General features: G+C 68.2%; 215 protein-coding genes, 2 tRNA genes and 7 pseudogenes (1 of these 224 cut by a window edge). 88 read left to right on the forward strand and 136 right to left on the reverse strand.

Annotated features, from left to right (window positions below; translation table 11 throughout):
- Both KUG38_RS04290 and mgtE read right to left on the reverse strand, forming a co-directional pair.
- Positions 1-372 (reverse strand): sigma-70 factor domain-containing protein (locus tag KUG38_RS04290; protein ID WP_286195672.1); only part of this gene is annotated, 372 nt, incomplete at its 3' end.
- A gap of 260 nt (positions 373-632) precedes the next feature.
- Positions 633-2009 carry a magnesium transporter gene (gene mgtE, locus KUG38_RS04295; protein ID WP_216919328.1) on the reverse strand — a complete coding sequence of 459 codons (1377 nt, stop codon included), beginning with the start codon at positions 2007-2009 and terminating at the stop codon, positions 633-635.
- 80 nt (positions 2010-2089) lie between these two features.
- Between mgtE and KUG38_RS04300 the strand changes: the two genes are divergently transcribed.
- On the forward strand, positions 2090-2569 hold the full coding sequence (locus KUG38_RS04300; RefSeq protein WP_094584275.1) for a glutathione peroxidase: 480 nt from the start codon (positions 2090-2092) through the stop codon (positions 2567-2569).
- A gap of 1 nt (position 2570) precedes the next feature.
- Here KUG38_RS04300 and KUG38_RS04305 read toward each other — a convergent pair whose 3' ends face one another.
- Both KUG38_RS04305 and gyrB read right to left on the reverse strand, forming a co-directional pair.
- Positions 2571-2888, reverse strand: a complete 318-nt coding sequence (locus KUG38_RS04305) for an SH3 domain-containing protein (protein WP_216919330.1) — start codon at positions 2886-2888, stop codon at positions 2571-2573.
- A 17-nt stretch (positions 2889-2905) separates the two neighbouring features.
- Positions 2906-4864, reverse strand: a complete 1959-nt coding sequence (gyrB, locus tag KUG38_RS04310) for a DNA topoisomerase (ATP-hydrolyzing) subunit B (protein WP_216919332.1) — start codon at positions 4862-4864, stop codon at positions 2906-2908.
- A gap of 238 nt (positions 4865-5102) precedes the next feature.
- On the opposite strand from gyrB, the gene miaA reads away from it, so the two are divergent.
- Together miaA and infC are read left to right on the forward strand one after the other, a co-directional pair.
- Positions 5103-6038 (forward strand): tRNA (adenosine(37)-N6)-dimethylallyltransferase MiaA, encoded by a 936-nt coding sequence (gene miaA, locus KUG38_RS04315; protein WP_216919334.1) that lies wholly within the window; start codon positions 5103-5105, stop codon positions 6036-6038.
- A 20-nt stretch (positions 6039-6058) separates the two neighbouring features.
- Complete coding sequence (gene infC / locus KUG38_RS04320; RefSeq protein WP_094584272.1) at positions 6059-6640, forward strand: translation initiation factor IF-3; 582 nt, start codon at positions 6059-6061, stop codon at positions 6638-6640.
- 45 nt (positions 6641-6685) lie between these two features.
- On the opposite strand, the gene KUG38_RS04325 is transcribed toward infC, so the two are convergent.
- Positions 6686-7495, reverse strand: a complete 810-nt coding sequence (locus tag KUG38_RS04325; protein ID WP_286195624.1) for a dienelactone hydrolase family protein — start codon at positions 7493-7495, stop codon at positions 6686-6688.
- A 102-nt stretch (positions 7496-7597) separates the two neighbouring features.
- Here KUG38_RS04325 and KUG38_RS04330 point away from each other — a divergent pair, with 102 nt between their 5' ends.
- Both KUG38_RS04330 and cysE read left to right on the forward strand, forming a co-directional pair.
- Positions 7598-8587 (forward strand): GntR family transcriptional regulator, encoded by a 990-nt coding sequence (locus tag KUG38_RS04330; protein WP_015109798.1) that lies wholly within the window; start codon positions 7598-7600, stop codon positions 8585-8587.
- 12 nt (positions 8588-8599) lie between these two features.
- Complete coding sequence (gene cysE / locus KUG38_RS04335; RefSeq protein ID WP_216919338.1) at positions 8600-9364, forward strand: serine O-acetyltransferase; 765 nt, start codon at positions 8600-8602, stop codon at positions 9362-9364.
- Here the strand turns inward: cysE and secA are convergent.
- Positions 9354-12188, reverse strand: coding sequence for a preprotein translocase subunit SecA (secA, locus tag KUG38_RS04340; RefSeq protein WP_216919340.1), 2835 nt, complete (start codon positions 12186-12188; stop codon positions 9354-9356). The genes cysE and secA overlap by 11 nt on opposite strands.
- Positions 12189-12351: 163 nt before the next feature.
- Between secA and KUG38_RS04345 the strand changes: the two genes are divergently transcribed.
- Complete coding sequence (locus KUG38_RS04345) at positions 12352-12816, forward strand: GNAT family N-acetyltransferase (protein WP_216919342.1); 465 nt, start codon at positions 12352-12354, stop codon at positions 12814-12816.
- Here KUG38_RS04345 and KUG38_RS04350 read toward each other — a convergent pair.
- Positions 12808-12879: transfer RNA gene (locus KUG38_RS04350), tRNA-Gly, on the reverse strand. The two genes, KUG38_RS04345 and KUG38_RS04350, sit on opposite strands and share 9 nt — an antisense overlap.
- A 138-nt stretch (positions 12880-13017) precedes the next feature.
- Here KUG38_RS04350 and KUG38_RS04355 point away from each other — a divergent pair.
- The gene (locus KUG38_RS04355) at positions 13018-14406 is read left to right on the forward strand and encodes an exopolysaccharide biosynthesis polyprenyl glycosylphosphotransferase (protein WP_286195626.1); all 1389 of its coding nucleotides are present in this window, start codon (positions 13018-13020) and stop codon (positions 14404-14406) included.
- Positions 14407-14464: 58 nt separating this feature from the next.
- Positions 14465-15568 carry a UDP-glucose 4-epimerase GalE gene (galE, locus tag KUG38_RS04360; RefSeq protein WP_216919346.1) on the forward strand — a complete coding sequence of 368 codons (1104 nt, stop codon included), beginning with the start codon at positions 14465-14467 and terminating at the stop codon, positions 15566-15568.
- On the opposite strand, the gene KUG38_RS04365 is transcribed toward galE, so the two are convergent.
- From KUG38_RS04365 to ribH, 23 genes are all read right to left on the reverse strand, one after another.
- Positions 15550-16368: a glycosyltransferase gene (locus tag KUG38_RS04365; RefSeq protein WP_216919348.1), complete on the reverse strand. Its 819-nt coding sequence runs from the start codon at positions 16366-16368 to the stop codon at positions 15550-15552. The two genes, galE and KUG38_RS04365, sit on opposite strands and share 19 nt — an antisense overlap.
- Positions 16365-17267: a hypothetical protein gene (locus tag KUG38_RS04370; protein ID WP_216919350.1), complete on the reverse strand. Its 903-nt coding sequence runs from the start codon at positions 17265-17267 to the stop codon at positions 16365-16367. The genes KUG38_RS04365 and KUG38_RS04370 overlap by 4 nt, the downstream gene beginning before the upstream one ends.
- Positions 17267-18562, reverse strand: a complete 1296-nt coding sequence (locus tag KUG38_RS04375) for a glycosyltransferase family 4 protein (protein WP_216919352.1) — start codon at positions 18560-18562, stop codon at positions 17267-17269. The genes KUG38_RS04370 and KUG38_RS04375 overlap by 1 nt, the downstream gene beginning before the upstream one ends.
- A gap of 23 nt (positions 18563-18585) precedes the next feature.
- Positions 18586-19332 carry a CmcI family methyltransferase gene (locus tag KUG38_RS04380; protein ID WP_216919353.1) on the reverse strand — a complete coding sequence of 249 codons (747 nt, stop codon included), beginning with the start codon at positions 19330-19332 and terminating at the stop codon, positions 18586-18588.
- 30 nt (positions 19333-19362) lie between these two features.
- A complete protein-coding gene (locus tag KUG38_RS04385; RefSeq protein ID WP_216919354.1) occupies positions 19363-20298 on the reverse strand; it encodes an NAD-dependent epimerase/dehydratase family protein in 936 nt (311 codons plus the stop codon).
- Positions 20295-21305, reverse strand: coding sequence for a glycosyltransferase family 2 protein (locus tag KUG38_RS04390; RefSeq protein ID WP_216919355.1), 1011 nt, complete (start codon positions 21303-21305; stop codon positions 20295-20297). The genes KUG38_RS04385 and KUG38_RS04390 overlap by 4 nt, the downstream gene beginning before the upstream one ends.
- Before the next feature lie 9 nt (positions 21306-21314).
- Positions 21315-22856 carry a class I SAM-dependent methyltransferase gene (locus KUG38_RS04395; RefSeq protein WP_216919356.1) on the reverse strand — a complete coding sequence of 514 codons (1542 nt, stop codon included), beginning with the start codon at positions 22854-22856 and terminating at the stop codon, positions 21315-21317.
- Between the two features lie 151 nt (positions 22857-23007).
- Positions 23008-23871: a glycosyltransferase family 2 protein gene (locus KUG38_RS04400; protein ID WP_216919357.1), complete on the reverse strand. Its 864-nt coding sequence runs from the start codon at positions 23869-23871 to the stop codon at positions 23008-23010.
- A 111-nt stretch (positions 23872-23982) separates the two neighbouring features.
- The gene (locus KUG38_RS04405; protein ID WP_216919358.1) at positions 23983-25194 is read right to left on the reverse strand and encodes a class I SAM-dependent methyltransferase; all 1212 of its coding nucleotides are present in this window, start codon (positions 25192-25194) and stop codon (positions 23983-23985) included.
- Positions 25145-25978: a phytanoyl-CoA dioxygenase family protein gene (locus KUG38_RS04410; protein ID WP_216919360.1), complete on the reverse strand. Its 834-nt coding sequence runs from the start codon at positions 25976-25978 to the stop codon at positions 25145-25147. The genes KUG38_RS04405 and KUG38_RS04410 overlap by 50 nt, the downstream gene beginning before the upstream one ends.
- A complete protein-coding gene (locus tag KUG38_RS04415) occupies positions 25969-26691 on the reverse strand; it encodes a WbqC family protein (RefSeq protein WP_216919362.1) in 723 nt (240 codons plus the stop codon). Before KUG38_RS04415 ends, KUG38_RS04410 begins: the two co-directional genes overlap by 10 nt.
- Entirely contained in the window at positions 26688-27188 is a 501-nt protein-coding gene (locus KUG38_RS04420; protein WP_216919364.1) for a GNAT family N-acetyltransferase, read from the reverse strand. Before KUG38_RS04420 ends, KUG38_RS04415 begins: the two co-directional genes overlap by 4 nt.
- Positions 27185-27931 carry a cephalosporin hydroxylase family protein gene (locus tag KUG38_RS04425; RefSeq protein WP_106222057.1) on the reverse strand — a complete coding sequence of 249 codons (747 nt, stop codon included), beginning with the start codon at positions 27929-27931 and terminating at the stop codon, positions 27185-27187. The genes KUG38_RS04420 and KUG38_RS04425 overlap by 4 nt, the downstream gene beginning before the upstream one ends.
- A 59-nt stretch (positions 27932-27990) precedes the next feature.
- Positions 27991-29115, reverse strand: a complete 1125-nt coding sequence (locus KUG38_RS04430; protein ID WP_216919366.1) for a DegT/DnrJ/EryC1/StrS family aminotransferase — start codon at positions 29113-29115, stop codon at positions 27991-27993.
- A gap of 3 nt (positions 29116-29118) precedes the next feature.
- Positions 29119-30360, reverse strand: a complete 1242-nt coding sequence (locus KUG38_RS04435) for a methyltransferase domain-containing protein (protein WP_216919368.1) — start codon at positions 30358-30360, stop codon at positions 29119-29121.
- Positions 30357-30905 carry a dTDP-4-dehydrorhamnose 3,5-epimerase family protein gene (locus tag KUG38_RS04440; RefSeq protein WP_094584248.1) on the reverse strand — a complete coding sequence of 183 codons (549 nt, stop codon included), beginning with the start codon at positions 30903-30905 and terminating at the stop codon, positions 30357-30359. Before KUG38_RS04440 ends, KUG38_RS04435 begins: the two co-directional genes overlap by 4 nt.
- Before the next feature lies 1 nt (position 30906).
- A complete protein-coding gene (locus tag KUG38_RS04445) occupies positions 30907-31770 on the reverse strand; it encodes a class I SAM-dependent methyltransferase (protein WP_216919370.1) in 864 nt (287 codons plus the stop codon).
- Positions 31771-31959: 189 nt separating this feature from the next.
- Positions 31960-33066 (reverse strand): ABC transporter ATP-binding protein, encoded by a 1107-nt coding sequence (locus tag KUG38_RS04450; RefSeq protein ID WP_286195627.1) that lies wholly within the window; start codon positions 33064-33066, stop codon positions 31960-31962.
- Between the two features lie 149 nt (positions 33067-33215).
- The gene (locus KUG38_RS04455; protein WP_216919374.1) at positions 33216-34034 is read right to left on the reverse strand and encodes an ABC transporter permease; all 819 of its coding nucleotides are present in this window, start codon (positions 34032-34034) and stop codon (positions 33216-33218) included.
- A gap of 52 nt (positions 34035-34086) precedes the next feature.
- The gene (gene psbZ, locus KUG38_RS04460; RefSeq protein ID WP_094584244.1) at positions 34087-34275 is read right to left on the reverse strand and encodes a photosystem II reaction center protein PsbZ; all 189 of its coding nucleotides are present in this window, start codon (positions 34273-34275) and stop codon (positions 34087-34089) included.
- A gap of 86 nt (positions 34276-34361) precedes the next feature.
- Complete coding sequence (gene rfbC / locus KUG38_RS04465; RefSeq protein ID WP_216919376.1) at positions 34362-34961, reverse strand: dTDP-4-dehydrorhamnose 3,5-epimerase; 600 nt, start codon at positions 34959-34961, stop codon at positions 34362-34364.
- Positions 34958-35866 (reverse strand): glucose-1-phosphate thymidylyltransferase RfbA, encoded by a 909-nt coding sequence (gene rfbA / locus KUG38_RS04470; protein WP_094584242.1) that lies wholly within the window; start codon positions 35864-35866, stop codon positions 34958-34960. Before rfbA ends, rfbC begins: the two co-directional genes overlap by 4 nt.
- Positions 35863-36348 (reverse strand): 6,7-dimethyl-8-ribityllumazine synthase, encoded by a 486-nt coding sequence (gene ribH, locus KUG38_RS04475; protein ID WP_216919378.1) that lies wholly within the window; start codon positions 36346-36348, stop codon positions 35863-35865. The genes rfbA and ribH overlap by 4 nt, the downstream gene beginning before the upstream one ends.
- Positions 36349-36458: 110 nt before the next feature.
- Here ribH and mutS point away from each other — a divergent pair, with 110 nt between their 5' ends.
- Positions 36459-39323 (forward strand): DNA mismatch repair protein MutS, encoded by a 2865-nt coding sequence (mutS, locus tag KUG38_RS04480; protein WP_216919380.1) that lies wholly within the window; start codon positions 36459-36461, stop codon positions 39321-39323.
- Here mutS and KUG38_RS04485 read toward each other — a convergent pair.
- Complete coding sequence (locus KUG38_RS04485) at positions 39299-39991, reverse strand: precorrin-8X methylmutase (protein WP_216919381.1); 693 nt, start codon at positions 39989-39991, stop codon at positions 39299-39301. The two genes, mutS and KUG38_RS04485, sit on opposite strands and share 25 nt — an antisense overlap.
- Positions 39992-40163: 172 nt before the next feature.
- Here KUG38_RS04485 and KUG38_RS04490 point away from each other — a divergent pair, with 172 nt between their 5' ends.
- The 7 genes from KUG38_RS04490 to mscL all read left to right on the forward strand — a co-directional run bounded on the left by KUG38_RS04490 (position 40164) and on the right by mscL (position 47968).
- Positions 40164-40856, forward strand: a complete 693-nt coding sequence (locus tag KUG38_RS04490; RefSeq protein WP_216919383.1) for a type II toxin-antitoxin system prevent-host-death family antitoxin — start codon at positions 40164-40166, stop codon at positions 40854-40856.
- Entirely contained in the window at positions 40856-41863 is a 1008-nt protein-coding gene (holA, locus tag KUG38_RS04495; protein ID WP_216919385.1) for a DNA polymerase III subunit delta, read from the forward strand. Before KUG38_RS04490 ends, holA begins: the two co-directional genes overlap by 1 nt.
- 28 nt (positions 41864-41891) lie before the next feature.
- Positions 41892-43703 carry an aspartate kinase gene (locus KUG38_RS04500; protein ID WP_216919386.1) on the forward strand — a complete coding sequence of 604 codons (1812 nt, stop codon included), beginning with the start codon at positions 41892-41894 and terminating at the stop codon, positions 43701-43703.
- Positions 43704-43729: 26 nt separating this feature from the next.
- The gene (locus tag KUG38_RS04505) at positions 43730-45565 is read left to right on the forward strand and encodes an MBL fold metallo-hydrolase (RefSeq protein WP_216919389.1); all 1836 of its coding nucleotides are present in this window, start codon (positions 43730-43732) and stop codon (positions 45563-45565) included.
- On the forward strand, positions 45538-46695 hold the full coding sequence (locus KUG38_RS04510) for a PQQ-dependent sugar dehydrogenase (RefSeq protein ID WP_216919391.1): 1158 nt from the start codon (positions 45538-45540) through the stop codon (positions 46693-46695). Before KUG38_RS04505 ends, KUG38_RS04510 begins: the two co-directional genes overlap by 28 nt.
- A 61-nt stretch (positions 46696-46756) precedes the next feature.
- Entirely contained in the window at positions 46757-47542 is a 786-nt protein-coding gene (locus KUG38_RS04515) for an EAL domain-containing protein (RefSeq protein ID WP_216919393.1), read from the forward strand.
- A 33-nt stretch (positions 47543-47575) separates the two neighbouring features.
- Positions 47576-47968, forward strand: a complete 393-nt coding sequence (gene mscL / locus KUG38_RS04520) for a large conductance mechanosensitive channel protein MscL (protein WP_216919395.1) — start codon at positions 47576-47578, stop codon at positions 47966-47968.
- 23 nt (positions 47969-47991) lie between these two features.
- Here mscL and uvrB read toward each other — a convergent pair whose 3' ends face one another.
- The 3 genes from uvrB to KUG38_RS04535 are packed head-to-tail and all read right to left on the reverse strand — an operon-like array spanning position 47992 to position 51273.
- On the reverse strand, positions 47992-50001 hold the full coding sequence (uvrB, locus tag KUG38_RS04525; RefSeq protein ID WP_216919397.1) for an excinuclease ABC subunit UvrB: 2010 nt from the start codon (positions 49999-50001) through the stop codon (positions 47992-47994).
- A gap of 51 nt (positions 50002-50052) precedes the next feature.
- Positions 50053-50475 (reverse strand): phage holin family protein, encoded by a 423-nt coding sequence (locus tag KUG38_RS04530; protein ID WP_216919399.1) that lies wholly within the window; start codon positions 50473-50475, stop codon positions 50053-50055.
- 27 nt (positions 50476-50502) lie between these two features.
- Positions 50503-51273, reverse strand: a complete 771-nt coding sequence (locus tag KUG38_RS04535) for a DUF561 domain-containing protein (RefSeq protein WP_216919400.1) — start codon at positions 51271-51273, stop codon at positions 50503-50505.
- 23 nt (positions 51274-51296) lie between these two features.
- On the opposite strand from KUG38_RS04535, the gene tilS reads away from it, so the two are divergent.
- Both tilS and KUG38_RS04545 read left to right on the forward strand, forming a co-directional pair.
- Complete coding sequence (tilS, locus tag KUG38_RS04540; protein WP_353617713.1) at positions 51297-52328, forward strand: tRNA lysidine(34) synthetase TilS; 1032 nt, start codon at positions 51297-51299, stop codon at positions 52326-52328.
- Positions 52321-53070, forward strand: a complete 750-nt coding sequence (locus tag KUG38_RS04545; protein ID WP_216919402.1) for a hypothetical protein — start codon at positions 52321-52323, stop codon at positions 53068-53070. Before tilS ends, KUG38_RS04545 begins: the two co-directional genes overlap by 8 nt.
- Before the next feature lie 16 nt (positions 53071-53086).
- Here the strand turns inward: KUG38_RS04545 and KUG38_RS04550 are convergent, their stop codons facing one another.
- The 3 genes from KUG38_RS04550 to KUG38_RS04560 form a co-directional block, all read right to left on the reverse strand.
- Complete coding sequence (locus tag KUG38_RS04550) at positions 53087-55096, reverse strand: ribonuclease J (protein WP_286195629.1); 2010 nt, start codon at positions 55094-55096, stop codon at positions 53087-53089.
- Positions 55097-55174: 78 nt separating this feature from the next.
- Complete coding sequence (gene dapA / locus KUG38_RS04555) at positions 55175-56029, reverse strand: 4-hydroxy-tetrahydrodipicolinate synthase (protein WP_502988685.1); 855 nt, start codon at positions 56027-56029, stop codon at positions 55175-55177.
- Between the two features lie 71 nt (positions 56030-56100).
- Positions 56101-57183, reverse strand: a complete 1083-nt coding sequence (locus KUG38_RS04560) for an aspartate-semialdehyde dehydrogenase (protein WP_216919406.1) — start codon at positions 57181-57183, stop codon at positions 56101-56103.
- A 270-nt stretch (positions 57184-57453) separates the two neighbouring features.
- Between KUG38_RS04560 and tig the strand changes: the two genes are divergently transcribed.
- The 6 genes from tig (at position 57454) to KUG38_RS04590 (ending at position 64900) form a co-directional block, all read left to right on the forward strand.
- Entirely contained in the window at positions 57454-58917 is a 1464-nt protein-coding gene (gene tig, locus KUG38_RS04565; RefSeq protein ID WP_216919408.1) for a trigger factor, read from the forward strand.
- Positions 58918-59073: 156 nt separating this feature from the next.
- Positions 59074-59700: an ATP-dependent Clp endopeptidase proteolytic subunit ClpP gene (gene clpP / locus KUG38_RS04570; protein WP_216920161.1), complete on the forward strand. Its 627-nt coding sequence runs from the start codon at positions 59074-59076 to the stop codon at positions 59698-59700.
- Positions 59701-59843: 143 nt separating this feature from the next.
- Positions 59844-61217, forward strand: coding sequence for an ATP-dependent protease ATP-binding subunit ClpX (clpX, locus tag KUG38_RS04575; protein ID WP_216919410.1), 1374 nt, complete (start codon positions 59844-59846; stop codon positions 61215-61217).
- 3 nt (positions 61218-61220) lie between these two features.
- A complete protein-coding gene (locus KUG38_RS04580) occupies positions 61221-62204 on the forward strand; it encodes a glycosyltransferase family protein (protein ID WP_216919412.1) in 984 nt (327 codons plus the stop codon).
- 83 nt (positions 62205-62287) lie between these two features.
- On the forward strand, positions 62288-63022 hold the full coding sequence (locus KUG38_RS04585; RefSeq protein WP_216919414.1) for a lecithin retinol acyltransferase family protein: 735 nt from the start codon (positions 62288-62290) through the stop codon (positions 63020-63022).
- Positions 63023-63049: 27 nt separating this feature from the next.
- The gene (locus KUG38_RS04590) at positions 63050-64900 is read left to right on the forward strand and encodes a DNA polymerase III subunit gamma/tau (RefSeq protein ID WP_216919416.1); all 1851 of its coding nucleotides are present in this window, start codon (positions 63050-63052) and stop codon (positions 64898-64900) included.
- 140 nt (positions 64901-65040) lie between these two features.
- Here the strand turns inward: KUG38_RS04590 and KUG38_RS04595 are convergent, their stop codons facing one another.
- From KUG38_RS04595 to KUG38_RS04605, 3 genes are all read right to left on the reverse strand, one after another.
- Complete coding sequence (locus tag KUG38_RS04595; protein ID WP_216919418.1) at positions 65041-65862, reverse strand: glycosyltransferase family 2 protein; 822 nt, start codon at positions 65860-65862, stop codon at positions 65041-65043.
- A gap of 78 nt (positions 65863-65940) precedes the next feature.
- Positions 65941-67386: a glycosyltransferase family 2 protein gene (locus KUG38_RS04600; RefSeq protein WP_286195630.1), complete on the reverse strand. Its 1446-nt coding sequence runs from the start codon at positions 67384-67386 to the stop codon at positions 65941-65943.
- A gap of 25 nt (positions 67387-67411) precedes the next feature.
- Positions 67412-69001, reverse strand: a complete 1590-nt coding sequence (locus KUG38_RS04605; protein ID WP_216919419.1) for a SpoIID/LytB domain-containing protein — start codon at positions 68999-69001, stop codon at positions 67412-67414.
- A 71-nt stretch (positions 69002-69072) separates the two neighbouring features.
- Between KUG38_RS04605 and rpmI the strand changes: the two genes are divergently transcribed.
- The 3 genes from rpmI (at position 69073) to KUG38_RS04620 (ending at position 70290) form a co-directional block, all read left to right on the forward strand.
- Complete coding sequence (gene rpmI, locus KUG38_RS04610) at positions 69073-69273, forward strand: 50S ribosomal protein L35 (RefSeq protein ID WP_015109851.1); 201 nt, start codon at positions 69073-69075, stop codon at positions 69271-69273.
- Positions 69274-69341: 68 nt separating this feature from the next.
- Positions 69342-69689 carry a 50S ribosomal protein L20 gene (gene rplT / locus KUG38_RS04615; protein ID WP_015109852.1) on the forward strand — a complete coding sequence of 116 codons (348 nt, stop codon included), beginning with the start codon at positions 69342-69344 and terminating at the stop codon, positions 69687-69689.
- A 37-nt stretch (positions 69690-69726) separates the two neighbouring features.
- A complete protein-coding gene (locus KUG38_RS04620) occupies positions 69727-70290 on the forward strand; it encodes a tetratricopeptide repeat protein (RefSeq protein WP_216919421.1) in 564 nt (187 codons plus the stop codon).
- An 18-nt stretch (positions 70291-70308) separates the two neighbouring features.
- On the opposite strand, the gene KUG38_RS04625 is transcribed toward KUG38_RS04620, so the two are convergent.
- Positions 70309-70878, reverse strand: coding sequence for a hypothetical protein (locus KUG38_RS04625; protein ID WP_216919423.1), 570 nt, complete (start codon positions 70876-70878; stop codon positions 70309-70311).
- Between the two features lie 45 nt (positions 70879-70923).
- Here KUG38_RS04625 and KUG38_RS04630 point away from each other — a divergent pair, with 45 nt between their 5' ends.
- The 4 genes from KUG38_RS04630 to KUG38_RS04645 all read left to right on the forward strand — a co-directional run bounded on the left by KUG38_RS04630 (position 70924) and on the right by KUG38_RS04645 (position 74401).
- The gene (locus KUG38_RS04630) at positions 70924-71766 is read left to right on the forward strand and encodes a thiazole synthase (RefSeq protein WP_502707688.1); all 843 of its coding nucleotides are present in this window, start codon (positions 70924-70926) and stop codon (positions 71764-71766) included.
- A gap of 57 nt (positions 71767-71823) precedes the next feature.
- Positions 71824-71988 (forward strand): photosystem II assembly protein Psb34, encoded by a 165-nt coding sequence (psb34, locus tag KUG38_RS04635; RefSeq protein WP_216919425.1) that lies wholly within the window; start codon positions 71824-71826, stop codon positions 71986-71988.
- A 69-nt stretch (positions 71989-72057) separates the two neighbouring features.
- Complete coding sequence (locus KUG38_RS04640) at positions 72058-73254, forward strand: NAD-dependent epimerase/dehydratase family protein (RefSeq protein ID WP_094587004.1); 1197 nt, start codon at positions 72058-72060, stop codon at positions 73252-73254.
- 10 nt (positions 73255-73264) lie between these two features.
- Positions 73265-74401 (forward strand): glycosyltransferase family 4 protein, encoded by a 1137-nt coding sequence (locus KUG38_RS04645; protein WP_216919427.1) that lies wholly within the window; start codon positions 73265-73267, stop codon positions 74399-74401.
- A 6-nt stretch (positions 74402-74407) separates the two neighbouring features.
- Here the strand turns inward: KUG38_RS04645 and mrdA are convergent, their stop codons facing one another.
- From mrdA to cbiD, 6 genes are all read right to left on the reverse strand, one after another.
- Positions 74408-76189 carry a penicillin-binding protein 2 gene (gene mrdA, locus KUG38_RS04650; RefSeq protein ID WP_216919429.1) on the reverse strand — a complete coding sequence of 594 codons (1782 nt, stop codon included), beginning with the start codon at positions 76187-76189 and terminating at the stop codon, positions 74408-74410.
- Positions 76189-76599, reverse strand: a complete 411-nt coding sequence (locus tag KUG38_RS04655; protein WP_216919431.1) for a hypothetical protein — start codon at positions 76597-76599, stop codon at positions 76189-76191. The genes mrdA and KUG38_RS04655 overlap by 1 nt, the downstream gene beginning before the upstream one ends.
- A 52-nt stretch (positions 76600-76651) precedes the next feature.
- Positions 76652-77293, reverse strand: coding sequence for a DUF8672 family protein (locus KUG38_RS04660; protein WP_233134039.1), 642 nt, complete (start codon positions 77291-77293; stop codon positions 76652-76654).
- 243 nt (positions 77294-77536) lie between these two features.
- Positions 77537-78250 carry a sulfotransferase family 2 domain-containing protein gene (locus KUG38_RS04665; protein ID WP_216919433.1) on the reverse strand — a complete coding sequence of 238 codons (714 nt, stop codon included), beginning with the start codon at positions 78248-78250 and terminating at the stop codon, positions 77537-77539.
- A gap of 57 nt (positions 78251-78307) precedes the next feature.
- A complete protein-coding gene (guaA, locus tag KUG38_RS04670) occupies positions 78308-79927 on the reverse strand; it encodes a glutamine-hydrolyzing GMP synthase (RefSeq protein WP_216919435.1) in 1620 nt (539 codons plus the stop codon).
- A 47-nt stretch (positions 79928-79974) separates the two neighbouring features.
- Entirely contained in the window at positions 79975-81099 is a 1125-nt protein-coding gene (cbiD, locus tag KUG38_RS04675) for a cobalt-precorrin-5B (C(1))-methyltransferase CbiD (protein ID WP_216920163.1), read from the reverse strand.
- Positions 81100-81188: 89 nt separating this feature from the next.
- Here cbiD and KUG38_RS04680 point away from each other — a divergent pair, with 89 nt between their 5' ends.
- The 3 genes from KUG38_RS04680 (at position 81189) to KUG38_RS04690 (ending at position 83016) form a co-directional block, all read left to right on the forward strand.
- The gene (locus KUG38_RS04680) at positions 81189-82340 is read left to right on the forward strand and encodes a pyridoxal-phosphate-dependent aminotransferase family protein (RefSeq protein WP_216919437.1); all 1152 of its coding nucleotides are present in this window, start codon (positions 81189-81191) and stop codon (positions 82338-82340) included.
- 76 nt (positions 82341-82416) lie between these two features.
- Positions 82417-82869, forward strand: a complete 453-nt coding sequence (locus KUG38_RS04685) for a hypothetical protein (RefSeq protein ID WP_216919439.1) — start codon at positions 82417-82419, stop codon at positions 82867-82869.
- Positions 82870-82944: 75 nt separating this feature from the next.
- Positions 82945-83016: transfer RNA gene (locus KUG38_RS04690), tRNA-Gly, on the forward strand.
- A gap of 167 nt (positions 83017-83183) precedes the next feature.
- On the opposite strand, the gene KUG38_RS04695 is transcribed toward KUG38_RS04690, so the two are convergent.
- The 3 genes from KUG38_RS04695 to KUG38_RS04705 form a co-directional block, all read right to left on the reverse strand.
- Entirely contained in the window at positions 83184-83381 is a 198-nt protein-coding gene (locus KUG38_RS04695) for a hypothetical protein (protein ID WP_254947081.1), read from the reverse strand.
- Between the two features lie 241 nt (positions 83382-83622).
- Complete coding sequence (locus tag KUG38_RS04700) at positions 83623-83874, reverse strand: DUF8683 family protein (protein WP_216919441.1); 252 nt, start codon at positions 83872-83874, stop codon at positions 83623-83625.
- A gap of 48 nt (positions 83875-83922) precedes the next feature.
- Positions 83923-84225, reverse strand: coding sequence for a hypothetical protein (locus tag KUG38_RS04705; protein ID WP_216919443.1), 303 nt, complete (start codon positions 84223-84225; stop codon positions 83923-83925).
- A 111-nt stretch (positions 84226-84336) separates the two neighbouring features.
- Here KUG38_RS04705 and KUG38_RS04710 point away from each other — a divergent pair, with 111 nt between their 5' ends.
- From KUG38_RS04710 to KUG38_RS04720, 3 genes are all read left to right on the forward strand, one after another.
- Positions 84337-84858, forward strand: a complete 522-nt coding sequence (locus KUG38_RS04710) for an AbrB family transcriptional regulator (RefSeq protein ID WP_094587024.1) — start codon at positions 84337-84339, stop codon at positions 84856-84858.
- A 63-nt stretch (positions 84859-84921) separates the two neighbouring features.
- Positions 84922-85374: a DUF6554 family protein gene (locus KUG38_RS04715; RefSeq protein ID WP_216919444.1), complete on the forward strand. Its 453-nt coding sequence runs from the start codon at positions 84922-84924 to the stop codon at positions 85372-85374.
- Positions 85358-85759 (forward strand): hypothetical protein, encoded by a 402-nt coding sequence (locus KUG38_RS04720; RefSeq protein WP_216919446.1) that lies wholly within the window; start codon positions 85358-85360, stop codon positions 85757-85759. The genes KUG38_RS04715 and KUG38_RS04720 overlap by 17 nt, the downstream gene beginning before the upstream one ends.
- Positions 85760-85774: 15 nt before the next feature.
- Here KUG38_RS04720 and KUG38_RS04725 read toward each other — a convergent pair whose 3' ends face one another.
- A complete protein-coding gene (locus KUG38_RS04725; RefSeq protein ID WP_216920165.1) occupies positions 85775-87361 on the reverse strand; it encodes a DEAD/DEAH box helicase in 1587 nt (528 codons plus the stop codon).
- A 96-nt stretch (positions 87362-87457) separates the two neighbouring features.
- On the opposite strand from KUG38_RS04725, the gene KUG38_RS04730 reads away from it, so the two are divergent.
- Positions 87458-87895, forward strand: coding sequence for an HNH endonuclease (locus KUG38_RS04730; protein ID WP_094587030.1), 438 nt, complete (start codon positions 87458-87460; stop codon positions 87893-87895).
- Here the strand turns inward: KUG38_RS04730 and KUG38_RS04735 are convergent.
- Positions 87841-88104 carry a hypothetical protein gene (locus tag KUG38_RS04735; protein ID WP_216919448.1) on the reverse strand — a complete coding sequence of 88 codons (264 nt, stop codon included), beginning with the start codon at positions 88102-88104 and terminating at the stop codon, positions 87841-87843. The genes KUG38_RS04730 and KUG38_RS04735 overlap by 55 nt on opposite strands.
- Positions 88105-88139: 35 nt before the next feature.
- Here KUG38_RS04735 and KUG38_RS04740 point away from each other — a divergent pair, with 35 nt between their 5' ends.
- Complete coding sequence (locus KUG38_RS04740) at positions 88140-89078, forward strand: SDR family oxidoreductase (protein WP_216919450.1); 939 nt, start codon at positions 88140-88142, stop codon at positions 89076-89078.
- Here KUG38_RS04740 and KUG38_RS04745 read toward each other — a convergent pair.
- Positions 89036-89218 carry a hypothetical protein gene (locus KUG38_RS04745; protein ID WP_216919452.1) on the reverse strand — a complete coding sequence of 61 codons (183 nt, stop codon included), beginning with the start codon at positions 89216-89218 and terminating at the stop codon, positions 89036-89038. The genes KUG38_RS04740 and KUG38_RS04745 overlap by 43 nt on opposite strands.
- Before the next feature lie 27 nt (positions 89219-89245).
- Between KUG38_RS04745 and pdxA the strand changes: the two genes are divergently transcribed.
- The gene (gene pdxA, locus KUG38_RS04750; protein ID WP_216919454.1) at positions 89246-90274 is read left to right on the forward strand and encodes a 4-hydroxythreonine-4-phosphate dehydrogenase PdxA; all 1029 of its coding nucleotides are present in this window, start codon (positions 89246-89248) and stop codon (positions 90272-90274) included.
- Here the strand turns inward: pdxA and accB are convergent.
- Both accB and efp read right to left on the reverse strand, forming a co-directional pair.
- Positions 90261-90755, reverse strand: coding sequence for an acetyl-CoA carboxylase biotin carboxyl carrier protein (gene accB / locus KUG38_RS04755; protein ID WP_216919456.1), 495 nt, complete (start codon positions 90753-90755; stop codon positions 90261-90263). The two genes, pdxA and accB, sit on opposite strands and share 14 nt — an antisense overlap.
- A 5-nt stretch (positions 90756-90760) precedes the next feature.
- Positions 90761-91321 (reverse strand): elongation factor P, encoded by a 561-nt coding sequence (efp, locus tag KUG38_RS04760; protein WP_094587042.1) that lies wholly within the window; start codon positions 91319-91321, stop codon positions 90761-90763.
- A gap of 111 nt (positions 91322-91432) precedes the next feature.
- Here efp and KUG38_RS04765 point away from each other — a divergent pair, with 111 nt between their 5' ends.
- Together KUG38_RS04765 and thiL are read left to right on the forward strand one after the other, a co-directional pair.
- Positions 91433-92536 carry a peptidylprolyl isomerase gene (locus tag KUG38_RS04765; RefSeq protein WP_216919458.1) on the forward strand — a complete coding sequence of 368 codons (1104 nt, stop codon included), beginning with the start codon at positions 91433-91435 and terminating at the stop codon, positions 92534-92536.
- Positions 92529-93548, forward strand: a complete 1020-nt coding sequence (thiL, locus tag KUG38_RS04770; RefSeq protein WP_216919459.1) for a thiamine-phosphate kinase — start codon at positions 92529-92531, stop codon at positions 93546-93548. The genes KUG38_RS04765 and thiL overlap by 8 nt, the downstream gene beginning before the upstream one ends.
- A gap of 41 nt (positions 93549-93589) precedes the next feature.
- Here thiL and KUG38_RS04775 read toward each other — a convergent pair whose 3' ends face one another.
- Positions 93590-94612 (reverse strand): type I glyceraldehyde-3-phosphate dehydrogenase, encoded by a 1023-nt coding sequence (locus KUG38_RS04775; RefSeq protein WP_094587046.1) that lies wholly within the window; start codon positions 94610-94612, stop codon positions 93590-93592.
- Between the two features lie 181 nt (positions 94613-94793).
- Here KUG38_RS04775 and murC point away from each other — a divergent pair, with 181 nt between their 5' ends.
- Genes murC through KUG38_RS04790 form a run of 3 tightly spaced genes read left to right on the forward strand, consistent with a single transcriptional unit; the run spans position 94794 to position 97524 of the window.
- Positions 94794-96257: a UDP-N-acetylmuramate--L-alanine ligase gene (gene murC / locus KUG38_RS04780; protein ID WP_216920167.1), complete on the forward strand. Its 1464-nt coding sequence runs from the start codon at positions 94794-94796 to the stop codon at positions 96255-96257.
- Between the two features lie 4 nt (positions 96258-96261).
- Positions 96262-97155 (forward strand): UDP-N-acetylmuramate dehydrogenase, encoded by an 894-nt coding sequence (gene murB, locus KUG38_RS04785; RefSeq protein WP_216919461.1) that lies wholly within the window; start codon positions 96262-96264, stop codon positions 97153-97155.
- 27 nt (positions 97156-97182) lie between these two features.
- Positions 97183-97524: a YbaB/EbfC family nucleoid-associated protein gene (locus KUG38_RS04790; RefSeq protein ID WP_094587050.1), complete on the forward strand. Its 342-nt coding sequence runs from the start codon at positions 97183-97185 to the stop codon at positions 97522-97524.
- Here KUG38_RS04790 and rsgA read toward each other — a convergent pair.
- From rsgA to grpE, 4 genes are read right to left on the reverse strand one after another with little or no spacing between them, the layout of a single operon-like run.
- Positions 97481-98593 carry a ribosome small subunit-dependent GTPase A gene (gene rsgA / locus KUG38_RS04795; RefSeq protein WP_216919463.1) on the reverse strand — a complete coding sequence of 371 codons (1113 nt, stop codon included), beginning with the start codon at positions 98591-98593 and terminating at the stop codon, positions 97481-97483. The genes KUG38_RS04790 and rsgA overlap by 44 nt on opposite strands.
- Positions 98583-98831, reverse strand: a complete 249-nt coding sequence (locus KUG38_RS04800; protein ID WP_216919465.1) for a sulfurtransferase TusA family protein — start codon at positions 98829-98831, stop codon at positions 98583-98585. The genes rsgA and KUG38_RS04800 overlap by 11 nt, the downstream gene beginning before the upstream one ends.
- Positions 98832-98836: 5 nt before the next feature.
- Positions 98837-99961 (reverse strand): molecular chaperone DnaJ, encoded by a 1125-nt coding sequence (dnaJ, locus tag KUG38_RS04805; RefSeq protein WP_216919467.1) that lies wholly within the window; start codon positions 99959-99961, stop codon positions 98837-98839.
- Positions 99961-100689: a nucleotide exchange factor GrpE gene (gene grpE / locus KUG38_RS04810; protein ID WP_216919469.1), complete on the reverse strand. Its 729-nt coding sequence runs from the start codon at positions 100687-100689 to the stop codon at positions 99961-99963. Before grpE ends, dnaJ begins: the two co-directional genes overlap by 1 nt.
- A 137-nt stretch (positions 100690-100826) precedes the next feature.
- Between grpE and KUG38_RS04815 the strand changes: the two genes are divergently transcribed.
- The 3 genes and pseudogenes from KUG38_RS04815 to KUG38_RS04825 all read left to right on the forward strand — a co-directional run bounded on the left by KUG38_RS04815 (position 100827) and on the right by KUG38_RS04825 (position 104632).
- Entirely contained in the window at positions 100827-102284 is a 1458-nt protein-coding gene (locus KUG38_RS04815; protein WP_216919471.1) for a GspE/PulE family protein, read from the forward strand.
- A 5-nt stretch (positions 102285-102289) separates the two neighbouring features.
- Positions 102290-103370: pseudogene (locus KUG38_RS04820) on the forward strand (type IV pilus twitching motility protein PilT).
- Between the two features lie 8 nt (positions 103371-103378).
- On the forward strand, positions 103379-104632 hold the full coding sequence (locus KUG38_RS04825; RefSeq protein ID WP_216919475.1) for a type II secretion system F family protein: 1254 nt from the start codon (positions 103379-103381) through the stop codon (positions 104630-104632).
- Here the strand turns inward: KUG38_RS04825 and KUG38_RS04830 are convergent.
- Positions 104614-105918: a BaiN/RdsA family NAD(P)/FAD-dependent oxidoreductase gene (locus tag KUG38_RS04830; RefSeq protein WP_216919477.1), complete on the reverse strand. Its 1305-nt coding sequence runs from the start codon at positions 105916-105918 to the stop codon at positions 104614-104616. The two genes, KUG38_RS04825 and KUG38_RS04830, sit on opposite strands and share 19 nt — an antisense overlap.
- A gap of 6 nt (positions 105919-105924) precedes the next feature.
- On the opposite strand from KUG38_RS04830, the gene dusA reads away from it, so the two are divergent.
- Positions 105925-106947 carry a tRNA dihydrouridine(20/20a) synthase DusA gene (gene dusA, locus KUG38_RS04835; RefSeq protein WP_216919479.1) on the forward strand — a complete coding sequence of 341 codons (1023 nt, stop codon included), beginning with the start codon at positions 105925-105927 and terminating at the stop codon, positions 106945-106947.
- A gap of 6 nt (positions 106948-106953) precedes the next feature.
- Here dusA and KUG38_RS04840 read toward each other — a convergent pair whose 3' ends face one another.
- From KUG38_RS04840 to KUG38_RS04870, 7 genes are all read right to left on the reverse strand, one after another.
- Positions 106954-107481 (reverse strand): RNA recognition motif domain-containing protein, encoded by a 528-nt coding sequence (locus KUG38_RS04840; RefSeq protein WP_216919481.1) that lies wholly within the window; start codon positions 107479-107481, stop codon positions 106954-106956.
- Between the two features lie 93 nt (positions 107482-107574).
- On the reverse strand, positions 107575-108975 hold the full coding sequence (gene argH / locus KUG38_RS04845; RefSeq protein WP_216919482.1) for an argininosuccinate lyase: 1401 nt from the start codon (positions 108973-108975) through the stop codon (positions 107575-107577).
- 38 nt (positions 108976-109013) lie between these two features.
- Positions 109014-110423 carry a PP2C family protein-serine/threonine phosphatase gene (locus KUG38_RS04850; protein ID WP_502988680.1) on the reverse strand — a complete coding sequence of 470 codons (1410 nt, stop codon included), beginning with the start codon at positions 110421-110423 and terminating at the stop codon, positions 109014-109016.
- Positions 110424-110486: 63 nt separating this feature from the next.
- A complete protein-coding gene (ftsY, locus tag KUG38_RS04855) occupies positions 110487-112109 on the reverse strand; it encodes a signal recognition particle-docking protein FtsY (RefSeq protein WP_216919484.1) in 1623 nt (540 codons plus the stop codon).
- A gap of 11 nt (positions 112110-112120) precedes the next feature.
- Positions 112121-112747, reverse strand: coding sequence for a transcription antitermination factor NusB (nusB, locus tag KUG38_RS04860; RefSeq protein ID WP_094586340.1), 627 nt, complete (start codon positions 112745-112747; stop codon positions 112121-112123).
- Positions 112747-113478 (reverse strand): DUF502 domain-containing protein, encoded by a 732-nt coding sequence (locus tag KUG38_RS04865; protein ID WP_015109897.1) that lies wholly within the window; start codon positions 113476-113478, stop codon positions 112747-112749. Before KUG38_RS04865 ends, nusB begins: the two co-directional genes overlap by 1 nt.
- 51 nt (positions 113479-113529) lie before the next feature.
- The gene (locus KUG38_RS04870; RefSeq protein ID WP_216919486.1) at positions 113530-114180 is read right to left on the reverse strand and encodes an HpsJ family protein; all 651 of its coding nucleotides are present in this window, start codon (positions 114178-114180) and stop codon (positions 113530-113532) included.
- Positions 114181-114219: 39 nt separating this feature from the next.
- Between KUG38_RS04870 and queG the strand changes: the two genes are divergently transcribed.
- From queG to KUG38_RS04885, 3 genes are all read left to right on the forward strand, one after another.
- Positions 114220-115191: a tRNA epoxyqueuosine(34) reductase QueG gene (queG, locus tag KUG38_RS04875; RefSeq protein ID WP_216919488.1), complete on the forward strand. Its 972-nt coding sequence runs from the start codon at positions 114220-114222 to the stop codon at positions 115189-115191.
- Positions 115192-115215: 24 nt separating this feature from the next.
- A complete protein-coding gene (locus tag KUG38_RS04880; RefSeq protein WP_216919490.1) occupies positions 115216-116130 on the forward strand; it encodes a tetratricopeptide repeat protein in 915 nt (304 codons plus the stop codon).
- 64 nt (positions 116131-116194) lie between these two features.
- A complete protein-coding gene (locus KUG38_RS04885; protein ID WP_216919492.1) occupies positions 116195-118663 on the forward strand; it encodes a DNA gyrase/topoisomerase IV subunit A in 2469 nt (822 codons plus the stop codon).
- Between the two features lie 54 nt (positions 118664-118717).
- Here the strand turns inward: KUG38_RS04885 and KUG38_RS04890 are convergent, their stop codons facing one another.
- From KUG38_RS04890 to KUG38_RS04935, 10 genes are all read right to left on the reverse strand, one after another.
- Positions 118718-119206: a GNAT family N-acetyltransferase gene (locus tag KUG38_RS04890; protein WP_216919494.1), complete on the reverse strand. Its 489-nt coding sequence runs from the start codon at positions 119204-119206 to the stop codon at positions 118718-118720.
- An 82-nt stretch (positions 119207-119288) separates the two neighbouring features.
- Positions 119289-119681, reverse strand: coding sequence for a VOC family protein (locus tag KUG38_RS04895; RefSeq protein WP_216919496.1), 393 nt, complete (start codon positions 119679-119681; stop codon positions 119289-119291).
- 15 nt (positions 119682-119696) lie between these two features.
- Positions 119697-119870 carry a hypothetical protein gene (locus tag KUG38_RS04900; protein WP_216919498.1) on the reverse strand — a complete coding sequence of 58 codons (174 nt, stop codon included), beginning with the start codon at positions 119868-119870 and terminating at the stop codon, positions 119697-119699.
- An 80-nt stretch (positions 119871-119950) separates the two neighbouring features.
- Positions 119951-120886, reverse strand: a complete 936-nt coding sequence (locus tag KUG38_RS04905) for a ketopantoate reductase family protein (RefSeq protein ID WP_216919500.1) — start codon at positions 120884-120886, stop codon at positions 119951-119953.
- Between the two features lie 86 nt (positions 120887-120972).
- Entirely contained in the window at positions 120973-121587 is a 615-nt protein-coding gene (locus tag KUG38_RS04910; RefSeq protein ID WP_216919503.1) for a hypothetical protein, read from the reverse strand.
- 39 nt (positions 121588-121626) lie between these two features.
- Complete coding sequence (locus tag KUG38_RS04915; RefSeq protein ID WP_353617715.1) at positions 121627-122511, reverse strand: class I SAM-dependent methyltransferase; 885 nt, start codon at positions 122509-122511, stop codon at positions 121627-121629.
- Positions 122512-122647: 136 nt separating this feature from the next.
- Positions 122648-123829 carry a dihydrofolate reductase family protein gene (locus KUG38_RS16880; protein ID WP_286195635.1) on the reverse strand — a complete coding sequence of 394 codons (1182 nt, stop codon included), beginning with the start codon at positions 123827-123829 and terminating at the stop codon, positions 122648-122650.
- Between the two features lie 140 nt (positions 123830-123969).
- Positions 123970-125235 (reverse strand): glycosyltransferase, encoded by a 1266-nt coding sequence (locus KUG38_RS04925; RefSeq protein WP_216919505.1) that lies wholly within the window; start codon positions 125233-125235, stop codon positions 123970-123972.
- A 6-nt stretch (positions 125236-125241) separates the two neighbouring features.
- Complete coding sequence (locus tag KUG38_RS04930) at positions 125242-125772, reverse strand: nuclear transport factor 2 family protein (protein WP_216919506.1); 531 nt, start codon at positions 125770-125772, stop codon at positions 125242-125244.
- 135 nt (positions 125773-125907) lie between these two features.
- Positions 125908-126648, reverse strand: coding sequence for a GAP family protein (locus KUG38_RS04935; RefSeq protein WP_216919508.1), 741 nt, complete (start codon positions 126646-126648; stop codon positions 125908-125910).
- Positions 126649-126714: 66 nt separating this feature from the next.
- On the opposite strand from KUG38_RS04935, the gene KUG38_RS04940 reads away from it, so the two are divergent.
- The 3 genes and pseudogenes from KUG38_RS04940 to KUG38_RS04950 all read left to right on the forward strand — a co-directional run bounded on the left by KUG38_RS04940 (position 126715) and on the right by KUG38_RS04950 (position 127416).
- Positions 126715-127041: a hypothetical protein gene (locus KUG38_RS04940; RefSeq protein ID WP_216919510.1), complete on the forward strand. Its 327-nt coding sequence runs from the start codon at positions 126715-126717 to the stop codon at positions 127039-127041.
- 54 nt (positions 127042-127095) lie between these two features.
- A pseudogene (locus KUG38_RS17110) lies at positions 127096-127194 on the forward strand (hypothetical protein); the annotation flags it as partial.
- 6 nt (positions 127195-127200) lie between these two features.
- A complete protein-coding gene (locus KUG38_RS04950) occupies positions 127201-127416 on the forward strand; it encodes a hypothetical protein (RefSeq protein WP_216919512.1) in 216 nt (71 codons plus the stop codon).
- Between the two features lie 14 nt (positions 127417-127430).
- On the opposite strand, the gene KUG38_RS04955 is transcribed toward KUG38_RS04950, so the two are convergent.
- Positions 127431-127928 (reverse strand): gamma-glutamylcyclotransferase family protein, encoded by a 498-nt coding sequence (locus tag KUG38_RS04955; protein ID WP_216919514.1) that lies wholly within the window; start codon positions 127926-127928, stop codon positions 127431-127433.
- A gap of 296 nt (positions 127929-128224) precedes the next feature.
- On the opposite strand from KUG38_RS04955, the gene KUG38_RS04960 reads away from it, so the two are divergent.
- On the forward strand, positions 128225-129085 hold the full coding sequence (locus KUG38_RS04960; RefSeq protein ID WP_216919516.1) for a GNAT family N-acetyltransferase: 861 nt from the start codon (positions 128225-128227) through the stop codon (positions 129083-129085).
- Positions 129086-129437: 352 nt separating this feature from the next.
- Here the strand turns inward: KUG38_RS04960 and KUG38_RS04965 are convergent, their stop codons facing one another.
- The 9 genes and pseudogenes from KUG38_RS04965 to KUG38_RS05005 all read right to left on the reverse strand — a co-directional run.
- On the reverse strand, positions 129438-130847 hold the full coding sequence (locus KUG38_RS04965) for a DUF1254 domain-containing protein (protein WP_216919518.1): 1410 nt from the start codon (positions 130845-130847) through the stop codon (positions 129438-129440).
- A gap of 89 nt (positions 130848-130936) precedes the next feature.
- Complete coding sequence (locus KUG38_RS04970) at positions 130937-132415, reverse strand: DUF1254 domain-containing protein (RefSeq protein ID WP_216919520.1); 1479 nt, start codon at positions 132413-132415, stop codon at positions 130937-130939.
- Positions 132416-132549: 134 nt separating this feature from the next.
- Positions 132550-133308: a class I SAM-dependent methyltransferase gene (locus KUG38_RS04975; protein ID WP_216919522.1), complete on the reverse strand. Its 759-nt coding sequence runs from the start codon at positions 133306-133308 to the stop codon at positions 132550-132552.
- A gap of 100 nt (positions 133309-133408) precedes the next feature.
- Positions 133409-134203, reverse strand: a complete 795-nt coding sequence (locus KUG38_RS04980; protein ID WP_216919524.1) for a hypothetical protein — start codon at positions 134201-134203, stop codon at positions 133409-133411.
- A gap of 282 nt (positions 134204-134485) precedes the next feature.
- A complete protein-coding gene (locus KUG38_RS04985; protein ID WP_216919525.1) occupies positions 134486-135883 on the reverse strand; it encodes a nucleotidyltransferase domain-containing protein in 1398 nt (465 codons plus the stop codon).
- Positions 135884-135922: 39 nt separating this feature from the next.
- Complete coding sequence (locus tag KUG38_RS04990; protein WP_216919527.1) at positions 135923-136363, reverse strand: hypothetical protein; 441 nt, start codon at positions 136361-136363, stop codon at positions 135923-135925.
- Positions 136364-136461: 98 nt separating this feature from the next.
- Entirely contained in the window at positions 136462-136815 is a 354-nt protein-coding gene (locus tag KUG38_RS04995) for a type II toxin-antitoxin system PemK/MazF family toxin (protein WP_216919530.1), read from the reverse strand.
- Positions 136797-137006 (reverse strand): hypothetical protein, encoded by a 210-nt coding sequence (locus KUG38_RS05000; protein WP_216919531.1) that lies wholly within the window; start codon positions 137004-137006, stop codon positions 136797-136799. Before KUG38_RS05000 ends, KUG38_RS04995 begins: the two co-directional genes overlap by 19 nt.
- A 158-nt stretch (positions 137007-137164) precedes the next feature.
- Positions 137165-137275: pseudogene (locus KUG38_RS05005) on the reverse strand (transposase); the annotation flags it as partial.
- Between the two features lie 79 nt (positions 137276-137354).
- Between KUG38_RS05005 and KUG38_RS16885 the strand changes: the two are divergent.
- A pseudogene (locus tag KUG38_RS16885) lies at positions 137355-137786 on the forward strand (transposase); the annotation flags it as partial.
- On the opposite strand, the gene KUG38_RS16890 reads toward KUG38_RS16885, so the two are convergent.
- Positions 137751-137939, reverse strand: coding sequence for a hypothetical protein (locus KUG38_RS16890; RefSeq protein ID WP_286195758.1), 189 nt, complete (start codon positions 137937-137939; stop codon positions 137751-137753). The pseudogene KUG38_RS16885 and the gene KUG38_RS16890 overlap by 36 nt on opposite strands.
- A 105-nt stretch (positions 137940-138044) precedes the next feature.
- Here KUG38_RS16890 and KUG38_RS17115 point away from each other — a divergent pair, with 105 nt between their 5' ends.
- Positions 138045-138176: an integrase core domain-containing protein gene (locus tag KUG38_RS17115; protein WP_216920174.1), complete on the forward strand. Its 132-nt coding sequence runs from the start codon at positions 138045-138047 to the stop codon at positions 138174-138176.
- Between the two features lie 138 nt (positions 138177-138314).
- On the opposite strand, the gene KUG38_RS05020 is transcribed toward KUG38_RS17115, so the two are convergent.
- The 4 genes from KUG38_RS05020 to KUG38_RS05035 all read right to left on the reverse strand — a co-directional run bounded on the left by KUG38_RS05020 (position 138315) and on the right by KUG38_RS05035 (position 142961).
- A complete protein-coding gene (locus tag KUG38_RS05020; protein WP_216919536.1) occupies positions 138315-138830 on the reverse strand; it encodes a hypothetical protein in 516 nt (171 codons plus the stop codon).
- Between the two features lie 428 nt (positions 138831-139258).
- Positions 139259-140353 carry an HNH endonuclease gene (locus KUG38_RS05025; protein WP_216919538.1) on the reverse strand — a complete coding sequence of 365 codons (1095 nt, stop codon included), beginning with the start codon at positions 140351-140353 and terminating at the stop codon, positions 139259-139261.
- Between the two features lie 168 nt (positions 140354-140521).
- Positions 140522-141700: a PIN domain-containing protein gene (locus tag KUG38_RS05030; RefSeq protein ID WP_216919540.1), complete on the reverse strand. Its 1179-nt coding sequence runs from the start codon at positions 141698-141700 to the stop codon at positions 140522-140524.
- Between the two features lie 289 nt (positions 141701-141989).
- Positions 141990-142961 (reverse strand): integron integrase, encoded by a 972-nt coding sequence (locus KUG38_RS05035; RefSeq protein WP_216919542.1) that lies wholly within the window; start codon positions 142959-142961, stop codon positions 141990-141992.
- Positions 142962-143062: 101 nt separating this feature from the next.
- Between KUG38_RS05035 and KUG38_RS05040 the strand changes: the two genes are divergently transcribed.
- The 6 genes from KUG38_RS05040 to KUG38_RS05065 all read left to right on the forward strand — a co-directional run bounded on the left by KUG38_RS05040 (position 143063) and on the right by KUG38_RS05065 (position 146089).
- Entirely contained in the window at positions 143063-143317 is a 255-nt protein-coding gene (locus KUG38_RS05040; RefSeq protein ID WP_216919544.1) for a type II toxin-antitoxin system Phd/YefM family antitoxin, read from the forward strand.
- Complete coding sequence (locus tag KUG38_RS05045) at positions 143271-143702, forward strand: type II toxin-antitoxin system VapC family toxin (protein WP_286195640.1); 432 nt, start codon at positions 143271-143273, stop codon at positions 143700-143702. Before KUG38_RS05040 ends, KUG38_RS05045 begins: the two co-directional genes overlap by 47 nt.
- Positions 143699-144604, forward strand: coding sequence for a GNAT family N-acetyltransferase (locus tag KUG38_RS05050; protein WP_216919546.1), 906 nt, complete (start codon positions 143699-143701; stop codon positions 144602-144604). The genes KUG38_RS05045 and KUG38_RS05050 overlap by 4 nt, the downstream gene beginning before the upstream one ends.
- Positions 144605-144646: 42 nt before the next feature.
- Complete coding sequence (locus KUG38_RS05055; RefSeq protein WP_094586285.1) at positions 144647-144901, forward strand: type II toxin-antitoxin system HicA family toxin; 255 nt, start codon at positions 144647-144649, stop codon at positions 144899-144901.
- Complete coding sequence (locus KUG38_RS05060; RefSeq protein WP_094586283.1) at positions 144898-145230, forward strand: type II toxin-antitoxin system HicB family antitoxin; 333 nt, start codon at positions 144898-144900, stop codon at positions 145228-145230. Before KUG38_RS05055 ends, KUG38_RS05060 begins: the two co-directional genes overlap by 4 nt.
- A 103-nt stretch (positions 145231-145333) precedes the next feature.
- On the forward strand, positions 145334-146089 hold the full coding sequence (locus KUG38_RS05065) for a phytochelatin synthase family protein (protein WP_286195641.1): 756 nt from the start codon (positions 145334-145336) through the stop codon (positions 146087-146089).
- On the opposite strand, the gene KUG38_RS05070 is transcribed toward KUG38_RS05065, so the two are convergent.
- The 8 genes from KUG38_RS05070 to KUG38_RS05105 form a co-directional block, all read right to left on the reverse strand.
- Positions 146022-147128, reverse strand: coding sequence for a glycosyltransferase family 4 protein (locus tag KUG38_RS05070; protein ID WP_216919548.1), 1107 nt, complete (start codon positions 147126-147128; stop codon positions 146022-146024). The two genes, KUG38_RS05065 and KUG38_RS05070, sit on opposite strands and share 68 nt — an antisense overlap.
- 20 nt (positions 147129-147148) lie before the next feature.
- Positions 147149-148681: an amidophosphoribosyltransferase gene (gene purF / locus KUG38_RS05075; protein ID WP_286195642.1), complete on the reverse strand. Its 1533-nt coding sequence runs from the start codon at positions 148679-148681 to the stop codon at positions 147149-147151.
- Positions 148681-151050 (reverse strand): phosphoribosylformylglycinamidine synthase subunit PurL, encoded by a 2370-nt coding sequence (gene purL, locus KUG38_RS05080; protein ID WP_353617716.1) that lies wholly within the window; start codon positions 151048-151050, stop codon positions 148681-148683. The genes purF and purL overlap by 1 nt, the downstream gene beginning before the upstream one ends.
- A gap of 28 nt (positions 151051-151078) precedes the next feature.
- On the reverse strand, positions 151079-151984 hold the full coding sequence (locus tag KUG38_RS05085) for an RNA methyltransferase (RefSeq protein WP_216919550.1): 906 nt from the start codon (positions 151982-151984) through the stop codon (positions 151079-151081).
- Positions 151985-151988: 4 nt separating this feature from the next.
- A complete protein-coding gene (gene dnaN, locus KUG38_RS05090; RefSeq protein ID WP_216920179.1) occupies positions 151989-153152 on the reverse strand; it encodes a DNA polymerase III subunit beta in 1164 nt (387 codons plus the stop codon).
- A gap of 397 nt (positions 153153-153549) precedes the next feature.
- Positions 153550-154608: a threonine synthase gene (gene thrC, locus KUG38_RS05095; RefSeq protein WP_216920180.1), complete on the reverse strand. Its 1059-nt coding sequence runs from the start codon at positions 154606-154608 to the stop codon at positions 153550-153552.
- 94 nt (positions 154609-154702) lie between these two features.
- Positions 154703-155311, reverse strand: coding sequence for an alpha/beta hydrolase (locus tag KUG38_RS05100; RefSeq protein ID WP_216919552.1), 609 nt, complete (start codon positions 155309-155311; stop codon positions 154703-154705).
- Between the two features lie 37 nt (positions 155312-155348).
- Entirely contained in the window at positions 155349-157241 is a 1893-nt protein-coding gene (locus tag KUG38_RS05105) for an ABC1 kinase family protein (protein ID WP_216920182.1), read from the reverse strand.
- Between the two features lie 218 nt (positions 157242-157459).
- Between KUG38_RS05105 and KUG38_RS05110 the strand changes: the two are divergent.
- Positions 157460-159016: pseudogene (locus KUG38_RS05110) on the forward strand (DNA repair protein RecN); the annotation flags it as partial.
- A gap of 63 nt (positions 159017-159079) precedes the next feature.
- Here the strand turns inward: KUG38_RS05110 and KUG38_RS16895 are convergent.
- From KUG38_RS16895 to KUG38_RS05120, 3 genes are all read right to left on the reverse strand, one after another.
- On the reverse strand, positions 159080-161440 hold the full coding sequence (locus KUG38_RS16895) for a cation-translocating P-type ATPase (RefSeq protein ID WP_286195644.1): 2361 nt from the start codon (positions 161438-161440) through the stop codon (positions 159080-159082).
- 115 nt (positions 161441-161555) lie between these two features.
- A complete protein-coding gene (gad, locus tag KUG38_RS05115; RefSeq protein ID WP_216919556.1) occupies positions 161556-162953 on the reverse strand; it encodes a glutamate decarboxylase in 1398 nt (465 codons plus the stop codon).
- Between the two features lie 71 nt (positions 162954-163024).
- Entirely contained in the window at positions 163025-164773 is a 1749-nt protein-coding gene (locus KUG38_RS05120; RefSeq protein ID WP_216919558.1) for an autotransporter outer membrane beta-barrel domain-containing protein, read from the reverse strand.
- Between the two features lie 224 nt (positions 164774-164997).
- Between KUG38_RS05120 and KUG38_RS05125 the strand changes: the two genes are divergently transcribed.
- The 5 genes from KUG38_RS05125 to KUG38_RS05145 are packed head-to-tail and all read left to right on the forward strand — an operon-like array spanning position 164998 to position 171099.
- Complete coding sequence (locus tag KUG38_RS05125; protein WP_216919560.1) at positions 164998-165942, forward strand: helix-turn-helix domain-containing protein; 945 nt, start codon at positions 164998-165000, stop codon at positions 165940-165942.
- A gap of 14 nt (positions 165943-165956) precedes the next feature.
- Complete coding sequence (locus KUG38_RS05130; protein ID WP_216919562.1) at positions 165957-166550, forward strand: DUF4334 domain-containing protein; 594 nt, start codon at positions 165957-165959, stop codon at positions 166548-166550.
- Positions 166551-166587: 37 nt separating this feature from the next.
- On the forward strand, positions 166588-167523 hold the full coding sequence (locus KUG38_RS05135) for an oxidoreductase (protein ID WP_216919563.1): 936 nt from the start codon (positions 166588-166590) through the stop codon (positions 167521-167523).
- 51 nt (positions 167524-167574) lie between these two features.
- Entirely contained in the window at positions 167575-170601 is a 3027-nt protein-coding gene (gene uvrA / locus KUG38_RS05140; RefSeq protein ID WP_233134002.1) for an excinuclease ABC subunit UvrA, read from the forward strand.
- 3 nt (positions 170602-170604) lie between these two features.
- The gene (locus tag KUG38_RS05145) at positions 170605-171099 is read left to right on the forward strand and encodes a TerB family tellurite resistance protein (RefSeq protein ID WP_216919565.1); all 495 of its coding nucleotides are present in this window, start codon (positions 170605-170607) and stop codon (positions 171097-171099) included.
- A 4-nt stretch (positions 171100-171103) separates the two neighbouring features.
- On the opposite strand, the gene KUG38_RS05150 is transcribed toward KUG38_RS05145, so the two are convergent.
- Together KUG38_RS05150 and purT are read right to left on the reverse strand one after the other, a co-directional pair.
- The gene (locus KUG38_RS05150) at positions 171104-172033 is read right to left on the reverse strand and encodes an LCP family protein (RefSeq protein ID WP_353617717.1); all 930 of its coding nucleotides are present in this window, start codon (positions 172031-172033) and stop codon (positions 171104-171106) included.
- 135 nt (positions 172034-172168) lie between these two features.
- Positions 172169-173374, reverse strand: coding sequence for a formate-dependent phosphoribosylglycinamide formyltransferase (gene purT, locus KUG38_RS05155; RefSeq protein WP_216919568.1), 1206 nt, complete (start codon positions 173372-173374; stop codon positions 172169-172171).
- Positions 173375-173439: 65 nt separating this feature from the next.
- Here purT and KUG38_RS05160 point away from each other — a divergent pair, with 65 nt between their 5' ends.
- Entirely contained in the window at positions 173440-173646 is a 207-nt protein-coding gene (locus KUG38_RS05160) for a 5'-phosphoribosylglycinamide transformylase (RefSeq protein WP_094586251.1), read from the forward strand.
- Positions 173647-173677: 31 nt separating this feature from the next.
- Here the strand turns inward: KUG38_RS05160 and KUG38_RS05165 are convergent, their stop codons facing one another.
- The 3 genes from KUG38_RS05165 to KUG38_RS05175 form a co-directional block, all read right to left on the reverse strand.
- Positions 173678-173926, reverse strand: a complete 249-nt coding sequence (locus KUG38_RS05165; RefSeq protein ID WP_216919570.1) for a hypothetical protein — start codon at positions 173924-173926, stop codon at positions 173678-173680.
- Positions 173927-174017: 91 nt separating this feature from the next.
- Positions 174018-175094, reverse strand: coding sequence for a phospho-N-acetylmuramoyl-pentapeptide-transferase (gene mraY, locus KUG38_RS05170; protein ID WP_216919572.1), 1077 nt, complete (start codon positions 175092-175094; stop codon positions 174018-174020).
- 34 nt (positions 175095-175128) lie between these two features.
- Positions 175129-175380 (reverse strand): DUF3134 family protein, encoded by a 252-nt coding sequence (locus KUG38_RS05175; RefSeq protein WP_015109952.1) that lies wholly within the window; start codon positions 175378-175380, stop codon positions 175129-175131.
- Positions 175381-175433: 53 nt separating this feature from the next.
- Here KUG38_RS05175 and KUG38_RS05180 point away from each other — a divergent pair, with 53 nt between their 5' ends.
- Together KUG38_RS05180 and KUG38_RS05185 are read left to right on the forward strand one after the other, a co-directional pair.
- The gene (locus KUG38_RS05180) at positions 175434-175646 is read left to right on the forward strand and encodes a hypothetical protein (RefSeq protein ID WP_216919574.1); all 213 of its coding nucleotides are present in this window, start codon (positions 175434-175436) and stop codon (positions 175644-175646) included.
- Between the two features lie 87 nt (positions 175647-175733).
- On the forward strand, positions 175734-176948 hold the full coding sequence (locus KUG38_RS05185; RefSeq protein ID WP_094586247.1) for an argininosuccinate synthase: 1215 nt from the start codon (positions 175734-175736) through the stop codon (positions 176946-176948).
- On the opposite strand, the gene KUG38_RS05190 is transcribed toward KUG38_RS05185, so the two are convergent.
- From KUG38_RS05190 to KUG38_RS05205, 4 genes are all read right to left on the reverse strand, one after another.
- On the reverse strand, positions 176911-177654 hold the full coding sequence (locus KUG38_RS05190; RefSeq protein ID WP_216919576.1) for a hypothetical protein: 744 nt from the start codon (positions 177652-177654) through the stop codon (positions 176911-176913). The genes KUG38_RS05185 and KUG38_RS05190 overlap by 38 nt on opposite strands.
- Before the next feature lie 57 nt (positions 177655-177711).
- Positions 177712-178074, reverse strand: coding sequence for a 30S ribosomal protein S6 (rpsF, locus tag KUG38_RS05195; RefSeq protein ID WP_094586245.1), 363 nt, complete (start codon positions 178072-178074; stop codon positions 177712-177714).
- Positions 178075-178154: 80 nt separating this feature from the next.
- Positions 178155-178622, reverse strand: coding sequence for a Tic20 family protein (locus KUG38_RS05200; protein WP_216919578.1), 468 nt, complete (start codon positions 178620-178622; stop codon positions 178155-178157).
- A 36-nt stretch (positions 178623-178658) separates the two neighbouring features.
- A complete protein-coding gene (locus KUG38_RS05205; RefSeq protein WP_216919580.1) occupies positions 178659-179573 on the reverse strand; it encodes a shikimate dehydrogenase in 915 nt (304 codons plus the stop codon).
- Positions 179574-179749: 176 nt separating this feature from the next.
- On the opposite strand from KUG38_RS05205, the gene dnaK reads away from it, so the two are divergent.
- Positions 179750-181654, forward strand: coding sequence for a molecular chaperone DnaK (gene dnaK / locus KUG38_RS05210; protein WP_216919582.1), 1905 nt, complete (start codon positions 179750-179752; stop codon positions 181652-181654).
- 76 nt (positions 181655-181730) lie between these two features.
- On the opposite strand, the gene KUG38_RS05215 is transcribed toward dnaK, so the two are convergent.
- Both KUG38_RS05215 and psbQ read right to left on the reverse strand, forming a co-directional pair.
- Positions 181731-182849, reverse strand: a complete 1119-nt coding sequence (locus tag KUG38_RS05215; RefSeq protein ID WP_216919584.1) for an NAD(P)/FAD-dependent oxidoreductase — start codon at positions 182847-182849, stop codon at positions 181731-181733.
- A 139-nt stretch (positions 182850-182988) separates the two neighbouring features.
- Positions 182989-183444: pseudogene (gene psbQ / locus KUG38_RS05220) on the reverse strand (photosystem II protein PsbQ); the annotation flags it as partial.
- 124 nt (positions 183445-183568) lie between these two features.
- Between psbQ and purU the strand changes: the two are divergent.
- Positions 183569-184423 (forward strand): formyltetrahydrofolate deformylase, encoded by an 855-nt coding sequence (gene purU, locus KUG38_RS05225; RefSeq protein ID WP_094586443.1) that lies wholly within the window; start codon positions 183569-183571, stop codon positions 184421-184423.
- Positions 184424-184472: 49 nt separating this feature from the next.
- Positions 184473-185753, forward strand: a complete 1281-nt coding sequence (locus KUG38_RS05230) for an O-antigen ligase family protein (RefSeq protein ID WP_353617718.1) — start codon at positions 184473-184475, stop codon at positions 185751-185753.
- On the opposite strand, the gene KUG38_RS05235 is transcribed toward KUG38_RS05230, so the two are convergent.
- Positions 185680-187293 (reverse strand): B12-binding domain-containing radical SAM protein, encoded by a 1614-nt coding sequence (locus KUG38_RS05235; RefSeq protein ID WP_216919588.1) that lies wholly within the window; start codon positions 187291-187293, stop codon positions 185680-185682. The genes KUG38_RS05230 and KUG38_RS05235 overlap by 74 nt on opposite strands.
- Before the next feature lie 148 nt (positions 187294-187441).
- On the opposite strand from KUG38_RS05235, the gene KUG38_RS05240 reads away from it, so the two are divergent.
- The 5 genes from KUG38_RS05240 to KUG38_RS05260 all read left to right on the forward strand — a co-directional run bounded on the left by KUG38_RS05240 (position 187442) and on the right by KUG38_RS05260 (position 191103).
- Positions 187442-188533, forward strand: coding sequence for a calcium/sodium antiporter (locus KUG38_RS05240; protein WP_216919590.1), 1092 nt, complete (start codon positions 187442-187444; stop codon positions 188531-188533).
- A gap of 72 nt (positions 188534-188605) precedes the next feature.
- Positions 188606-189022, forward strand: coding sequence for a nucleotidyltransferase family protein (locus KUG38_RS05245; RefSeq protein ID WP_216919591.1), 417 nt, complete (start codon positions 188606-188608; stop codon positions 189020-189022).
- Positions 189009-189380 carry a HEPN domain-containing protein gene (locus KUG38_RS05250; RefSeq protein ID WP_216919592.1) on the forward strand — a complete coding sequence of 124 codons (372 nt, stop codon included), beginning with the start codon at positions 189009-189011 and terminating at the stop codon, positions 189378-189380. The genes KUG38_RS05245 and KUG38_RS05250 overlap by 14 nt, the downstream gene beginning before the upstream one ends.
- 338 nt (positions 189381-189718) lie before the next feature.
- Positions 189719-190153 (forward strand): HNH endonuclease, encoded by a 435-nt coding sequence (locus tag KUG38_RS05255; RefSeq protein WP_286195700.1) that lies wholly within the window; start codon positions 189719-189721, stop codon positions 190151-190153.
- A 242-nt stretch (positions 190154-190395) separates the two neighbouring features.
- Complete coding sequence (locus KUG38_RS05260) at positions 190396-191103, forward strand: hypothetical protein (protein WP_216919594.1); 708 nt, start codon at positions 190396-190398, stop codon at positions 191101-191103.
- Between the two features lie 64 nt (positions 191104-191167).
- On the opposite strand, the pseudogene KUG38_RS05265 reads toward KUG38_RS05260, so the two are convergent.
- Positions 191168-191344: pseudogene (locus tag KUG38_RS05265) on the reverse strand (hypothetical protein); the annotation flags it as partial.
- A gap of 370 nt (positions 191345-191714) precedes the next feature.
- Positions 191715-192656 carry a LysR family transcriptional regulator gene (locus KUG38_RS05270; RefSeq protein ID WP_219903829.1) on the reverse strand — a complete coding sequence of 314 codons (942 nt, stop codon included), beginning with the start codon at positions 192654-192656 and terminating at the stop codon, positions 191715-191717.
- Positions 192657-192763: 107 nt separating this feature from the next.
- Here KUG38_RS05270 and KUG38_RS05275 point away from each other — a divergent pair, with 107 nt between their 5' ends.
- A complete protein-coding gene (locus KUG38_RS05275) occupies positions 192764-193507 on the forward strand; it encodes an SDR family oxidoreductase (RefSeq protein WP_216919595.1) in 744 nt (247 codons plus the stop codon).
- Positions 193508-193629: 122 nt separating this feature from the next.
- On the opposite strand, the gene acnB is transcribed toward KUG38_RS05275, so the two are convergent.
- A complete protein-coding gene (gene acnB / locus KUG38_RS05280; protein WP_502988686.1) occupies positions 193630-196230 on the reverse strand; it encodes a bifunctional aconitate hydratase 2/2-methylisocitrate dehydratase in 2601 nt (866 codons plus the stop codon).
- 208 nt (positions 196231-196438) lie between these two features.
- On the opposite strand from acnB, the gene KUG38_RS05285 reads away from it, so the two are divergent.
- Both KUG38_RS05285 and KUG38_RS05290 read left to right on the forward strand, forming a co-directional pair.
- Positions 196439-197512, forward strand: coding sequence for a 3-deoxy-7-phosphoheptulonate synthase (locus KUG38_RS05285; protein WP_216919597.1), 1074 nt, complete (start codon positions 196439-196441; stop codon positions 197510-197512).
- Positions 197513-197658: 146 nt separating this feature from the next.
- Positions 197659-198015, forward strand: coding sequence for a hypothetical protein (locus KUG38_RS05290; protein WP_216919598.1), 357 nt, complete (start codon positions 197659-197661; stop codon positions 198013-198015).
- Between the two features lie 11 nt (positions 198016-198026).
- On the opposite strand, the gene KUG38_RS05295 is transcribed toward KUG38_RS05290, so the two are convergent.
- From KUG38_RS05295 to KUG38_RS05325, 7 genes are all read right to left on the reverse strand, one after another.
- Positions 198027-199490: a mechanosensitive ion channel family protein gene (locus KUG38_RS05295; RefSeq protein ID WP_216919599.1), complete on the reverse strand. Its 1464-nt coding sequence runs from the start codon at positions 199488-199490 to the stop codon at positions 198027-198029.
- On the reverse strand, positions 199490-200161 hold the full coding sequence (locus KUG38_RS05300; protein WP_216919600.1) for a diacylglycerol/polyprenol kinase family protein: 672 nt from the start codon (positions 200159-200161) through the stop codon (positions 199490-199492). The genes KUG38_RS05295 and KUG38_RS05300 overlap by 1 nt, the downstream gene beginning before the upstream one ends.
- Before the next feature lie 20 nt (positions 200162-200181).
- Complete coding sequence (locus KUG38_RS05305; protein ID WP_216919601.1) at positions 200182-201207, reverse strand: sigma-70 family RNA polymerase sigma factor; 1026 nt, start codon at positions 201205-201207, stop codon at positions 200182-200184.
- 117 nt (positions 201208-201324) lie between these two features.
- Positions 201325-203466, reverse strand: a complete 2142-nt coding sequence (ppk1, locus tag KUG38_RS05310) for a polyphosphate kinase 1 (protein WP_286195647.1) — start codon at positions 203464-203466, stop codon at positions 201325-201327.
- A 55-nt stretch (positions 203467-203521) separates the two neighbouring features.
- A complete protein-coding gene (locus KUG38_RS05315) occupies positions 203522-204802 on the reverse strand; it encodes an MFS transporter (RefSeq protein ID WP_216919603.1) in 1281 nt (426 codons plus the stop codon).
- A 7-nt stretch (positions 204803-204809) separates the two neighbouring features.
- Positions 204810-206114, reverse strand: coding sequence for a glycosyltransferase family 4 protein (locus KUG38_RS05320; protein ID WP_216919604.1), 1305 nt, complete (start codon positions 206112-206114; stop codon positions 204810-204812).
- A 66-nt stretch (positions 206115-206180) separates the two neighbouring features.
- Positions 206181-207173 carry a glycosyltransferase family 2 protein gene (locus KUG38_RS05325; RefSeq protein WP_216919605.1) on the reverse strand — a complete coding sequence of 331 codons (993 nt, stop codon included), beginning with the start codon at positions 207171-207173 and terminating at the stop codon, positions 206181-206183.
- Between the two features lie 162 nt (positions 207174-207335).
- Here KUG38_RS05325 and KUG38_RS05330 point away from each other — a divergent pair, with 162 nt between their 5' ends.
- Both KUG38_RS05330 and KUG38_RS05335 read left to right on the forward strand, forming a co-directional pair.
- A complete protein-coding gene (locus tag KUG38_RS05330; RefSeq protein ID WP_216919607.1) occupies positions 207336-207983 on the forward strand; it encodes a succinate dehydrogenase/fumarate reductase transmembrane subunit in 648 nt (215 codons plus the stop codon).
- An 8-nt stretch (positions 207984-207991) separates the two neighbouring features.
- On the forward strand, positions 207992-209902 hold the full coding sequence (locus KUG38_RS05335; RefSeq protein ID WP_502988681.1) for a fumarate reductase/succinate dehydrogenase flavoprotein subunit: 1911 nt from the start codon (positions 207992-207994) through the stop codon (positions 209900-209902).
- Here the strand turns inward: KUG38_RS05335 and KUG38_RS05340 are convergent.
- Entirely contained in the window at positions 209859-211592 is a 1734-nt protein-coding gene (locus KUG38_RS05340; protein WP_216919612.1) for a putative bifunctional diguanylate cyclase/phosphodiesterase, read from the reverse strand. The genes KUG38_RS05335 and KUG38_RS05340 overlap by 44 nt on opposite strands.
- A 235-nt stretch (positions 211593-211827) precedes the next feature.
- On the opposite strand from KUG38_RS05340, the gene KUG38_RS05345 reads away from it, so the two are divergent.
- Positions 211828-212571, forward strand: a complete 744-nt coding sequence (locus tag KUG38_RS05345; protein WP_216919614.1) for a succinate dehydrogenase/fumarate reductase iron-sulfur subunit — start codon at positions 211828-211830, stop codon at positions 212569-212571.
- 4 nt (positions 212572-212575) lie between these two features.
- Here KUG38_RS05345 and KUG38_RS05350 read toward each other — a convergent pair whose 3' ends face one another.
- The 3 genes from KUG38_RS05350 to KUG38_RS05360 form a co-directional block, all read right to left on the reverse strand.
- A complete protein-coding gene (locus KUG38_RS05350) occupies positions 212576-213655 on the reverse strand; it encodes an acetate/propionate family kinase (protein ID WP_216919617.1) in 1080 nt (359 codons plus the stop codon).
- A complete protein-coding gene (locus tag KUG38_RS05355; protein WP_216919618.1) occupies positions 213652-216084 on the reverse strand; it encodes a phosphoketolase family protein in 2433 nt (810 codons plus the stop codon). Before KUG38_RS05355 ends, KUG38_RS05350 begins: the two co-directional genes overlap by 4 nt.
- A gap of 112 nt (positions 216085-216196) precedes the next feature.
- Entirely contained in the window at positions 216197-216817 is a 621-nt protein-coding gene (locus KUG38_RS05360) for a histidine phosphatase family protein (protein ID WP_216919620.1), read from the reverse strand.
- A 223-nt stretch (positions 216818-217040) separates the two neighbouring features.
- On the opposite strand from KUG38_RS05360, the gene KUG38_RS05365 reads away from it, so the two are divergent.
- Complete coding sequence (locus KUG38_RS05365) at positions 217041-219167, forward strand: molybdopterin oxidoreductase family protein (RefSeq protein ID WP_502988687.1); 2127 nt, start codon at positions 217041-217043, stop codon at positions 219165-219167.
- On the opposite strand, the gene KUG38_RS05370 is transcribed toward KUG38_RS05365, so the two are convergent.
- The 6 genes from KUG38_RS05370 to KUG38_RS05395 all read right to left on the reverse strand — a co-directional run.
- Positions 219138-219719, reverse strand: coding sequence for a Crp/Fnr family transcriptional regulator (locus tag KUG38_RS05370; protein WP_216919624.1), 582 nt, complete (start codon positions 219717-219719; stop codon positions 219138-219140). The genes KUG38_RS05365 and KUG38_RS05370 overlap by 30 nt on opposite strands.
- Before the next feature lie 20 nt (positions 219720-219739).
- Complete coding sequence (locus KUG38_RS05375; protein WP_216919626.1) at positions 219740-220573, reverse strand: nitrate ABC transporter ATP-binding protein; 834 nt, start codon at positions 220571-220573, stop codon at positions 219740-219742.
- A gap of 38 nt (positions 220574-220611) precedes the next feature.
- Positions 220612-222648, reverse strand: a complete 2037-nt coding sequence (locus KUG38_RS05380) for an ABC transporter ATP-binding/substrate-binding protein (protein ID WP_216919628.1) — start codon at positions 222646-222648, stop codon at positions 220612-220614.
- Positions 222649-222650: 2 nt separating this feature from the next.
- Positions 222651-223484 (reverse strand): nitrate ABC transporter permease, encoded by an 834-nt coding sequence (gene ntrB / locus KUG38_RS05385; protein ID WP_216919630.1) that lies wholly within the window; start codon positions 223482-223484, stop codon positions 222651-222653.
- Positions 223485-223541: 57 nt separating this feature from the next.
- Positions 223542-224855: a CmpA/NrtA family ABC transporter substrate-binding protein gene (locus KUG38_RS05390; RefSeq protein ID WP_216919632.1), complete on the reverse strand. Its 1314-nt coding sequence runs from the start codon at positions 224853-224855 to the stop codon at positions 223542-223544.
- 208 nt (positions 224856-225063) lie between these two features.
- Positions 225064-225433: the 3' portion of an anthranilate phosphoribosyltransferase gene (locus KUG38_RS05395; RefSeq protein WP_216919634.1), read on the reverse strand. The gene runs 785 nt beyond the window's last position; the window shows 370 of its 1155 coding nt (coding positions 786-1155); its start codon lies beyond the right edge, outside the window; the stop codon is at positions 225064-225066.

The following is a 225433-nucleotide window of genomic DNA, read 5'->3' on the forward strand; positions in this document are numbered from 1 at the left end:
CTCGACACCCCGCACCAGGCCGATGGTGCCCTCCTGGATCAGGTCCAGGAGTTCCATGTTCCGCTTGGTGTACTTCTTGGCGACGCTGACCACCAGACGCAGGTTGGCGGCCACCATCCGCTCCTTGGCGCGGCGCCCGGCGTGCAGGCGCTTGCGCAGCACCTCCGGCCGCAGGCCCGCCGCCGCCGCCAGCTCCTGCTGGCTGGGCTCGCTGCCGCCGGAGCGCATCTTCAGCTCCTCGCGCATCTCCTCGAGGGCCATCAGCTCCTGCACCTGGCGGCCCAGGGTGATCTCCTGCTCATGGCTGAGCAACGGCACCCGGCCGATGTCCCGCAGGTAGGAACGGACCAGGTCGCCGTCCACCGGCGGCATGGAGCGGCCGGAGGAGGCGCGGACCACGGCCTGAACCGTGTCAGAGACCTGGATCGTCTCGGCGATCTGGACCGTGTCGGAGGTCGAGGGCTGGGCGAAGGCGAGGGCGACGACCATGGATCCGATCCATAACTGTCTGTAAAGCGTAACATCACGAAGTGTGAACTCCTCTCACAAACGGGAGTGCCGCAAAAGCCCGTTCCGAAGGGGATCCAGGGCCGTCGCAGGCCCCAGCGCCGGCGCTGAACCGCCGGTGCCGATCAGCCAGTGCCGAGCCGAGGCAGCAGCAGCTGGGCGGTCCTGAGGTAGATGAAAACGCCGGCCACGTCCGTGGCCGTGGTGATGAACGGGGCCGACATCAGGGCCGGATCCAGCCCCAGGCGGTCGAACAGCAGGGGCAGGGCCGCTCCGGCGGTGGCGGCCAGGGTGGTGATCGCCACCAGGCTGATGCCGGCCGAGGCGGCCACCAGTGGGCTGCCACCCATGGTCCAGGCCCAGGGCACCACCACCACCGCCAGCAGCCCGCCCAGCAGGGCCCCGGCCACCAGCTCCCGGCCGATGGTGCGCCAGGGGCCCAGGGACTGCAGTCGCTGGGTGCTGAGACCCCGGATGACCACGGTGGAGCTCTGGGCGCCCACGTTGCCGCCGGTGCCGATCAGCAGCGGGATGAAGGCCGCCAGGAGCACCACCTCCTTCAGCACGTGCTGCTCGGAGGCGATCACGGCCGAGGTGCCGGTGTTCGCCACCAGCAGTACCAGCAGCCACACCACCCGGCGCCGGGCCACGGTGAACAGGTTGCTGCGGAAGTAGTCGTCCTCGTCGCCGGCCTGCACGGCGCCGGCCGCATAGAGGTCGCGGGTGGCCTCCTGCTGGATGACGTCGATGACGTCGTCAACGGTGACGATGCCCACCAGCCGCTGCTCCCGGTCCACCACCGGCACGGCCAGGAAGTCGTAGCGCTGGATCACCCGGGCCACCTCCTCCTGGTCGGTGTCGGTGCTGACGCTCATCACCTCCCGGGTCATCACGTCCCCGAGCCGGTCCTCCGGATCCGCCGTCACCAGATCCCGCAGGGACAGCATGCCGCTGAGGTGCCGGGAGGCATCGGTCACGTAGAGGCTGTAGATCGTCTCCGTGTCCCGGGCCCGGCGACGCACGATGTCGAGGGCCTGCTGGGCGCTGTGGAATTCCTTGAGGTCGATGAACTCGGTCGTCATCAGGCGACCGGCGGTCTCGGCCTCGTAGCCGAGCATCTGGGCGGTGACCCGCCGCTCCGCCGGGCTCAGCTCCGCCAGCAGCCGCCGGACCACCTTGGCCGGCAGTTCATCGAAGAGCCGCACCCGGTCGTCCGGGGACATCTCCTCCACCAGCTCCAGCACCTCGCCGGAGCGCAACCGCTCCAGCAGGCTCTGCTGCACCGATCCGTCGAGGTACTCGTAGACCTCGATGGCCTCGTTCTTGGGCAGCAACCGGAAGGCGAGGGCCTGCAGCGTGCGCGGCAGGGTGCCGATCGCCTCGGCGGAATCCACCGGCTGCACGGGTTGCAGCAGCAGCTTGGCGCCGTCGTAGTTGCCCGCCTGCAGCAGACCCTCCAGCTGGCGGGCCACCACCTCGGCGACGGCGGAGGCCTCAGCCATCGCTCCTCGGATGCCGGTGGGTACGAGTGTATGGGCTGAGCCGCTAGGGTCCGCGGCGTTCTCCCCCTCCCCAGGAACCCATGGCCGTCAACGTGAGCGACGTGGTGGTGCGCACCGCCGCCGGCCAGGAGCGCCGGCTCGGCGAGTGGGCCGGCCAGGTGCTGCTGATCGTCAACGTGGCCAGCCGCTGCGGCTTCACCCGCCAGTACGCCGGCCTGCAGGCCATCCAGGACCGCTTCGGCCCCCAGGGCTTAGCCGTGCTCGGCTTCCCCTGCAACGACTTCGGCGCCCAGGAGCCTGGGACCCTCGACGAGATCCAGCAGTTCTGCTCCACCACCTACGGCGTCGGCTTCGAGCTGTTCGACAAGGTGCACGCCACCGGCTCGAAGACCGCCCCCTACGACACCCTCACCCAGGCCGAACCCGCCGGCGACGTGGCCTGGAACTTCGAGAAGTTCCTGATCGGCAAGGACGGCACCGTGGTGGCCCGCTTCAAGAGCGCCGTGGAACCGGACGGGGCCGAACTGACCGCCGCGATCGAGAAGGCACTGGCGGCCTGAATCAGCCGGGCAGCCAGCCCCGGCTGGCCCGGCCGTCGGCGGTGGAGGTCTCCACCCGCAGCCAGCGGCGGCCGCCGGGCTCCAGCCATTCGCGCAGCACCCGCAGCGGAGCGCCGGTTTCAAGGCGCACCAGCACCGGTGCCTGGCAGCGGGGGGCGCAGTGGAGGCCGAGGCTGCCGCTGCTGATCAGGGGCTCGGCCTGGCGCTCCCGACGCCGCACCTCCGGCAGGCGCCGCTCGCCGCCGCCGGCGGGCAGGGCGGCGGGAGCCATCAGGGCGAAACCCAGAAGGGCGGCCCAGCGCCAGGCCGGCACTGGCATCACAGGGCGCGACCGCATCAGATGTCGAGCTGGGCAAAATCCAGCTCGGCGCTGTGGGTCTCGATGAACTCCCGTCTCGGAGCGACCTTGTCGCCCATCAGGATCGTGAAGATGCGGTCGGCCTCGAGGGCATCCTCGATCTCGACGCGCTTCATCATGCGGGTCTCCGGGTCCATGGTGGTTTCCCAGAGCTGCTTGGGCATCATTTCGCCGAGGCCCTTGAAGCGCTGGATGTTGTAGTTGGCCTTCTCGCCGAAGCCTTCGAGCACCTTCTTGAGCTCGTTTTCGTTGTAGCAGTAGTTGTGATTCTTGCCGCGCTCCACCTTGTAGAGGGGCGGGCAGGCGATGTAGATGTAGCCGCCTTCCACCAGTGCCTTCTGGTAGCGGTAGAAGAAGGTGAGCAGCAGGGTGCGGATGTGGGCGCCGTCCACGTCCGCGTCCGTCATGATGACGATGCGGTGATAGCGGAGATTCTTCTCCTCGAAGTCCTCGCCCTTGATGCCCAGGCCAAGGGCCGTGATCAGGGCCTGGATCTCGGTGTTCTTGTAGATCTTGGCGTCGTCAGTCTTCTCGATGTTGAGGATCTTGCCGCGCAGCGGCAGGATCGCCTGGAAGCGGCGGTCGCGGCCCTGCTTGGCGGAGCCACCGGCCGAGTCCCCCTCAACGATGTAGATCTCCGATTCGCTGGGATCGCGGGAGCTGCAGTCGGCCAGCTTGCCGGGCAGGGTGGAGCTCTCCAGCACCGACTTGCGCCTGACCAGCTCCCGGGCCCGGCGGGCGGCCTCGGCGGCATTGAAAGCCTGGATCGCCTTCTCGAGAATCAGATCGATCACCTGGGGGTTGAATTCCAGGTATTCGCCGAGCGCCTCACCCACCGTGGTGTCGACGATGCCGCGCACCTCGGTGTTGCCCAGCTTGGTCTTGGTCTGGCCCTCGAACTCCGGATCCGGCACCTTGACCGACAACACGGCCGTGAGACCTTCACGGATGTTCTCCCCGGCCAGGTTGGTGTCGGCGTCCTTGCGCTTGCCCCGCTTCTTGGCGAACGTGTTCAGGGTGCGGGTGAGCACCGTCTTGAGGCCCTCGATGTGGGTGCCGCCGTCGACGGTGCGGATGTTGTTGGCGAAGCCCAGGATGCTGTCGGAGTAGGCATCGACGCACCACTGCAGAGCCGCCTCCACCTGGACGCCGTCCTTGGTGGCGTTGACGTAGATGATCTCGGGATGCAGCGGATCCTTCTCCGCATTCATGTAGGCGACGTACTCCCTGATGCCGCCTTCGTAGTGGTAGATCTCCTCGTGGGCCGCACCATCGGCGCCGGCGGCGGCGCTGCGCTCGTCGCGGAAGACGATGCGGACACCGCCATTGAGATAGGCGAGCTCCCGCAGCCGGGCCGAGAGGGTGTGGTAGTCGAACTCGATCCCGCCGCTGAAGATCTCGATGTCGGGCCGGAAGCGCACCGACGTGCCGGTGTGGGCGTCGGGGGCGTCCTCGGAGGCGAGGGTGCCGATCGGCAGGCCCCGCTCGAAGCGCTGGCGGTGGACCTGGCCCTGGCGGTGGACGGTCACCTCCACCCACTCGCTGAGGGCGTTGACCACCGAGATGCCGACGCCGTGCAGGCCGCCGGAGACCTTGTAACCGCCGCTGCCGAACTTGCCGCCGGCGTGGAGCACGGTCAGCACCGTCTCGAGGGCGCTGCGGCCGGTGCGGGGATGGATGTCGGTGGGGATGCCGCGGCCGTTGTCGGTGACGCTGGCGGAGCCATCCCCGTGCAGGGTGACCAGGATCTCGTCGCAGTGGCCCGCCAGGGCTTCGTCGACCGAGTTGTCGACGACCTCATAGACGAGATGGTGGAGACCCCGGGGCCCGGTGGTGCCGATGTACATGCCGGGCCGTTTGCGCACCGGCTCCAGGCCTTCCAGCACCTGAATCTGTTCGGCGCCGTAGGCCGCTTCGACTTTGATGGCGTCGCTCATTCAGAAAAGGTCTCCCCAGGGGGCTGACAAGGGCGGCGAATCCCAGGGGCAGTGGGGCGAAGCGGCTCCCAAAGGACGCTTCGCAAAGGTCAATCTACCACCGCCGTCCCGTAGAGCCCCAGAGGCGCCTCTGAGAACCGATTTGGATCGGGGGTGCAATCACCGCCTGCGTCCCCCTCCGGCAGGATGGCCCGATTCCCCTGTCGCGTCCGGCCTGCGGCCGCCGCTCCCGACCCCCGTGGTGTCCCTCCCCGGCGCCGATCTCCCCCTGGTGATCGCCCTGCTGGGCCCGACGGCCAGCGGCAAGACCGCCCTGGCGATCGAGCTGGCCGAAGCCCTCGACCTGGCCGTGCTGTCGGTGGATTCGCGCCAGATGTACCGCCACATGGACGTGGGCACGGCCAAGCCCAGCGCTGAGCAGCGGGCCCGGGTGCGGCACGAGCTGCTGGATCTGAGCGACCCCGACCGGCCCCTCACCCTGCAGGAGTTCACGGCCCTGGCCACCGCCGCCATCGAAGCGGAGCATCGCCGCCGCGGCGTGGCCCTGCTGGTGGGGGGCAGCGGGCTGTACCTGAAGGCCCTGCTGGCCGGCCTGCGGCCGCCGGCGGTGCCACCCCAGCCGGCCCTGAGGGCCCAGTTCAGCGCCCTGGGCCAGCCGTTCTGCCACCAGGTGCTGCGCCAGGCGGATCCGGTGGCGGCCGGTCGCATCGCCGCGGCGGATGCGTTCCGCACCAGCCGGGCCCTGGAGGTGCTCTACGCCACCGGCAGGCCCCTGTCGGCCCAGCAGGGCCTCTCCCCTCCCCCCTGGCGGGTGCTGGAGCTGGGCCTGGATCCGGCCGACCTGCCCCAGCGCATCCAGCGCCGCACCGCCGCCCTGTTCGCCGGCGGCCTGGTGGAGGAGACGGCGCAGCTGATCGAGCGCTTCGGGGCCGACTGCCCCCTGCTGGAAACGATCGGCTACGGCGAGGCCGCCCGGCTGCTGCGGGGTGAACTGGAGCCCGACGCCGCCGTCGCCCTGACGGAGCGGCGCACCCGGCAGTACGCCAAGCGCCAGCGCACCTGGTTCCGGCGCCAGCACCGTGCGCTCTGGCTGACGGACGCCGCCGCGGCCCCGGCTTCGGAGGCGGATGTGCTTCAGCGTGCCCTGGGGGCGGCCACGGGCGGTTTATGGTGAAGGCCTAACCGCCCCTGTGAATGCCTCCCCGTCCCCGTTTTGATCGCCGTGCTCCCGTGCGGGAGCTGCCCAACATCAACGACCGCATCAGCTACCCCAACCTTCGTGTGGTGGATGCGGACGGCAGTCAACTGGGAGTCATCACCCGAGAGGCGGCCCTCGATGTCGCCCGCGACCGGGAGCTGGATCTGGTCCTGGTGAGCGAGAAGGCCGATCCCCCGGTCTGCCGGATCATGGATTACGGCAAATACAAGTTCGAGCAGGAGAAAAAGGCCAAGGAGGCCAAGAAGAAATCGCACCAGACCGAAGTCAAGGAGGTGAAGATGCGCTACAAGATCGATTCGCACGACTATCAGGTGCGCATCGGTCAGGCGGTGCGCTTCCTCAAGTCCGGCGACAAGGTGAAGTGCACGGTGATCTTCCGGGGCCGGGAGATCCAGCACACGGCCCTGGCCGAGCAGCTGCTTTACCGCATGGCCAAGGACCTTGAGGAGAACGCCGAGATCCAGCAGCCCCCCAAGCGCGAGGGCCGCAACATGATCATGTTCCTGAGCCCGCGCAAGCAGGCGGCCGGCAAGACGCCAGCCACTGCGGCCAGCTGAGGCGCTCGGGCTGAGCCCCCGTCGGTCTCCTGGCGGAGCACGTTTTCAGCCTCCCGCCCGTTGCCTGTCGGGCCCCAGCTGCCCCTCGAACGTCTCCAGCAGCAGCGACCAGCCAGCCGCCGCCGCAGCGGGGTGGTGGTCGGCTCGGGCCGCGCACATGAAGCCGTGGCCCCCCTCCAGCAGCACCAGCCGGTGGGGCCGACCGGCCGGCGTCGCCGCGCAGCGGGCGGCATTGGCCGCGCCCAGGGCCGTTTCGATCGCCGCCACGTCGGCGGCCGGGATCAGGGGATCCTCCCGGCCGCAGATGCACAGCAGGGTGCCGCCGATCGTCGGCACCAGCTCGAGGCTGGGCGGGCCACCCCCGGGGCGGCCCGCAGCCACGCCGGCCCCGTAGAAATCCACCGTGGCGACCACCGCCGGGAGGCTGGCCGCGAGCAGGGCGACGTGGCCGCCGAAGCAGAAGCCCACGCACCCCAGGCCTCCGGCAGCGGCCGCGGGGGGCAGCTGCTGCTGCAGCCACGCGGCCGCCAGGCCCACATCGGCGAGCAGCTGGTCGGTGCGGGTGCGCTCCTTGTGGCTGCGCCCGAGGGCCAGCGCATCGGGGCCGTAGTCCAGCTCCAGATCGGGGGCGGTGCGGGCGAACAGGGGCACCGCCAGCGCCGCGTAGCCCGCCGCCGCCAGTCGCTCCGTCACGCCCCGGATCCAGCCGTTGAGGCCGAACACCTCCGGCAGCACCAGCACACCGGCACGGGGCGGCCCGTCGGCGGGCCGGGCCCACCAGCAGCGCAGCGGCACCTGGTCCGGGCGGCGGGGGTCGATCGACTGCCAGGAGGCGACGCAATCGGAGGGGGACAAACCGGCACAGGGCAACCGGCACATGGTCGTATGCCAACGAGGGAATTGTCACGGGCCCCAAAGCTCCGTAGGGTGGCGGCCAGACCCCCCGGCCACACTGGCGTGCGATTCCATATTCAGCAGGAGAGCGACATCCCGGCGTCGACCCAGCTGTACAACCAGATCTGCTTCGCCATCGCCGCCCGGCACTACCCACCGGGGCACCGGCTGCCGAGTACGCGCCAGCTGGCCATGCAGACCGGCCTGCACCGCAACACGATCAGCAAGGTCTACCGCCAGCTCGAGACCGACGGCGTGGTGGAGGCCATGGCCGGCTCCGGGATCTATGTGCGCGACCAGCAGAACCCGCGTGAGATCAAGCCGCCGCCGGGCCTGCGCAGCAAGGCCCTGCCGGACATCGACCGGGAGGTGCGCCAGAGCGTCGACGGCCTGCTCAACGCCGGCTGCACCCTGCAGCAGGCCCGGGAGCTGCTCACCCGCGAGATCGACTGGCGGCTGCGCTGCGGCGCCCGGGTGCTGGTGAGCACCTCCCGCGAAGACATCGGTGCCTCGATCCTGATCGCCGAAGAACTCAAGCCCAGCCTGGAGGTGCCCGTCGAGGTGGTGCCGATCGAGGAGCTGGAGTCGGTGCTGGAGACCTCCAGCAAGGGCACGGTGGTCACCAGCCGCTACTTCCTGCAGGAGGTGGAGCAGATCGCCAAGGTGCACGGGGTGCGGGCCGTGCCGGTCGACCTCAACGACTTCGGCCACGAGCTGGGCATGCTCAAGGAGCTGCGCCCCGGCAGCTGCGTGGGCCTGGTGAGCATCAGCCCCGGAATCCTGCGGGCCGCCGAGGTGATCCTGCACAGCATGCGGGGCAACGAACTTCTGGTGATGACGGCCAATCCCGACACCAGCAGCCGCCTGCTGGCCCTGCTGCGGGCCTCCAGCCACGTGATCTGCGACAAGCCCAGCCTGCCCCTGGTGGAGCAGACCCTGCGCCAGAACCGGGCCCAGCTGATGCGCCTGCCCATGGTGCACTGCGCGCAGAGCTACCTCGGCAGCGCCACCATTGACCAACTGCGCAAGGAGATCGGCCTCCTGGCGGCCTGACGGCTGGAATCCATGCTCGAAGCACTCCGGGCCGACCTGGCCATCATCCGGCAGAGGGATCCGGCCGCCCGGGGCACCCTGGAGATCCTCCTTTGCTACCCGGGCTTCCACGCCCTGGAGCTGCACCGCGTCAGCCACCGCCTCTGGCGGATGGGGCTGCCCCTGATCCCCCGGCTGCTGAGCCAGCTGGGCCGGCTGTTCACCGGCGTGGAGATCCACCCGGGGGCCCGGATCGGCCGGGGTGTGTTCATCGACCACGGCATGGGCGTGGTCATCGGCGAGACCAGCGTCATCGGCGACAACTGCCTCCTGTACCAGGGCGTGACCCTCGGGGGCACGGGCAAGGAGCACGGCAAGCGCCACCCCACCCTGATGGACAACGTGGTGGTGGGGGCGGGCGCCAAGGTGCTGGGGGCGATCACCGTGGGCACCAACACCCGCATCGGCGCCGGCTCGGTGCTGCTGCGCAACGTGGGGGCCGACAGCACCGTGGTGGGCATCCCCGGCCGGGTGATCCACCAGGCCGGGGCCCGCATCGATCCCCTGGCCCACTCAGCCCTACCGGATGCGGAGGCCTCCGTGATCCGCAACCTGATGGAGCGAATCGACAGCCTGGAGAACGACGTCAACCGGCTGCAGGCCTGCCTGCAGGAGGTGGCCGCCGGCCGGCCCCTGAACGAGCCCTGCGGCGGCACGGCCCAGAACCTGCGCGACCGGGAGATCCTGGAGTTCCTCGGGGAAACCGCGAACGGCGAGGAATCGTCCCTCAGGCCGTGACGGCCTGGGGCACCTGGGGCTGGAACATGAACATCGAATAGATCACGTTGCGCCGCATCTGGGTCATCATCTCCAGGAACATGTCGTAGCCCTCGTTCTTGTATTCGATCAGGGGATCCTTCTGGCCGTAGCCCCGCAGGCCCACCGATTCCCGCAGGGCCTCCATGGCCTGCAGGTGCTCGCGCCAGAGGGTGTCGATCTGCTGCAGGATGAAGAAGCGCTCCGCCTCCCGCATCAGGCCCGGCCGCATCTGCTCGATCTGACCCTCCTTGATGTCGTAGGCATTGCGCATCTGCTCCTGCAGGAAGGCCTTGAGCTCCTCCATCGACAGGCCGCTGACCTGGTCGGGGGACAGATCCGCCAGCAGGTAGATGAACTCCTTGACCTTCTCCACCAGGCGGGTGAGATCCCACTCCTCGGGCGGCAGATCCGGGTTCACGTAGGCCTCGACGATGTCGTCGATGGTGCGCTCGCCGTAGCCGATCACCTGCTGCTTGAGCTCCCTTCCCTCCAGCACCCGGCGCCGCTCGGTGTACACCGCCTTGCGCTGGTTGTTCATCACCTCGTCGTACTCGAACACCTGCTTGCGCATGTCGTAGTAGTACGTCTCCACCTTCTTCTGGGCCCCCTCCAGGGAGCGGGTCAGCATGCCCGATTCGATCGGCATGTCCTCCTCCACCCGGAAGGCGTTCATCAGGCCCGCCACCCGGTCGCCGCCGAAGATGCGCAGCAGGTTGTCCTCCAGGGACAGGAAGAAGCGGGTGCTGCCGGGGTCGCCCTGGCGACCGGCCCGGCCGCGCAGCTGGTTGTCGACCCGGCGCGACTCGTGGCGCTCGGTGCCGATCACGTGCAGGCCTCCGGCGCTGCGGACCTGGGCCTCCTCCTGCTTGACCACCACGTCGTACTCGGCCCGCACCTGGGCGATCAGTTCCCGCAGCCGCTGGATCTGGGGATCGTCCGTGGGGGCCTTCTCGGCCGCCTGGGCGATGCGATCCTCAAGCTCGAGCACGGTCAGGGCGCGGTCGCCCCAGGCCGCCACCAGCTCGCGGGAGAAACCGGAGAGGGCCTTCTCCGTGTCTTCGGAGAGGCTGCAGGGATAGAGGTTACCGATGGCCCGGGCCTCACTGGCCGGCCTGGAGCTGGGGGCCACGGCGCCGCCGAAACCGGCCGGCGCCTCGGTGGAGCGCTGCAGGGGCACCGGGGGACGGTGGCCCTCCTCGGGGCGCACCAGCCGGGGCAGCAGCACCTCCCTCAGCTTGAGGCGGGCCATGTAGTCGCTGTTGCCCCCCAGGATGATGTCGGTGCCCCGGCCGGCCATGTTGGTGGCGATGGTGACGGCGCCGGCCCGGCCCGCCTGGGCCACGATCTCGGCCTCCCGCTCCACGTTTTCCGGCTTGGCATTGAGCAGGTTGTGGGGGATCGCCTGCTCCTGCAGCAGCGTGGAAAGCAGCTCCGACTTCTCGACGCTGGTGGTGCCCACCAGCACCGGACGGCCGCTCTTGTGCACCTGGGCGGTCTCGGCGGCCACGGCCTGCCATTTGGCCGTTTCGGTCTTGTAGACCTGATCGGGCCAGTCGGAACGGGAGCGGACCCGGTTGGTGGGCACCACGGCCACTTCCAGCTTGTAGGTCTTCTCGAACTCCACTTCCTCGGTCTTGGCGGTGCCGGTCATGCCGGCGAGACGGGGGTAGAGGAGGAAGAAGTTCTGGTAGGTGATGCTGGCGAGGGTCTGGGTCTCGGGCTGGATCGGCAGGGACTCCTTCGCCTCGATCGCCTGGTGCAGGCCGTCGCTCCAGCGGCGCCCGGGCATCACCCGGCCGGTGAACTCGTCGACGATCACCGCGTCGGAGTCGCGCACGATGTAGTTGACGTCCTTGACGAACAGCTCCTTGGCCTTGAGGGCGTTGTTGATGAAGTGGGCCCAGGGGTCCTGGGGGTTGAAGAGGTCCTGGACGCCGAGCAGCTGTTCGGCCTTCTGGTAGCCCTCGTCGGTGAGGGTGACGTTGCGCTGCTTCTCATCGACCTCGTAGTCGCCCTCGGGATCGATGCCGTCCTTGCCCATCTCGGCGGCGCGCTCCAGCTCCGCGGCGATCCGGGCCGCCTGCATGTACTTCTCCTGGGGCCGCTCGATCTGGCCGGAGATGATCAGGGGGGTGCGGGCCTCATCGACGAGGATCGAATCCACCTCGTCGATGATGCAGTACTGAAACTCGCGCTGCACGACCTCGGCGATGTCGCTCGCCATGTTGTCGCGCAGGTAGTCGAAGCCCAGCTCGGAGTTGGTGGCGTAGGTGATGTCGCAGGCGTAGTTGCGGCGCCGCTCCGGCGGGCTCATGTCCTGCTGGATCAGGCCGACACTGAGCCCCAGGAAGCGGTGGATCTGGCCCATCCACTCGGCGTCGCGGCGCGCCAGGTAGTCGTTCACCGTGACCACGTGCACCCCGCGGCCGGTGAGGGCGTTGAGGTAAGCCGGCAGGGTGGCCACCAGGGTCTTGCCCTCGCCGGTCTTCATCTCGGCGATCTGGGCGTTGTGGAGCACCATGCCGCCGATCAGCTGCACATCGAAGTGGCGCATGCCCAGCACCCGCTTGCCGGCCTCCCGCACCACCGCGAAGGCCTGGGGCAGCAGCTCATCGAGCAGGGCCTTGCGGCGGGCCGCCGTCTCGGGCTTCTCCAGCTTCTGGCGGAACTCGGCCGTCAGGCCCCTCAGCTCCTCGTCGCTGAGGGGCTCGATCTCCTCCTCCAGCAGATTGATGTCGGACACCAACGGCTGGTAACGCTTCAGCTTGCGGGCATTGGGATCACCCAGCAGCAGCTTGAGCATGGAGTTGGCCTGTCCGTATTTTCTTACCCTACCATCGCAAAACCGTGGCCGAGAGCGAAGAATCGTGCTGCTGCAAGGGTTCTCGGCGTCTCCTTCGCCGGGGATCCGCACCTGGGGAGCCCACCGAGCAGGATTCGCAGCTGATGCGCCCCACCCCGGTCCGTTGAGCAGCGCCCCCCCCAGGCCCGAGGCCCCCTCCCTCGCCCCGATCCGGCTGGTCCGTCACGGCCGGCTGCGGCTGCGCCTGCGCTGGCGACTGGCGGCCCTCGGCGCCCTGCTCGATGGCCACAGCTTCTGGGCCACCGGCCGCCGGCCCGCCCAGCTGGGGCGGATGCTCAGCGGCAGCCAGGTGGTGGTGAGCGCCTGGCAGGCGGGCACCCTGGTGGGCTTCGGCCGTGCCACCAGTGACGGGGTGTTCCGCGCCGTGCTCTGGGACGTGGTGGTGGCCGAGGACCAGCAGGGCCGGGGGGTCGGCCGGCGGATCGTCGAGACGCTGCTGTCCAGCCCGGAGGTGGCGGCGGTCGAGCGGGTCTACCTGATGACCACCACAGGGGAAGGCTTCTACGAGAAGCTGGGCTTCAGCCGGGTAGACAGCCAGCGGCTGATGCTGAGACAGACAAGCGGATGAAGAGATTCGAACTCTCGACCCTCTCCTTGGCAAGGAGATGCTCTACCACTGAGCTACATCCGCAGTTCGGCCCTTGGCCGGCTCGAAGCATGCCCCATGGGGGGCCCCTCGGTCAAATGGGGACGCCGGGACCGGAGCCGGCGGTCGGGGGAGAACGGCGGCAGCGCCCATAAAGTCGGGCGGTGGCGGTGGCGGCAAGGCATGTGGTGGCGGACTCCCTGGCTGAGACAGCGACGGCTGCTGCTGGGGCTGGCCCTGTTCGACACCCTGCTGCTGCTGGGGACCTACAACAGCCTTTTTCTGCAGCGGTTCGACCGCTGGGCCGGCATCACGGGCTCGATCGTGGGCCTGACCCTGCTCTGGGTGGGAACCTCCTACCTGCTGGGGCGCTACTCCAAGCCTGACCAGGGCCAGCGGGATTCCCAGCGGCGACGGCTGGGCGCGACCGCCGTGGTCGCCCTGCTCGTGCTCGCCGTCGTCGTCGTGGGTCTCAACTGGGGCCTGAAGGTGGATGATCCGCGGACGTTCCGGAACTTCATCCTCCCCCTGCTGGCGGCGGTGACGCTGGCCTCAGGAACGGCGCAGCTGGTCGTCACCCGGCTGCTGAGCCGCCGCCAGGCCTGGCTGCTGGTGGGGGAGACGGAGGAACTGACGGTGGTGCGGCGCGAGCTCGAACGGGACGGCGGCCACACCCAGCTGGATCTCCACTACTACGACTGCCGTGCCCTCGAGCCGGCGTTCGAGACCATCCTGCTGACGGTCGACGGCATCGCCGTGAGCGAGGCGGCCGAGCTGAGTGACGTCCTGCTGCAGAAACTGCTGGCGCGGCGCGAACGGGGCGCCAGTGTCTGCAGCCTCGTCATCTGGGCCGAACACCACCTCCAGCGGGTCCCGCCGGAGCTGTTCTCGAGCCGCTGGCTGCTGCAGGCCGACGGCTTTGAACTGCAGCCCAACCGCTGGGGATGGCGGCTCAAACGCATGGGGGACCTGATCGTCGCCAGCCTGCTGCTGATCATCACGGCGCCGGTGCTGCTGGTCTCCGCCCTGGCGATCCGTCTCGAGGGTGGCGGAGGGATCCTCTACCGCCAGGTCAGGACAGGTCTCTACGGGGAGGCCATCGAAGTCTGGAAGCTGAGGACCATGTGCGAGGAAGCGGAGGCACGGGGTGCCCGCTGGGCCTGCCGCGACGACCCCCGCGTCACGCGGGTGGGAAAGCTGCTGAGACGGCTGCGCATCGATGAACTTCCCCAGCTGATTGCCGTGCTGAAGGGTGAAATGAGCCTGATCGGCCCGAGGCCGGAGCGGCCCGAGATCGAAGACACGCTGGAGCAACAGATCCAGCACTATCGCGTGCGCCACTGGGTGCGTCCCGGTCTCAGCGGATGGGCGCAGGTTTGCTATCCCTATGGCGCCAGCATCGAGGACAGCCGGATGAAACTCAGCTACGACCTCTATTACCTGCGCAATGCCAGTCTGATGCTCGACACACTGATCCTGATCAAGACGATTCGCCTGCTCGCCAGAGCCAGGGGCGCCCAGCCGGATGTGCACTCCCGGGCCTCCATGGCCCGGTTCAAGGCCCTTCCTTGAGTCTCAGGGGATCGGCGGCCCGTAACCGCGTAAGATCTCTAATCCCTGGTCATGGTCTTTGGCGGCTGTACTGATCACTGGAGGGGCTGGCTTTATTGGCAGTCACACCTGTCTGGTGATGATCGGTGCCGGTCATGATGTGGTTGTCATCGACAACCTGCACAACAGCAGCGTCGAAGCACTCCACCGGGTGGCCGAACTCTGCCAGCTGAGCCCCTGCCGGCAGGCTGTTGATCAGGACGGCGTGCATCAGGCCTGGGAGACCGCCACGGGTGATCGCCGGCTGCGCTTCATCAACGGTGACATCCGAAGCCCGGAGGCCCTCGATGGGGCGTTTCGCGCCAGCGGCGGCGGGGACGTGGCGGCCGTCCTGCATTTCGCCGGCCTCAAGGCCGTGGGTGACTCGATCCAGGAGCCGCTGAGCTACTGGCACGTGAACGTCGAAGGCACCCGTTGCCTGCTCGAGGCGATGCGGCGCCATGGCTGCCGGACGATTGTCTTCAGCAGCACCGCCGCGCTCTACGGCTGCCCGCAGGAGCTGCCGATTCCTGAGAGCGCCTGCGTCCAGCCGGCGAATCCCTACGGACAGACCAAGGCGGCGGTGGAGCGGATGCTGGCCGACACGGCCGCCAGCGAACCGGGGTGGCGGATGGCCAGGTTGCGCTACTTCAACCCCGTGGGAGCGCACCCCAGCGGACGCATCGGCGAAGACCCCAACGGGGTGCCCTCCAACCTGTTCCCCCTGATCACCCAGGTGGCCATGGGACTCCGCTCCCACGTGCAGATCTTCGGCTCCGACTGGCCCACACCCGATGGCACCGGCATCCGTGACTTCATCCATGTGATGGATCTGGCCGAGGGCCACAGGCAGGCCCTGGATCTGCTCCTGACGACCGACGAACAGATCCTCACCCTGAATCTCGGCAGCGGCCAGGGACACTCCGTGCTCGAAATGATCGAGGCCTTCGAGCGGATCAACGGCGCTCCGGTGGCCTACGAATTCGCGCCCCGCAGGCCAGGCGATGTGGCGGAGAGTGTGGCCGATTCAACCGCGGCGCAGCAGCTGCTCGGCTGGTCCACCACCCGCAATCTGGAAGACATCTGCCGGGATGGCTGGGCCTGGCGACAGCAGAACCGGCACGGTTACCGCAGCCGGAGGTAGAGCCATGTCTGCAGGGCCGCCGGGAGGAGGCGCAGCCCGAAGGCCGCCACGGCCCACAGCAGGTTGGCCGCTGAAAACAACCGCAGCTCCCGCATCGCCCGGATCCGCACATGCAGGTCGGCCCAGGCCTGCCGCCAGCCACCACGGCGCCCGAAGAATCCGGAATCCCGCTGGAAGTTCAGCAGCGGTTCCGCCAGGTTGGCGAACACGAAACCCGCTCCCGCCGCCGAGATCCAGAGGTGATAGTCCTCGGTGCGTTTCACATCCTCCCGGTACCGGAGGCCGGATTCAAAGACTCGGCGCCGCAGCATCACCGTGGGGTGGTTGAGGGGATTGCTGCGGGGCAGGGTGGCCACAATCGCCCGATGGCTGAGGGGCATGCGCTTGAGCTGCAGATAGGCGCCGTGCTCATCGACCTCATGGCAGGCGGTGCCAAGGATGTCGACCTCCCGATGTTCCGCCAGGAACCGGCGCTGGCGCTCCATCCTTCCGGGCAGGGATTCGTCGTCGGCATCCATCCGGGCGATCAGAGCAATGCCGGGATCGCGCAGCACCTCCTCCACCAGCTGGTTGAGGCCGTGGGCCAGCCCCCGTCCCTCGGCCACTTCCCGGAGCACCAGCCGGGCCGGGGCGGCGGCGGCACGGAACAGCGCAGGATCGCTGAGGGTCCCCCCATCCACCCGCAGGTAGAGGAGATCGCCGGGGGCCAGGCTGGCGGCCGTGCTGCGGATGGCCCGCAGGGCCAGGGCCGCCGGGGTGTCCCCCTTCATGCAGAGCAGGGTCGCGATGGGCGCGGTCACAGCGCCGAAGCGGACTGCAGGGGAAGCTCGATCTCCTCGTGGGCGGCCCGGGGAACGAAATCCCGCAGGGCCGCCACATCCACCCGCTGCCCCGCGAGGAAGCGTTCGAGCAGGGCCTCGCTGGAGTAGTCATCGGAGGCGCCGGCCCGGTTGTCGAGGATCGTCTGCACCTTGTTGATGGGTGCGCAGAAGGCCACCGACTGCTCGAAGCAGAGCAGGTCAGGCTTGCCCAGGGCGAAGAGGGAACTGGAGGAGGAGAGCACCTGCTCCAGGCGGTTGGGGTTGGTGTAGGGGAGCGTCCGCAGCAGGCCGATCAGATCGGCGAGGCGGTAGACGGAACTGGACACCTCGACCGGGTAGCCGAAGTCGCCGGTCTGGCCCACCCAGCGAAAGCGCAGACCCGAAGCCACCGGCTGGAAATCCGGCAGCGGCTGGGCGCAGTTCATCGAATAGCAGCGCGTGGTGTTGCGGCCGACGCGCAGGGAGAAGCCGATGACGGAGGGCTGCTGCTCCAGGGCCTCCACGATCGATCGCAGCGAAAAGGGCCGCACGAAGATGTTGTCATCGACGAGAAACAGCAGCTGCTCACAGCGCGGACGCCAGGAGCGCAGCCGCAGCCGATCCAGGATCCGGCGCCAGCGGGACGCGGCCGGTGGTTGCCGCAGGCAGGCCAGCAGATCGTGGCGAAAGGAGCGCTCCTCCACCCAGTCGATCAGGAGCCGGCCCTGGAACTCCTCCCGCAGCTGGGCGTACCCCCGGGAGAACGCCTCGGAGCTGGCCCGGTAGAGCACCGTGATCGGCGTCTGCGCCGCCTCCCGGCAATGCAGGGCGAAGGAGGCCAGGGTCGCCTGCAGCTGCAGCGGCCGATCCTTGGAGAAGATCAGGGTGAGGACGCGCATCAGAGCTGGGGGGGAGCCGGGAACTGGTCGTGGATCGCCTCGCCATCCAGAAGCGAGCGGTACAGCCGTTCGTACTGGTCGGCGATCCGCTCCCAGGTGAAGTGGGCCTGCCAGGCCCGGTGGGCGGAGTCGGCCATCCGGCGGCGGCCGGGAGCATCGGCCACCAGGGCCTCCAGCCGCTGGGTTCCGGCGGCCACATCGGCCCGCACGCTGCCTTCCCGGTCGTCACTGCGCTCGCCGGGCAGCAGCTCGCCTCCCCCTGTCCAGGCGATGATCTCGGCCGCATTGCCCACCGGCGTGACCAGGAACGGCGTGTGGGAAGCGGCGGCTTCGAACAGCACCAGGGGGGAGCACTCGATCCAGGAGGGGAACAGCAGCAGGTCGGCCTCAAGGAAGGCGCTCACCGTGTCCTCGCGGGAGAGGGCATGGCCGAGGACCTGGCGGCCGGCCGCCGCGTTGCGACGCCGGTTGAGGCGCTTCATCACCTGCAACTGGGTGGGGAAGGCGAGGGCCCGGAGCCCCTTGCCCCGCAGCAGGTGGTAGAGGCCACGGGCCAGCTGGCGCGGCGTCAGGGAGCGGGCCAGGGACTGGGAGAAATCCGGGCTGACCAGCAGCAGGGTGGCCTGCCGCAGCTGGGAGCGGGAGAAGATCTCGAGGGCCTCGGCCTGCCCCTTGGCCACCGACAGGTAGCCGGAGACATGCAGGATCAGGAGATCGTCTTCGGGGATGCCGAGCCGGGCCCGCAGGCCGGGATCCCGGGGACGGACGAACTCCTCGGCCGCCGCTCCGTTGGGAATGATGGCGATCCGATCGACACCCTCACGGCGGGCGAAATCGATGTCGCGGTAGGAGTCCGAAAGAAAGACGCAGGTGTCATAGCTGCGCATCCATTCGCCCATGGCCGCGAAGTAGGCGGCGAAGGTGGGGTCACCCAGGGCGGAGAAGCCCGTGGGAACGAACACCTTGCGGGCCTTCAGCTGGGGCAGCAGCGGCAGCATCAGATCGGTGGCCCACTGCTGCGCCGCGAAATTGACGATCACATCGGCATCGGAGCCGAGCAGATAGCGCTGGTAGCCGGAGACATCCCCCCAGACCCCCACCGCACTCTTCCCCTGGACATCGAAGCCCCTGACCTTCACCCCCTCGATGCTGTCGCCGGTGCGGGCCGGGTCCGAGCGGGTGGCAACGGTGACGTCGTGGCCCCGGGCCACCAGCCGCTCGGAGATCTGCCGCACCACCTCCGACATGCCATGGCGGGCCGGCAGATAGGACTCGACCGTATGGAGGATCTTCATGGGCCGGCGGGGCTGGGGCGAACCTACGCCGCAGCCGGGGCGGTGGAATAGAGCAGGGTCATGCCCGGCAGGCTGAGCCCGGAGTGCACTGCCTGGAAGCGGCCGGGATGGGCGGCCAGGGACTCCTCGACGGCTTGGCGGGGCCCGACGTTGTAACCGGATTCGGGAGACTGGAGGAAGGTGTCGTGGAGCAGCAGGACCGGATCGGGGACGGCCGCCAGGATCCCGTCGATCTCCCGCCTGACGCTGGCGTGGCTGTGGTCCCCATCGAGGAAGAAGAGGGGAGAAGGGGGACGCCCCGCCCGCTCCCACAGCCCGAGGGAGGTGGTCAGGCCGTCGCCCTGGTGCAGTTCCACCCCCGCCAGGCCCCGCACCATGGCGCCCCGCTGGGAGTGGGGGTGTTCCACGTGGTCGACGTCGTCGGGGAGGTCGCAGGAATGGATGGTGGTGGGGATATGGAAATACTGGGCGATTTCATGGAAGATTCGCGCCGACTTGCCGATGTTGGTACCCCATTCGAAGATCAGGGAAGGCTGAAAACGGCAGACCGTGGCCGTCATCAGCATCAGTTCCTGGAGCGGAAAGGGATGAACCCCGACCACGGGAACCAGGGTGCGGGCCACGAACGCGGAGGTGACCCAACCGTCCACCTCGAACTCCCCGCAGGCGGGATTGCGGGAGGGGTTGGCCGTGCTGAGGAAGGGATCCAGGGAGGTCGAACGTTCGGCGGAGGACCCACGCAGATCCAGCAGCCGAGTAAGAATTCCCATGGTTGTGAATCGGGCGGGCAGGGGGAGTCCTCAGGTGGAGGAGGACGTCATCAGAGCATGATCCCACATCTCTGCGAGACCGCACTGGAGAGATACATCCGGACGCCATCCGCAGGCGAAGCAAAGCTTCCGGGCATCCAGCACATTGGCCTCCACGTCGAATCGCCGTGAGGGCAGATGGCGCACCTGGATGGCGTGGCCGGCCGCCTCTGCCAACGGGCGCAGCAGGGCGATCACATCAAGATTGCTGGCGCCGATCCCGGTGCCGAGGTTATAGGTTTCACCATCATCACCGAAGTCCAGGGCTGCAAGAATGCCGCTGGCCACATCACTGACGTGGATGTAATCGCGGATGGTTCCCGCATCTCCATAGATCTCAATCTCGCGTCGCGTAAGGATGGCGTCGATGGCGGCGGCGAGGAAGCCCTGGCCGGTCCGGGAACGCTGCTGGACGCCGTAGGCATTGGCCGGCCGCACCACCACCACCGGCAGGTCGCGGGTGTGATGGAACATCAGGGCGTAGTGATCGATGGTCAGCTTGGTGATGCCGTAGGGGCTGATGGGGGCCGTCGGGTGGGATTCCGGAATCGGCAGGGTGGCAGGGGGGCCGTAGACCGTGCCCCCGGAGGAAACGAGCAGCAGGCGGCGGACCCCCACCGCCATCGCCTCCTCCAGCAATCCGACGCTGCCGGGCAGATTGGCGAGCAGATCGAAGACGGGGTCGCCGTAACTGGTTTTGGGGACGGTGGCATAGGCCAGGTCGATCACTTCGCAGCCCGGCTCGAGGATCTCCCGCATCTGGGCCCGGTTGCCGAGATCAGCGCAGCGATAGGCACACGGCAGCGCGGCCGTGTGGGCGCCGGGGGGACGCCGCCCCACGACGGTCACCTCACGGCCGGAGGCGATCAGGGCCTGGCTGACCAGGGAACCGATGAACCCGGCACCGCCGATGACGATCGTCTTCATTTGGGCCCCCTGAGCCGTTGCACCAGGCGCCAGAGGCGCTTGGCCAGAGTCCGGAAGGGTCCCGACCGGTGCAGGAGGTCATAGGCCGGTGACTCCCGCACCATCCAGCCGGCCTGCATCGCCTGGACGCGGGCCAGCGCGTCCTGGCGCAGGGACGCAGCGAGAGACTCGGCCGCCGAGGCCTGAATGGCGCCCAGGAGGATGGACTGCATCCGGGAGAAATCGGGACGGGCGGACACCTCCTCCACCCCCCCGTGGGTGAGGGCCGCGATGGCCCGGATATCGGGATCGTCAGCGGAAAGGCCTGAGGCGGCCGCAAGGTTTTCTGAACAGATCGTGATCAGGCGACGGCGGAATGGGGCCGGACCGACGCGCGACATGCTGCCGGGGATCTCCCTGTAGGCGAGCAGAACCTCGCCGAGGTTGGCGATCCCTCCGGCACGGGCAAGGCGTGACCAGAGCTCGAAGTCTTCAGGAGGCTGCCGCTCCGGGTCCGTCGTGTAACCACCGACCTGGGCTAGGGCGGTCCGGCGCAGCATGACGGAGCTATGGACGAACGGGTTGTTGAACAACATCAGATACCGAAGCTCCGCTTCATCGACCGGATGGCGGTGGAAGCGATTGACGACACGATCAATCTCCATGATCTGCGCCCAGGTACCGAGCAACACACAATCGGGATGGGCCTCCATGAAGTCGACCTGCTGACCCAGACGCTCTGGATAGGAGAGGTCGTCCTGGTCCTGGCGAGCGATGTACTTGCCGGTAGCAAGACCAATGCCTCGATTGAGTGTGGCGGCCAGCCCGCGATTCTCTTGCTGGATGATCCTGATCCGCTGATCACTGAAGCCAGCCATCACCTCAGAAGATCGGTCCGTGGACCCATCGTCAATGATGATGAATTCGAAGTCAGAAAAGGTCTGGGAAAGGATGCTATCGATAGCGTCAGCGAGATAGCGCTCGCAGTTATAGACAGGAAGCAGGACAGAAACGAGGGGATCAGCCAATGTCCTGCCTCAGAGCACGATGCGGATGACGTCGTCCTTTACGGAGAAATCAGCCTTAGGATAGGCCCCGTGGACATAATCCCTGAGCGAAGCGAGCGTTGGGTAATCGTGGGTGCCATCAAAGTTGCGGGCATCATCGATCAACACGACATGGCCGGGAACGGAATGGTTGAGGATGGCTTCCATCTCTGCAGACACGGGTGTTTCACGCTCGCCAAGTGCCGTATTGCCAGCCGAGTAATGGCCGTCAAGCCAGAAGAGCGTAGGAACCTTCAAGCCATCAAGAATGTCGGGAAGTACCTCGGAGCTGTCTCCCTCGATGATGGAGACATGGGGGAACTCACGGAGGCGCTGCTGGGCCCGCATACAGAGCTCAGAGCTGAGCTCGATGGAAATGATGGTCTTGAAGCGCTTGCGCAGAGAAAAGACCATGTCACCAAGATAGGTTCCTGTTTCCACCAGCGTTGACAGTCGATAGCGGGAGGCATAGCTGGTCAACAGCTTCTGCTTGTAGAGATGGGGTGGCGGTACCGGACTGCCCGAGTGCCGCCAGGCCCTGATCAGTTCGCGCTCCTTCGCACGCCGCTGCAGGGCCTGAACGAGGCGTTCAACCAGCCGATACGGGGGCAGGGCCGTCACAAGAGACACGACGTGGTCCCAGGACAGGGTGATCGTCCGGGACAAAGTGGCCATCACACGGTCCTTAAGGCTGCGGCGCCGCAGGGTCGACTCCAGCACCAGGCTGACGGGCTGCAAATCCTCAACCGGAAGGATCGTCCCACCGCCCGCAGCGAGGAGATTCTGCCTCAACCTCTCCCACCAATAGGCAAAGGAGGCCAGCGGTAAAGGCCGCGAGTAGACAGGCTTGGTGGCCAGAAACGTTCGTCCGTCATAGGCGTTGATGACATAACACAACTGGCTCCTGTCGAAACAAGTGCTTAGCTCGAGCTCAGGGATGCCGAGGGCGGCAAAGTCATCTAGATGCACATAAATACAATTGGTGGCCGTGCAGGCGGCGAGTCCATAGCCCTTCTCTCTGGCTAGGCGCGTCAATGCGGCTGCGGAGGCCCCGAAATATTCCCCCTGTCGCTGCACAAGATCAAGCTCAGGCGGGATCGTTGGATTGTATTCAACGACGACGACCCTGGGTCTATACGTGGTCAGGGATGACCAGACATGATAATCGTCACCATCAATATCAATCGACAGAAGATCCACACCATCAGGGGACACCCCCTCCCTGCTCAGCAGGCTGTCCAAGGTGTTGGGACCAGTGGCCGCGACGAACGCATGGACAGCTGTCACCGAGGGAAAGCTGATGATTGACTGCTCAAGTTGCAGGAAACGCTCATGGTCACCTTCGATGAGCACGGCAGACCAGCCCGACTCGTGCCAAAGCGCCCACGTGTTGCTCAGATGCTTGCCGTCCCAGGCACCAAATTCCACACACCGCCTTGATCGAGGCTCGATACGCCGAAAGATCTCTGCGAGAATGCCATCCTCGCCATTCTGGGAAACGATATTGCTCGCGTGCTGATCCAGTAGCGCCATGTATTCCGCTGGGGGCTTCCTATAGCTGATGTTACTACCTCCGCTGCCAGCCTCCGTCTGGTGGAATTCCTCAGGGATGACGGACACCATGTGAATCCTGTAGCGCGTTGAGACGGCAGGAGGCAGGAAACAGAAGGGACTGGTCCGCTGTTCAACGAACCGTGAGATCCTGCTTCAGCCAGCGCAGAGCCAGCGGCAAGAGGCGGTAGAGAAACTTCACGATCAACAACGGACTGGAACCGGGCGTCCGTACCATAATTCTCAAATAGGTTGCGTAGTATTGCAGGTGGCTAATCGCCAATCCCCACTGGCGCCGATGGTGATGCGTTAAGGGAACTACTTGGTCGGCAACGGGAGGCACGGGAGCTGGAAATGGAATGCCTACCGAATAGAGCTTGTCAGGAACAAGGCTGAAAGACCATCGCGATAGTACGTCACAAACGAAAAGCATGTCAGCCCCCCATGCATTCGAATGAAAGTAACTCTCGACGGAATCGTCTATCAAGGCCTCACGTCGGAAAAGTCCGTAAATCAGGTTAGCCTTGCCTCGTTCAGGAGCCTGAAGGGCATAAGTGGAAACACGGCCAGGACTGGTATCGCGAAGAAAGCCCTCATAGGCCTGATAAAATGAACCGTAGGAGAGACATGCTGTTCCATCAGGGTAGCGAACATCGAAGTCGCAGAACGCCAAGCCGCTTGAAGAATTCCTCAGCAAGGCTTGCAACAGCTTTTCGATAAATGATGGATGCCATTCATCATCATCTGCTGCCCACATAAAAAAAGAACCCTTGGCCCTACGCAGAACAAAGATGAAGTTCGCACTTGGGCCGATATTAGACTCTTGACGGAAATACCTGATGCGCGGGTCCTGCTCCGATTCTGCCAACACAAGCCGTGAAACACGAGGATCGGGAGAGGCGTTATCTGAGATAACAATATCAAGGTTTTGATAAGACTGGGCGCGGATCATGGCAAGAGATCGCTCAAGCTCTTGAGGTCTGTTGTACGTCGGCATCCCAACAGTCACCAAAGGAGTCTGGTTCATTAAGGCGGCTACGATTGAGTCAGTGCAGCTGTCACAGAAAGACCTCAGGAATGGCGTTCCAGACGCGAGCTCTACCCACGGTCATCGATCGGCGAGATAGTGGATCTTTGCGGCTTGCGGCATCCAGGTATCGGCATCCGCGAGGATGGCTCTGGCATGGAGTGGATTCAAGCCAGGATAGATCCTACGAATCGAGTCAGGGCAATCCTCAGGCGCAAGGACAGCAACACCTAGGTAGTCCTGGCCTTGGAGATACTTGTTTCGATCCAGAAAGCAGAGCGGTTTCTGATGAAGCCGAGAGGTGATCAATGCACCGTAAAAGCCAGCACCATAAATCGCTGTCGGTACATGTGCCTCAACGTGCTGATCAGCGTCAAGGAAACCCAGAGCCTTGGACCAGAAAGCCAGAGCATCAATGGCTTGAGTGATGTCTGAACCAATATCAGTCTGTGGACCACCACTGGACGAGGCAGAAACCACCGCCCGCTCCGCAATGACAACGTAGGCACCACGGAACAGCTCACGGGAGAGCGTATGCACGACAAGACCAGCAAGCTCACATGTCCTCTTCAGGCTCGAGGCCGTGAAATGGTTGACATGATCCACCACCAGAAAGTCACCCGTGTTGCTCAGAGGATCGGGAACCGTGAAAAACACCTTGCCACCAGGAGTCAACAATTCAGCAAGACACTTCAGTGTTCCGATGGGATCGACAACATGCTCAAGCACAAAATGGGCCGTGACGAGGTCGAAGCAACCTTGCCAGTCTGCAGGAAGACGATGGGTTACCTGTTCGGAAGCGGGGACCCAGCCCTGCCAGAAGCCAACGTAATCATCACTGACATCAAAGATGGAGGGACGCAGATCAGGCCTTGACTCCAGGAAGGTCCGCAGCGTTGTTCCCTTTGCGGCACCAAAATCGAGTACCCGTGCGTTCAGGGGCAGACCAATGGCCGCCAGCATCTCGGCTTGCCGCTGTGTACGAAAGACAGGCTGGCCGTCACGGACCTCATAGAGTTGGTCGTGTTGATCCGATTGCAGCGAGATACGATACTGCGTATCATAGAATTCTTGGATCTTTGGCAAGTCTGGAGATTGCCCATGCCCACAGTTTCGACAGATATAGGTCTGGGTGGGAATCGCAAGATGTGTGGAGATAGAAGTAATCGCTGGCGCAGCAGCAGAGTAGCCAGAGGACGAGAGAGTTGCGCCACAAATACGACACTGGGTCATCATATTGCTTTCAGATCGCGACTTCTGCTTGATCAAGAATAGCACGGAAGTCTTGACCACCTGCAAAGGAGCCCTTCCAGCTGATCTTCACACCCAACGGATTCACAAAGTTGAAGTAACGGAATTGGATCGACCAGCGAGGATAGGCGTCGACATTCTCTCCAGACTGATGCAGTGTGAGAAAGTCCATCAGCAGCAGGTCTCCGGGCTCTGTAAGTGGAGATTGATGCTGGTACTTTGCCAGCCGCTCCGCCTCCCCGACAAGGCGAAGGGCATAGGCCCCCTGCTGAGCAGAATCCAATGCTGTTTGGACGGGAACGATGCCTTCACGATGGGATCCGACACAGACCTCTACGGGGCCCAGCGATGGTCGGATCGAGACAAGGGGTGTCCAATAGACAATGCCATCAAGGCTGCGCAACTGGGCAGGAAACTCCTGATGCCATGGAGCACGGAAGGTGGCCTCACCTGGGCAATCGATACGAATGCCGTAGCCGCCAGCAGCCAGTCCGGGTATGGATCCTGAGCGAAGCTCACGAAACAAGCATGAATTCCGCATATCACTGACAAGCTGCATGAACTCCGGGATCTGCTTTACCGCGTCATACACTTCTCCCCCGTAGGCACGATCACGCCGGATCAGGGCCATGAACCCCTCAGTCATGGCGAGATCAGCAGTCTGCGTGGGGGCTTCAACCTGGTACTTGATACACAAGAGTTCAATAATGGCTCTGATTCCTTCAAGAATCGGGGCGACTTGAGTTGATTGATCGTAGAAGCCCTTGAGGAGCAGAATTCCGCTATCCCGAAAAGCGTCTCTCTCCAGTTCCGTGACTAACGACATTCCAATCTCCTTAGATGCTCTCTCCAACCGACAGTGGCTGGGCGTAGATGCTGCAAGGCAATCGAGGGATCAACGGAGGAATAGAGGTCGAGATTGGCAACGTAAGGTGTAAAGAAGGCATCACCTTGATCCCACGGAACTGGATCATAAACCATATACTCCACCCCAATGGACGCAGCCTCAAAAGCCTCATGGCAAAGGTAAGCAGCGGCTCCATGAGCCGTAACGTAACGGGTTCCTCCAACCGCCTGCACCAAACTGAGCACACGGTTCCAGGAGGTACCTTCCACACCCATGGCTGAGGACCTCATCCTCCTGGCTGGCAAAACTCCCCAACGCTCGGCGGGCATCTCAGCGCTGGCAATCAGCCGACCAACCATGGAACTGGAGACCATCGCCTCATCGAACAACTTGAGGGCCTGCTGCCGATAGGGTCGGGCCCTCAAGCTGTGTGACAACAGGGCGCGATGGGCCAGAAACAACTCCTCCCCCGGCAGCCCCAGATCCATGATCTGTGGAAACGATGCGCCACGCACCAAAGGGATTGTCATCCACTTGGTCGTCTGACCATATCTGACCTGCACTCGATTCGTAAATGAGCCCTTGGAGAACTGAGCATCATCCAGCCAGATCAGAACATCCGCCAAAGCCATTTGGGCCATGAAGCCGACCCAGGGGTAGTACATGGGCTGACTGATGACAACCGTAGTCATACGGTCTCCAGAAGCATCTCCATCATCGTGACATCATGGTAGTGGTTCCCATCAAAATAATGCTGCTTGAGATGGCCAACCATCCGATACCCAATCGAGGCGTAAAGGTGTAAGGCGATCTGATTATCCGACCTCACCTGCAGCATCAGCTTGCGAAGGCCCAAATGGACTCTCGCCTCTTCCGCCAAGGCCACCATGGCGCGGCGGCCCCAGCCAGATCCTTGCCAACGGGGATGCAGGGCAATGCCCACCCAGGCGTACCGATCCAGACCATGGAGGTCAGTCAATTGCACAAAGCCCGCGGTACTACGGCCATCCAGCTCGATCACCCGAAACCAGCCCATGGTTTCTCTTCGGCTGACCCAGGCCTGGACATCGACCGTCGCCTCAGGGTCAGGATGGGCCAGAAGTCGATGCTGCAAGGGGATGTCCGTGCGCAGCTCCCTGAGGACCTCTTCATCGGCGTGGGGGATATACCGACGAAATTGAAGGGTCATGATCGGCAGCGCAGGTAGCCACCGGGGGATGAGGAAAGGACGAGCTTTCCATTCAGGACCGGATCCGGCTCGAAGCGATCCTGTTCCTGCAGGTAGTCCCGTAAGGCCGACAGAGGTTCGTCTCCCTTGTACCAGATCTTGGAGCGCTTCTTCGGCGCCTGGTCCTCCTCCACATGGCCCACCAAGGTGTCGGCAACCACCAGATAGCATCCCTTGGTCACCAACGGTCCATAGGCGCGGCACTCCTCAAGAACATGCTGGCGGCTGTGATCGCTGTCAAGCACCACCATCACTCGTGCCCCTTCAGGGATCAGACGACGCACCTGCTCAAGGGTTGGGATGTCAACCGAGCCACCCTCAATCAGATCCACCCTGTGGGCCAATGGATGGCTCTGAATCGCCTCGCGATTGTGCGGTCGAATGTCGATATCCACTCCGATGACCCTGCCATTGCCAAGAATCTCCAGGATCGAGGCCATGAACAGGACCGATCCACCCCTGGCGACTCCGGTCTCGATAATGATGTCGGGCTTGCTGTTCCAGATCACTTCCTGTGTGGCGAGGACATCGGCTGGCATCTGGATGATCGGGACACCCATCCACGTCCAGAGATAGGAGTAGTCGTAACGATCAAGTTCGGTGATCAGCGCAAGCGAATGGGAGAACGCCTCATGATCCTGTCCTAAAGCCAGGCAGTTTTGCTCTCTGGACTGCTCAAACTGCTGTCGGTCATCAGTCGTCATGGGGTCAGGATCGGTGATAAGGAGAACAAAGATGCAGAACAGGCGATTGGCGGATACCCCTATCCCGTCAGGTGCTGTTGCACGAGTTGATGAATACGCTCTGCGTCCTGCTGGGAAAAACCAGAGAAACTGGGCAGATTGATACTTCTCATATGAATTGTCTCGGAAAGAAAAGGCTGGGAAGAGGCCTTTCGCCCAGGAACAGACGTGGAACTTAGTGGCCAGAAAAAGACACGACCATCAATTCCATGCTCCTGAAACTGCTTCAGCAGTTGATCCCGGTCGAAGGCCACCGAATGGTCAACCACCATGGTCGGCATCCAATAACCATTGACCACGTGGGGCGGCTCCGGGTTCATCTTGACAGGGAGAGATGAAAAGAGCTTGTGGTAGCGGGAGAAAGTCTGACGCTTCTCATTGATGAGTTCATCAATTCGCTCCAGTTGCGCGCAACCTATGGCAGCCTGGATGTTGCTCATCTTGTACTTGAATCCCACCCGCTCAGGCCAGAACTGCCTGGGTTCACCTTTGGCACGGCCATGGTTGGACAAGGTGAGCACCTGTTCGTAGAGGTGACTGTCGTTGGTGACGAACATGCCACCTTCCCCGGTGGTCAGCGTCTTGGTGCCATGAAAGGAAAAAACACCGAAACGGCCCAGGCTTCCTGCCCTCCTGCCATGCCACTGGGAGCCAATCGCTTCAGCGGCATCTTCGATCACAGGGATGCCATAGCGCTCACCGATCTCCAGAAGACGATCCATGGCGCAGAGGTTGCCGTACAGGTGAACCGCCACAATCGCCTTGGTTCTTGCCGTAATCCCCGCTTCCACCTGATCTGGGTCAAGGCACCAGGTATCGGGAAGAATGTCGACGAAGACCGGCTGGGCCCCCAGATGGACGATGGGCGCGGCCGTGGCCACCCAGTTGGTGTCCGCCATGATGACTTCGTCTCCAGGGCCGATCCCAAGGGCGTGCAAGCCCATGTGCAGCGCCCCCGTACAGCTGCTCGTAGCAAGGGCATGGCCGACGCCGAGGTGCTGACGAAAAGCCTCTTCAAAACGGACGATGTAGTCGTAGCAATGCTCACCCCAACCATTGCGGGCCGCATCCGTGGCGTAGGCCACCTCCAACTCCGTGATCGACGGCCTTGTGTAGGGAATTCTGGGTGGGGAGAAGTCGTCCATGACTCAGATGGCCGAGAGGATGGGAATCGCCACCTTCACGGGTACGTCGATCCTGCCTCTGAGCTGGGCCTTCACTTCGCCCGCCAGGTTCCATGGAAGCACAAGGAGCTCATCAGGCTGCCGCTCCAGAAGATCATCAACATTAATGATGGGAATGTGGCTTCCTGGCAGCCATTTTCCAATCTTGCTGGGGGCTAGATCGGCCACCGCTTCCAGCAGGTCGCTGCGGATCCCGGCGAAATTCAGCAGGGTATTTCCCTTGGCCGCGGCACCATAGGCAAGCACCCGCTTCCCGGACCGGCGGGCAGCCAGCAGATACTCCATCAGCGCAAACTTGGCTTCCAAGGCGCGCTTCTGGCAGCGGTCGTAAGCGTCCAAGGACGTGAGCCCGGCTGTGGACTCCTCCGCAAGGACCCCCTCCACAGCCTGCCGTTCCTGCGGGGTCTGGGCAGCAGCCGCAGGATCTCCGCTACGGGCAAGCCATACCCTCAGGCTGCCGCCGTGGGTGGTGATCTGCTCGGCGTCGAGCACCATCAGCCCAGCATCCTCCGCCATTCGCTGCAGAGTCGTAAGGCTCAGGTAACTGTAATGCTCGTGATAAATCGTGTCGAACTGGTTGCCGTCAAGCAATCGCAACAAGTGGGGAAACTCCACAGAGGCCACACCAGATGGCTTGAGAACACGGGAGATTGCCGCCAGGAAGTCATTGATATCTGGGACATGAGCCAGCACGTTATTTGCCACTAACAGATCGGCCCTGTAACCCTGGGACACCAGCTCGGCCGCAAAATCTCCGCCGAAGAATCTCTCGAGTGTGTCGATCCCTTTGCTTCTCGCAGCCTCTGCCGTAGCGCGGGTTGGCTCGATGCCGAGGCACGGAATCCCTTGCGCCTTCACGTACTGGAGCAGATAGCCATCGTTACTGGCCACCTCAACAACCAGACTACCTGGACCGAGCGAAAGTCGATCGACGGCCGCCTTGACGAACCGCTCCGCATGCTGACACCAGGTGATCGATGTGCTTGAGAAGTAGGCATAATCTGCAGTGAACAACTCATCCGCTGGTGCATGCATGGGCAGCTGCACGAGCCAGCAGTTTGAGCACACATACACGCGCAGGGGAAAGGTGACTTCCGGCAGACTCAGCTTCGCCTCGCTCAGGTAGGCATTGCTGGGCGGCTGATGGCCGAGGTCAATGACTTCATGCTCCAGTGGAGTCCCGCAATGTCGGCAGTGGTGGGTCACGGCAGGCTCTCCAGCAGGGGCAGCGACCGGTCACGCTCACTCAAGTCCCTGGGCTGCATCGGCCAGTCGATGCCGAGCTGGGGATCGTCCCATCGCACACCGGTCTCCTCCGAAGGGCGATAGGGAGCCCCGTGAAGGTAAAGCAAGGTGCTGTCAGGCTCCAGCACCTGAAACCCATGGGCACAGCCCGTAGGGATCAGCAGGGAGTTCCCGGCTTCGGCGCTGAGGTCCACCGCCACCCAGTGGCCACGCGTCGCGGAGCCCGGCCGCAGGTCAACGGCCACGTCCCAGACACGCCCTACCACGCAGGTGACCAATCGGACCTCCGGAGGCGCCCCCCGTTGGAGATGCAGGCCTCGAAGTGTTCCGGGGCTTGGGTTGTGGCTGAGATTGACCTGCTCGATCGGCCGATCCCCTCCCCAGAGCTGGCTCCAGTCCTCTCGCCGGAAGACATTCAGGAAGCGGCCACGGTGATCGCCATGCGGCCGGCGGCTGATCTCCACCACACCCTCGAGGGCCGTGGCGCGGTGGCTGGTCTCAGCCATCTCAGGCGAGAGCAGGCCGACGCAGCACGGTGAAGGCGTCGAGATCCTCCAGACCCCAGCCATCGGCAATGCCACTGAGGCGCTGAAACGCCACGTCCAGACCGGCCTCCTCTGCAAACCCTCGCATCCGCTCGGCGGTCATGTCGCTGCGGTTGCCGGGATTGTGGGCCCAGTCGCTGTTAGGAGCCACCGTCCCGTAGTTGGAGTGGTGCAGGAACGCACTGCCACCGGGCCGCAGGACGCGCGCAATCTCATGGACATAGGCCCGCACCACGGACGAATCGAAATGAACCATGGAATCAAAGGTATAGACAAGCGACTGGGAACTCGAATCGACCATTGAGAGGGAATCACCATCGGTAACGAAGTAGCGGAATTTGCAGCCGTCACGCTGCTCACCGAACCGCTCCCTGCAGGCCTCGATGCAATTGGGATTCACATCAATGAGCGTGATCGATCCAGCCAGCCTACGTAAATGCTCTGTATTGCGGCCATGGCCCGGAGCAAGCTCAAGAACGTCAGTGAAGTCAAGATCCTTGATGATGGGCCAGATCACCCCCTCCCACTGCTTCTGGATGTAAGGCTCAGCGTCCCGGTAATAGTTGCCTTCTGCATGGGCGTCACGACACTGGGCAATGGTTTTGAGACGAATCATCTCCAGTGCCACATCGCCGCAGACGGCAGCCGGATCCTCCTGCTTCAGCCGCCCGGAAGCCTGCAGAAGATCAGCAGCCATTCGATTCTGAAGCTCCTCCTGGAAGCAGAGAATCACACCACTACGTGTCAGATCATGGGAAAGAACCTGTTCGCGGAGGCTGTCGGGAAAGTCAGCCTTGACGATCCCGATGAGATCAAGCCAGGGCACCAAGCGGCCTGGACTTTTCTGGACCCGCTCGATGGCCTGTCTTCTGGAGGACGGAGGACGACTGGCCGACGCTGCGGCGATACGACCCAACTTCCTCCGGATCCTGGCAGCCAGCGAACGCATCGAAATCCGATCCACGTCAGAACTCTATTCTCCCATGACATCTGCCCGAGTGCCAGACAGGAGCCATCAACTCATGCTCCAGTTCAGCTGCGGCCTGACAGCCCCAGGGACTTTATGCACGGCCCCATGGCGGGCTTCATCATGCAGATCCTCTATCACCTCAAAGCAGAACTGATCCTGAACATGGAAATGACAACATTGGGGTATCGGTGTGGTGGCAGCAAAATTGACAGAATAGGTTCCTTCATTGAGAAATCTTGCCGGCAACCAGACCGTCGCTTGGTGGCGTCCCGATGAGGCGGGAGGCTGGGGAAGAGGACTGGTGATGAAGGCACACTGACCCGCCGTGAAGAAATGGAAGTTCGGGATCACCGGTCCCGTGGAAGGCTCCATGAGCTCGTAGGTCATCTCGATGCCGACCTCCCTGTCGATATGGGCGTAGCTGACACTTTCACCGGACCGGTCCACCATCCGTGCTCCGACCATGCGGCAGAACCTGTCGCCGGGAGGATCCCCCGTCAGATCGAGAAGCGAGCCTGCCGTTTCCTCGCTGCTGGCGAAATAGGAGGCCGTCACGGACTCCGTGGGGCCGATCTGGGTGACCCTGCCATTCTCCAGCAACATGCACGTATCGCAGAGGCTGTTGACCGTGCTGAGGCTGTGGCTGACAAAGAGAACCGTTCGCCCCTGGCCGGTGACATCCTTCATCTTGCCGAGGCACTTCTTCTGAAACTGAAGATCACCCACGGCCAACACTTCATCGATGATCAGGATGTCCGGCTCCAGGTGGGCGGCGACAGCAAAGGCCAGACGCACATACATGCCACTGGAATAGCGCTTCACCGGGGTGTCGATGAAGCGGTGCACCTCGGCGAAATCAACGATCGCATCGAAAACCTGGTCGATCTGCCGGCGTCGCATGCCCAGCAGCGTGCCATTGAGATAGATGTTCTCGCGGCCGCTGAGCTCGGGGTGGAAACCGGTACCCACCTCCAGCAGGGAGCCCACCCGGCCGCGGATCTCGGCCATGCCGGTGGTGGGCTCCGTGATCCGGGACAGGATCTTCAGCAGGGTGCTCTTGCCCGCCCCGTTCCTGCCGATCACACCAAAGACCTTGCCCCGGGGAACCTCGAAATCCACATCCCGCAAGGCCCAGAAGATCTCGCTGCTCATCCGCTGCCGAGGCCCCTTGCCCTGCCAGGGCCAACGACGGCAGGAGCCACCCTCACCAGCCTCGACTGGGGGCTCCGCCACGCCCAGATGATCAATCCTGTAGGACTTGCCCAGGGAGCGAACGGTGACGGCAATATCTGAAGTCGAAGTCATACGATATCGGCGAAGCCCCTTTCAATCTTCTGGAACACGGCCATACCGATCGCCAGAGAAGCGACCAGCCCCGACAGCATGCTCGCCATCATGGTAAAAGTGATCGGGACACCGCCCAGCACCGACCAGCGAAATCCCTCAATCAGCCCCACCGTTGGATTGAGCGAGTACAGAAACTGCCAGCGTTCAGGAATCAACGAAGAGGAATAGACGATCGGCGTCAGATAATTCCAGGCCTGCAGCGCGAACGGCACCGCATAACCGAAGTCGCGATGATAGACATTCAGCGAGGCCACGATCAGCGTCAGCCCCAGGCCCATCAGGAACGCCGCCAGCAGGAAGAAGGGGGCGGCCAGCAGATGCCAGCCCAGTCCGATGCCGAAAAGCGCCAGCAGCACCACCAGGACCCCAAGGCTGACCAGGCCATCCACAACCACCGACCCCATCGAGGCCAGAGGAATGATCAGACGGGGGAAATAGATCTTGGACAGCAAACCGGAATTGGCCACCAAGCTGGTGCCGGCCCTGCCGATCGAGTTACTGAACAGCCCCCAGGGAATCAGGCCCGTGAACACCATCAGCAGATAGGGCTGACCATTGCTGGGCAATCGGGCGAAGTTACCGAACAGCACGGCAAAAATAATCGCCGGCACTAGCGGCTGCAGAATCACCCAGACCGCTCCGAGGCTCGTCTGCTTGTAGCGCAGCTTGATATCGCGAAGAGCCAGGAAATACAGGAGATCGCGATACTCGACGATCTCCTTCCACTCAAAGAATGAAAAGCGGCGCCTGGGCTGAATGCGAGTGACGCTCATATGGCGGGACTGGGTGGTCAGGGGAGGCTGTCACGCCGTCACCCTGTCGACCTCAGACCACCAGCAGGCTCATGCCCCAGTTGACCAGCACCAGGGCCACCCAGGCGGCGCCGCCGATCAGGATCAGGCGGTTGGAGCGGCCGCTGTCCTCGGTGCTCGCGTAGAGCACCGGCACCGCCACGATCAGGGCGAAGGACATCACCACCAGGGCCAGAACGGTGAGGGTGTTGAGGATCTGCATGGGGCAGGAAGGCTCGGGGCCGGATCAGGCAGCGTGGGCGATCCTGCCATGCAGCGCGGGGGCCTGCCCGCCGCCGGAGCCATCCTTCACACGTTGTCGGGCGCGAACAGATCCCCGGCGGCCGCCAGGGCCCCCAGACCAGGGGCGGCGGCGTCCTTGGGGGCCAGCAGGGGCTCGTGGGGCGCCGGCAGCTCCCCCAGGGGCCAGTCGATGCCGATGGCCGGGTCGTTCCAGGCCAAGGAGCGCTCGCACTCCCGGCTCCAGTAGCCGGCGGTCTTGTACTGCACCTCGGCCACCGGGCTCAGGGTCAGGAACCCATGGGCGAAGCCCACCGGCACCCAGAGCTGGTGCTGGTTCTCGGCGCTGAGCCGCTCGCCCACCCACTGGCCCAGGGTCGGGGAGTCCCGGCGCAGGTCGACGGCCACATCGAAGACCTCCCCGACGGTGCAGCGCACGAGCTTGCCCTGGGGGTGCGGCGCCCGCTGGAAATGCAGACCCCGCAGCACCCCCTGCACGGAACGGGAGTGGTTGTCCTGCACAAACTCGGGGGCATCGGCGTCCTCCCGTCCGAGGGCCTCGGCGAAGCGGCGCCGGTTCCAGCTCTCGCTGAACCAGCCCCGCTCATCGGCGTAGACCGCCGGGGTGAGCAGCAGGGGGCCGTCGATGGCCAGGAACTGAACGTTCATCGTTGGGGCTCCAGGGCCTGGTGGTCGCTGGCGGCCTCCTGCAGCAGGCGCAGCAGGTAGTCGCCGTAGCCGGATTTCTTCAGGGGCAGGGCCAGCCGCTCCAGCTGGCCGTGGTCGATCCAGCCCAGGCGCCAGGCCACCTCCTCCGGGCAGCCCACCTTGAGGCCCTGGCGCTTTTCAAGGGTGCGGATGTAGCTGGCGGCCTCGTGCAGGGAATCGGGGGTGCCTGTGTCCAGCCAGGCCATGCCGCGGCCCATCAGCTCCACCCGCAGCAGGCCCTCATCGAGGTAGAGCTGGTTGAGGTCGGTGATCTCCAGCTCGCCCCGCGGCGAGGGACGCACCTGGCGGGCCCGCTCCACCACGGTGTGGTCGTAGAAGTACAGGCCCGTGACCGCATAGCGGCTGCGCGGCTGGGGCGGCTTCTCCTCGATGCTCAGCACCCGGCCATCGCCGCTGAACTCCACCACCCCGTAGCGCTCCGGATCGCTCACCGGGTAGGCGAACACCGTGGCCCCCGGCCGCTCGCCGTTGGCCCCCTGCAGCTGGGGGATCAGGTCGTGGCCATGGAAAAGGTTGTCCCCGAGCACCAGGGCCGCCGGTGCGCCGTCGAGGAACTCGGCACCGATAAGGAACGCCTGGGCCAGGCCATCGGGGCTGGGCTGCACCGCATAGCGGATCTCCATGCCCCAGCCGGATCCATCGCCCAGCAACCGCTCGAAGGCCGGCTGGTCGGTGGGGGTGGTGATCACCAGCACCTCGCGGATGCCCGCCAGCATCAGGGTGCTGAGCGGGTAGTAGATCATCGGCTTGTCGTACACCGGCACCAGCTGCTTGCTGACGGCGGTGGTGAGGGGGGCCAGGCGCGTGCCGCTGCCCCCCGCCAGGATCAGTCCCTTGCGGTTCATGGCTGGGCGGGCAGGGCGGCCATCAGGCTGCCCATCTCCAGGGCCTGGAGGCCGTAGCTCCAGCCCAGGTTGCTCTTGATGCCGGCCCGCTCCAGGGCCTGCTGCAGGGTGTCGGTGGTGAGCACCCCGAAGATCACCGGCACGCCGGTGTCGCGGGCCACGGCGGCCACCCCCTTGCTCACCTCGGCCACCACCACGTCGAAGTGGGGGGTGTCGCCCCGGATCACCGCCCCCAGGGTGATGACCACCTGGTAGCGGCCGCTGGCGGCCAGCCGCTGGGCCACCAGGGGAATCTCGAAGCTGCCCGGCACCCAGGCCACGTCGAGCTGGGTGCTCTCGGGGCTGACGTCGATGCCGTGGCGGGAGAGGGAATCGAGGCAGCCGCTGAGCAGCTTGCCGGTCACCAGATCGTTGAAGCGGGCGATCACCAGGCCGATCCGCAGACCGGCGACATCGGTGAAGCGACCTTCGAAAACCGTCAAGGGGTCAGACCATGAAGAAGCTCATGCCCCAGTTGAGCAGCACCAGGGCCACCCAGGCCAGCCCCCCGACCCGATCCCCTTACGATCGGGACGCTCCTGACGGCGGACCCATGGCCAGGGAAGTCCAGCAGCAGCTCACGCTCGCGGACGATCCGGCCCTGCAGGGGGACCTGTTCGGGGGCACGCCCGAGCCCACCGTGCTGGCGCCGGAGTCGGCGACGGGGTCGCCGTCGGATGGGGACGCCCCGGACGACCAGGCCCTGCTGGCCGATGCCAGCGCCCGGCCCCGCACCCGCCGGCAGCGGCCGGCGACGGCCCCTGCCGCCGGCCCCGAGGTCGACGGCGAGCAGGCCGGTGACCCGGGCGGTGGCGACGCCAGCGGCGCCCCGGCGCCGTCCGGCGACGCCGCCCAGGAGCCCGATGGCGACCTGCCCCGCTGGCACCACCATTCCCTCGTGGACCCGGCGACGCTCACGCCGGTGCTGCGCCACTACGTGGAGCTGAAGGCAGCCCATCCGGACCGGGTGCTGCTCTACCGGCTCGGCGACTTCTACGAGTTCTTCTTCGAGGACGCGATCCTGCTCTCGCGCCTGCTGGAGCTCACCCTCACCGGCAAGGATGCCGGCAAGGCCCTGGGCCGGGTGCCGATGGCGGGCATCCCCCACCACGCCGCCGAGCGCTACTGCGCCGACCTGGTGCGCCGCGGCCTCAGCGTGGCCCTCTGCGACCAGCTGGAGGCCACCCCCGCCAAGGGGGCCCTGCTGCGCCGCGGCATCACCCGGGTGTTGACCCCCGGCACGGTGCTGGAGGAGGGCATGCTCGCGGCCCGGCGCAACAACTGGCTCTGCGCCGTGGTCCTCGACGGGGACGGCAGCCACGCCGGCCGCTGGGGTCTGGCCGTCGCCGACGTCAGCACCGGCGAGTTCCGGGTGACCGAGCGCACGGGCAGCGGCAGCCTGCACCAGGAGCTGCTGCAGCTGGAGCCCGCCGAGGTGGTGTGGCCCGGCCCGGCGGAGGCGCCCGCCTGGTGCCCCGATGGTCTGCGGCTCACCCCCCTGGCCCGCACCCCCTTCGAGGCCACCGAAGCCGCCGCCCTGCTGCGCCGCCGCTTCCGCCTGGCCAGCCTCGATGGCCTGGGGCTGGGTGAGGCGCCCCTGGCGCTGCGGGCCGCCGGGGGCCTGCTGGCCTACCTGGACACGACCCAGCCGGCGCCCGAAGACGCCCCGTCATCGGCGGCGGAGAGCACCGCGGCGATCCCGCTGGAGATGCCCCGGCTCTGGCACGCCGGTGACCAGCTGGTGCTCGACGCCCAGACCCGCCGCAACCTGGAGCTCACCCGCACCCAGCTGGGCGGCGCCCTGCAGGGCTCCCTGCTCTGGGCCCTCGACCGCACCGCCACCGCCATGGGCGGCCGCTGCCTGCGGCGCTGGATCGAGGCCCCCCTGGTGGATCGCGCCGCGATCCTGGAGCGGCAGGAGGCGGTGAGCGAGCTGGTGGAGCAGCGGCCCCTGCGGGTGGGGCTGCGCCGGCTGCTGCGGCCCATGGGGGATCTGGAGCGGCTGGCGGGGCGGGCCGGCGCCGGCAGCGCCTCCGCCCGCGACCTGGTGTCCCTGGCCGATGGCCTCGAGCGGCTGCCCCGCCTGGCGGCCCTGGTGGCCCCCTGCCGCAGCGGCCCCCTGGCGGCCCTCAAGGGTCCCTGGCCCGAGCTGGCCGCCCTGGCCGAGGAGGTGCGCCACCACCTGGTCGACACGCCGCCCCTGTCGCTGAGTGAAGGCGGGCTGCTCCACGACGGCGTCGATCCCGTGCTCGACGGCCTGCGCAACCAGCTCGACGACCAGGAGGCCTGGCTCTCCCGGCAGGAGGCGATCGAACGGCGGGCCAGCGGCAACCCCAACCTGCGCCTGCAGTACCACCGCACCTTCGGCTACTTCCTGGCCGTGAGCCGCGCCCGGGCCGCGGCCGTTCCGGACCACTGGATCCGCCGCCAGACCCTGGCCAACGAGGAGCGCTTCGTCACCCCGGAGCTCAAGGGCCGCGAGGGCCGGATCCTGCAGCTGCGGGCCCGGGCCTGCCAGCGGGAGTACGACCTCTTCTGCGACCTGCGCCGGCGGGTGGGGGAGGCGGCCGGGCCCGTGCGGGCGGCCGCCCGGCGGGTGGCGGAACTCGATGCCCTGGCCTCCCTGGCGGAGGTGGCGGCCACTGGCGGCTACTGCCGGCCCGAACTCAGCGAGGGCCGCGAGCTGGTGATCGAGGCGGGGCGCCATCCGGTGGTGGAGCAGCTGCTGGTCGATGCGTCCTTCACCGCCAACGACCTGCAGCTGTCGGCGCCAGGTCCCGATGGCGCCCCGGCGCCGGATCTGATCGTGCTCACCGGGCCCAATGCCAGCGGCAAAAGCTGCTATCTGCGCCAGAGCGGCCTGCTGCAGCTGATGGCCCAGATCGGCAGCTGGATCCCGGCCCGCTCCGCCCGGCTCGGCATCGCCGACCGCATCTTCACCCGGGTGGGGGCGGTGGACGACCTGGCCAGCGGCCAGTCCACCTTCATGGTGGAGATGGCCGAGACCGCCAACATCCTTCACCACGCCAGCCCCCGCTCCCTGGTGCTGCTCGACGAGATCGGCCGGGGCACGGCCACCTTCGACGGCCTCTCGATCGCCTGGGCGGTGGCGGAGCACCTGGCCGAGGGCATCGGGGCCCGCACGATCTTCGCCACCCACTACCACGAGCTCAACGAGCTCGCCGAGCTGCTGCCCAACGTCGGCAACGCCCAGGTGCTGGTGGAGGAGACCGGCAACGACCTGGTGTTCCTGCACCGGGTCTGCCGGGGGGGCGCCAGCCGCAGCTACGGCATCGAGGCGGCCCGGCTGGCGGGTGTGCCCGCCTCGGTGGTGCTGCGGGCCCGCCAGGTGCTGGGCCGCATCGAGGCCAACAGCCATGTGGCGGTGGGACTTCAGGGGGGACCCAGGGCCGCCTGATCCTGGGCCGGCAGAACCTCGGCCGCCTGATCCAGCCAGGCCCGCCGCAGCAGAGCATTGGCGGCGGCGCCCACCAGGCCGGCCCCGCCCTTGCTGCCCTCCAGCCGGATCTGGGGGAGGGCGCTGGCGGCGAGATGGCGCTTGCTCTCGGCCACCCCCACGAACCCCACCGGCATGCCGATCACCAGGGCCGGGGCGGCGATGGTTCCGGCCTCCACCAGCTCCAGCAGCCGCTCCAGGGCCGTGGGGGCGCTGCCCACCAGCACCACCGCGCCCGGGTGCTCCACCAGGGCCCGCTCCATGCCCGCCGCCGCCCGGGTGCCGCCGGCGGGGGCGACGGCGGGGGCCCAGGCCAGCACCGAATGGACCGGATTGGCGAAGGTGCGCCGGGCCATGGGGGCCACGGCCGCCGCCGCCATCGCCGTGTCGGTGAGGATCGGGGCGCCGGCCGCCAGGGCGTTGAGGCCGGCGGCGCAGGCCCCCGGACCGAGGCGCAGATCCGGCGCCAGGGCCAGGTCGCCGCTGCTGTGCACCAGGCGCTCGAGCACCTCCTGCTCCACCCCCTCCAGGCCGGTGAGCCCCAGCCAACCGCGGATGCGGCGCACGCTCTCCCGAAAGATCGGATGGTCGAGGGAGGCCGCGGAGCCGGAAGAATCGAAGCTGTCCATCGCCTGCGGCGCCCCGGGGCGCAGAACCTCCCCCGGCGCCCGGCGCGGCCTGCAGCCCGGAGGGGGGAAACGGCGAGGCTACGGGAAGCGCCGGTCGGGGCAGGGGCAGTCGTTCGCCACTGAATCCGAGACCTGTACATTGTGTACAGATTCCGATACCGGCCCCGCGACCATGCACACCCTTGGCGTGCTCGAGGCCAGGAAGCGCTTCCCCGAACTGCTCGATCGGGCCCGGGAGGGCGAGGAGACCCTGATCGCACGCCATGGCCACCCGGTGGCCGCCCTGGTCCCCCTGGGGCGGCGCCACCGGGCCCAGCGGCAGGCCCTGATCGCCCTCAAGGGCAGCGGCCGCGACTGCTGGCCCGATCCCCAGCCGCCCCCCGCCGGCGGCCGCGGACCGGCCAAGCCCCTGATCACGCCCCTGGACGGCGGCGCCATCCTGGCCCTCGGATCGGCCGTGGCCATCGACGCCACGGTGCTGATTCCCTGGCTGCGCGGGGACGCCAGCAGCCGCCGGCACGAGCCCCTGATCGCCGCGATCGCCGCCGGCCACTGGCGCGGGGTCCTGAGCATGGCCACCCTGAGGACGCTGGTGGAGGGGCCCCTGCTCCGGGGGGACGAGACCCTGGCGGCCCGCTACGAAGCCGTGTTCAGCGATCCTGCAGCCTGGACCCTGGTGAGCCTCACGCCCCAGGTCGCCCTGGCGGCGGCACACCTGCAGCGGCCCGGCACCGGGCCGGCCCTGGGGCCCGATGGCGCCCTGGAGCTGGCCTCGGCCCTGCATGGCGGAGCCACGGCGATGATCAGCCGGGACCCCCGCCTGCTCGCCTCCCTGCCCCTGCCGGCTGGGCCGCCCCTGCCCTGATGCCGATCCACCTCTACTGGGGCGACGACGAGGCCGCCCGCCAACGGGCCCTGGCGGACCGGATCGAGGCCCTGGTGGATCCCGCCTGGGCCTCGATCAACCTCAGCCGGCTGGATGGGGCCGATGCCGTCCAGGCGGCCCGGGCCCTTGAGGAGGCCCGCACCCCCCCCTTCGGCGCCGGGGCCCGGGTGGTGGTGGTGCAGCGCAGTCCCTTTTGCCAGGCCTGCCCGGCGGAGCTGGCCGCCCAGCTGGAGGCCTCCGTGGCGCTGATCCCGGACGACTGCCACCTGTTCCTGGTCAGCGACGGCAAGCCCGACGCCCGGCTGCGCACCACCAAGCGGCTGCGGACCCTGGCCGAGGAGCACGGCTTCACCCTGCCGCCGGTCTGGGATGGAGCCGGTCAGATCGAACGGGTGGAAAGCGCCGCCCGGGACCGGGGCCTGACCCTGGCGCCGGCGGCGGCCGAGGCCCTGGCCGAGGCGATCGGCAGCGACGGGATGCGGCTCGCCAGCGAGCTGGAGAAGCTGGCACTCCATGCCGGAGGTGGTGGCGGCCGTGGTGGGCCGATCACCGCCGAGGCGGTGGCCGCCCTGATCGGCGGCCAGGTCACCAGCAGCCTGGCCGTGGGCGACGCCCTGCTGGCCCAGAACCCGGCCGAGGCCATCGCCCTGGTGGAGGCCCTGCTGGAGGTGGGCGAACCCGCCCTGCGCATCGTGGCGGCCCTGGCCAGTCAGATCCGGGGCTGGCTGTGGGTGTGCCTGCTGGAGCGCAGCGGCGAGCAGGACGTGGCCGTGATCTCCAAGGCCGCTGGGATCGGCAATCCCAAACGGATCTACGTGATGCGCAAGCAGATCCGCGGCCGCAGCCCCGAGCAACTGCTGGCCCTGCTGCGCCGCCTGCTCGACGTGGAGGCCGCCCTCAAGCGCGGCGCCGACCCCGGCGACGCCTTCCGGGACGGCTTCCTGCTGGCCGCCCTGGCCCAGCCCGGGAGCGCCCCGCGTCGATAATCGGGCCGGATGCGCCGGCAACGCGGGAATGGCCCTGTTGATTCAGAAGTTCGGAGGGACCTCGGTGGCCGACACCGAGCGGATCCGGGCGGTGGCCCGCCGCATCGCCGCCAGCCGCGAAGAGGGCCATGAGCTGGTGGTCGTCGTGTCGGCCATGGGCCACACCACCGACCAACTGACCGGCATGGCCGCCAGCCTCTGCAGCGATCCCCCCCGCCGGGAGATGGACATGCTGCTGGCCACGGGCGAGCAGGTGTCGATCGCCCTGCTGTCGATGGCCCTCCATGCCGAAGGCGTGCCCGCCGTCTCGATGACCGGCACCCAGGCCGGGATCATCACCGAATCGGCCCATGGCCGGGCCCGGATCCTGGAGGTACGCACCGAGCGGCTGCGCCGCCTGCTGGAGGACGGCCACGTGGTGGTGGTGGCCGGCTTCCAGGGCACCAGCAGCGGCCACGCCGGCACCCCGGAGATCACCACCCTCGGCCGCGGCGGTTCCGACACCTCGGCGGTGGCCCTGGCGGCCGCCCTCGGCGCCGACGGCTGCGAGATCTACACCGATGTGCCCGGGGTGCTGACCACCGATCCCCGCAAGGTGAGCGATGCCCAGCTGATGGACAGCGTCAGCTGCGACGAGATGCTGGAACTGGCGAGCCTCGGGGCCGCCGTGCTCCACCCCCGGGCCGTGGAGATCGCCCGCAACTACGGGGTGCCCCTGACGGTGCGCTCCAGCTGGAGCCAGGCCCCCGGCACCCGGCTCACCAGCGGTCCGGCCCGGCCGATCGGCAGTGAGGGGCTGGAGCTGGGCCGGCCCGTGGACGGGGCGGAACTGGAGGCCGACCAGGCGGTGCTGGCCCTCTCCCACGTCCCCGACCGGCCGGGGGTGGCCGCCACCCTGTTCGAGGCCCTCGGCGCCGCCGGCCTGAACGTGGACCTGATCGTCCAGGCGATCCACGAGGGCGCCAGCAACGACATCGCCTTCACCCTGGCGGCGACGGAGATGGAGCGCGCCCGCCAGGTGTGCCAGGAGGTGCTGGCGGCCATGGGGGCCGATGGGGCCCAGCTCTCGGCCGAGGCGGGCATGGCCAAGCTCAGCATCGCCGGGGCCGGCATCCTGGGCCGCCCCGGGGTGGCGGCCCGCCTGTTCGACACCATGGCCCGCCTCGGCATCAACCTGCGCCTGATCGCCACCAGCGAGGTGAAGGTGAGCTGCGTGGTGGATGGCCAGCTGGGGGCCCGGGCCCTGCGGGCCGCCGGCGAGGCCTTTGAGCTCGCCGACCAGCAGCTGCGCCACGATCCACCCCCCTGCCACCTGGGGGATCCGGCGGTGCGGGGCGTGGCCCTCGACCGCGACCAGGTGCAGGTGTCGGTGCGGCGGGTGCCCGACCGGCCCGGGGCGGCCGCGGCCATCTGCCGGGGCCTGGCCGATGCGGGCATCAGCCTCGACGCCATCGTGCAGTCGGAGCGCACCCACGGCGGCCCGGAGGACCGGCGGCGGGACATGAGCTTCACCCTGCGGCGCGACGACCGGCCGGGGGCCGAGCGGGCCCTGGCCCCGATCCTGCGCCAGTGGGAGGGCGCCTGCTTCGAGGAGGGCCCAGCCATCGCCAGGGTCAGCGCCGTGGGCGCCGGGATGGCCTGCACCGCCGGCACGGCGGCGCGGATGTTCCGCTCCCTGGCCGATGCGGGCATCAACATCTCCCTGATCGCCACCAGCGAAATCCGCACCAGCTGCGTGGTGGCGGAGGCCGATGGCGTGCGCGCCCTGCAGGCGGTGCACCAGGCCTTCGGCCTCGGCGGCGCGGCGCGACATGCGGCCCAGGGGACAGAAGCTCCCTAGGCTTGGGGCCGCGCCAGGGTCGGGGCATGTTGGTTCGGTTCTGGGGAACCCGCGGTTCGATCGCCAAGCCCGGCCCGGACACCTTCCGCTTCGGCGGCAACACCTCCTGCGTGGAGGTCCGCTCCGACGCCGGCACCCTGCTGGTGATCGACTGCGGCACCGGCGCCCACGGGCTGGGGCAGGCCCTGATGCAGGAGCGCCCCGATGGCATGGAGGGGTCGCTGCTGATCAGCCACACCCACTGGGACCACATCCAGGGCTTCCCCTTCTTCGCCCCCTTCTTCGCCCCTGGCCACATCTGGGACGTCTTCGGCCCCAGCGGCCTCTCGGGAAGCCTGCGCAGCGTGCTCTCCGGCCAGATGCAGCACGCCTACTTCCCCGTCACCCTCGAGCAGTTCGCCGCCACGATCCGCTACCACGACCTGCACGAGGGCACCTTCCGGATCGGGGACGTGACGATCACGACCCACCTGCTCAACCATCCCGCCCTCACCCTGGCCTACCGGCTCCAGGCCGACGGGGCCACGGTCATCTACTGCTGCGACCACGAACCCCACGCGCCCGAACTGGCCAGCGGCCTCGGTCCGCTCTCCGGCCAGGACCTGCACTACGCCGAGTTCATCGAGGGGGCCGACCTGGTGATCCACGACGCCCAGTACACGGCCCAGGAGTTCCCCGCCAAGCTCGGCTGGGGCCACAGCTCGGTGGAGTACGCCGTGCGCCTCTGCGAGGAGGCCGGAGTGGCCCGGCTGGCGCTCACCCACCACGACCCGCTGCGCAACGACGCGACCATCGACCTGATCCTGGCCGGTGTGCGCGCCGATCTGGCCGAGCGGGGCGCGCCCCTCGAGGTGCTGGCGGCCTCGGAGGGGCTGGTTCTGCGCACCACCCCCCGCACCCCGGAGGCCGCAGCCGGCACCCCTTCGGCCGCAGCGGGGGCCGAAGCCGGACCCGGGGCCCTCAGCGGCGATCCCGGCGGCCCCCCGGCCCTGGTCTGGGTGACGGACAGGGATCTGGAGGCGGCCCTCACCACCGCCCTGCGCCTGGAAGGCCTGCCCTTCCATGTGGTCGGCGGCGAAGCCGATCTGGAGGAGCGTCTCGAGCGCGACGGGGCGTCCCTGCTGCTGCTGGAGCAGGCGCTCCCCGTCCGCGATGGCCCCGGGCTGGTCCGCAGGCTGCGGGAGTCCGCGGCGACGGCGATGGCCGAGACCCCCGTCGTGATGCTGGCGGCCGTGGCGGATCAGGCCCGCTACGACGATCCCCTGGTCAGCGAGTGGCTGGTGCTGCCCGTCTCCGAGAGCTTCCTGAGGGCCCGGCTGCGGGCCTGGAGCCTGCGCACCCCCTGTCGCTGGGAGCGGGCCCGGCCACCGCAGGACGAGGAACGGCGCCTGCGGCGGCTGGGGGAGCTGGGCCTGATGGACACGGAGCGGGAGGAGCGCTTCGACCGGCTGACCCGGATCGCCGCGGCCGCCTTCGACGTGCCGATCGCCCTGATCAGCCTGATCGATGCCGAGCGGCAGTGGTTCAAGTCCTGCCATGGCCTGGCCACCGACCAGACCTCCCGTGACCTGGCCTTCTGCGCCCATGCGGTCCTCCAGCGCTCGGACCTCCTTGTGGCGGACACCTGGCTCGACGAGCGCTTCGCCGAGAATCCGCTGGTGCTGGGGGAACCCCGGATCCGCTTCTACGCCGGCTCGCCCCTGATCCTCGAGGACGGCACCTGCCTGGGCACGCTCTGCCTGATCGACACCCGTCCGCGTCAGCTCAGCGGCGCCGAGCTCTCCCTGCTCCACGACCTGCGCGACCTGGTGCTTCTGGAGCTGTCCCCCCAGCCATGGCCCGTCGCCGTCCACCCTTCCTGAACAGGCTGGCCGGGGTCCTGCTGCTGCCGGTCCTGGCCAGCTGCCAGTCCGCGGCCGTCTCCGCCCCGGTGCGCAGCGTGCCGGTGGTGGGGGGCCTTGAGCACCCCTGGGCCGTGGCCTGGCTGCCGGGTGGCGACCTGCTGATCACGGAGCGGCCGGGCCGGCTGCGCCTGGTGCGGGGCGGCGTGCTGCAGGCCGAGCCGATCCGTGGTGTGCCGGAGGTGCTGGCCGCCGGCCAGGGGGGCCTGCTGGACGTGGCCGTCCATCCCGACTTCGCCACCAACCGCTGGATCTATCTCACCTATGCGGCCGGCAGCGCCGAGGCCAACCACACCCGGCTGGCCCGGGCCCGCTTCGACGGCCGCGCCCTCAGCGATGTGCAGGTGCTGTACGCGGTGCCGCAGCGCAAGAGCGGCGCCCAGCACTTCGGCTCCCGCCTGCTCTGGCTCCCGGATGGCACCCTGCTGCTGGCCATCGGGGACGGGGGCAATCCTCCGATCGAACTGGAGGGGCAGCTGATCCGCACCCAGGCCCAGAACCCGGGCAGCGCCCTGGGCAAGGTGCTGCGCCTGAACGCGGACGGCAGCGCCGCCAGGGGCACCCCCTTCAGCGGCAAGCCCGGCGCCCTGCCGGGACTCTGGAGCCTCGGGCACCGCAACATCCAGGGGCTGGCCCTCGATCGCCGCACGGGCCGGGTCTGGGCGAGCGAACACGGCGCCCGCGATGGCGACGAGCTCAACCGGATCGAGGCCGGCGTGAACTACGGCTGGCCGCGGGTGACCCACAGCCGCGAGTACTTCGGCCCGCCGATCGCACCGGCCACCAGCGCCCCGGGCCTGCGGGATCCGGCCCTCGTCTGGACGCCCGCCATCGCCCCCTCCGGCCTGGCGGTCTATGACGGCGATCGCTATCCGGGCTGGCGCGGTGATCTCTTCGCCGGCGGACTGGTGTCGCGGCAGGTGCATCGGCTGCGCCTGGATCCGGAGGGATCGGTGACACCCCAGCAGGCGATTCCGATCGGCGCCCGGGTGCGGGACGTGCGCCAGGGACCGGATGGATTCCTTTATGTGCTCACCGACGGGGCCGGCGATGGCCAGCTGCTGCGCCTGGAACCCATCGGAGCGCCCTGATGTCTGGATTAAGGTTCAATCTCTCTCGAACCATCACCTTTCCCATGGGACGGAGATTCTCATGATCCGACCCGAGGAGATCGCGGCGGGCCTGGCGAAGGGTGAGTTTTTTCTGCAGTATCTGCCGATCCTGTCCCTCCCGGATCTCCGCTGCATCGGAGCCGAAGCCCTGATCCGCTGGCGGCGGGCCGATGGCTCTCTGGTGATGCCCGGGGAGTTCATCCCGTCCCTGGAGTCCACCCCTGCCTCGGGTGTACTCACCTACTGGGTGATCGAGACCGCGGCGGCGGAACTGAAGGACTGGTTGCGGCGCCATGCCGACGTGCATCTCAGTCTCAACGTCCCACCGGAGATCACCGGACGGGGCGGGGTCTATTACGCCGCGATGAAATCCGGCCTGGCCGACATGATTCCCCAGCTGATCCTGGAGGTCACCGAGCGAGGACTTCCCGATGCCCTGGGCCTGGCGGGCATGTTCCAGGCCCAGCAACTCGGCATCAAGATGGCGCTCGATGACGTCAGCCTGCTGCGGGGAGCCAATCTCGCCATCCTCAGCCGTTGCCCCTTCGACATCATCAAGGTGGATCGCGAGATGCTGGCCATGATCACCCCGGAGACGCCCAATCCTGAGTGGCTGGAGGGACTCACCGCCCTGATCCGCTCGTCCCGGCTGATGGTCATCGCCGAAGGGGTCGAGACGGCCCAGCAACTCCAGGTGCTCATCCAGGCGGGGGTCCAGGCCGCCCAGGGCTTCCTCCTGTCCCCTCCGATCTCCGCCGGCGACCTGATCAGCTTCCATCAGCGAACCAATGGTCCGGAGGACGCCGACGGGGACCTCCAGCCGTGAAGTAGGAAAGGGAGACATTCACGGAACAGTCCCATGGCCCGGCGCGCCGCCACCTCTTTTCTGAGCGACTTCAAGGCGTTCATCAACAAGGGCAATGTGGTCGATCTGGCGGTGGCCGTCGTCATCGGTGGTGCCTTCGGCAAGGTGGTGGATGCCATCGTCAGCCTGGTGATGACCAACCTGCTGGAGCCGGCCCTGAAGGCGGCGCAGGTGGATTCGATCAGTGCCTGGCCCGCCGGCACGGTGATCGTGGCCCTGATCAACTTCCTGGTGATCGCCTTCGTGGTGTTCCTGATCGTGCGGGCCATCGAGGCGATGAAACGCCAGGAGGAGGTCAAGGCCGCCGATGCCGGGCCCGATCCCCAGGCCGAGCTGGCGGCCGCCGCCAACCGCCTGGCCGAAGCCCTGGATCGGCGGGCGCTCTAAGCCGCGGAGGCGGCGGATGCCGCCTAGGCCGCGGGGCGCCCCACCAGCTTGTGGCGCAGGTTCTTGATCCGGTCGCGCAGGTTGGCGGCCTCCTCGAACTCCAGGCTCTTGGCCGCCGCCTTCATCTTCTCCTCCAGCTGGGTGATCAGCTCGGGCAGGGCATCGAGGGGCACCTCGTTCTGCTCGGCCTGCTCGGCCGCCACCTCCAGCTGGTCGTCGGTGAGCCGGCGGGAGAGTTCCAGGAAGGAGAGGATCGCGTTGCCCGCCCGCTTGCCGGCCGGGCTGGGGGTGATGCCGTGGCGTTCGTTGTAGGCGTGCTGGATCACCCGGCGCCGCTCGGTCTCGGAGATCGCCTTGGCCATCGAATCGGTCAGGTTGTCGGCGTAGAGGAGCGCCACCCCATCGATGTGGCGTGCCGCCCGGCCGATGGTCTGGATCAGGGAGCGCTCCGCCCGCAGGAAGCCCTCCTTATCGGCATCGAGGATCGCCACCAGGGACACCTCGGGCAGGTCGAGGCCCTCCCGCAGCAGATTGACGCCCACGAGCACGTCGTAGGCCCCGTTGCGCAGATCCTGAATGATCTCGATCCGCTCGATCGAATGGATCTCCGAGTGCAGGTAGCGCACCCGCACCCCATTCTCGGCCAGGTAGTCGGTGAGGTCCTCCGCCATGCGCTTGGTGAGGGTGGTGACCAGCACCCGCTCCTGGCGATCGGCCCGCACCCGGATCTCGCCGAGCAGGTCGTCCACCTGACCCTCGGAGGGGCGCACCTCCACAATCGGATCGAGAACGCCCGTGGGGCGGATCACCTGCTCCACCACCTGGCCCTTGCTCTGGGCCAGCTCCCAGGCCCCGGGGGTGGCCGAGACGAAGATGGTCTGGCGGGCCTTCTCCCAGAACTCGTCCCCCTTGAGGGGCCGGTTGTCGGCGGCGCTGGGCAGCCGGAAGCCGTGCTCGATCAGCACCTGCTTGCGGCTCTGGTCGCCGTTGTACATGGCCTGGAGCTGGGAGCAGGTGACGTGGCTCTCATCCACCACCAGCAGCCAGTCGTCGGGGAAGTAGTCGATCAGGCATTCGGGCGGCGTACCGGCCTCCCGGCCCGCCAGGTGCCGGGCGTAGTTCTCCACCCCGTTGCAGTAACCCACCTGCTCCAGCATCTCCAGGTCGTAGGTGGTGCGCTGCTCGAGGCGCTGGGCCTCCAGCAGACGCCCCTGGCCGTTGAGCAGCTCGAGCCGTTCGCGCAGTTCGGCCCGGATCGCCTGGATCGCCCCCTGCAGCCGCTCCTTGGGGGTCACGAAGTGCTTGGCCGGGTAGATGTTGATCGTCTCCAGGCTCTGGAGGATCTCGCCGGTGGTGGGATCGACGTAACGGATCGCCTCCACCTCATCACCGAACAGCTCGATCCGCACCAGCCGGTCCTCGTAGGCCGGACCGATCTCCAGGACGTCGCCCCGCACCCGGAAGCGGCCGCGGCTGATCTCGATGTCGTTGCGGGAGTACTGGTTGTTGACCAGATCCCGCAGGGAGCCGCGCAGATCCAGCTTGTCGCCCACCTCGAACTTCACGGCGGCCTTGAGGTATTCCGAGGGGATGCCGAGGCCGTAGATGCAGCTGATCGAGGCCACCACGATCACATCCCGCCGCTCGAACAGCGACCGGGTGGCCGAGTGCCGCAGCATGTCGATCTCCTCGTTGATCGAGGCGGTCTTGGCGATGTAGGTGTCCGAGACGGGAACGTAGGCCTCGGGCTGGTAGTAGTCGTAGTAGGAGATGAAATATTCGACGGCATTGTTGGGGAAGAACTCCCGCAGCTCGTTGCAGAGCTGGGCCGCCAGCGTCTTGTTGTGGGCCAGCACCAGGGTGGGGCGCCCGGTGCGGGCGATCACGTTGGCGATCGAGAAGGTCTTGCCGGTGCCGGTGGCTCCGAGGAGGGTCTGGAAGCGTTCGCCCCCGTCGACACCCTTCACCATCGCCTCGATGGCGGCGGGTTGGTCGCCCTTGGGTTCGTAGGGCGCGTGAAGCTGGAATGGCATCGGACCATTCTGGCGGTCACGAACGGGGAACGGCCCGGCAGGGAAAACCGGTCAGCCCACCCCGGAGGCCGCCGCCATCGCCCGGGTCAGGGGCACATCCAGGCCCATCCAGCCCAGCACCAGGCTGCTCAGCACGCTGTAGGCCAGGGCCCCGAGGATGGCGCTGATCAGGCCGTTATGGAGGCGGAAACCCTTGATCAGCCAGGCGGCCAGGCTGAACAGGATGATCGTGATCAGCCAGTTGAACAGGAACGACACCGGGCTGATCAGGCCTCCCAGGGAGGAGACGAACCAGATCGGCCCGAGCAGGAGCTTCAGGGGGTAGATCAGCAGGGTGCCCAGCAGGGCGATGACGATGGCCGACAGCAGGGCGGCGGAGAAGCTCGCCAGCTCCACCCCCACGGGCAGCCGAGCCACCAGCAGCAGAATGAGGGCCCGTATCGGCCACTGCAGAAGCCAGGTCAACGAGCCCATGGGAAGCGATGCCGCAACCTTTTCAGCTTACTGAGGTTGTTCGTTTTGAACCATCGACGCCAGGGGCAGGGCCTCCCGCAGGGCACGCACCACGGCCACCATGGCGAGTTCATCGTCGAGGCGGTTGACGGCGGAGCCGACCCCGACACCGGCAGCACCGGCGGCCAGGGCCATCGGCACCGTGACGGCCGAAAGCCCGGAGGCGCACAGCACCGGCACGGCCACGGCCCGGCTGATGGCATGGGCCGCCGCCAGGGTCGGGGCGGCCTTCTCGATCAGGCCCAGGGCACCGGCACTGAGGGGACGGGCGCTGGTCCCACCTTCGGTCTGGATCAGATCGGCGCCGGCGGCCACCAGCTCCACCGCCAGCCGCTCCTGCTCATCGAGGGGCAGGGTGTGGGGCACGGTGACCGAGAGCACGGTCTCCGGCAGCAGCGCCCTGGTGCGGCGGGTGAGGGCGAGCACTTCGTCGGCACCGAAGATCCGCCCCTGGGGATAGAAGCTGTCGTAGTTGCCGATCTCCACCATGGCGGCACCGGCCTCGACGGCGGGCGGGAACAGGGCGGGATCCACGGCCGAGACGCAAACCGGCAGACCCGGTGCCAGCGCCACGGCCAGGCGGACGAGGGTGGGGTCGCAGGCCAGATCCACCAGGTCGGCGCCGCCGGCGGCGGCGGCCCGGACCACCCGCTGCACCCGGGCCGCGTCGAAGTTGTCGAGGCCGGCGATGACCTTCAGCGCCCGCCCCTGACGGATCGCCTGCTGCAGGGCGGTGGGCAGGCTGGAGAGGCGGGTCATCGGCGGACGGAAGGACGCATGCCGTGATTCTCCCACCCGACCCCTGCCAGGGCCGGCGGCCCTGGGGAAGCGACCAGGCGCGCCTGCACCGGCACCTGCTGCGCCAGCCCACCCTGCTGCCGGCCGGGGGGTCGCTGCTGCTGGCCGTGTCCGGTGGGCAGGACTCCATGGCCCTGACCACCCTCCTGCTGGACCTCCAGCCCCTGCACGGCTGGCGGCTGCAGCTTTGGCACGGCGATCACGGCTGGCGCCCCGAAGCGGCCCAGCAGGCCGGGGAACTGGCCCGTTGGGCCCGGAGCCAGGGACTGGACCTGAGGCTCGACCGGGCCGATCCGGTGCCCGGCAGCGAGGCCGCGGCCCGGGACTGGCGCTACGGCTGCCTGGCCGCGGCGGCCCTCCAGGGGCACTGCACCCATGTGGTGACGGGCCACACCGCCAGCGACCGGGCCGAGACCGTGCTGCTCAACCTCGCCCGCGGCAGCCACCTGCGGGGCCTGGCCAGCCTGGGGGCCAGCCGGCCCCTGGAGACGGCCGCCGGCCCCCTGCGGCTGGCACGACCGCTGCTGATCTTCGACCGCAGCGACACCGGCCGCCTCTGCCGGGAACGGGGCCTGCCGGTGTGGACGGACAGCAGCAACGCGGATCTGCGCTTCGCCCGCAACCGGCTGCGTGCCGACGTGATGCCGGTGCTGGAGGCCCTCCATCCCGGGGCCAGTCGGCGGATCAGCGCCCAGGCGGAGCGCCTGGAGGCGCAGTTCGAGGCCGAGACGGAACTGCTGGACCTGGCCCTGACGGGACTGCAGCAGGGAGAGGACACCGCTCGGCTGCCACGCCAACGGCTGGCCAGCCTGGCCCCGGCCAGTCAGCGACGGCTGCTGCACCACTGGCTGCGGCGGCACCTGGGGCGGGATCCGGAAGCCAGGAGCCTCGAAACCCTGGTGGACCGGCTGGCCCGCGGCCGGAATCCGGGCCGGCTGGATCTGCCCGAAGGATGGCAACTGCACTGGGATCACAGCACACTGTGGGTCCGCCCATCCGACCCGCTCCATGGCTGAGACCAGCGCCAACGACGCCGCCCAGCGCTACGCGGTGATCGAGCAGGCCTACTCCAGGGAGAAATGGGCCACGGTGGTGGGCGATGGGGGGGAGCTGCTGCAGGAACTGCAGCAATCGGACAACCCCCAGCTCACCGGGCTGAAGCTGCGGCTGCAGCTGCTGCTGGGCCACACCCAGCTCTACGGCTACGGGGACAAGCCCGCCGCCGCCGGGTACTACGGGACCGTGGCGGAGCAGAGCAGCGAGGCCGCCCTCACCAGGATCGCGGAGCAGGGTCTCAAACAGTGCGCCATTGATGAGGCGGCCGCCGCCCCGACCAAGGGGGCAGCGGCGCCTGGCAACCTCGCACCCACCCCTGATTTCCTCGCCGAGGGGGCCCCTGGCCCGGCTGCCACCACTCAGGACGCCACCGGTCCGGCGGCCCCCTGGCTGACCGCTACGGCTGCTGCGGTGGCAGCCACCACGGCAGCCTCGACCCCCGCCGTCGATCTGGAGCCGGCACCCGCAGAGGAGGGTCCGGATGGGGCGACGGCCGCGACGCCGGCGGCCCCCTGGAGCGAGCCCTCCCTGATCCCGGAGGTGGTGGAGGAGCCCGAACTGATCGAGCTGCACCAGGCGGACCCGACCCTGGCCGACGACGTGGAACTGAGCTGGCAGGAGTCCAGCCCAGCCACGGCGGCGCCGATGGACAAGGAGGACGAGGAGCTGCTCAGCGGCCTGATGCTGGTCAGGGTCCGCTGAGCCTGCCCCCGGGCGATCAGCCCGCCGTCGCGGCCGAGCGGCGGCGGCGGACGCGGCCGGTGGGTTCCGGCTCTTCAACGGGGGCCTTGCTGGCCGCCACCACGGGGGCCGGCGCAGCGACGGTGGCCGTGGCCGTGGCGGCCGCCGGGGCGGCTGCGGTCACCAGCTGGCGCTGGGGCACGGCGGCGGGCTGGCGCCCACCCCCATCCCTGCGGCCGCCGCGGGGCGCCGGCCGGGTGTCGGGCTCGGCATCGGCCCGACCCTTGTAGGCCGGGGTGCCGGCGGGGGCGGGCTGCACCAGGCAGATGATCAGCGGATCCACCTGCAGCTCGCGGCGCAGGCGGCGCTGCAGGCCCACCTCCACTTCCCGCTGCACGCCCACCCAGTCGACATCGGGGGCCTTGCCGCCGGTGTTGCGGGCCAGCTGGTTCCAGCGGTTCTCCAGCACCCAGGTGATCTCCCGCTCAGCCCAGACCGAGAGCTTGCGGGCATCGGCGGCCGTGACCACACCGCGCAGGTTCACCCGCGGCGGTGCCGCCATCACACCGTCGGTGGTGATCACCGCCAGCAGGGTGATGACACCGTCCTCGGCCAGCTGCTGGCGTTCCTTGAGCACCCGGGCATCGACGATGCCGTTGCGGGAGGCGTCGAGCAGCTCGATACCGGCCTTCACCGGCTCACCCTTGTTGATGCTGTCGGGGGTGAGTTCGACCACGTCGCCGTTGTCGATGATCAGGATGTGATCGGCCGGGATCCCCATCGACTGGGCCGTCTTGGAATGGCAGACGAGCATGCGGTGCTCGCCATGCACGGGCACGAAGAACTTCGGCTTGGCCAGCGCCAGCATCAGCTTGTGGTCCTCCTGGCAGCCGTGGCCGGAGACATGGATGCCCTCGCCCTTGCCGTAGACGACCTTGGCGCCCATCATCATCAGCCGGTCGATGGTGTTCACCACCGAGATGGTGTTACCGGGGATCGGGCTGGCCGAGAAGATGATCGTGTCGGTGGACTTCACCTGCACCTGGGGGTGCTCGCCGCGGGAGATGCGGCTGAGGGCCGCCAGCGGTTCGCCCTGGCTGCCGGTCATCAGCAGCAGGGTTTCGCGGTCGGGCAGATCACGGATCTGCTTGATGGGAACGAACAGATCATCGGGGGCCCGCATGTAGCCGAGCTCCCGGGCCTTGGCGATCACGTTGAGCATCGAGCGGCCCAGCAGACCCACCTTGCGCCCGTTCTTCATCGCCAGTTCCAGGATCATCGACACACGATGAATCGAGCTGGCGAAGGTGGTGATGATCACCCGGCCTTCGGCCTGGCTGATGTGGCGATCCAGGTTCGGGAACACGGCCCGCTCGGGCGGCGTGAAACCGGGGATCTCGGCGTTGGTGGAATCGCTGAACAGGCACAGCACCCCCTGCTCGCCGTAATGGGCCAGGCGCTGCAGGTCGAAGGCCTCGCCATCGACGGGGGTGTGGTCGAACTTGAAGTCACCGGTGAAGATGACGACGCCGGCGGGGGTGGTGATGGCCAGCGTGAAGCTGTCGGCCATCGAGTGGGTGTTGCGGATGAACTCCACCTTGAAGTGCTGGCCGACATGCACCACGTCCCGTGGGCCCACCGTCTGGATGGTGGTGCGGTCGGTGACGCCCGCCTCCTCCATCTTGCCCTGCAGCATCGACATGGCCAGCCGAGGGCCGTAGATGATGGGGATGTTGAAGTTCTTGAGGTGGTGCGGGATGCCGCCGATGTGATCTTCGTGGCCGTGGGTGACCACCATGCCGCGGATGCGCTTCTGGTTTTCGCGCAGGTAGCTGGTGTCGGGCATCACCACGTTGACGCCATGCATGCCATCGCTGGGGAAGGCGAGACCGGCATCGACGAGCATCAGCTCATCGCCGTATTCGAAGACGCAGGTGTTCTTGCCGATCTCGTGCAGGCCGCCCAGGGGGATGACGCGCAGGCCCTGGTGCTTGGCTTTGGCGCCGTTGCCGGAGCGGACGATGGGATTGACGTTCTGACTGGACATGTAGTTAGGGACTCAGGGGTGGCGATGGAAAGGAACGGAAAGCGGAAGCGGAGGTGACTCTGGACATCAGCCTTGGCGTCAGGTGGGACGCAGGGCAGCCAGGATCGAGGAAAGGCGCTGTCGCACGGCGGTATCGGCGGAAAGCAGGGGAAGTCGGGGGGCACCCACCGGCCAGCCGCAGATCTCCAGGGCGGCTTTGACGGGGATGGGATTGGTGGTGCAGAAGAGGGCCCTGCACAGAGGCAGCAGCTGCTGGTGCTCGTCGCGGGCGGTGGCGACGTCGCCGCTCAGGAAGGCCTGGACCATGGCCCGGATCCTGGGGCCCACCAGGTGGCTGGCCACGCTGACCACGCCCACCGCACCCACCGCCAGCATCGGCAGGGTGAGGGCGTCGTCACCGCTGTAGATCGCCAGCCGATCACCGCAGAGTTCGCGCAGCCGGCTGACCTCCTCGGTGGTGCCGCTGGCGGCCTTGAAGCCCACCACGTTGGCCTCGTCGAGCAGGCGGGCCGTGGTGTCCGGGGCCAGGCTGCAGCCGGTGCGACCAGGGATGTTGTAAAGCATCAGGGGCAGCTCCGGGGCGGCCTGGGCCACGGCACGGAAATGGGCTTCCAGTCCCTCCTGGGGGGGCTTGTTGTAGTAGGGCACCACCACCAGGGCGCCATCAGCGCCCAGGGCGGCAGCCTCACCGGTGGCTTCCACCGCCTCAGCGGTGCAGTTGCTGCCGCTGCCGGCCAGCAGGGTGGCGCGGCTCCCCACCGCCCCCTTCACGGCGGCGAAAAGCTCATGCTGCTCCTGCCAGGTGAGGGTGGGGGACTCGCCGGTGGTGCCGCACAGCACCAGGCCATCGGAGCCGTGGCGGACCAGATGGTCCGCCAGTCGGGCCGCCAGCTCCAGATCGACGGCCCCGTCCGGCTGGAAGGGGGTCACCATGGCGGTGAGCACCCGCCCGAAGGGGGCCTCGGGGGAGGGTGCCGTGCTGGGCGCCTGCAGGGTCGCCGTGCTCAAGCGGCACCTCCGGCGGCGGCAAGGGCCGCGGCGGGGTCCCGCAGCAGTTCGGCGATCTGGATGGCGTTGAGGGCGGCACCCTTGCGGATCTGGTCACCGCAGAGCCACAGCTCCAGGGCGCAGGGATCGCTGAGGTCCTGGCGGATGCGGCCCACGGCCACCGGATCCCGGCCGGTGACGTCAGTGGGCATGGGGAAGCGGTTGGTCTCGAAGTTCTCGATCAACTCGACCCCGGGGGCGACCGCCAGGAGCTCGCGGGCCTCCGCTACGGGGAAGGGCTCCTCGAACTCGATGTTGACGGCCTCGGAATGGGCCCGCAGGACCGGCACCCGCACGCAGGTGGCCGTCAGGCGCAGTTCGGGGAGACCCATGATCTTGCGGGTCTCGTGGAGCATCTTCAGCTCCTCCTCGCAGTAGCCGCTGGGCTGCAGGGGCGAGTTGTGCAGGAAGAGGTTGAAGGCCAGCGAATGGGGCAGCACCGTGCTCACCGGCTCGCCGCCCTCCAGCACGGTGCGGCTCAGGTCGCGCAGTTCCTCCATGGCCCGGGCGCCGGCACCGCTGGCTGACTGGTAGGTGCTGACCACCACCCGGCGGATCGGCCGCCGGGCCGCCAGGGGAGCCAGGGCCAGGGTCAGCAGGATGGTGGTGCAGTTGGGATTGGCGATGATCCCGCCGTGGGCGAAGGCGGCCTCGGGATTCACCTCGGGCACCACCAGGGGCACGGCCGGATCCATCCGGAAGGCACTGGAGTTGTCGATCACCACCGCGCCGGCCGCCACGGCCACCGGCGCCCACTGCCGGGACACCGAACCGCCGGCCGAGGCCAGCACCAGGTCGATGCCCTCAAAGGCGTCGGCGCCGACCGGCTGCACCCGCAGGCGCTCGCCCTGCCAGTCCAGGTCCTGGCCCGCCGAACGCGGCGAGGCCAGCGGCAGCAGCTCCGCCACCGGAAAACCCCGCTCCTGAAGCAGGACCAGAAGCTCCTGGCCCACGGCTCCGGTGGCGCCGAGGATGGCGATGCGCAACGGCCTTGAGGGCAGGTGGCGCGGAGGGGAGGGGAGGGTCGCTGAGACGGTCAACGGGGGGAAACGGGACGGGTGGCGGGGCGGGAGCGGGCCTGCTGACTGGAGACGGGGCCCGGAAGGAAACCCTGGGAGGGGATTCGGGAAACGGATGGGGCGTGCGCCCCCGGGGACGGGAACCTGAGACAAATCCTCCGGCCTGATGGCCGGATGGAACTCTTCAGTTGGAGATATGGGCGCGCCGATGCGTCGATCGCACAATACGTGGCGGAGGCCCGGAACGGCCAGTTTCTAGGATGGGGGGCTGCCCGAAGCGAGCCCCGTTTCATGAGTCCTGCCGCCAGCACCGAAGCCAACCTCCGGGTGACCACCTCCCCGCGCCCCGGAAGCCGTCTGGCGGTGGAGGTCGCCGTGCCTGCGGGGCGCAGCCAGAAGAGCTACGAGGCCGCCCTGGAGAAGCTGAGCCGCAGCGTCAAGCTGCCCGGCTTCCGCAAGGGACGGGTGCCCCGGCCGGTGCTGCTGCAGCAGATCGGACCGCTGCGGATCCGCGCCACCGCCCTCGAGGACCTGGTCGATGCGGTCGTGCGGGAGGCGATGCAGCAGGAGGCCATCGAGGCCATCGGGCGGCCCGAACTCAACGAAGCCTTCGAGCGGGTTCTGGAGCGCTTCACGCCCGGGGAGGAGCTCACCATCACCCTGGAGATGGACGTGGAGCCCACCCCCACCCTGCGCAGCACCAAAGGCTTCAAGGCCGAGGCGGAGCCCGTTCCCTTCGACCCGGCCCGGGTCGACGAGCTGATCGAGCAGTCGCGCCGCCAGCTGGCCACCCTGGTGCCGGTGGAGGACCGGGCCGCCGCCGAGGGTGACGTGGCCCAGATCGCCTTCCGCGGCACCTTCGTCGACACCGGCGAGGCCATCGAGGGCGGCAGCAGCGAAGGGATGGAAGTGGAGCTGGAGGAGGGCCGCATGATCCCCGGCTTCGTGGCCGGCATCATCGGCATGGCCGTCGGGGACAGCCGCGACGTCTCCTGCCGCTTCCCCGACAGCTACCCCCAGGAACAGGCGGCGGGCCGGGAGGCCCTGTTCGCCATCACCCTGCTCGAACTGAAGACCCGGGAGCTGCCCGCCCTCGACGACGCCTTCGCCCAGCAGGCCAGCGACAAGCCGACCCTGGCCGAACTCCGCGCCGACCTGGAGACCCGCCTGCGGGAGGACGCCGAGCGCCGCCATCGCGCCAACCGCCACGAGGCCCTGCTGGCGGTGCTGGTGGAGGAGCTGGAGGTGGAGCTGCCCGAGACCCTGATCCAGCAGGAGGTGCGCAACCTGATCGAGCAGACCGCCGGGCAGATCTCCCAGCAGGGCATGGACGTCAAGAAGCTGTTCACCCCCGATCTGGTGCGCAGCCTGATGGACACCTCCCGGCCCGAGGCCGAGCAGCGGCTGCGGCGCAGCCTGGCGCTCAAGGCCCTGGCCGCGGCCGAGACGATCGAGGTGCCCGCCGCCGACCTGGAGGCGAGGCTGGCCGAGATCCGCAAGGGCCTCAGCGACAGTGCCGCCATCGACCCGGAGCGGCTGCGGCTGGCGGTGGCCGAGGACCTGCTGAAGGAGAAGCTGCTGGAGTGGCTCGAGGCCAACAGCACGATCACCGACAAGGCCCCGGCCGCGGAGGAGGCCCCGTCGGAGGACGGACCTGAGGCCAGCGGCGAAGCGTCGCCCAAACCCGCCAAGGCCGCCAAGGCCAAGAAGGGAGCCGCCGGCGCCAAGGCCCGGGAGGACGACGCCCAGCCATAGATTGTGGCCACTCCCCCCGTCCGCCAGCGAAACCGCGTGATCGACGCCCGACCGCCCCTGATCCCCGACTGGCTGCCCGCCGCCCTGGCGGGCCCCGGGGGGACCCTCCCCCACCCCGTGAACAACCTCTGGCAGGGGCCGCTGCCCTGGAACGGGATGGTCGCTCCGGGCCCCACCGCCGCACCGGGGGTGCTGCCCACGGTGGTGGAGCAGTCCGGTCGCGGCGACCGGGCCTTCGACATCTATTCCCGGCTGCTGCGGGAGCGGATCATCTTCCTCGGCACCGGCATCGACGACCAGGTGGCCGATTCCCTGGTGGCCCAGCTGCTGTTCCTGGAAGCCGAGGATCCCGAGAAGGACATTCAGATCTACATCAACTCCCCGGGCGGCTCGGTGACCTCCGGCCTGGCCATCTACGACACCATGCAGCAGGTGGCGCCGGACGTGGTCACCATCTGCTACGGGCTGGCCGCCAGCATGGGGGCCTTCCTGCTCACCGGTGGGGCACCCGGCAAGCGGATGGCCCTCCCCAATGCCCGGATCATGATCCACCAGCCCCTCGGGGGCGCCCAGGGCCAGGCGGTGGACATCGAGATCCAGGCCCGGGAGATCCTTTTCCTGAAGGACACCCTCAACGGACTGATGGCCGAGCACACCGGCCAGCCGCTGGACAAGATCGCTGAAGATACCGACAGGGACTACTTCCTTTCCCCAGCAGAGGCGGTTGAATACGGGCTCATCGACCGGGTGGTCGATGACGCCCCAGCCCCTGTCGTCCCTTAGCGCCTCTGGCCAGGACGTCACCGATCACCGCTCCGAACTTCAGGAACGACTGACAAATCGACGGCTGGGGTCGATCCTGGAGGCAGGTCCATCCTGCCGCCATACCCAGGGCGACCACCGCCGCTCCCGCCGCCTCCTTGCCGATGGCCAAGTTCGACGCCCATCTGAAGTGCTCCTTCTGCGGCAAGTCCCAGGAACAGGTGCGCAAGCTGATCGCCGGGCCTGGCGTCTACATCTGCGACGAGTGCATCGATCTCTGCAACGAGATCCTCGACGAGGAACTGGTCGAGCACCACGGCCATGGCCCCCCGGGCCGGCCCATGGCCGATGGGGGCCGCAAGACCCCGGCGAAGAAATCGGCCCGGCCCGCCCCCACCCTGGCCACCATCCCCAGGCCCCAGGAGATCAAGAGCTTCCTCGACCAGCAGGTGGTGGGACAGGAGGAGGCCAAGAAGGTGCTGGCCGTGGCCGTCTACAACCACTACAAGCGGCTGGCCTGGCAGGGGGACGGCAAGGGCGAGACGGATCAGACGGCCACCCGCCTGCACAAGTCGAACATCCTGCTGATCGGCCCCACCGGCTGCGGCAAGACCCTCCTGGCCCAGTCCCTGGCGGAGATGCTCGATGTGCCCTTCGCGGTGGCCGATGCCACCACCCTCACCGAGGCGGGCTACGTGGGCGAGGACGTGGAGAACATTCTGCTGCGCCTGCTCCAAAAGGCCGATCTGGACGTCGAACAGGCCCAGCGGGGCATCATCTACATCGACGAGATCGACAAGATCGCCCGCAAGAGCGAGAACCCATCGATCACCCGCGACGTCTCCGGTGAGGGGGTGCAGCAGGCCCTGCTCAAGATGCTGGAGGGCACCGTGGCCAACGTGCCCCCCCAGGGCGGCCGCAAGCACCCCTACCAGGACTGCATCCAGATCGACACCAGCCAGGTGCTGTTCATCTGCGGCGGGGCCTTCGTGGGACTGGAGGACCTGGTCCAGAAACGGATGGGCCGCAACGCGATCGGCTTCCTGCCGGCCGATGGCCGCAGCCGGTTGCGCTCCGGCAAGGAAAAGCAGTCCAGCGAAGTGATGCGCCACCTCGAACCGGAGGATCTGGTGCGCTACGGCCTGATTCCCGAGTTCATCGGCCGGCTGCCGGTGAGCGCGGTGCTCGAACCCCTCGACACCAGCGCCCTGGAGGCGATCCTCACCGAACCGCGTGACGCCCTGGTGAAGCAGTTCCAGACGCTGCTGAGCATGGACAACGTGCGGCTCGAGTTCGAACCGGGGGCCGTCGAGGCCATCGCCGCCGAGGCCCACCGCCGCAAGACCGGCGCCCGGGCCCTGCGGGGCATCGTCGAGGAGCTGATGCTCGACGTCATGTACGACCTGCCCTCTCGCCGCGACGTCCAGACCTTCACCATCACCCGGGAACTGGTGGAGCAGCGCAGCAAGGCCAAGGTGCTGCCGATCAGTGCCGCCGCCGACCTCGACGGGCTCCGGGGGGAACAGGCCACAGCCTGACGCGTGTCTGTGCTTGATCAGGCGGTCTACCTCGTCACGGTGCGCGAGGGATCCGAGGTCTACGCCGACATGGCGCTGGTCTCGCTCCTGTCGCTGAAGATCACCAATACCTCCCTCCCCGTCCGGCTCGTCTGTGACGGGGAGAGCGCGCAATGGCTTCAGGGAAGCGGCCATCGTCTGCCGGGACTCTGCGACAGCGTCGAGGCGGTGCAGGCGCCGGAGGGATCGCTGGTCTATCGCCATCGCTGGATCAAGACCCAGCTGCCCCGCTTCCTCCGTGGCAGCGGCATCCACATCGACGCCGACACCCTCGTTCGGGGATCCCTCACGGCCCTCCCCCAGGGCGACTGGGAGTTCGCCGCCGTTCCTGACTACAACCGCTGGGACATGGACGAGCATCTCCGGACCCTCCCCCATGTCATCAAGGCCCAGGAGCTGGGTTGGCCGCTGGATCTGACGCGATATTTCAACGCCGGCGTGTTCTGCTGGAAGGACACCCCCGCCGTCCATGCCTTCTTTGCCGCATGGCACCGGCTCTGGCACGAGGGGGTGCGGGCCGGGGAACTGCTGAAGGACCAGCCCTCCTTCAATGCCACCCTGCAGGCCGGCCTGGTGAGCCAGGCCACGCTGCCGAACGCCTTCAACACCATGGTCCTACCGTCCTGGGACCTCTCCCCGGAGGCCGTGGTCTGGCACTTCTGGTCGGCGGGGGGCTGGAAGGAGCACTCCTTCGCCCAGCTGGTGGAGCAGGCGAAGCACCTGAGCACGGAGCGGCTGACGGCGAACGTGCGGCGGGCGATCCGCTTTTCGAGGCCATGGCCGAACTCCGGCCGGGGCCTGGCCCGTCTGCTCGACTGGCGCGGCCAGCGCTACGGCGGCTACCGGACGGTGGAGCGGCTCTGGCTCTCCGGGCAACGGCGGGCCACCGTGCTCCACCTCCTCAAGCGCGGCCGCGGAACCGGCAGGGGCAGCGGCGCGCCCCGGTGAGCGGCTATCCCCACCCCGGAGGGAATCCCCGGCCACGGCGGTGACGCGATGCTGAGCGAATTCCCCTTGTTCCGCTCCGCTCCTTGGCCGCCGCCGATCACCTGCAGGCCCCCCGCCAGCACGGCCTGTTCCTGCACCACGGCATCGATCTGGGGGACGGCACCGTGGCCCACTACCTGGAGGGCCGGGAAATCCTGCGCAGCCCCCTGCAGGACTTCAGCCGCGGGGAGCCCATCAGCGCCGTGAGCTACCCGGAGGGCGCCTGCTCGCCGGTGGGGGTCACCCTGCGACGGGCCATGGGCCGCATCGGGGAGCAGCGTTACAACCTGCTGTTCAACAACTGCGAGCATTTCGCCCACTGGTGCAAGACCGGCCGGCATCGCAGCGCCCAGGTGGAGGACTGGCTCCACACCGGCAGCCTCGGCGCCCTGGCCTTGGGCCAGTTCGTGCCGGCGGCCCTGCTCACCGGGGCGCGGGTGCTGCTGCGCCAGGGCCAGTCCCTCGCCGAGACCCTGGCCAGCGGCCTCGACCCCGAGCAGCTGGCCCGGGGCCGGGAGCTGGCCAGGCGCAGCCTGGAGCAATTGGATGGCCTGCGCCAGCGGCTGCAGGAGCGCCTGGAGGAGGAGCTGGCCCGGGCCGAACGGCGCTGGGGCGAAGGGGATGGCCCCATCACCACGGGCAGCGACCCCTTCGAGCGGCTGCGCCTGGCGGGGCAGAACCTGGCCGACCAGCTGGCCGCGGTGGAGGAGATGGAGGACAGGCTGCAGCGGCTGCTGGAGCCGGCGGGCCCCGATCCGTCCGATGACGGCCCGCCTTAGGCTCCCTATCCGGTCAGGGCAGGGTGCATGGTCCAGGCCTACGAGCCCCTTCATCACAAGTACCGGCCCCAGCGCTTCGACCAGCTGGTGGGCCAGAAGGCCGTCGCTGACACCCTCAGCCAGGCCCTGCTCCAGAACCGCATCGCCCCGGCCTACCTGTTCAGCGGCCCCCGGGGCACGGGCAAGACCTCCAGCGCCCGGATCCTGGCCCGTTCGCTCAATTGCCTGGCCAGCCCGGGACCGACCCCGGAGCCCTGCGGCCGCTGCCAGCTGTGCCTCGACATCGCCGCCGGCAACGCCCTCGATGTGATCGAGATCGACGCCGCCTCCAACACCGGCGTCGACAACATCCGGGAGCTGATCGAACGCTCCCGCTTCGCCCCGGTCCAGGCCCGCTGGAAGGTCTACGTGGTGGACGAGTGCCACATGCTCTCCACCGCCGCCTTCAACGCCCTGCTCAAGACCCTGGAGGAACCGCCGCCGCGGGTGGTGTTCGTGCTGGCGACCACCGATCCCCAGCGGGTGCTGCCCACCATCCTGAGCCGCTGCCAGCGCTTCGATTTCCGCCGCATCCCCCTGGAGGCCCTGGTGGGGCATCTGCAGTGGATCGCCGCCGAGGAGTCCATCGGCATCACGCCGGAGGCCCTGCACCTGGTGGCCCAGCGCTCCCAGGGGGGTCTGCGGGACGCGGAGAGCCTGCTCGACCAGCTCAGCCTGCTGCCGGCGCCGATCGCCGCCGACGCGGTGTGGGACCTGCTGGGGGCGGTGCCGGAAGTGGAGCTGCTGCAGCTGGCCGAGGCCATGGCGGCGGCGGATCCCCTGCAGGTGGTGGAGGGCTGCCGCGAACTGCTGGACCGGGGGCGGGAACCGGCCGCCGTGCTGCAGGGGCTGGTCAGCCTGCTGCGGGATCTGCTGCTGGCGGGGGTGGCACCCGACCGGCTGGAACTCACGAGCGTGACACCCGAGCTGCGGCCGCGGCTGCCGGAGGTGGCGCGCCGGATCGGCAAGGCCCGCCTGCTGCGCTGGCAGTCCCAGCTCAAGGGCAGCGAACAGCAGCTGCGCCACAGCGTGCAACCGCGGCTGTGGCTGGAGGTGCTGCTGCTGGGCCTGCTCGCCGAACCGGCCACCGTGGCCGCCGTGGCCGCCGCACCCGCCGCCGCCCCGACGGGGCCGCACCCGCCCGGCGCCGAAGGCCAGCGGGTCGCCCGCAGTCCGGAGCCCGCGGGGGCCGCTGCGCCGTCCCCAGCGCCGGCCCCGCTGGCACCGACCCCGGCCGAGCCCCCGTCGGATCCGGTGACCGCCCCGGCGAGTGCGGGGCCCGCCAGCGAGGATCTGGCCGAGCTGTGGCAGCAGATCCTGGCCGGGCTGGAACTCCCCTCCACCCGGATGCTGCTCTCCCAGCAGGCCCAGCTGCTGCGGCTGGATGAGCGGCGGGCGGTGGTGCGGGTGGCCGGGACCTGGATGGCCATGGTTCAGAGCCGCCTGCCCCTGCTGGAGAAAGCGGTGGCCAGTGCGCTGGGCAGTCCGCGACAGGTTTCCCTTGAGGCGGGGGGGGATGGCCCCCCAGCGCAGGGGATTCAGAGCCCGCCTTCGTTGCCTTCGTTGCCCGCCGTGGCCAAGCCACCGGCTTCCCACGCCCCATCCAGGCCAGGCACCGATCGGGCCGACCAGCCACCCGCCCCTGGACCCGAGACCGTCAGCGACATCACGAACTCCATGGGGCTCCGTGCTGATCCACCGGCCGTGGACCGTCCCGCGCCCCGGCCGGCAGCTCCACCGCCACCGCTGGTGGGCGATCACCTGGATGTGCAGGCGAAGCGGCTCGCCGACTTCTTCAACGGTGAAGTGATCGCCGACAGCGCCGGCGAATCGCTCTGACCCGGCTCCCGATACCCGGTGCCGACCGGACACTCTTCCACGGGCAGCTGAACCCTTCCGAAACGTGCCGGCACCATCGCGGGAGAACGGCACAGGTTCACGGGGGAAGACGAAAGGTCAGAGGCGTCTGGAGCCCCCGTTCAACGATATCGAGACTGCCCATGGGCACCGAAGATTCTGACTTTGATCAGGGCCAAGCCGACCTGAAACCAGAACCAGGATCGGGAGGGATGGCGCCTGTAAAGCTCATAGATTGCCCGGTAGAAGCGGCCCTTGATAAAGGAGTTTGAAAGATACATTGGCTCAACGAACCAGGCCAAACACTCCCATTCCTTTACTCGCTTCTCCAGACTCATTTGCCTTGGATTCAGGTTCTGCATGGCCGTTCCGCCCAGATGGGCCAGAGTCAATCCCCGGGAATGGAGCAGCCACTTGGACCATTCCTGGTCCTCCGCCGAGTAAACCTCCGGGTTGAAAGGCCTTTCCCGCAACAGACTGGAACGGTAGAGAGAGCAGGAGTTCCAGAGACCATTCAAGCCATTGAAACTTTTGCTGGTCACGAAATTCACTTGAATCTCGCCATGGTCATGGGAGGAAAAACAAACACCTCCAAGTCGGGGATGGGTATCCAGAGCTTCGATGGCCATGCGAAGCGCCATGGGATTTTCAATGACCACATGGGAGCTGATCACAAGGACATAGTCCGACTCGAGACGGGGAATGGCGATATTGATGGCCATGGCATAATTGAAGCCAGGCAGGCTGTAATCAATGACGACGGCCCCAGCCGGGAATTGATCTCTCGTGTTGTCCGTGGAACCGTTATCGACAAAGAGAAAGCGTGGATGAACACCCTCACTACGGCCGATGGCCGCAAGGACAGCAGGGAGTGTGCCTTCACAATTGAAGGTTCTGCAGATGACATCAAGCGGCCTGGATTCAGACGGAGGGACCGGATTCATGGTCCGTGAGAAGAGAGCGCCGAAGCCCTGAGATCCTTACCCAGAGACGGGGTCTTGATCATCCATTCATGCCCAGAATCAAATCTGACTGACTTCCGTCGTCAAATCACCGGCTTCCGCTTCTCCAGCCCCATCCCTCTGACAGCCCACTGATGGGGTTTCGCCGTTTTCGGCACCAAGGTGAAGCGTCTTGACCCAGACCAGCTTCTTGGGCAGCAGGGCCATCTTCAGGGTCACCCAGGGGATCACCAGGAACCAGTGGACCAGGTAGACGATGCCCAGGCCGGCGCTGAAGGGGTTCATCGCCGGCAGGGGCGGGCCCTCCGACGGCCGGCGGCAGCCGGTGGCGATCGCCATGCCCGAAAGGGCCAGGGCCACGATCGAGAACGGCCACATGGTGGGGGCCGTGCGGGTGAGCAGGGTGCCGATCAGGTCGGCGCTGGCCACCACCGGCAGCACGTACTGCAGCAGGAAGAAGCAGGTGAGATCGAGCTTCTGGCTGAACCCCAGCCGGTTGGAGACCAGGCCTGGGCCGTAGTCGAAGAAACGCTGCAGGCCCCCCTCGGCCCAGCGCTGGCGCTGACGCCAGAGGGCCGGCAGGGTCAGCACCGCCTCCTCCTGCACCGGGGGATCCCAGAGCACGCCGATCGGCAGGCCTTCGAGCAGCAGACGGAAGCTCAGGTCGAGATCGTCGGTCACGGTGTCCTCGTTGAAGCCCCCGACCTTCAGGAGCGCGTCCCGTGACAGCAGCTGGCCGTTGCCCCGCAGTTCGGCGACGCCGCCGTTGGCCAGACGCCCCTCCTGGATCATGGCGTCGAAGGCCATCTCCATCGCCTGGGCGGTGGTGAGCAGGTTGGTCCCGGCATTGGCCACCGCCTTGCGCAGCTGCACCGCCGCCCAGCCGCCGGCCTCCGCCCAGGGAACGAGGCGCTCCAGCACATCCGGCTGCAGATCGGCATCGGCATCGAGCACGAGCATCCAGCGGCCAGCCAGTTGCTGCAGCACCAGATTGAGGGCCCCCGACTTGCCGCCGCCCGCATCGCGGGGTCGGCGCAGCACCCGCAGAAAGGGATGGCGCCCCTGGAGCTCGGCCAGCAGCTCGGGCGTGCGGTCATCGCTGCCGTCATCGACCACCCACAGGGCCAGCTGGCCCTCGGGCCAGCGCACGGCGGCGATGCGCTCCACCAGCCGGGCGATCACCGCCTGCTCGTCACGGGCGGCGACCACCACATCAACGGCGGGGCAGGTGCCCGCCTCGCCCGCCGTGGGGGCCGCACCCGCGGGCGCCTCGCCGGGGCTGCGGCGGAAGGCCTGCAGCAGAACGGTCCGAAGGCTGTAGCCCCCGAGCAGGGTCGCCAGGGTGAGGGCCGGCACCAGGCTGCGGCCCGGGGGCAGCCAGTGGGGGGCGATTCCCACCAGGCCGCAGCAGGCGAGGAACAGGGCCGCCTTGGCACGGCGTTGATCGCTGCCACTGCCATTGCCGCTGCCGCTGGCACTGCTGCTGACACTGCCGCCGGCAGCCATGGTGAACCTCATCCAGGCGGAGACTCTAGGGGGAATCGCCGCCGGCTCCCAGGGGCTGGAGGGAGGTGCCCGGGTAGTAGTGCGCCAGGATCCGCCGCGTACTCCAGCCGCGACCGGCCAGGTCGATCGCCCCCTGCTGGGAGAGACCGGCCCCGTGGCCGAAGCCCCCACCGGTCAGCTGCCAGGCCCCCTCACCCTCCGGCCGCAGGGTGAACAGGGTGCTGGGCAGGGTGCGCAGGGTGCGGCGGATCGCATCCAGCCGCAGCACCGTGCGGCCCGCTGTTCCCTGCACCTCCAAGGCCAGCACCCGGCCGCTGGGACCCCGGGCCAGCACCTTCAGGGCGGTGGGCCGTCCCACGCCCCGCTCCGGCCCGAGGGCCGCAGTGATCTGGGCGGCCGTGAGCCGCCGCTGCCAGCGGAAGACGGGATGGTCGGCCCCCCAGGCCGCCTGGCCGTCGCGCAGCAGGGTCGGCAGGGCCGCGGCCGCCAGGGGCACCGGGAAGCGGGCCTGGAAGGGGGCGGGGCCGTCGGGGAAGGGGTTCAGATAGGGGACCGCCGGCCCGTTCCAGGCCTCCTGGTAGGCGGCGCTGATGCCGCCGTTGCTGGCGTGGTACACCGCGTGGATCGGTCCATCGGCGCCGATCAGCACGGCCAGCCGGGTGGCGGCGATGGCCTGGCGCACGGCTGCTCCGGCGTGGCGGGGGTCGCTGTACACCTGGCACTGGGTGTCGGCGCAGAGGTGGTAGCCATCCGCCGCGAAGCGGTGCTGGTTGCGCACCGCCCAGGTGCGGGCCAGCACGGCCTGGGCCTCCAGGGCCGCCGCCGGCACCCCGGCCCCGATCTCGTGGGGCACCACGCCCTCCAGGTAGCGCTCCAGGGGCACCTGCTCCACCAGGCTCCAGCCGCCGTGGGCGTCACTCAGCAGCTGGAAGGGGCCGGCGTAGACCCCCTGGTCCCAGAGCAGGCCGCCGGGGGCCTCGATCCGGATCGGCCCGGCCAGGGGCACCGCCCCCTGGGCCCGGCGCAGTTCCAGGCCGACCCGCTCCGTGACCGTCCGCTCGTAGCTCCCCAGCCGCAGCCCCTCGGGCAGGCCGGCGGGATCGGGGGCACCGGCGGGGGCCCACACCTCCCAGTCACGGGGCCGGGCGATCACCGCCGCCACCCCCATGGAACGCCAGAGCCCGGCCGCCTGCTCGGCGCTCTCGAAACTGGCGAACGGACCCAGCACCCGGCGCCGCAGCGTCACGGGCCCTGGCAGCAGCTCCCGACGCCAGTGCAGCGCCAGGGAGGGGGCCTGGAAGCGCTGGCCGCTGGCGTCGATCAGGGTGAGCAGGCCGCCGTTGCCGCGCAGGCGGAGGGGCGGGGCCGCGGCTGCCTCCCCGGGCGCCGGACCCAGGCGGGCGGCCAGGGCCACCGCCAGCACCGGACGGGCCGCCGTGACCGGCTCAGGACGGGCCACCGGCCAGTGCATCAGGCTGGTCTGCCCAGGGGACGGGGCGTCCGGAGGGGGCGGCGGCGACAGGGCTGGCGGCCCCTGCTCGGCCCGGCAGCCGACCGGGAACAGCAGCGCCGCGGCCAGCAGCAGCCGGGGCAGGACGCGGGGACGCAGGGCCATCGAGGGGGCGGGGGGTTGGAGGAGGGTTCACCCGCGTCGTAGTGTGCTTGTTTGTGCCTGCGCCTACCGAGATGCCGAAGCTCAAGACCCGCAAAGCGGCCGCCAAGCGGTTCAAGGCCACCGGCACCGGCAAATTCATGCGCCGGCGTGCCTTCCTCAACCACCTGCTCGATCACAAGAGCCCCAAGCGCAAGCGCTATCTGGGGACGATGGCGGTGGTCGATGACCGCGACCACGACAACGTGGCCCGGATGCTGCCCTACGCCGGCTGAGTCCGGTCGGGCTCCCTCCGGGGTTCCCGCTTCCCTGTCTTTTCTCACCCACCCACCGCTCACCTCCCATGGCCCGCGTCAAGAGGGGCAACGTCGCCCGCAAACGCCGCAACAAGATCCTTCGTCTCGCCCGCGGCTTCCAGGGGAGCAACGGCAGCCTGTTCCGCACCGCCAACCAGCGGGTCATGAAGGCCCTCTGCAATGCCTACCGCGACCGTCGCCGCCGCAAGCGTGACTTCCGCCGCCTCTGGATCGCCCGGATCAACGCCGCCGCCCGCATGAACGGCCTCAGCTACAGCAAGCTGATCGGCGGCCTCAAGCGGGCCGACGTGCGCCTGAACCGCAAGATGCTGGCCCAGCTGGCCGTCGCCGATCCCGCCAGCTTCACCGCCGTGGCCACCGCGGCAGGCCACTGACGCCGTCCCCCCAGCACCGACCGTCCGGCCGGACACGATGACCGATCTGCTGCCCCAGGCCTACCTGCTCGGCCTGATCGCCCTGCTGGGCGTGGCCGCCATCGTGGTCGGCCGCCAGATTCTGCGGGTGCGGCGCGATGAACTCGCCCTGGCCCGCCTCGGCGGCACCGACAAGGCCGCTGGCGGCACCAGGGACGCCTCCACCCTCTATGAGCTGGCCTCGGTGCAGCTGCGCAAGCGGCTGTACGCCGAGGCCCAGGTCAACCTCAAGCAAGCTCTGAAGCTGGCCGACGCGGAGAACGCCCCGGCCGAGGCGCGGGCCCTGATGGAGAACGCCCTCGGCTTCACCCTGGCGGCCCAGAACAACTACAACGCCGCCGTGCGCCACTACCGGGCCGCCCTGCGGGCCAAGGCCGAGTATCCGGTGGCCCTCAACAACCTCGCCTTCGCCCTCGAAAAGCAGTCGAAGGCCGACGAGGCTCGCAGCCTCTACGAGAAGGTGCTGCAGCTGGAGGCCACCAACAAGACGGCCCTCAAGCGGCTCTCGATCCTGGAGCGGCGCAGCGGCCGCCAGGCGGGCGAGAACGGCAAGGCCTCCTGAGACCCAGCCCGGCCGGGCTCACCAGAGGCCGCGCACCGGGGCGGGCTCTCCGGCGGCGGGGGCCTGGGCGGTGCGTTCCGGGACCAGCTGCAGCCGCCCGCCGGGGGTGGTGAGCCGGGGCGCCCGCCAGCCGCTCAGGGACAGGCCCTGCACGCTCTGAAAGGCGCCACCGGGCTCCAGGGCGCCGCCGAGGGGATCCCCCAGCACCAGCAGGTCGAGCTGGTCGGACTTGGCGTTGAGGTTGCCCTGCACCGCAGATTCAACCCCGCCGATGGCCATCGCACCGCGCAGGTCCACCATCTGGCCGATCGGGGTGGCCCCGTCGATCCGCAGCTGCACGGGCACGGCGGGCCCGCCGCTGAAGGACTGGTAGCGGCCGCTCCAGCGACGGGGCATCTGCTCGGCGATCAGCCGGGCCCGGGCGATCGGATCGAAGGTCTCCACCTCACCGTTGGTGCCGCCGTCCTGGCCGATCACCTGGGCCTCGGGGGCCGTGAAGGGCACGAATCCATCGGCCGGCATGGGGCTGGCGGCAAGCACCGGGCTGGCGGCGAGCAGCAGGGGCACGGCGGCCAGAGGCACCGGCATGGCGTGGGTCTCGGGGGCAGAAGGCAGACTAATCGGGATGCGCCCGTGCGCCGCAGGCCCCCGACCGTGACCGCCATCGCCCCCCTGACTTCCCGCGACGATCTGGTGATCGCCGGCCGTCGCTTCCGCAGCCGCCTGATGACCGGCACCGGCAAGTACCCGAGCCTGGAGGCCATGCAGGCCAGCCTGGAGGCCAGCGGCTGCGAGATCGTCACCGTGGCGGTGCGGCGGGTGCAGAGCGGCGCCCCGGGCCATGGCGGCCTGATGGAGGCGATCGACTGGGGCCGCATCTGGATGCTGCCCAACACGGCCGGCTGCGCCACCGCCGAGGAGGCGGTGCGGGTGGCCCGGCTGGGCCGGGAGCTGGCGCGCCTGGCGGGCCAGGAGGACAACAATTTCGTGAAGCTGGAGGTGATCCCCGACTCCCGCCACCTGCTGCCGGACCCCTTCGGCACCCTCGAGGCCGCCGAGCAGCTGGTGAAGGAAGGCTTCGCCGTTCTGCCCTACATCAACGCCGATCCCCTGCTGGCCAAGCGGCTGGAGGAGGCCGGCTGCGCCACGGTGATGCCGCTGGGATCGCCGATCGGCTCGGGCCAGGGCATCCGCAACGCCGCCAACATCGCCCTGATCATCGAGAACGCCCGCGTGCCGGTGGTGGTGGATGCGGGCCTGGGGGTGCCCAGCGAGGCCGCCCAGGCCATGGAGATGGGCGCCGATGCCCTGCTGATCAACAGCGCCATCGCCCTGGCGGGCGATCCGCCGGCGATGGCCCGGGCGATGGCCCTGGCCACCGAGGCCGGTCGCACCGCCCTGCTGGCGGGCCGGCTGCCGCAGCGGGCCGAAGCCCGGGCCAGTTCCCCGCTGGAAGGCCGTGTGACGAACCATTGACGATCGGGCCGATCGCGGGCCCGCTCCATAGGGTTTGCCGCAAACCGATCCCCAGCCATGCAGGTCACTGAAGAAGACGGCGGCAAGCTCAACGCCTTCGCCAAGGAGCCCCGCATGGTGCTCCAGGAGGAGGGCGAGACCAGCGGCGCCAACCGGATCCTGCTGATCGGGGGCCTGGTGCTGGTGGCCGTCATGGTGGCGGTGGCGGCCGGCATCAGCTGAGGCCGGTGGGGGCCTCTGAGGCCTGTAGTAGCTTGCCCACCTGAGCAACTGCTCGTTCAGGAGTCTGGGGTGAAGGTTCTCGTTCTCGGCGGCGACGGCTTCTGTGGTTGGCCCTGTGCCGTGAACCTGGCGGAAGCCGGACACGACGTCGTCATCGTCGACAACCTGAGTCGGCGCAAGATCGACATCGACCTGGGCGTCGAGTCACTGACGCCGATCGCCACGATTCACGACCGGCTGCGGGCCTGGGAACAGGTGGGTGGCCGGGCCATGACCTTCGTGCACCTGGACATCGCCCGGGAGTACGACCGGCTGCTGGATCTGCTGCGCAGCGAGCGCCCTGAGGCGATCGTCCACTTCGCCGAGCAGCGGGCCGCCCCCTACTCGATGAAGAGCAGCGCCACCAAGCGCTACACCGTCGACAACAACGTCAACGGCACCCACAACCTGCTGGCGGCCATCGTCGACAGCGGCCTTGACGTCCACATCGTGCACCTGGGCACGATGGGCGTCTACGGCTACGGCTCCCACCGGGGCGCCACGATCCCGGAGGGCTACCTGACGGTGGAAGTGCCCCAGCCGGACGGCACCTGCTTCACCGAGAAGATCCTGCACCCCACGGATCCCGGCAGCGTCTACCACATGACCAAGACGCTGGATCAGCTGCTGTTCTTCTACTACAACAAGAACGACGCGATCCGGGTCACCGACCTGCACCAGGGCATAGTCTGGGGCACCAACACCGACCTCACCCAGCGGGATCCCCGCCTCACCAACCGCTTCGACTACGACGGCGACTACGGCACCGTGCTCAACCGCTTCCTGATGCAGGCGGCGATCGGCTACCCGCTCACCGTCCACGGCACCGGCGGCCAGACGCGGGCCTTCATCCATATCCGCGATTCGGTGCGCTGCGTCCAGCTGGCCCTGGAGCACCCCCCCGAGCCCGGCGAGAAGGTGAAGATCTTCAACCAGATGACCGAGAGTCACCAGGTGGGCGAACTGGCCCGCAAAGTGGCGGCCCTCACCGACTCTGAGATCAACTACCTGCCCAACCCCCGCAAGGAGGCGATCGAGAACGATTTGATCGTCGACAACCGCTGCTTCATCGAGCTAGGCCTCAAACCCACCACCCTTGATGACGGCCTGCTGGCCGAAGTGGTGGACGTGGCCCGCCGCTGGGCCGACCGTTGCGACCGCTCCAAGATCCCCTGCCTCTCCGCCTGGACCCAGCGCCAGGCCGAAGCGATCAAGGCCTTCGCCTGATCTCCCCCCCGTGAAGATCGCCTTTTTCACCGAAACCTTCCTGCCGAAGGTCGACGGCATCGTCACGCGACTCACCAAGACGGTGCAGCAGCTGGTGTTGGCCGGCGACGAGGTGCTGATCTTCTGCCCCGAAGGCGCTCCCGACGGCTACATGGGGGCCCGGGTGGTGGGGGTGCCGGCCATGCCGCTGCCCCTCTATCCCGAGCTGAAGCTGGCCCTGCCGCGGCCGGCCGTCTCGGAAGCCCTCGACCGCTTCGGCCCCGATCTGGTTCACGTCGTCAATCCGGCCGTGCTGGGCCTGGGGGGCATCTGGCTGGCCAAGAGCCGCGGCCTGCCGCTGGTGGCCAGCTACCACACCCATCTGCCCAAGTACCTGGAGCACTACGGCATGGGGATGCTCGAGCCCCTGCTGTGGGAACTGCTCAAGGCCGCCCACAACCAGGCCCGACTCAACCTCTGCACCTCCACCGCCATGGTCGAGGAGCTGGCGGCCCGGGGCATCCAGCACACGGCCCTCTGGCAGCGGGGCGTCGACACCGACCTGTTCCGCCCCGAACTGGCCTCCGGCGCCATGCGCGAGCGGCTCCACGGCGGCCACGACGACACCGGCCACCTGCTCCTCTACATCGGCCGACTCTCGGCGGAGAAGCAGATCGAGCGGATCCGGCCCGTGCTCGAAGCCATGCCCCAGGCCCGGCTCGCCCTGGTGGGGGACGGTCCCCACCGCCAGCAGCTGGAGCGCCATTTCGACGGCACCGCCACCACCTTCGTGGGCTACCTGGCCGGCCAGGAGCTGGCCTCGGCCTACGCCAGCGGCGACGCCTTCCTGTTCCCCTCCAGCACCGAAACCCTCGGCCTGGTGCTGCTGGAGGCGATGGCCGCCGGCTGCCCGGTGGTGGGGGCCAACCGGGGCGGCATTCCCGACATCGTCAGCGACGGCGTCAACGGCTGCCTCTATGACCCCGACCAGCCCGCCAGCCTGACCACGGCCGTCCAACGGCTGCTGGGGGATCCGGCGGCCCGCCGCCAGCTGCGCCTGGCCGCCCGCGAGGAAGCCGAGCGCTGGGGCTGGGCCGGGGCCACCGCCCAGCTGCAGGGCTACTACCGCCAGGTGCTCCAGCAGGGCCGTTTCCCCCAGGCCGCCTGAGGGACCTCAGCCCGGCCGGGCCGCCACCGGCGCCTTGACGCCCCGGAACCACACGGTCATCAGGGCCTTCACCATCGGTGCGGCCACCGTGCCGCCGTAACCGCCGGAGTTCTCACCGAAGGCGACGATCACCAGGGTGGGGGTGCCGGTGGCCGGGGCGTAGCCGCCGAACCAGGCATGGTCGGGACGGGGTGGATCCTCGGCGGTGCCGGTCTTGCCGGCCACGGGCGGCAGGCTGGGGTCGTTGAGGATGGTGGCCGTGCCGCTGGTGACCGCCTGGCGCAGACCGGCATGCAGCACCCGCAGGGTGGCCGGCTTCAGTCCGATCCACTTGCGCGGGTAGTCACGCTCCACCAGGTGGGGCGTCACCAGCCAGCCTCCATTGGCGACGGCGGCATAGAGGCGGGCCATCTGGATCGGCGTCACCGTCACCGCCCCCTGGCCGATCGAGGAGGTGATCGTGTCGACCGGGGTCCAGGGTTCACCCAGCACCTCCTTCTTCCAGGCCGGGTCCCCCAGCAGCCCCGGGGACTCCTCGGCGGACAGCTCGCTGCCGGTGCGGCTGCCATAGCCGAGGCGACGGGCCGCCTTGAACATCTCCTCCGGGCCGACCATCAGCCCCACCTTGTAGAAGAAGCTGTTGCTGCTCACCGCGAGGGCGAAGGGGAAGCCGATGCTGCCGAAGGAGCCGTGGTCGGCGTAGCACTGGCCGTAGTAGCAGAAGGAGCCCACCGTCGGCACGGTGGAGTTCTCGTTGAGCTTGCCGGACTCGATGCCGGCGATGGTGGTGACGATCTTGAAGGTGCTGGCCGGCGGGAACCCCTGGAAGGCCCGGTTCAGCATCGGCGCCTCCGGCCGGTTGAGGCTGTTCCACTGGGCGGTGGTGGGGCCGTCGGAGAAGATATTGGGATCGAAGTTGGGCCGGCTGGCCATCGCCCGCACGGCGCCGGTGCGGGGATCCATCGCCACGATCGCCCCCTTGCGCACCCCGTCGAGGGCCTTCTCCGCCGCCCGCTGCAGGTCGAGATCGAGGGTGAGGCGCAGATCCTTGCCGGCCTTGGCGGGCTTGTCCCCCAGCACCCGCTGCACCTGGCCTTCGGCATTCACCTCCAGCTGCTGGCCACCCCACTCACCGCGCAGGTGGGTTTCGTAGACCTTCTCGAGCCCGCTGCGGCCGATGCGATCGCTGATGCGGTAGCCGTGGTCGCGGAGGGCGGCGTACTCCTCCTCGGTGATGCTGCTCGTGTAGCCCATCACGTGGGCCCCCAGGCTGCCGTCGGGATAGGCGCGCAGCACGTCCTCGGACACCTCCGCCCCCTGCAGGGATCCGGCCTGCTCCCGGAAGCGCAGCACCTGCACCGGCGTCAGCGAGAGGGCCAGGGGGATCCGGAAGCCCTGGGCATTGGCGCCGCTCCGGCGCTGGGCATCCAGCCGGTCGGCGGGGATCCCCAGCAGGCCGGCGAGCCGGTCACGCAGCCCGGGCCAGCCACGGTCGTCGACCTGGAGGGGCTGGAGATAGAGGTTGTAGGTGAGCCGGTTGGTGGCCAGAACCCGCCCCTTGCGATCCAGCAGGCGGCCCCGCACGGGGTTGCGCGGCAGCAGGCGGATCCGGTTCTCGTCGGCCATCGCCCGGTTCTCGGCCCCGTGCAGCAGCTGGAGCCAGGCGAGGCGCCCGAGAATCGCCGCCAGGATCAGCAGCATGAAGGTGAGCAGGAGGGCAGCCTGGTGGCCGGTCCCTGTGTGGCGGGTGGAGGAGGCCCCGAGCCCGCCGCCGGCAGCGCGCACCATCAGCCGAGTCGGCTCTGGAGCAGGGCCAGCCGCGCCTCGATACGCTCCAGGGCCGCCAGCAGCTCGGCCGGATCCGCCGGACTGGGCGGCGGGGCCGCATCCCAGGCGGGAGGGGTGGCCCCGGGGCCCGGCCCGGCGGGGCCCTCCTCGGCGCCCACGTCGCGCACCTCCACCTTCATCACGGGGTTGCCCAGGCCGGGCTGGAAGCGATCGAGGTTCTCCCTCACCTGGCTGGCCGCGGGCTCCCCTTCCTCCCGCAGCTGGCCGAGGGGATCGGCACTGGTGCCGTCGAAGGCGGCCAGCACCTCGGCCGGCCCCCCCTTGCGGACCCGCTCCACCACCGCCAGTCCCACCGGCAGCACGTCCTGCATCAGAGCCAGGCGCAGGGAATCGAGGGGATCGGCAGCCATGACGTCGGAACCCGGACCGGGCTTTCCAGTCTGACGTGCGGAACGGCCCGGCTCAGGGTGCGGGTCGCTGCACCCCGGGATCGACGATCACCTGGCCGCAGAAGCGGGTGCTGCCCAGCCACCAGCCGCCGCCGACAGCCAGCACCAGCAGGACACTGAAGGGCAGCAGGGCCTGGCGGGTGCCGTCGAGGGAGAGCCACTCCAGCCAGCCCCGCAGCCAGCGGTCACGGTCGAAGCGGCGCCGCTCCCTCAGGCTTTCCTTGCCGCGGCGGTCGAGGGCCCGGGCCACCCAGCGCTCGAAGGCCTTCTTCTTGGTGACGGCCATCTTGCGCTCCACCTCCAGCAGGTGGCCGGCGCTGAGGTCGGGGTTGAAGGTGCTGATCAGCTCCAGGCTCTTGAGGAACATCTCCACCGCCCCTTCCTTGATCGCCAGGTCGGCCGGATCGAGGCCGTCCCAGTCGACCTCGGGATAGAAACGCAGCCGGTTGCTGCGGATCTGCTCCTCCGGCAGCTGGCCGGGTTCGCGAAGCCAGCGGTCGGTGTTGGCATCGAAACGACGCCAATAGAGGAAGGGGTTGAGAAAGACGGTCTTGCCGGCCAGCAGGATGCTGTCCTGCTGCAGGCGGCGGTGCAGCTGGGGGTCGTGCTCAGCCCCGGCAGGGCTGCCAGCGACGGCGGGGGAGACGGGAGGCACGGAGCAAACGGCCGGGTGCCGAGATTATCGAAGTTGGCCCGCTGGGGCCAGCCTGGGGATCGGGGCTGCCTTCGGGCCCGGAAAGCGATCAGCAGAACGTTTCGCCCGAGACATCTGGACCGGGCTCGGTCGCGAAGAAGGGGAGGCTCGCCCTCGCCGCCCCAGATCAGTGCGGCGCCATACCTGCCATCTCGCGGCTGGGATGGGCTCACCAGCAGGTCTGGGGACAAGGGGACATCAGCGTCAGGGATAGAACAACGCCAGGTCCAGCCCGTGCAGTGATTCCTCCTCAACGAAACGCCTCAGCTCACGGCTGTCGAGTACGCGCCGGGCTTCCTCACGGAAGGGACTGACATTCCTGGAAGCTGCAGGCAATTCAAACCCAAAAGCCTGAGAAAACTGAACAGACAGGGACTCCGTCTGCAAGACGTTCAGCCGAAGGCGCTCCAAACCGCTCAGGTAGCGAGACCTCACCCTGCTTTTGAGTAATGGAAGCAAGTCGGGAAAGCGCTTGATGGCCTTGATCGTGAAGCGCATATCACGCGGCAGCAGATACTGAAAAGCAGGCATGGTGCTGTGGACAATCGCCATGAAGTCCGCTTCTACAAATTCAGGACTCTGGCGGAAGACGTAGGCTCCCGTCCTCTCGTCAAGAACCATATTGCGATGCGGCGAATAGTAAAAAGAGACAAGGCGCTCAAAGGGCTTTCGCACGCAGGAGAAAATCCTAAGCTCCCTCAAAGAGGGCTTGATCAGCAAGTAAGTTGACAGTGACTGATGCTTTCTGTGCGTCAGAGATCCACGAATCTCAAATCGATCAACGCCATCGCGAAAGCCGCCGCTGACCATCTCATCGCAGCTGAGGCCAGCGTCGATGATGGCCGACTGAATGGTATTGCCACCCGTCTTCGGAATATGGATAAACAGGCATGTCTCACCTTGATGAGAGAAAAGCATGGTGACTCGCTTTCATCGTTGCCGTTGAAGCCATGAAGGACCGCCGTCAACCGGCTGTCACTCCCACTCGATCGTGCCGGGGGGCTTGCTGGTGATGTCGAGCACCACCCGGTTCACCCCCCGTACCTCGTTGACGATGCGGTTGGAGATGAGCTCCAGCAGGTCGTAGGGCAGCCGCGACCAGTCGGCGGTCATGCCGTCCTCGGAGGAGACGCAGCGCAGCACGATCGGGTAGGCGTAGGTGCGCTTGTCGCCCATCACGCCGACGCTGCGCACGGGCAGCAGCACGGCGAAGGCCTGCCAGATCTCGTTGTAGAGGCCGGCATCGCGCACCTCCTCCCGCACGATCAGGTCGGCGTCCCGCAGGATGTCGAGCTTGTCGTCGGTGACCTCCCCCAGGATGCGGATCGCCAGGCCAGGACCGGGGAAGGGATGGCGTCCCACGATCTCCTGGGGCAGGCCGAGGCTGCGGCCCACCTTGCGCACCTCGTCCTTAAACAGGCGCCGCAGCGGTTCCACCAGCTTGAACTGCAGGTCCTTCGGCAGGCCGCCCACGTTGTGGTGGCTCTTGATCTTCACCGCCACCCGTTCACCCGTCTTGGGGTCAACGTTGGTGCCGGCGCTCTCGATCACATCGGGGTAGAGGGTGCCCTGGGCGAGGTAGTCGAAGGGGCCGAGGCGGCGGCTCTCCTCTTCGAACACCCGGATGAACTCGGTGCCGATGATCTTGCGCTTCTCCTCCGGGTCGGTGATGCCGGCGAGCTTGGAGATGAAGCGCTCACGAGCATTGATGTATTCCACGTTGATGTGGAACTGGCGATCGAAGAAATCCATCAGGAACTCCGGCTCGCCTTTGCGCATGAAGCCCTGGTCGATGAACATGCAGGTGAGGCGATCCCCGATCGCCTGGTGCAGCAGGAAGGCCAGGGTGGAGGAATCGACCCCGCCCGAGAGGGCCAGCAGCACCCGCTTCTCGCCCACCTGGGCGCGCACCTCGCCGATGGCCTCATCGATGAAGGCGGCCGTGGTCCAGTCGGGGATGCAGCCGCAGATGTGATAAACGAAATTGCGGATCATCACCATGCCGCAGGTGGAATGCACCACCTCGGGATGGAACTGCACCCCGTAGAGACGGCGGGCATGGTCGGCCACCGCGGCCTCGGGGGTGTTGTCGGTGTGGGCGAGGCGCGCGAAGCCCTCCGGCAGCGACTCCACCGAATCGCCGTGGCTCATCCACATCGTCGAGCCCTCCTCGACGTTGGTGAGCAGATCCACCGGGTCGTCGACATGGAGCGGCGCCTTGCCGTACTCGGCCCGACCGGCGGCCACCACCGATCCGCCCAGCTGCTGCACCATCAGCTGCATGCCGTAGCAGACCCCCAGCACCGGGATGCCCAGGTCCCAGAGGCCGGGGTCACAGGAGGGGGCCCCCTCCTCGTAGACGGAGCTGGGGCCGCCGCTGAGGATGATCCCCTTCGGGTTGAGGGCCTTCAGTTCCGCAGCGGTGGTGGTGTAGCCCATCACCAGGGAGAACACCTCCGTCTCCCGCACCCGGCGGGCGATCAGCTCGGAGTACTGGGAGCCGAAATCCAGGATCACGATGGCCGGAGGTCGGCGGGAACCGCTGGCATGGTCCCGATCCGAACCGGGTGGTGCGGTCTGCGGCGTTTCGGACATCGGCTCGAAGGCGGCCAGGCCAGGGCCCGGTATTCGGTGCCAGCACCCTAGGTCGCGCCCCTGAAGCGTTCCATCAGCGTCGCCCCCACCGGCCCGCAGACCCGCAGCCGGCGCTGGCGGTCGAACAGGGCCGCCCCCACGGCGGCCGGCGGGGCGCCATGGCTGGCCAGGTAGGACCGGCACCGGACTTCAATGGCGTCAGCGATGCGCGCCCGCAGGCGCCCGGCCAGCTCCGGATCGGCCTGCTCCAGACCGGCCAGGGCGGCCTCCACCGTGGCGGCCCCGTACAGCGCGGCCAGGGTGGCGCCGTCGGCCCCCTCCAGGGCGGCCAGGGCGGTGAGCACCTCGGCGCGGCCATCGGCCAGGTGGTGGTGGGTGTGGAAGATGCCGCCGGCCAGCTTGATCAACTTGCCCTGGTAGCCGAACAGCAGCAGCCGTTCCACCCCCGCTTCGGCGGCCGCCACCAGCACGGGGCCGAGCCAGTTGCCCGCCTTGAGCAGCAGCTGCGGCGCCAGGCCCAGCTGGGGGGCCAGATCGAGGCCGTTCTCGCCGATCACCAGCACCAGATCGCCGCCGGCCCCCGGCGCGGCCACCCGCCCGGCCAGCTCGGCCAGGGTGCGGGCCAGCTGGTCCGGGTCGGCACCGGCCTGCACCTCGGCCTGAGTGCCGATCAGGGCCAGCCCGTCCACCACCCCGAAGGCGGCATTGCTGGTGCGCTCCGCCAGGCGGCGGCCGTCGGGCAGAACAAGGGTGAGCCCCAGGCGGCGGCCAGCGGGCACCAGGGGCCCCAGGTTGGCCTCCAGCAGGCGTCGGGCATAGCCGGAGAGGCAGGCCTCCCCGGTCGCGGCGTGGACCCCCACCCCCTCGCCGGGCTCCAGCTGCAGCCAGAGCCCGTCGCCGGGAAGCCAGCGGGCCAGCACCCAGACCACCAGGCCGCGGGTGAGGTCGAGCCCCTCGCCCGGATCGCAGCAGCTCTCCCCCAGGGCCAGCCCCTCCCCCAGGCCCGCGGCGGCCCGCACCGGCACCGGCACCACCCCCGGCGGCTGCAGCAGTTCCAGGGCCACCGACGGGCTGAACGGCTCCCCCAGCAGGGCCCCGACGGCGGCGCGGGCCGCGGCCGCCAGCCACACCGGCAAGGTGAAGCCCCGCGGGGGCGCGAAGGGGGGGCGCAGGGAATCGATGGCGGGCGGGAACGCTGTTTTTTATGGTGGTCGATCGCCTTGCCTTCGCCAGGCCCGCGCCCCTTCCCTCCCCACAGCTCATGCAGGACAAGCTCACTCTGATGATCCCCGGCCCCACCCCGGTGCCGGAGACCGTCCTGCAGGCCATGGCCCGCCATCCGATCGGCCACCGCAGCGGCGATTTCCAGAAGATCGTGCGCCGCACCACCGAGCAGCTGCAGTGGCTGCACCAGACCAGGGGCCACGTGCTGGTGATCACCGGCAGCGGCACCGCGGCGATGGAGGCCGCGATCGTCAACACCCTCAGCCGCGGCGACAAGGTGCTCTGCGGCGACAACGGCAAGTTCGGCGAACGCTGGGTGAAGGTGGCGAAGGCCTACGGGCTGAACGTGGAGGTGATCAAGGCGGAGTGGGGCCAGCCCCTCGATCCGGAGGCCTTCCGCGCCGCCCTCGAGGCCGACACCGCCAAGGAAATCCGGGGCGTGATCCTCACCCACTCGGAGACCTCCACCGGGGTGATCAACGACCTGCAGGCCATTGCCGGCCATGTGAAGGCCCACGGCACCGCACTCACCATCGCCGACTGCGTCACCAGCCTCGGTGCCTGTGACGTGCCCATGGACGCCTGGGGCGTGGACGTGGTGGGCTCCGGCTCCCAGAAGGGCTACATGATGCCGCCGGGTCTGAGCTTCGTGGCCATGAGCGAGCGGGCCTGGACGGCCTACGAACGCTCCGATCTGCCCAAGTTCTATCTGGATCTGGGCAAGTACCGCAAAGCCGCCGACGACGACAGCAACCCCTTCACCCCGGCGATCAACCTCTACTTCGCCCTCGAGGCGGCCCTGGGGATGATGCAGAAGGAGGGCCTGGAGGCGATCTTCGCCCGCCACGACCGCCATCGCCGGGCCACCCAGGCGGCGATGAAGGCCATCGGCCTGCCCCTGTATGCGGCCGAGGGCCACGGCAGCCCGGCGATCACGGCGGTGGCGCCGGAGGGCATCGATGCCGAGGCCCTGCGCAAGCAGGTGAAGGAACGGTTCGACATCCTGCTGGCCGGCGGCCAGGACCACCTCAAGGGCAAGGTGTTCCGCATCGGCCACCTGGGCTTCGTCTGCGACCGTGACGTGCTCACGGCCGTGGCGGCCATCGAGGCCACCCTGCAGGACCTGGGTCTGGCCAAGGCGCCGATCGGCGCCGGCGTGGCGGCGGCGGCGGCGGCGCTGGCCGCCTGAACGACGGCGTGGCCAGCCCCAGGGGCCGTGATTAAGTTCATGGTGAACGGTTTTTGACGCCATGACCCTTGTTGCCATGCGACGCCTTTCCCTGGCCGCCGTCCTCTGCCTGGGCCTGGCGGCCTCCGGCTGCCAGCGCACCGACCTCAGCCAGCAGACCAAGAAGACCGAAGCCCGGATCTGCACCGAACTCGCCACGGTGAACCAGGCCCTGGAGCAGGTGGCCGCCCTCACCCCCACCTCCACCGTGGGCGAGGCGCGGGCGGCCCAGCAGAAGCTGGAGCAGTCGATCGCCGCCCTGCAGACCTCGGAGAACCAGCTGCAGAAGCTGAGGGTGGAAGCCTTCCGCAAGCTGCTCGAAGGCTTCCGTGGCGAGGTGGCCAAGGCCTCCGCCAACAAGGACCAGACCCTCGAGCAGGCCGCCAACGAGCTCAAGCCCAAGGCCATGGCGGTGATCGCCGCCCGCAGGGCGCTCTCTGCGGCTGTGCAGTGCGAGGAGCCGGCGGCAGCGGCCCCCGCCAAGCCCTGACAGGGCTTCACCCTGGCTCCGGGCACCCGATTGGCGCCCGGAGCCTTGCTAGTGTGCCGATGCGCGTGAAGGCACGCGGGTGTAATTCAGTGGTAGAATGTCAGCTTCCCAAGCTGAACGTCGCCGGTTCGAATCCGGTCACCCGCTTGATCAATAAGTCCCAGACGTTGCGCCTCAGGCCTGACGTCTGACAACGCTGAATAGGGAGTGCCTCCAACAGCTTGGGGCAAGAATCCCTTCTTGAACCCGGGAGTTGGGCCGAAAGGATGGGCAAGACCCTGCAAGCCCGACCGGCCTCGTTGGTATGGCAGGGATCAGGAGCGGGGCTTGATCAACTGCAGCACCTGCAGGCCAAGGCCGCCGGCCCGCCGCTCGCAGTCGAGGGCCTGAAGAATGGCCCGGGCCGACGCATCAATGTCCCCCTCACTGGCCGCCACCCGCGCCTGCTCATTGAGTGACGCGGCCTGCTGCAGAAGACGCTGACGCGCCCCCGGATCGGACAGGGGTGACACGCTGGACCTCGGACGTGCAGGCGTCTCCAGCGTCAAGGTGACGGGGGCAGGTGGACTGGCAACAATCATGACCGGCGAGGAGTTCGCAGCATCGAAAACATGTAAAAGGGGCAATTGGCCTCCAACGCCCCCTTTTCTGCTTACATCTTACGGCAGAACATAACAGCCTGTCCCGCATAGGCGGAAGACAGGGGGAAAAGAGATGATCTGCCGTTCACTGCATCGATACGTTCGTGCCGGCTCAGGTGCCCGGCTCCTCCTGGTTGCCGCCCAGGGCGGCGATCTGGGAACGCAGCTGGTCGGAACGCTGCAGGTCGCCCCGGGTGAGGGCGACGGCGAGGGCGAACTCGAGCTTTTCGAGCTGGTGGTCGCCCTCCACCTGCGAATGGGTGCGGAGCTTGCAGTGGGGAGCCGGGCTGGAGACGCGAGGGGAGGCACCCTGCCCGTGAAGAGCGCCGGAGGATGACTGGTAAGGCGAAGTGGGGAAGGCCATGACCCGCTTTCTTTTTATTTTGACACCCTTGGCCAGAGGACCGTGTCCTCAGGCAGCGTTGGGGTAGGCGATGTCCTCCTGGCTGTCGAAGGCGGGGGGCGCCTCGGATGCGGTGGGCGCCTCGGATACGGGGCCGATCTCCAGCAGATGACGGCAGTCCTGCAGCAGCCGCTCGACGTTGTCGAGGCTGGCCAGTTCCTGGGGGTCCGGCCTGTCCTGGTTGGAAGCCTGCAGCTCCACCGCCGCCAGGCGCTGCTCCAGGGTCACCAGACGCTGGGAGAGGGCATGGATGGTTTCGGCGAGATCTTCGGCATTGCGGCTGATGCGGAACGACACCGAGGCGGGGGCCATGGCGGGGGAAGCGACTGGGCTGTGCCGCATGACAACACACCCGGGGCACCCCCTCAAGCACCTGTGGCCTTGATCTCCCAGAGTGGGCCCTGTTGATCGGGCTCACGTCGGATGAACCATGCCTGGCATCTGCTGATGTACGCGCTGGCCGGGCTCGCCGGCGGCCTGCTGGCCCTCCGCACCGGCATCCCGGCGGCGCCCCTGGCCGGGGCCCTGCTGGGGGCCGCCCTGGTCAGCGTGACGGGGCGGCTGGAGGTGGCCCAGTGGCCGGTCGGCACCCGCACCCTGCTGGAGATCGGCATCGGCACGGTGATCGGCACGGGCCTCACCGGCACGGCCCTGCTGGAACTGCGCCAGCTGTGGCGACCCGCCCTGCTGATCACGGTCACCCTGGTGCTCACCGGCCTGGTGGTGGGACTCGGATGCAGCCGGCTGATGGGCGTCGATCCGGTGGTGGCCCTGCTGGGGGCGGCCCCGGGGGGCATCAGCGGCATGAGCCTGGTCGGTGCGGAGTTCGGCGTCGGGGCGGCCGTGGCCACCCTCCACGCCGTGCGCCTGATCACGGTGCTGGTGATCCTGCCGCTGGTGGTGCGGCTGGTGTTGCCGGCGACCGCCACCCCACCGGGCGGCTGACCACCCTGGACAGCGCCGCAGGGGTCGATACGTTGGGCCACCTCGTTCTTCCGTTGCGGTCCGATGGCCACACGCCACTCACTCCCTCACCGACTGGGCCCGATCGTCCTGGCGGCGGCGGCCGTCCTGCTGGCTGGAGCCGGCACCGCCCAGAGCGCCCGGGCAGGCAATGACATCGAGGGCCCCGGGGGCAAGGGTGCCCAGGTGTACTGCTTCATGCGCAACAACGGCAACGTCCACGAAGTCAGCTGGACGGCCGCCTATGCCCTGATCAAGCGCCAGAGCGCCGGTCTGTTCAAGACCTCCCCCGAACACGCCGCGGTGATGATCACCGAGGCCGTGGTTCAGAACCCCGGCACCTTCCCCGATTGCGGCCGCTTCCTCGGGGATCTCTACGCACCGCGCTCCTCCGGCAGCACAGCGGCCAGCCCGGAACCCGGCCCCACCTCCATCTCGGTCGTCGGCGGTGGTAAGGCTGGTGGCAGCGGCATGACCCGGAGTGAGCGTTACAACTGAGCGGGCCCGCCTGCATCCGTCCATCGGTCCCCTGGGCCTGCTGCTGATCGTGCTGCTGGGCGGCTGCGCCGAGGAGCCCCTCCCCCAGCGGCCGATCACCCGGGAGGACTGCCTGCGGACCGTGAAGCTGGAGGACCTCCCCGGCGCCCTGCGCCAGTGCGATCGGGTGGTGGCGGCCTTCCCGAAGGACCCGGGGCCGCTCAACGAGCGCTTCCTGCTGCACACCCTGGCCGGCAACACCACCGCGGCCTGCCGGGACATCGCCCGGGCCACGGTGCTGGCCGCCGCCGTACCGAAGAACAAGCTGGATCCGATCCTGCGCCAGGACCTGGAGGTGCGGCGGAGCAGCTGCGCCGACGGCGCCCCCGCCCGTCCGGGGGGCTGAGGGCCCGGCAGCCGCTCAGCCGCTCTCGAGCCACTGGCGCACCAGTGCCGGCAGGGCCCGCTGGCGACGCAGGTTGTCCTGGCCCTGCAGCAGCAGGGAGATCCGCTCGGCCTTGCTGGCGATCAGGTCGTCCACGAGCCGGTCGGCGACACCCAGCTGCAGCCAGTGGCTGGTGAGCGCGGCCCCCATGCCGATCCGGTGGCAGCGGTCTTCGGCCTGCTCGGCGTCGCCCGGGGTCCAGGGCCGCTCCACCAGCACCACATGCCTGGCCCGGTGCAGGGTGAAGCCCAGGCCGCCGGTGCCGTAGGTGGCGATCAGCACAGGGGATCGGCCCGACTGAAAGGCATCCACCAGCTTCTGCCGGCGCGGCGGCGGCACGGCGCCCACCAGGGGCCCCCCGTCCTCCGGCCGACCGAGCTGCCCGTGCAGCGCCAGGGCGGTGGCCACGAAGGCCGTGAACACCACCACCGCTTCGCCGGCAGCCACCAGCTCGGACACCAACGAGACGGTGGCGTCGAGCTTGTGGCTCGAGGCGATCTGGCGCAGGGCCGTGAACACGGCCAGGGCTTCGGCGTCGCGGCGCACCTCGCCGGCCATGGCCCGGCGGCGGTAGTCGTCGATCCGCTCCTGCAGGGCCCGCTCGAAGGCCTCGGCGCCGGCGGGGTCGAGGCTGACGGGCCGCTCGAGCCGCCGCTTCGGAGGCAGGTCCAGGCACTGGCCCTTGCGGCGATGGAGCACCAGGGGCCGCACCAGCCGCTGCAGCTCCTCCAGCTGGCTGGCGCCGCTGGCCTGCCAGATCCGGCGCCCCCCCTGCTCCCGCCAGTGCCCCTGGCAGTAGCGCTCCTCGAAGTGGCGCTGGTCGGCCGCCAGGGGATGGCCGATGGCGGCCAGCAGGGGAAAGAGCTGGACCGGCCGGCCGTTCTTCATCGGCGTGCCGGTGAGCAGCCAGATCGCCCGCAGGCGCGGGTGGCGGGCCAGGCGCAGGAAGGCCTGGGTGCGGGCGGCCTGGAGCGTCTGGGCGAAATGGGCCTCGTCGGCGATCAGCACCGTGCCCGCGGCCGGGAGTTCGGCCGGCAGCCGGGCCCAGCTGTGCAGCTCCAGGCGCAGGCCCAGGGCCGTCGCCTCCTGGCGCCAGTGGTGATGCAGCCCCGCCGGGGCCACCACCACCAGCCGGCAGTCGGCCAGGCGCACCAGGGCACGGCCGGCCACCAGGGCACTGAGGGTCTTGCCGAGGCCCATGGCATCGGCCAGCACGGCGCCGCGGCGGGCCAGCAACCAGCGCACCGCCAGCCGCTGGTGGCGGAACAGCCGGCGGCCGTCAGGGAGTTCTTCGTCGGCGGCAGCCGCCGCCACCAGGGCCCGGTGGGGGGGCAGGGGCGGCAGGGGCTGGCCCAGCCAGCCGAACCAGCGGGCCAGCTCCGGGGTGAGCGGAAAGCGTCCGGCGCACTGCTGCTGCAGCGCCGCGGCCGCCTCGAGGGGAAACTGCCAGCAGCCGCGGCGGCTGAGCCACTGGCCCCGGGGGCGGATGGCCCGCAGCTGCGCCTGGGTGACCGCGTCGAAGGGACTGACCACCTCGATCAGACCCGAGGCGCCCAGGCGCATCTGCACCAGGGGGGTGGCCAATGCGGCAAAAAGCAATCAAGAACACATTGACACCCGGGACGCTGAGGGCAAACTTCCGCCAACCGAGGCGCGCTGATGCAGGCCAGGGATGGAGTCTTTCTCGAAGATCTCTGCCCCAAGCTGCGAGCGCGTCGATGGCGACAGTCGCTGCACCGGATGACCGGCCGCCGCTGCCTCTACTGCGGCGAGGCGTCGGAATCCATCGACCACGTCCATCCACTCAGCCGCGGCGGCCAGAGCATCACCGAGAACTGCGTGCCGGCCTGCCTGGGCTGCAACGGCCGCAAGGGGGACAGCGATGCCTTCGTCTGGTACCGGAGCCAGCCCTTCTACGACCCGCGCCGGGCGATGGCCCTGCGGGCCTGGACCGATGGCGATCTGCGCCTGGCGCTGCGGCTGCTCCAGTGGGTGGCCCCCGCCGAACCGGAGACGGCCACGGCCGCCGAAGCGGAGGTGACTCACCAGACGCGGCAGGCTTCCACCCCGTTGTGGCGGTGGCAGATGGCCTCCTGATCGAGGGGCTGCTCCGGCGCCAGCACCACGGCCCCCAGCATCAGCCCCACGGCCAGCAGCAGCGGGGCGACGGCCCGCTGCCGGTGCGCCGGCGCCCGATGGCCGCGGCCGGCGAGCGGCTGGCCGAGGGGGCGACAGACCGGGCGACAGAGGGGGCGGGATGGCGCGAGGCTGACAGGGAGACTGGCACCGAACGACGAGGTGGTCACGGGATGGGGCAACAGACAGTGATACAGATGTACTGATGACGGAGGATTCTGTCAACCCGGGGGCCGACGCCATCGGGATCGACCACCCGGCCCTGCCCGCCGCCGCCGCCGCCGCCATCGACCGGATGCTGGTGCTCGGTGGCGGCTACAGCGGCGGCCGCGTCGCCCGGGCGCTGGAGGCGGCCGGCGTGCCGGTGCTGCTCACCCATCGCCAGCCCGCCCCGCCGGGCGACGCCCGGGGCTGGCTGCACTTCGATCCCGACCAGGGGGCCCTGCCCAGCCAGGCCGACCTGGCCGGGGTCAGCCACGTGCTGGTGACGATCCCGCCCGATGCCGGCGGCCGCGATCCGGTGCTGGAGTCCCTCGAGGCCCAGCTGCGCCGCCTGGAACCGGCCTGGGTGGGCTATCTCTCCACCACCGGGGTCTACGGCGACACGGGCGGCGCCTGGGTGGACGAGACCAGTCCGACCCGGCCGCTGCTGGAGCGCAGCCAGGCCCGGCTGGCCTGCGAACAGGCCTGGCGCCGCAGCGGCCTGCCGGTGCAGCTGCTGCGGCTGCCCGCCATCTACGGCCCCGGCCGCAACCCGATGGTGAACCTGCGCAACGGCACGGCCCGGCTCATCCACAAGCCCGGCCAGGTGTTCTCGCGGGTGCACGTCGACGACATCGTCGGTGCGGTGCTGCACTGCATCGCCCTGGCCCCCGAGGCCAGGCCGGACACCCTGATCCTGGCGGACACCTTCCCCTGCCCCTCCAGCGAGATCCTGGGCCTGGCCGCCCATCTGCTGGGCTGCCCGCTGCCGGAGGTGCAGCGCTACGAGGACGTGGCCGCGGCCATGGGGCCCATGGCCCGCAGCTTCTGGAGCGAGAATCGTCGGGCCAGCAGCCGGAGGCTCAGGGAGGACCTCGGCTACCGCCTGCTCTACCCCACCTACCGGGAGGGCCTGTCCTCCGGCAGCGGCGACTTCTTCTGAGCGCCGAAGATCGATGGATCGATCAGGGACGACAGCCCCGTGTCCTTGCCCATCTTTTCCCAGTCGACCACGACCCACTCATTGCGGAAGGCGAGCCCCCCTCCCAGCAGCAGCACGCCCAGCACCAGCAAGCGGACCATGAACCGACCCCGACAGCGCCCGATGGTATGAAAACTACTGCGGATCGCCTCGTCATCGCCCTGGGGGATCCCGCCGGCATCGGCGCCGAGGTGATCCTCAAGGCCCTCGCCCGGCCGCGGCCCGCCGGTCAGGAGGTGGTGCTGGTGGGCTGCGGCCGCTGGCTGCGGGAGTGCCACCGTCAGCTGCTGGCCTGCAGCGACGCCCCCCTGGCCGACCCCGATGCGTTCCCCCTGGTGGACATCCCCCTGGAGCAGCCGGTGGTGCCGGGGGTGAGCAGCCCTGCCGCCGGTGCCGCCAGCTTCGCCTGGCTGACCGAGGCCGTGGCGCTGGTGGGCGCCGGCGGCGGCCGGGCCCTGGTGACGGCCCCGATCGCCAAGGCCAGCTGGCAGGCGGCGGGCCATGCCTACCCCGGCCAGACCGAGCGGCTGGCGGAACTGACCGGCACCGCCGACGCCGGGATGCTGTTCACCGCTGTGGCCCCCGGCGGCGGCTGGCGGCTCAACACGCTTCTGGCCACCACCCACATCCCCCTGGCCGAGGTGAGCGCCCGGCTCGGCCCGGAGCTGGTGCACCAACGGCTGGAGGCCCTGCTGGCCTTCTGCCTCCGCTTCCGAAGCCGGCCCCGGCTGGTGGTGGCGGGCCTGAACCCCCATGCGGGGGAGGGGGGCCACCTGGGGCGGGAGGAGCAGGACTGGCTGATTCCCACCCTCGAGCGCTGGCAGGACCAGCATCCGGAGGTGCGGCTGGAAGGGCCGGTGCCGCCGGACACCTGCTGGCTGGAGGCGGCGGCCGCCTGGAGGGGCCAGGCCGAAGGAGCGGATGGCTACCTGGCGCTGTACCACGACCAGGGGCTGATCCCGGTGAAGCTGCTGGCGTTCGATGCCGCCGTCAACACCACCCTGGGCCTGCCCTTCCTGCGCACCTCCCCCGACCACGGCACCGCCTTCGCGATCGCCGGCCGGGGCATCGCCAGGGCCGACAGCATGGCGGCGGCGATCCACACCGCCTGGAAGCTGGGTCAGCCCCCGACGACGGTGGAGGTCAGCCCGCCTTGATCCGCATCAGCACCTGGCCGAATTCCACCGGGGTGCCGTTCTCCACCAGGATTTCCACCACCTCGCCGCTGAACTCGCACTCCAGCTCGTTCATCAGCTTCATCGCCTCGAGGATGCAGACGGGCTGGCCGGCGCTGATGCGGCTGCCCACCTCCACGAAGGGGGCCTCACCCGGGGCCGACGAGCGGTAGAAGGTGCCCACCATCGGCGCGGTGACGGCCTGCAGATCACTGCGCACCGAGGCGGCCGGGGGCGGGGGCGCCGACGGGCCGGGGGCGGCGCCGACCGGGACCGCGGGGGCGGGGGGCGGCGGCGGTGCTCCGGCCGGAGCCTGCACCATGGTGACCGTGGCCGGCGCGGGGGCCGGCAGGTTGCGGCGCACCTCCAGGCGGAAGTCGTCGCCTTCCAGCTTGAGTTCCTGGATGTCGCTGTCCCCGAGCAGGGCCAGCAGCTGGCGCAGTTGGTCGTGATCGAGCTGCATGGCGATCAGGACTCCCGGCCCAGATAGCTGTCGGTGCGGGTGTCGACCTTGATCTTCTCGCCGATCGTGATGAACAGGGGCACCATCACCTGGGCGCCGGTCTCGACGATGGCCGGCTTGGTGCCGCCGGTGGCGGTGTCACCCTTGACGCCGGGGTCGGTCTGGGTGACCTCGAGCACCACCGAATTGGGCAGCTCCACCTCCAGGGGCTTGCCGTTCCAGGAGACGACGCTCACCTCCATGCCTTCCTTGAGGTATTTGCGGCCGTCACCGATCTGCTTGGCGGTCAGGCGGGTCTCCTCGTAGGAGGCCATGTCCATGAAGACGTAGTCATCGCCTTCCATGTAAGTGTGCTGGAGGGTCGACTTCTCAAGCTGGGCCTGGGGCATGGTCTCCCCGGCGCGGAAGGTCTTCTCGACCACGTTGCCGCTCTGGACGCCCTTGAGCTTGGTGCGGACGAAGGCCGAGCCCTTGCCGGGCTTGACATGCAGGAATTCGACGACGCGCCAGACCTGGCCATCCAGCTCAATCGTGGTGCCGGTACGAAAGTCGTTGCTGGAGATCATTCCGGCGGATCGGATCGGGGGATTGTACGTCTGGCTACAGGCCCACCCGCGGACGACGGCGGCGGAGGCCCAGGCCGGTTGTGCCAAAGTCCAGGCAGTCACAGGGGAAGCATGGACCGGCGACGCAGGCGCATCGGGTTCACCACCACGCTGGCCGCCCGGCTGGGGGCCGCCCTTGCCTTCGTGCTGACCCTGCTGCTGGCGGTCCCCGCCGCCTGGGCCTACCTGCCCCAGGGAAACGCCGTCAGCGACCCCACCGCCCTGCTGCGCAACGCCCTGCCGATCGAGCAGCGCGACCTGCAGGCGCTGCAGCACCGCCTCGAGGACACCAGCGACGACCTGCGGGCCAAGCGCTGGAGCAGCCTGACCGGCTCCGTGCGCCGGGCCGAGTCCCAGCTCGGCAGCAGCCGGGAGCGGATCCTGGCCAGCTTCGATCCCACCGACCGGCCCACCGCCGAAGCCCTGCTGGCCGACACGGACGTGCGCCTGCAGGATCTGGCGGCCGCCGGCGAGGCCCAGGACCGGGACCGGTTCCTGGCGGCCCGCCGGGAGGCCCTGGCCGACATCGGCCGCGCCGAAGCCCTGCTGGTGGGGCCCTTCCCGTTCACGATTCCCGCCGAGTTCGACGCCCTGCCCCGACTGCTGGGCCGGGCCACCGTGCGGCTGACCACCACCAAGGGTGACCTGACCGCCGTGGTGGACGGCTACAACGCCCCCCTCACCGCCGGCGCCTTCGTGGATCTGGTGCAGCGGGGCTTCTACGACGGCCTGCCCTTCAACCGCGCCGAAGACTTCTACGTGCTGCAGACCGGCGATCCCGTCGGCCCGGCGACGGGCTTTGTGGATCCGGTCAGCAAGCAGGAGCGCCAGGTGCCCCTGGAGATCATGGTGCCCGGCCAGGAGGCCCCCTTCTACAACCAGACCTTCGAGGATCTGGGCATGTTCAAGGCCGAACCGGTGCTGCCCTTCGCCAGCAAGGGCACCCTGGGATGGGCCCACTCCGATGAGGCCCTGGGGGACGGCTCCTCCCAGTTCTTCCTGTTCCTGTTCGAACCCGAGCTCACCCCGGCGGGCCTCAACCTGATCGACGGGCGCTACGCCGCCTTCGGTTACGTGGTGGACGGCTTCGACGTGCTCGAGGAGCTCACCGCCGATGACGGCATCGTCCGGGCGTCGGTGGTCGAGGGGGCCGACAATCTGAGCCCCCATGCCTGAGGGGCCCACCCTGGCGCAGCTGGGGGAAACGGAGCTGATCCGGCGCCTCGGCGCCTTCGCCCCCCGGGGGCAGTTCGACGATGACGCCGCCCTGCTGGGGCCGGCCCTGCTGGGGGGCCACCCGGCGGGCGATCCGCCCCTGGTGCTGAACACCGACGTGCTTGTGGAGGACGTCCACTTCAGCGAGGCGACGATGGGCGCCGGCGACGTGGGCTGGCGGGCGGCGGCGGCCAACCTCTCCGATCTGGCGGCCATGGGCTGCCTCGGCGCCGTGGGCATCACCGTGGCCCTGGTGGCCCCGGGTCACACCCCCTGGGCCTGGGTGGAGGGGGCCTACGGCGGCATGGCGGAACTGCTGGGCGCCCATGGGGGCCTGCTGCTCGGGGGCGACTGCAGCGGCGGTCGCCAGCGCCTGCTGGCCGTCACCGCCCTGGGCCGGCTGCCGGCGGGGGGCGGTGCGATCCGCCGCGGGGACGGCAGGCCGGGCGATGCGCTGGTCAGCACCGGCGCCCATGGGCTCAGCCGCCTGGGACTGGCCCTGTTGCAGGGCGAGGCGCTGGCCGACCTGGGGCCGGCCAGCCAGGAGCGGGCGATCCGTGCCCACCGCAGGCCCGTGCCCCGGTTCGATGCGGTGGCGGCCCTGGGGGCCAGCCGGCCTGCGGCCCTGGACTGGCGGGTGGCCGGCTGCGACAGCAGTGACGGTCTGGCGGCCGCGGCCTCCTGCCTGGCCGTGGCCAGCGGCTGCACGGCCCTGTTGTCCCGGAGCGATCTGCCCCTGGCGGCGGAGCTTGCCGGCCGGGCCCAGGCCGAGGACTGGTGCCTCTGGGGCGGCGAGGATTTCGAGCTGGTGCTGGCCCTGGAGCCGACCTGGGCCGAGGCCCTGCTGGAGCGACTCGCGGGCGCACGCCAGATCGGCCGGCTGGTGGAGCCCCAGGCCTGCGGGCCCCTGGGATGGGCGGAGGGGGGAGGGCCTATCGCCCCCCCGACCGCCACCTTCCGGCATTTCGGCTGAGGGATTCAGCCAACGGGTTCAGCTGAGGACGGGCAGCCGGCTCACTTCCAGTTGCGGGCCACCACTTCGGCCAGATCGACGACGCGCTGGCTGTAGCCCCACTCGTTGTCGTACCAGGAGATCACCTTCACCATGGTGCCGTCCATCACCAGGGTGAGGTCGGCATCCACGATCGTGGATTCATCGGTGCCGGCGTGGTCGGTGGAGACCAGGGGCAGATCGCAGTATTTGATGATGCCCTTCATGCCGTTTTCGGAAGCGGCCTTGAAGATGCTGTTCACCTCCTCCTTGGTGGTGGCGCGGCTCACCTCAAGCACCATGTCCACCACCGAGACATTGGGGGTGGGAACGCGCAGGGCGATGCCGTTGAGCTTGCCCTTCATCGGCGGGTACACCAAGGCCACCGCGGTGGCGGCACCGGTGCTGGTGGGCACGATGTTCACGGCGGCGGCGCGGGCGCGGCGCAGGTCGCGGTGGGAGGCATCGAGAATGCGCTGGTCACCCGTGTAGCTGTGGGTGGTGGTCATCATGCCCTTCACGATCCCGAGGGATTGGTCGAGCACCTTCACCAGCGGTGCCATGCAATTGGTGGTGCAGCTGGCATTGCTGATGATGTCGAAGTCTTCGTGGCGGTATTGGTCAGCGTTGACGCCGACCACGAAGGTGCCCACACCCTCGCCCTTGCCCGGGGCGGTGATCAAAACCTTCTTGGCACCGGCCTCGATGTGCTTGCCGGCGCCCTTCTGGTCAATGAACACCCCGGTGGCCTCGATCACCAGATCCACGCCCCATTCCTTCCAGGGCAGGTTGAGGGGGTTGCGGTCGGAGAAGCACTTGATGTGCTTGCCGTTGACGACGATGGTGTCGTCGGTGTGGCTCACAACCGCATTGCGGATGTGGCCGAGCATCGTGTCGTACTGCAGCAGATGGGCGTTGGTCTTCGGATCGGAGGTGTCGTTCAGGCCGACCACTTCGATGCCGGTGTTCTCACCGCGGCTCAGCCAGCAGCGCATGAAGTTCCGACCGATTCGGCCAAATCCATTGATCGCAACGCGCAAGGTCATGGCAGAAAGCGGTGGAACCCGCTAGCAAGGGGGGATTTTGGCTGCCGATCATACAGAAATGGGGTCCCGCTCTTTCCCGCAGCCACAGGCCCCGGATCAGACGGTCGGCAAAGCGCAGTATCCCGCAGAGGGGGGAGGGCCGATCTGCCGTTATTTTCGGCGAGGCCTGGAGTCCCCCTTGATCCCGAAGCTCGATCGCCGACAGCCGCTCCATTTCATCGGGGCCGGGGGGATCGGCATGTCCGCCCTGGCTGGGATCCTGGCGGAGAGGGGCTTCCTGGTGAGCGGCTCCGACCCCCGTCCCAGTCCGGTGCTGGAGCGGCTGGGATGCGCCGGCGTGCGGGTGTTCCAGGAGCAGACCGCCGCCACGATCACCGCGGTGCTCGCCGGCCTCGATCGGCCGGAGGGCGCAACGGTGGCGGATCCCCTGGTGGTGATCAGCTCGGCGGTGCCCGCCGCCAACGAGGAGCTGGCCGAAGCCCGGCGCCGCGGGCTGTCGATCGTGCACCGCTCCGACGTGCTGGCGGCCCTGATCAATGCCCAGCCGTCGATCGCGGTGGCCGGCAGCCACGGCAAGACCACCACCAGCACCCTGATCGCCACGCTCCTGGAGGCCGTCGGCGAGGACCCCACCGCCGTGATCGGTGGAATCGTGCCCGCCTTCGGCAGCAACGGCCGCCACGGCCGGGGCCGGCTGCTGGTGGCCGAGGCCGACGAGTCGGACGGCTCCCTGGTGAAGTTCCGGCCCCGGCTGGGGCTGCTCACCAACGTGGAGCTCGACCACACCGACCACTACCCGGACCTGGCCGCCCTGGTGGCCACCCTGCAGCGCTTCGCCGGCGGCTGCACGACCCTGCTGGCCAACCGTGACTGCCCGGTGCTGCGCGAGCACTTCCAGGCCACCAGCTGGTGGTCGACCCGCAGCAGCGAAGGCGTCGACTTCGCCGCCATCCCCCTGGAGGAGCGGGGCGACGGCACCCTGGCCACCTGGTACGAGCACGGGGAGGCGCTCGGCACCCTGGAGGTGCCCCTGCCCGGCCGCCACAACCTCAGCAACACCGTGGCCGCCATGGCGGCCTGCCGGCTCGAGGGGGTGCCCTTCGAGGACCTGCGCCGGGCGGTGGCGGGGCTGCGTCCCCCCGGACGCCGCTTCGACTGCCGCGGGCTCTGGCAGGACCGGGCGATCGTCGACGACTACGCCCACCACCCCAGCGAAGTGGCGGCCACGATCGCCATGGCCCGGCTGATGGTGGAGAGCGGCCGCAGCCCGCTGCCGCTGGTGCCCCGGCGGCTGGTGGCGGTGTTCCAGCCCCATCGCTACACCCGCACCGCCCAGTTCCTGGACGATTTCGCCGCCGCCCTGACCCAGGCCGACGCGGTGCTGCTGGCGCCCCTCTATGCGGCCGGCGAAGCCCCGATGGCAGGGATCTCCAGCCCGGCCCTGGCCGAGGCGGTGCGGGCCCTCGCCCCCGACCTGCCGGTGGCGGTGGCGGCCAGCATGGAGGCGCTGGCGGAGCTGGTGGCCGGTGGCACCGGCCCCGGCGACCTGGTGCTGGCGATGGGGGCCGGCGACGTCAACAGCCTCTGGGAGCGCCTGGGGGCCCTCGACGAACGGGGTCGCCCCGCCGCGCCGCTGGTGGCCTGAGGGGATGGCGACGGCCTCGCCCAGCCAGCCCCGGGCCGCGGTCGCCCTGCGGGACTACACCACCTGGAAGGTGGGCGGGCCGGCCGCCTGGTTCGCCGAACCCGCCGACCAGGGGGAGCTGATCGCCCATGCCGCCTGGGCGGCGGCCTCGGGTCTCCCCTTCCGCTGCATCGGCGCGGGCTCCAATCTGCTGATCGCCGACGGCGGCCTCGACGGCCTCACCCTCTGCAACCGGCGGCTGCAGGGCAGCCGCCTGGACACGGGCGAGGGCTGGGTGGAGGCCGAGGCGGGCGAACCGATCCCCACCCTGGCCCGCAAGGCGGCCCGCAGCGGCCTGCGGGGGCTGGAGTGGGCCGTGGGCATCCCCGGCACGGTGGGAGGGGCGGTGGTGATGAACGCCGGCGCCCAGGGGGGCTGCACCGCCGAGTGGCTGGTGTCGGTGCGGGTGCTGGATCCCCGCCGGCCCGAGGCCCCCTTCGAACTGGCCGCCAGCAATCTGGCCTTCGGCTACCGCCACAGCCGCCTGCAGGAGGAGCCGCTGCTGGTGCTCTCGGCCCGCTTCCGACTGGAGCCCGGCCACGATCCGGCGGTGGTCAGCGCCCGCACCAGCGCCAACCTGCAGAGCCGCACCAGCACCCAGCCTTACCAGCAACCCAGCTGCGGCAGCGTGTTCCGCAACCCCGAACCGCTCAAGGCCGGCCAGCTGATCGAATCCCTCGGCCTCAAGGGGCTCGCCATCGGCGATGCCCAGGTGTCCCCGATCCACGCCAATTTCATCGTCAACACCGGGGCCGCCACCGCCGCCGACATCGACGCCCTGATCCGGCTGGTGCAGCAGCGGGTGCTGGAGAGCCGCGGGGTGCGGCTGCACCCGGAGGTCCAACGGCTGGGGTTCTAGCCTGACCCCATACGACGACCCCCTGGCATGGCCGGCTTCGGACTTCCCAATTTCGGACAGCTGACCGAGGCCTTCCGCAAGGCCCAGCAGATTCAGCAGGACGCCCAGAAGCTCCAGGAGGAGCTCGACGCGATGGAACTGCAGGGCAGCGACCCCGAGGGCCGCGCCAGCGTCTGGCTCTCCGGCAACCAGCAGCCCCTGCGGGTCGAGCTGAGCCCCGAGCTGCTCGCCGAACCGGTCGAGACGGTCGAGGCGGCCGTGCTGGCGGCCCTCTGCAAGGCCTACGAGGTCTCCACCGGCACCATGCGCGAACGCATGGAAACCCTCACCGGGGGTCTGGATCTGAATCTTCCCGGTCTGGGGAACTGAGGTCCCCCTCCAGCGCCGGCAGGTCCTGCTCCAGCCCCTGACGCCGGGTGCTGCGGGAGGAACGGCGCAGCTGGGGGTCGAGCAGCGGTTCGAGCCGGTCGCCCCGCTGGCGCAGGCCCCGCTCCCCCTGGCGCCCCTGGCCGCCGCGGGGGCGGGCCGCCGCCGCCGCTTCCACCTCCTCGAGGCAGCGGCCGTAGATCGCCTGGCGGTCCCAGCCGTCCCCCACGGCACAGCCCGGGTCCCCCAGGTGGCGGCAGTTGGCGAATCGGCAGGGGGTGGCCTGGAGGCGGGCCAGCAATTCCGGGAAGGCCGCCGCCAGGCTCTGGGGGTCGGCGGGCAGGGCGGGGGTGTTGAAGCCGGGTGAATCGGCCACCAGGGCCCCCGGCGCCACGGGAAACAATTCCACATGCCGGGTCGTGTGGCGTCCCCGGCGCAGCCGCCCGGAGACGGCGGCGACGCGCAGCTCCAGGGCCGGGGCCAGGGCATTGAGCAGGCTGCTCTTGCCCACCCCGGAGGGGCCGCAGAGCACGGCGATGCCCGGCTCGGCCAGCTGGCCCCGCAGCGCCTCCAGACCCTCGCCGCTGCGGGTCGAAACCGCCACGGTGCCGTAGCCCCAGCCCTCCAGCCGCCGGCACCAGGCCCCCACCTCGGCCGCCGGCAGCAGGTCGGCCTTGCTGAGCACCACCTGCACTGGCTGGCCGGTGGCCTCGGCGGTGATCAGGAACCGGGTCAGCTGCAGGGGGTCGAGGTCGGGTTCGGCCACGGCCACCACCACCACCACCCGGCTCACGTTGGCGACCGCCGGCCGCTCCAGCAGGCTGTGGCGGGGTTCAAGACCCACCACCGCCCCCCGCCGGGCCCGCCAGTCGACGGCCGCCACCGCCACCCGATCACCCACGCACACCTGCAGGCCGCTCTTGTCGAGGCGGGTGCGGCGGGTGCAGAGCAGGCAGCCGTCTCTCCAGGGCTCGGAGCCATCGGTGCCGGGCTCGCAGGGGCCATCGAGGCTCACCAGGCAGTAGTTGGCCTGCAGGGCCACCACCCGACCCGGCAGCGGCTCAGCCCCCATCCCGTCGCACCAGCAGCCGCACCCCGTCCCCGGGGGCGAAGGGCGACGGGTCGACCCGCTGCACCGTGTGCCCCTCGTTCCGCAGACCCTCGCTCACCATCTGCTCCGGTTCCCCCCCGTCCAGGTCGATCCGGAGCCAGGCCCCCGCGGGCAGGGGCTCCAGGGCCAGACGGGCCCGGATGAAGTTGACCGGGCAGGGCGTTCCCCGCAGATCAAGGGCCGCCGGCGAGCCGCCCATGGCGCTCAACCGAACAGGCCGCCGAACAGGCCGCTCTTGTGGTGGTGGCGTTGGCCCTTGCTGGTGTGGTGTCCGGCCAGCTGCTCGAGCAGTTGCCGCTCCTCCCCGTTGAGCTTGGTGGGCAGCTGCACCTTGATGGTGAACTGGTGGTTGCCGCGGGCCACCGGATTGCCGAGCCGGGGCACCCCCTTGCCCTGGAGGGTGATGACGGCCCCGGGCTGGGTGCCGGGGGGAATCTCCAGCGGCTCGTGACCGTCGACGGTCTCGACCTCGATCGTGTCGCCCAGGATCGCCTGGAGGTAGTTGAGCGAAACCTCGGAATGGATCGTCACCCCGTCGCGGCGCAGATGGGGGTGGGACTGGACGGTGAGGAAGACGTAGAGATCCCCGGCCGGCCCGCCCCGCTGGCCGGCGTTGCCCTCCTGGCCGACCCGCAGGCGGGTGCCGGTGTCGACGCCGGCGGGGATGTTGATGCGCAGCTTCTTGCGCACCTGCTGCAGGCCCTGGCCGCCGCAGGCGTTGCAGGGATCGGCGATCACCTGGCCGGTGCCGTCGCAGGTGGGGCAGGGCGCCACCTGGGTGAAATTGCCGAAGGGGGTGCGGGTGGCCCGACGCACCTGGCCGGCGCCGCCGCAGGTGCCGCAGGTGGTGGGGCCGCTGCCCGCCTTGGCCCCGGAACCACTGCAGGTGGTGCAGGTCTCGAGGTGGCGGATCTGGACGTCCTTCTCGCTGCCGAAGACGGCCTCGCTGAAGCTGATGGTCAGATCCAGGCGCAGGTCGTCGCCCTGGCGGGGGCCGCGGCGGCGCGCTCCGGCCGCGGCGCCACCGCCGGCCCCGCCGAAACCGCTGAAGAAGGTCTCGAAGAGGTCGGCGAAGCCGCCCATGTCGCCCATGTCGGGCATGCCGCCGCCGCCCCCCAGGCCGGCCTCACCGAACTGGTCGTAGCGGGCCCGGGTCTGGGGATCGCTGAGCACCTCGTAGGCCCGGCCGATCTCCTTGAAGCGGTCCTCCGCGGCCGGATCCTTGTTGACGTCCGGGTGGTACTGGCGGGCCAGACGCCGATAGGCCTTCTTGAGGCTGTCGGCATCCACGTCCCGGCTGACACCGAGCAGGTCGTAGTAATCGGCCATCAGTCGGACGTCCCCTCACTGGGAGGCGCCGATGCGGCCGGGCCGGGACCCATCGACACCTTGACCAGGGCATGCCGCAGGACGCGGCCGTCGAGGTGGTAGCCCCGCTGCAGCTCCTCGATCACCACGTCCTCCGGATGCTCCTCACTGGGCTCGCGCAGCACGGCCTCGTGAAGCGAGGGATCGAAGGGTTCCCCCTCCACCCGCATCGGCGACACCCCGAGCTGCTTGAACACGTCGACCAGCTGTTTATAGAGGTTCTGATAACTGCGATGCAGGCTCTGGGCCTCCTCGCTCTGGGGGTTGAGCTGCTGCCGGGCCCGGTCGAAGTTGTCGACCACCGGCAGGATCTCCGTGAGGGTGGTGCAGGTGATGTGCAGGCGCTGATCCTCCTTGTCCCGGGTCTGGCGCTTGCGGAAGTTGTCGAAGTCGGCGGCGATGCGCATGTACTGGCCCTTGAGCGACTCGTTCTCGCTGCGCAGGGCCGCCAGCTCGGCCTCCAGCTGGCCAACGCGATCAGCGCCGGATGCAGCGGAGTCCGGAGTGGCGTCCGGGGCGGTGCCGGCGGTCTCCGGAGCTCCGGAATCCTGGGCAGAGGCCATGGGCTCGGTGCCGCCGTCGGGGTTCACCGGCAGGGTCTCGAGGAGCTCCTCCACCCGGGCCGCGTCGACCGCGCCCTCCCGGGGATCGATCCGTTCCTCATGGGGGGGAGTGATGTCGCCGGTCATGCGTTCTGGCAGGGATGTCAGATGCCGTTATGTTGAATGCCCAGGAGCCCACTCCACAAGCGGTGGAAGCCCGCACCTCGGCCACGCTCCCAACACCCGGCTTCGCTTCCAAGCTTCGCTCCCGATCCTTCCCGTCGATGCCATCCGAAGGTCTCACCCAGCGCCCGCAGGTCACCGGTGCGGAGCACACCTCCCTCTTCCGGGATCTTGATCTGGGTCAGGCCGCCACCCCCCAGGGTCCGGTCACGCCGGAAACCGAAGACCTCGAAGCCAGCAGCTCAGGCGAGGGGGTCTCGCCGGTGATGAGCCTGGTGGACCGGATCCTGATCGAATCGCTCACCAGCGGCGCCAGCGACATCCACGTGGAGCCCCAGGAGGACGGCCTGCTGGTCCGCTTCCGCCAGGACGGCGTGCTGCGCAGCATCGACAAGCTGCCCCGCACCCTGATCCCCGCGGTCACCTCCCGCTTCAAGATCATGGCCGACCTGGACATCGCCGAACGGCGGATGCCCCAGGACGGCCGGATCCGCCGCAACTTCCGCGGCCGCACCATGGACTTCCGGGTCAGCACCCTGCCCGGCCGCTACGGCGAGAAGGTGGTGCTGCGACTGCTCGACAGCGGCGCCACCCAGCTGGGCCTCGACACCCTGATCACCGACCAGGAAGCCCGGTCCACCCTGCGGGACATCGGCTCCAAGCCCTTCGGCATGATCCTGGTCACCGGCCCGACGGGCTCCGGCAAGTCGACCACGCTGTACGCCCTGCTCTCGGAGCGCAACGACCCCACGATCAACATCTCCACGGTGGAGGATCCGATCGAATACGCCCTCCCCGGCATCACCCAGACCCAGGTGAACCGGGAGAAGGGATTCGATTTCAGCTCCGCCCTGCGCGCCTTCATGCGGCAGGACCCGGACGTGCTGCTGGTGGGCGAGACCCGCGACCTGGAGACGGCCCGCACCGCCATCGAGGCGGCCCTGACGGGCCACCTGGTGCTCACCACCCTGCACTGCAACGACGCCGCCAGCGCCTTCGCCCGGCTCGACGAGATGGGGATGGAGCCCTTCCTGGTCAGCGCTTCGCTGCTGGGGGTGGTGTCCCAGCGCCTGCTGCGCCGGCTGTGCAGCGAGTGCCGGATCCCCTACCACCCCAACCACAGCGAGCTGGCCCGCTTCGGCCTGGTGGCCTCCGACGAGACCGAGATCTCCTTCTTCCGCGCCAACACGGTGCTGCCGGGCTCGGAGGGCTGCTGCAGCGCCTGCCAGGGGCGGGGGTACAAGGGCCGGGTGGGGGTCTACGAAATCCTGCGCATGAACGAGACCCTCTCCGCCGCCGTGGCCAAGCGGGCGACGACCGAGGAGCTGCGGCGCCTGGCCCTGGAAAGCGGCATGAAGACCCTGCTCGGCTACGGCCTCGATCTGGTGCGGGAGGGCCTCACCACCCTGGAGGAGGTGGAGCGCATGCTGCTCACCGACACGGGCCTGGAATCGGAGCGGCGCGCCAGGGCCCTGAGCACCCTCACCTGCCGCAGCTGCGGGGCCGGCCTTGAGGACGAATGGTTGGAATGTCCCTACTGTCTGTGCGTTCGGAGCTGAGCAGGATGGATCTCCTCATCGAAGACCTGATTGCAGGAACTGGTCAAGGCCGGGGGCAGTGACCTGCACCTGTCCGCAGGCAATCCGCCCTACGGCCGTTTCAGCGGCCAGCTGCGGCCGATCATCCAGGACACCCAGCTCACCGAGGAGAGCTGCAACCGTCTGATCTTCTCCCTTCTCAACAACGCCCAGCGCAAGAACCTGGAGCAGAACTGGGAACTGGACTGCTCCTACGGCCTCAAGGGTGTGGCCCGGTTCCGGATCAACGTCTACCGCCAGCGGGGCACCTACGCGGCCTGTCTGCGGGCGCTCGGCAACACCATCCCCAGCCTCGAGAAGCTCGGCCTGCCCCCGATCGTCGAGGAGATCAGCAGCAAGCCCAAGGGGCTGGTCCTGGTCACCGGACCGACGGGCTCCGGCAAGACCACCACCCTGGCCGCGCTGATCGAGCACATCAACGCCACCCGTTCGGAGCACATTCTCACCATCGAGGATCCGATCGAGTTCACCTACAGGAACGACAAGTCGATCATTCACCAGCGGGAACTCAATGAAGACACCCGCAGCTTCTCGAACGCCCTGCGGGCGGCCCTGCGGGAAGATCCCGATGTGATCCTGGTGGGGGAACTGCGCGACCTGGAGACGATCCAGCTGGCGATCACCGCCGCCGAGACCGGCCACCTCGTCTTCGGCACCCTGCACACCAGTTCCGCCGGCCAGACCGTGGATCGCATGGTGGATGTGTTCCCCGCCGGCCAGCAGACCCAGATCCGGGTGCAGCTGAGCGGCAGCCTGCTGGCGGTCTTCTCCCAGACCCTCTGCAAGAGCGCCGAACCCACCGGCAATGGGGCCTTCGGCCGGGTGATGGCCCAGGAGATCATGATCAACACCCCCGCCATCGCCAACCTGATCCGGGAAGGGAAGAGCTCCCAGCTCTATTCCCAGATCCAGACCGGCGCCAGCCAGGGCATGCAGACCCTTGAGCGGGCACTCGCCAACCTGGTGGAGGAGGGCAGGGTCACCCGGGAGGAGGCGCTGCTGAAGACCACCAAACCCGAGGAGCTCGTCCGACTGCTCGATCGCTGAGGAACGCCATGACCGCCTTCGTCGTCACCTACACCACCAAGTCCGGCCAGCGGCGGGAGATGACGCTGAACGCCGACAGCCCCTCCGTCGCCCGGCGGGAGCTGCGCCGCCGCGGCATCCTGGCCAACACCCTGGTCCGCAAGGAGACCCCCAAGGTCCCCCAGGCCGCGGCCGCCAAGAAGACGCCCTCCTCCTTCAGCGGCCTGGCCGACCTGCTCGAAGGGCCGGTGAGCATCCGCGACAAGGCCCTGTTCGCCAACAAGCTCTCCGCCCTGGTGGATGCCGGCGTGCCGATCCTGCGCAGCCTCGACCTGATGCGGGTCCAGCAGCGCTCCAGCAAGATGCGCCTGGCCCTGGCCGGCATGACCCAGGACGTCAACCAGGGGGACAGCCTGGGCAACGCCATGCGGCGCTGGCCGAAGGTGTTCGACAACCTCAGCATCGCCCTGGTGGAGGCGGGTGAGGCCGGTGGCGTCCTGGACGACACCCTCAAGCGCCTGGCCAAGCTGCTGGAGGACAACGCCAAGCTCCAGAACCAGATCAAGGGGGCGATGAGCTATCCGGTCACGGTGCTGGTGATCGCCATCGCCGTGTTCCTGGGCATGACGATCTTCCTGATCCCCACCTTCTCGAGCGTCTTCGAACAGCTGGGGGCGGAATTACCCCTGTTCACCCAGATGATGCTGAATCTGAGTGAGTTCCTGCGCTCCTGGAAGGCCCTGATCCTGCTGGCGGGCCTGGTCGGCTTCGCCTTCTGGGTGGTGTCCACTTACAACACACCGATGGGCCGCCGCCAGATCGACGGCCTGCTGCTGAAGCTGCCCCTGTTCGGAGAACTGCTGCAGAAATCGGCCAGTGCCCAGTTCTGCCGCACCCTGAGTTCCCTCTCCAAGGCGGGAGTTCCGATCCTTCTTTCCCTGGAGATCGTGAGGGAAACGGCCACCAATTCGGTGATCTCCGATGCCATCATCTCCTCCAAAAATGAGGTGAGTGAGGGCATGCCTTTGAGCGCGGCTCTGCGGCTGAAGAACGTTTTTCCCGAGATGTGCGTCAACATGCTCGCCATCGGTGAGGAAACCGGCGAGATGGACGCCATGCTCTCCAAAGTGGCCGACTTCTACGAAGACGAGGTCAGCACGATGGTGAAGGCCATGACCTCCATGCTGGAGCCGGCGATGATCGTGCTGGTCGGCATCATCGTGGGATCGGTGCTGCTGGCCATGTATCTGCCGATGTTCTCGATCTACGAGCACGTGCGCTGAGCCGCCAGGGCCTGGCCCGCCAGCCAGCCCGAACTCCAGCAGTGCTGGAAGTTGAAGCCACCGGTCACCCCGTCCACGTCCAGCAGCTCCCCCACCAGGAACAGGCCCGGTCGCAGGCGGCTCTCCATCGTGGCCAGGTTGACCTCCGCCAGGGGGATGCCGCCGGCGGTGACGAACTCCTCGCCGAACGGGCCGCGGCCGGAGACCCTGTAACGGCTGTCCCGCAGGGCCGTGACCAGGGCCAGCTCATGGCGGCGGGGGAGATCGGCCCAGCGCAGGCTGGCGTCGACCCCGACCAGGGCCAGCAGGTGCAGCCAGAGGCGGCGGCTGAGGTCGGGCCAGGGCCGCCAGTTGCCGAGCTGACGCCGGGCCTGCTCGCGCCGCGCCGCGGCGAACCAGCCCTCCAGCTCCGCCGGCTTGCGGCCGCCGGTCCAGTCGACCCGGATCTCGGCCCGGTAGCGGCGCTCCCGCAGGGCCCTAGCGGCGAAGGCCGTGAGCCGCAGGGTGGCCGGCCCGCTGAGGCCCCAGTGGGTGATCAGCACGGGCCCCCGCTGCCGCTGGGGCTTGGTGGTGGCGGGAGGGCCGGTGGCGGTCGTGGCGGTGTCCGCCAGGGGCGTCAGCAGCAGCTCCAGCTGCACCGGGTCCATCGCCACCCCGGCCAGGGCCAGCAGGGGGTGGTCGGCCAGGGTGAGGGTGAACAGGGAGGGCACCGGCGCCACCAGGCCATGGCCCAGGGAGGCGGCGATGCGGTGGCCGCTCGGGTGGCTGCCCGTCGCCAGCACGAGGCGATCGGCGAGCAGCTCGGCCCCCGAGCGCAGCCGCAGCCGGAACCCCCCGCCGGGCAGGGCCTCCGCCGCCTGTCCCGCCTCCGCCGTGTGCACCGCCACCCCGGCGGCGGTCGCCGCCCGGCGCAGGGTGTCGATCACCGAGGAGGAACGGTTGGAGCGGGGGAACAGCCGGCCGTCTGGCTCCTCCACCAGCTGGAGGCCGTGGGCCTGGAACCAGGCCACCGTGTCGCCGGGGGCGAAGCGCGAGAAGGGGCCCCGCAGGGCCTTGCCGCCGCGCGGGTAGTGATCCACCAGCAGCCGCGGATCCCAGCAGGCGTGGGTGACGTTGCAGCGGCCGCCGCCGCTGATCAGCACCTTATGCAGCGGCTCGGGGGTGGACTCCAGCAGCAGCACCCCCCCGGACAGGTGGCCGGCGGCCGCTTCGGCGGCGGCAATGGCGGCCATGAAGCCCGCGGGGCCACCTCCCACCACCACCACGGAGGCACGGCTGGGCAGCATGGGGCGATGGAGCATAACTACCGCTTCAGTGTGGCGCCCATGCTGGACTGCACCGATCGGCACTTCCGGGTGCTGATGCGGCAGGTCAGCCGGCACTGCCTGCTCTACTCCGAAATGGTCGTGGCCCGGGCGCTGCACCACATCGCCCAGGACGGCTCCCCCTCCCGCATGGGGGAGCGGCAGCAGCGCCTGGAGCGGCTGCTGGGGTTCGATCCGGGCGAACACCCCCTGGCCCTGCAGCTCGGCGGCGACGACCCGGAGCTGCTGGCGGAGGCCGCCCGGATGGGGGCCGACTGGGGCTACGACGAGATCAACCTCAACGTCGGCTGCCCGAGCGAGAAGGTGCAGCAGGGCCGCTTCGGGGCCTGCCTGATGGCGGAGCCGGAGCGGGTGGCCCGCTGCGTGGCGGCGATGGCGGCGGCCACGCCCCTGCCGGTGACGGTGAAGCACCGCATCGGCATCGACGACCGGGACTCCTACGAGGAACTGCTGGCCTTCGTCGACAGCCTGGCGGCGGCCGGCGCCGCCCGCTTCGCCGTCCACGCCCGCAAGGCCTGGCTGAACGGCCTCGACCCGAAACAGAACCGCACCGTGCCCCCCCTGCGCTGGGACCTGGTGCACCGCCTCAAGCGGGAGCGGCCGCAGCTGACGATCGAACTGAACGGCGGCCTGGAGGACCTGGACCCCTGCCAGGAGCAGCTGACCCTGGTGGACGGGGTGATGGTGGGCCGGGCCGCCTACGCCCACCCCCTGCGCTGGGCGGGGGTGGACGGCCGCATCTTCGGAGACTCCGGCGGCTGGGAGCCGCGGGCCTCGACGGTGGTGCGGGGGGTGCTGCCCCACGCCGAACGCTGGTGCGCCTCGGGGGGACGGCTGTGGCCGATTGCCCGGCACCTGGTGCAGGTGGTGGAAGGGGTCAGCGGGGCGCGCGGCTGGCGCGGCTGGCTGACCCGGGAGGCCGGCCAGGCGGGCGCGGGACCCGCCGTGCTGGAGGCCGCCGCCCGCCAGCTGGAGGAACGGGGCCTGTAAGGCGGCTCAGACCTCGGCGCCGCCGTAGTCCCCGCCGCCGTACTCACCACCGCCACCACCGCTGCGGCGCCGACGGGAGCGGCCCGCCTCGAAGGCATCGGGGGCGGCACCGCCGCCACCAGCGCCACCGCCGCCGTAGCTGCGGTCTTCCCAGCCCTTGGCCCCGGAACCGCGGTCGGCGCCGTAGCCGCCGCCACCGCCGCCATAACCACCGCCATAGCCGCCGCCGCCACCACCGCCGTAGCCGCCACCGCCGCGGCGCGGACCGCCGCCACCACCGCCACCGCCGCCGCTGCGGGGTTCCGCCTTGTTGATGCGCAGGGGACGTCCCATCAGCTCGGCGCCCTGCAGGGCATCGATGGCCTTGGTCTCGGTGTCGGCATCGGCCATCTCGATGAAGGCGAAACCACGCTTGCGGCCGGTGTCGCGCTCCAGGGGCAGGGAGCAGTTGACCACTTCGCCGAAGGGAGCGAACAGTTCAGCCACGTCTTCCTGCTCGGCGCGGAAGGGAAGATTGCCGACGAAAATACTCACTGACCGATGAGGGGGAACCGATGGGGCGCGCGGGCGCCCGAGACCCCCCAAGATTAGACGTAGACACGCGATTCCAACGCCCGCCGGGGGAGCTCAGGGGGTGCGATCGAGGCGCTCCCGCGCCAGACGCAGCTGCTCGGCCACCCGCTCGAAGCCCGTGCCGCCCTCACTGCGGCGGGCCGCCACCACCTGCCGCGGGGCGATGGCCGCATGGATGTCCGCCTCGAAGGCAGGATGCAGCTCCTGCCAGCGCTCCAGGGGCAGATCGGCCAGCAGCCGCTGCTCCAGCAGGCAGGCCTTCACCAGCCCGCCCACCAGCTGGTAGGCCTCTCGGAAGGGCACACCCCGGGCCACCAGATAGTCGGCCACATCGGTGGCGTTGGAGTAGTCGGCGGCCACGGCGGCCTCCAGCCGGGCGGGGCGGAAGTCGAGCCCCTCCTCGAACAGCACGGCCATGGCCTCCAGGCAGTCGAGGCAGGTGCGCACCCCGTCGAAGAGGGCTTCCTTGTCCTCCTGGAAGTCCTTGTTGTAGGCGAGGGGCAGACCCTTGATCATCGTCAGCAGCCCCATCAGATGGCCGAAGACCCGGCCGCTCTTGCCGCGCACCAGTTCGGGCACATCGGGATTCTTCTTCTGGGGCATCAGGCTGCTGCCGGTGGCGCAGCGGTCGGTGAGCCCCACGAATCCGAACTCCTCGCTGGCCCAGAGGATCACCTCCTCCGCCAGGCGGCTCAGGTGGGCCATCACCAGGGACAGGGCCGCCATCGTCTCGACGGCGAAATCCCGGTCGCTCACCGCATCGAGGCTGTTGGCGTAGATCGCCTCGAAGCCCAGCTCGGCGGCGGTCTGGCGGCGGTCGATCGGCACCGGCGTCCCCGCCAGGGCCGCCGCCCCGAGGGGGCAGATGTTGACGCGGCGTCGCACGTCGGCCAGGCGCTGGCGGTCGCGCTCGGCCATCTCCACGTAGGCCAGCAGGTGGTGGGCCAGGCAGACCGGCTGGGCCCGCTGCAGGTGGGTGTAGCCGGGGATCAGGGTGTCGGGGTGGGCCTCGGCCCTCACCAGCAGGGCCCGCTCGAAGCGCACCAGGGCGGCGTCGATGGCATCGATGCGGCGCCGCAGCCAGAGGCGCAGGTCGGTGCCCACCTGGTCGTTGCGGCTGCGGCCGGTGTGCAGCTTCTTGCCCAGGGGGCCCAGCAACTCGATCAGGCGCCGTTCCACGGCGAAATGAACGTCCTCCGCCTCCAGGCCCGGCGTGAACTGCCCGGCGGCCGCCTCGGCCCGGATGGCTTCGAGCCCCTCGATCAGGCGCTCCGCCTCCGGCTCGCTGATCACCCCGCAGCGGCCCAGCATGCGGGCGTGGGCGACGGAGCCGTCGAGATCCTCCTGGAGCAGGGCGATGTCGAACCCGATCGAGGCGTTGAACCGCTCGATCGCCGGATGCAGACCCTGCTCGAAGCGATCGCTCCAGGTGGTGGGGGAGGGGTCGGCGACCATCAGGGCATTCCGCTCAGCCCCTCAGCTTGCCATTCGTCTCAGGTGGGGGGCAGGGTGGGCAGCACCACCCCGTCCCTCACCTTCAGCACCACCATCGAGGCATCGTCCTCGAGGCGGCGGTCGCTGCCGACGAAACGGTCGAGGCGCTCGAACAGTCGATCCAGGATCGCCTGGGCCTCGTGGGCGGCCCGGCAGGCGCCCTGGAAGGCCTTCACCAGCCGCTCCTCGTCGAAGCGCTCGCCGCTGAAGCCGCTGGCCTCGGTGACACCGTCGGTGTAGTACAGGATCACGTCGCCGGGCTCCAGCTGCAGCTCGCCGCAGCCGTACTCCGCCTCGCTCTGCAGGCCGATCAGCAGGCCGGGGGTGTCGAGCCGCTCCACCCGGCCCGACTGGCGCCGCCAGACCAGGGGCGGGTTATGGGCCGCATTGGCGTAGCGCAGCAGGCGGGTGCGGGGGTCGTAGTCGGAATAGAAGAGGGTGACGAAGCGGTGCGAATGGGCCAGGTCCTCCTGGGCCAGCTGGTTGAGGTCGTGGAGGATGCGGTCGGGCGGCAGTCCGCTGAGCACCTCGGCCCGCAGCATGCCCCGCAGCAGGGTCATCAGCAGGCCGGCCGGCACCCCCTTGCCCATCACATCGCCCATCACCAGGGCCCAGGGGGCCTGCTCGCGCCGGTGGCCGGTGAGCTGGGGCTGGGTGGGGATGAAGTCGTAGTAGTCGCCGCCCACCTGGAAGGCGGGGCGGCAGAGGGCCGCCAGCTCGACGCCGTCGATCACGGGGCAGTGGTCGGGCAGCAGCTGGGACTGGACCTCGGCGCCGATGCTCAGCTGGCGGTCGAGCCGCTCATGGCGACGCCGGTCCTGCTGCAGCACCTCGTTCTCCAGGGCCACACCGGTGAGGTCGGCCACCAGCTGCAGGTGCCGGCGGCGCACGTCGCTCCAGCTGTAGCCGCGGCGGTCGCTGAACACGTAGAGCCGGCCGCGCTGGCGACTGCGGGCCACCACGGAGGTGGCGAACACCTGGTGGGCGCCGAGCAGGCGCTGGATCAGGGGGTCAAGCAGCACCGCGACGGCCTCGTCGCCCTCCTGGTTCTGAAGCTGCCCATCGGGCAGGGCGGCCAGCTGGCGCAGCACCTCGGCGCTTCGCTCGCCGGGGGTGGCCTGGAGCTGCTCGCGCCAGAGGCGGCCATCGGCGTGGAACACCACGAGCAGGCTGCCCTCCCCCTCCACCAGGCGCGCGGCCACCAGGGGCACCAGCTCGAGGAAGCGCTTGAGGTTGGTGTAGCTGCGCAGGGCGAAGGAGAGGGACGCCAGCAGCTCCAGGTTGCGGCGCTGCTCCCGGCCGAGGCTGTCGAGCAGCTGGCGCAGCGAAGCTGCGACGGACAGCCCCTGACCGGGACGGGACGCCGTGGTGGGGGTGGGATGGGGCTGCGGAGGCGGCAGGCTGCTCACCGAGCGGCCGCAAAGGACACGCAAGGTAGCAGCGGCAGGCGGCTCAAGGAGGCGGGCAGGGCCTCAGGAGGCGAGCAGGGCCTCGACGAACTCGAAGCTGTTGAAGGGCCGCAGGTCGCGGATGCCCTCACCGGCACCGATGAAGCGGATCGGCAGACCCGCCTCGGAAGCCACCGCCAGGGCGACGCCGCCGCGGGCGCTGCCGTCCAGCTTGGTGAGCACCACTCCGGTGAGACCGGCGGCACTGGCGAAGGCCATGGCCTGGCGCAGGCCGTTCTGGCCCTGGCTGGCGTCGAGCACCAGCAGCGATTCCACCGCCGCCTCCGGCGCCAGCTTGGTGATCGTGCGCCGCACCTTGCCCAGTTCCTCCATCAGGTTGTGCTTGGTCTGCAGCCGGCCGGCCGTGTCCACCAGCACCAGTTCGGTGCCCTTGGAGCGGGCGGCGCCGATGGCGTCGTAGACGACGGCCGAAGGATCGGCGTTGGCACTGGGATTGGCGACCACGGCCACGCCGCTGCGCTCCCCCCAGACGCTCACCTGCTGCACCGCGGCAGCCCGGAAGGTGTCGGCGGCGGCGATCAGGCAGCTGTAGCCGCTGCGCACCGCCAGGTTGGCCAGCTTGCCGAGGGTGGTGGTCTTGCCGACCCCGTTCACCCCCACCAGCAGCCAGACGTTGAGCCGATCGCGCTGGGGGGCCAGCAGGGCCGTGCCGCCGGCGCGGATCGGCTCCTCCAGCAGGCCGCGCAGCTGCTCCTTGAGGAAGCGGAGGCCTTCGGCCGGGTCGACCACCTCCTCGTTGAGGCGGCGGCGCAGGGCTTCCAGCACCTGGTCGGTGGCCTTCACACCCACGTCGGCGCGCAGCAGGGTGGACTCGAGGTCGTCGAGCACCGCCGGGGTGAGGGGGTCATCGCCCAGGTTCTCCAGCAGCTGGGTGACAAAACCCTTGCGGGTCTTCTCGAGGCCGCGCCGCAGCCGGCCCAGCCAGTCGATCTCCTCCAGCGAGACGTCTTCAACGCTGCGTCCCTGGGCCGCCAGCACCTCCGCCGACCAGGTGAAGGTGTCATCGAAGGCGCCGAGGCTGGGGTCGGCCCCATCGGCGTCCGCTGCCGCGGGGGTGGCCGCAGGGGTGGCCGGTGTGGCGGCGACCGGAGGCGCGGCCGGGGTGGGGGCGGTGATCTCCTGGAGGCGTTGCTGGCGTTGTGCGGCGGCCTGCTCCAGCAGGGAGAGGCCGGTCGCCACGGCCGGGGCGGCGGGTGCGGGCGCCGGTTCGGGTTCGGGTTCGGGTTGGGTGGCCGCTGGCGGCTCGGGAGCGGCTTCGGGAGCGGGTGATGGCTCGGCTGCCGGAGGCGCTGTGGCCTGGGTGGCCGCCTCCTGCTGGGCCTTCAGCCGGGCGTAGGCCTGGCGGGCCCAGGCCAGGGCGTCCTCGTCGACCCCCGGGCCAGCGGGGGCGGCGGGGGCGGGAGCAGCAGCAGGCGCAGCAGCGGCGACAGCCGGCGCAGCCTCAGACGGGGGCACGGCCACCGGGGCCGCGACTTCGGGCACGGCCTGAGCCACAGCGCCCTCAGGCTCTTGCGGGGACTCGCGCTCCGGCTCCGGCGAGGGCGCAGGTGTGGGTACGGGTGTCGGTGCGGCGGCGGGCGCCGGGGCGGGCTGGGCCAGGGCCCGTTTGAACCAATCGAAGACCATCGCGTTCCTGATCAGACCCGGGCGGCGGTGAAGCGCCGCAGCACGCCGTTGATCATGCGTCGCCCCTGCTCGTCGCTGTAGCGGTTGGCCAGCTCCACCGCCTCATTGCAGGCCACGGCGGCGGGGGTGCCGAAATCCTCCAGATCCACCACCGCCAGCCGCAGGATGTCCCGGTCGACCCGGGGCAGGCGGGTGAGGCGCCAGCCCTCCATCACCGCATCGATGCGGCCGTCAAGGGCTTCGCGGTCGCGCAGCACCGCCCGGATGCGGCCGATGGCGTCGCGCTGCACCGCCTCCTGGTCGGCCAGCAGCAGCAGGCGCGGCAGCTCCAGGCTGGCGGAGAGGCGGTTGAGGGCATGCTCGGCGTGGGTGAGGCCCTCCTGCAGGTGGCGCCGCACCGTCGGCAACTGCTTCTCCCCCTGGTCCTGCAGCTCGCTGTCGAGCAGCCGCTGCTGGGCCTGCTGGAGATCCTCGGCGGAACGGTCGAGGGCCTCGCGCACGTGCTGGCTGAGGCTGGTGACGGCCTGCTGCAGCAGCAGATCGAAGGAGCCGGAGGGGGCCTCGGCGCCGCTGCCGCGGTCGCTGACCTGACCCAGCATCAGCAGGGCCAGTTCACGGGCAAGGGTGCGACTCTGCATCAGGAGGGTTGGGGGGCGCGCAGCTGGGCCAGCAGGCTGGCGAAGCTGCGGTTGGAGGTGGGTTCCCGCTCGTCGGGGCTGACGATGCCGGCGGAGATGATCGTGCGGAAGGCATCCTCGACGCTCAGCTCGATGTCCTTGACCAGGCGCTCGGGCACCACCGCATACCAACCGGTGGTGGGGTTGGGGGCGGTGGGAATGAAGACGCTGAGCATGGTCTCGCCGAAATCGGCCTGGATGGCCGTGCCCAGCACCCCGGTGACGAAGCCGACGGCATAGAGCCCCTCGCGGGGGTATTCGACCAGCACCACCCGCCGGAAGCGGGCGGAATTGCCCTGGAGGAAGGTTTCCAGCAGCTGCTTGAGGGTCTTGTAGACGGAGCCCGCCAGGGGGATGCGCAGCAGGGTGCCTTCCCCGAACTCCAGGAGCCAGCGGCCCACGATGTTGCGGGCCATCAGACCGATCAACAGGATGCCGAGGAGCGGCACCAGCAGCCCCACGCCCAGGTTGATCAGGTCCTGGAGGAGGGGGTTGAGGGTGTTGAACGGGTTGAACTGCTTGGGGATCGACGTCAGGAAGGCCAGAACGAAGCGGCTCACCGTGGTGGCAAGCCAGATCGTGGTGGCCAGCGGAATGACCACCAGCAGACCGGCGATCAGATCGTTCTTGAGATCCTGCTGCAGCCTGTTGCCCAGGGGCTGATCGGAACTGGGACTACTGGATGGGACCAATGGATGGGGTCCGAAGGGGCGAAACCCTAACGGTAACGATCCACGGGGGTCTTACAGGACACTGCCGAGGCAAAGGATCGTGAAGGCGATGATCAGGACCACCGCGCCGAGGGATCCGCCGTAGCGGCGCTGGCTCAGGGTGACCTTGCTGGTCTGCTCGGTCTGCTTGAACTGGGTCTCGAGCTGGTCGAGCTGGCGATCGACGAAAGCCCGTGCCGACTGGGTCTTCTGCTCCTCGGTGGCGCCCGGGGGCACCTGGCCGGTGGCTTCGGCCTGCTTGATCAGCTGCTGGAGCAGGGCGGGATCCTTGCTCTGCTGGCGGGCCATCTCCAGCTGGCCGCGCTTGGCGGCGAGCTGCTGGTCGGCCTGCTGCTGCATCTGCTGGTCACCGCCGAAGGCGATCGGCAGCGAAGCGGTCAGCAGCACGGCCAGCAGACCGCTGATGATGCAGACGGTCCAGAGGACGGGGGTGCGCTCCTCCGACGGGTCTTCCAGGCGGGAGGAGAGGTACATGAGCAGCAGCCCGATCAGACCCATCGGGGCCTGGCCGATCAGTCGCTCCACCACCAGCTGGCGGAAGGCTTCCTCCTGCCAGTCCCAGAGGGTGAGCACGGCGACCAGCTGCAGGACGAGCAGCACCACCAGGGTGATGCCCATCCAGCGCAGCAGGGGACTGAAGCGGGAGGAGGAAACGGCAGCCACTCAATGGAGGTCGGATTCTTGGGACTCTACCGGCAGCCCTTGAGCACGCCTTCCTCCCTTAACGCAGTGGCGGCGGCACTGCGGGCCAGGGCCGAGGGGCTCGGCTTCGCACCGGTGGGCCTGGCGGCGGTGCCGGGGGGCCCGCGACTGCCGCTGCGCACGGCCGCCCTGGAGCGGTGGCTGGCGGCGGGCCACCAGGCGGGGATGGGCTGGATGGAGGATCCCCGCCGCCGCCGGATCGAGGCGCTTCTGCCGGGGGTCCGCAGCATCCTTGCCGTGGGCTGGAACTACCACGTGGCCCGGGAGCGGGCGCCGGGCAGCCTGCGGGTGGCCCGCTACGGCTGGGGCCGCGATTACCACCGGGTGATCGACGGCCGCCTGCGGCAGCTGGGGCGCTGGCTGGAGGAGGTCGCACCGGGCACCACCTGGCGCGCCTGCGTCGACAGCGCCCCCCTGCTCGACAAGGCCTGGGCGGAGGAGGCGGGCCTGGGCTGGATCGGCAAGAACGGCAACCTGATCCATCGCCGCCGGGGCTCCTGGATGCTGCTGGGCCACCTGCTCACCAGCCTCGATCTGCCCCCCGACCGCCCGGCTGAGCCCCTGTGCGGCGCCTGCACGGCCTGCATCGACGCCTGCCCCACCGGCGCCCTCGACGAGCCGTTCGTGGTGGATGCCCGCCGCTGCCTCGCGTACCACACGATCGAGAACCGCGACGCGGTGCTGCCGGCGGCGATCGCCGGGCGGCTGGAGGGCTGGGTGGCCGGCTGCGATATCTGCCAGGAGGTCTGCCCCTGGAACCAGCGGCCCCTGCCCGTCGCCACCGACAGCGACGTGCAGCCGCGCCCGTGGCTGCTGGATCTGCGCGGCGCGGAGGCCCTGGGCTGGAGCGACGGCGACTGGGACGAACGGCTGCGGGCCTCGGCCCTGCGGCGGATCCGCCCGGCCATGTGGCGGCGCAACATCCGGGCGGCGCTGACGGGCAGTTGGGGACAACGGGGGACGGCTCCCTAGGCTGGTGAGATTCGGGGTGATTCCGTGGGCCGGCGGTTCTGGCGACTGTTCTCCTCCCTCTGCCTGGCCATGCCGCTGACGGCCACTCCCCTGGTGGGCTACGCCCTGCCGGCACGGGCGCTGGTGCCGTTCGTGTATCTGCCGCAGGAGAAGGAACTGGAGGGGGCGGGGCTGGGCATCGCCCAGGCGGCGGCGCGGCTGCTGCGCCTCGGCCAGGCGGAGGATGCGGCCCGGCTGGCGGAACTGACGGTGCGGCTGCTGCCGCAGGACCCCCGCGGCTGGGTGCTGCTGGCGGAGGCGGAGCTGCGCAGCAACCAGATGGAGAAGGCCAAGGTGGCCCTGGCCCGGGCCAAGGAGCTGGATCCGAACAACGCCGGCATCTGGTTCGCCGAGGGCTCCCTGGCCCTGCGGGACGGCAAGCCCCAGGACGCCATCGGCTTGCTGCGGCGGGGGCTGGAGCTGGACGGCAAGAACGCCGGTGCCTACTTCGACCTGGGCAATGCCCAGATCCTGCTGGGCAACACCCAGGAGGCCCTGGGGTCGTTCGAGCGGGCGTCGGGTCTGCGCAAGGACTTCTGGGAAGCGATCAACAACCAGGGGCTGGTGCTGTACGAGAGCGGCCGCGTCAACGACGCCATCGGCCGCTGGCAGCGGGTGCTGAAGATCAAGCCGGACATCGCCGAAACCTCCCTGGCCCTGGCGGCGGCCCTGTTCGAGCGCGGGCCGGCGGAGCGGGCCCAGGCCCTGAAGCTGGCCGAGACCGCCCTGGCGGAGGAGCCCAACTACGTCAAGGAGAAGTTCCAGAAGGAGCAGCTCTGGGGGCCCAAGCTGCGGGCGGTGACCGCCCAGCTGCTCGCCCTGCCGGAACTGAAGGCGGCGGTGGAGCGGGCCCTGGCCAATGCCACCGACGGGGACGGGGTCAGCAGCGAGGAGCCCTGAGCCCGGGGGGCTCCGGGCGCCATCTGTAGGCTGAGCGCCCTGAGCCGCTGCCCCAAAGGACCGGATGCCGGACGAGCGCGTCCAACCGATCGCCCTGCATCAGGAGATGCAGCGCTCCTACCTCGAGTACGCGATGAGCGTGATCGTGGGGCGGGCCCTGCCGGACGTGCGCGACGGGCTCAAGCCGGTGCAGCGGCGCATCCTCTATGCGATGCACGAGCTGGGGCTGACCCCGGACCGGCCCTACCGCAAGTGCGCCCGTGTGGTGGGCGACGTGCTGGGCAAGTACCACCCCCACGGCGACCAGGCCGTCTACGACGCCCTGGTGCGGCTGGTGCAGACCTTCGCCAGCCGCCACCCGCTGCTGGACGGCCACGGCAACTTCGGCTCGGTGGACGACGACCCGCCGGCCGCGATGCGGTACACGGAAACCCGGCTGGCGCCGATCGCCAACGAGGCGATGCTCGATGAGATCGGCAGCGACACGGTCGATTTCGCCTCCAACTTCGACGGCTCCCAACAGGAGCCGACGGTGCTGCCGGCCCAGCTGCCCTTCCTGCTGCTCAACGGCTGCACCGGCATCGCCGTGGGCATGGCCACCAGCATTCCGCCCCACAACCTGGGGGAGGTGGTCGATGCCCTGATCGCCCTGATCCGCAAACCCGACCTGGCGGAGGAGAAGCTGCTGGCGATGGTGCCGGGCCCGGATTTCCCCACCGGCGGCGAGGTGCTGCTGGGCAGCGGTGTGCGCGACACCTACGCCACCGGCCGGGGCAGCATCCCGATGCGGGGCGTGGCCCACATCGAGGAGGTGCAGCCCGGCAAGGGCCGCCACCGGCGCGGCGCCGTGGTGGTGACGGAGCTGCCGTACCAGCTGAGCAAGGCGGGCTGGATCGAGAAGCTGGCCGAGCAGGTGAACGACGGCAAGATCGGCGGCATCGCCGACATCCGCGACGAGAGCGACCGCGAGGGGATGCGGGTGGTGATCGAGCTGCGGCGCGACGCCGAACCCCAGAAGGTGCTGGAGGAGCTGCAGCGGCGCACGGCCCTGCAGAGCAATTTCGGCGCCATCCTGCTGACGCTGGTGAACGGCCAGCCCCAGCAGCTGAACCTGCGCCAGATGCTGCAGCAGTTCCTGGAATACCGGGAGCTGACGATCATCCGTCGCACCAACCATGCCCTCAAGCGCTGCGAAGACCGGCTGGAGGTGGTGCAGGGGCTGATCAGGGCCCTCGACGACCTCAAGCGCGTGATCGAGATGATCAGCGAGGCGCGGGATGCCGCCACGGCCCGGGCCAGCCTGCAGGTGCACCTGGATCTGAGCGAACGCCAGGCCGATGCGGTGCTGGCCATGCCCCTGCGGCGGCTCACGGGCCTGGAGCAGGAGGGGCTGCGCAAGGAGGCGGAGGATCTGGAGCAGGAGCGCACCCGGCTGCGGCACCTGCTCGACGACCGCAGCACCCTGCTCGACACGATGGTGACCGAGCTCAAGGGGCTCAGGAAGCGCTACGCCACCCCCCGCCGCACCCGGCTGGTGGAGGGGGGCGACGCCCTCGTGGCCCAGCGGGCGGCGGCGGTGCGGCCCAACACCGAACTGCAGCGCCAGCAGGCCTTCGAGGCCCTGGCCGGCGACGGCCGGCTGCTGATCCAGACCGACGGGGCGGTGCGGATCGTGACGCCCCAGATGCTGGGCCGGCTGCATCTGGATCAGGCGGCCGAGCTGGGGGAACTGCCGCCGCCGGCGCGGCTGATCCTGCCGGTGGCCGAGCAGCCCGCGTTGCTGGCCTTCAGCGCCAGCGGCAAGGTGGCCCTGCTGCGCTGGGAATTCGCCGGCCAGAACCCCGGCAAGCTGGAGCGCTTCCTGCCCGACAGCCTGCAGGGGGAGACGGTGGTGCAGGTGCTGCCCTTGCCGCAGCCGCCGTCGGGAAGCATCGGGCTGCTGAGCACCGATGGACGCTTCAAGCGGCTGCCGATCGAGGATTTCCTGGAGCTGTCGGGCCGGCCCGCCACCGTCCTGAAGCTGAAGGAGGGGGTGGCCCTGCAGCGGGTCGTGCCCTGCCGGGAGGGGGAGGATCTGGTGGTGGCCACCAGCACGGGACGGATGCTGCGGCTGGCGATCAACGACACCAACCTGCCGGTGATGGGCCGCACCGCCCAGGGGCCGATGCTGCTGCGGCTGCTCCCCGGCGAACGGGTGGTGGGGGCGGCGCGGGCGGCGGCAGGCGGCGACGTGCTGCTGGCCAGCCGCCGGGGCCAGGTGAAGCGGCTCCAGATCGAGAGCCTGCGGCCCTGCCAGCGCGGCGCCATGGGCCAGATCGGCCTGCGCTTCCTGGAGCGCGACGACGCCCTGGTGGACCTGCAGGCGGGCGACGCCGGCGTGTTCGGCGTGACCCTGGAGGGCCCCGAGGGCCGCAGCCTGCGGCTGGGCGCCGACCAGCTGGCAGCGGAGGACTGCGGCGGGTCAGGCGTGGCGCTGGAGCTGAAGGCCGGCGATGCCGTGCGGGAGCTGGTGCCGCTGCTCGGGGGGGCCTAGGCCAGCCGCCAGACGATCAGCACGGGCTCGCTGGCCGTGGCGGCAATGCTGCCTTCACGCCCCCAGTTCGATCCGCATCTCGACCATGGTGGGGCGCAGTCCGGCACGCTCGAACAGGTGCCGGGCGGCGAGATTCTGCGACGACGCACTGAGCATGAGGCTGCTGGAGCCCAGGTCGAGGGCCGCCTGCTTGGCCGCCTCGAGGAGCCGGCGGCCGATCCCGCCGCTCCTGGCCTGGGGATCCACGTAGATGTCGTGAAGCCAGGCTCCGGCACCGCGTATGTCGACCAGGCTCATCGGCTCCATCCGCACGAAGGCGTAGCCCACGGGCTGGGGGCCGGCCTCGGCGATCAGCAGCACGACCTCCGGACGCTGGAGCTCCTCTCGGAAGAACGCGGCATAGGCGCCCTCGCCACCGGGCGGCGCGGCGAAGCGGTCCCCATCAAATCCGACATGCAGCTGGGCGAGGGCGAAGCCATAGCGGGCCAGGACCGCCAGGTCGGCGCCTGTCGCTCGGCGCACCGTCAGGGACGGCTCGGTCACGGAAGCTCACCACAACGCCAGCCAACGTGGCACACCTCGGTGATCAGGGGCCACCGCCGGGGTGCGGCGAAGCAGGGCGCCGTCAGCCGGCCACCGGGGTGCAGAGTTCGATGAGGGTTCCGTCAGGGGCGCGGACGTAGGAGACCGTCTGGCCCCAGGGCTTGGCCAGGGGAGCCGCGAGCTCCGTGGCGCCCTCCTGCAGAGCGCGGAGGTGCGCGGCGGCCACATCGTCCGTCACCAGGGCGATCTCGACACCCAGGGGTTGGCGGGAGGCATCGGCCCGGACAAGGCCGCCGGGGACATTCCCATCCCCGAGCGCGTGGGCGGCGAAGGCCAGGGTCGTCTCCCCCGTGTCCAGCTCGCCGTAAGTGCCCGACTCATGCAGAAACCGACGCCTCAGACCAAAGGCGGCCTCGAAGAAGGCCAGCGAGCGGGCCACATTCGGGACATAGACGATCGTGTAGCCGAACTTCATGGCCAGCGGAGCTGTTCAGACAGGCGTGGAATCCAGGGCACGGGACAGGGCGTCCAGGAACCTGTCTCCCCAGAGACCGCTCAGAAGCCCCGAGGCGACGACCACAAGAGCGGCCAACAGGATCGCGGTGGGGCCCGAATCCTGGGCCAGACCAGCCGAGAAGGGAACCAGGGTGATCAGGGCGCCCATCACGGCCACCGTTGTATCAAGGAAGGGCTGCGCTCACAGCGAAGATCCCGCGGGCCTCTTCACTGAGCTTTTGTCGGAGCCTAGGGGTGGCTGGCCGGCGGCGGTGTTCCGGCGGCATGCAACGCCAGGATGTCGGCGATGGCCCGGTTCAACGGGGTCGGCACCCCATGGAGCTGTCCCAGTGCCACCACGGCTCCCGAGAGCCAGCGGACTTCCAGGGGATGGCCGCGCTCGAGATCGTGGTGCATGGAGGCGGTGATGTCAGGGGCGATCACGTCGAGCTGCTCAAGGGCCACCTCCGCCTCCTGCTCGGCCAGATCCACGCCGTGGGCACGGCCGACCGCCACCACTTCGCGCAACACATCCAGCAGGAAGGCGCGCGTCTGCGGGTTTTCTCGGATCGCACCGATGGGCTTGCGGATCGTGGTGGTGGTGCCGGAGAGCCCCACCAGAAACACGAACTTCCGCCAGGTGGCGCGCAGGATGTCGCCGGAGAGCTCGGTGTCGATGCCACCGGCGAGGCAAGCCTGCAGCAGCTCCTCAGCCCGGGGAGAGCGGGATCCGTCGAACTCACCGAACACCAGCTTCTGCATGGGGCCCGTGCGGCGGATCACGCCAGGCCGCTCAATCGTCGCGGCGATATAACTGACGCCACCCATGATCCGGGAAGGCCCAAAGGCCTCCCGCAGGTCCTGGTCCGTCAGAACGCCATTCTGGAACGAGAGGATCGTGGTGCCTGGCCCGACCAGGGGGCGGATCTGCCGCAGGGCAGCCTCGGTATCCCAGAGCTTGACGCAGAGCAGCACGACATCGACGGTGCCGATCTCATGCGGATCGTCCGTGGCGCTGACCCTGGCGATATGGAACGGATCGGGGCCCTCGATCCGCAGGCCATCGCTCCGGATGGCCTCAAGGTGGGCACCGCGGGCGATGAGGTGCACATCGGCCCCTCCTTTGCACAGACGGGCACCGAAATAGCCACCCAGTCCGCCCGCACCCATGACAGCCAGACGCATGGTCAGCCACTCCCCCCAGCGATTCTGTGGGTCCAGTCTGACAAGGGGAAGGGCTCCTGCCTCTCCGCAGCAGCCCGAGACGACGGTTAGGGGATGGGTTTCTCACAGAGGAAACTGGTGCGATAGCCGGAAAGGTCAAATTGATGCATTGTTTCGGATACGGCGTAGGACCCATCAAACGTGGTCCCCAGGCCAGAGATCTGCAATCTGACCCCTGCTCTGAGCAGCGGGGAGCCATCCACAATGCCAGTGGCTTGGATACGGTTCCTTCCTAAAGCGAGCTGGGGATGAAATTCACGAAGCTCAGCGCCATAGGACAGGGAGAAACTGGCAGAGGCCATGTCCAGACGAGGCTGGGCTCCGCGCACCGTGATGGTCAGGGTGGGGTTGGCGCCGCTGGGAAAGGATGGGGCCAGTCTGATGATTTTTCCAGAGGACAAGAGGATGCCACCAAACTGCAGAGTTGCGGTGGCGCCCAATGCGATCCTGTCGCTTCCCTGTTGGACTCCGACATACTTAATGCCCATGGCGCCAGTGGCTCCGACAGCTCCCCAGTTGATGACAGAGACATCGAACTGCTTGCAGCGTTTCAGATTCTCACAGAAGTGAACGGAAACAAGATCCGGAGTGATGTCGATTTCTGGTTCAACCACCATCGATGGCTGCGATGAACCGAGTGGCAGGGTGAGGCTGGTCGGCATGCTTTGACGTCCGTTGGTGAAGTTGATTGTCGACTGGTTCTAGATCTTCTGGGCAATGTGATAGGCGGAAAGATAGGAGAGTTGTACGGCGCCATCCGCCTTCTCCAGAATGCAGTGCCTGAGCCCAGCCAACAAGGCGTGCCTCGTGCTGTGATCAAGCTTCAGGTACGAGGAGTATGTCGTGAGCAGGGATAGGTAGCGATCAGCCGTATAGGTCAAGGAGGTTTCAACTGTGACTGTCAACAGGTTTCGGAACCTACCGGAGTCAAGCACCATCTGGCCGAACCCGTTCAGAATAACTTGCTGTGTTGACCTGTCCTCGTATCGGCCAAGAGACGGGGCCTCATGATGATAGACATCAGAAAGCACCGCCTGCATGGACTCGCTGGGCTGCGGTTCTTTGTTCCACAAAAGAATGAGATAGCCATCCGTTTTGAGTGCACGGCTAGCCTTGGCATAGCCAATCTCGGCGGGAATCCAATGCATGGAGTTTGCCGCCACAACCGCATCAAAGGATTCGGGCTCTAGATCCCATTCTTCAAAAGACCTATTGATCACTTCTACCCATGGATAGGATTTGCAATTCGCCGTAGCCATCTCATAAAAGTCTGGATTCGGCTCAATGCACACCATGCGGCAGCCGAGCTCTGCCAAGGAAACGGTTGCAGTTCCAGGGCCACACCCAACTTCAAGAAGTCTGGATGACCGAGACAGCTTGGCTGCGTTGACGGCCTTCTCCATCAATTCGGCAGGGTATCCAGGCCTCGTGCCATGGTAGGCCTGTGCGGCGGGGGAATACCAACTCCTCCTTTGTTCAAGAGGCTTGCTTGAAATTCCTTGAAGTGCCTGCTTCAGCTTTTCATACTCCATCATCGATCCCCAGTTGGATGCAGAAGAGGCTTGACTGATGAATGCTTCACGCACCAAGTCAGCCTAACTCGTGATCGGCAGGTTACGGGAACCCAGCCGCTGCACGATCAGACCGCCAACACGGGCCACGGCGTTGGACAATCCGTGGCTCGCGATCACAGAGTCGACGCCGATGGGAAAGCCTCCGTGGCTATGCATTGGAGTGATGGAAGGCCTCTGGCAATACGACATAGTGACTCTGTACGAATCCAAACGAATAGGCTTTGGATGACAACAGGCGCAGATCCATGTCCGCCGGTAGGTCCCCAAACAGCCTGATCCCTGAGCCCAGCAGAACCGGGATCACCGTGATCGTGAGGTCGGTGATCAGCCCGGCGCGGAGGAAGGCTTGAATCGTTCGGCCTCCGTGAATGTAGAGATGGTGGTGGCCTGCTTCAGCGGCTCTATGCACGACATCGGTGGGCGCGGCGTTCAGCAAGTGGACGGACTTCGGGACTCCGGCAGGAAGACGGGTGATGGACGCGCTCAAGACATAGACCGGCGTGCTGCCGTAGGGCCAATCGGGAAAGCTGAGCACCTTTTCAAAGGTGGCACGACCCATGACGATCGCATCCACCGACGTCATGAAGTCAGCGTAGCCACAGTCTTCCCCAGCAGGCACGGCGGCGTTCGCACTCTCAAGCCAATCGATGGCGCCGTCCGGTCGCGCGATGAATCCGTCCAGACTGGTGGCAATGAAGACCGAAAGCCTGGACATACAGCTGGTTAACGCCTCGAGTTGACGCGCGGCATACTCTGTCGGATCGGCAAGCTCCCGCTTCCTGCCACCAAAGGATGCATACAGTTCACGGTGCCTGGCAAGGCCGTATTCATCGGAGCGCTCTTCATAGGCGCGAACCCACTGGATCAGATGGTCGAGATTCGCATCCTGCTCCTGGGGCGAGCCGAATTTATCGGGCTCCCAGGGCCTTGAGCGGCAGTGGGCGATACAGGCCTCGACCCCAGGGTTGAGAAAGATGAGTTCATCGCCATGGGTCAACAGGGGCTCAACAATGTCCGCGTAGCAACCTTCGATGATCCAGCTTTCCTGCCCTGAGATCCAACGCAGGACGTCATCGATGCTGTCCTGAAGGGGACGTCGCTCCGCTCCTCCCTGGAAAGCCACTTGATCCAGGGACAACAGGGCGGCAGGCTGGTGGGCCATCAGGTGCCTGGCCAGGGTGCTCTTGCCAGCCCCGGCGTTGCCAAGAATGATGACTTTCATCGCCTCAATCACCACGTGGAGCAGATGTTTGATCGTGAGCAGAGAAATGAGGTATCTGGGTTGAAGTTGCTGACGCGCCACACATTCCCATCCAGGCGGCACCTCCATGTGCCATTGCGGTGGTGATAAAGTTATCCACACGCTGCCGACTTTCGCAATCGAGGGATAGAATAGCCTCGGTGACAGCGCTTGGATCTGCCACTTGCTTGGGCGTGAACTGCTGCAGGCTCGTTCCCAGATGCATCAGCTTATGGTGACCTCTGCATCCACTGTTCGATCAGGCGAACAGCCACTGACGTTCCATCCTCCGCCCGAATCTGCTCACCGAGAGCGGCTGATTGAGCGCGCATCGGCTCATCGCTGATGGCAGTCTCGATGGCCCTGCTCAGTCGTTCCACCGTGAGCTGTCGCCGAGGTACCGACCTGGGACCGACGCCCAGGTCGCTGACACGCCTGGCCCAGAAGCTCTGATCACCCATCACGGGGGTCACGATGGAGGGGACCCCAGCCGACAACGCCGCGGCCGTGGTCCCGGCGCCGCCGTGGTGGACGATGGCCGCCATGCGGGGGAACAGCCAGGCGTGCGGGATTGACCCGACCATGAACACGGAGTCAGGGAGATCGTTCGTCTTCAGCCCTCCCCAGCCTGTGGAGAGAACGCCGCGCTGGTTGGTCCGCCGCAGAGCCTCCAGCACCATGTCAGCCGTCGCCTCCGGGTTCTTGCTTCCCATGCTTCCGAAGCCGATATAGACGGGCGGTGGGCCCGCCTCCAGGAACGCGACAAGCTCGGCCGGCGGACGCCACTCCGCTGAGGGCTCAAGAAACCAGTAGCCCGTGACATGGTTCTGCGGCGGCCAATCGCGCGGCACAGGGATCACGTGCTGGCTGTATCCGTACAGGCTCAGTGCATCCGCGCCTTCCATCGCAGCAAACGGACCCCAGAAACCCGACGGCTCGAGGCCCAGGACCTGCTCCCGTACGGCGACATCCGCCGATCGGCTCGGCTGCCACAGCAGCTGCTGGGTGATGCGATGGGAAGGGGCGTTCGCCCAGGTTGTGAGGGGTGTCTGGGGAACTGGCGTGAGCACACCGGGAAGCTCGCCCGTTGGCGCAAACGGATACAGGTAGGCCGGCATAAAGGGAACAGCTAGCTTCTCTGCGAGCGCGTAGGCGACGAACAGTCCGCCCAGGCCACTCACGATCCCATCAGATCCTTCGCACGCTGACAGACCTGTCGTCGCCGCCTGGACGGCCACCCGTTCGGCCGAAGCACCCATGGCCGCCATGATCTTCAGCACATTCCCCGCTTCCAGGAGGTCGTGCATCTCGTTGGCGATGGCCTCGGTGCTCACCCCCGTGTCGCAGAACTCCAACCCATGGGCACGGACGAGGTCAGCGAAGTCGCTGGATGTGACAACACGAACGGCATGGCCTGCCCGCCTGAGACCCACACCAAGGGCAACGTGCGGCTGCACGTCACCACGACTACCCAGCGCAATGATGGCGATTCGCAAAGGTTCTCAACCCTCATGGAAGAACGGGTCCGGCAGTGCCGGATTTCTCAACTTGGCGGCGGCACCGGCGCCGACGACAGGGAGACCCTTCGGATCGAGCAAACCCAACTGCACCAGAACACTCGCCTGGTCCCAGTGAATGTGTTCATAGGCAACCTTGTCGTCTTCGCATCCAACGATCACGACAAACACGGCCTCGACCCTGCGCCCAGTGGGTTCAACCCCGGGCAGGATATGGTCCATCTTGATGGTATGGGTGAATGAGATGATCAGTTCATCCACGAGTCGTTGTTCGCCATAGGTTCGCGACACCGTTTCAAAAACGACATCGGGCGGAAAGAACTGACCGATGAGCCGCTTGGCATAGAACCTGCGCACACCCTGCGGACCCTGACCGCCCACCATGGTGGGAACATTCACGAGATGGGGATCTGGCGACATGGTCGCCAATGTTTCGTCGAGGTCGCCAGCCAGTTCGGCCTGCAGATGCGCGTTGAAGATCGCATCCAGTTTCTCGTGCAAAGCCTGCGTGGTCATCGTGTCTGCTGCCTCAAGCATCTGTGCGTCCAACGTTTGATCGAAGCAGCTGGCGCCGCGGACAGCCTCACTTTACCCATCGTTCAGGGCGGATGTTCGCTGGGATGCGTTGTCGGCCCAGCGAAGCCATCAACATCACCACCGAACAAGCCTGCTCAAGCTGTCCCCTGCCAGATACAGGCCAACCAGAAAAACCACCCAGGCCATCGCCCCGTTTGTATGTCGGGACAGAAGCGCCTCCAGCCTTTTCAAGCCAGGCGAAACATAGTCGTGTAGGAAAAGCCGCGCCACCAGCAGCAGTAACGCTGGTGTGATCATCAACAGGCAATAACCGAAAAGCACCACACCGCGCCCCAGCAGTGACAACTCGGAGGCGGTTAGAAGGCCGATCGCAGCCAGATACGGGATCATCGAAGCGGCCTCGATGACGGCCGCCGTCAACGCAAAGACAACGACCGCTCCGACGGGGGCTGACGGATCGGTCGCATACCCCCGCATCCGTACGAAGAGACTCGGCCCGGTGCGGGCCTGCTTTGCGGCCCGGCGAACAGCGCGACGCTCCTTGCCCGCTTTCGTCAAGGGCTCCATGCGTGCTCCGAGCGCCATCAGTCCGATACCGGCGCCCAGCTGGGCGATCCTCAGCGGTTGTGAGTCTTCCGCCCCCTGCAACACATCGAGCAGCATCGAAGCTCCAAGGAGCAACGCCATCCCCAACAGCAGGTAGAACGCGGCGACGGTGCCCAGGAACAGCACAATCCTCCCCGGCCGCGGGCGCCCGGGCACCAACATCAGCCACAGGGGAATCAGCAGCGTGCCGAAGCTCGTGCTGTCGATCAGCGCCAGTGCAACAAGCGGGGCGAGCAATTCGATGGTCATCGATGGCACGCGCGGCTTCCATCAGAATCCTTCCAGTCCAGTGTCCTTCCCCCTTCCGGTTGAGCCATGCGTTTGGCGACACACCACCCGGCCTGGCCCATGCTGTTGTTCGCCGCCTTCGCCGTGGAGGCCGTCCAGGCGCGGGCGACAACCACCCTCGGTGAGGGAGTCCTGCGCCAGGCACCCGCCCTGGGAGCGGTGGCCGTCGTGCCCGATCTCCCGGCCAGCGATCTTGAGGCTCGCGCCGCAATGGCGGCCAACCTGATCAACCTGGGCAACCAGCTCAGTGATCAGGGCCGCCACGGGGAGGCCCTGACAGCCACCGAGGAGGGGGTGGCCATGTTTCGGGCGCTGGCCGACAAGGGGCCCGCCTTCCGCGCCCAACTGGCCTGAGCGGTCAGCCTCTATCGCGAGCTGGTCAAGACGCAGCCGGCCCATCGCGCCGACCTGTCCAGCAGCCTCGGCAACCTGGGCAAGGCCCATGGCGAACTGGGCCAGCTGCGTGAGGCCCTGCCACCCCTGGTGGAAACCGTGGGACTCCTGCGGGAGCTGGTGAAGAACAGCCCGTCCCATCGTGGGGATCTGGGCCGGGCGTTGAACAACCTGGGGTACCTGAAGTTGCTGTTGGGGCAGAAGGATCAGGCGCGAGCCTTGTTGGAGGAATCCCTGGCGTTGGTGCGCCCCCTGGCGGCCAGCAACCCTTACTACCAAGGGGATCTACGGCGCACCATGGCCAATCTGGAACATCTGAAGCGCCAGGGACGCTGAGGGAAACACCTGGGTCAGCGATGGGCTGCGAGTGCCATGTGATGCGCGTGCCTGTGCGCATCGACATCCAGCTTGGCGTCCATAGCACGCAGCCCATCGACGTACGCGATCGGCAGGCCGTGCTCAACGGCACCGGCGATCACCAGAGCCCTGTACCAGGTGAATGGCAGGAGACTTGCATCGACGTGGGTCGCGACATAGGCCGTGGCCTTGAGCATTCCGTCCTTGCACTCGACCAGGACGTGCTTCTCTTCGTAGCCGAAACCCAGTCCTTCAGCACGGTCGAGATGCGGCTTCTCCTGCGCGGGAATCTCGTACAGAACGCCATGGACGACTGAACTTGGATCTGCAGGGACGATGTCGCACTTGCCGGATCCGTCCTTCGCGACTTTGTGCCACCGGAGCGCGTGGGCACGCAAAGTGGCGGTGCCAACAAGCCGAGCCCCGGGAACGCGCTGGCGCAATCGTGTGGAGAGCATGTTGGAGCCGTAGGCAAAGTTGAGGTGTGCCACGGTGATTCCGGGAGTGAAGCCTGACGATGAGTTCAATGGTGAATTGAATCTGTGGCTGTATGGACTACATTTTCGCAGCAAAACCATAAGTCGCAAGTCAGAAGCTGTCTACCGCAGGCACTAAGCGCCGGAACGGTGCTGCCACGGATAGCTATGCGGAATCAACGCAATCAGCGGCTGCCTTGCGACCCTCGTGGACGCCTCGGCCCTTGAGATGGGCTGAGTGTCTCGCGCGACCCACGGCGGAACCGCCCGGCGAAAGCTGGCCAGAATGGCGATCGATAAGCATCCAGCCCATGGCTCTCGAGCTGATCCCGCTGCAGCCCCAGCACCTTCCCGAAGTGGCCCGGATCTGCCACGACGCCTTTGCCAGCCTTCACGACCGCCATGCGGTCCCCAAGGACATCGCCGACATCGGTACGGCGGAGATGATCCTCTCCCATTTGGCTGGACGTCCCGACTACACCGGCGTCGTGGCCGTGCTCGACGGTCGTCCCGTGGGGTCCAACTTCCTTCTCCATGCCGATCCGGTCGCCGGGGTGGGGCCGATCACCGTGGATCCGGTTGTCCAGTCCAGGGGCGTCGGTCGGGAGTTGATGCAATGGGTTCTGGGCGAAGCGGAGCGGCGGGGCATTCGCGCCACTCGCCTGTTCCAGGAGGCCATCAACACCACGTCGTTAGCGCTCTACAGCCGGCTGGGATTCGCTTGGCGGGGCACGGCGGCGGCGATGCAGCCCGCTGCCGCAGGCAGCGATGACCCGTCGATCCGCCCCCTCAGCGCCGATGACCTGGACGCCGTCCATCGCCTGAGTGAGGCGGCCTACGGCTTCTCGCGCGGCGGCGACGCCGCGGGGTTGCTGGCGGGGGGGATCCCCGGCTTCGTGCGGGAGCGCGAGGGGCGGTTGGTGGGCTACAGGATCGCCTCGCTGTTCGGCCACGCCGCTGCCGAAACGGACGACGACCTGCTTGCCCTGATCGCCCACAGCGCTCGCCATGTCCCGGCCCCCATGGCGGTCTTCCTCTGCCCGCTTCACCGCTCCGAGTTGTTCCGTCGTGCCCTCGAGGCGGGCCATCGCACGCTGAAACAGCTGACCTACATGTCCTACGGGGAGTACACCGAACCCCTGGGGGTGTATTTGCCCTCGATCCAATGCTGAGTGTCACGTGGCGGCAACGGTGTCATCCCAGCCAATTGATGTGGTCCCCGGGAATCGATTCACGGTGAATGAGAATCCTCATCCTACCAGACTCGGCCGTGTCTCCACCATGAAAAGAATCCGCCATACGCCCGAGCAGGTGATGCGCAAGCACAACATCGCTAAGTGTGTTTTCTCACTAGGCCGTTTATTGATCTGCAGTCGCTAACCGCCTCCACTCAGCAGAGGGCATAAGCCAAGGGATTCAGCCCTCATGGGTGTAACTCATTCATGCCCCCGTCTGCTGAAGTGGATTGTTGGCTTGCCTTCCCCGAGTGGCAGAAATTTGAGGCCATGGCTTAGGGGCTTTATTTCACTTGACTTCTGTCAAGCGTGGCAGCTTCCACGTGCCCTTCAGGACTGGATCCTTAGGGCCATACAAACGCGCCACGAAGAAGAAGGGTCCAGCTGGCGCAGGCAACCAATTCGAGACTTTGTCCGCTCCTGGATTCTCGCTCTGGATATAGATCTCAAGGGATCCATCGGTTCCCAGCTTCAGGCCTGATGTGCGATCACCGATCGAATAGCGTTGAATGGGGTTCTCCACAAGCAGGCGTTCCGGCAGCTTGTACATCGTCACCGACCAGAACTCCGTCACCGGTGGCAGCTGGCCCGGTTCGAATCGCAGCACCCATCGCTTGCGCCCATCAAGCACCTGGCCGTCGGACCCGGTCTGCTGGGTGGCATAGAAGGCCTCTTCACCGCTGTTGCCATAGATCCCCAGCATCGCTCCCATCGAGCGGAACGTGAGGTAATCAGACCCCAGTTGCTGTCTGCTGCCGAAGAATCCCTGGGAGCTGGTCTGTTGTTGGGCCTTGGCCTTGAGCTCCTGGCGGGCCTCGGCCACCCCTTCCTCCAGGGCGGTGCGGAGCTTCGTATCCAGCCTGGCCGGATCAAAGGGCAGGCCGGGGCCGATGCCGATGCGGGCGAACCGGGCCCGCATCGCCCGCTCCGATGGCACGACGGGCATGAACGGCAACAGGGCGTTGAGGTAGGTGATGAAGCCGATCCCTTCCGCTTTGCTGGCGTTCCAGGCGGGCCAGGCCACCGCTGGGGCGGGCGGTGGCGCCGGTTGGCCTGTGAATCGCGACAGGGGCGTGAGGACGTATTGGCCCTGGATCGCCTTCAGGGCTGGGATGTCATCGGGCCCGTTCAACTGGGTGCGGGTGAGGGTGCCGACGAAGTCGGTTTCCGCCCGGAACACCTTGGTGATGCCCTTCGGCACCGTGCCCTTCCAGCGGGGTCCGGCGAAGAGATAGGTGCCGGCCCCGCGGCCGGTGGAACGCACGCCGGTGTAGGCGAAGTTGTGGGTGTAGAGGTCAAACCACTGGTTGACGTAGTAGCGGGGTGCCGGCACCGCGGGCAGCGACAGCACGATCGGCTCGGTCCGCAGATCCAGCCAGGCCCAGGAGTAGGGCGTGTCGTTGTTGGGGGTGACGATGTCCTTGTCGGCCGGGGTGGCCGAGCGGCTGTAGTGGCGGAAGCGGTCGAAGCCGCCCACGTAGCCCGTGAACGCCTTGTTCTGGGTCTGGTTCCAGAGGGTCTGGTAGCCCTGCAGGGGGGCATAGGCGTAGAGCCAGGCCTCCTTGGCGATGGCGCGGGCTTCTGCGGGGCTGGGCGCTTTGGCCTGGCTCGCTGAGCTGGCGACTGGTGCCGAAGCCGGTGTCGCGGCCAGGGAACCCAGGGGACTCAGCGGTAGGGCGGCGATGAGGGCGGCGATCAAGGCGACCGCTGGTCGGCTGGGGGTCGGGACCATCGTGTTGGCTGGGAACGCTGTGGGTATGGAGGGCGGCTGTCAGGCGAAGGGTTGCCTCAGGGCTTGAGCGCTTCGATGTCGTTCAGCTGCCAGGCCTTGCTGAAGTAGGCCTCGGTGGGGCCGTAGAAGCGGAAGTAGGCGAACCAGCCCTTGCCGGGGGTGGTCTTGATCCAGTTGGCGGCGCCGGCCGGCCGCACCGGGCCAAAGGTCACATCCACCGAGCCATCGGCGTTGGTGACCAGATCCGGCTTGCGGGAGCTGAGGTCAGCGGCGCCCTGGTCGGTGATCAGCGGGCCGCGGCTGAGGTTGTCGTAGAGGGTGATCGACCAGAACTGCTTCACAGGCGCGCCCGCCGGCACGCGCATCCGGTAGGTGCGGCCACCATCGAGCCAGCGGCCCTTGGCATCTTTGGAGGCCTCCAGGTACACCTGGCCAAAGCCCACGATCCGCCCCTGCATCCCCGCCGACATGCCGATCGCCTCGTAGAACCAGGAGCTACGCTCGTCGAGCTGCACCCGGCGTCGGTCGGGCGTTTCCTGGTCGAGGTCGAACAGCACCGCGTACTCCCAGTGCTTGCCGGGGTAGACCGTGGCGCCAGGGATTCGCTTGTCGTAGGCGATGGTGCGGGCCATCAGATCGCCCACCTGGGCGGCCTCCGTGAGCAGCTTGGCCTGGCGGGCATCCGGTTGGAAGGGCTGGCCAGGGGTGATCCCCAGAGGAGCCAGCATCCCGAACAGCATGCGGTCGCGGGGTGCCACCGGCTCGTTGGCATAGAGCTCGCTCAGCAGCCGCCAGTAATTGAGGTCAGCGGGCTGGGCCGACTGCCAGGGGCGACCCGCCACAGGGACATAGGCGTTGGTGGGCGGGTTGTCCCGCTGGTTCCAGCCGTAGAGCCGGTGGCGGCGCACGGTGGCTTCGGCCACGGCCTTGTCGGGATCAAGGCCCCGGGTGCCGAACCAGATCTGGTTGCTGGGGGAACGCACCAGTCGGTAACCCGGGGCCACCGGCTCGGGGCTGCCGGGGGGCAGGATCAGATACTTGCCACCGGCGCCCTTGTCGGGTCCCGTCTGGCCCATGTCAGTGATCGGCTGTTGCCAGATGTCCATCACCCCGCCGGCGGTGAGCCCGGCGGGCACCTCGATCACCAATGGGCCCTGCTTGGCCAGGTCCCAGAAGCTGAAGGCGTAGAGGGTGGTGATGTTGGGGGTGAGCATCCCCGCCTTGTCCTTCAGGGTCTGATAGAGCACCACATCGCCGTTGCGGGCACCGAAGGTTTTGGCCTGGGCGTCGTAGAGCGCCTTGAAGCCCACAGCCGGCAGGGCCCAGAGGTAGGCCTGGGTGGCGCGGTGGAAGTCGAGCTCGTCGTAGAGCCTGGCAGCGGTGGCCTTGGTGGGGTAGCCGTTCTCCAGTTGAAGAACCCCAAGCCTTGTCTGTTGGACATCAGCTGCTGCGGGCTGCTTAGCCTGCACGCCACTGAAGAAGCTGATACCGGCCAGGGAGGCGATCAGCGACGTCCGAAAGAGGTTGAGCTTCAAGGATTTAAGTCAGCGATCGACTTTAGCTGCTCGATCAGCGACGGCCGAGCCAACGCCAAAGTTCAGCTGCGGGCGAATCAAACAAAGCGCGCGTAGCGAGCAATCAGCAGATCGCCCGACTACTGCAACGAACGTTAGCGAGCGGGCGCATTGATCGCGACGATCAAGGGTTGGAAGAAATGTGCGTCTCGGCGGACCACCGACGTGAACCCTGCTTCGGTGAGCAGTTGTTCGAGCGTTGGGAGCTCGACCGCGTAATAGCGACTGCGGAATGCGTGAACGATCGCCGGTTCGGCGCTGCGCTGTTCGGAGAGGCGGAGAGTGAGATCGTACAGGTCACCGGCCCAGTTCCAGACTTGCTCAGCGTTGTAAACCCGGTCGTCGACGACACGGGTACCGTACGAGTGAATGTCCGGACTACGACGCTCGATGGGGGCATAATCGCGGACGGAGATGAGAAGGACGCCGCCAGGCTCGAGGAGACCACGGCATTCAATGAATGCCGCACGGATGTCATCGTCGGAGAGTAAATGCGGAATGGCGTTGTCGCACGCGATGACCGCGGGAAACCGACGATCAAAGCGGCTCGACAGATGTCGGAGGTCGGCTACAGTAAACGCGATCGCCAGGCCGCGCACGGCAGCTTCTTCGCGGGCGCGACTGACGGCTTGCGGCGAGAGATCAGATGCGGTGACACGGTAGCCGAGGTGAGCGAGGCCCAATGCCTGTGTGCCAATGCCGCAGGCGGCGTCGAGAACGTCGGAGCCGGACGGCACGTCAAATTCGCTGAGCACGTGCGCCAGCCCGCGACTCTGACGGCCTATGCTCGCGTCCCAGTCCGGATAGAGCAGGTGGTAAAACGGGGCGAGCTCGTCATAGAAGTCCTGCGTCATCACTGCGAAGGTTAATGTTGCTCGCTAACGCCAAGATCAGAAGCGGGGAAAAACCTAAGCATAATAGGCAACTGTTAATCCCGTCTTCTGGATCTTGATGTTAGGCGGTTTCGGCTTCATCGTCTACCGGTATCTTCTTCACTAAAGCCTGAACTTCAGCGGAAAGAACCGAGTCCGTCTTTGCTGCAACTGCCAGATCATCCTCAAGATAGCCTATCATTGTCGATGAAAGCGTGTGACCTCCAGGGAGTATTCTCTCATTGATTGTGCGTCTCATCCGGCGCATGGCCGACCTAACAGCCTCGGCCGACTCTGCATCGATAGCCGTCGAAAGAGCCTGCGACTGTGTCAACAGAATGTTAATCGGAATATCCTTAAGCTCCCAGATATGTTCTTCAACTTCTCGCACAAGAGCTTCGGTCTCTTTGTTTTTCTTGATGAGCGTATCGGATACAGACTTAAGATCTGAAACCATGGAGTCTAGCTTATTGTCTCGAGTCTCGCTTTGCTCAATACTCTTAACAAGGTCTTTGCGCACAAAGTCTAATTCATTAAACAGTCTGGTCGCTGAGCTTTCTTGTCGTGCATCAAGTTGTTGGAGAAGCTGCGCTTCATGTTCATTGAGCCTAGCCCCAACCTGGGCTAAAACTGCCTGAATCTTGGCTTCTAGATCGTCTTTGAGGCGTGTCTTGTCATTTTCATACATTCGAAAGTTTGCGAACCAGCCAAAACCGGCAAGCAGGGCCACTATAGTACTTAGTGCCGTCAGCGACCAATAGACCGTATCGAGAAGCGATGAATGATACTCTTTGATTGCCGATAGCTGCGCTCTTGTAGCCGACAGATCAGCCTCAGTTTGCGTAATTAACTGTTGGGGTTGCTTGACGATTGACATCAACGGCGCTGTGGGCAATGACTCACTGTTTGGCTTCGATTCAGCAGCACTATTCACCTGCAGAGTTAGATTGAGAAGGACAATCAGAAGGGTTCCTCTAGCTTTCATGATTTCCAGTCGTGTTATGCAAGTCTAACGCTCATCATCACCCGCCCGAAGCAGCGCCTGCAGGAGGCGGCTGCCTTAGGCCGGGACGGGTGAATGATGTTGTTGGGCCACGCCTGCGGAAAGCCCTTAATCACTGGCACACTATTACACTTGTTTTCACAGAAATGCAAAGCATCATGGATAGACTTGTGTAAGATTGTCATGCTGAAGTCTTAATGAAGCGAACTCCCGAGCGGAAGCTATGGAAACATCGGGTTGACCTAGTCGCTTTACAAATTGCTGCAGCCGCGCTTCAAAAGCCTCCAGTTCTGATCGATCTGCCGGTTCTTCGTACACAATCATTAAGTCGATATCTGCATGCAACCTTCTCCGTAGAAAGGAACCAAACGCATAGACGCGGACCCCTGGGATCGGCTTTGCCTGTCGGCTCAAGTCCTTAAGCTGAAATTCGCGCAATTCACGATCAGCGCGAAGCAGAAAGTTTAGATACTGCTCGCCCTTAAAGTTAATCGCACCCATGAACTCTCCAAGCATGAAGAGGCCAATACCATGCTCAATGCACTGTCGCTTTGCAGAGTCAGAGTAGCGAGCGGCAGGGCTAGAGCAAATAATTGCGTCAATGGCAGGATCTACCTCAAGAACACGCTCAAGCGTGTAATCAGTAAAATAATATGTATTAGTCACAAAAACAGTAAGCTCCCTTCCATCGCACAGTTTGACAACCATGGTTCCACGATTAAGTTCATGTAAGCATTCAATGGCGTTGTGGCGAGACAGGAAGCGTTCGATAAAAGTCTGTATCGTATTGTAGCGAAACTCTAATTCTTCCTGCTGTGCGGCAGCAGGGGGCTTGCACTCAATGCCGAGGCGAGATTTCACGCGATACTCAAAGGAGCGCGGGAAGAGCTTATAGTCATTGACCTTGTTGTCCGTTAAACAGTTGTATTGAAACGCGTCGGCATGGATCTTGTATTCAAGCATCCACGAGTAGACTTTCCAAGGGTATGGAAAATTCCTTTTATTGGTCTCTATGAGTGCGATAATTCTCTGATTATTTGGCAGAATGGTATCTAGGCAGCGCCTCCTCCATACTTTGAGGCCATCGCCACCAAGCCCAGCCAGAATCTGTTCCGAGTATGGGCCACATTCACGGAAGATTGAGGAGTTCTCCTCGAGAATGTCGTTGACCTCCGAGAGAAGTTCATGCTCGTCTGTGATCTTTGGGATTACGAATAGCGATCTTATCTTGCCTGCGTGCGAAGTCTTCCATGAAAACATCTGCTCGACGCTAAAAAGCTTTTCAAGCTCGTCAACAATCTTGTGACATTCCAGGCAGAGCATGATGAGGTTGGCAAGCCCATCTCTATCTATAAATTCAGCAAGTTCGTGATCACTACGCGGGCCACTGCTTCCCTGTCCAATCACATGCGCGACATTCGCAATACTGACAACCTGATCGCTAACTTCCCTAAAAAGTGGTTTATTGCACGACGGATTCTGGCAAAAGCCTCCACATTGTCCCCAGAGTTGACGGGTCGTATTAACTGGTATAGTCTTACGCGCAACGCTCATTCGATGTCGAGGGCAGTTGTGGGTTGGCGAGGCATAGCGCTAAGACTCAGTGTTGTGCTCCCCTGGGGCGATATCACAAGGTGGTTGTTCGACGGCAATCAAGTGCCACGCTGCATAAAGGCCATGTTCTTTCGCCAAAGAGCGTGCTTCAGGAACAGAATATCGCTTGATTGGTGATATGCCGTGATTAGCGTAGTAGTGAGCTCTGGGAATGCGAAGAAGCTGGTTGTTCGAGCTTTCTATTGCATAGTCGCCAACCTCTACCCACGCATGAACTATGGTCTTTCCTTTATCTATTCCGCTAGGAGGTATCGCAGTTCCATGGACAACAGCGATCTCTTCGGATAAGCCCAGGCATTCGTATAGTCGCTCAAATGCAAGCGCTTCTGACGTGGAGTTTTCCACAGCTTTCTTAATGTGTTGCAACTCTTCTGCGCTCTCAAGAGATGCTTGGTAACAATCGCCGTAGGGTCTGTTCACGTCAATACCTAGTCATGAGGCCCAACGCTCCAGATCAGAAGCGAGCATGAATCTCGGCATAGAAGATAGCCATCGTTCCCGCCTTCTGTATCTGGATGTTAGAAGGTGTCATCTTTCAGGCAAGCAGATAGGATATCAATAAGTTGGGAAACAACCTCTGAAAGCTTGGTATGGGTGAGATGGCCAGCAACTCCAAGAATGAGAGCCTCATTGGCAGTGAAGAGCTGGGTGCCACGGATGAAACTGCCTCGCTTGATGCCAACGGAGAGGAAGTCGGACTCTTTGAGGGCCAAGGCATGAAGATCGCCATATTGCTTGCTGGTGATCTGGCATAGCAGGAAATCACCTCTGCCCACTTCAGCTAGAACCAGAGCAGGTCTGCGCTTGGATTTCGATAGATCAGAATAGGGAACAGGGATGATTACAACATCCCCTACTGAAGGTGCGCCCATGCTTCTTCTTCATCCTGATTGAGCCAATCTTTTGAAAGCGATGGTTCGCTTAAGGCAATTCCGCTGAAAGCTGAATCCATCTCGCTTCTTGGCACTGCGGCCAAGACTTTGAGGCCCTTTTCTAGGTGAACTGATGTATTGAGCCGTATTCTTCCGTCAGGCTCAACGACAGCTTCATAGAGGTTTTCCATTCCCTTCTTTGGAACTCCCTTGCATTCGTGCTCCACCCTAGCCAGGAAATCATCGAACAGCCTGCCCCTGGCTTGCCAAAGGGAGCCTGGGCGCGACTACCCAAGAGATTGAATCGACAGCCTCCTACACATCCTTCTAACGCTCGCCATCACCGGATCGGGTGGACCGCGTGGTCAGCGGCAATCTCCTGGAGCGTCTTGCGACCACTGATCGCCTCCATGGCGACCCTGGCCTTGAACTCGGGGCTGTGTGTGCGGCGTTTGCTCATGGGTGGGAGCCCCTTTCAGGGGCAGTGCCCCGCCTCAGAGGTTAACGATGGGCCCTGTCCAGAAAAGCCAGTCCACCTCAATCTGAGAGCGCAGGCACGAGCCTATCGCCGCCGTCATGGCCATTGTCCAGAAGTTATCTGTGCTGATCAAATTTATCGGACCCGTGCCAATCGAGCCTTCTGCCAGCGCCAGGGATTCCGCCTGAGCGGCCCTCGCCTTGGTCGCCCCAAAAATGATCAAGAGCTCGTGGCAGAAGCGAGGAGACAATTTGCAAATGACCAACGTCAACGCAATGCGGTAGAAGGCAAGATTGGCCAGGGGAAACGCAGATTCGGCTTGGGGCTAATCCGCGAGAAGCTTGCGGCGACACAGGGTTCAGCCATTGCCATGGCGATCCTGGCGATGAACCTGGAGAAGCTGCTCCAGCTTCTTTTTGCCTTGTTTGCCTTCTGGCTGCAGATCCTGAGCAGCCAGCTAGTAGCTCTGGGGCCCCCGCGGATCCTTCTGTCGGTAGTGGGCATGAATGGCCTCGAGATCCAGCTCAGCGGCCAGATCCAACAGGAAGAACACCAGGTGGCTCTCCGGCGGCCACTCCACCGGTGATGGCGGCAGCAGCAGTGTCTGTTCGGGGTTCCAGGGACGGAAGGACTTGGGCTTGGCCATGCCCGATTCTCGCCTCCAGATCCATTGCAGTCACTGGGTTCTGGGCGGATTCCAGGGCGGCTGTGAAAAGGGCGGGCGTTGGATCTATGCGCGACACGCTCCTAGCTGTTCACCACAGATCCAGAGGCGCAGATCCTGGCCGACCGGTGGCGCTGGGGGTACAACACCATTAGGTCGCATTCGGCCCTCCAGGGGCGTACGCCCCTGGAGGCAGCTCAACAGGGAGCTGCCGCATGACCACAACCACCCACTCTCATAAGCCCTGGTCCGATAAAGGGGGTCACGACAGACCGGGTTATTGCGGAGTGGAGCCTCCTTTTACTGAAAAGTCACCCTTCATTGTTCAAAGTCCTATGAGATTGAGTGTTTTTGATTTCAGCAGTTCCAGCTACCTTTAAGCTCACCGGTGGATTCGTCGCGATAGCAACCCTTCTCGGCTTGTTTCTCAAGCACTGCACCCATCATTCTGGCCTTGGCACGGTTTATAGCAGTATTATCCTCTTGAGCCTGACCAGTAATAGGCCTATCGGTTTGAGTCTTTATATCGGCGATATATTTTTTGTACGAAGCAATACTGTTGTTTCTAGCCCTTTCAAGTTCATACTCATAATCTGAAAGCCAGATATCTCCAAACCAGTTAGACTCTCTGCGGAGAAGTCCGTCAATCTGGTCTGCTACGGCCTTTCCATTTTCAGGATTTTGATTGCTTTTCTCTATGAGATCATTAGCAAGGAGCCTTGCATTCCTGCCTAAAGGAGCATTTTTCACGCCTGCCTCGCCAGAAATGGAGAGAGCAATAAACAAGGTGAAGAACAACAAGTACCCCCTCCACTTGCCCGTTGTAACAGCAGCAAAAAAGAAAATCGAAGCACCAAAGCTGAAAACAAGCAAAAATGGGCGTGCAATTAGCCAGCCCCAAATGAAGCCAGCGCTAAAAGAGCCCAGAAGGCCAACGGAAAACAGTGTGAAGAATAGCCGCCAAGAGGATGGGGGCATACTTTGAGGGAATTGAGGAAGTAACGTAATCTATCTAATGCGCGATACGTGTTGGGCTCAGGCAAAAGAGACAAAGTGTAATGATACTGTCGAAGCTTATAACTGCTGCAACTTGCCAAGTGACAGTTAGCCTTGCGGAATTCAACAATGAACGATTTGTGGCCTCCTAGCCGCGATCAAGAAGCGCAACCTTGCTGCCCCATAAAAGACGACATACGCTGCCCCTGAGTGGCAGGCAAGAAGCTTGAGGTAGCGAAGCAGAGAGCTCGTGGTGGCCTGTCCACTCGAGGGGCTTGTTAGGCTAGAGAAAGCAGAAGGCTAAGCTACGTCTGGATCTTTCTAAGAATGACAAACTCCTCGTGGGTCTTGTCGTGTTTGCGACGATTACAATTCGGGCACAAGAGTTGAATATTGGAGATTTCATTGTTTCCTCCTCTCACAAGAGGTGTCATGTGATCACGATGAAACCCGACCTGGCTGAGGTCGGCCTCGCAATAAACACACATTCCCTTTTGTAATGCAAATAGCTCCTGAATCTCAGCAACGGTGAAGCTCCCACCTAGCTCTCTTTGTATTGCCCTGCGTTTGGCCGAAATCAGCGCTGAATATTCTTTGCTTCCCGCTTGACCGTGTTTTCGAAAGCGAGCCGAAGTCTTTTCATCTCTCAAACAACCGCATGATTGCGTATTACCTGTTGTGAGCTGAGCGGTTGCAATGAACAGTTTCTTTCCACAGTCACAAATACATTCCCATTGCGTCTGACGGTATTTCTTCTGCTCGCATTTTCCAGCAACTAGGAGGCGACCAGACTTTTCGCCGATTAAGTCTCTTTTTTGTATAAGCGAGAAGCAGCCACAGGACGTGCGATGGCCGCTCCGAAGTGCACCTGTAGATGCTAGAGAAAAATTACCGCATTCACATTTACACAGCCAAATATTGCTCCCATCCCTCTTCTCGTGATGTCCCATAACAAGTAGGCGCCCAAATGTCTCACCTTCTAAATTCAGGAAATTAGCCGCCAAGCGTTCATTATGCCTTTCTGTTTTGAGGCATCCACAAGAAAGTGTCAGACCTCCTACAAGAGAACTAGTAGTGGCCTTGTGAACAGTGCCACAATCGCAGGCGCATTTCCAAAAATGTGATCCACCTCGTATCCCCAAATGCTGGACAACCAGCAGACGACCATATCTTTTCCCCTTGATATCGATTCTCCGGTTTTGATTTCTCTTGGCCACCATCTCAGTGTGGATACAGCCGCAGGATCTTGTTTTACCTGATGTCAGAAGATTGGTTCTCGTGATTTTGTCGACTCCACAATCACATTTGCATATCCATGCAACAGAGTTTGCCTTTCTGGTTTCCTCTAAAACGACAAGGCGTCCAAAGCGTTTCCCAATTAGCGATGGTTTCTCAGGCATGATTTTGAAGAGGCTGGAATTATTTGCTATTCAGATGCGTGATCAGCTTCGTCGAATCACGACTAAAGCCTAACGCTCCAGATCAGAAGCGGGAAGCTGCCTCAGCATAGATCTCAGCCTTTGCACTCGTCTTCTGAATCTGGATGTTATGCAGAAGCATGGTCTTGATCACTCTTGGGTCAACCAGTCTGGCTCAATTTCGCCACACTCAAAGCTGGTAGATGATTCGAGAGACACTTCCACTTCTTCGACATCAACTTCACCGCCAATACTTTGTAGGTTTCCCGACAACGTGATCACTACCCTCAAGGAGAGTGGGGTTTCAACTGCGCAGCTTCCGCTCCCAAGTGATATCTCTTCGCGATCAACGGAGTCATATGTGTTAAACTGAAAGATGCTTTCGATGGTAACCATCACTTCCATGGATGCAACTACAACGAGTTCGCTGCCATCGAAGTTGATTGGCTGAAAGAGAGAGCCTTCTGAATCAATCGGCTCCAAGGTAAAAGTCCCACGTGACGGAACAAATGAATAGTCGAGTCTGAATCCAAAACTTGAGGACGCTTCCGGATAAAACTCCGTTGCATCAAGTTCTGCATCCAATGCTTCATCAATGCTGTCGCTGAGGTCTCCGAGCTCTCCGATCTTGTACCTCTGAGATAGATGTTTGCAGATATCCTTTGCTTCTTCAAGTTGAAAGAGCCCTAGTGCATCTCCTAAATCTTCAACATGCAACAGACTTGGAGACTGCTTGCAAAACGACTTCCAGTCATTGTCTGTTGAACATACAATAGCCTTTGTCTCATGGGTAATTGCCCATGCCTCTAGTGCCATTAAGGCAACGGCGTCGGGAAACTCGTACTTCTTTTTGCCTACAGCAGAAAATGGTGGCAGCTCTTTGAAATATCGTTGCATTAACTCACTTATCTTTACCGAGTTATCGGCCTCGACAATGCTGACTCCTGCCTCTTCCTCAAAGGTGGCAAAGCGAGTCTGCGCGAGCGCTGCCGGCTCATCTCCCTTAAAGATCTTTTCTTTCACCTCAGCCGCCGCCCTCTGGTCGTATCTCCAATGATCAATCGCCCGGTTGAGAGCACCATCGACATCACGCTTGACCTCAGCTAGAAGATCTGCTAGGTATCTTATGACCTCGGATCTGACAACATCAGAAACCACTAGATTAATTGCGCTGCCTCTAAACTGCCCAAGTTGTCTCAGGACGCCTGATTCAAGGCGGCAGCCGTAGGTGCGAAAAGTCGAGGAATCAATAGACAGAGCACGAACCTCGCCTTTCAGAATCAGCTCTTTGTAGCCCTTGAGCAAGCTTTCCTTGTCTTCATTGGGCATGATTAAATTTGGATCTAGTTGGCAATTCTAGGCGGGGAGCATAAGATTTGCAATGTGACCTCACACGCCCAGTCAGCCGAATGAATAGACAAAAGTGTGCCCGGCATTTTCTGCATAACTCTTTATTGGACGGTTCCGTGAACCAAGGACCTTCCTCTGCTCCTTTCCGGGAACCACAGCTGTTGCCAATCGGCCATCGGTCGAGAATCCTTTCCTGCACAGCGATCTTAGTTGCAAGGCCAATTCCTTGGCCGTGTTTCACGGGTCCGATAACCACATGTAGCCATGGCTACATCATGTCTGCTGGGCTGCAGACACCGAGCGGCCCCCGATTCAACACGTGGGTGTAGATCATGGTGGTGCTCACGTCCTGATGTCCAAGGAGTTCCTGGATCGTGCGGATGTCCTGCCCCCGTTCCAGCAGATGGGTGGCAAAGGAGTGGCGGAAGGTGTGGCAGCTAGCCGCCTTCGTGAGTCCCGCCTCGGCCACGGCACGCTTCACCGCCTTCTGCACCACGCTCGGATCGAGGTGGTGGCGGCCCTGGGTTCCTGAGTCCCGATCATGCCAGCGGTTCTGTTGGGGAAACACCCACTGCCAGGCCCACTCCCGATCCGCCCTCGGATACTTCCTCGCCAGGGCGTAGGGCATCACCACCCGGCCCCAGCCCGCCTGCAGATCACCACGATGCAGCTGGCGCACCTTCAGCAGATGCTCCTGCAGCTGAGGCACCAGGCTCTGGGGCAGCACCGTCAGCCGGTCCTTTCCTCCTTTGCCGTCGCGCACCGTGAGTTGACACCGCTGAACATCCAGATCCTTCACGCGCAGGCGCAGCGCCTCCATCAACCGGAGCCCACTTCCATAGAGCAGCCCCACCACCAGGGCCGCCTCGCCCTCCAGCCGTTGGCGCACCGCCCGCACCTCCGCTTCGCTGAGCACCACGGGCAGCCGGCGCCGTGTCCGCGCCCGCACCACCCCCTCCAGCTCCAGATCCCGCTCCAGCAGCTCCCGGTACAGAAACAGCAGCGCCGCCAGCGCCTGGTTCTGGGTGGAGGCGCTCACCTGCAGTTCTACTGCCAGGTGACTCAGAAAGGCGTTCACCTCGGTACTTCCCATCGTCCGAGGGTGTCGCAGGCCGTGAAAGCGCAGGAAGCGCCGCAGCCACTGCTCATAGGTGTTCACGGTGCGGCGGGCGTAATGGCGCACCTGCAGCTCCTCGCGGTAGCGCTGGATCAGTCCGGGGGCGCGGCTGGCATCGGCCATGGCCTCGAAAGTGGTGGGGACTCTTGAGAGTTCCCCCGCCAGCCCCAAACCCAATCCCCACACGCCCTAATCTGTACAAACCCCATGTACAGACGCCCACCATGGCGCGCGTCTCCGTGACCCACCTGCGCCAGAACCTGCCGTCCTGGCTCAAACGGGTTCAGGCCGGGGAAGCCATTCAGGTCACCTCCCACGGCCGGGTGATTGCCCGCATCGAGCCGGAACAGGACCCGGCCGAGGAGGCCCGCCGCTGGCTGGAAGGGCTGGGCGGCAGCGTCACGTTGGGGGATGTCATCACCTCGATCGCCGATGGCGAAGCCGATCTCGAAGGCGCCGGTGATGCTGACCATCTGTGACACCCATGTCCTGTTGTTCTGGGCCCATGAGCCCGCCCGGCTGTCCCGGCGCGCCGCGACGGCACTGGCGCAGGGGCGCGCCCAGGGCCAGCTGGCCATCGCCGACATCAGCCTCTGGGAGCTGGCCCTGCTGCACGAACGCGGGCGGCTGACCCTCCCGGAAGCCGTGCCCCCGGCCCTCTACCTGCGCCGGCTGCTCGAAGCCCTGCGGCTGGAGGTGCTGCCGATCACCGCCGAGATCGCCCTGCTCTCCCGGGGCTCCCAGTTCCGCCATGGCGACCCGGCCGACCGCCTCATCGCCGCCACGGCCCTGCAGGGCCGCCGGCCCCTGATCAGCGCCGACGAGAAGCTCCGCGCCATTCCGGAGCTGGAGACGATCTGGTGAGCACGTCCGACCGGAGCCGCCCCTCCCCCCTCACCATCCGCCCCCTGCAGAGCGCCGACATCCCCACCATCACCGGCTGGGCCCGCCAGGAGGGCTTCGCGCCGGGCGTGGGCGATGTGGCCATCTACCGCCAGACCGACCGCCAGGGGCTCTGGGTGGGCTGGCTCGGCGACGAGCCGGTGGGGTGCATCGCCGGGGTCCGCTACAACGCCTCCTACGGCTTCATCGGCCTGTTCCTGGTGGTGCCCGCCCAGCGGGGCCGGGGCTACGGCCTGCAGCTGTGGCGCCACGCCCTCCAGCACCTGGCCGACGTGCCCTGCATCGGCCTGGAGGCCGCCCCCGACCGGATCGACGACTACGCCGGCTGGGGTTTCGCACCCGCCTCCCCCACCACCCGCTGGCAGCGGCTCGCCGACGACGGCGCCCCGGCTCCGGTCTCCGCCGCGCCGGAGCCGCCCTGGTGCCTGCTGGAGGGCGGCGCCATCCCGGCGACGGCTGTTCAGCGGTTCGATGCCGAGCGGGAACCCTCGCCCCGCCCCCACTTCCTGCGCCAGTGGCTCCGCCATCCGGCCGGCACCGTGCTGGCCCTGGTGGATCGCCGCGGCGCCTGCCACAGCTTCGGGCGGGTGCGGCCCTGCCTGCTGGCCGATGGCGAAGGCTGGCGTGTGGGGCCCCTGGTGGCGGACAGCGCCGCCGCCGCCCGGGCCCTGCTGGAGGGCCTGCTGCAGCGCCATCCGGGCACGGTGCTGATCGATGCCCCCGGCGCCAATGCCGCCGCCGCCCCGCTGCTGGCCTCGCTGGGGTTCGCCCCGGTCTCCCACACCCTGCGCATGTACCGGGGCGTGCCGCCGGCGGTGTCGCTGGCGGATGTCTACGGCCTGGCCTGCCTGGAGCTGGGCTGACCGTTACGCACAAGTGGTACCGTAAATCAGTACCATGCTGGAATGAAGCGGAAGAACCAGCGCACTCTTGAGCTGATCTTTTCCCGACCTGTGAGCGGCAATGTGCCGTGGAGAGACGTGGAAGCGCTGTTTCAGGAGCTGGGTGGGGATGTCACCGAGAGAGCAGGCAGCCGCGTCGCGGTGGTTCTGTTTGGTGAAGTCAGAGTCTTCCATCGACCCCACCCATCGCCTGATACAGACAAGGGTGCTGTTGCCTCTATCCGCAAATGGCTTGAAGAACACGGAGTGACGCCATGAATCTCATGACACTGGATGGCTACCAAGCCAAAATTGAATACGACCCGGACACGGATCAATTTCGTGGGGAAATTCTTGGTCTATCTGGAGGAGCTGACTTCTATGGCTCCACTCCGGATGAGCTTCGTCGTGAGTTCAAGAAGTCTTTGGAGGTTTTCCTTGAGGTCTGCAAGGAACAGGGAATTGAACCCCGTAAACACTTTTCAGGCAGGTTCAATCTAAGAATCTCGCCTGAACTTCACAAGAAACTGGCGATGACTGCGGAGGTACAAGGAAAGAGTCTCAACAGGCTCGCCCAAGAAGCTCTTCAGAAAAGTGTGACGACATAGACGAGCGGACAGCACGGCATTGGAGTGCACGATCCATCACCGGTTCCCTGCCTGGAGCTCGGCTGACCCCCAGCCCAGCGATGGCTCCCCTACCTTCGGTCCCATGCCGTCGCGCTCGATCCTCCCGTTCCCTGGCCTGGTGCTGCTGTCACTGGTGCTGGCGGCACCGCTGCGGGCCATGCCGATCCCCCTGATGGAGCCGGCGGGCATGGACCTGCTGGTGGCCAACGGCGCCGCCAGGGCCGACTACGGCCCCCTGGCCGAGCAGTTCCTCACCCAGGCCAACCTCGCCTACTGCGGTGTGGCCAGTGCCGCCATGGTGCTCAACAGCCTGGCCGTGCCCGCCCCGGCCGTGCCGGGCTACGGCCGTTACCGCTTCTGGACCCAGGAGAACGTCTTCGAGGTGCCGGCCGGCAGCCAGGTGGTGAGCGCTGACGTGGTGCGGCGCCAGGGCATGACCCTGGCCGAACTTGCCGCGCTGCTGGGGGCCCACGGGGTGAAAGCCGAAGCGATCCACGGCGACCAGCTCAGCCTGGAGCAGTTCCGCGCCCTGCTGCGCGCCAACCTCAGCCAGCCCGGCGACCGCCTGCTGGCCAACTACCTGCGCCCGACCCTCGGCCAGGCCGGCGGCGGCCACATCGCCCCGCTGGCCGCCTTCCACGCCCCCTCCGACCGGGTGCTGATCCTCGATGTGGCCCGCTACCGCTACCCCTCGGTGTGGGTCCCCGTCGCCGATCTCTGGGCCGCGATCCGCACCCTTGATTCCACCTCGGGTCGCAGCCGCGGCCTGGTCACGATCCGGCGGGTTCCTGGCTCGACACCGCCTCCAGGAAGCGTTCCGCCACCCGGTCCCAGCTGAACGGGACCACATGCTCGCGGCCGTAGGCGCGGCAGCGGGCCTGCAGTTCGGGATCGGTGAGCAACTGCAGAAGGGCCTCGGCCAGCGCCACCGGATCCCGCGGCGGCACCAGCAGGCCGGCCTTCCCGTGGGGTACCACCTCGGGGATCGCCGTGGCCGTGGTGCTCACCACCGGCAGCCCGCTGGCCATCGCCTCAAGGAACACGATCCCGAAGCCCTCCTGGATCGACGGCAGGCAGAACACCGCACTGCGGCGGTACCACTCCCGCACGGCGCCGTCGTCGGGCAGGGCCCCCAGCAGTTGCACCACCTCCCCCAGCCCCAGCCGCTCCACCAGCTCCCGCAGCGCCCCGTGCTCCGGCCCATCGCCGATCACTACCAGCCGAGCGCTGGGCAGCTGCTCGTGAACGCTCTGGAACGCCGTGATCAGATCCCCCACCCGCTTGCGCGGGTACTGGCGCGCCACGCTCAGCACCGTGTGGGGTTCGCGGGCCGCATCCAAGGCCGCTAGGGCGGCGGCATCCGCACCGGCCGGGTTCCAGAGCCCGGTGTCAATCCCCTCGGGCACCAGCCGCAGCCGCTCGGCCGGCACGCCGTAGTGGGCTTCGATGCGCTCGCAGCAGTAGCGGCTGGTGGAGAGCACCAGCGGCGCCCGGCGGGCGTTGAGGCGCTCCAGCCGCGACAGACCCCAGAGCATCAGCCGCGGCCAACCGCTCTCGCAGCGCGACTCCTCCGCCAGCACCCCCTTGATGCAGCACACGTAGGGCACCGGGCAGCGGTGCGCCACCCGGAAACCGTCGATGTCGAAGCCCACCACCAGGTCGTAGCGGCCCTCGGCGGCCGCCAGGCGCCTGGGCAGGGTGAGGTTGAACCAGAGGCGGCGCAGCAGCAGATTCCTCGGCCAGGCCCCCTCGGGCACCAGCCGCTCCACCGTGTGGCCCCGGGCGATCAGGGCCCCGGCCAGGCCGCCGATGGCCGCCGCCGTGCCGCTGCCCTCGGCCACGTCCTGCAGCCAGGAATCGAGAAAGGCGATGCGCATCGTGCGGCCGGCCGCCGGGCCTACACCCGCGCCGCCAGGCCGGTGGGCTCGAGCATCAGCTTGCTGTTGCGCACCTCCTCGTCCATCTCGATCGGGTACTGGCCGTCGAAGCAGGCGGTGCAGAAATGGCTGGAGTTGGCCTGGGCCGCCTCCACCATGCCGCCCTTGGTGAGGTAGGCGAGCGAATCCACGCCCAGGTGCCGCTCGATCTCCTCCAGCGTCAGCCGGGCGGCGATCAGGTGGTCCTGGGTGTCGGTGTCGATGCCGTAGAAGCAGGGGTGGGTGACGGGCGGCGAGCTGATCCGCATATGCACCTCGGTGGCGCCCGCATCCCGCAAGGCCGCCACCAGCTTGCGGCTGGTGGTGCCGCGCACGATCGAGTCGTCGATCACCACCACCCGCTTGCCGGCGAGCACATCGGGCAGGGGGTTGAGCTTCACCCGGATGCCCGCCTCCCGCATCGCCTGGGTGGGCTGGATGAAGGTGCGGCCCACGTAGCGGTTCTTGATCAGGCCGTCGGCGAAGGGGATGCCGCTCACGTGCGAATAACCGATCGCCGCCGGGATCCCCGAATCGGGCACGCCGATGACGATGTCGGCCTCGACGGGCGTTTCCCGGGCCAGCACCTCGCCGATCCGCACCCGGTAGCTGTAAAGCGACTCGCCGAAGAAGCGGCTGTCGGGCCGGGCGAAGTAGATCATCTCGAAGACGCACAGCTTGCTGGGCTCCTCGCACCAGCGCTGCCGCTCGGGGATCGGATCGGCCTGGCGGAAGTGGATCAGCTCGCCGGGCTGCACGTCATCCACAAAGCTGGCGCCGATGATGTCGAGGCCGCAGCTCTCACTGCTGGCCACCCACTGGCCCTGCTCCGGTTCCCCCAACAGGCCGAACACCAACGGCCGGATGCCGTGGCCGTCCCGCAGGGCGAACAGCCCATCGGGGGTGCCGATCACCAGGCTGAAGGCACCGCGGCAGCGGCCGGCGGCTTGGCGAATCGCCGCGTTCCAGCCCAGGCCGGAATCCACCGCCTCCTGCAGCGCGAAGGCGATCAGCTCCGAATCGGTGGTGGAGGTGAACTCCCCGGCCAGGTGCGCGAGCGAGTCCCGCAGCTCCGCCGCATTCACCAGGTTGCCGTTGTGGGCCAGGGCCAGGGGCCCCAGGCGCGTCATCAGCACCACGGGCTGGGCGTTGCAGACCTTGCTGCTGCCGGTGGTGGAATAGCGGTTGTGGCCGATCGCCAGCTGGCCGGGCATCCGCTCCAGCACCTCCTGGTCGAACACCTGGCTCACCAGGCCCATGTCCTTGTGCAGCCGCACCTTGACGTCGTCGAAGACGGCGATGCCGGCCGACTCCTGGCCCCGGTGCTGCAGGGCGTAGAGCCCGAAATAGGTGAGGTTGGCCACCGCCTGACCCGACGCCAGCACGGCGAAGACGCCGCAGGCCTCCTCCGGCTTGTCAGGGCGGTCAGGGTCGATCAGGGCAGCGTGCGCATCGCGGTGATCGGCGAAGGGCACGGCAGGCTCAGACCAAGGACCGACTTCATCTTGGCCCATTACCTGTCGGGTGGGGGGCCGGCCTTGCCCAGGCGGGCGGGGATCGCCTGCTCGTAGGTGTGGCGCAGCTGCTCCACCGCCAGCGCCAGCAGGGGCTCGCCGCCCCGCGTCAGCACCAGGCGGGAATCCGCCGTGACCGTGCCCAGGCGCTCGGCCGGCACGGCGTCACCGGCCTCGGCCAGGAACGCCCGCCAAGCCGCCTCCTGCTCCGGCGCCACGCTCACCAGCACCCGGGCGCCGCCCTCGGCGAACAGCAGCCGGTCGGGGCGCCCCCCGCCGGCGGGCAGATCCACCGCAGCCCCGAGGCCGGAGGCGATGCAGGCCTCCGCCAGCGCCACCGCCAGGCCGCCGTCGGACAGGTCGTGGGCGGAGCGCACCAGGCCGGCGGCGATGGCCTGGCGCAGGAACCCCTGCACCTGGCCCTCCAGGGCCAGATCCGTCAGGGGCGGGCGGCCCGTGAGCCGGCCGTGCACCACCTCCAGGTAGCTGCTGGCCCCCAGTCCCAGGCGTTCGTCGCCGCTTTCCTGCAGCGGCACCCCCAGCAACCAGACGCCATCACCGGCCTGGCCCCAGGCCAGCCCCGTCACGTGGGCCAGGTCGTGGACCAGCCCCACCATGCCCACCACGGGGGTGGGGTGGATCGGCTGCATCCGCCCATCGGGCAGGCGGGTCTCGTTGTACAGGGAGACGTTGCCGCCGGTGACCGGCGTGGCCAGGGCGCTGCAGGCCGCCGAGAGGCCCCGGCAGGCCATCGCCAGCTGCCAGTAGCCGGTGGCGGTGTCGGGGGAGGGGAAGTTGAGGTTGTCGGTGACCGCCAGGGGCTCGGCGCCGCTGCAGGAGAGGTTGCGGGCCGCCTCCGCCACCGCCGCCATGGCGCCGCGCTCCGGATCGAGGGCCACCCAGCGGTTGGGGCAGTCGACCGTCGCCGCCACCCCGCGGGTCGCCGGCGCCATCGCCCCTTCCCCCTGCTGGGGCCGCAGCCGGACCACCGCCGCATCGGCGCCGCCGGGCAGCACCACGGTGTTGGCCTGCACCTGGTGGTCGTACTGGCGGTAGACCCAGCGCTTGCTGGCGATGGTGGGGTCATCGAGCAGGCGCAGCAGGGCATCACCCCAGCCCAGCGTTCCATCGGCCATCTGCAGGCCGCCGGCATTCGAAGCCGGCGGCAGCTCGGCTTCGCTCCAGGTCCAGTGGGCCTGGATCTCGGCCGGGGGTTCGGCCAGCAGCTCGTGGTGGTTGATCGGCGTGTCGTCCGCCAGGGCGCTGGCGGGCACCTCGGCCGCCACCGCGCCGTGCTGCAGCACCCGCACCACGTTCTCCTCCAGCACCCGGCCCACCACCGCCGCCTGCAGGCCCCAGCGGCGGAAACGCTCCATCAGGGGCTCCTCCCGGCCCGCCGCCACCACGAACAGCATCCGCTCCTGGGACTCGCTCAGCAGGAATTCGTAGGCCGTCATGCCCGACTCCCGGGCCGGAACCCGGTCCAGATCCAGCTCGATGCCCAGGCCCCCCTTGGCGGCCATCTCCGAGCAGCTGCAGGTGAGGCCGGCGGCTCCCATGTCCTGGGCCGCCACCACATCGCCGCTCTGGAAGGCCTCCAGGCAGGCCTCGATCAGCCCCTTCTCCAGGAACGGGTCGCCCACCTGCACGGCGGGCCGGTCATCGAGGGAGGCTTCGGTGAGTTCAGCGCTGGCGAAGCTGGCGCCGCCCATGCCGTCACGGCCGGTGGTGCTGCCCACGTACACGACCGGATTGCCCACGCCCACCGCCCCGGAGCAGACGATGTCGTCGGTCTCCATCAGGCCCAGGGCCATGGCGTTCACCAGGGGGTTGCCGCCGTAGCTGGGGTCGAAGGCCACCTCGCCGCCCACGGTCGGCACGCCGACGCAGTTGCCGTAGTGGGCGATGCCGGCCACCACCCCCTCCATCAGGCCCACGTTGCGCTCGTCCTCCAGGGGCCCGAAGCGCAGGGCGTTGAGCAGGGCGATCGGGCGCGCCCCCATGGTGAAGATGTCCCGCAGGATCCCCCCCACCCCGGTGGCCGCCCCCTGGAAGGGCTCCACCGCCGAGGGGTGGTTGTGGCTCTCGATCTTGAAGGCCAGCCGCTGGCCCTCGCCCAGGTCCACCACCCCGGCGTTCTCGCCCGGCCCCACCAGGATGCGGGGGCCGGTGGTGGGGAACTGGCCGAGCAGGGGGCGGGAATTGCGGTAGCAGCAGTGCTCCGACCACATCACCCCGAACATGCCCAGTTCGGCCCGGTTGGGGGCGCGCCCCAGGCGGCGCACGATCTCGTCGTAGTCGCCCTGGCTCAGGCCCTCCTTGCGCAGGGCCTCGGGCACCGAGAAGGACGGGGTCGAGGCAGAAACCACCGGGGGGCACGGCAACGGCCCTCCAGTATCAGATCCAGGGGTCGTCGTCCCCGTGGGGCTCCCGGCCCCGGTAGCGATCGCGGCGCGGTGGCGGCTCCTCTGGGGGCGCCTGGCGGGGCTCCCGGAAGTCCCGGGGCTCCTCCAGCGGCTCCTCCTCCTCCTCTGGCCAGTCCTCGAGCGGGTCGGGCTCGTCCGGCTCGGCGGCGTAGCGCTCCTCTGGATAGGGGTCGCCTCCATCGCGGTCGTCGTCGTAGGGGTCGCGGCGCTCCCGGGCGGGGTCCCGGTCCCGGTCGGGCCAGGGCATCTCCTCGCGGAAGGCCTCCGGCCAGGGGGGCTCCTCCAGCCAGCCCTCCAGCCGCTCCTCGACGCGGCCGCCCACCTCCTGCACCTGCTCCTTCCAGCGCCGCGAGCGGCGCAGCAGCTGCTGGCGCACGCTGGCGCGGGCCACCGGCAGGTCATCGAGGCCCCGCAGGGCGGTGAACACCCGGCCGGGCTGCTGGTCGACGATGCGGTCGGGGCTGAGGCGCCAGCGGCTGGTGCCCGGCAGCCGCGGATCGCTGCGGGCCACAAGGTAGTGGAGGATGCGGCCGCTGCGCAGTTCCACGGCGGCGTCGGCCACCAGGCCCAGGGGCACGTCATCGGCGCCGGTGAGGGCCGCATCGATCAGGGTCGGCAGCCGTTCCAGGGTGGCCGCATCCGTCTCGGCCGGCTCCCCCTTCACGAACACCTCCTGCTCCCCCAGCCCCCGCAGCTGGTCCAGCCGCCACACCAGCCGCTTCTGGGCGAAGGCCGAAGGCCGGCTGGCCCAGCCCAGCAGCCGGTGCACCGGCGGGTGCATCCAGGCCAGCACGCCAGCGCCGCGCTCCAGGCCCTGATCGCACCGCACCTGCCGCCGCAGCAGATCGCTCAGCAGCAGCTGGTCGGGAAGACCCACGGGCTCAGCTGGTGCGGATCTGGACGGGCATCACCAGGTAGGTGAACGCCTCATCGGCCCCCACCGGCGCCAGCACGGCCGGGGTGGTGGCGGCGTTGCACTGCAGCACCACCTGGTCGGAGCCCATGGCCTTGAGGCCATCGAGCAGGTAGCGGACGTTGAAGGCGATCTCGATCGCCTCCCCCTCGATCGTGGCCGCCAGCGATTCCGAGCCGCTGCCCACGTCCTGGGCGTCGGCCCGGATCGTCGCCGTGCCGGCGGCCGGGTCGGCGCTGATCTTGACCACGTTGTTGTGCTGGTCGGCCAGCACCGCCATCCGCTCGAGGGCGGCGATGAAGGCGCGGCGGTCGAGCACCATGCGGCGCTGGAACGACGGTGGGATCAGCTGGCGGTAGTTGGGGTAGGTGCCATCGAGGCTGCGGCTGGTGAGCACCTGGTCGGCGGAAAGCACCACCACCTGGCCCCGCTCGCAGAACAGGCTCAGGGGCTCCTGGGAGCCGCGGCCCGAGAGGATCCGCTCCAGCTCCCGCAGGGAACGGGCCGGCACCGTGACGGCGAAGTCCTCGCCATCGGCGGCCGGCGGCTCGCCGCCGGAGGCCTCCACGGCGTGGGAGAGGCGCTGGACCGCCAGGCGGTGGCCGTCGGTGGCGGCGCACTCCAGGCCCTCGCCGTCCAGACGCAGGTGGACACCCGTCAGCAGCTGCTTGTTCTCATCGGGGCTGCTGGCGAACAGGGTGGCCCGCAGGCCCTTCACCAGGGCCTCGGCGTGGAAGCGGATCGGCGTGCCGCTCTGGGCCAGGGGCAGGTCCGGGTAGTCGTCGGCGGGCATGCCCCGCATCTTGTAGCTGCCGGAGAGGTTGGTCAGCTCCAGCTGCTCTTCGCCCTCCGGGCAGCTGAGGCTGATGGGGCTGTCGGTGGCCAGGCGGGCCACGATCTCGCCGAACATCTTCGCCGGCAGGGTGATGGCACCGCTGGTCTCGACGGCGGCGGGCAGGCTCGTCTGGATGCCGAGGCTGAGGTCGAAGCCGGTGAGGCTGAGGCGGCCGGTGCCCGCATCGGCGGTGAGCAGCACGTTGGCCAGCACCGGATGGGTGGGGCGGGTCGCCACCGCCCGGCTGACCAGCTGGAGGCTGGCGCTGAGTTCAGCCTGGGAGCAGACCAGCTTCATGGCGGGGGCCGGCGAGGGCGGCACGGCGTTCGTGAGGCCCCACGGTTTCACAGGGCGGGCCAAAGCGCAACGGGTGGCTCCCCGACTGTTCAGAGGATCAATCAAGGATTGGGAAGAAGAAAAACAGCCCGTCGCAGTAGGGGCGGGGGAAAACGGGTAAAGCGCTCCACTCTCCTTTCCACCACTGGGTTTTCTGGACTCGACAGCTGGGGAATCGGCGCCGCAACGGGGCCGTTTTCAGGGGTTTTCCACCGATTCCCGGGCCTGGGGAATCCGGGGGCCACCCACGGGGGGTTTCCCTCCCCCGGCTCTCCCGGGGTGCGGTGGGGAATGTCCCAGGATTTCCCCAGACGGTTGGGCCTCTGTCAGCTACTGAGGAGCACTCAGCAGCAGCCGATCAGAAGCCCATCACCTTGGCGACGGTCTCGGTTTCGGGGGCGATGCCGGTGTGGAAGGTGGCGTCGTTGTTCTCGATCGCCGTCGTCGGGTCCTTGAGGCCGTTGCCGGTGAGCACGCACACCACCGTGGCGCCGGCCGGCACCTCCTCCCGTCGCTTGATCAGGCCCGCCACCGAGGCGGCGCTGGCCGGCTCGCAGAACACCCCTTCCCCCTGGCCCAGCAGCTTGTAGGCCTCGATGATCTCGGCATCCGTGACCGCCATGAAGTCACCGTTGCTCTCGGTTCGGGCCTTGAGGGCGTTCTCCTTGTTCACCGGATTGCCGATGCGGATCGCCGTGGCGATCGTGTCGGGCTGCTCCACCGTGTGCCCCAGCACCATCGGGGCGGCACCGGCGGCCTGGAAGCCCATCATCCGCGGCAGGAGCGTGCTGTGGCCCGCCTGGCGGTACTCCTTGAAGCCCATCCAGTAGGCGCTGATGTTGCCGGCGTTGCCTACCGGGATGCAGAGCCAGTCGGGGGCTTCGCCGAGGGCGTCGACCACCTCGAAGGCGGCCGTCTTCTGCCCCTGCAGCCGGTAGGGGTTGAGGGAGTTGACCAGGGTGACCGGGTAGCGGTCGGCCACGTCACGCACGATCGCCAGGGCCCGGTCGAAGTTGCCCTGCACCGCCAGCACCTCGGCGCCGTAGAGCAGGGCCTGGGCCAGCTTCCCCTGGGCCACGTAGCCGTCGGGGATCAGCACGAAGGCCCGCATCCCGCCCCGGCGCGCGTAGGCCGCCGCCGCCGCCGAGGTGTTGCCGGTGCTGGCGCAGATCACCGCCTCCGAGCCCGCCTCCTTGGCCTTGCTGATGGCCATCGTCATGCCCCGGTCCTTGAAGGAGCCGGTGGGGTTGAGGCCGTCGTACTTGAGGAACACCTTGACGCCGCGGCCCACCCTTTCGGCGATCACCGGTGCCGGAATCAGGGGGGTGGCCCCCTCCCGCAGGGTCACCACCGGCGTCGCGTCACTGACGGGCAGCCAGCTGCGGTAGGCCTCGATCAGCCCCGGCCAGTCCTGCATGGTGGGCTGCCGGCCCATACGTCGCAGGGCTCGAAGCAGGGGCACGGGGGACAGCGGCGAGGCTGACGTCAATGTACGACTCCGGTCTGGGGCGTCAGGGGGCGGGGGCGGCCGGCGCCGGCGTGGCGGCTGACGGCGCCGCCTGGGGCTCGTTGCCCCGCAGACCGTCCAGGGGGGACTCGGAGAAGAAGCGCACCAGCTCGCTGATCGAGGAGGCCTTCGAGGCCAGCCCCATCAGGGCCGGGATGCTCACCTCCAGCTCCCGGGTCGGGTAGGCCCGCAGGAAGGTGATGGCCGACAGCGACCCCTTGCCCTCGTAGGTGCCCAGCACCATGGCGGCCCGCAGGGCGGGCACGCCGGCTTCCGGGGCCCGCAGGGGGAACAGGATCCGGGCCAGGCGAGCCAGGATCGCCTCACCGATGCGGGTGTTGAGCAGGCGGCTCATCAGCACGATCGGCAGCTTCACCGATTCGTTCAGCAGCTTGCTGACCTGCTTGGGGTCCTGGCGGCCCAGCCGCAGCACGTCGGCCAGCAGGCCCCTGGCCTCACCGGTGGTGGCCAGGTGCTCCAGGTCGGCCACCGGAATCGAGCGCCGGAAGGCCCCGCTGGTGAACACCAGGTTCTCGGTGGCCATGGCCGCAGGAGTCGAGCAGCACAGCCCCAGACCCAGGACAGCGGCCACGAGCCTTCGCCGCTTGTTCACGCTTGTCTCCCTATGGGTGCGATCGACTCTACGGATCTCAGGCACCGCTGACACCGGCGGCCTGACGCACCGCCGGCGTCACCAGCACATCGCGCAGCAGGTGCACCACGCCCCGTTCCGCCAGACCTTTCGCCACCTGCAGCCCCATGCGGCGCAGATCCGGCTCCCCCAGCACCCGCGGCAGGCGCTTCAGCAGCAGCGACGGCTCGAAGCCGGGCAGGTCGCGCAGGATCGCCAGCAGCTCCTGGATCGGCTCCAGGTCCAGCAGCGGTGGGGTCGCGGCGCTGGGGGGCAGGGCCCGCAGCCCCGGCGGCAGCAGGCGGGTGGGCAGCCGCCTGCCGAGGCGCAGGGTGGTGTTCCAGGCCAGGGCATCCATCTGCTGCACCAGCGCATCGACGAGCTGCTGGCGCAGCAGGCCGCCGTTGGGGGAGAAAAGGAAATCCAGCACCTGGTCGAGCAGGCCGTCGAGGTCCAGCTGGTCCTGGAGGGAGGCGCTGGCCACCAGGCTCTCCAGCCGCTGCCAGCGGAACTCGTCGCCGTCGTAGAGCATCTCCCGCAGGCTGCGGCGCAGCTCCGGATCGGGATCCTCCATCAGCCGGCGGGCGAAGTAGGGGTAGGCGGCACCGAGGATCTTGAAGTCCGGGTCCACACTCAGGGCGATGCCTTCGAGGGTCACCAGGGAGCGGATGATCAGGGCGTAGTACGGCGGCACCTGGAAGGGGAAGCGGTACATCACCCCGGAGAGGTCGTCGGTGACCGCCTTGAAGTCCATGCGGCTCACCCCCATCTCCAGGGCCTGGCCGAACACCGTTTCGAAGGCCGGCACGATCGGCTCCAGGTCCACCGCCTCGCCCAGGAAGCCCAGCTGCACGAAGTCCTTCGAGAGCGCCCCGAAGTTGCGGTTCACCAGGTGCACCACGGCCTGGATCAGCCCGGTGCGCGCCTCCCGCGACACCTCGCTCATCATGCCGAAATCCAGGTAGGCCAGGCGTCCGTCGGGCAGGGCCAGCAGGTTGCCGGGGTGGGGATCGGCGTGGAAGAAGCCGTGCTCCAGCAGCTGCTGCAGGCTGCAGTTCACCCCCACCTCCACCATCTGGTCGGGGTCCACCCCCAGGGCGCGCACGGCCTCGAGGTTGGTGAGCTTGACGCCGTCGATCCACTCCATCGTCAGCACCCGGCGGCTGGTGGCCTGGCGGTAGATGGCGGGGACGGCGATGCGGGGGTTGTGGCTGTGGAGGCGGGCGAAGGTCTCGGCGTTGGTGGCCTCGTTGATGTAGTCCATCTCCTCGAAGACCCGCTTGCCGAGTTCATCGATCAGACCGACCAGATCACTCTTGATCAGGCCCACGTTCTTGTTCAGCCAGCCGGCGATGTTGCGGACGATGTAGAGGTCGAGGGTGATCTGCTCCCGCAGGCCCGGCCGCTGCACCTTCACCGCCACCCGTTCGCCGCTCATCAGCACACCCCGGTGCACCTGGCCGAGGGAGGCGGCGGAGATCGGCTCCTTCTCCAGGGAGGCGAAGATCGTCTCCACCGGAGCGCCGAGGTCCTCCTCGATGCAGGCCATGGCCAGGGCGCTGTCGAAGCCCGGCAGCTGGTCCTGCAGCTGGGCCAGCTCCTCGAGCAGGATCGGCGGAATGATGTCGGGCCGGGTGGAGAGGGCCTGGCCCGCCTTGATGAAGGCGGGGCCGAGGGCCACCAGCAGTTCGGCGCACTCCCGGGCCCGTTCCCGCGCCCGGGCGGGGTTGGCCAGCTGGCCGGTGAACCAGTCGAAGCCCACCCCCAGCAGATAAAGGCTGATCGGCACCAGGGTCTGCCAGACCCTCCGGGCCAGGCGCATCGGGTGGCCGGCGTAGATGCGGGTGATGGCGGCCGGGTCGTAGCTCAGCAGGCCCGCCGCCTCCAGGAAGTCCCCCATCTCGACGCCCATCTCGACGGTGGCGCCCGGGCGCTCGGGGGTCGCGGCGGGGGCGGGGGGTGAGGAAACCATGGCTGGGAGGTACCGCCGCGGCGCCGGCAGGCGAAACCCCCTTCTAAACGAAAGTCACAGCCGCTACGGTCGGGCCACGTACCGATCGCTCGCCGGAGGCCTGGGTGCTCACGGGTCTGCGCCTCGAGAACATCGCCCTGATCGAGCGCCTGGAGCTGGTGTTCTCGGCCGGGTTCACGGTGCTCACCGGCGAGACCGGCGCCGGCAAGTCGATCCTCCTGGATGCCCTCGATGCCCTGCTGGGCGGTGCCCAGGGCAGCCAGGGGGCCCGCCTGCTGCGCCGCGGCGCCGAGCGGGGCCGCATCGAGGCCAGCTTCAGCCTGGCTCCCCCCGTGCGCGACTGGCTGGAGCGCCAGGAGCTCGACACCGAGGACGACGAACTGCTGCTCAGCCGCGACTGGCGCCTCCAGGACGACCGGCTCACCAGCCGCCACCGCCTCAACGGGGTGGTGGTGAGCCGCAGCCAGGTGCTGGAGCTGCGCCCCCTGCTGCTCGATCTCACCGTCCAGGGCCAGACCCAGCAACTGGGCCGCCCCGGCCAGCAGCGCCGCTGGCTGGATCGCTTCGCCGGCGAGGACCTGGCTGCGTTTCTGGAGGCCACCCGCGCCGCCTGGCAGGGCTGGAAGGCAGAGGCCGATGCCCTGGCGCGGGCCCGCGCCGACCGGGACCGCTTCGCCCGGGATCGGGAGCGGCAGGAGGAGCTGCTGGCGGAGCTGGAGGCCGCGGCGCTGGAGGATCCCGCCGAGCGCCAGCGACTCCAGGGCGAACAGGACCGGCTGGCCCATGCGGTGCGCCTCCAGGAGGGGGTGATGGCCCTGATCGGCCGACTGGTGGAGGGGGCCGAGGCCGCCCCATCCGTGCTCGATCACCTGGCGGCCTGCGACCAGGAGCTGCAGACCATGGCCGGCCTCGACGCCGATGTGGTGGCCCTGCACGGGGCCTGCGCCGACGCCCTGGCCGGGCTGCAGGATCTGGCCCGCGACCTCGACCGCTACGGCTCCCTGCTGGAGAGCGACCCCGACAGCCTGGCCCTCCTGCAGGAGCGCATGGCCCAGCTCAAGGCCCTGGAGCGCCGCCATGGCCAGTCCCTGCCCGAACTGATCGCCCGACGCGACGAGCTGCGCGAGCAGCTGGCCGGCGCCGATGCCGAGGCTGCCCTGGCGGGCCTGGAGGCTGCCGAAGCCGCCGCCCGCCAGCGGCGCGACCGGGCCAATGCCGTGCTCACCAAGGGCCGCACCGCCGCCGCCCGCCGCCTTGAGGAGCAGCTGATGGCGGCCCTGCGGCCCATGGGCCTGGCCAACGTGCGCTTCGCCGTCGACCTGGCTGCCGCCGAACCCGGCGAGGAGGGGGCCGACGCGGTGCAGTTCCTGTTCTCCGCCAACCCGGGCCAGCCGCCGGCGCCCCTGGTGGAGGTGGCCTCCGGCGGCGAGATGAGCCGCTTCCTGCTGGCGCTGAAAACCTGCCTGGCCGCGGCCGACCCCCACGTCACCCTGCTGTTCGATGAGATCGATGCGGGGGTGAGCGGCCGCGTCAGCGGCGCCATGGCCCAGCTGCTGCGGCGTCTCGCCGAGCGGCGCCAGGTGTTCTGCATCACCCACCAGCCCCTGGTGGCGGCGGCGGCCCAGCACCACTTCCGGGTCAGCAAGAGCGTCGAGGCGGGCCTCACCCACACGCGGGTGTCCCACCTGCGGGACACTCGCGAGCGCCAGGCGGAGCTGGCGGAACTGGCCGGCGGCGATTCCGGCGAGGCCCACAGCTATGCCGCCAGCCTGCTGGGATCAGGCGCGGCCCCGGACCCGGGAGCGGCCGAGCAGGCCCGCCGCCAGCAGGGCCCCCGCCGTGGTGAGCAGCAGGGTGAGGATCTGGTCGGGCGTCAGGGGCGCCAGCTGCAGGACCCGCTGGAGGGCGGGGAACGCCAGCAGCAGCAGCCACAGGCCCAGGCCGATGCCGGCACCGGCGGCGGTGATGCGGCTGTGGGGATCCCCGTTCAGCCACACCAGCCCGCCACCGGCCAGCAGGAGCAGCGAGAACACCAGGCTGCGGCGTGATTCGGTGTCCGTGTCGGGCCAGAAGGCCAGCACCAGGGCCGCCACCATCACCACGGCCCCCTGGGTGAGGGAGTGGCGCCAGGTGTCGGGGCCGAACAGGGGGGCCTCCGGTGGCCGCGGCGGCTGTCGCATCAGGCCCGGCGTGGCCGGCAGCGCCTCGAACACCACCGTGCAGGCTGGATCGATCACCAGGTGCAGCAGGGCGATGTGCACCGGCAGCAGGATCAGGGCCTGGCCCGGCAGCAGCAGCGGCACCAGGCCGAGGGCGGCGATCGGCAGGTGGATCGCCAGGGTGTAGCCCAGCGCCCGGTGCAGGTTGGCATCGACGCGCCGACCCAGTTCCAGGGCCAGGACCAGATCGCTGAAGGTGTCCCTGAGCAGCACCAGATCGGCGGACTCCCGCGCCACGGCGGTGCCCCTCTTGCCCATTGCCACGCCGATGTCGGCGGCCTTGAGGGCCGGGGCGTCGTTGACCCCGTCGCCGGTCATGGCCACCACCTCACCGGCGTCCTGCAGGGCGCGCACCAGCTGCAGCTTCTGCTGGGGCATCACCCGGGCGAACACCGACACCGCGCCGATCCCGGCCGCCAGCGCCTGCGGGGTGAGGGCCTCCAGCTCGGGGCCGGTGAGCACCGGTCCAGGCGGCAGACCCGCCTGGTCGGCGATCGAGCGGGCCGTCACCGGGCTGTCGCCCGTGATCATCACCACCCGGACCCCTGCGCCCCTGGCCGTGGCGATCGCCGCCGGCACCTCCGCCCGCAGCGGGTCCGCCAGGGCCAGGAAGCCCACCGGTTCGAACGGGTAGTCGTGGGCGGCGGCGGCCGGCTCCGTGGCGGCGGGCGGACCGCCGTGCCGGGGGGCGCCATCGAGGCCGCGGGCCACCGCCAGCACCCGCAGCCCCTGGCGGGCCAGTCCATCGGCGGCGGCCAGCAGGCGGGTGGTGCCGTCGGCATCGAGATGACAGAGGTCGGCGATCGCCTCGGGGGCCCCCTTGGCGGCCAGCTGCAGGCCCCCGTCGTCGTCGCGCCAGAGACGGGAGAACACCAGCAGATCGCTTTGCAGCGGGTACTCCCGTTCCAGCGGCCAGTCGGGGTGCAGGTGCTCGGTGCCGTCGAGCTGGTCGGCGGCGAGGCGCTGGATCGCCCGTTCCATCGCATCCACCGGATCGCCCCGGCTGGCCAGCACCGCCAGCTCCACCAGCTGGTGAAAGGGTTCCTCCAGGCTGGCGCCGGCCTGCCAGACCTCCAGGTCCGGCCAGGTGAGCAGCTGCTGCACCCCCATGCGGTTCTCGGTGAGGGTGCCGGTCTTGTCGACGGCGAGCACGGTGGCGCTGCCCAGGCTCTCCACCGCCGCCGGCCAGCGGGCCAGCACCCCGACCCGGGCCAGGCGCAGGGCGCCGAGGGCCAGGAACAGGGCCAGCACCACGGGGATCTCGTTGGGCAGCACCGCCAGGGCCAGGGCCAGGGCCGCCAGCAGGGCCCGGGGCCAGTCCCCGCTCGACGCTCCCTGGATCACCGCCAGGGCGGCGCAGAGGGCCAGGGCCATCACGGTGAGGCGGGAGGTGAGCCGCCGGGTCTGGCGCTGCAGGCGCGTCAGCGGCGGCTGCACCGTGGCCAGGCTCTTGCCGAGCCGGCCCAGTTCCGTGGCCTCCGCCACCGCCACCACCGTCGCCCAGCCCCGTCCGCCCGCCACCAGCGACCCCGCCAGCACCCGCTCCCCCGGTTCGGTGCGGGCCACCGGCAAGGACTCCCCCGTCAGCAGGGACTCATCCAGCCACAGCCCCACCGCCTCGGTGAGCGCCGCATCGGCGGCCACCCGATCCCCCTCCTCCAGGCGCAGCTGGTCCCCCAGGCGCACCTGGTCGGTCGCGAGCTCCAGCTCCTGACCATCACGACGCACATGGGCCCGGGGCGCCGACAGGCGCGCCAGTTCCGCCAGGGCGTGGCTGCTGCGTTGCTGCTGGACGGCATCGAGCAGGCCGATGCCCAGCACGAACCCCAGCAGGATCGCCCCATCGACCCATTCCCCCATCAGGCCGTAGAGGAGGCCGCAGGCCAGCAGCAGCAGCGTGGTGGGCTCGAGCCAGTTCATCGGGATCCGTCATCGACACCACTCCCCAACCTGGGCAGGGCGCCGCGGCCGAAGCGGCGATGACACCAACCTCAATGCCGGCCCAAGGCCCGCTCCCTGCCGACGCCGGTCACGCTCAGTGGTGGAACCCCGAAGCGGTCGCCTCACTGAGGGCGGTGTCGCCGCCATGGCCGGCGAAGAAGTCGAGCGACTGGCGGATGTTCTCCAGCAGCAGATCGGCCAGATCCCGGCTGACGCCATGGCGCACCAGGATCCGTTGCACGGTGATCCCTTCGCAGTGGGCCGGCAGGCTGTAGGCCGGCACCTGCCAGCCGCGCACCCGCAGGCGGTCGGCGAGGGCGTAGAGGTTGAAGTTCACCTCACTTCCCTCCCGGATCCTCCAGGTGAGGGCGGGAATGCCCGCCTGTTCCTCGCCGCCGAACAGGATCTCGAACGGTCCCAGCTTGGCGATCTCCCGGGCCAGGTACTGGGCGGTGGCGTAACAGGCGGCGTGCACCTTGCGGTAGCCCTCCCGGCCCAGGCGCAGAAAGTTGTAGTACTGACAGACCACCTGGCCCCCCGGCCTGGAGAAGTTGAGGGTGAGATCGCGCATGTTGCCGCCCAGGTAGTTCACCCAGAACACCATCTCCTCGGGCAGGTCAGTGGTCTGCCGCCACAGCACCCAGCCCACCCCCAGGGGCGCCAGACCGAACTTGTGGCCGGAGGCATTGATCGAGCGCACCCGCGGCAGGCGGAAGTCCCAGACCAGGTCGGGGGCGCAGAAGGGCGCCAGGAAGCCGCCGCTGGCGGCATCCACGTGGATGGGGATGTCGAGGCCCGTGCGGGCCTGCAGGTCATCGAGGGCGGCCGCCAGCGCCTCCACCGGTTCGTACTGGCCGGTGAAGGTGACCCCCAGGGTGGGCACCACGCCGATGGTGTTCTCGTCGCAGAGGCTCAGGGCCGCCTCGGGGCTGAGCATCAGCTGGTGGGGCTGCATCGGGATCTCGCGGTGCTCGATGTCCCAGTAGCGGCAGAACTTGTGCCAGCAGATCTGCACCGGCCCGGTCACCAGGTTGGGTCTGTCGCTGGGTTGCCCCTGCCGCGTCCGCTCGGCTTCCCAGCGGCGCTTCATCGCCAGACCGCCGAGCATGGCGGCCTCGCTGGAGCCGGTGGTGGAGCAGCCGATGGCGTGATCGACGGCGGGGGCGTGCCAGAGATCGGCCACCATGCGGGCGCAGCGGGCTTCGATCTCGGCGGTCTGGGGATATTCGTCCTTGTCCTCGATGTTCTTGTCGATGCACAGATCCATCAGGGCATGGACTTCGTCCTCTACCCAGGTCTGACAGAAGGTGGCCAGGTTCTGGCGGGAATTGCCATCCAGCATCAGCTCGTCGCGGATCGCGGCGAACACGGCGCGGGGGTTGTGCTCCCTGCTGGGGAAATGGCTCTTCGGCAGCGTGACCGAGAGATCGGAGGAGGAATAGATGTCGTCCTCCAGGGAGTATCGGGCTGCCGCTCTGTCGTGGAGGGTCATCAATCGCACCGGCGCTCACCTGTCCGCTTCAGGCTAGGAGCGCACTGGGACGCTGCCGCCGCAATCGGCCCTCAGGGGGCGGGGGTGGGTGCGGGGGTGGGGGCGCCGCCCCCGGGAGCTCCCCCGAACCGCCACCGCAGCCCACCGCCATAGGAGATCTCGTTGCCATTGCTCCAGAAGGAGCCGCCCACATCGGCATACAGCGACAGGCTTTCTGACGCTTCGTACTCGACATTCAGGCCCACATCCAAGGCACTGGCGCCGCGGTTCTGACCCAGGAGGGTCAGCGAGCCAGGTTCCGGAACCTGGGCGAAGGAGGCCGTGAGCTGGTGCTCCTCGTCGGCATTCCCCATCACGTCGTACTCGTAGCCGATGCTGAGCCGTGGAATCAGCCGCGACTGATTCGAGAGCCTGATCGGCACTTCCAGGGTTCCTCCGAGGCCCAGCACGAGCGAATCCGCTGTGTGGCTGTTGACCGCCAGATTCAGGGAGTTGGCGCCGGTTTCGTTGATGGCGCCCTGGTTGTATTTCGCGTAGGACACGAGAGCCCGTGGCTTGAATCGGATGGCGTCCCGCTGGGGGGCCTGTGGGTTGTCACCGGTGGCTGGCCGGGCAGGGTTCAGCACCCAGTCGTATTCCGAGGTGAGCGCCAGGGTGAGGCCGTTGGCGGCCCATCGCGCCTGGGCCGTGCGATCAATCGTCCCGAATTGAATCGGACGATTGGATCGGTTCTGGAAACTGGTGTAGCCAGCCAGGGCGGCAATCTTCCAGGCCGGGCCAGGCGTGTAGAGGCCGTATAAGGCACCCGAATAGGTGTCCGCATCGATGGTGACGTTGCTGAACTGGTAGTTGGAAAGCCCGTTGGTGCCGTAGCCGAAGACGCCACCCACCCGCCAGTCGCTGGACAGCCGATACTCCAGGCCATAGGTGGACTGGAAGATCTGATAATCCAGCGAGGCCAGGCCACCGGTGCCCCGCAGCGACGCCTGGGTGTTGGAGGCATCCAGCATCAGGGCCCAGCGGTGACCGCCCTGTCCGGTGCACGCGGGGGAGGGGGCGGCTGGCTGGGCGGCACCCGCGTCCGCGGGTGGCTGGGGCGGGCAGGTCCCGGCCCCGAAGGACACCTTCTGGGTGGAGAGGGCCAGGTCCAGGGCGTCCTGGCGGAAGCGCTCCAGGGTCTCCAGCCCGACCGACACCTGACTGGCGTAGGGCTCGGCGATCACCTGCTCGAAGGACCGATTGACGGCCGCCTGGCTGGGCAGGGCGTTCACAACGGCCAGGACCCCATTGAAGTCGGCGTTGCTGGTGGCTCCGATCACCGTCGGCTGACCCGCCGTGCCGGTGACGACCGATCCGGCCACCCCCTGACCCAGGTCGGTGGCGATGGGCTGCTGGGGCCCAGGGGAATTGGCCAGGACGCTGGAGGCGGCGCTGCTGACGTTCGGGTTCGACGAGGTCGGCACGGCCTGATAGTTCAGGATCAGCAGATCAACGGTTTGGCCCGAGCATCGGGAACTGGACCCCACGGTTTGCCAGTAGCAGCGGTCCCAGGCGCCGGCCACAAACAGCGGCCTGTATCCATAGGCGGCGCCGAGGGGCGTCTGCAGCAGTGTGACTGTGCTTTCGGCGGCCTGTTGCTGCCCCCACCAGGCCGTGTTCAGCAGGCGTGGATCGATGCCTCTGGACGAATCCGGTGCCGTGAACTGCTCGTAGTCGATCTGATACTGCACACCGTTGGAGCCGATCGAGACACTGGTATCCGCCATCGCCGGGACTGGGCTGCCGACCAGGGCACCGAGGCTCAAAAGGCGACCGATCATGGAGGCGGAAGGGCGCTTCCTTGCGTTGACCATGCCGGCGAATGCTGCTTCCGGGCACCCTATGCAAGGGGTCTTTCAGCAGCAAGAAGGTCAGGGATCTTGTTGACCATTTCCAGAGATGAATGGCTGGTCAATGTAAGAAAAACGCAAGTCCTGCACCGCGTCGATCACTGCGCGCCCCGTCGCGGTACAACGGACCCAGCCTCTCCAGCGCCCTGGCCGCCATGAAGCCACTGCAGCTGCTGGAGGCTCCCGGCCTGCACACGGTTCTGCGCAGCGACGACTTCGGCGCATGGGAGAGCCTCGTCGCCGGGACCCTCGGCCACCACCGCAGCCGGCTCCTGCCTGGTTCGCCCCCCTTCCAGACCCACATCCGCACGGCGGCCGTGGCGGAGTTCGAGGTGGTGCTCCTCCATGGCCGCGGCCGGGTGGAACTGCTGCGCGAGCAGGGCGGCCACGGGGTGCTCTGGTTACCGCTCCAGGGGCTGACCCAGGAAGTGATCAACGGTGTCGAGGTGGTGGCGGAGCCGGGCATGGGCCTGCTGTTCCGTCCCGGCGATGCCATGCGGGGCCTCACCAGTGACGCGATCACCGGACTCTCGATCGTGATTCCCGCGTCCTGTCTGGGGGGACCGGGGCCGCCCTCCCCCCTGCTCGACCAGGGGCTGGCCAGCCGCAGGCTGGTCACGGCCGGGCTGCAGCTGGCCCGTGCCGCCGCCTGGCAGCCCAATGGCTCGGGGCACGCCGCGGCGGACCTGGTGGAGGCGCTGCACCAGTGGTGCCACCCCCCTGAGGCCGGACGGCAGGGCGAACGCCTCTCCGCCGCCCGGCGCCGCCGGACCGTGGCCGAGGCCCGCCACTGGATGGAGCTGCACCTGGCGGATCGCTTCAGCATCGACGACCTGGTTCGGGCCATGGGCCTCTCCGCCCGGACCCTGCAGTACGGCTTCCAGGAGGAGCTGGGCCGCACGCCGATGGCGGAGGCCAGGCGGCTGCGCCTCTGCCGCCTGCGCCAGCTCCTGCTGGAGGCCGGCCAGGACCACCGCAGCATCGCCGAGCTGATGCAGGCCGCCGGGCTCCTGGCCTGCGGCGGCACCGCCGCCGACTACCGCCGCCGCTGGGGGGAATCCCCGCGCGGCACCCGTCGGCGCCGGACAATGGACCCCTGACGCCGGAAGCCGGCATGGGTTCGCCCCCCGCCACCAGCAGCACCAGCACCACCAGCACCACGGAGGCGGCCTTCGCCCGCTTCGATGCCCTCCCCCCGGTGGAGGTCGCCTTCATGCTCGGAGCCTGGACGGGGGAGAGCGTGCCCACCGGCCACCCGCTCGACGGCGCCCTGGAGGCCTTCCACTGGCATGGCAAGCGCTTCGACAGCGCCGAGGAGGTCCATCCGCTGGTGTTCCACACGCTCGGCGGCGGCCTCACCTGCCTGGAGCCGAGGGCCATGGGGCCGGGGCTGCGCCTGAGCGGGCGTGTGCCGATTCCCACCGCGCCGCTGGCCGGCCGCCTGTTCCAGCTGCTGCTGCCCCTGTTCAGCACCCGCCGCTCCGGGGCCCGGCTGCGGATGACCCGCTACCGCGGCGTGGAGAGCGCCACGATGCAGTACGACCACCTCCCCATCAACGATGTCTTCCGCAAGGTGGATGACGACACCGTGCTGGGGGTGATGGACCTCAAGGGCATGGAGACCCCCTTCTTCTTCCTGCTGCGCCGCGAAGGACCGGGTCCGTCACATTCCGTTACGATTTCTGCGGTGGAGGACGGCTCCGGCTGACGGCTCTCCCCCAAACGCTTTTCGCCTCCTGATCGCCATGCGCTGGACCGCCGCTGACATCCCTGACCAGTCCGGCCGCATCGCCCTGGTCACCGGGGCCAACAGTGGCCTGGGTCTGGAAACGGCCCGGGCCCTGGCGGCCCGCGGCGCCACCGTGCTGCTGGCCTGCCGTTCGGTGGCGAAGGCGGAGCAGGCCCGCGAGGAGCTGCTCACCGCCGCGACCTCCACCGGCGCCCTCGACGTGCTGCCCCTGGATCTGGCCGACCTGGCCAGCGTCACCGCCGCCGCGGCGACCGTCGCCGAGCGCTACGGCCGCCTCGATCTGCTGATCAACAACGCCGGCGTCATGGCGCCGCCGCGCCGCCTCACCCGCCAGGGTTTCGAGCTCCAGTTCGGCACCAACCATCTGGGCCACTTCGCCCTCAGCCTCGCCCTGCTGCCCCTGCTGCGTGACCGGCCCGGTGCCCGGGTGGTCACCGTCACCTCCGGGGCCCAGTACTTCGGCCGCATCGCCTTCGACGACCTCCAGGGCGAGCACCGCTACGACCGCTGGCGGGCCTACGGCCAGAGCAAGCTGGCCAATGTGATGTTCGCCCTCGAGCTGCAGCGGCGCCTCGCCGACCAGGGCAGCCCCGTTCTCTCCCTGGCCGCCCACCCCGGCATCGCCCGCACCAATCTCCAGCCCGCCTCGATCGCCGCCACCGGCTCCCGCCTCGAGCCCCTCGCCTACCGGCTGATGGATCCCCTGTTCCAGAGCGCCGCCATGGGGGCCCTGCCCCAGCTGTTCGCCGCCACCGCGCCCGAGGCCAAGCCCGGTGGCCACTACGGCCCCGACCAGTTCGGCGGCATGCGGGGCTGGCCCACGGAGGTGCGCATCGCCCCGGCCGCCCTCGATGCTGACCAGTGCCGGCGCCTCTGGGAGGTGAGCCTGGAGCTCTGCGCCGCCGCCGCCCCCCTGCCGGCCCTGGCCTGAGCCTGTCCCAGGGCCATCCCCCGTAGACTCATCGGCTGCCGACCGCCCCCCATGCCCCGTGCCCGCGTCGGATCCTCCAGCAAGAGCGCGGCTCCCGGCAACGGCACCTCCGGCAAGCTCCCGGAGGACGCCGTACCCTCTCCCGACCAGGCCCTGCGCACCCTCACCGGCGGCAGCCTCGAGGACGTGATCCGGGTCCGTGGGGCCCGCCAGCACAACCTGCGCAACGTCGATCTCACCATCCCGCGCAACCGCATGGTGGTGTTCACCGGGGTGAGCGGCAGCGGCAAGAGCTCCCTCGCCTTCGACACGATCTTCGCCGAGGGCCAGCGGCGCTACGTGGAGAGCCTCTCCGCCTACGCCCGCCAGTTCCTCGGCCAGGTGGACAAGCCGGACGTCGATGCGATCGAGGGGCTCTCACCCGCCATCTCGATCGACCAGAAGTCCACCAGCCACAACCCCCGCTCCACCGTCGGCACGGTGACGGAGATCCAGGACTATCTGCGCCTCCTCTACGGCCGCGCCGGCGAACCCCACTGCCCCCAGTGCGACCGCTCGATCAAGCCCCAGTCCATCGACGAGATGGTGGACCAGATCCTCACGCTGCCGGAGGGCACCCGCTACCAGCTGCTGGCCCCCGTGGTGCGGGGCAAGAAGGGCACCCACGTGAAGCTGCTGGCCGGCCTGGTGGCGGAGGGCTTCGCCCGGGTGCGGATCAACGGCGAGGTGCGGGAGCTGGCCGACAACATCGAGCTCGACAAGAACCACGCCCACCACATCGAGGTGGTGGTTGACCGGCTGGTGGCCCGCGAGGGCATCAACGAGCGCCTCACCGATTCCCTGCGCACCGCCCTCAAGCGCGGCGAAGGCCTGGCCCTGGTGGAGGTGGTGCCCAAGGCCGACGAACCCCTGCCCGAGGGCGTGGAGCGGGAGCGGCTCTACTCCGAGAACTTCGCCTGCCCCGTGCACGGCGCCGTGATGGAGGAGCTCTCGCCCCGCCTGTTCTCCTTCAACAGCCCCTACGGCGCCTGCCCCGACTGCCACGGCATCGGCCACCTGCGCAAGTTCACCGTGGAGCGGGTGGTGCCCGATCCCTCCCTGCCGGTGTACGCCGCCATCGCCCCCTGGAGCGACAAGGAGAACAGCTACTACTTCTCGTTGTTGTTCAGCGTCGGCGAGGCCTTCGGCTTCGAGCTCAAGACCCCCTGGGACCAGCTCACCGACGCCCAGCGCACGGTGCTGCTGCAGGGCAGCCAGGAGCCGATCGCCATCAAGGCCGACAGCCGCTACCGCAAGAGCGAGGGCTATGTGCGGCCCTTCGAGGGGATCCTGCCGATCCTGGAGCGCCAGCTGCGCGATGCCAGCGGCGAATCCATGCGCCAGAAGCTGGAGAAGTACCTGGAGCTGGTGCCCTGCGAGAGCTGCCACGGCCTGCGGCTGCGGCCCGAAGCCCTGGCGGTGCGGGTGGGGCCCTACGCCATCCATGAGCTCACCTCCGTGAGCGTGGCCGTCACCCTGGAGCGCATCGAAGCCCTGATGGGCGTGGGGGCCAGCGAAGGGGCCGAGCCCCTGCTCAGCAGCCGCCAGATCCAGATCGGCGACCTGGTGCTGCGGGAGATCCGCATGCGCCTGCGCTTCCTGCTCGATGTGGGCCTCGACTACCTGAGCCTGGACCGGCCCGCCATGACCCTCTCCGGCGGGGAGGCCCAGCGGATCCGCCTGGCCACCCAGATCGGCGCCGGCCTCACCGGCGTCCTGTACGTGCTCGACGAGCCCAGCATCGGCCTGCACCAGCGCGATAACGACCGCCTGCTGGCCACCCTCACCAAGCTGCGCGACCTCGGCAACACCCTGATCGTGGTGGAGCACGACGAGGACACGATCCGCGCCGCCGACTACCTCGTCGACATCGGCCCCGGTGCCGGCGTCCATGGCGGCCACATCGTCGCCGAGGGCTCCCTCGACGACCTGCTCAACGCCGAGGCCTCCCTCACCGGCGCCTACCTGAGCGGTCGCCGCTCCATCCCCACCCCCGCCGAGCGCCGCGATGCCGGCAGCCGCCGGCTCACCCTGGCCAACTGCACCCGCAACAACCTCCAGGGCATCGACGTGGAGATCCCCCTCGGCCGGCTGGTGTGTGTCACCGGGGTGAGCGGCAGCGGCAAGAGCACCCTGGTGAACGAGCTGCTGCACCCGGCCCTGGAGAACCGCCTCGGCATGAAGGTGCCCTTCCCCTCCGGCCTTGAGGAGCTGCGGGGCATCAAGGCGATCGACAAGGTGATCGTCATCGACCAGTCGCCGATCGGCCGCACCCCCCGCTCCAACCCCGCCACCTACACCGGTGCCTTCGACCCGATCCGCCAGGTGTTCGCCGCCACGGTGGAGGCCAAGGCCCGCGGCTACCAGGTGGGCCAGTTCAGCTTCAACGTCAAGGGCGGCCGCTGCGAGGCCTGCAGCGGCCAGGGGGTGAACGTGATCGAGATGAACTTCCTCCCCGACGTCTATGTCCAGTGCGACGTCTGCAAGGGGGCCCGCTACAACCGCGAGACCCTGCAGGTGACCTTCCGGGGGCACACCATCGCCGATGTGCTGGAGATGACGGTGGAGCAGGCCGCCGAGGTGTTCGCCGCCATCCCCCAGGCCGGCGAGCGGCTCAGCACCCTGGTGGACGTGGGTCTCGGCTACATCAAGCTGGGCCAGCCCGCCCCCACCCTCTCGGGCGGTGAGGCCCAGCGGGTGAAGCTGGCCACCGAGCTCTCCCGCCGCGCCACCGGCAAGACCCTCTACCTGATCGACGAGCCCACCACGGGCCTGAGCTTCTACGACGTCCACAAGCTGATGGACGTGATGCAGCGTCTGGTGGACAAGGGCAATTCGATCCTGGTGATCGAGCACAACCTCGATGTGATCCGCTGTGCCGACTGGCTGGTCGACCTCGGGCCGGAGGGCGGTGACAAGGGGGGCCAGATCGTGGCCGTCGGCACCCCCGAAACCGTGGCCCAGAACGCTGCCAGCCACACCGGCCGCTACCTGCGGCACGTGCTGGAGCAGCATCCCCCCATCCCCCTCGCGGCCTGACCCATGGCTGAACTCACCCCCACCCAGGCGGCCCTGCTGCGCATCGTCTGCACCGTCGCCTGGGCCGACGGCGAATGCTCCACCGCCGAGCGGGAGCTGCTGGCCGAGCAGGTGGCCACCCAGCTGCAGGGCGACAGCCCCAATGGCCTCGGCGACGCCCAGCTGGAGGCCTTCCTGGCCGAGCGGCTGCCGGTGGCGGGCCTGGACGAGCTGGTGGCCCAGCTGCCCGACTCCGACGACCGCCAGCTGGCCCTGAAGCTCAGCTACATGATGGTGCGGGTGGGCCGGCGCTCACCGGCCGAGTCCACCATCAACGCCCAGGAGCGGGTGGCCTACCGCCATCTGGTGGAGCTGCTCGGCCTCGCCGATGCCCGCATCCAGGAGATCGAGTGGGCGGCGGAGGCTGACCTGCCGAAGAAGGAGGGGCTGGCCCAGCTGCTGGCCGAGCTCACCGCCGGCTGGCGCACCCCGGACCACGGCCGGGGACCCGCCGCCTGAGGCCTCAGGGCAGCGGCTCCTCGCCGCTGCCGCTGGGGTAGGCCTGGTTGCTGTCCGGCATCCAGTAGCTGAGGTCGTTGTGCCAGTAGAGCCGGCCGGGCACCCGCTGGGTGCTCAGCTTCGTCTTGCCGAGGGCGGACATCAACTGGGTCATCTCGATCGGCGACAGGTCGGTGACCATGTCGTTGCCGGCGATCTCCAGCAGGGCCGGCAGCTTGGCGATCGTGGCCGGCTCGGCCAGCTTGCGGAACACCTGGGCCATCACCAGGCGCTGGCGTTCCATCCGGCCCAGGTCGCCCCGTTCGTCGTGACGGAAGCGCAGGAAACCCTCCAGTTCCTTGCCCTTCAGCAGCTGCTTGCCGGGGTAGAGGTCGATGTAGAGGCCCTGGGCGTTGTCGACGTAGTACATGCGCTTGGGCACATCCACCTCGACGCCCCCGAGGGCTTCGGCCAGCTTGTTGACCGCGTCGAGGTTCACCTTCAGGTAGCGCTCCACCGGGGTGGCCAGCAGGGTGCCCACTTCCGCCTTGACGGTCTGGATGCCGCCGAGGGCGAAGAGAGAGTTGGCCTTCACCACCCCCAGCTGGGGCGATTCGATGAAGGTGTCCCGGGGCACCTGGGTGATGTGGGTGATGTCCCCATCGAGCCGCACCGTGAACATCACGTCGGTGTTCTCGCCCACGGCATCGCGGCCGAGCACGAGGATCGGGCGGTTCTCGATCGTGAGGGGATTGAGCACCGCGCCGATGCCCCGCGAGCTGGGGATCAGACCCGCCAGGAACGGGGCGATCCGTGCCGGCAGGGGGCCCGCCATCAAGGCTCCGACGGCAACGCCGACGCCGAAGGTGAGCAGGGGCCGGCGGCGGGACCGGTGCGGCGCCGGGGGCCGCTGCTTCGGATCGGGCCTGGTGCTGGTCTTCTCAGGCAGGGCCACCGCCCCGAGTTCCCTCTTCTGCCGGGTCTTCCGGGAGCGAGGGAGCCTCGAGGGGGAATGGGCCTGAGTCATTGTGCTACCCGCAGGGGCGCACCATAGGGCTCAAAGCGGCGAAAAACCAGTGGTGGTGGCGGTTTATCGGCTGGTCTGCACCTGCACGCAGGCTGCGGCCGCATCGGCGCGCCCGCGGGCGTCCGCCTCATCGTCGCCGCGGGCCAGGGCCACCCCCAGGCGCCGCCAGGGCCGGACCTCGGGTTTGCCGAAGATCAGCACCTGGGTGTCCGGCACCGCCAGGGCCTGTTCCAGCCCCAGGTAGGTGGGGCTTCCGGCTCCCGGAGGGACATCCGCTCCGGCCAGGATCACCCGGGAGGCCGCTGCGCCGAGGCTGCGGATCTCCGGGATCGGCAGCCCCAGCACCGCCCGCAGGTGCAGCTCGAATTCGCTCAGGTTCTGGCCCACCAGCGTCACCAGGCCGGTGTCGTGGGGCCGGGGTGAGAGCTCGGAGAACACCACCTCCTCGTGGCCGGGCTCACCGCAGAGGAAGAACTCCACCCCGAACAGGCCGGCGCCGCCGAGGTTGTCGGTGACGGCCTGGGCCATCGCCTGGGCCGCCGCCAGCTGTTCCTCCCCCAGCCGGGCCGGTTGCCAGCTGCACTGGTAATCGCCCCGTTCCTGGATGTGGCCGATCGGCGGGCAGAACAGGGTGGGACCCTGCCACTGGCGCACCGTCAGCAGGGTGATCTCGAGGCTGAAGCGCAGGAACTCCTCGACGATCACCCGCGCCCCCTCCCCCCGGGCCCCGGCCATCGCCGCCTCCCAGGCGGCTTCGATCGCCTCGGGGCCATGCACCACGCTCTGCCCCTTGCCCGAGGAACTCATCACCGGCTTCACCACCACGGGCCAGCCCAGGGGCGCCGCCGCCGCCGCCAGTTCGGCGGCGCTTTCGGCGTAGGCGAAGCGGGCGGTGCGCAGCCCCAGCCCGGCGGCGGCCAGGTCGCGGATGCGGTCGCGGTTCATGGTCACCGCCGTGGCCCGGGCAGTGGGGATCACCGTGAGGCCTTCCGCCTCCAGCTCGGCCAGGGCATCCACCGCCAGGGCCTCGATCTCCGGAATCACCACATCGGGCCGGTGGCGTCGCACCACCGCCTTGAGGGCGTCGGGGTCGGCCATGGCCACCACCTCGCTCACCTGCGCCACCGCCATGGCGGGGGCACCGGCGTAGCGGTCGACGGCGATGACGCGGCAGCCGAGCCGCTGGGCGGCGATGGCCACCTCCTTGCCCAGCTCGCCGCTGCCCAGCAGCATCACCGTCCGCGGGAAGGGGGAAGGGCCTGGTGCCATGGCTGGGTGCGGTGCGGATGAGGCGATCCTGACGCGGCGCGCGCCCCTTCCCCTAACGTGCCGCGATGCCTGCGGCTCTCCCCGTGATCTCCCAGGGCTTCGGCCCCCTGGCCTCCCGAATCCTCGCCTTCAGCACCGCCGGTGACGCGGCCAACGGGCTGCTGCCCTTCGGCTGGAGCGTCTCGGACTTCCAGACCTGGACGCTGGTCTACCTGGGGGTGTCGTCCCTGGCCTTTGTGGTGGTGTGGCTGGTGGGGTACCTGCGCCGCTGAGCGCCCGGGCCCCCCACGCATTTGGCCCCCCTCAGGCGCCGGGCTCCTCCAGCAGGGTGAGCTGGCTCTCGGCCGATTCCTCGCTCACGAAGCCGTAGGCCCCGAACACCGCCGGATCGGGGTGGGTGATGCGCTGCCCCTCCGGGTGGCGCTCCACCTTGAAGCCCTCCTCGGCCATGCGGCGCATCAGGCCCGCCGCCTCCTCGAACCGTGACGCCATCGCCTCCAGGCTGGCGCAGTCGGCGGTGAGGCCCGTTTCCTTCCAGGTGAAATACTCCATGGCCGGGGGTGCGACGGATCGGTGAGCCGGGGCCGCCCGGACGGGCGACCGGTGGGCGGGGTCGCCGCGATCGACGACAGGGGGCGGCTGCTCAGGGCAGCAGCACCAGTCCCACCAGCACCAGTATCAGGCTGGCGCCCCAGAGACCGAGCACCACGCTCTGCTCCGGCAGTCCCCCGAGTTCGAAGTGGTGGTGCAGCGGCGCCATGCGGAACAGGCGCCGCCCCTGGCCGTCGGGGCCCTTGGTGGCCTTGAACACCCCCACCTGCAGGATCACCGAGAGGGATTCGGCCAGGAACACCCCGCCCATCAGCAGCAGGGGCCAGAGGCTGTCCGTGAGCAGGGCCACCGAGGAGAGGGCGGCCCCCATGGCCAGGGAGCCCGTGTCCCCCATGAACACCCGGGCCGGATGGCGGTTCTGGCTGAGGAAGCCGAGCCAGCAGCCCGCCATGGCGGTGCAGAAGGCGGCCAGCACCGGATCGCCTCCGTGCCCCCGCAGCATCAGCTGCAGCCCCATGCCGGTGAACACCACGGCACCGCAGCCGGCGGCCAGGCCGTCGAGCCCGTCGGTGAGGTTGGTGGCGTTGCTCTCGGCCAGGAACACGAACAGGGCCAGCGGCCAGATCAGCAGTCCGAGGGTCAGCACCCGGCCGAAGGGAAGCCCCAGATCGCCGGGCACCCCGCCCCCCAGCCAGCCGCCCAGGTGGGCCCAGGCCAGGAAGCCGACGGCGGCCAGGGCCTGGAGCAGCAGCTTGCCCCGGGGGCTCAGGCCCGTGTTGGTGCGGCGGGTGAGGCTGCGCCAGTCGTCGACGGCGCCGATCGCCATGTAGGCCAGGGTGACCGCCGCCACCGCCAACGGGCGGGGATCCTCCGGGCTGATCAGTCCCCCCACCAGCACCCCCACGGGCACCACCAGCAGGCCGCCCATGGTGGGGGTGCCCGCCTTGCTGTGGTGGGCCTGGGGACCTTCATCCCGGATGACCTGGCCGATCTTCAGGGCCCGCAGGCGCGGTACCCCCAGGGCCGCCACGCCGGCGCTGACCAGGGCCGCCACCACCAGCGGCAGGGTCAGCATGGAATTGGCCACCAGGGCATCACTGGCCAGGCAGGCGGCCAGCAGGATCAGGGCGAGCAGGGCCGCAGGGAAGCGGCCGTCGCGGGAGGCCATCGGAAATGCTGCAGGGTGGAGCCGGAGCGGACCGTCAGTCCTCCCAGTCTTCCTCCGAGGGCTCGTCGGCCGGGTTGTAATCCTCCTTCTCGCCCATCAGCGCCGACAGCTCCTCCTCCTCCACGGTGCTCACATCGGTGCTGGCGGTCTCCTCGTCGGCGACCAGGCGGCCGCTGGCCTCCAGCAGGCTCAGCAGATCGGGCTCATCCCGCAGCGGCAGCACCGGCGCCGGTTCGTTGCGCCGGTAGCGGGTCAGGGAGGGGTTGATGGTGTCGAGAATGCTCATGCCGTCAGGCTGGGTCGTCAAGGACCGACTCACCACTCTATCGCGCCGCCCCCATGACCCCAGCCAAGTTCCTGGAGGTGGGCCGTCTCTGGTCGGCGGCCCTCCTGCTCAGCACCCTGCTGGCCGCCGCCGGCCTGCGCTGGCCCCAGCCCCTGCCGGTCCAGCCGGCGGTGGTGGCCGCCATGCTGCTGGGGCCGCCGCTGCTGCTGGCCCTGGTGGTGCTGCTGCGCTGGCGGCTGCCGCCGGCGGACCAGGGGGGAGAATGACCCCCAGGCGCCAGAATCGGTCGCCACAGCGCAGGAGCGGCACGGATGGCGACGTTGGGGCAGCAGGGGGCGGGCGCTGAATCGCCCATGGGCACACCGCGTGCCGAGCGGGTGGTGCTCGCCTATTCCGGTGGTGTCGACACCAGCGTCTGCATCCCCTACCTGATGCGGGAGTGGGGGGTGAAGGAGGTGATCACCTTCGCCGCCGACCTCGGCCAGGGCGATGAGCTCGAGCCGATCCGTCTCAAGGCCCTGGCGGCCGGCGCCAGCCAGTCGCGGGTGGACGACCTGATCGATCCCTTCATCCGCGAGTTCGCCTTCCCGGCGATCCGTGCCAATGCCCTCTACGAGGGGCGCTACCCCCTCTCCACGGCCCTGGCCCGCCCCCTGATCGCCCGCCGCCTCGTCGAGGTGGCCCGGGAGGTGGGGGCCGACGCGGTGGCCCACGGCTGCACCGGCAAGGGCAACGACCAGGTGCGCTTCGACGTCGCCATCGGCGCCCTGGCCCCAGACCTCAAGGTGCTGGCTCCGGCCCGGGAGTGGGGCATGAGCCGGGAGGAGACGATCGCCTACGGCGAGCGCTGCGACATCCCGGCGCCGGTGAGCAAGAAGTCCCCCTATTCGATCGACCTCAACCTGCTGGGCCGCAGTATCGAGGCCGGCCCCCTGGAGGATCCGATGGTGGAGCCGCCGGAGGAGGTCTACGCCATGACCCGGTCGGTGGCGGACGCCCCGGCCGAGGGCCAGGTGGTGGAGATCGCCTTCGAGCAGGGCAATCCGGTGGCCATCGACGGCGAGCGCCTCGATCCGGTGGCCCTGATCCGCCGGGCCAATGCCCTGGCGGGGGCCCATGGCTTCGGCCGCCTCGACATGATCGAGAACCGGGTGGTGGGCATCAAGAGCCGGGAGATCTACGAGACCCCGGGCCTGCTGCTGCTGATCCGTGCCCACCAGGAGCTGGAGAGCCTCACCCTGGCCGCCGACGTGCTCCGCTACAAGCGCCAGATCGAGATGAGCTGGGCAGATCTGGTGTACCAGGGCCTCTGGTTCGGTCCCCTCAAGGACGCCCTCGACGGCTTCCTCGACCGCACCCAGGCCACGGTCAACGGCCTGGTGCGGATCCGGCTCCAGAAGGGCAGCGCCACCGTGGTGGGGCGCTCCAGCGCCAGCGACAGCCTCTACGTGCCCGACATGGCCACCTACGGCGCTGAAGACCTCTTCGACCACCGGGCCGCCGAAGGCTTCATCTACGTGTGGGGGATGCCTACGCGGTTATGGGCCGCCCGTCGTCGTGGCGACTGATCTTCTGGGGCGCCCCTTCGCCGCCCAGCCGCAGGGCCCGCTTCAGGGCCTGGCCCCAGCCCTGCTTCCTGGCCACCGTGGGCAGCAGCAGGGGCTGGGGGCGGCCTGAGCCCGGTGGCGGCCCGTCGGCCGCGGCGGGGTTGAGGCTGTAGAGCCGGTCCCGCAGGGCCTGGTTGTCGGCGAGCAGGTGCTTCTGGTGCTCCATCACCGTGGCCAGGCGCTGCTGGAACTTGCGCTCGAAGATCTCAGGAAGGTCTTCCAGCATCTCGTGCAGGGCCTTCAGCTCATCCCGGGCGGCGGCCAGCTCCATCTCGAGCTGCTGGGCGTCGGGACCGGTGGTGGTGATCGCCAGGCTGGTGGGGTTGGCCGTGGCCGCAGCCGGCGCTGCCGCCGGCATCGCTGCTGCCGGGGGGGCGGGCTCCACGGCAGGCCCCAGGTCGTCTAAGACGGGCTCGACGGCCATGGGGGCCGGATCCGCAACGGCCGGCACTTCGCCGAAACTGAAGCTGGCCGGCGGTGGCACCGGAACGGAGGCCACCGGCTGGCCGGGCGTCAGGACACTCGCCGCTGGCGGCGCCGGGTTGGCCGGCCAGCTGGAGGGCGGAAAGGCCGGCTGGGCCGGCAGGCCACGGGACGCTGGTCTGCCTTCCGGGCCGACCTCCTCGCCGGCTTCCCCGCCGGCTTTGGACTTGTCCGTCGCAGTCATCGCCTAGCACCCATTGGGGGGAATGTAGGCCCAGTGATCAGCGGAGAACAAGCCGGATCAGGCCGTCGCCGCTTCGGTGGGGGCCACTTCGACCGCTGCGCCGGGGACGCTGCGGGGCGGGGGCATGGGGCCGTCCTGGATCACGGTCAGGTAGCGGATCACGTCCTCGGAGAGACGCATGGCCCGCTCGAGCAGGGCCACCTGCTGGCCGTTGCCGCTGTGGTTGAGCTGCACGTAGATGCCTTCCCGATGCTTGGCGATCGGGTAGGCCAGGCGGCGCTTGCCGCGCATCTGGGTGTCGAGCACTTCGGCGCCGGCCTCGACGACGATGTCGCGGTACTTGGCGACGTGGGTCTCGACTTCCTCCTCCGGGATGTCCGGCCGGAGGATGTACATCGTTTCGTAGTAGGGCTGCGTCATGGTCGCCTGTGGAGGGGCTGAAGGGCACCGGGGCCCGTCAGCGACGGATCCAAGACCCTATCGCAGCGTCGTGGCCCCCTTCAGAAGAGCTGCATCCGCACCGCCTCGGAGACGGTGGGGATGTCGGCCTCCTTGCCCCGCAGGCTCTGGATCACCGAGAACAGCACCAGCAGCACCGTGCCCAGGAAGATCGTGTTGGAGAGGGTGCGGATGGCGAAGCCGGCGCCCAGGGGCGCCAGCACCGTGTCGAAGGCCAGGCTGAGCAGCACCAGCACGATGTCGATCAGGATCGCCTGCAGCACGTTGAAGCGGATCGGGTAGGGCACCCGGGGGTTGCGCACCACCAGCAGGAACAGCAGCAGGAACAGCACCAGGCCGCCGAAGGGGATGGCCTGCTCCAGGACCACCAGGGGCAGGGCCGGCAGCGCCAGCCACCCCAGCAGCGGGAACATGTCGAACAGGGACTGGCCGAAGCGCAGGGCGTCGCTCAGGGGCAGCAGGTAGGCCAGGGCTCCCAGCAGCCGCTGCCAGATCGGAGGACCTTCCATGGGGGCGCTGGCTCGGGTGTGGACGGTTCCCGCAGGCTAGGGGCCCCCCAGCCTGGCCAGGGCAGCGTCCCGCATGGCGATCACCGGCACGTCCGGCCGGCCGCTCCAGAGCCGCAGGGAGGCGGCCCCCTGCTGCACGAGCATCTCCAGGCCGTCGATGGTGCGGCAGCCCCGTTCACCGGCCAGGCGCAGCAGGGTGGTGGGCCGGGGGATGTAGATGAGGTCGTAGACCGTGGCGGCCGGCCGCAGCAGGGCCACCTGGGCGGGATCCAGGGGCGAGCGCGCCGCCGCCGCCGGATCCCCGCCGGAGGCCATGCCCAGGGGCGTGGTGTTCACCACCAGATCGGCGCCCGCCAGCGCTTCGGCCAGGGGGTCCGGCTGACCCTCCGCCCCGGGTTCCCAGGCCAGGGGTTCCAGGCCAGGGGCCCAGTCGGCGCAGGAGGCGAGGAAACGGCCCAGGCGGGTGCTGTCGCGGCCCGCCACCCGGATGCGGCCCAGGCCGAGCTTCACCAGGCCCGCCACCACCGCCCGGGCACTGCCGCCGCAGCCCAGCACCAGGGCCTCGCGGGCGGCCAGGCCCCGCAGCGGCGCCAGGAACCCCTCCACATCGGTGTTGGTGCCCAGCCAGCCGCCGCCGTCCCGTCGCACCAGGGTGTTCACCGCCCCCAGCCGCTGTGCCAGCGGCGTCAGCTCCCGCGCCAGGGCGGCCGCGGCCTGCTTGTGGGGCAGGGTGACGTTGAGGCCGCGGCAGTCGATCGCCTCCAGGCCCTGCAGCACCACGGCCAGGTCCGCGGCCGCCACCGGCAGGGCCAGGTAGGCCCAGTCGAGGCCCAGGGCGGCGATGGCGGCGTTGTGCATCGCCGGCGAGAGGGAGTGGCGCACCGGATCCCCCAGCACCCCCGCCAGGGCGGTGCCACCACTGATCACCGGTGCTGCCTGTGGGGTCGCCATGGGCTCGCATGAGCAGCTGCCGCCCGACCGTAGGTCCGCCGGATCCCAGGCTCCGACAGGCCCAGACCCCCTTCCCGGTACGGCACCGGTTCGGGAACCACCCCTCGCCTGGGTGAACCCCGGATGCGGAAGATGGCTCCAGTCAGAACTTCATCCACACCAGGAGGTGGTCATCCATGGGCAAGGTCGTCGGTATTGACCTCGGCACCACGAACAGCTGCGTCGCCGTGATGGAGGGCGGCAAGCCCACGGTGATCGCCAACGCCGAGGGCTTCCGCACGACGCCGTCGGTGGTGGCCTACACGAAGAACCAGGACAAGCTGGTCGGACAGATCGCCAAGCGCCAGGCGGTCATGAACCCGGAGAACACCTTCTATTCCGTGAAGCGCTTCATCGGCCGCCGGGTCGATGAGGTCAACGAGGAGTCCAAGGAAGTCAGCTACGGCGTCGAGAAGGCCGGCTCCAACGTCAAGATCAAGTGCCCGGTGCTCAGCAAGCAGTTCGCCCCCGAGGAGATCTCGGCGGAAGTGCTGCGCAAGCTGGCCGAGGACGCCGGCAAGTACCTGGGTGAAACCGTCACCCAGGCCGTGATCACGGTCCCGGCCTACTTCAACGACTCCCAGCGCCAGGCCACCAAGGACGCCGGCAAGATCGCCGGCCTCGAAGTGCTGCGCATCATCAACGAGCCCACCGCCGCGGCCCTGGCCTACGGCCTGGATCGCAAGAGCAACGAGCGCATCCTCGTCTTCGACCTCGGCGGCGGCACCTTCGACGTCTCCGTGCTGGAAGTGGGCGACGGTGTCTTCGAGGTGCTCTCCACCAGTGGTGACACCCACCTGGGCGGTGACGACTTCGACAAGGTGATCGTCGATCACCTGGCCGACAACTTCAAGGCCAACGAAGGCATCGACCTGCGCCAGGACAAGCAGGCCCTGCAGCGCCTCACCGAGGCGGCCGAGAAGGCCAAGATCGAACTCTCCAGCGCCACCCAGGCCGAGATCAATCTGCCCTTCATCACCGCCACCCCCGAAGGGCCCAAGCACCTCGACCTGACCCTCACCCGGGCCAAGTTCGAGGAGCTCGCCTCCAAGCTGATCGACCGCTGCCGGGTGCCGGTGGAGCAGGCCCTCAAGGACGCCAAGCTCTCCACCAGCGAGCTCGACGAGATCGTCATGGTGGGTGGCTCCACCCGCATCCCCGCGGTGCTGGAGCTGGTCAAGCGGATCACCAACAAGACCCCCAACCAGACCGTCAACCCCGATGAGGTGGTGGCCGTGGGTGCCGCCATCCAGGGCGGTGTGCTGGCCGGCGAGGTCAAGGACATCCTGCTGCTCGATGTCACCCCCCTCTCCCTGGGTGTGGAGACCCTCGGCGGCGTGATGACCAAGATGATCACCCGCAACACCACCATCCCCACCAAGAAGTCGGAGGTGTACTCCACCGCCGTCGACGGTCAGACGAACGTGGAGATCCACGTGCTGCAGGGCGAGCGTGAGATGGCCTCCGACAACAAGTCGCTGGGCACCTTCCGCCTCGACGGCATCCCCCCGGCCCCCCGTGGCGTGCCCCAGATCGAGGTCACCTTCGACATCGACGCCAACGGCATCCTCAGCGTCACCGCCAAGGACAAGGGCAGCGGCAAGGAGCAGAGCATCTCGATCACCGGCGCCTCCACCCTCAGCGACAACGAAGTCGACAAGATGGTGAAGGACGCCGAGGCCAACGCCAGCGCCGACAAGGAGAAGCGGGAGAAGATCGACCTGAGGAATCAGGCCGAGACCCTCATCTACCAGTCCGAGAAGCAGCTGGGCGAGCTCGGCGACAAGGTGGGCGCCGAGGACAAGGCCAAGGTGGAGGGCTTCGCCAAGGACCTCAAGGAGGCCCTTGAGAAGGACGACTCCCCGGCCATCAAGGCCAGCCTGGAGCAGCTCCAGCAGGCTCTCTATGCCGCCGGTGCCTCCGTGTACCAGCAGGCCGGGGCCGAGGGTGCCGCCGCCGGCGCCGCCCCCGGTGGCAATGGCAACGGCACCGCCTCCGGCGCCGATGACGTCATCGACGCCGAGTTCACTGAGAGCAAGTGATCTCCGGGCCGTCCGGCCCGGATCGCTCGGCACCAAGCCCCCCTCGGGGGGCTTTTTTCATGGTCTGCCGCGGCATTCAGGTGCCGGTGGGGCGGGCCTCGATCTGCCCGGCCACCCAGGCGGCGCTGGCCGGCGCCAGCAGGATGCCGTTGCGGTAGTGGCCGCCCGCCAGCAGCAGCCCCGGGGCCGGCTGCTCCAGCAGGGGGGCCGGCCGGCCGAGGGGGCGGGGCCGCAGGCCCTGCCAGCGGCGCACCACCCGGGCCTGCCGCAACCACTCCGGTGCCGCCCCGCCCAGGCCGCGCAGCTCCCTGAGCTGGTCCGGATCGGCCCGGTGGCCCGGCTCCAGGGTCGCCCCCAGCCACAGGCGCCGGCCCCCCTCCAGGTCGGGACGGGGCACCAGGTTGACGCCCCGCCACACCACCACCCCAGGCCAGTGGCCGGGGAGGGGGGCGTCCAGCTCCAGCTCCAGGGCCTGGCCCAGCACCGGCTCCAATTCCCAGGGGCCACCATCCGCACCCGCGCCCACCCCCGCTGCGGTCTTCAGCAGCGTGCCGCTGGCGGTCCCCGCCGCCAGCACCACCCAGGCCGCCCGCTCCGCGCCGCCCCCGGCCAGGTCCACCCGCCAGCCGCCGCCATCGGGCCGCAGGGCCACGGCCGCCTCCGCCCGCACGGTCAGGCCCCGCTCCCGGCCGTCCGCCGCCAGGGCCGCCAGGGCCGATCCCGGATCCAGCTGGCCGTCGCGGCTGGAGTGGAGCCCCGCCAGGGAGGGCTGGGGCAGGCCGGGTTCGAGCTGCTCCAGCCGCCGCCGGTCCCAGGGCTCCAGGGGCAGGCCCAGGGCCCGCTTACGCGCCCCCAGCGCCGTGAGGCGTTCCTCTTCGGCCCCATCCGCCGCCAGCAGCAGCACCCCGGAGCGGTAGGGGATCGGTTGCCCCCGTCGGGCCAGCTCCTGGCGCCACTCGGCCCAGAGCCCGAGGCTGCGCTGACGGAGGTCCCAGGCCCGGCCCCGGTCCCGGTGGAAGCTGTCGGCCATCAGGACCCCGAGGGCGGCCAGGCTGCCGCAGCGCTCGGGGCCCTCGCCCGGGGTATCGGCCGCGGCGGCGGCCTGGGCCGGATCAAGCAGCAGCACCGCGTGGCCGCGGGACTGCAGGAACCAGGCGCAGGCCAGGCCCACGATGCCCCCCCCAACCACGATCACGGAGGTGGGGGAGGGGGCCCGGCCGGGGTGCGGATCAGGCGTCGCCGCTGGCGACCGGCTGGGGCGCGGGGGTGTTGGGCGAGGGGGCCGGCGGCACGGCGTTGGACACCTTGGCCTCGGCGCTGAAGGATTCGGCCAGGGCGATGGCCTCGGCCGGAATCACCTCGGCGTAGGAGCTGAAGCCGGTGGCCACCTTGATGTAGTCCTTGCGCAGGTTCTCGCCGTCCTGCAGACGGGCGGCCTCATCCAGCTTGGCCAGAGAAGCCTTCAGCTTGGTGGCCCGCTTGGCAGCCTCGGCCCGGTCGGCCGGCAGCAGACGCTGGTTGATGTAGAGCATCTGGCGACCCAGATCCTGCATCGGGCCGTGGATCAGGTTGCGGGTGAAGACCCAGTTGCGCTCGTTGACCAGATCGGCCAGTTCCGGCAGGCGCTCCTTCGCGGCCAGGAACCCTTCGGTCTGGCGGGCGATCAGGGTCATGTCGGCGGGGCTGATCGTCGGCGGCTTGCGGGTCTGGTCGCCCGAGCAGGCCACCAGGGAAACGCTGAGCACCAGGGCCACGCAGAGCAGGCTGAGGCGGCGCAGGACACCCATCAGGGAGAGGGGCGCGGAGATCGACGCGACGGCCATGGGACGGTGCTGTGACGTGGCTGGCGCCGTGACTTTACCGGCCCGCCTGCGCCACCATGACGGTTCCGACCGATCCGTTCCGGATTCATTGATGCGTTCCCCCACGGCGATCCTGCAGCTGATCTGCCCCGATCGGCCAGGGCTGGTGAGCGAACTCTCGGGCTGGGTGGCCGCCAACGGCGGCAACATCCTCCATGCCGACCACCACACCGATGCGGGGGCGGGGCTGTTCCTGAGCCGGATCGAATGGGCCCTGGAGGGGTTCGGCCTGCCCCGTGAGGCGATCGTTCCGGCCGTGGCGGCGCTGGCGGGGCGCCTCGGCGGCGAGGGCCAGGTGCATTTCTCCGACGCCCTGCCCCGGGTGGCGATCTTCGCCAGCCGCCAGGACCACTGCCTGGTGGACCTGCTCTGGCGCACCCGCTCCGGGGAGCTGCCGATGCAGGTGCCCCTGGTGGTCTCCAACCACCCGGACCTGGAGGCGCTGGCGGTTGATTTCGGTGCCCGCTTCGTGCACCTGCCGATCACGGCGGCCTCCCGCTCGGAGGTGGAGCAGGCCCAGCTGGCCCTGCTGGAGGAGGAGCGGATCGAGCTGGTGGTGCTGGCCAAGTACATGCAGGTGCTGAGCCCCGCCTTCCTGGCCCGCTTCTCCCAGGTGATCAACATCCACCACTCCTTCCTGCCCGCCTTCCAGGGGGCCCAGCCGTACCACCGCGCCTGGGAGCGGGGGGTCAAGCTGATCGGCGCCACCGCCCACTTCGTCACCGAGGAGCTGGACGGCGGGCCGATCATCGAGCAGGCCACCATGCACGTGGGCCACCGCGACGAGGTGGAGGACCTGATCCGCAAGGGCCGCGACACCGAACGGCTGGCCCTGGCCCGGGCGGTGCGACTGTTCCTGCGCCGCCAGGTGATGGTCTACCGGGGCCGAACCGCTGTGTTTGATTGAGCCTTGCCCCGGGACCCGCCGTCGGTCCTTCGCTGCCGCCACCGCTCCGGTGATCCGTTTTTCCGCCCTCGACGAGCGCCTGATGGCGCCCAAGCCGGCCGCCGCCACCCCCCTGGGCTGGCGCTGCTTCCAGCTGGGGATGTTCCTGCTGGCCAGCAGTGCCTTCCTGGCCGGCCTGGCCCTGCTGCTGGCCCTGATCCTGGGCAGCCGCGGCCGACGCCCGGTGCTGGCGGACCGGGCCAACGTCGTGCTCCTGGCGGCGGCGGTGCTGATGGTGCTGGGCTGCTTCCGGGCCGCCAGCAATGACCTGGCCTGGCTGGGGATGGGCAACTGGCTGCCCTTCTTCTGGGGGTTCTGGGGCTTCCAGGTGTATCTCGGCACCCCCGCCGCCCGCCGCCGCGTCGCCCTGGCCGTGGTGGCCGGCACGGTGCCGGTGATCCTCACCGGCCTGGGCCAGATCTGGTGGGGCTGGAGCGGACCCTTCCAGTGGCTGGGGGGCCTGATCATCTGGCACATCAAGGCCGGCGGCAATCCGCCGGAACGGCTGGCCGGACTGTTCGACTACGCCAACATCGCCGGGGCCTGGATGGTGCTGGCCTGGCCCCTGACCCTGGCGGCCCTGATCGAGGGCGGTCTCGGCTGGCGGCGCCGGGGGGTGGTGCTGGTGATCGCCGCCGGCTTGGTGGCGGCGGTGTTCCTCACCGATTCCCGCAATGCCTGGGGGGCCCTGATGCTGGCGGTGCCCGTGGTGGCCGGGCCCGGCAGCTGGCTGTGGCTGCTGCCGGTGCTGCTGGTGGTGCTGGCAGTGATCGGCCTCTCCACCCTGCCCTGGGTGCCGGCGGCCCCGCAGGAGCTGGCCCGGCAGGTGGTGCCCGAGGCGATCTGGGGGCGGCTGATCGACCTCCAGCACGGCGGCCAGCGACCGCTGGCGATCACCCGCCTGGCCCAGTGGCAGGTGGCTCTGGGGCTGATCGCCGAACGGCCCTGGCTGGGCTGGGGCGCGGCCGCCTTCAGCATCATTTATCCGATGCGCACCGGCTTCTGGCACGGCCACCCGCACAACCTGCCGATCGATCTGGCGATGAGCCACGGGGTGCCGGTCGCCGTCCTGGTGGTGGGCCTGGTGCTGTGGCTGCTGATCCGGGCCGGCTGGCTGGGCATGGCCGGCGGCACCCTGTTTGACCGGGCCTGGTGGGCCGCGGCCCTGGTGCTGGTGGCCCTTCACGCCACCGACATCCCCCTCTATGACAGCCGGGTCAATGTGGCGGGCTGGGTGCTGCTGGCGGGTCTGCGCTGCTATCGCCGGCCAGCGCCTCCTGCCGATGCCTGAGCAGGGTGGCGGGCGGCAGCGGGCCCTCCAGATGGCTCCAGGGCAGGACCCGCTCCTCGCCCCAGGTGGCATGGACCACCTCCTCCCATGGGGGCGGCGCCGGCAGGGGGACCGGCAGATCCGCCGGTGCGGCCACCTCGCCGGCACGAGCGGCCCGGTAGGCCTTCTTCCAGCCGCCCTGGCTGTCGTGCTGGCCGCGGGCCGCGGCGATCACGGGCGCCAGGCGGCGGTCGCTGCGGGAGAGCAGGGCCTGGATCACGCTCCAGCCGTAGCTCTCGGGGCGCAGTTCGATGCCCTTGGGCTGCAGGCGCCGCGCCAGCCGCTGCAGGCGCTTCTCCGCCTCCGGCCGCACCCCTTCCCACTGGAAGGGAGTGTGGGCCTTGGGCACGAAGGTGCTCACCCCGAGGCTGAGCCGCAGGCCGGGCGTGGCCTTCTTGAGGGCCAGGAGCAGGTCGGCGGTGGCTTCGATGTCGGCCTCCTCCTCGCTCGGCAGGCCGGCCATGCCGTAGAGCTTCAGGCCGCTGAGGCCACCCTCTTTGGCGTAGCGGGCCGCCGCGAAGATCTCCTCGCCGCTCAGTTTCTTGTTGACCACCCGGCGCATCCGCTCGCTGCCGCTCTCGATCGCGATCGTCAGTGACTTGCTGCCCCGCCGGGCCAGGATCCGCCCCAGCTGGGGGGTCACCGTGGCGGCCCGCACCGAGCTGACGCTGACCCGGGTGCCCTCGAAGCGGTCCTGATCGAGCCAGGTGAGCAGGTCGGCGAACTGGGGGTGCTGGGTCACCGAAGCCCCCAGCAGGCCGAGCCGCTGGGTCACCGCCAGCCCCGTCTCCACCGCCGGGATCAGGCCGTCGTCGAGGGAGGCGGTGCGGAACGGCAGGGTCAGGTAGCTGGCCAGGCAGAAGCGGCACAGCTCCGGGCAGCTGCGGGCCACCTCCACCATGTGGATCGAGGGCCAGGCCGCCTCCGGCGTGATCACCGTGGAATGGCTGAGGGTGTTGCCGCGCCAGGTCTGCTTGGCGATGGTCGCCGGCACCTCGGCGGCGGTGGGCTCCACCGCCAGCAGGGCGCCATCGGCGTCGTAGCGGGGGGCGTAGAGCGCCGGCACGTAAAGCCCGGGAACCCGGGCCAGCTGCCGCAGGCGTTCGGGCCGGGGCAGGGCGCGGGCGGCCTGGAGGGCGTCGATGAAGGCGGGCAGCAGCAGCTCGCCGTCACCCAGCAGCACCACGTCGAAGAAGGGGGCCAGGGGCTCCGGATTGGCGGTGAGCACCGGGCCGCCGCCGAACACGATCGGGTCGTCCTCCCGCCGCTGGTGACTCCACAGGGGGATGCCCTGGCGCTCCAGCAGGTCGAGCAGCACCGGTCCGTCCAGCTCCCAGCTGAGCGAGAGGCCGAACAGGTCGCAATGGCGGTGCGGCGGATCCCCCTGGTCGGTGAACAGCCGCCGCACGTCCAGGTCGCTGCGGCGCGCCAGGCTGGCCCACACCACCTGGTAGCCCAGGCTGGTGATCCCCACCGAATAGCTGCTCGGGAAGGCCAGCACGGTGCGCAGGGCATCGGCGGCCGGTTGGGCCGGCTCGAACAGCAGGGTTTCCTGGTTCAGGGGGGCGGCGGGACGGGGAGATCCAGCGTGTCACTTCAGGCGATCGGCTGGCGTCTCCCTAAACTCATACGCTTTCCGACAAGGCGCCATGCCCACCCTGCCCAGTTTCGTCGAGATCATCCTCGGGATCCTGGTGCTGTTCGGCGGAGGGGAACTGTTCGTGGCCGGTTCGGTCGCCCTGTCCCTGCTGCTGGGCATCCCCCAGCTGGTGATCGGCCTGACGGTGGTGTCCCTGGGCACCAGCACGCCGGAACTGTTCGTGAGCGTGCTGTCCACCCTTCAGGGCGACGCTGACCTGGCCGTCAGCAATGTGGTGGGCAGCAACATCTTCAACATCCTGGTGGTGCTGGGCGCCAGCGCGGCCATCGTTCCCCTGCGCGTCAGGAGCCGCCTGGTGAGGCGGGACGTGCCCCTGCTGCTGGGCATCTCGATGGCCGTGTGGGGCATGGCCTCGGGGGGCCGGCTCACCTGGCAGGCCGGTGTGGCGCTGCTGTTCGCCACGGTGGCAAACCTCATCTGGGAGATCCGCACGGCGTCGGAAGATTCCGAAGACGACGAGGACAACGAGAACGAGCGGTCCACCCCGCTGGTGGCGGCCTTCAAGCTGGCGGCGGGCCTGGTCCTGCTGGTGGTCGGCTCCCAGCTGCTGGTGCGGGGTGCCACCACGGCTGCCGTGGCCCTGGGGGTGAGCCAGACGGTGATTGGCCTGACGATCGTGGCGGCCGGCACCTCGATGCCCGAGCTCGTCACCTCCGTGGTGGCCGCCTACCGGGGCAAGGCCGACCTGGCCATCGGCAACGTGGTGGGCAGCAACCTGCTCAACCAGATCGTGATCCTGGGGCTCTGCGCCGTGGTGGCCGGCGGCAAGGGGCTGGCGGTGGATCCAGTGATGATTAACCGCGATCTGCCGATCATGGTGGCCACCACCCTGGCCTGCCTGCCGATCTTCTGGACCAACGGGGTGATCTCCCGCCTTGAGGGCTGGATTCTGCTGGGTCTCTATGGGCTCTATCTGGTGGAGCAGGTCCTGGCCTCCACCGCCGGCGGCGAGATCGTCGACAACACCTACCGGTTCGTGGTGCTGGTGGCGGTGCTGCCCCTGCTGATGGTGTTCCTGGTCTGGCAGGTGCTGCGCTGGAAGCAGCAGCGCAAGCTCCTGGCCGTTCAGGGCGGCGACTAGAAGGACGGCAGGCCTGGCTTGGTGTGAGTCGCGCCGATAGGCCCTTGGGGTCAGCGGCGGTAGCGTTTTGCCATGGTTTCCGCCGCACAGCCGTTCGTACCGCCCGCGATTCCCTGGCGTGAGCCCAGGGGGCTGGCGGCGCTGCCGGATCTCGGCCCCGGCCTGGATCCGGAGGCCTGTGCCCTGGCCCTGGCACGGCTCTGTGCCGACGCCGATGTGAGGGCGGTGCTGGTGTTCGGATCGCGGGCCCGGGGCGAGGCGCGCCCCGATTCGGACCTGGACCTGGCCGTGATCGTGGACCGCCTCCAGCTCACCCCCGCCGAGAAAGCCGCCTGCTGGCAGCGCTTTCGAGCGGCCCTCGGGCCCCTCGGCGTCAGGGTGGACCTGGTGCTGGCCGGTGCCGCCGACGCGGAACGGTTGAGTGGCTCCCGCTGGCACGTGTTCGGCGATGTGGCCTGCGAGGGGAAGGTGCTCTATGTCGCCGGCTGAGGACGCGGCCCTGCTGCTGGCGATCGTGCGCCGCCATCTGAGGACCTTGCGGATCGGACTGAACCCTGCGTATCCGGAGGAGGACTGGGGCTTCACCGCCCAGCAGGTGGTGGAGAAGCTGCTCAAGGCCTGGATCGTGCTGAGCGATCGCCGGCCACCACGGGTGCATGAGCTGAGCGACCTGGCCGCTGTGGCGGGACAGGTTCTGGAGCCCCGGCTGGCGGCGCTGCAGGAGTTCGCCGTGGAGGCCCGCTACGAGGCAGGCCCCTTCCCGCTGCCGGCCGAGCGATCGGTGCTGCTGACCCTGCTGGAGGCCGAACTGGAACGCTGCGAGCGGGCTGTGGCGGGGCTCGGTTGATCGGCCAAGCCAGCGGGCGCCAGAGGTTCAGCGATTCAGAGTGACGCTGGTGGAAGCTTCGCGCTCAAGCTGGTCCGTCTCAATCTGCCCCAATGCGGCGAGATGGGGTGCAACCAGTCCTTGGATGGAGTGTCAATGGATGGCCAAGTTGGGCCACTGCGGCAGCAGGGTGTTTCGACGGGTCTGCCTAGGTCGACGGGGTTGTGTTGCCCTCAGGGCAACTCGCTTTTATGCTTCCCAAGGCTGAAAGTTTGGGACTTAGATGGTTCCGCCTAAGAAGTGTTAGGCATCAATGAAGGAGGTGCTCCATGAAACGTTCAGCTGAAGAGGTGCTCCGAATGTCGGAGGACAAGCCAAACCGAAGCACAGTGCGCCGCCATTACCTTGAATGGAGACGCTCACGCGGCCTACTTGAACGCTGCGACAACCAGCAGTGCCAATTTAATGCAAATCCTCTGGTCTGGAATGGACAACCGCTAGGGCTGATTCTGGACCATATATCTGGCAATGCAAGGGATAACAGGCCCGAGAATCTGAGGCTCTTATGTCCCAACTGTGATGCGCAGAATGCAACAACTCGGGGAGGGGCAAATGCCGGCAGAATCGAAATACTAAAAGGTGGATCGTACCATGCACGAAATCGGGATGGCACACAAGCTGGATATGCGAATGGTGCGAGGCTCGTTGCGGCTGTAACGATTGGCGCTGGTGCAGCCTATTCTGGTGGCATGAATACAGGTTCACCCAGAATTGGTTGTCCAGATAGTGCCTAGTATGCCTTTTGAGTTGACAGGCCACCTCCAGCTTTTCACCCTTTCCCTATGCTATCTCCCTGTAACTCGGGGGCAGCGTTAGCTCACGAGTTCATCCCACTTTTCTCAACAAATCGGAACTGCCCATCCAGTTATTCCACAGGCGGTAAGAAACAGTCTCTAGAGCCAGAGAGATAGGGTATGGATTGGCCCCGAGCAATGGCCCAATGCGTACACCACTCGCCTTCGCAGCCGCTGGCCTTGTGGCCATCAGCCTCCCGGCTGGAGTCGGACTGGCCCGGACGGCGATCGAGAGTCAGAGGGTCACGTTTCGAGCCGGAGCTGATTCCACCCTGCTGAAGGGCCAGCTCAAGGGCGACCAGACCATCGATTACAAACTGCGGGCCGGTGCCGGTCAGACCCTGAGCGTGGAACTCAAGGGTTCCAACCCACAGAACTACTTCAACGTGATGGCGGCGGGGACCGACACCGCCCTGTTCATCGGCAGCAGCTCCGGCAATCGCTTCCGTGGACCCTTGCCAAGCGATGCCGACGTCAGGGTGAGGGTGTATCTGATGCGGCCGGCGGCGCGCCGCAACGAATCCAGCACCTACAGCCTCAAGGTGGGGATCAATGGTGCTCCCCTCGCCCCCGTGCCCGCATCCCGTGACGCCCTGATCCCAGGCACGCCGTACCACGCCTCCGCGGAGGTGCCCTGTGGCTCCGGGAGCAGCGGCAAGGCCACCAGGTGCAAGGCTTCCGTGATCCGCCGGGCCAACAGCAGCGCCACGGTGGTGGTCACCGCCCCCGAGGGCCAGAAGCGCCAGTTCCTGTTCGTGAAGGGCAAGGCTGTCGCTTCCGATCAGCCCGAGAAGCTCACCGTGCAGCGGCGCGGCGATTTGTCGGTGCTGCTGCTTGGCGAGAACTTCGAGCGCTACGAGATTGTCGACGCCCTGGTGGTGGGGGGCTGAGCCCCCGGCTACGGCGAAGGATCGAGCCGTGACTCACGGCTCTCCATCATTGCGGCCCCTAAACCTACGCCAGCACCTTCGCCTCCTCCTCCACGCTCACCACGCGGCCGGCATCCTCGAAGCCATCGATCTGGTCGAAGTTGAGGTAGCGGTAGAGCTGGTCGGAGAGGGGGTCGATGTTGGCGGCCACGATCTCCAGGTACTCGGCCGGGCTGGGGATGCGGCCCAGCAGGGCGCACACCTTCGGCTGAAGTTTGCCGAAAGATCAGCAGTTCTGGGAGAGTTCAGTCGTGGAGGCGCTGGAGGACCCATGTGCACCGGAGTGTCCCAGCCCAACTCCATACAGCCTGCCGTGGACATCGGCCTGCTGATGCAGGATTGGGCGACCTCCGCTGCCCAACCCATGACGGTGTTCTCCTGGGCCGGTGATCGTGTCCTCATCCCTCTGGACGGGAAGGACACCGCTCAGAAGGACACCGTGATGGAGGCCACCCTTCCGCTTGGGTCAAGTGGCAAGCCACAGAGGAGACCCCTTGAGTCGAAAAGTCGAGAAGATACCGTCATCAAGAGTTGGACTCCCTGCCTGCCACTCGGCGGCAGCGTGATGCGGCTCAGTACTTGGTAGGGACACAACCTATGTCAGTACTTGCCCAAATCTGTTGAGCAATTGCTTTAATTGCGTCGCGCAACCAGCGATTGGCTTCATCTTGATCACTTAAAGTGCTCCATAGCATTGAAACCGTCCACGGTTTTGTTCTGATTGGCAGCTCAAAAACCGTTAAATCGCAGACAGATGCTAAACGAAGGGCAATGCGTTGGGGAAGTGCTGCGACCAAATCGCTCGATGCGATCGCAAATGGCAACACCATCATATGCGGAGTTGTGAAGGCAATCTGGCGCTCTAAACCATTCTCATTCAACGCCTTGTCGAGGGCACCTGTAGAGTCTCGACGAAGAGTTGTGAGCGCGTGGGAAAGCTGGGCAAAGACTTCTACACTTATCATCCCTTGCTGAAGCGCAGGATGCCCTTGACGGGCGATTCCCACAAATCGTTCTTCAAAGATAGGCTCCCATTTTGTTTTTCGCGGCGGATCGGGGAAAACACCCACCGCCACATCAATTTCCCCTTGTTCCAGCAGATCTCCAACGCTGTCCTTCTCAAATCCAATCATTCGAAAGTTAATGGATGGAGCTGCTTTCTGTCTTAACTCCAGCAGCTGTGGCACCAGCACAAAGCTGGTGTAATCCGAACTGCCGATGGCAAATGTGCGGTCGCTCGAAGGTGGATCAAAGGTCTGGCTGGCGGTGATAGTCTGGCGAATCTGCTGCAATGCGGCCAATAGGCTTGGTGCGATGGCTTGGGCTTTGAGTGTTGGCTGCATCTGCCGTCCCAACCGCACAAACAGCTCATCTTCAAACAGAAGACGCAGACGACTGAGTGCAGCACTCATCGCAGGCTGACCAATCTGAAGCTGCTCGGCGGCCTTCGTAACGCTGCGCTGGTCAAGAAGGGCTTCAAAGGCAACCAACAAGTTCAAGTCGATCGCAGCCAAGCTTATCGATTTCATTGATAGTCTTTATCTAAAAGATTGACTTGGTAAAAAGGATAGCGCTTGTTAGGTTGGCTCAGAATCCATGCTAATCAAGGGATCTGATCGCCATGACGCAGAAAGTTGCTGTAATCACGGGCAGTCACAAGGGGCTGGGTTATGCGATCGCTCGCAAGTTAGCGCAAGTCGAGAACATTCAAGTTGTTGTCACGAGTCGCCAGGAGCAGGATGGGATGGACGCTCGACAGCGGCTAGCTTCTGAAAATTGTCACGTGGGCTTTCACCCTCTGGATGTCACCAGTGATGCCAGCGTCCAACAGTTTACCGCCTGGATACAGCAAGCCTATGGCAGGGTCGATATTCTAGTCAACAATGCAGGCGTTAATCCCTCTGCGAAACCCGAGGAAGCCAGCCTGCTTTCGGTGAAGGTTGATACGATGCTGGATACATTGACAACCAATGTCTTGGCAGTAGCGCGTATCACCCAGGCATTGCTGCCATTAATGAAAGCCCAAAACTATGGTCGAATCGTCAATGTGTCTACTGAGATGGCATCCCTCACGTCGATGGGGAGTGATTTCTATCCATTAGCTCCTTCTTATCGCCTTTCGAAAGCTGGTCTGAATGCCCTGACAGTGTTGTGGGCAAAGGAGCTAAACGGCACCAATATCGTGGTGAATGCTTACTCCCCTGGCTGGATGCAGACTGATATGGGTGGCTCTGGTGCGCCCTTCACAGCCGATGAGGGTGCGGAAGTCGCCGTCTATCTGGCCACCCTTCCGGAGGGCGGCCCTCAGGGCAAGTTCTTTGCAGAAATGCGTAAGTTTGGAGGCCCGATCGCTCTCGCATGGTAACCGGTCGCCTCCACAAACAGCGTTCCAGCCCGATGGAAGCCATGGATTGATCGGACGTCTGCAAGCCCGCTTTGGCTCCGGCCGGCTCGCCAGTCATCGGCTGCAGGGCCGGCCTTGCCCCCCTACACCTCCGCCAGCACCTTCTCTTCCTCCTCCACGCTCACCACGCGGCCCACATCCTCAAAGCCATCGATCTGGTCGAAGTTGAGGTAGCGGTAGAGCTGGTCGGAGAGGGGATCGATCTTGGCCGCCGCGATCTCCAGGTACTCGGCCGGGCTGGGGATGCGGCCCAGCAGGGCGCACACCGCCGCCAGTTCGGCGCTGCCCAGGTACACCTGGGCGCCGTTGCCGAGGCGGTTGTTGAAATTGCGGGTGCTGGTGGAGAACACGGTGGTGTTGTCCTCCACCCGGGCCTGGTTGCCCATGCAGAGGGAGCAGCCGGGCAGCTCCATGCGGGCGCCGGCGGTCTCGAACTTGGCGGTGTAGCCCTCGGCCCGCAGCATCTCGTCGTCCATGCGGGTGGGCGGGCAGACCCACAGCCGGGCGGCGCTGGTGCCGGCCCCGTCCAGCACCGTGGCGGCGGCGCGGTAGTGGCCGATGTTGGTCATGCAGGAGCCGATGAACACCTCATCGATCCGGTCACCGGCCACCTCGCTCAGCAGCTTGACGTTGTCGGGATCGTTGGGGCAGGCCAGGATCGGTTCGGTCAGCTCGTCCAGGTTGATGTCGATCACCGCTGCGTATTCGGCGTCGGCATCGGCCTCCATCAGCACCGGATCGGCCAGCCAGGCCTCCATCGCCTTGATCCGCCGCGCCAGGGTGCGGGCATCGCTGTAGCCCCGGGCGATCATGTTGCGCATCAGCGCCACATTGCTGCGCAGGTACTCGCTCACCGTCTCGACGCTCAGCTTGATTGTGCTGCCGGCGCAGGAGCGTTCGGCGGTGGCGTCCGTCAGTTCAAACGCCTGCTCCAGCTTCAGGTCGGGGAGCCCCTCGATCTCCATGATCCGGCCGCTGAAGATGTTCTTCTTGCCGGCCTTCTCCACCGTCAGCAGGCCCTGCTGGATGGCCACGTAGGGGATGGCGTTCACCACGTCCCGCAGGGTGACGCCCGGCTGCAGGGAGCCGGAGAAGCGCACCAGCACCGACTCGGGCATGTCGAGGGGCATGGCGCCGATGGCGGCGGCGAAAGCCACCAGGCCGGAGCCGGCCGGGAAGGAGATGCCCAGCGGGAAGCGGGTGTGGCTGTCACCGCCGGTGCCCACCGTGTCCGGCAGCAGCAGGCGGTTGAGCCAGCTGTGGATGATGCCGTCGCCGGGCCGCAGGGCGACGCCGCCCCGGGAGCTGATGAAGTCGGGCAGCTCGGCGTGGGTCTTGAGATCCACCGGCTTGGGGTAGGCGGCGGTGTGGCAGAAGCTCTGCATCACCAGATCGGCGGAGAAGCCCAGGCAGGCCAGCTCCTTCATCTCGTCGCGGGTCATCGGCCCGGTGGTGTCCTGGCTGCCGACGCTGGTCATCAGCGGTTCGCAGCTGGTGCCCGGGCGCACCCCCGCCAGGCCGCAGGCCTTGCCCACCATCTTCTGGGCCAGGGTGAAGCCCTTGCCCGTGTCGACCGGGGCCACCGGCCGAATGAAGGCCTCCGACGGGGGCAGGCCCAGCTGCAGCCGCACCTTGTCGGTGAGGGAGCGGCCGATCAGCAGGGGGATGCGGCCGCCTGCCCGCACCTCGTCGGCGATGGTGCTGGGCTTGAGCTCGAAGCGGGCCAGCACCTCCCCGGCCCCCGGTTCGCCGGCGGCCCGCTCGATCGTGCCGGCGTGGGGCCGGATCGTGATCACATCGCCGCTGTTGAGGGCGCTGACGTCGCACTCGATCGGCAGGGCGCCGGAGTCCTCGGCGGTGTTGAAGAAGATCGGCGCGATCTTGCTGCCCAGCACCACCCCGCCGCTGCGCTTGTTGGGCACGTGGGGGATGTCGGTGCCGATGTGCCAGAGCACCGAGTTGATGGCGGATTTCCGCGAGCTGCCCGTGCCCACCACATCGCCCACGTAGGCGAGTGGGTGGCCCTTCGCCTTCAGCTCGGCGATCAGGGCCAGCCCCTCCGGCATCCGCGTCTCCAGCATCGCCATCGCGTGCAGGGGGATGTCGGGCCGGGTGGTGGCGTGGGTGGCCGGCGAGAGGTCGTCGGTGTTGGTTTCCCCGGTCACCTTGAACACGGTGACGGTGATCGCCTCCGGCAGGGGCGGCCGGGCGTGGAACCATTCCGCCGCCGCCCAGCTGTCCACCACCTGGCGGGCCAGGGGGTTGGTCTCGGCCAGCTCCAGCACGTCGTGGAAGGCGTCGTACACCAGCAGGGTGCGGCTCAGCCCCCGGGCGGCCTCTGCGGCGACGTCCGCCTCCGGGCAGGAGAGCAGCTCGATCAGGGCGCCGACGTTGTAGCCGCCGATCATGGTGGCCAGCAGCCGCGTGGCCTCCAGGGGGCTCACCAGGGGGCTGGTGGCCGTTCCCTTGGCGAGCCCACTCAGCCAGCCGGCCTTCACATAGGCGGCCTCATCCACCCCCGGCGGAATCCGTTCGCTCAGCAGGTGCAGCAGGAAGGCCTCCTCGCCGGCGGGTGGCTGCTCCAGCAGCTGGGTGAGGGCCTGGGCCTGGGGGGCGGTGAGCGGCAGGGGCGGCACGCCAAGGGCTTCGCGGGCCGCTGCGGCCTCGCGGTAGCTGGGCAGCAGCTCGGCGGGGGAGAGGGGGGCGGGGCTCGGGGAGGCGGACATATGGACGGATGACCGGGTCGGACCCCCGGTTGGCATGGGCATGGCATCCATTGTTCTTCCCCGCGGGTCCGCCCTCTGGTGACGACGGCTGCAGAAGTCGGCGCTGGCATCGGTGCCGCCAGTTCGTAGGCTGGGGAGTCTGACCAATCCCCGCCGGCCGCCGCGCATGATCCCCACCTCCGATCTCCACGTGGTGGAAACCCGGCCGCTGGTGCCGCCGGCGGTGCTGCATGCGGAGTTGCCCCTCTCGGAGCAGGCGGCCCGCACCGTGCAGCAGGCCCGGGAGCGGATCAAGGCCATCCTGCACGCCGGCGACCAGCGGGTGCTCGTGATCGTCGGTCCCTGCTCGGTCCACGACGTGGCCGCCGCCCGGGAGTACGCCGAAGCCATCGCCCAGGCCCAGCGCCGCCACCGGGACGAGCTGGAGATCGTGATGCGGGTCTATTTCGAGAAACCCCGCACCACCGTGGGCTGGAAGGGGATGATCAACGACCCCCACCTCGACGGCAGCTACGACATCAACACCGGCCTGCGCCGGGCCCGTTCCCTGCTGCTGCACCTGGCGGAGCTGGGCCTGCCGGCGGCCACCGAGGTGCTCGATCCGGTGGTGCCCCAGTACCTCGCCGACCTGATCAGCTGGACCGCCATCGGCGCCCGCACCACCGAAAGCCAGACCCACCGGGAGATGGCCTCGGGCCTGTCGATGCCGATCGGCTTCAAGAACGGCACCGACGGCAGCGCCGCCACCGCCATCAATGCCATGGAGGCGGCCGCCCGGCCCCACCATTTCCTGGGCATCAACAGGGAGGGCCAGGCCGCGATCGTGTCCACCACCGGCAACCCGGACGGCCACCTGGTGCTGCGGGGGGGCAAGAGCGGCACCAATTACCACGCTGAAGCCGTGGAGGCTGCGGCGGCCCTGCTGGCCAAGGACGGCCTGCCGGCGCGGCTGATGGTGGACTGCAGCCACGGCAATTCCAACAAGGACTACCGCCGCCAGGGGGAGGTGCTGCGCCAGGTGGCCGAGCAGGTGCGGGGCGGCTCGGTCCACGTGATGGGGGTGATGCTGGAAAGCCATCTGGTGGAGGGAAATCAGAAGATCTCCGCCGACCTGGACTCGCTCACCTATGGCCAGAGCATCACCGATGCCTGCATCGATCTGCCCACCACCCTGGATCTGCTCGTCGAGCTGGCCGAAGCGGTGCGCCAGGCCCAGTCCCGCAGTCTGGCCCTGGCCTGAGGCTCCGGTCTTCTCAACGGCAGCAAAATCAGCACTCGGAAGGTGAGAGTGCTGATCCGATCTTCTGCAACAGAGTGTTCCTGGTGAACAGCCGAATGGTCTGCCCTGGGTACGTTTGGGGCCAGCAAGATCGTGGTGGGACGCTGATGACCTATCTCCTGCAGTTCTGCGGGTTGTCCGACCCCTTGCAGCTGTTCTATCTCGAGCAGAAATCCGTCGCCTCCCCCTGCGGCGGCCCACCCGCCCCCGGCCCGATCTACGGCGGCTTCCGCCCCTTCCAGCTCGACGACCTGCTGGACTGGGCCCTCGACACGGCCCGGGGCCGCTGCTGGGACGGTGAGGCCATCCAGCGGCTGGTGATCGATGTCTGGATGGAGCGGGCCGATGTGATCCGCCAGTGGCAGCTGCGGCTGCGGGAGGAGCCCGCCGAGCGGCTGCTGGTGGCCGGCATCGGCACCCAGCGCGACTGGGAGCTCCGCTGCGAGCAGCTCCTGAGGGCCTGAACGGCGTTCCTTCAGTCGACCTCGAGGCCGAACAGGTGGCGCATGCGCTCCAGGATCGAGGTCTGGCGGCGGGCCGCATCCGGTGAGGAGAGTTTCTCCAGCTCCGAGCGCCGCTGGCCCACGATCGCCGCCAGCGCCTCCAGCACCCCGGCATCGTCCTCCACCAGGGGCATGAAGTCGTCCCGTTCCACCTCCAGCAGCACGCATTCCCCCCTCGACCGCACCGTGGCCGTGCGGGGTTCCCCAGTGCAGACGGTCATCTCCCCGAAGATCTGATCCCGGCCCAGCACCGCCACCGAGCGCCCCAGGGGGGAGCCGTCGGCCTTGAACACCTCCACCTCGCCGTCCACCACCTGGAACAGGGCCACGCCCTCCTCTCCTTCCGCCACGATCGTTTCGCCGGAGCCGAAGCGCAGGCAACGCACCTCCGAGGCGAGTCGGTTCACCTGTTCGGGGTCCAGCTGGGCGAACAGCCAGCTGCGTCGCAGCAGCTGCGCCGACAGCGAGGCATCCACGCCGGTGGGGTGGGACGGATCCCGCTGGGGCTGGCGCCGTTTCAGCTCCCGCACCGGGTAGGGCAGTTCCCAGCCCTGGCGCTCCAGGGCGTACCAGATCTGCTCCAGCAGTTCGCCGCGCAACCGCAGCCGATCGCCCTCCGAGGGCCCCCGCTGGTACCCCTGCAGCTCGTAGCGGATGCGGGAGTCCTCGTAGGAGCTGATCAGCACCTCCGGCTCCGGTTCGACCAGCACCAGGGGGTTCTCGGCCATCACCCGCAGCAGCAGCTGGCGCGCCCGGGCCGGCGGGATCTCGTAGCCCAGGGCGATCTCGAAGCGGTTCCCCACCGGTTCGTGCTGGCTGAAGCGCCGCATCGGGTTGTCCGCCACCGTGTTGTTGGGCAGGTTCACGGTGGAGCCGTCCTTGCGGCGCAGGCGGGTGCTCATCAGGTGCAGGGACTCCACCGTGCCGCTCTCGTCGCCGACGCTGATCCAGTCCCCTTCCCGGAAGGGCGGATCCACCTGCAGTTCAATGCCGGCGAACAGATCCTTGAGCGTTTCCTGGGCCGCCAGGCCGATCACGGCGGTGAGCACCGCCGAGGTGGTCACGAGGCCCACCAGGTTGAGGTTGGCGAGGCGCTGCAGCACCAGCACCGTGGCCAGGGCCGAGAGGCCCAGCATCAGCAGGTCCCGCAGGATCTTGGCGGTGGGTCGCCACCAGCCCAGGGCCTCCGGGCATTCCAGGGCCAGCCAGGCCACCAGGGCGATCAGGGCGTAGACGGTGGCCAGCTCGTCGACGGCGCCGAGCCACTGCACCCCGGCCGGTCGGGCGGTGCCGCCGATCACGCCCCACAGCAGCACCGCCACCAGCGGCAGCAGCAGGGGCGGTGGCGGCAGCTGGAAGCGGCGGGTGGCCAGCCGCAGCCCCAGCAGGACCGCCGCCAGGGCCAGGCCGATCAGGATCCGCTCGATCGGTCCCATCAGCTCAGCACCCGCCACAGCCCGGCCACCGCCAGGGGCACGCTGATGTTGTCGATGCCCAGCAGGGCCCACTGCTCCAGCCCCGTAGCCACCAGGGCGATCAGGGCGATCGAGGCCGGTGCCGGACCACCGGCCAGCAGGCCCAGGGTCAGGAGCACCACCAGGCTGGCGATCCCCATGGCGGCGGTGCCCGCCAGGGAGCGGCGCTCGCCGAACACCGCCCAGCTCGGTGACGGGATCAGCGGGCCCAGCAGTCCTGCCAGGCCGTCGCCGAACGCCATCACCAGCACTCCCGCGGCCACCGTGTCGGGGTGGGCGGGCCACCAGAGCCACAGCATCAGGGTGATCGAGGCGCCGTAGGCGACCGTGCCGTAGCTGTTGCGCTCCACGTCCTCGATCGCCGGCAGCACCCGCACCCGGTGGTTGAGGGCGGCCAGCAGGGTGATGGCGGCGGCGGCGGGTATGGCGATCAGCCGTTCGACACCGAAAGCCCAGGCGATCAGCACCACCGGCCCGGCTCCGATGTGCACCAGCTTGCGGCTCCATTCCCGCTGAGCGGGCCAGCGGCGGCGCAGCAGCAGGGCACCGGCGCTGAGCAGCGCCAGCCAGAGGGCCACGGCCAGCACACCGGTGAGCCGGGCAAGGTCGTCATGCTCCGGTGGAAGGACCAACGCCAGCAGGGAAGCTTGGGTCAGGCGGCCTGGTGAAGGTTGCTCATCAGGCGCAGTTTCATGATCGCCTTGGCCTCCAGCTGGCGCACCCGTTCCCGGGAGACGTTGATCTGACGGCCGATCTCAGCGAGGGTCAGGGGTTCGGCGCCCTCGAGGCCGAAGCGCAGCCGCAGGATCTTCTGTTCCCGCTCGTTCAGCTGGGAGAGCCAGGCGCCGAGGTGCTCCTTCTGCAGATGGCGGTCCATCGAGTCGAAGTGCTCGTTGCTGGCCGGATCCGCGATCAGCTCGCCCAGGGTGCTGCGATCCTCCTCGCCACGGGCGTGGGCGTCGAGGGAGGCGCAGGGGGCGCTCTGGGTCATCAGTTCCTCGAGCTCCTCCGGCTGCATGCCCATGGCATGGGCCAGCTCGAGCCGGTTGGGCTGGCGCCCGAGCCGGTGGGAGAGCTCGCGGGTGATGCGCCGCATCTTCGAGAGCTTCTCGCTGATGTGAATCGGCAGGCGAATCGTGCGGGCGCTGTTGTCGATGGCGCGCGTCATGCCCTGGCGGATCCACCAGTAGGCATAGGTGGAGAACTTGTAGCCCATGGCGGGGTCGAACTTGTCGACGGCCCGCTCCAGGCCGATGGCCCCTTCCTGGACAAGATCGAGCAGTTCGAGACCCTGGTTCTGATACTTCTTGGCGACGCTGACCACCAGCCGCAGGTTGGCGGCCATCATGCGGTCGCGGGCCCGCTGGCCCATGCGCAGCTGGCGCCTCTGGCGGGCGGTGAGTTCACCATCGACGAGGGCCTGGAGCTTCTTGCCGGCCTGGACGTGGTGGGCGAGTTCGATCTCCTCAGCCGGTGTAAGAAGAGGCACACGGCCGATTGTGCTGAGATACCAACCGATGGAGTCGGCGCTGATGCGCCCCCCCTGGCGGGCCGTGGTCTTGGCTGTGGCTGTCGGCTTGGAACTGACTGAACCGCCGCTGGATTTCGTCCTGCTGGACGAAGCCCCATCTGCGCTGCTTTTCAGCAGCGAGAGGGCGGAATGCAGAGGTGTCCCCATCACCCCAGGCTCCCGAATGAATTTGGCCGGAATGTAGCACCGCAGGAAGGTTGAAGCCCGGATCCAGTGGAAGATTGTATGTATTTTGACTGAAAGATGTTGCTTATGTCGTGATGGCTACGCTTTGGCCTCCGGGACGAGGCCGCCGCGCCAGCGTTCCATGAGGAGCATCTGCGTCAGTTTTGCCTCGCCGGAGTGCTGACGCTGTGCAAAGTGTCCATCGCTGTGCATGTGCCAGGCCCCCGTATCGGTGAGGTACATCTCAAGCAGGGCCTCGACCTGCTTCTGGAGCTTCGGGTCCTCGATCGGCGCCACCGCCTCGACCCGTCGGTCAAGGTTGCGGGGCATCCAGTCGGCGCTGCCGAAGAACATCTCCGGCTGGCCGCCGTTGGCGAACCAGAACAGCCGTGAATGCTCCAGGAAGCGACCGATGACACTGATCACCGTGATGCTCTCGCTGACCCCTTCGAGCCCGGGCCGCAGCGAGCACATGCCGCGGATGATCAGCTCGATCCGCACCCCGGCGGCCGAGGCTTCGTAGAGCAGGGCGATGATCGCCGGATCGACCAGGGCATTCATCTTGGCCTTGATGTGTCCGCCGCGACCGGCCTTGGCATGGTCGATCTCCCGCCGGATCAGCCCCTCCATCCCCTTGCGCAGGGTGACGGGCGCCACCAGCAACTTGCGGAAACTCTGCTGCTTGGAGAATCCGGTCAGGTAGTTGAACAGTTCCACCAGATCCTGGCCGAAGTCCTCCCGGGCCGTCAGCAGGCCGACGTCGGTGTAGAGCGAGGAGGTCTTGGAGTTGTAGTTGCCGGTGCCGATGTGTGCGTAGCTGCGCAGGGATCCCTTCTCGCGCCGCACCACAAGCAGCACCTTGGTGTGGGTCTTGAGCCCCAGTACGCCATACACCACATGCACGCCGGAGCGTTCCAGCTGGCGGGCCCACTGGATGTTGTTGTCCTCGTCGAAGCGGGCCTTGAGCTCCACCAGGGCCATCACCTGCTTGCCGTTCTCGGCGGCGCGGATCAGGGAGGCCACCACCGGCGAGTCCTTCGACGTGCGGTAGAGGGTCATCTTGATGGCCAGCACCGAGGCATCGGCGGCGGCCTGGCTGAGGAATTCCTCCACCGAGGTGGAGAACAGGTCGAAGGGATGGTGCAGCAGCACATCGCCGCGCCGCAGCACCGAGAAGATGCTCTCGAACTCCTCCTGCTTGATCGAACCGTCCTCCAGCTGGCTGCGCTGGGCCCGCACCAGGGCCGGCGCCGTGCGTCCCTTGTGGGGAGCGTCCCGCAGCTGGCTGAGGGGGATCGACGTCAGGCTCATCAGGTCGTCGAGGCCCAGGGGGCCGTTGGTGCGATAGATGTCCTCGGGTTCCACGTCGGTGCCCTCCATCAGCAGGTGCACCACCTCCTCGGGCATCTCGTCGGCCACCTCCACCCGCACCACTTCGCCGCCCACCCTGCGCTTGCGCAGGCCCTCCTGCAGGGCCTCCATCAGGTCGTCGGCCTCCAGATCCCGCAGCTCCAGGTCGGCGTCCCGGGTGATCCGGAAGAAGTAGTGCCCCTCGATGGTCATCCCGGGGAACAGCCAGCGCAGGTTGAAGGCCACCAGCTGCTCCAGGGGAACCGCCGTGAAGCCCGGGGTCGGCACGACGCTGCTGAGCTCGGTGGGGATCGGCACGAAGCGCGGCAGGATCTTCTGCGGCACCTTCACCCGGGCGAACTGCTGCCGGCCCGTGTCCGGGTCGCGGATCAGGGCCGCCACGTTGAGGCTGAGGTTGCTGAGGAACGGGAACGGGTGGGCCGGGTCCACCGCCAGGGGGGTGAGCACCGGGAAGATCGCCTTGCGGAAGTAGTCGTCGGCCCAGGCCTTCTGGGCCTCGTTGAGCCTCAGGTAGTCGAGCAGCTGGACCCCGTACTCGGCGAGGTGGGTCTTGAGGGAGTGGCGGTAGTGCTGCTGCTGCACCTCCAGCAGGGGACGCAGCTTCTTCTGGATCGCCTGCAGCTGCTCCTGGGGCGTCAGGCCGTCGTCGCTGCGGCCGGTGACCCCCGCCTCCAGCTGGGACTTCAGCGAAGCCACCCGCACCATGAAGAATTCGTCGAGGTTGTTGCTGAAGATGGCGCTGAACTTGGCCTGCTCCAGCAGCGGCGTGTGCTCATCGAGCGCCAGGGCCAGCACCCGATGGTTGAACTCGATCCAACTCAGCTCGCGGTTGATGTAGAGATCGGGAGCGACGACCGGCTGCGACGACATACGGCGGGGCTCCGCGAGCATGAGAAAACGCAAGGTAGCAATGGCGATCCCGCGCTCAGGGTGTCGCCTCTGCTTGACGGTGGGAGCCCGCCGCCACAAGCCACACCACGACGGCCATCAGCAGAATCCCCAGCCAGAACGGACTGCGGCGGCCGATGGTCTCGTAGGCCAGCCCCGCCAGGGGGGGGCCCAGGAAGCTGGCCAGGCTCTGCAGCCCCTGCAGGCTGCCCAGGGCGGCGCCCTGGCCGCTGTCGGCGAGGCGCCGTGACACCAGGCTGCGCAGGCTGGGGGTCACCAGGCCGGTGCCCAGCGCCAGGATCGCCACCGCCGTGAACACCAGGGGCACGGCGTTGCCCCGATCCGCCAGGGGCACGAGCAGGAAGCCCGCCATGACGCAGCCCAGGCCGATCTGGGTGAGGCGCCACTCCCCCAGCCGCTGCACCAGCGGACCGATCAGGCCCCCCTGCACCACCGTGGCCACCACGCCGACCACCAGGAAGGCGCCGGCCGACAGGCCCGGGCCCCAGCCGAAGGCCTGCTTGAAGTACAGGACCAGCAGGGCGGTGAAGCCGCTGAACCCCAGGAAGAACAGGAAGAAGGCGGCGCAGAGGCGGCGCACCCTCGGATCGGCGAACACCCGCTGCAGCTGGCCGAAGGGCTGCAGCTCCCAGACCCTGGGCAGGGGCAGCCGCTCGTTGGGTGGATGGGTTTCCGGCAGCAGGGTCACCACCACCACCAGGTTCAGGGCGGCGAAGCCGACGGCGAGCAGCAGCGGCAGGCTCACGTTGATGCGGCCCAGCAGGCCGCCCAGGGCCGGGCCGAGGATGAACCCCAGCCCGAAGGCCACGCCGATCAGGCCGAAGGCCCGGGCCCGCCGTTCCGGCGTCGAGATGTCGGCCAGCACGGCCGCGGCCGTGGCGGCGGTGCCGCCGCTGACCCCGTCGATCAGGCGGGCGGCGAACAGCAGGGCCAGGGGCAGGCCGGCGGCGGCGGCCTCGGGCCAGAGGCGGCTCCAGGGCAGGATCACGGTGAGGGCGAACAGCCCCAGGCCCAGCACCGAGCCGGCCACGCAGGCGGTGATCACCGGCTTGCGGCCGTAGCGGTCGCTGAGGGCCCCGATCAGGGGGGTGAAGCTGAACTGGGCGATGGCGTAGCTGCCGGCCAGCAGGCCCAGGGTGCGGCCGTCGGTGGTGAAGTCCGCGAGCAGGAACGGCAGCAGCGGGAAGACGATGCTCTCCCCCAGCCGGTCGTTCAGCAGCGTCAGGAAGGCGCAGAGGAGGGTGGAGGGGCGCGAGAGTCGCACGGCCGGGCGCCGGGGATCCCTGCACCCTCCCATGCCGGGGTCACCCCTTCCGGCGACGGCCCAGGACCCCCTTGATCCGATGCTTGGCCCTGGCGACGGCCGTGCGCAGGGCCTGCCGCAGGGCGGCGGAGCGGGATTGGGGGGCCCGGTACTCCTGGTGGAAGGAGGGCGGGATCCCCCGCAGGCCCTCGATGCGGCGGCAGGGGATCGGGTAGGGGCTGGACGGGGCGGCCCTGCCCTGCTGATCGAGCTCCTCCAGCAGCCGGCGCCACAGCAGGTAGCTGGCGTCGGCGTTGTAGTGGGTGCTGACGAGCTCCCGGGCCGCCGTCGAGCAGCGCCGCCAGAGGGCGGGATCGTCGGCCAGCCGCCGCAGGGCAGCGGCGGCTTCCTCGGGATCCTCCGACACCAGCAGACCGGTGCGCCCATCGTCGACCAGCTCGGGGATACCGCTGGGGATGCGGCGCACCACGGGCACCACCCCGGCCGCCATCGCCTCCAGCAGGGCGATCGGCAGCCCCTCGAAGTCGGACATCAGCAGGATGGCCTGGGCATCCAGCAGCCGGGCCTTCACCTGCTCGGGGGGCAGCGATCCGGTGAAGTCGATCGCCGCGGCGAGGCCGGCCTCGGCTACCTCCCGTTCACAGGCCTCCCTGGCGTAGCCATCGCCGATCAGGGTGGCGCGGATGGAGGCCTTCGACCGGCAGGCCCGGATCAGCGTCCGGATCACCAGGGAGGCGCGCTTCTGGTGCTCCCAGATCCTGCCGCTGAACACCACCCGGAAGGGATCGGCGCGGACGTCCGTCGCCGTCGCCGGCACCTGCACGCCGTAGGGAATCACCCGGGTCGGCCGATCGATGCCCCTGGCGGTGCAGGCCTCGCGGATGTGGCGCGACACGCAGACGAGCTCACTCCCCTGGCGGGAGCCCCCGAACGCCCCGACGGTCGCCCAGTAGTCGGGATCATCCGAATGCAGGGTGAGGGCCCAGGGCAGCCCCCGCCGGCCGGCCTGGGCCGCCGCCGCGTAGTGGGCCGGCTTGCACTGGGGCAGGAACACCGTGGGCCGCCAGTGGTTGAGGAAGGCCAGGGTGTCCCGGGCGTCCGCTTCGAGGCTGGCCCGCCTGGGCGTGGCGAACACTTCGATGCCCTGGCGCCGCAGCGCCTGGAACAGCGGCGGTTCGCCACTCCCTTCCGCGCTCCCTTCGCCGCTCCCTGCGCCGGGGGCGATCACGAAATGGATGGCGACGCGGACACCATCGGCCGCCAGTCGTCGGGCCAGTCCCAGCACCCAGGTGGTGACGCCGCTGATGTCATCCGCCTGGCTGTAATGGGCAAAGGCGACGCGCAATGACCACCCAGGGCTTTGGGGCCCAAGGATAGTCGTGGCCACCGGGCCGGCCCTGCTCCTGGCGTTTCAGCCGGTGGGCCAGCGCAGGTAGCGGCGGCGAAGTTGCGGCGACTGCAGCAGCCGCGCGTACAGCCCCAGGCGCAGGGGGCCGTGCAGGATCCGGATCAGCAGCTTCTCGGCCAGCGATGGCCGGTAGCGCCAGAGGTATTCGTAGAGAATCCAGTCCCAGCCGCCGCTGGTGGCCACGGCATGCCAGTGCCAGGCCGGCTTCGGCCGGGTGATGCGCAGCACCGAGGCGATGGCGGAGGAGTATTCCGCGAAGCGGAGTCTTTCCTGGCCGCGGCTGACGGTGCTGCGGGTGGTGCGGTCGTGACAGCGGAAGCCGGAGAGGGCCTCGGCGTCGAAGGCCACCGTGCCGCCCATCCGCATCAGGTAGTAGCTCCAGAACAGCCAGTCGCCGGTGCAGCGCCGCCCGGCGGTCAGCGGGCCGAGGGCCTGCAGGGTCGCGGCATCGGGCTTGCGGAACACCACGCCACTGGCATTGGCGATGACATTGCCCCGGTCCATGTAGGTGCGACACAGCTGCGACCCTTCGAGGGTGAAGGAGTGCTGCCAGCGCTCGGCGTCGAAGTGATCCGGCCAGAAGCTCTGGTCGGTGATCGGATCACCCGTGGCATCAATCGTGGTGGTGCGGCAGTACGCCAGCACGCTGCCGTTCTCCAGATGGCCCACCATCCGTTCGAGAAACAGCGGTGCGCAGGTGTCATCCGATTCGGCGATCCAGATGTAGCGCCCTGCAGCCATGTCCATGCCCTTCAGCCATTGCGAGCAGGGCTGACCTGAGTTGACCGCATTGCAGACCAGCCGGTGGGGATGGGCCCGCAGCCGCTCCCGGATCACCGCGAGGGAATCGTCCCGGGAGGCGTCATCGAGAACGATCAGCTCGAAGTCCTGAAATGTCTGGTCGAGAATCGATCGCAGCCGCTCCCCCAGGAAGGCCCCGTGGTTGAAGTTGGGTACGATGACGCTCACCAGGGGCGACTGGTCGGACCGCTTCATGTCGGCGCACTGCCCAGCGCACTGCCCAGCGCACTGCCCAGCGCACCACCTGGCGCACCACCCAGCGCCCCGCCCGGCTTCCGGCGGCCGCATGGCCCGCCCCGGCCCCTTCCCCCGATGCCTTCTGCCACCTTGCCTCCAGGGGCGCTGACCTGCAGCTGAATGATCATCGGATTCTGGATCGCCGTCACCGGCCTGGCGCTCGTGCTGTTCCTCGCCGTCCACCTCGGTGGCGTGCTGCTGGCCCTGGTGGATCCGCCGTCGTTCGAGAGCTATGCCGCCTCCCTGCACCAGCAGGGCTGGCTTCCCTGGCTGGAGCTCGCCCTGCTGGCGGCCGCTCTCGGCCATCCCCTGCTCTCGCTGCACCGGGCCCACGTCAATCGCCAGGCCCGCGGCCCGGCGTCCGGCCCCCTGGGCAGCCGCCGGACGGGAGCGTGGGAGCCCCTGGCGGCACTCGCTGGCCGGGCCATCCCCTGGAGCGGCTCGTTGCTGCTGCTGTTTCTCTGCCTGCACCTCGCCCAGCTGCGCTGGCATCGCCCGGCGGCGGGGGCTGAGCTGGCCGCCGTGCTGGAGGTGCTGGCGACGCCCTGGTGCCTGGCCCTCTACGGGGCCGCCGGGGTGGCGGCGGGTCTGCACCTGATCCACGGCACCGAGAGCGCCGTGCGCCGACTGGGGCTGCTGGAGCCCGCCAATGCGGCCGCCCTGCGGCTGGGGGGCCGGGGGCTGGCCCTGCTGCTGGGGGCGGGCTTCACCCTGGTGCCGATCGCCCTGGTGCTGCGGCCCGCGGGCCCGCTGCTGGCCGGCGGATGAGCATGTCGATGCCGCTGGATCCGCGCCTGCCCGACGGCCCCGTCGCCACCGCCTGGCAGCGTTGCCGCGAGAGCCTGCCGCTGATCAGCCCCAACCGCAAGCAGCGGCTGCGGATCCTGGTGGTGGGCAGCGGTCTGGCGGGGGCTTCGGCCGCCGCCAGCCTGGCCGAGCAGGGCTACCGGGTGCAGGTGCTCACCTACCACGACAGCCCCCGGCGGGCCCATTCCGTGGCGGCCCAGGGGGGCATCAACGCCGCCCGCAACTACGCCAACGACGGCGACAGCGTCGAGCGCCTGTTCCGCGACACGGTGAAGGGCGGTGATTTCCGCGCCCGGGAAGCCGGCTGCCATCGGCTGGCCGAGATCAGCGGCGCGATCATCGACCAGTGCGTGGCCCAGGGGGTGCCCTTCGCTCGGGAGTACGGGGGCACCCTCGCCAACCGCAGCTTTGGCGGCGCCCTGGTGAGCCGCACCTTCTACGCCCGGGGCCAGACGGGCCAGCAGCTGCTCTACGGCGCCTACCAGGCGATGCTGCGCCAGGTCGCCGCCGGGCGGGTGGAGCTGCTCTGCCGCCGCGACATGCTCGACCTGATCGTCCATGAGGGCAGGGCCAGGGGGGTGGTCTGCCGCCACCAGCTCACCGGCGCCCTGGAGGTGATCAGCGCCGATGCGGTGCTGCTGGCGACCGGCGGCTATTCGAACGTCTTCTACCTGTCCACCAATGCCCTGAAGTCGAACGCCACGGCGATCTGGCAGGCCCATCGGCGGGGGGCCTGCTTCGCCAACCCCTGCTTCACCCAGATCCACCCCACCTGCATCCCCAGCGGCGACGCCCACCAGAGCAAGCTCACCCTGATGAGCGAAAGCCTGCGCAACGACGGCCGGATCTGGCTGCCGCTGCGCCCGGGCGACGATCGGCCGCCGGCGGCGATTCCCGAAGCGGAGCGGGACTACTTCCTCGAGCGCCAGTACCCCAGCTACGGCAATCTGGTGCCGCGGGATCTGGCCTCACGCCGCGCCCGGGAGCTGTGTCTGGAGGGCCGGGGCGTCGGGCCCGGCGGCCGCTCCGTCTACCTCGACCTGGCCGGGGCCATCGCCCGGGATGGCGCCGGGGCGATCGACGCCCGCTACGGGAACCTGCTGGAGATGTACGAGCGGATCACCGGCGACGACCCCAGGGCCACGCCGATGCGGATCTATCCCGCCCCCCACTACACGATGGGTGGGCTGTGGGTCGACTACCACCTGATGAGCACCGTGCCGGGGCTGTTCGTGCTCGGCGAGGCCAACTTCTCCGAGCACGGCGCCAACCGGCTCGGGGCCAGTGCCCTGATGCAGGCCCTGGCCGACGGCTACTTCATCGCCCCGGCGACGGTGACGGGCTGGCTGGCCGGCGCCGGTGCCGGGATCATGGCGGACGACCACCCGGCCTGCCGGGAGGCCGTGGCGGCGGTGGAGGCCCGCATCGGGGCCCTGGGCAGCACGGGGGGAACCCAGCCCGTGGATGTCTTCCACCGCCGGCTGGGCCACCTGATGATCGACGCCTGCGGCATCAGCCGCCGCGCCGATCGCCTCACGGCGGCGCTCACCGAGCTGGAGGCCCTGCGCCAGGACTTCCTCCGGGATCTGCGCCTCCCTGACCAGGACGGTGTGCTCGACGGCGAACTGGAGAAGGCGCTGCGGCTGGAGGACTTCTTCGGACTGGCGGATCTGATGCTGCGGGACGCCCTGGCGCGGGAGGAATCCTGCGGCGCCCACTTCCGCGAGGAGCATCAGACCCCGGACGGCGAAGCCCTGCGGGACGATGAGCGCTTCGCCCACATCACGGCCTGGGAGCACCGGCCAGGAGCCACCCCCCTGCGCCACAGCGAGCCCCTCACCTACCGATCCGTTGTACCGGGACCGCGAAGCTACGGCTGAGCGGCTCGGGCCGGCCGAAGAAGAACCCCTGGCCCTGGTCGCAGCCCATGGCGAGCAGGCCTTCGTGCTGCTCGGCGGTCTCGATGCCTTCGGCGATCAGGCCCAGGCCCAGGTCGTGGGACAGGCGGATCATGGCGTCGAGCACCACGGCCTTGCGGTGGTCGTTGAGAAAGTCGGCGATGAAACTGCGGTCGACCTTGATCGAATCGATCGGCAGCCGCGCCAGCCACGACATGCTGGAGTATCCCGTGCCGAAGTCATCGAGATGCACCTTGACGCCGGCCTCCCGTAACCGGCTCAGCTCGGAGGTGGCCAGTTCGGGATGTTCGATCAGGATGCTTTCGGTCACCTCGATCACGGTCCAGCTGGGATCCACCCCGAGCCGTTCCGCCTGGGTGAGGAAGTAATCGCTGAGGCCGCTTTCCTTCAGCTGCAGGGGACTCACATTGATCGCCATGGTGACCTCCGAGCCCTCGGCGCGCAGCTGGCTGAGATGGCGGAGGGCTTCGCTGATCACCCAGCGGCCGATCGGCAGGATCAGGGCCGTGCGCTCGGCGAGGGGGATGAATTCCGAGGGGGTGGCGATCGGCGCCGTGATCGCCCCGAGGCGCAGCAGCGCCTCCATCCCCACCACCGCCCGATCCTCCAGCCCGACGATCGGCTGATAGGCGAGGAACATGGCCTCGTGCTGGATCGCCCCCTCCAGCTGATGGCGCAGATGGATGTTCTTCCGGACCTTCTTGTCGATGGAGGAATGATAAAAGGCGATGTGCTGATCGTTGGTCTTGGCTTCGTACATGGCCAGATCAGCCCGCCGGATCAACTCATCCACGGTGATGTCCGGATCGTCCGAGATGGTGATGCCGATGCTCATCGACGGGCGGATCGTGTGGTCTTCCACCGACCAAGCCTGACCGACGGCATCATTGAGCCGCATCGCCAGCTGCAGGGCATCGGCCTCATTGAAGATGCCCATCGTCAGCACGACGAACTCATCGCCACCAAGGCGCGACAGGATGTCGCCGAAGCGCAGGGAGTGCTGCAGCCGGCGGCCGATCTCGATCAGCAGGTCATCGCCGATCTGATGGCCGTGCAGATCGTTGATCTCCTTGAAGCTGTTGAGATCGCAGAACAGGATGCTGATCCGGCCGCCGCTCTGACGCTGGGTCTTGAGGGCGGCCCGGATGCTGACGTGGAGCCCGCGGCGGTTGGGCAGGCCGGTGACCGGACACTCCATCACCTTGGTGGCCAGGGCGAGGCGTTCCAGTTCCAGGGCCCGGTTCAGGTTCTCGGTCTGCTGGCGGCGCCGTTCGATCCGCTCGGCCTCGACCCGCAGCTGCTCGTAGGAGAGCAGGGCGCTGACGTCCCGGAAGCAGAAGATCAGCGGCCGCAACCGCTCGCTGCGGATGGGCTTCCACTCGATCTCGATGGCCCGCAGCTCGCTGCGGTCCAGCACCCGGGTGAAGTGGCCCCCCAGGTCGCCGCCGGTGAGCACCAGCTCCGGGTTGAGCAGGGGGGCACTGTCGCAGTCGCGGGGCAGCTGGTCGTAGATCGATTCCCCCAGGACCGCCGGGGGGGGGCGGTCCACCAGCCGCGCGTAGCTGGCGTTGCACCAGAGCACCCGCCCCTCGCAGCTGGTGATCACCAGGGCATCGCTGATCGTGCCGAGGGCCGCCTCAAGCCGCCCCATCGACCGGCGAAGCTCCACGACAAGTTTTCGGTGATCGTTCACGCGGTAGAAGGGACCCGATCGGGCATGGCGGGCCGGAACCCTATTTCTGAAAATTGACTGAGTATTGCATCTTTCCCTTGGGGACCGTGGCCATTGCCGCAGGGATGAAGCGGAACGACAACATCCCCGCCGCCTGACCGGCAGAATCAGGCCTGACCCTGGCGGCTTCCGGGGCCCGACAACGGCAGCCCCCATGCCAACCGTTTCCCTCACCCTGAGGATCTGGCGCCAGGCCGGTCCCGACCAGCCCGGCGGCTTCGAGGTCCATGGGCTGGAGGGGGTCTCCACCGACCTCTCCCTGCTGGAAGCCCTCGACCTGCTCAACGAACGGCTGATCGCGGCCGGTGGCCGGCCGGTGGGCTTCGAGCACGACTGCCGCGAGGGCATCTGCGGGTCCTGCGGCTTTCTGGTCAACGGCCAGGCCCAGGGACCCCAGCGGGCGACCAGCGTCTGCCAGCTCTACCTGCGCCAGTTCCGCGACGGCGCCGTGCTGACGTTGGAGCCCTTCCGCGCCCGGGCCTTTCCCGTGCTGCAGGACCTGGCCGTGGACCGTTCCGCCTTCGACCGGATCATCACCAGTGGCGGCTACTGCTCGATCAACACCGGCAGTGCGCCGGAGGCCAACGCCCTGCTGATCGGCCGGGAGCAGGCGGCCCAGGCCTTCGACACCGCCGCCTGCATCGGCTGCGGCGCCTGCGTGGCCAGCTGCCGCAACGCCTCCGCCAGCCTGTTCGTGGCCGCCAAGCTGGCGCACCTGGGCCAGCTGCCCCAGGGCCAGCCGGAGCGGCGGCAGCGCGCCCGGGCGATGCAGGACCAGATGGTCAGCGAGGGCTTCGGCAGCTGCAGCAGCCACCTGGAATGCGAGGCCGCCTGCCCCAAGCAGATCTCCGCCGACTGGATCAGCTGGATGCACCGCGAGTCCTGGCGTCGCCCCTGAGGCCTCAGGTCCCGGCCGCGCCGCAGTGCCGGGCGATCACCCCCTCCTCATCGGCGGGGATCCTCAGCAGCTCAAAGGGCTCCAGCCAGGCCAGCGCCGCCTCCAGCTCCTCCCCCAGGACCCGGTCGTGTTCACCGATGCCGCCGGTGAGGGCGATCACGTCGACCCCGCCCAGGCTGGCGGCCATGGCCCCGATGCCCTGCAACAGCTGGTGGCGGAACACCGCGATCGCCAGCTGGGCGCCGGCGTGGCCTTCGGCGGCGGCCTGGCGCAGGTCCTTCATGCTGGCGCTGAGCCCCGAGAGGCCCAGCAGGCCGCTCTCCTGCTGCAGCCCATGGTCGAGTTCCTCGGCCGTGACGCCCCGGCGCAGCTGGTGCAGCAGCAGGCCGGGATCGATGGAGCCGCTGCGGGTGGCCATCACCAGTCCCTCCAGGGGCGTGTAGCCCATGGTGGTGGCGATGCTGCGCCCCCCCCGGATGGCGCAGAGGGAGCAGCCGGCCCCGAGGTGGCAGCTGATCAGCCGCAGGCCTTCACCCCGGCGGGCCACGGTCTCGGCCACGTGCTGGTGGTTGAGGCCGTGGAAGCCGAAGCGCCGCAGGCCCTCGGCGCGCCAGCGGGCCGGAATCGCGTAGGTGCGGGCCGCCTCCGGCAGGGTGCCGTGGAAGGCCGTGTCGAAGCAGGCCCACTGGGTGATCCCCGGTTTCCAGCGGCTCAGCCAGCGCATCACCCGCAGGGCCGGACCGTTGTGCAGCGGCGCCAGGGGCACCAGCTCCTCCAGGACCGCGAGCACGGCGGCATCGAGCCGGACGGGGGCCGTGAACCGCTCGCCGCCATGGACGACCCGGTGGCCGGCGACCGTCAGCCCGTCAACCCGGCCGGCGAGGGCCCCGGGCAGCCAGGCGTCCAGCACCGCCTCCAGGCGCTCTTCGGGGGCCGTCCCTTCCGCGGCGCCGACGCTCCAGCTGCGCTGGTCCCTCCAGAGGCAGTCCCCCGCGCGGGTGTGCACGGAGACCTTGAGGCTGGAGCTGCCGGCGTTCAGCACCAGCACCTCGCCGGTCCGTGGCGCCGTCGCCGGCTCGCTCATGCGTGCTCGGCCGCCGGGGGCGTCCAGCGCCAGTCGGTCACCTCCGGGGCATCGGTGCCGTGGGTGTGGGCATAGGCCCGGTGGGACAGGATCGCGTCCTGCATGCGCTCCTTGACGTGGGCGGCGCGGGAGCGCAGGAAGGGCACCCGGTTGACGACGTCGATGACCAGATTGAAGCGATCGATCTGGTTGTTCATCGCCAGTTCGAGCGGCGTGTTGATGTTGCCCTTCTCCTTGTAGCCGCGCACGTGGATGTTGGCGTGGTTGGTGCGGCGGTAGGTGAGGCGGTGGATCAGCCAGGGATAGCCGTGGAAGTTGAAGATCACCGGCCGGTCGGTGGTGAACAGGGTGTCGAAGTCCCGGTCGCTGAGGCCGTGGGGATGTTCGTTCGGCTCGGTGAGGGCGAACAGCTTGACCACGTTGATCACCCGGATCCGCAGGCTGGGGATCTCCCGGTGCAGGATCTCCACCGCCGCCAGCGTCTCCTTGGTGGGGATGTCGCCGGCGCAGGCCATCACCACATCCGGCTCATCGGGGGTGGCGCCGCAGTCGTCGTTGCTGGCCCAGCCGACGATGCTGACCCCCTTGGCCACATGGCGCCGGGCCTGCTCCAGGTTGAAGTACTGCAGGTGCTTCTGCTTGTCGGAGACGATGATGTTGCAGACGTTGGTTTCCTGCAGGGCCTCCTCCGCCACCGCCAGCAGGCAGTTGGCATCGGCCGGCAGGTACACCCGCACCACGTCACCGCTCTTGTTGCCCGCCAGGTCGATGAAGCCGGGATCCTGGTGGGTGAAGCCGTTGTGGTCCTGCCGCCACACCGTGGAGGAGATCAGGCAGTTCCAGGGGCCGATCGGGGCCCGCCAGGTGGCATGCAGCAGGCAGGATTCCAGCCATTTGGCGTGCTGGTTGAACATCGAGGCGATCACGTGGGCGAAGGCCTCGTAGGTGTGGAAGAAGCCGTAGCGCCCGGTGAGCAGGTAGCCCTCCATCATTCCCACCAGGGTGTGCTCGCTGAGCATCTCCACCACCCGTCCGCTGCGGGCCAGTTCACTGCCGTTGAGGTCTTCAGGGAGGAATTCCTCCATCCACACCTTCTTGCTCACCTCATAGATGGCCTGGAGGCGGTTGGAGGCCGTTTCGTCGGGGCCGAACACCCGCATCGACACGGGGTTCGACCGGATCAGGTCGCGCAGCAGCTCGCCGAGCGGGTAGGTGTTCTCCACCTCCGTGGTGCCGGGGGCCGCCACCTCCACGGCGTAGTCCTCCAGGGGAGGGAACTGCAGCTTGCGGCGCAGCAGGCCGCCGTTGGCATGGGGGTTGGAGCCCATCCGCCGGTGTGCCTGCGGGGAGAGCGCCTGCAGTTCCGGCCGCAGGGTGCCGTGCTCATCGAACAGTTCCCAGGGCCGATAGCTGCGCAGCCACTCCTCCAGCAGGAGCAGTTCCTCGGGGTCGGTGTTCGGCGCGGCCAGGGGCACCTGGTGGGAGCGCCAGAACCCCTCCAGCTTCTTGCCGTGCAGGCAGGCCGGACCGGTCCAGCCCTTGGGTGAACGCAGCACGATCATCGGCCAGGCGGGGCGCACCGCCTCGCCGCTGGCGCGCGCCTCAGCCCGGATCTGCAGGATGCGCCCGACCGCCTGGTCCATGGCGGCGGCCATGGCCCGGTGCATGGCCATGGGCTCGTGGCCTTCGACGAAGATCGGCTCCCAGCCGTAACCGCGCATCAGGCTGGCCAGCTCCTCGTGGGGGATGCGGGCCAGCAGGGTGGGGTTGGCGATCTTGTAGCCGTTGAGGTGCAGCACCGGCAGCACCGCCCCGTCGTCGATCGGGTTCAGGAACTTGTTGATGTGCCAGGAGGTGGCCAGGGGGCCGGTCTCGGCTTCGCCATCGCCCACGCAGGCCAGGGCGATCAGGTCCGGGTTGTCGAACACCGCCCCGCAGGCGTGCGACAGCACATACCCGAGTTCGCCGCCCTCGTGGATCGAACCGGGGGTTTCCGGGGTGCAGTGGCTGCCGATGTGGCCGGGGAAGGAGAACTGCTTGAAGAAGCGGCGCATCCCCTCGCTGTCCTGGCTCTTGTCCGGATACACCTCGCTGTAGCTGCCGTCGAGGTAGGTGGGTCCCAGCACGCCGGGGGCGCCATGACCCGGCCCCGACAGGTAGATCATGTCGAGGTCGTGGCGGCGGATCGCCCGGTTGGCATGGGCCCAGAGGAAGGCCTGGCCGGGGGAGGAGCCCCAGTGCCCCAGCAGCCGGGCCTTGACGTGCTCATGGCGCAGCGGCTGGGCCAGTAACGGGTTGTCCCGCAGATAGATCATCCCGACGGCCAGATAGTTGGCGGCGCGCCACCAGGCATCGATCAGGGACAGCTCCTGCTCCAGTTCCGGCGTCATGGCGGGGGCCTCGAAGGGGGCCATCGTCGAGATGGTCATGGCCGTCACATGCAGGGGGCTGTGACCTCAACTTTCGCCTGCTCCTGTGAAAAAGCAGGTAAATCAACCGCTCTCCTTTTTGAGGGGGTCAGGGATCCGACATGGACCGCCCTCAGGGGCCCGGAGCCAGGGGAGCGTTCCAGCACTTCACGGCCGGCAGACCCCGGTAATCAGAGAGCACCGTGAGGGTGGCGGTGTCGAGCAGGAAACGGGCGCCGTGGCTGGGCGTCAGACCGATCCAGCGGGCCACGAACACCCGCAGCAGATGGCCGTGGGCGACCAGGGCCACCCGGCCACCCTCCTGCCGCAGCCGGCCGATCACCCGGTCGACCCGTTCCCCCACCTGGGCGGGATTCTCCCCGTCGGGACAGCCATCCCGGAACACCATCCAGCCCGGCCGATCCCGCTCGATCTCCGTGCTTGTCAGACCTTCGTAGGCCCCGTAGTTCCACTCGACCAGATCGGGCTCGAGGCAGGCCTGAGCAGCCAGCCCCGCCAGTTCGCAGGTGCGGCGGGCCCGCTGCAGGGGGCTGCACAGCACCAGGGAGAACGGGCTGGCCGCCAGCAGCGGCGCGAGGCCGCGGGCCGCCTCCTCCCCGCGCGGGGTGAGGGGGATGTCGGTGCTGCCGGTGTGCTGGCCCGAGAGGCTCCATGCCGTTTCGCCGTGACGGATCAGGACCACCTCAACGGGGCCGGTGGGGGTGGCGGTTGGGCCGTTCTGAATCGTTGTCACGGAAGGGCTCTCGGGGGATGACGTCGTGACACTCACTTAAGCTCGGTGCTCCGGCCAGGGTGGTGATGGGGGTGGCCGCAGCGGACGCCCGAACGTCCGCCGGGAGGCTGCCCGTCGCTGTCGTCCCCCCGCCATCTTGAGCCTCCCCGCCACGCCTCCTTCCCCCTCCGACGGCCCGGCCCGGGCCCAGTGCCCCTACTGCGGTGTGGGCTGCGGCCTGGAGATGAAGCCCCCCGCGGCGGGCACCGAAGGCGGTGAAGCGATCTGGACGGCCCGCGGCGACCGCCACCATCCCTCCTCCCTCGGCCAGGTCTGCGTCAAGGGGGCCACCGTGGGTGAGACCCTGCACCGCAACCGCCTCACCACCCCGCTCTACCGGCCACGCACCGACCAGCCCTTCGAGCCGATCAGCTGGGACCGGGCCTTCGACCTGATCGAGGCCCAGGTGCGTCGCACCCTGGCCGAGCAGGGACCCGACGGGATCGCGATCTACGGCTCCGGGCAGTTCCTCACCGAGGACTACTACGTCGCCAACAAGCTCATCAAGGGGGCGCTGGGCAGCAACAACTTCGACGCCAACTCGCGCCTGTGCATGAGTTCGGCCGTGTCCGGCTACGTGCGCAGCTTCGGCAGCGACGGTCCCCCCTGCTGCTACGACGATCTCGATCAGGCCGACACGGTGCTGCTGATCGGCACCAACACGGCTGAGTGCCATCCGGTGCTGTTCCAGCGGCTGTTGAAGCGCAAGCGCAAGCAGAAGCAGGACCTGCAGATCGTGGTGGTGGATCCCCGCGCCACCGCAACCAGCGACGCGGCCGACCTGCACCTGGCGATCCGGCCCGGCACCGACCTGGCGCTGCTGCATGGCCTCGGCCATCTGTTGCTGGAGCAGGGGGCGGTGGATCGGGCCTACCTGGCGGCGTCCACCGAGGGCTTCGAGGCGCTGGCGGAGCTCTGGGCGGGCTGGACGCCCGAGAAGGTGAGCCTGTTCTGCGGCATCAAGGAGCAGCAGCTGCGCCAGCTGGCGGCCCGCTGGGCGGCCAGCACGGGCGTGGTGAGCCTCTGGTCGATGGGGGTGAACCAGAGCGTGGAGGGCACCGCCACCGTGGCGGGGATCATCAACCTGCACCTGGTCAGCGGCCAGATCGGCAGGCCCGGGGCGGGGCCCTTCTCCCTCACCGGCCAGCCCAATGCCATGGGGGGCCGGGAGGCCGGGGGGCTGGCCGGGCTGCTGCCGGGCTACCGCTCCGTCACCGACGCCGGCCACCGCGCCCAGATCGAGCGGCACTGGGGCCTGGCGCCGGGGAGCATCGCGCCGGCCTCGGGGCTCACCGTGTGGGAGCAGATCGAGGCGATGGAGCGGGGGGCCCTGGGGCTCTGGTGGGTGGCGGCCACCAATCCGCTGGTGAGCTTGCCCTGGCTGGATCGGGTGCGGGCCGCCGTGGCCCGTTGCCCGCTGGTGGTGCTCAGTGAGGCCTACGCCGGCACCGAAACCGCCGCCATCGCCCACCTGGTGCTGCCGGCGGCGCAGTGGAGCGAAAAGGCCGGGGTGATGACCAATTCCGAGCGCCGCGTCACCCTGTGCCCGGCCTTCCGTGCGCCCCCGGGGGAGGCCCGTCCCGACTGGGCGATCTTCGCCGAACTGGGCCGGCGCCTGGGCTTCGAGGAGCAGTTCCGCTATGGCTCCTCGGCCGAGGTGTTCGCCGAGTTCGTCGCGATCACCGCGGGCCGGGTGTGCGATCTGAGCGGCCTCAGCCACGGGCTGCTGCAGGAGCACGGCCCCCAGCAGTGGCCGTTCCCCGCCGGCACGGCCCCCGGCGGCGGTGCCCCGCGCCTGCATACCTCCGGCCGCTTCCCCACCCCCTCCGGCCGGGCCCGGCTGATCAGCGAGCAGCCGATGGGCCTGGGGGAACCCCCCGATGGCGACTACCCCCTGGTGCTCACCGTGGGCCGTTACCTGGAGCAGTGGCACACCATGACCCGCACGGGCCAGGTCGAGCGGTTGCTGCGGCCCCATGCCGAGCCGCTGCTGGAGGTCCATCCCGCCGACGCCCGCGCGCATGGCCTGGTCGATGGCGGCCGGGCGCAGGTGATCTCCCGGCGGGCTGGCGTGACGGCCCGGGTGCTCGTCACCGACCGCATCCGCCAGGGCACGGTGTTCCTGCCGATGCACTGGGGGGCGGCCCAGCCGCAGGCCTGTGAGGCCAACCGGCTGATGCATGCCCTGGGCTGCCCCATCTCCCAGCAGCCGGAGCTCAAGGCCGCTGCGGTGACGCTGCAACCGGTGGCGGTTTCTTCGACGCAGGCGCCCGCCGACGCTTCAGCCGACCGGCCCCAGACGAGTCCCTGAGTTGGCGACCAGCGGCTCCACCAGCCCCGGCGCCAACCGCAGGGCACCGGCCGGGCCCCGGCAGGTTTCGATCAACCGGGCGCGGCGGAGAAGGGAAAACTGCTGGGTCACCGTCACCCGCGTGTGGCCGATCAGATCGGCGATCTGGGCGTGGGTGAGCTGGAGCGGCAGCACGTACCAGTCCTTCTGCCGACGGCCGATGCGTTCGGCCAGCAAGCGCAGCAGGGCCGTGAGTCGTTGCTCGGCCGTGGTGAGCCGGCGGATCAGCAGCAGATCCACGGCCCAGTCGTTGAGGCTGTGGTGCCCTGGCTGGGGTCCTTCCACGCCGCATTCGCTCAGCTGCACCGGCGTGATGGCCTCCAGGTGCATGGTGGCCCGCCGCTGAAACTCCAACGGCAGGTGGTCGCCGGCCTGGAGGAATCCCAGGGTGATGGGCTGGCCGTCGGTGGAGGACAACGACACCTTCAGCAGCCCTTGTTCGATCAGGAAACAGCGGACGCCATCATGACGGTCAGGTTCCAGCAACAGGGTGTGGCCTTCGGCGATCGTCACCCCGTCAGGGCGTGGCGGCCTCACTGGTCGTCGTGGGCGAAACGGCGGTAGAGGAAGTCCAGGGCGTGGTTCCGGTAGTCGTAGTACTCCGGCATCTCCATCAGCTGGGCCCGCTGGCGGGGACGGGGGAAGGGCAGCTCGAGGATCTCGCCGATCGTCGCCGCCGGGCCGTTGGTCATCATCACCACCCGGTCGGCGAGGAACAGGGCCTCATCGATGGAGTGGGTGATCATCAGCACGGTCACCCGGTGCTCCTGCCAGATCTTCAGCAGCTCCTCCTGCAGCTCCTCCTTGGTGATCGGATCGAGGGCGCCGAAGGGTTCATCGAGGATGAGCACCTTGGGCTGCAGGGCCAGGGCCCGGGCGATCGAGACCCGCTGCTTCATCCCTCCTGACAGGCTGCCCGGCTTCTTGTCGGCGGCCTCACTCAGCCCCACCATGGCCAGGTGGCTCTCCACGATCCGGCTGGCGTCGCCGTTGCGTTTGAGGTGGGGGAACACGTTGTTCACCGCCAGGGCCACGTTCTCGGCGGCCGACATCCAGGGCAGCAGCGAATAGTTCTGGAACACCACCATCCGGTCCGGTCCCGGTTCCCGGATCGGCAACGACTCCAGTCGCACCTCGCCGCTGGTGGGTTGGCCGAAGCCGGAGACCAGATCCAGCAGGGTGGATTTGCCGCATCCGGAATGGCCGATGACGCAGATGAACTCCCCTTCGGTCACCTCCAGGCTGATGTTGTCCAGCACGGTGTACGGCCCGTTGGGGGTGGGGTAGACCTTGCTGACCCCGTCGATCACCAGGAACGGTTCGGCGGCGCCGGCGGTGCTGGGCTGGGGCGTCGTCAGGGTCTGCATGCGGGCGGAGGAACGGAAGGGAAAGGGAGGGCGTGGGGTCAGCGGCCGGCCGGGGCGGGCACCGGGGCGTCCGCACTCCGGGCGGGCGGCGGTGGCAGGGGTGCCGGAGCCACGGTCACCTGGCCCTTGATGGGCAGGCGGTCGAGGTAGCTGAGGGGATCGAGCGGGTCGAGGCGATCGCTTTCGAACGCCGCCGCCACCGCCGACGGGGGGCGCTCCGCGGCCGGCAGCCCCAGGGCGGTGGCCGCGCTCCGGAACAGGGCCCGATCCTGCACGCGCTCGGCCACCTCCTGCCAGTTGCTGGGGAAGCTGGTCAGGCCCCAGCGGCCCAGCTGGCTGAGGATCCAGACCGCCTCCGCCGGGTTGGGCTCGTTGACCTCGGGGCCGAAGAAGCGGTTGAAGGAGGGCATGGCGGTGGGGGCGCCGGTGCCGCGGTCGTAGGCATCGACGAGGCCCGGCCGGATCGTCGCCACATCGGTGCCCACGTACGGACCCTGGGAGAGCAGCTCGGCCAGTTCGTCGCGGTGGGCCGGGTCTTCGCAGTAGCGGCAGGCCTCCAGCAGCGCCTGCACCAGGGCCCGGTGGGTGCGGGGGTAGGCGGTCGCCCAGGCCTCCTTCACCCCCAGCACCTTCTCGCCGTGGCCGTTCCAGAGCTCCACATCGGTGGCGATCACCGTGCCGAGACCCTCCAGGACGGCGCGGGAGTTCCAGGGTTCGCCGACGCAGAAGCCATCGATGGTGCCCGCCTTGAGGGCCGCCACCATCTGGGGCGGCGGGATCACCAGCAGTTCCACGTCGCGCTCGGGGTGGATCCCCGCCGAGGCCAGCCAGGCCCGCAGCATCAGGTTGTGCATCGAGGCCGGATGCACGACGGCAAGCACCGGCCTGGACTCCGGGTGGGCGGCGATCCAGGCCTTGAGGTCGGCCAGGGTGCTCACCCCGGCCTCATGGAAGCGGCGGTGCAGGGTGATGGCATTGCCGTTGCAGCTGAGGGTGAGGGCACTCACCATCGCCAGGGGCGGCTGGCCGCCGCAGCCGAGGGTCATGGCGATCGGCATCCCCGCCACCATCAGCGCCCCGTCGAGCACGCCTTGGCGCACGTGGGTCTCGAGGGTTTTCCAGTTGCTTTCGCGCCGCAGCCGCACCTGGGTGAGGCCGTACCTGGCGAAGAAGCCCTTCTCCTGGGCCACCACCAGCGGCAGGCAGTCGGTGAGGGGAATAAAGCCCAGCTCCAGGTTCACCTTCTCGAGGCCGTCGGCGGCGACCGGCTCGGCGGGCTTGAGCCGCTGCTGCCGGGCCCGGCGCTGGTCCGTCAGAAAGTTGACGATCTCGGCGCGCAGCCCGTAGTAGCGGGGGTGCTCCACCGTGCCCAGCTGGGTGCGGGGCCGGGGCAGGGGCACCTCGAGAACCTGGTCGATGTGGGCCTCGGGGCCGTTGGTCATCAGCACCACCCGGTCGGAGAGCAGCAAGGCTTCGTCGACGTCGTGGGTGACCATCAGGGCGGTGACCTTCGCCTCCTGGCAGATCCGCATCAGCTGCTCCTGCAGGTTGCCCCGGGTGAGGGCGTCGAGGGCGCCGAAGGGCTCATCGAGGAGCAGCAGCTTCGGCCGCAGGGCCAGGGCGCGGGCGATGGCGACCCGTTGCTTCATGCCGCCGGAGATCTCCCGGGGGTACTTGTCGGCGGCGGCCTTCAGGCCCACCAGCTGGATGTGGTGCTCGATGATCGCCTCCCGCTCCCGGCGGTCGCTGGCGGCGATCACGTTGTCGACGCCCAGGGCGATGTTCTGGCGCACCGTGAGCCAGGGGAGCAGCGAGTAGTTCTGGAATACCACCATCCGATCCGGGCCTGGATCGGTGACCTGCCGGCCGTTCATCAGGATGCCGCCCTGGGTGGCGCTGGTGAGGCCGGCCAGGAGGTTCAGCAGGGTGGACTTGCCGCAGCCGGAGTGGCCGACGAGGGAGATGAATTCGCCTTCGGCGATATCGAGAAAGATGTCCCGCAGGGCCACGTACTCACCCCCGCCGGGCAGGGGGAAGGCCTGGGTGACGTGGTCGACGGTGAACAGGGCGGCCATGGCTACTCGGCTCCCTGGTTGACCTTGCGGCCGACGAAGGCGACCAGGCGATCCAGAAGCAGCCCGACGAAGCCCACATAGATGATGGCCAGAATGATCTGGCTGGAGCTGCCATCACCGCCGGCGTTGTAGGCATCCCAGATGAAGTAGCCGATGCCGCCATCGGCCTTGAGCATCTCGGCGGCCACGATGGCCAGCCAGGCCAGGCCAACGGCGATGCGCAGGCCAGCGAACACGAAGGGCACCGTCGCCGGGACCACGATGTCCTTGATGTAGGTGGACTTGCTGAGCTTCAGAACCCTGGCCACGTTGATGTAGTCCTGGGGAATCTGGCGGATTCCCACGGCCGTATTGATGATGATCGGCCAGATCGCCGTGATGAAGATCACGAAGACGGCCGAGACGGTGGAATCCTGGAACACCATCAGTGTGATCGGGAACCAGGCCAGCGGCGGCACGGTTCTGAGCACCTGGATGACGGGATCAAACCCTTTTCCGAGGAAACGGTTGAGCCCCAGGAGCCCGCCGATGGTGACCCCCACGACAGCCGCAAGCCCATAGCCCAGGGCCACCCGTTGCAGCGAGATCAGGATCTGCAGGCCCAGCCCTTTGCTGGTGCCGCCGTCATCAAAGAAGGGCTGGCTGATGTAGGGGTCCCAGGTGTCGATGACGACATTGATGGGCCCGGGCAGCCGACTCACCCCCAGGACGAGTGAGATCAGCTGCCAGATCAGCAGGAAGGCTCCGATGCAGATGACATAGGGAGCCGACTTGGAAACCCAGGTCGGGGATCGTCGGGTGGTGCGGCTTTGCCGGGCGACTGCGCTGAGGGCCATGGGGGGATGACGAAGGGATGGATGGGGAAGCGGGCTCCGCCTGCCGACGTGTCAGCCTCAGGACATGGCCTTGAACTTCAGGCCATCGAGATAGGCCTTGGGGTTTTCCGGGTCAAAGACCGTGCCGTCGAAGAACGTTTCCTTGCCGCGCGAATCGCTGGCGGGAATCGCCTTCTCCTGGCCGATGGCCGTGGCGGCCTGCTTCCAGAGATCGGCCCGGTTCACCTTGTTGACCAGGGCGTCGATATCGGTGTCTGCCGGCAGATAGCCCCAACGCATGTCCTCGGTCACGAACCATTTGTCGTGACTCTTGAAGGGGAACGAGGCGTTGTCGGCCCAGAACAGCATCTTGTAGGGGCTGTCCTTCACGTTCCTGCCATCGCCGTAGTCGACGAACCCCGCCAGACGGGGTTTGATGTCCTCCACCGAGGCCTTGATGTATTTGTCCTTGGAGAGGATCTCGCACATGGCGTCGAGGTTGGCCGGATCGTCGCACCACATCTGGGCCTCGAGGACGGCCTTCAGGAGAGCCTGGGTGGCCTTCGGGTGGGCGTTGACCCATTCCGTTCGCATCGCGAAGGCCTTCTCCGGGTGGGCTTTCCACAGCTCACCGGTGACGGCGGCGGTGTAGCCGAGCTTCTTGTTGACCAGCCGTTGGTTCCACGGTTCGCCCACACAGAAGGTGTCCATGGTGCCGGTCTGCATGTTGGCCACCATCTGGGGCGGTGGGACAACCACCAGATCGGCGTCCTTGATGGGATCGATGCCATTGGCCGAGAGCCAGTAGCGCATCCAGAGGTCGTGGGTGCCGCCGGGGAAGGTGACCGCCGCTTTGAACTTCTTGCCCTGGCCCTTGCGCGTGGCCACGGCCTTGGCCAGCCCGGCGCTGTTGTCGATGGTGAGCTTGTCGCCGAGGAATTCCTTCGCCACTGAAAGTCCCTGGCCCTGCAGGTTGAGCCGCGCCAGGATCGACATCGGCAGCGGCTGTTTGCTCTTGGTGATCTTGCCGGCCTCCAGCAACAGGGGCATCGGCGAGAGGATATGGGCGCCCTCGATGCCGCCGCCGGCCCCACCCAGTTCCAGGTTGTCGCGGGTGACGGCCCAGGAGGTCTGCTTCATCACCTTCACATCGGGCATGCCGTGCTTGGCGAAGAAGCCTTTCTCCTTGGCGATGATCAGCGGGGCGGCATCGGTGAGGGCGATGAAGCCGAGGGAGACTCCGGTGACCTCTGGGGCATCACCGCCACCCCCCGCCGGTGCCGGGGTGGGGGCGGCCGCTTCCTTGGTGCCGCCACAGGCACTCAGCCAGATGGCGCCGGCCGTGGTACCGGCGGCGGTGATCAGAAACTTGCGACGGGAAAGGTTCGACATGGAGCCGGAGGAAGTGCCAGGGAGGACCGGAGGAATGCACCGTCTGATGCATGTGTTCTCTGGACGGGCCTCACAACAAAGCGCACCGTGCCGATGAAAGGTTTTGGTTGCTGGCGCAAAGGCTGACCAGACCCAGTTAAGGAACCACGGTGACAGCCCCCTCAGGAGTCGCGTCTGTTACCGATTCGGATCTTGGCGCCGCCGGTGCTCAGTCCGCCTGCTCCGGAGCGGCCAGCTGGCGGCGCAGCCGCTCGCCGCTGCGGGCCACGAGCAGGGCCGTCGCCTGCTCGAGGGCGTCTTCGAGACGTTCGAAGCGGCCGGCGAACCAGAGGTAGGCCGCCACGTTCCAGCGCAGCGCCGGCACCAGGGCCCCTTCGCCGCAGAGGGCCGCCAGGGCCTCGCTTCGCCAGGCCTCCAGGCCCTGCCAGGGCACGTCCGCGCTGGTGATGCCGTGGTCGCGGGGGTGCAGCAGGATCCGCTCGGTGGTTCCGTGGCGCACCCGGGCGGTGATGCCGGCGCGGGAGGTGGGCAGGTCGGTGGAGCCCTCCAGGCCCTTGACGGTCAGCAGGTCGGTCTCG

The organism is Synechococcus sp. CCAP 1479/9, assembly GCF_019038535.1.
Classification (GTDB): Bacteria; Cyanobacteriota; Cyanobacteriia; order PCC-6307; family Cyanobiaceae; genus Cyanobium.

Bases quoted from the DNA above. Each gene is read 5' to 3' on its own strand.
- KUG38_RS04975 (WP_216919522.1), bottom strand. From the start codon at position 133,308: ATGACGCAGGACTTCTATGACGAGCTCGCCCCGTTTTACCACCTGCTC.
- KUG38_RS04410 (WP_216919360.1), bottom strand. From the start codon at position 25,978: ATGTCGTTAGTCACGGAACTGGAGAGAGACGCTTTTCGGGATAGCGGA.
- tig (WP_216919408.1), top strand. From the start codon at position 57,454: ATGAGTCCTGCCGCCAGCACCGAAGCCAACCTCCGGGTGACCACCTCC.
- psbZ (WP_094584244.1), bottom strand. From the start codon at position 34,275: ATGCAGATCCTCAACACCCTCACCGTTCTGGCCCTGGTGGTGATGTCC.
- KUG38_RS04305 (WP_216919330.1), bottom strand. From the start codon at position 2,888: ATGCCAGTGCCGGCCTGGCGCTGGGCCGCCCTTCTGGGTTTCGCCCTG.
- KUG38_RS04370 (WP_216919350.1), bottom strand. From the start codon at position 17,267: ATGCGCGTCCTCACCCTGATCTTCTCCAAGGATCGGCCGCTGCAGCTG.
- KUG38_RS05180 (WP_216919574.1), top strand. From the start codon at position 175,434: ATGACCCCAGCCAAGTTCCTGGAGGTGGGCCGTCTCTGGTCGGCGGCC.
- KUG38_RS04450 (WP_286195627.1), bottom strand. From the start codon at position 33,066: ATGAGCAGCGAGATCTTCTGGGCCTTGCGGGATGTGGATTTCGAGGTT.
- KUG38_RS05340 (WP_216919612.1), bottom strand. From the start codon at position 211,592: ATGGGGCGGCTTGAGGCGGCCCTCGGCACGATCAGCGATGCCCTGGTG.
- KUG38_RS04745 (WP_216919452.1), bottom strand. From the start codon at position 89,218: ATGGTCCGCTTGCTGGTGCTGGGCGTGCTGCTGCTGGGAGGGGGGCTC.
- KUG38_RS04535 (WP_216919400.1), bottom strand. From the start codon at position 51,273: ATGACCCGCCTCTCCAGCCTGCCCACCGCCCTGCAGCAGGCGATCCGT.
- KUG38_RS04605 (WP_216919419.1), bottom strand. From the start codon at position 69,001: ATGGCCCTGCGTCCCCGCGTCCTGCCCCGGCTGCTGCTGGCCGCGGCG.
- KUG38_RS04775 (WP_094587046.1), bottom strand. From the start codon at position 94,612: ATGACCTTGCGCGTTGCGATCAATGGATTTGGCCGAATCGGTCGGAAC.
- nusB (WP_094586340.1), bottom strand. From the start codon at position 112,747: ATGCAGAGTCGCACCCTTGCCCGTGAACTGGCCCTGCTGATGCTGGGT.
- KUG38_RS04705 (WP_216919443.1), bottom strand. From the start codon at position 84,225: ATGGCCCCCGCCTCGGTGTCGTTCCGCATCAGCCGCAATGCCGAAGAT.
- KUG38_RS04510 (WP_216919391.1), top strand. From the start codon at position 45,538: ATGGCCCGTCGCCGTCCACCCTTCCTGAACAGGCTGGCCGGGGTCCTG.
- KUG38_RS16895 (WP_286195644.1), bottom strand. From the start codon at position 161,440: ATGAACTGGCTCGAGCCCACCACGCTGCTGCTGCTGGCCTGCGGCCTC.
- KUG38_RS04380 (WP_216919353.1), bottom strand. From the start codon at position 19,332: ATGGGAATTCTTACTCGGCTGCTGGATCTGCGTGGGTCCTCCGCCGAA.
- rfbA (WP_094584242.1), bottom strand. From the start codon at position 35,866: ATGAACCGCAAGGGACTGATCCTGGCGGGGGGCAGCGGCACGCGCCTG.
- KUG38_RS04960 (WP_216919516.1), top strand. From the start codon at position 128,225: ATGGCTCTCGAGCTGATCCCGCTGCAGCCCCAGCACCTTCCCGAAGTG.
- secA (WP_216919340.1), bottom strand. From the start codon at position 12,188: ATGCTCAAGCTGCTGCTGGGTGATCCCAATGCCCGCAAGCTGAAGCGT.
- KUG38_RS04715 (WP_216919444.1), top strand. From the start codon at position 84,922: ATGGCCACACGCCACTCACTCCCTCACCGACTGGGCCCGATCGTCCTG.
- KUG38_RS05030 (WP_216919540.1), bottom strand. From the start codon at position 141,700: ATGCCCAATGAAGACAAGGAAAGCTTGCTCAAGGGCTACAAAGAGCTG.
- KUG38_RS04430 (WP_216919366.1), bottom strand. From the start codon at position 29,115: ATGGACGACTTCTCCCCACCCAGAATTCCCTACACAAGGCCGTCGATC.
- accB (WP_216919456.1), bottom strand. From the start codon at position 90,755: ATGCAGCTCGATCACGACCAACTGCGCCAGCTGCTGGCCCTGCTCGGG.
- KUG38_RS05160 (WP_094586251.1), top strand. From the start codon at position 173,440: ATGCCTGCGGCTCTCCCCGTGATCTCCCAGGGCTTCGGCCCCCTGGCC.
- KUG38_RS05355 (WP_216919618.1), bottom strand. From the start codon at position 216,084: ATGACCATCTCGACGATGGCCCCCTTCGAGGCCCCCGCCATGACGCCG.
- KUG38_RS05070 (WP_216919548.1), bottom strand. From the start codon at position 147,128: ATGCGCATCGCCTTTCTCGATTCCTGGCTGCAGGACGTGGCCGAGGGC.
- dnaN (WP_216920179.1), bottom strand. From the start codon at position 153,152: ATGAAGCTGGTCTGCTCCCAGGCTGAACTCAGCGCCAGCCTCCAGCTG.
- mraY (WP_216919572.1), bottom strand. From the start codon at position 175,094: ATGGCCTCCCGCGACGGCCGCTTCCCTGCGGCCCTGCTCGCCCTGATC.
- KUG38_RS05190 (WP_216919576.1), bottom strand. From the start codon at position 177,654: ATGACTGCGACGGACAAGTCCAAAGCCGGCGGGGAAGCCGGCGAGGAG.
- KUG38_RS05350 (WP_216919617.1), bottom strand. From the start codon at position 213,655: ATGAGCGAGCCGGCGACGGCGCCACGGACCGGCGAGGTGCTGGTGCTG.
- KUG38_RS04455 (WP_216919374.1), bottom strand. From the start codon at position 34,034: ATGAGCGTCACTCGCATTCAGCCCAGGCGCCGCTTTTCATTCTTTGAG.
- KUG38_RS05305 (WP_216919601.1), bottom strand. From the start codon at position 201,207: ATGGGGACACCTCTGCATTCCGCCCTCTCGCTGCTGAAAAGCAGCGCA.
- grpE (WP_216919469.1), bottom strand. From the start codon at position 100,689: ATGACCGGCGACATCACTCCCCCCCATGAGGAACGGATCGATCCCCGG.
- gad (WP_216919556.1), bottom strand. From the start codon at position 162,953: ATGACCCTCCACGACAGAGCGGCAGCCCGATACTCCCTGGAGGACGAC.
- KUG38_RS04910 (WP_216919503.1), bottom strand. From the start codon at position 121,587: ATGCCGACCAGCCTCACCCTGCCACTCGGTTCATCGCAGCCATCGATG.
- KUG38_RS04700 (WP_216919441.1), bottom strand. From the start codon at position 83,874: ATGGCCTTCCCCACTTCGCCTTACCAGTCATCCTCCGGCGCTCTTCAC.
- mgtE (WP_216919328.1), bottom strand. From the start codon at position 2,009: ATGGCTGAGGCCTCCGCCGTCGCCGAGGTGGTGGCCCGCCAGCTGGAG.
- KUG38_RS05060 (WP_094586283.1), top strand. From the start codon at position 144,898: ATGAATCTCATGACACTGGATGGCTACCAAGCCAAAATTGAATACGAC.
- KUG38_RS04530 (WP_216919399.1), bottom strand. From the start codon at position 50,475: ATGGGCTCGTTGACCTGGCTTCTGCAGTGGCCGATACGGGCCCTCATT.
- KUG38_RS05135 (WP_216919563.1), top strand. From the start codon at position 166,588: ATGCGCTGGACCGCCGCTGACATCCCTGACCAGTCCGGCCGCATCGCC.
- rpsF (WP_094586245.1), bottom strand. From the start codon at position 178,074: ATGACGCAGCCCTACTACGAAACGATGTACATCCTCCGGCCGGACATC.
- KUG38_RS04620 (WP_216919421.1), top strand. From the start codon at position 69,727: ATGACCGATCTGCTGCCCCAGGCCTACCTGCTCGGCCTGATCGCCCTG.
- rplT (WP_015109852.1), top strand. From the start codon at position 69,342: ATGGCCCGCGTCAAGAGGGGCAACGTCGCCCGCAAACGCCGCAACAAG.
- KUG38_RS04885 (WP_216919492.1), top strand. From the start codon at position 116,195: ATGCCGGACGAGCGCGTCCAACCGATCGCCCTGCATCAGGAGATGCAG.
- KUG38_RS16880 (WP_286195635.1), bottom strand. From the start codon at position 123,829: ATGGAGGTGCCGCCTGGATGGGAATGTGTGGCGCGTCAGCAACTTCAA.
- infC (WP_094584272.1), top strand. From the start codon at position 6,059: ATGCCTCCCCGTCCCCGTTTTGATCGCCGTGCTCCCGTGCGGGAGCTG.
- KUG38_RS05335 (WP_502988681.1), top strand. From the start codon at position 207,992: ATGCCGCTGGATCCGCGCCTGCCCGACGGCCCCGTCGCCACCGCCTGG.
- rfbC (WP_216919376.1), bottom strand. From the start codon at position 34,961: ATGAACGTTCAGTTCCTGGCCATCGACGGCCCCCTGCTGCTCACCCCG.
- KUG38_RS05290 (WP_216919598.1), top strand. From the start codon at position 197,659: ATGACCTATCTCCTGCAGTTCTGCGGGTTGTCCGACCCCTTGCAGCTG.
- KUG38_RS04900 (WP_216919498.1), bottom strand. From the start codon at position 119,870: ATGGGCGCCCTGATCACCCTGGTTCCCTTCTCGGCTGGTCTGGCCCAG.
- KUG38_RS04395 (WP_216919356.1), bottom strand. From the start codon at position 22,856: ATGGCGCTACTGGATCAGCACGCGAGCAATATCGTTTCCCAGAATGGC.
- KUG38_RS04905 (WP_216919500.1), bottom strand. From the start codon at position 120,886: ATGCGTCTGGCTGTCATGGGTGCGGGCGGACTGGGTGGCTATTTCGGT.
- cysE (WP_216919338.1), top strand. From the start codon at position 8,600: ATGCTCGAAGCACTCCGGGCCGACCTGGCCATCATCCGGCAGAGGGAT.
- KUG38_RS04545 (WP_216919402.1), top strand. From the start codon at position 52,321: ATGGCTGAGACCAGCGCCAACGACGCCGCCCAGCGCTACGCGGTGATC.
- KUG38_RS04895 (WP_216919496.1), bottom strand. From the start codon at position 119,681: ATGAAGTTCGGCTACACGATCGTCTATGTCCCGAATGTGGCCCGCTCG.
- ppk1 (WP_286195647.1), bottom strand. From the start codon at position 203,466: ATGTCGTCGCAGCCGGTCGTCGCTCCCGATCTCTACATCAACCGCGAG.
- thiL (WP_216919459.1), top strand. From the start codon at position 92,529: ATGCCTGAGGGGCCCACCCTGGCGCAGCTGGGGGAAACGGAGCTGATC.
- KUG38_RS04490 (WP_216919383.1), top strand. From the start codon at position 40,164: ATGCACACCCTTGGCGTGCTCGAGGCCAGGAAGCGCTTCCCCGAACTG.
- KUG38_RS04725 (WP_216920165.1), bottom strand. From the start codon at position 87,361: ATGCGCCTGGGCGCCTCGGGTCTGATCGAGGTGGTCAGTCCCTTCGAC.
- KUG38_RS05185 (WP_094586247.1), top strand. From the start codon at position 175,734: ATGGGCACACCGCGTGCCGAGCGGGTGGTGCTCGCCTATTCCGGTGGT.
- KUG38_RS04385 (WP_216919354.1), bottom strand. From the start codon at position 20,298: ATGAAGACGATCGTCATCGGCGGTGCCGGGTTCATCGGTTCCCTGGTC.
- KUG38_RS04985 (WP_216919525.1), bottom strand. From the start codon at position 135,883: ATGAGCGTTGCGCGTAAGACTATACCAGTTAATACGACCCGTCAACTC.
- KUG38_RS04815 (WP_216919471.1), top strand. From the start codon at position 100,827: ATGCCATCCGAAGGTCTCACCCAGCGCCCGCAGGTCACCGGTGCGGAG.
- KUG38_RS05000 (WP_216919531.1), bottom strand. From the start codon at position 137,006: ATGGAAAACCTCTATGAAGCTGTCGTTGAGCCTGACGGAAGAATACGG.
- KUG38_RS05065 (WP_286195641.1), top strand. From the start codon at position 145,334: ATGCCGTCGCGCTCGATCCTCCCGTTCCCTGGCCTGGTGCTGCTGTCA.
- KUG38_RS04830 (WP_216919477.1), bottom strand. From the start codon at position 105,918: ATGCTGCCCAGCCGTGCCTCCGTGGTGGTGGTGGGAGGTGGCCCCGCG.
- KUG38_RS04930 (WP_216919506.1), bottom strand. From the start codon at position 125,772: ATGACCACGCAGGCTTTGCACGAGAAACTGGATGCGATCTTCAACGCG.
- KUG38_RS04685 (WP_216919439.1), top strand. From the start codon at position 82,417: ATGCGACGCCTTTCCCTGGCCGCCGTCCTCTGCCTGGGCCTGGCGGCC.
- KUG38_RS05175 (WP_015109952.1), bottom strand. From the start codon at position 175,380: ATGAGCATTCTCGACACCATCAACCCCTCCCTGACCCGCTACCGGCGC.
- dnaK (WP_216919582.1), top strand. From the start codon at position 179,750: ATGGGCAAGGTCGTCGGTATTGACCTCGGCACCACGAACAGCTGCGTC.
- purT (WP_216919568.1), bottom strand. From the start codon at position 173,374: ATGGCACCAGGCCCTTCCCCCTTCCCGCGGACGGTGATGCTGCTGGGC.
- KUG38_RS04505 (WP_216919389.1), top strand. From the start codon at position 43,730: ATGTTGGTTCGGTTCTGGGGAACCCGCGGTTCGATCGCCAAGCCCGGC.
- dnaJ (WP_216919467.1), bottom strand. From the start codon at position 99,961: ATGGCCGATTACTACGACCTGCTCGGTGTCAGCCGGGACGTGGATGCC.
- KUG38_RS04825 (WP_216919475.1), top strand. From the start codon at position 103,379: ATGACCGCCTTCGTCGTCACCTACACCACCAAGTCCGGCCAGCGGCGG.
- KUG38_RS04800 (WP_216919465.1), bottom strand. From the start codon at position 98,831: ATGGGCGGCTCGCCGGCGGCCCTTGATCTGCGGGGAACGCCCTGCCCG.
- mrdA (WP_216919429.1), bottom strand. From the start codon at position 76,189: ATGGTGCGCGCTGCCGGCGGCGGGCTCGGGGCCTCCTCCACCCGCCAC.
- KUG38_RS05025 (WP_216919538.1), bottom strand. From the start codon at position 140,353: ATGCCTGAGAAACCATCGCTAATTGGGAAACGCTTTGGACGCCTTGTC.
- KUG38_RS04485 (WP_216919381.1), bottom strand. From the start codon at position 39,991: ATGGACAGCTTCGATTCTTCCGGCTCCGCGGCCTCCCTCGACCATCCG.
- KUG38_RS05040 (WP_216919544.1), top strand. From the start codon at position 143,063: ATGGCGCGCGTCTCCGTGACCCACCTGCGCCAGAACCTGCCGTCCTGG.
- KUG38_RS05390 (WP_216919632.1), bottom strand. From the start codon at position 224,855: ATGTCGAACCTTTCCCGTCGCAAGTTTCTGATCACCGCCGCCGGTACC.
- KUG38_RS04665 (WP_216919433.1), bottom strand. From the start codon at position 78,250: ATGCTTTTCTCTCATCAAGGTGAGACATGCCTGTTTATCCATATTCCG.
- KUG38_RS05365 (WP_502988687.1), top strand. From the start codon at position 217,041: ATGAAGCCCCCCGCGGCGGGCACCGAAGGCGGTGAAGCGATCTGGACG.
- KUG38_RS05130 (WP_216919562.1), top strand. From the start codon at position 165,957: ATGGGTTCGCCCCCCGCCACCAGCAGCACCAGCACCACCAGCACCACG.
- KUG38_RS05205 (WP_216919580.1), bottom strand. From the start codon at position 179,573: ATGGCGACCCCACAGGCAGCACCGGTGATCAGTGGTGGCACCGCCCTG.
- guaA (WP_216919435.1), bottom strand. From the start codon at position 79,927: ATGTCCGAAACGCCGCAGACCGCACCACCCGGTTCGGATCGGGACCAT.
- KUG38_RS04375 (WP_216919352.1), bottom strand. From the start codon at position 18,562: ATGAAGATCCTCCATACGGTCGAGTCCTATCTGCCGGCCCGCCATGGC.
- KUG38_RS04595 (WP_216919418.1), bottom strand. From the start codon at position 65,862: ATGAATCCGGTCCCTCCGTCTGAATCCAGGCCGCTTGATGTCATCTGC.
- uvrB (WP_216919397.1), bottom strand. From the start codon at position 50,001: ATGCCATTCCAGCTTCACGCGCCCTACGAACCCAAGGGCGACCAACCC.
- KUG38_RS05200 (WP_216919578.1), bottom strand. From the start codon at position 178,622: ATGGAAGGTCCTCCGATCTGGCAGCGGCTGCTGGGAGCCCTGGCCTAC.
- holA (WP_216919385.1), top strand. From the start codon at position 40,856: ATGCCGATCCACCTCTACTGGGGCGACGACGAGGCCGCCCGCCAACGG.
- KUG38_RS16890 (WP_286195758.1), bottom strand. From the start codon at position 137,939: ATGGCCAAGCCCAAGTCCTTCCGTCCCTGGAACCCCGAACAGACACTG.
- KUG38_RS04680 (WP_216919437.1), top strand. From the start codon at position 81,189: ATGCAGGACAAGCTCACTCTGATGATCCCCGGCCCCACCCCGGTGCCG.
- KUG38_RS04440 (WP_094584248.1), bottom strand. From the start codon at position 30,905: ATGGCTGAGACCAGCCACCGCGCCACGGCCCTCGAGGGTGTGGTGGAG.
- KUG38_RS04590 (WP_216919416.1), top strand. From the start codon at position 63,050: ATGGTCCAGGCCTACGAGCCCCTTCATCACAAGTACCGGCCCCAGCGC.
- psb34 (WP_216919425.1), top strand. From the start codon at position 71,824: ATGCAGGTCACTGAAGAAGACGGCGGCAAGCTCAACGCCTTCGCCAAG.
- KUG38_RS04415 (WP_216919362.1), bottom strand. From the start codon at position 26,691: ATGACTACGGTTGTCATCAGTCAGCCCATGTACTACCCCTGGGTCGGC.
- purU (WP_094586443.1), top strand. From the start codon at position 183,569: ATGCGTTCCCCCACGGCGATCCTGCAGCTGATCTGCCCCGATCGGCCA.
- murB (WP_216919461.1), top strand. From the start codon at position 96,262: ATGGCGACGGCCTCGCCCAGCCAGCCCCGGGCCGCGGTCGCCCTGCGG.
- mutS (WP_216919380.1), top strand. From the start codon at position 36,459: ATGGCCAGGGAAGTCCAGCAGCAGCTCACGCTCGCGGACGATCCGGCC.
- KUG38_RS05275 (WP_216919595.1), top strand. From the start codon at position 192,764: ATGACGCAGAAAGTTGCTGTAATCACGGGCAGTCACAAGGGGCTGGGT.
- ftsY (WP_216919484.1), bottom strand. From the start codon at position 112,109: ATGGTCTTCGATTGGTTCAAACGGGCCCTGGCCCAGCCCGCCCCGGCG.
- KUG38_RS05315 (WP_216919603.1), bottom strand. From the start codon at position 204,802: ATGGGAGGGTGCAGGGATCCCCGGCGCCCGGCCGTGCGACTCTCGCGC.
- clpP (WP_216920161.1), top strand. From the start codon at position 59,074: ATGGTCGCTCCGGGCCCCACCGCCGCACCGGGGGTGCTGCCCACGGTG.
- KUG38_RS05345 (WP_216919614.1), top strand. From the start codon at position 211,828: ATGCCAACCGTTTCCCTCACCCTGAGGATCTGGCGCCAGGCCGGTCCC.
- KUG38_RS04400 (WP_216919357.1), bottom strand. From the start codon at position 23,871: ATGCCGACGTACAACAGACCTCAAGAGCTTGAGCGATCTCTTGCCATG.
- uvrA (WP_233134002.1), top strand. From the start codon at position 167,575: ATGCCCCGTGCCCGCGTCGGATCCTCCAGCAAGAGCGCGGCTCCCGGC.
- KUG38_RS04420 (WP_216919364.1), bottom strand. From the start codon at position 27,188: ATGACCCTTCAATTTCGTCGGTATATCCCCCACGCCGATGAAGAGGTC.
- argH (WP_216919482.1), bottom strand. From the start codon at position 108,975: ATGGTCGCCGACCCCTCCCCCACCACCTGGAGCGATCGCTTCGAGCAG.
- KUG38_RS04765 (WP_216919458.1), top strand. From the start codon at position 91,433: ATGGACCGGCGACGCAGGCGCATCGGGTTCACCACCACGCTGGCCGCC.
- purF (WP_286195642.1), bottom strand. From the start codon at position 148,681: ATGGGCCAAGATGAAGTCGGTCCTTGGTCTGAGCCTGCCGTGCCCTTC.
- KUG38_RS04730 (WP_094587030.1), top strand. From the start codon at position 87,458: ATGCAGGCCAGGGATGGAGTCTTTCTCGAAGATCTCTGCCCCAAGCTG.
- KUG38_RS04600 (WP_286195630.1), bottom strand. From the start codon at position 67,386: ATGGCTGCCGGCGGCAGTGTCAGCAGCAGTGCCAGCGGCAGCGGCAAT.
- KUG38_RS04625 (WP_216919423.1), bottom strand. From the start codon at position 70,878: ATGCCGGTGCCTCTGGCCGCCGTGCCCCTGCTGCTCGCCGCCAGCCCG.
- KUG38_RS05045 (WP_286195640.1), top strand. From the start codon at position 143,271: ATGGCGAAGCCGATCTCGAAGGCGCCGGTGATGCTGACCATCTGTGAC.
- KUG38_RS04940 (WP_216919510.1), top strand. From the start codon at position 126,715: ATGCGTTTGGCGACACACCACCCGGCCTGGCCCATGCTGTTGTTCGCC.
- mscL (WP_216919395.1), top strand. From the start codon at position 47,576: ATGGCCCGGCGCGCCGCCACCTCTTTTCTGAGCGACTTCAAGGCGTTC.
- KUG38_RS05145 (WP_216919565.1), top strand. From the start codon at position 170,605: ATGGCTGAACTCACCCCCACCCAGGCGGCCCTGCTGCGCATCGTCTGC.
- KUG38_RS05380 (WP_216919628.1), bottom strand. From the start codon at position 222,648: ATGGCCGCCCTGTTCACCGTCGACCACGTCACCCAGGCCTTCCCCCTG.
- KUG38_RS04790 (WP_094587050.1), top strand. From the start codon at position 97,183: ATGGCCGGCTTCGGACTTCCCAATTTCGGACAGCTGACCGAGGCCTTC.
- KUG38_RS05295 (WP_216919599.1), bottom strand. From the start codon at position 199,490: ATGGGACCGATCGAGCGGATCCTGATCGGCCTGGCCCTGGCGGCGGTC.
- KUG38_RS05120 (WP_216919558.1), bottom strand. From the start codon at position 164,773: ATGATCGGTCGCCTTTTGAGCCTCGGTGCCCTGGTCGGCAGCCCAGTC.
- rpmI (WP_015109851.1), top strand. From the start codon at position 69,073: ATGCCGAAGCTCAAGACCCGCAAAGCGGCCGCCAAGCGGTTCAAGGCC.
- KUG38_RS05035 (WP_216919542.1), bottom strand. From the start codon at position 142,961: ATGGCCGATGCCAGCCGCGCCCCCGGACTGATCCAGCGCTACCGCGAG.
- KUG38_RS04655 (WP_216919431.1), bottom strand. From the start codon at position 76,599: ATGGCTGCCGATCCCCTCGATTCCCTGCGCCTGGCTCTGATGCAGGAC.
- rsgA (WP_216919463.1), bottom strand. From the start codon at position 98,593: ATGGGGGCTGAGCCGCTGCCGGGTCGGGTGGTGGCCCTGCAGGCCAAC.
- KUG38_RS05325 (WP_216919605.1), bottom strand. From the start codon at position 207,173: ATGAAGCGGTCCGACCAGTCGCCCCTGGTGAGCGTCATCGTACCCAAC.
- KUG38_RS04935 (WP_216919508.1), bottom strand. From the start codon at position 126,648: ATGACCATCGAATTGCTCGCCCCGCTTGTTGCACTGGCGCTGATCGAC.
- KUG38_RS04355 (WP_286195626.1), top strand. From the start codon at position 13,018: ATGTGGTGGCGGACTCCCTGGCTGAGACAGCGACGGCTGCTGCTGGGG.
- KUG38_RS05255 (WP_286195700.1), top strand. From the start codon at position 189,719: ATGTCGGAGGACAAGCCAAACCGAAGCACAGTGCGCCGCCATTACCTT.
- KUG38_RS05125 (WP_216919560.1), top strand. From the start codon at position 164,998: ATGAAGCCACTGCAGCTGCTGGAGGCTCCCGGCCTGCACACGGTTCTG.
- KUG38_RS05375 (WP_216919626.1), bottom strand. From the start codon at position 220,573: ATGCAGACCCTGACGACGCCCCAGCCCAGCACCGCCGGCGCCGCCGAA.
- KUG38_RS04710 (WP_094587024.1), top strand. From the start codon at position 84,337: ATGAACCATGCCTGGCATCTGCTGATGTACGCGCTGGCCGGGCTCGCC.
- ntrB (WP_216919630.1), bottom strand. From the start codon at position 223,484: ATGGCCCTCAGCGCAGTCGCCCGGCAAAGCCGCACCACCCGACGATCC.
- KUG38_RS04740 (WP_216919450.1), top strand. From the start codon at position 88,140: ATGACGGAGGATTCTGTCAACCCGGGGGCCGACGCCATCGGGATCGAC.
- KUG38_RS05105 (WP_216920182.1), bottom strand. From the start codon at position 157,241: ATGGGCGTCGAGATGGGGGACTTCCTGGAGGCGGCGGGCCTGCTGAGC.
- KUG38_RS05055 (WP_094586285.1), top strand. From the start codon at position 144,647: ATGAAGCGGAAGAACCAGCGCACTCTTGAGCTGATCTTTTCCCGACCT.
- KUG38_RS05245 (WP_216919591.1), top strand. From the start codon at position 188,606: ATGGTTTCCGCCGCACAGCCGTTCGTACCGCCCGCGATTCCCTGGCGT.
- KUG38_RS04300 (WP_094584275.1), top strand. From the start codon at position 2,090: ATGGCCGTCAACGTGAGCGACGTGGTGGTGCGCACCGCCGCCGGCCAG.
- KUG38_RS05285 (WP_216919597.1), top strand. From the start codon at position 196,439: ATGATCCCCACCTCCGATCTCCACGTGGTGGAAACCCGGCCGCTGGTG.
- KUG38_RS04425 (WP_106222057.1), bottom strand. From the start codon at position 27,931: ATGACGACTGATGACCGACAGCAGTTTGAGCAGTCCAGAGAGCAAAAC.
- KUG38_RS05250 (WP_216919592.1), top strand. From the start codon at position 189,009: ATGTCGCCGGCTGAGGACGCGGCCCTGCTGCTGGCGATCGTGCGCCGC.
- thrC (WP_216920180.1), bottom strand. From the start codon at position 154,608: ATGCAGGACTGGCCGGGGCTGATCGAGGCCTACCGCAGCTGGCTGCCC.
- KUG38_RS05330 (WP_216919607.1), top strand. From the start codon at position 207,336: ATGATCATCGGATTCTGGATCGCCGTCACCGGCCTGGCGCTCGTGCTG.
- dusA (WP_216919479.1), top strand. From the start codon at position 105,925: ATGGAGCATAACTACCGCTTCAGTGTGGCGCCCATGCTGGACTGCACC.
- KUG38_RS05165 (WP_216919570.1), bottom strand. From the start codon at position 173,926: ATGGAGTATTTCACCTGGAAGGAAACGGGCCTCACCGCCGACTGCGCC.
- KUG38_RS04515 (WP_216919393.1), top strand. From the start codon at position 46,757: ATGATCCGACCCGAGGAGATCGCGGCGGGCCTGGCGAAGGGTGAGTTT.
- KUG38_RS04550 (WP_286195629.1), bottom strand. From the start codon at position 55,096: ATGTCCAGTCAGAACGTCAATCCCATCGTCCGCTCCGGCAACGGCGCC.
- KUG38_RS04980 (WP_216919524.1), bottom strand. From the start codon at position 134,203: ATGTCAATCGTCAAGCAACCCCAACAGTTAATTACGCAAACTGAGGCT.
- KUG38_RS05240 (WP_216919590.1), top strand. From the start codon at position 187,442: ATGCCCACCCTGCCCAGTTTCGTCGAGATCATCCTCGGGATCCTGGTG.
- dapA (WP_502988685.1), bottom strand. From the start codon at position 56,029: ATGGTGACCCCCTTCCAGCCGGACGGGGCCGTCGATCTGGAGCTGGCG.
- efp (WP_094587042.1), bottom strand. From the start codon at position 91,321: ATGATCTCCAGCAACGACTTTCGTACCGGCACCACGATTGAGCTGGAT.
- clpX (WP_216919410.1), top strand. From the start codon at position 59,844: ATGGCCAAGTTCGACGCCCATCTGAAGTGCTCCTTCTGCGGCAAGTCC.
- KUG38_RS04995 (WP_216919530.1), bottom strand. From the start codon at position 136,815: ATGGGCGCACCTTCAGTAGGGGATGTTGTAATCATCCCTGTTCCCTAT.
- KUG38_RS04500 (WP_216919386.1), top strand. From the start codon at position 41,892: ATGGCCCTGTTGATTCAGAAGTTCGGAGGGACCTCGGTGGCCGACACC.
- pdxA (WP_216919454.1), top strand. From the start codon at position 89,246: ATGAAAACTACTGCGGATCGCCTCGTCATCGCCCTGGGGGATCCCGCC.
- gyrB (WP_216919332.1), bottom strand. From the start codon at position 4,864: ATGAGCGACGCCATCAAAGTCGAAGCGGCCTACGGCGCCGAACAGATT.